Source organism: Algibacter luteus (assembly GCF_030344935.1).
Classification (GTDB): domain Bacteria; phylum Bacteroidota; class Bacteroidia; order Flavobacteriales; family Flavobacteriaceae; genus Arenitalea; species Arenitalea lutea.
The window spans coordinates 922,742-1,153,427 of sequence record NZ_CP128313.1 but is presented as its reverse complement, the minus strand read 5'-3'; the positions used below and the strand labels follow the sequence as shown (position 1 = coordinate 1,153,427).

General features: G+C 33.9%; 189 protein-coding genes and 2 tRNA genes (2 of these 191 cut by a window edge). 71 read left to right on the top strand and 120 right to left on the bottom strand.

Annotated features, from left to right (window positions below):
- The 5 genes in view from O5O44_RS04925 to O5O44_RS04905 are tightly spaced (at most 50 nt apart) and all read right to left on the bottom strand, a layout consistent with a single transcriptional unit that may run on beyond the window.
- On the bottom strand, positions 1-1,180 hold the 5' portion of the coding sequence (locus O5O44_RS04925; RefSeq protein ID WP_289195970.1) for an L-fucose/L-arabinose isomerase family protein. 233 nt of this gene lie to the left of the window's left edge; only the first 1,180 of its 1,413 coding nucleotides appear in the window; its start codon is at positions 1,178-1,180; the stop codon falls past the left edge of the window.
- Between the two features lie 35 nt (positions 1,181-1,215).
- The gene (locus O5O44_RS04920; RefSeq protein ID WP_289195969.1) at positions 1,216-4,080 is read right to left on the bottom strand and encodes a glycosyl hydrolase; all 2,865 of its coding nucleotides are present in this window, start codon (positions 4,078-4,080) and stop codon (positions 1,216-1,218) included.
- Between the two features lie 50 nt (positions 4,081-4,130).
- A complete protein-coding gene (locus O5O44_RS04915; RefSeq protein ID WP_289195968.1) occupies positions 4,131-6,509 on the bottom strand; it encodes an alpha-L-rhamnosidase-related protein in 2,379 nt (792 codons plus the stop codon).
- 32 nt (positions 6,510-6,541) lie between these two features.
- On the bottom strand, positions 6,542-9,790 hold the full coding sequence (locus tag O5O44_RS04910) for a glycosyl hydrolase (protein WP_289195967.1): 3,249 nt from the start codon (positions 9,788-9,790) through the stop codon (positions 6,542-6,544).
- Complete coding sequence (locus O5O44_RS04905; RefSeq protein WP_289195966.1) at positions 9,780-13,049, bottom strand: family 78 glycoside hydrolase catalytic domain; 3,270 nt, start codon at positions 13,047-13,049, stop codon at positions 9,780-9,782. Before O5O44_RS04905 ends, O5O44_RS04910 begins: the two co-directional genes overlap by 11 nt.
- A gap of 213 nt (positions 13,050-13,262) precedes the next feature.
- Between O5O44_RS04905 and O5O44_RS04900 the strand changes: the two genes are divergently transcribed.
- Positions 13,263-14,147: an AraC family transcriptional regulator gene (locus tag O5O44_RS04900; RefSeq protein WP_289195965.1), complete on the top strand. Its 885-nt coding sequence runs from the start codon at positions 13,263-13,265 to the stop codon at positions 14,145-14,147.
- Here the strand turns inward: O5O44_RS04900 and O5O44_RS04895 are convergent.
- The 36 genes from O5O44_RS04895 to O5O44_RS04720 form a co-directional block, all read right to left on the bottom strand.
- On the bottom strand, positions 14,144-16,060 hold the full coding sequence (locus tag O5O44_RS04895) for an ulvan lysase-like protein (protein WP_289195964.1): 1,917 nt from the start codon (positions 16,058-16,060) through the stop codon (positions 14,144-14,146). The two genes, O5O44_RS04900 and O5O44_RS04895, sit on opposite strands and share 4 nt — an antisense overlap.
- A gap of 142 nt (positions 16,061-16,202) precedes the next feature.
- Positions 16,203-18,179 carry a T9SS type A sorting domain-containing protein gene (locus tag O5O44_RS04890; protein WP_289195963.1) on the bottom strand — a complete coding sequence of 659 codons (1,977 nt, stop codon included), beginning with the start codon at positions 18,177-18,179 and terminating at the stop codon, positions 16,203-16,205.
- A gap of 180 nt (positions 18,180-18,359) precedes the next feature.
- Positions 18,360-21,818 (bottom strand): glycosyl hydrolase, encoded by a 3,459-nt coding sequence (locus O5O44_RS04885; RefSeq protein WP_289195962.1) that lies wholly within the window; start codon positions 21,816-21,818, stop codon positions 18,360-18,362.
- Positions 21,819-22,008: 190 nt separating this feature from the next.
- Positions 22,009-23,772, bottom strand: coding sequence for a sulfatase family protein (locus O5O44_RS04880; protein ID WP_289195961.1), 1,764 nt, complete (start codon positions 23,770-23,772; stop codon positions 22,009-22,011).
- Between the two features lie 143 nt (positions 23,773-23,915).
- Positions 23,916-25,517, bottom strand: coding sequence for a T9SS type A sorting domain-containing protein (locus O5O44_RS04875; protein WP_289195960.1), 1,602 nt, complete (start codon positions 25,515-25,517; stop codon positions 23,916-23,918).
- A gap of 128 nt (positions 25,518-25,645) precedes the next feature.
- Entirely contained in the window at positions 25,646-26,416 is a 771-nt protein-coding gene (locus tag O5O44_RS04870) for a T9SS type A sorting domain-containing protein (protein ID WP_289195959.1), read from the bottom strand.
- Between the two features lie 171 nt (positions 26,417-26,587).
- Positions 26,588-30,640 (bottom strand): hybrid sensor histidine kinase/response regulator transcription factor, encoded by a 4,053-nt coding sequence (locus O5O44_RS04865; protein ID WP_289195958.1) that lies wholly within the window; start codon positions 30,638-30,640, stop codon positions 26,588-26,590.
- Positions 30,641-30,750: 110 nt separating this feature from the next.
- Entirely contained in the window at positions 30,751-31,878 is a 1,128-nt protein-coding gene (locus O5O44_RS04860) for a glycoside hydrolase family 88/105 protein (RefSeq protein ID WP_289195957.1), read from the bottom strand.
- Positions 31,879-31,884: 6 nt separating this feature from the next.
- Positions 31,885-34,149 carry a glycoside hydrolase family 3 N-terminal domain-containing protein gene (locus tag O5O44_RS04855; protein ID WP_289195956.1) on the bottom strand — a complete coding sequence of 755 codons (2,265 nt, stop codon included), beginning with the start codon at positions 34,147-34,149 and terminating at the stop codon, positions 31,885-31,887.
- A complete protein-coding gene (locus O5O44_RS04850; RefSeq protein ID WP_289195955.1) occupies positions 34,149-35,492 on the bottom strand; it encodes a family 43 glycosylhydrolase in 1,344 nt (447 codons plus the stop codon). The genes O5O44_RS04855 and O5O44_RS04850 overlap by 1 nt, the downstream gene beginning before the upstream one ends.
- Before the next feature lie 226 nt (positions 35,493-35,718).
- Positions 35,719-37,572, bottom strand: coding sequence for a DUF5060 domain-containing protein (locus O5O44_RS04845; protein WP_289195954.1), 1,854 nt, complete (start codon positions 37,570-37,572; stop codon positions 35,719-35,721).
- Between the two features lie 11 nt (positions 37,573-37,583).
- Positions 37,584-39,692, bottom strand: coding sequence for a BNR-4 repeat-containing protein (locus O5O44_RS04840; protein WP_289195953.1), 2,109 nt, complete (start codon positions 39,690-39,692; stop codon positions 37,584-37,586).
- 86 nt (positions 39,693-39,778) lie between these two features.
- Positions 39,779-43,306 (bottom strand): sulfatase-like hydrolase/transferase, encoded by a 3,528-nt coding sequence (locus O5O44_RS04835; protein ID WP_289195952.1) that lies wholly within the window; start codon positions 43,304-43,306, stop codon positions 39,779-39,781.
- Between the two features lie 190 nt (positions 43,307-43,496).
- On the bottom strand, positions 43,497-44,690 hold the full coding sequence (locus O5O44_RS04830) for a Gfo/Idh/MocA family protein (protein ID WP_289195951.1): 1,194 nt from the start codon (positions 44,688-44,690) through the stop codon (positions 43,497-43,499).
- Positions 44,691-44,693: 3 nt separating this feature from the next.
- Positions 44,694-46,046, bottom strand: a complete 1,353-nt coding sequence (locus O5O44_RS04825) for a Gfo/Idh/MocA family protein (protein WP_019388504.1) — start codon at positions 46,044-46,046, stop codon at positions 44,694-44,696.
- A complete protein-coding gene (locus O5O44_RS04820; RefSeq protein WP_289195950.1) occupies positions 46,039-47,427 on the bottom strand; it encodes a 3-keto-disaccharide hydrolase in 1,389 nt (462 codons plus the stop codon). The genes O5O44_RS04825 and O5O44_RS04820 overlap by 8 nt, the downstream gene beginning before the upstream one ends.
- Before the next feature lie 260 nt (positions 47,428-47,687).
- Positions 47,688-48,854 carry a DUF5627 domain-containing protein gene (locus tag O5O44_RS04815; RefSeq protein ID WP_289195949.1) on the bottom strand — a complete coding sequence of 389 codons (1,167 nt, stop codon included), beginning with the start codon at positions 48,852-48,854 and terminating at the stop codon, positions 47,688-47,690.
- Positions 48,855-48,895: 41 nt separating this feature from the next.
- A complete protein-coding gene (locus tag O5O44_RS04810) occupies positions 48,896-50,623 on the bottom strand; it encodes a RagB/SusD family nutrient uptake outer membrane protein (protein WP_289195948.1) in 1,728 nt (575 codons plus the stop codon).
- Positions 50,624-50,650: 27 nt separating this feature from the next.
- Positions 50,651-53,674, bottom strand: a complete 3,024-nt coding sequence (locus tag O5O44_RS04805) for a SusC/RagA family TonB-linked outer membrane protein (protein WP_289195947.1) — start codon at positions 53,672-53,674, stop codon at positions 50,651-50,653.
- A gap of 38 nt (positions 53,675-53,712) precedes the next feature.
- The gene (locus O5O44_RS04800; RefSeq protein WP_289195946.1) at positions 53,713-55,623 is read right to left on the bottom strand and encodes a RagB/SusD family nutrient uptake outer membrane protein; all 1,911 of its coding nucleotides are present in this window, start codon (positions 55,621-55,623) and stop codon (positions 53,713-53,715) included.
- A 12-nt stretch (positions 55,624-55,635) separates the two neighbouring features.
- Positions 55,636-58,767 carry a SusC/RagA family TonB-linked outer membrane protein gene (locus tag O5O44_RS04795; protein ID WP_289195945.1) on the bottom strand — a complete coding sequence of 1,044 codons (3,132 nt, stop codon included), beginning with the start codon at positions 58,765-58,767 and terminating at the stop codon, positions 55,636-55,638.
- A 321-nt stretch (positions 58,768-59,088) separates the two neighbouring features.
- Complete coding sequence (locus tag O5O44_RS04790; RefSeq protein WP_289195944.1) at positions 59,089-60,264, bottom strand: alginate lyase family protein; 1,176 nt, start codon at positions 60,262-60,264, stop codon at positions 59,089-59,091.
- Between the two features lies 1 nt (position 60,265).
- Complete coding sequence (locus O5O44_RS04785) at positions 60,266-62,686, bottom strand: glycoside hydrolase family 2 protein (RefSeq protein ID WP_289195943.1); 2,421 nt, start codon at positions 62,684-62,686, stop codon at positions 60,266-60,268.
- Positions 62,687-62,735: 49 nt separating this feature from the next.
- Entirely contained in the window at positions 62,736-63,911 is a 1,176-nt protein-coding gene (locus O5O44_RS04780) for a glycoside hydrolase family 88 protein (protein WP_289195942.1), read from the bottom strand.
- Positions 63,912-64,144: 233 nt separating this feature from the next.
- Complete coding sequence (locus O5O44_RS04775; RefSeq protein ID WP_289195941.1) at positions 64,145-65,680, bottom strand: RagB/SusD family nutrient uptake outer membrane protein; 1,536 nt, start codon at positions 65,678-65,680, stop codon at positions 64,145-64,147.
- Positions 65,681-65,725: 45 nt separating this feature from the next.
- Positions 65,726-68,791, bottom strand: a complete 3,066-nt coding sequence (locus O5O44_RS04770; protein ID WP_289195940.1) for a SusC/RagA family TonB-linked outer membrane protein — start codon at positions 68,789-68,791, stop codon at positions 65,726-65,728.
- 357 nt (positions 68,792-69,148) lie between these two features.
- Positions 69,149-70,453 carry a TRAP transporter large permease gene (locus O5O44_RS04765; protein WP_289195939.1) on the bottom strand — a complete coding sequence of 435 codons (1,305 nt, stop codon included), beginning with the start codon at positions 70,451-70,453 and terminating at the stop codon, positions 69,149-69,151.
- Positions 70,454-70,455: 2 nt separating this feature from the next.
- Positions 70,456-70,947, bottom strand: a complete 492-nt coding sequence (locus O5O44_RS04760) for a TRAP transporter small permease (protein WP_289195938.1) — start codon at positions 70,945-70,947, stop codon at positions 70,456-70,458.
- 2 nt (positions 70,948-70,949) lie between these two features.
- Positions 70,950-71,921, bottom strand: a complete 972-nt coding sequence (locus O5O44_RS04755; protein WP_289195937.1) for a TRAP transporter substrate-binding protein — start codon at positions 71,919-71,921, stop codon at positions 70,950-70,952.
- 12 nt (positions 71,922-71,933) lie between these two features.
- A complete protein-coding gene (gene uxaC, locus O5O44_RS04750; protein WP_289195936.1) occupies positions 71,934-73,346 on the bottom strand; it encodes a glucuronate isomerase in 1,413 nt (470 codons plus the stop codon).
- A gap of 7 nt (positions 73,347-73,353) precedes the next feature.
- Positions 73,354-74,529, bottom strand: coding sequence for a BT3233 family polysaccharide utilization protein (locus O5O44_RS04745; RefSeq protein WP_289195935.1), 1,176 nt, complete (start codon positions 74,527-74,529; stop codon positions 73,354-73,356).
- A 1-nt stretch (position 74,530) separates the two neighbouring features.
- Positions 74,531-75,325 (bottom strand): gluconate 5-dehydrogenase, encoded by a 795-nt coding sequence (locus O5O44_RS04740; RefSeq protein WP_289195934.1) that lies wholly within the window; start codon positions 75,323-75,325, stop codon positions 74,531-74,533.
- Positions 75,326-75,328: 3 nt separating this feature from the next.
- Positions 75,329-76,171: a 5-dehydro-4-deoxy-D-glucuronate isomerase gene (gene kduI / locus O5O44_RS04735; RefSeq protein WP_289195933.1), complete on the bottom strand. Its 843-nt coding sequence runs from the start codon at positions 76,169-76,171 to the stop codon at positions 75,329-75,331.
- 19 nt (positions 76,172-76,190) lie between these two features.
- Entirely contained in the window at positions 76,191-77,366 is a 1,176-nt protein-coding gene (gene uxuA / locus O5O44_RS04730; RefSeq protein ID WP_289195932.1) for a mannonate dehydratase, read from the bottom strand.
- Position 77,367: 1 nt separating this feature from the next.
- Positions 77,368-78,342 (bottom strand): Gfo/Idh/MocA family protein, encoded by a 975-nt coding sequence (locus tag O5O44_RS04725; protein WP_289195931.1) that lies wholly within the window; start codon positions 78,340-78,342, stop codon positions 77,368-77,370.
- A gap of 18 nt (positions 78,343-78,360) precedes the next feature.
- The gene (locus O5O44_RS04720; protein ID WP_289195930.1) at positions 78,361-79,188 is read right to left on the bottom strand and encodes an SDR family oxidoreductase; all 828 of its coding nucleotides are present in this window, start codon (positions 79,186-79,188) and stop codon (positions 78,361-78,363) included.
- 190 nt (positions 79,189-79,378) lie between these two features.
- Here O5O44_RS04720 and O5O44_RS04715 point away from each other — a divergent pair, with 190 nt between their 5' ends.
- Positions 79,379-80,455, top strand: a complete 1,077-nt coding sequence (locus O5O44_RS04715; protein WP_289195929.1) for a substrate-binding domain-containing protein — start codon at positions 79,379-79,381, stop codon at positions 80,453-80,455.
- Positions 80,456-80,516: 61 nt separating this feature from the next.
- Here the strand turns inward: O5O44_RS04715 and O5O44_RS04710 are convergent, their stop codons facing one another.
- The 3 genes from O5O44_RS04710 to trxB all read right to left on the bottom strand — a co-directional run bounded on the left by O5O44_RS04710 (position 80,517) and on the right by trxB (position 82,911).
- The gene (locus tag O5O44_RS04710) at positions 80,517-81,518 is read right to left on the bottom strand and encodes a GntR family transcriptional regulator (protein ID WP_289195928.1); all 1,002 of its coding nucleotides are present in this window, start codon (positions 81,516-81,518) and stop codon (positions 80,517-80,519) included.
- Positions 81,519-81,758: 240 nt separating this feature from the next.
- Positions 81,759-81,833 (bottom strand) — tRNA-Pro (locus O5O44_RS04705).
- 97 nt (positions 81,834-81,930) lie between these two features.
- The gene (gene trxB, locus O5O44_RS04700; protein WP_019388478.1) at positions 81,931-82,911 is read right to left on the bottom strand and encodes a thioredoxin-disulfide reductase; all 981 of its coding nucleotides are present in this window, start codon (positions 82,909-82,911) and stop codon (positions 81,931-81,933) included.
- 164 nt (positions 82,912-83,075) lie between these two features.
- Here trxB and O5O44_RS04695 point away from each other — a divergent pair, with 164 nt between their 5' ends.
- Positions 83,076-83,552 carry a hypothetical protein gene (locus tag O5O44_RS04695; protein ID WP_289195927.1) on the top strand — a complete coding sequence of 159 codons (477 nt, stop codon included), beginning with the start codon at positions 83,076-83,078 and terminating at the stop codon, positions 83,550-83,552.
- A 187-nt stretch (positions 83,553-83,739) separates the two neighbouring features.
- Here O5O44_RS04695 and gnd read toward each other — a convergent pair whose 3' ends face one another.
- From gnd to O5O44_RS04680, 3 genes are all read right to left on the bottom strand, one after another.
- Positions 83,740-85,617, bottom strand: coding sequence for an NADP-dependent phosphogluconate dehydrogenase (gene gnd, locus O5O44_RS04690; RefSeq protein ID WP_289195926.1), 1,878 nt, complete (start codon positions 85,615-85,617; stop codon positions 83,740-83,742).
- 51 nt (positions 85,618-85,668) lie between these two features.
- A complete protein-coding gene (locus O5O44_RS04685; protein WP_289195925.1) occupies positions 85,669-86,724 on the bottom strand; it encodes a polysaccharide lyase family 7 protein in 1,056 nt (351 codons plus the stop codon).
- 200 nt (positions 86,725-86,924) lie between these two features.
- Positions 86,925-87,002 (bottom strand) — tRNA-Pro (locus O5O44_RS04680).
- A 136-nt stretch (positions 87,003-87,138) separates the two neighbouring features.
- Here O5O44_RS04680 and O5O44_RS04675 point away from each other — a divergent pair.
- The 16 genes from O5O44_RS04675 (at position 87,139) to O5O44_RS04600 (ending at position 102,651) form a co-directional block, all read left to right on the top strand.
- Positions 87,139-89,424 (top strand): TonB-dependent receptor family protein, encoded by a 2,286-nt coding sequence (locus tag O5O44_RS04675; RefSeq protein ID WP_289195924.1) that lies wholly within the window; start codon positions 87,139-87,141, stop codon positions 89,422-89,424.
- A 24-nt stretch (positions 89,425-89,448) separates the two neighbouring features.
- On the top strand, positions 89,449-90,573 hold the full coding sequence (locus O5O44_RS04670; protein WP_289195923.1) for a PQQ-dependent sugar dehydrogenase: 1,125 nt from the start codon (positions 89,449-89,451) through the stop codon (positions 90,571-90,573).
- A gap of 9 nt (positions 90,574-90,582) precedes the next feature.
- Positions 90,583-90,984, top strand: coding sequence for a c-type cytochrome (locus O5O44_RS04665; protein ID WP_289195922.1), 402 nt, complete (start codon positions 90,583-90,585; stop codon positions 90,982-90,984).
- Positions 90,985-91,049: 65 nt separating this feature from the next.
- Positions 91,050-91,655 (top strand): uridine kinase, encoded by a 606-nt coding sequence (gene udk, locus O5O44_RS04660; protein ID WP_289195921.1) that lies wholly within the window; start codon positions 91,050-91,052, stop codon positions 91,653-91,655.
- Positions 91,655-91,978, top strand: coding sequence for an FtsB family cell division protein (locus O5O44_RS04655; RefSeq protein WP_289195920.1), 324 nt, complete (start codon positions 91,655-91,657; stop codon positions 91,976-91,978). The genes udk and O5O44_RS04655 overlap by 1 nt, the downstream gene beginning before the upstream one ends.
- A complete protein-coding gene (locus tag O5O44_RS04650; protein WP_289195919.1) occupies positions 91,968-93,332 on the top strand; it encodes a methylmalonyl-CoA mutase subunit beta in 1,365 nt (454 codons plus the stop codon). Before O5O44_RS04655 ends, O5O44_RS04650 begins: the two co-directional genes overlap by 11 nt.
- 1 nt (position 93,333) lies before the next feature.
- Positions 93,334-94,008, top strand: coding sequence for a hypothetical protein (locus O5O44_RS04645; protein WP_289195918.1), 675 nt, complete (start codon positions 93,334-93,336; stop codon positions 94,006-94,008).
- Between the two features lie 4 nt (positions 94,009-94,012).
- Entirely contained in the window at positions 94,013-96,133 is a 2,121-nt protein-coding gene (gene scpA, locus O5O44_RS04640) for a methylmalonyl-CoA mutase (RefSeq protein ID WP_289195917.1), read from the top strand.
- A gap of 112 nt (positions 96,134-96,245) precedes the next feature.
- On the top strand, positions 96,246-97,010 hold the full coding sequence (locus O5O44_RS04635; protein WP_019386370.1) for a ParA family protein: 765 nt from the start codon (positions 96,246-96,248) through the stop codon (positions 97,008-97,010).
- A gap of 3 nt (positions 97,011-97,013) precedes the next feature.
- A complete protein-coding gene (locus O5O44_RS04630; RefSeq protein WP_289195916.1) occupies positions 97,014-97,925 on the top strand; it encodes a ParB/RepB/Spo0J family partition protein in 912 nt (303 codons plus the stop codon).
- Positions 97,915-98,535: a DUF5683 domain-containing protein gene (locus O5O44_RS04625; RefSeq protein ID WP_289195915.1), complete on the top strand. Its 621-nt coding sequence runs from the start codon at positions 97,915-97,917 to the stop codon at positions 98,533-98,535. The genes O5O44_RS04630 and O5O44_RS04625 overlap by 11 nt, the downstream gene beginning before the upstream one ends.
- 1 nt (position 98,536) lies before the next feature.
- Positions 98,537-99,241 (top strand): 4-hydroxy-tetrahydrodipicolinate reductase, encoded by a 705-nt coding sequence (dapB, locus tag O5O44_RS04620; RefSeq protein ID WP_289195914.1) that lies wholly within the window; start codon positions 98,537-98,539, stop codon positions 99,239-99,241.
- A gap of 66 nt (positions 99,242-99,307) precedes the next feature.
- Positions 99,308-100,891, top strand: a complete 1,584-nt coding sequence (lepB, locus tag O5O44_RS04615; protein WP_289195913.1) for a signal peptidase I — start codon at positions 99,308-99,310, stop codon at positions 100,889-100,891.
- A gap of 46 nt (positions 100,892-100,937) precedes the next feature.
- Positions 100,938-101,723: a M15 family metallopeptidase gene (locus O5O44_RS04610; RefSeq protein ID WP_289195912.1), complete on the top strand. Its 786-nt coding sequence runs from the start codon at positions 100,938-100,940 to the stop codon at positions 101,721-101,723.
- Positions 101,720-102,343 (top strand): WbqC family protein, encoded by a 624-nt coding sequence (locus O5O44_RS04605; protein WP_289195911.1) that lies wholly within the window; start codon positions 101,720-101,722, stop codon positions 102,341-102,343. The genes O5O44_RS04610 and O5O44_RS04605 overlap by 4 nt, the downstream gene beginning before the upstream one ends.
- Positions 102,343-102,651 (top strand): DUF6122 family protein, encoded by a 309-nt coding sequence (locus tag O5O44_RS04600; RefSeq protein ID WP_289195910.1) that lies wholly within the window; start codon positions 102,343-102,345, stop codon positions 102,649-102,651. Before O5O44_RS04605 ends, O5O44_RS04600 begins: the two co-directional genes overlap by 1 nt.
- A gap of 17 nt (positions 102,652-102,668) precedes the next feature.
- On the opposite strand, the gene O5O44_RS04595 is transcribed toward O5O44_RS04600, so the two are convergent.
- The 8 genes from O5O44_RS04595 to O5O44_RS04560 all read right to left on the bottom strand — a co-directional run bounded on the left by O5O44_RS04595 (position 102,669) and on the right by O5O44_RS04560 (position 109,197).
- Positions 102,669-103,700 carry an endonuclease/exonuclease/phosphatase family protein gene (locus tag O5O44_RS04595; protein WP_289195909.1) on the bottom strand — a complete coding sequence of 344 codons (1,032 nt, stop codon included), beginning with the start codon at positions 103,698-103,700 and terminating at the stop codon, positions 102,669-102,671.
- 4 nt (positions 103,701-103,704) lie between these two features.
- Positions 103,705-104,574 (bottom strand): rhomboid family intramembrane serine protease, encoded by an 870-nt coding sequence (locus O5O44_RS04590; protein ID WP_289195908.1) that lies wholly within the window; start codon positions 104,572-104,574, stop codon positions 103,705-103,707.
- A complete protein-coding gene (locus O5O44_RS04585; RefSeq protein ID WP_289195907.1) occupies positions 104,574-105,323 on the bottom strand; it encodes a rhomboid family intramembrane serine protease in 750 nt (249 codons plus the stop codon). Before O5O44_RS04585 ends, O5O44_RS04590 begins: the two co-directional genes overlap by 1 nt.
- Positions 105,324-105,408: 85 nt before the next feature.
- On the bottom strand, positions 105,409-107,259 hold the full coding sequence (gene mutL, locus O5O44_RS04580; protein ID WP_289195906.1) for a DNA mismatch repair endonuclease MutL: 1,851 nt from the start codon (positions 107,257-107,259) through the stop codon (positions 105,409-105,411).
- 3 nt (positions 107,260-107,262) lie between these two features.
- A complete protein-coding gene (locus O5O44_RS04575) occupies positions 107,263-107,550 on the bottom strand; it encodes a riboflavin synthase subunit beta (RefSeq protein WP_289195905.1) in 288 nt (95 codons plus the stop codon).
- A gap of 19 nt (positions 107,551-107,569) precedes the next feature.
- Entirely contained in the window at positions 107,570-107,803 is a 234-nt protein-coding gene (locus O5O44_RS04570; RefSeq protein ID WP_289195904.1) for a hypothetical protein, read from the bottom strand.
- 127 nt (positions 107,804-107,930) lie between these two features.
- Positions 107,931-108,416, bottom strand: coding sequence for a 6,7-dimethyl-8-ribityllumazine synthase (ribH, locus tag O5O44_RS04565; RefSeq protein ID WP_019386356.1), 486 nt, complete (start codon positions 108,414-108,416; stop codon positions 107,931-107,933).
- A 10-nt stretch (positions 108,417-108,426) separates the two neighbouring features.
- Complete coding sequence (locus O5O44_RS04560) at positions 108,427-109,197, bottom strand: YfgM family protein (RefSeq protein ID WP_289195903.1); 771 nt, start codon at positions 109,195-109,197, stop codon at positions 108,427-108,429.
- A gap of 139 nt (positions 109,198-109,336) precedes the next feature.
- On the opposite strand from O5O44_RS04560, the gene recF reads away from it, so the two are divergent.
- The 5 genes from recF (at position 109,337) to O5O44_RS04535 (ending at position 111,848) form a co-directional block, all read left to right on the top strand.
- Positions 109,337-110,416, top strand: a complete 1,080-nt coding sequence (recF, locus tag O5O44_RS04555) for a DNA replication/repair protein RecF (protein WP_289195902.1) — start codon at positions 109,337-109,339, stop codon at positions 110,414-110,416.
- 224 nt (positions 110,417-110,640) lie between these two features.
- Complete coding sequence (locus O5O44_RS04550) at positions 110,641-110,937, top strand: DciA family protein (RefSeq protein ID WP_289195901.1); 297 nt, start codon at positions 110,641-110,643, stop codon at positions 110,935-110,937.
- A gap of 98 nt (positions 110,938-111,035) precedes the next feature.
- On the top strand, positions 111,036-111,227 hold the full coding sequence (locus O5O44_RS04545) for a cold-shock protein (protein WP_019386352.1): 192 nt from the start codon (positions 111,036-111,038) through the stop codon (positions 111,225-111,227).
- A gap of 128 nt (positions 111,228-111,355) precedes the next feature.
- Positions 111,356-111,547, top strand: a complete 192-nt coding sequence (locus O5O44_RS04540) for a cold-shock protein (protein ID WP_135876672.1) — start codon at positions 111,356-111,358, stop codon at positions 111,545-111,547.
- 109 nt (positions 111,548-111,656) lie between these two features.
- The gene (locus tag O5O44_RS04535) at positions 111,657-111,848 is read left to right on the top strand and encodes a cold-shock protein (RefSeq protein ID WP_019386350.1); all 192 of its coding nucleotides are present in this window, start codon (positions 111,657-111,659) and stop codon (positions 111,846-111,848) included.
- Positions 111,849-111,929: 81 nt separating this feature from the next.
- On the opposite strand, the gene O5O44_RS04530 is transcribed toward O5O44_RS04535, so the two are convergent.
- The gene (locus O5O44_RS04530) at positions 111,930-112,349 is read right to left on the bottom strand and encodes a nucleoside-diphosphate kinase (protein ID WP_289195900.1); all 420 of its coding nucleotides are present in this window, start codon (positions 112,347-112,349) and stop codon (positions 111,930-111,932) included.
- 87 nt (positions 112,350-112,436) lie between these two features.
- On the opposite strand from O5O44_RS04530, the gene O5O44_RS04525 reads away from it, so the two are divergent.
- The 6 genes from O5O44_RS04525 to O5O44_RS04500 are packed head-to-tail and all read left to right on the top strand — an operon-like array spanning position 112,437 to position 117,359.
- Positions 112,437-113,456, top strand: coding sequence for a DHH family phosphoesterase (locus O5O44_RS04525; protein ID WP_289195899.1), 1,020 nt, complete (start codon positions 112,437-112,439; stop codon positions 113,454-113,456).
- Positions 113,449-113,994, top strand: coding sequence for a gliding motility-associated peptidyl-prolyl isomerase GldI (gene gldI, locus O5O44_RS04520; RefSeq protein ID WP_289196465.1), 546 nt, complete (start codon positions 113,449-113,451; stop codon positions 113,992-113,994). The genes O5O44_RS04525 and gldI overlap by 8 nt, the downstream gene beginning before the upstream one ends.
- A 1-nt stretch (position 113,995) precedes the next feature.
- Positions 113,996-115,123: a peptidylprolyl isomerase gene (locus tag O5O44_RS04515; RefSeq protein WP_289195898.1), complete on the top strand. Its 1,128-nt coding sequence runs from the start codon at positions 113,996-113,998 to the stop codon at positions 115,121-115,123.
- Positions 115,124-115,178: 55 nt separating this feature from the next.
- Positions 115,179-116,111, top strand: coding sequence for a prolipoprotein diacylglyceryl transferase (gene lgt / locus O5O44_RS04510; RefSeq protein WP_289195897.1), 933 nt, complete (start codon positions 115,179-115,181; stop codon positions 116,109-116,111).
- A gap of 1 nt (position 116,112) precedes the next feature.
- Positions 116,113-116,589 carry a DUF192 domain-containing protein gene (locus tag O5O44_RS04505; RefSeq protein WP_289195896.1) on the top strand — a complete coding sequence of 159 codons (477 nt, stop codon included), beginning with the start codon at positions 116,113-116,115 and terminating at the stop codon, positions 116,587-116,589.
- Between the two features lie 26 nt (positions 116,590-116,615).
- On the top strand, positions 116,616-117,359 hold the full coding sequence (locus O5O44_RS04500; RefSeq protein WP_289195895.1) for an energy transducer TonB: 744 nt from the start codon (positions 116,616-116,618) through the stop codon (positions 117,357-117,359).
- A 245-nt stretch (positions 117,360-117,604) separates the two neighbouring features.
- Here the strand turns inward: O5O44_RS04500 and secDF are convergent, their stop codons facing one another.
- The 7 genes from secDF to O5O44_RS04465 form a co-directional block, all read right to left on the bottom strand.
- The gene (gene secDF / locus O5O44_RS04495) at positions 117,605-120,592 is read right to left on the bottom strand and encodes a protein translocase subunit SecDF (protein ID WP_289195894.1); all 2,988 of its coding nucleotides are present in this window, start codon (positions 120,590-120,592) and stop codon (positions 117,605-117,607) included.
- A gap of 157 nt (positions 120,593-120,749) precedes the next feature.
- Positions 120,750-121,367, bottom strand: coding sequence for a hypothetical protein (locus O5O44_RS04490; RefSeq protein WP_289195893.1), 618 nt, complete (start codon positions 121,365-121,367; stop codon positions 120,750-120,752).
- A gap of 74 nt (positions 121,368-121,441) precedes the next feature.
- Positions 121,442-122,368 carry a malate dehydrogenase gene (gene mdh / locus O5O44_RS04485; RefSeq protein ID WP_289195892.1) on the bottom strand — a complete coding sequence of 309 codons (927 nt, stop codon included), beginning with the start codon at positions 122,366-122,368 and terminating at the stop codon, positions 121,442-121,444.
- A 258-nt stretch (positions 122,369-122,626) separates the two neighbouring features.
- Positions 122,627-123,643: a DUF6588 family protein gene (locus O5O44_RS04480; protein ID WP_289195891.1), complete on the bottom strand. Its 1,017-nt coding sequence runs from the start codon at positions 123,641-123,643 to the stop codon at positions 122,627-122,629.
- 102 nt (positions 123,644-123,745) lie between these two features.
- The gene (locus O5O44_RS04475; protein ID WP_289195890.1) at positions 123,746-126,292 is read right to left on the bottom strand and encodes a TonB-dependent receptor plug domain-containing protein; all 2,547 of its coding nucleotides are present in this window, start codon (positions 126,290-126,292) and stop codon (positions 123,746-123,748) included.
- Complete coding sequence (locus O5O44_RS04470) at positions 126,279-127,193, bottom strand: FecR family protein (protein ID WP_289195889.1); 915 nt, start codon at positions 127,191-127,193, stop codon at positions 126,279-126,281. Before O5O44_RS04470 ends, O5O44_RS04475 begins: the two co-directional genes overlap by 14 nt.
- Before the next feature lie 54 nt (positions 127,194-127,247).
- Positions 127,248-127,757, bottom strand: coding sequence for an RNA polymerase sigma factor (locus tag O5O44_RS04465; RefSeq protein WP_289195888.1), 510 nt, complete (start codon positions 127,755-127,757; stop codon positions 127,248-127,250).
- A 202-nt stretch (positions 127,758-127,959) separates the two neighbouring features.
- Here O5O44_RS04465 and O5O44_RS04460 point away from each other — a divergent pair, with 202 nt between their 5' ends.
- The 5 genes from O5O44_RS04460 to O5O44_RS04440 all read left to right on the top strand — a co-directional run bounded on the left by O5O44_RS04460 (position 127,960) and on the right by O5O44_RS04440 (position 132,301).
- Positions 127,960-129,012: a hypothetical protein gene (locus O5O44_RS04460; RefSeq protein ID WP_289195887.1), complete on the top strand. Its 1,053-nt coding sequence runs from the start codon at positions 127,960-127,962 to the stop codon at positions 129,010-129,012.
- A 220-nt stretch (positions 129,013-129,232) separates the two neighbouring features.
- The gene (locus O5O44_RS04455) at positions 129,233-130,282 is read left to right on the top strand and encodes a hypothetical protein (RefSeq protein ID WP_289195886.1); all 1,050 of its coding nucleotides are present in this window, start codon (positions 129,233-129,235) and stop codon (positions 130,280-130,282) included.
- 85 nt (positions 130,283-130,367) lie between these two features.
- A complete protein-coding gene (locus O5O44_RS04450; RefSeq protein ID WP_289195885.1) occupies positions 130,368-131,150 on the top strand; it encodes a membrane metalloprotease in 783 nt (260 codons plus the stop codon).
- 36 nt (positions 131,151-131,186) lie between these two features.
- A complete protein-coding gene (locus O5O44_RS04445) occupies positions 131,187-131,765 on the top strand; it encodes a porin family protein (RefSeq protein ID WP_289195884.1) in 579 nt (192 codons plus the stop codon).
- Between the two features lie 92 nt (positions 131,766-131,857).
- The gene (locus tag O5O44_RS04440; RefSeq protein WP_289195883.1) at positions 131,858-132,301 is read left to right on the top strand and encodes a hypothetical protein; all 444 of its coding nucleotides are present in this window, start codon (positions 131,858-131,860) and stop codon (positions 132,299-132,301) included.
- 129 nt (positions 132,302-132,430) lie between these two features.
- Here O5O44_RS04440 and gyrB read toward each other — a convergent pair whose 3' ends face one another.
- The gene (gene gyrB, locus O5O44_RS04435) at positions 132,431-134,380 is read right to left on the bottom strand and encodes a DNA topoisomerase (ATP-hydrolyzing) subunit B (RefSeq protein WP_289195882.1); all 1,950 of its coding nucleotides are present in this window, start codon (positions 134,378-134,380) and stop codon (positions 132,431-132,433) included.
- Between the two features lie 272 nt (positions 134,381-134,652).
- Positions 134,653-134,820, bottom strand: a complete 168-nt coding sequence (locus O5O44_RS04430; protein ID WP_289195881.1) for a hypothetical protein — start codon at positions 134,818-134,820, stop codon at positions 134,653-134,655.
- Positions 134,821-135,606: 786 nt separating this feature from the next.
- Here O5O44_RS04430 and O5O44_RS04425 point away from each other — a divergent pair.
- From O5O44_RS04425 to O5O44_RS04375, 11 genes are all read left to right on the top strand, one after another.
- Entirely contained in the window at positions 135,607-136,710 is a 1,104-nt protein-coding gene (locus O5O44_RS04425) for a right-handed parallel beta-helix repeat-containing protein (protein WP_289195880.1), read from the top strand.
- 2 nt (positions 136,711-136,712) lie between these two features.
- Positions 136,713-139,679, top strand: coding sequence for a T9SS type A sorting domain-containing protein (locus O5O44_RS04420; RefSeq protein ID WP_289195879.1), 2,967 nt, complete (start codon positions 136,713-136,715; stop codon positions 139,677-139,679).
- Positions 139,680-140,040: 361 nt separating this feature from the next.
- Entirely contained in the window at positions 140,041-140,307 is a 267-nt protein-coding gene (locus O5O44_RS04415; RefSeq protein WP_289195878.1) for an Asp-tRNA(Asn)/Glu-tRNA(Gln) amidotransferase subunit GatC, read from the top strand.
- 2 nt (positions 140,308-140,309) lie between these two features.
- Positions 140,310-141,710, top strand: a complete 1,401-nt coding sequence (locus O5O44_RS04410) for an amidase family protein (RefSeq protein WP_289195877.1) — start codon at positions 140,310-140,312, stop codon at positions 141,708-141,710.
- The gene (gene gatB/aspS / locus O5O44_RS04405) at positions 141,710-145,048 is read left to right on the top strand and encodes a bifunctional amidotransferase subunit GatB/aspartate--tRNA ligase AspS (protein WP_289195876.1); all 3,339 of its coding nucleotides are present in this window, start codon (positions 141,710-141,712) and stop codon (positions 145,046-145,048) included. Before O5O44_RS04410 ends, gatB/aspS begins: the two co-directional genes overlap by 1 nt.
- 176 nt (positions 145,049-145,224) lie before the next feature.
- The gene (locus O5O44_RS04400; RefSeq protein ID WP_289195875.1) at positions 145,225-145,617 is read left to right on the top strand and encodes a hypothetical protein; all 393 of its coding nucleotides are present in this window, start codon (positions 145,225-145,227) and stop codon (positions 145,615-145,617) included.
- Positions 145,618-145,623: 6 nt separating this feature from the next.
- Positions 145,624-146,121, top strand: a complete 498-nt coding sequence (locus O5O44_RS04395) for a hypothetical protein (protein ID WP_289195874.1) — start codon at positions 145,624-145,626, stop codon at positions 146,119-146,121.
- A gap of 154 nt (positions 146,122-146,275) precedes the next feature.
- Positions 146,276-146,611, top strand: a complete 336-nt coding sequence (locus O5O44_RS04390; RefSeq protein WP_019386324.1) for a hypothetical protein — start codon at positions 146,276-146,278, stop codon at positions 146,609-146,611.
- 388 nt (positions 146,612-146,999) lie between these two features.
- Entirely contained in the window at positions 147,000-148,064 is a 1,065-nt protein-coding gene (gene corA / locus O5O44_RS04385) for a magnesium/cobalt transporter CorA (RefSeq protein ID WP_289195873.1), read from the top strand.
- 155 nt (positions 148,065-148,219) lie between these two features.
- On the top strand, positions 148,220-150,397 hold the full coding sequence (locus tag O5O44_RS04380) for an amino acid permease (RefSeq protein ID WP_289195872.1): 2,178 nt from the start codon (positions 148,220-148,222) through the stop codon (positions 150,395-150,397).
- A 235-nt stretch (positions 150,398-150,632) separates the two neighbouring features.
- Entirely contained in the window at positions 150,633-151,160 is a 528-nt protein-coding gene (locus O5O44_RS04375; RefSeq protein ID WP_289195871.1) for a DUF2911 domain-containing protein, read from the top strand.
- Between the two features lie 103 nt (positions 151,161-151,263).
- Here O5O44_RS04375 and O5O44_RS04370 read toward each other — a convergent pair whose 3' ends face one another.
- Positions 151,264-151,893, bottom strand: coding sequence for a 7-carboxy-7-deazaguanine synthase QueE (locus tag O5O44_RS04370; RefSeq protein WP_289195870.1), 630 nt, complete (start codon positions 151,891-151,893; stop codon positions 151,264-151,266).
- 123 nt (positions 151,894-152,016) lie between these two features.
- Here O5O44_RS04370 and O5O44_RS04365 point away from each other — a divergent pair, with 123 nt between their 5' ends.
- From O5O44_RS04365 to O5O44_RS04325, 9 genes are all read left to right on the top strand, one after another.
- Positions 152,017-152,736 carry a phage tail-like protein gene (locus tag O5O44_RS04365; RefSeq protein WP_289195869.1) on the top strand — a complete coding sequence of 240 codons (720 nt, stop codon included), beginning with the start codon at positions 152,017-152,019 and terminating at the stop codon, positions 152,734-152,736.
- Between the two features lie 73 nt (positions 152,737-152,809).
- Positions 152,810-154,354, top strand: coding sequence for a helicase HerA-like domain-containing protein (locus tag O5O44_RS04360; protein ID WP_289195868.1), 1,545 nt, complete (start codon positions 152,810-152,812; stop codon positions 154,352-154,354).
- 96 nt (positions 154,355-154,450) lie between these two features.
- Complete coding sequence (locus O5O44_RS04355) at positions 154,451-155,008, top strand: hypothetical protein (RefSeq protein ID WP_289195867.1); 558 nt, start codon at positions 154,451-154,453, stop codon at positions 155,006-155,008.
- A gap of 12 nt (positions 155,009-155,020) precedes the next feature.
- Positions 155,021-156,001, top strand: coding sequence for a YitT family protein (locus tag O5O44_RS04350; RefSeq protein ID WP_019386315.1), 981 nt, complete (start codon positions 155,021-155,023; stop codon positions 155,999-156,001).
- A gap of 23 nt (positions 156,002-156,024) precedes the next feature.
- Complete coding sequence (locus O5O44_RS04345) at positions 156,025-156,393, top strand: cupin domain-containing protein (protein WP_289195866.1); 369 nt, start codon at positions 156,025-156,027, stop codon at positions 156,391-156,393.
- Position 156,394: 1 nt separating this feature from the next.
- Positions 156,395-157,222: an alpha/beta hydrolase gene (locus O5O44_RS04340; RefSeq protein WP_289195865.1), complete on the top strand. Its 828-nt coding sequence runs from the start codon at positions 156,395-156,397 to the stop codon at positions 157,220-157,222.
- Between the two features lie 20 nt (positions 157,223-157,242).
- A complete protein-coding gene (gene rluF / locus O5O44_RS04335) occupies positions 157,243-157,998 on the top strand; it encodes a 23S rRNA pseudouridine(2604) synthase RluF (protein ID WP_289195864.1) in 756 nt (251 codons plus the stop codon).
- A 72-nt stretch (positions 157,999-158,070) separates the two neighbouring features.
- Positions 158,071-158,637 (top strand): hypothetical protein, encoded by a 567-nt coding sequence (locus O5O44_RS04330; protein ID WP_289195863.1) that lies wholly within the window; start codon positions 158,071-158,073, stop codon positions 158,635-158,637.
- A 43-nt stretch (positions 158,638-158,680) separates the two neighbouring features.
- A complete protein-coding gene (locus tag O5O44_RS04325) occupies positions 158,681-159,109 on the top strand; it encodes a VOC family protein (protein WP_289195862.1) in 429 nt (142 codons plus the stop codon).
- A gap of 4 nt (positions 159,110-159,113) precedes the next feature.
- Here the strand turns inward: O5O44_RS04325 and O5O44_RS04320 are convergent, their stop codons facing one another.
- The 4 genes from O5O44_RS04320 to O5O44_RS04305 all read right to left on the bottom strand — a co-directional run bounded on the left by O5O44_RS04320 (position 159,114) and on the right by O5O44_RS04305 (position 164,634).
- Complete coding sequence (locus O5O44_RS04320; RefSeq protein ID WP_289195861.1) at positions 159,114-159,842, bottom strand: YwaF family protein; 729 nt, start codon at positions 159,840-159,842, stop codon at positions 159,114-159,116.
- Positions 159,843-159,870: 28 nt separating this feature from the next.
- Positions 159,871-160,749 carry a bifunctional methylenetetrahydrofolate dehydrogenase/methenyltetrahydrofolate cyclohydrolase FolD gene (folD, locus tag O5O44_RS04315; RefSeq protein ID WP_289195860.1) on the bottom strand — a complete coding sequence of 293 codons (879 nt, stop codon included), beginning with the start codon at positions 160,747-160,749 and terminating at the stop codon, positions 159,871-159,873.
- A 72-nt stretch (positions 160,750-160,821) separates the two neighbouring features.
- Positions 160,822-162,150: a signal recognition particle protein gene (gene ffh / locus O5O44_RS04310; RefSeq protein WP_289195859.1), complete on the bottom strand. Its 1,329-nt coding sequence runs from the start codon at positions 162,148-162,150 to the stop codon at positions 160,822-160,824.
- Positions 162,151-162,885: 735 nt separating this feature from the next.
- Positions 162,886-164,634, bottom strand: coding sequence for a hypothetical protein (locus tag O5O44_RS04305; protein WP_026009908.1), 1,749 nt, complete (start codon positions 164,632-164,634; stop codon positions 162,886-162,888).
- Between the two features lie 159 nt (positions 164,635-164,793).
- Between O5O44_RS04305 and O5O44_RS04300 the strand changes: the two genes are divergently transcribed.
- The 3 genes from O5O44_RS04300 (at position 164,794) to O5O44_RS04290 (ending at position 168,643) form a co-directional block, all read left to right on the top strand.
- The gene (locus O5O44_RS04300) at positions 164,794-165,309 is read left to right on the top strand and encodes an RNA polymerase sigma factor (protein ID WP_289195858.1); all 516 of its coding nucleotides are present in this window, start codon (positions 164,794-164,796) and stop codon (positions 165,307-165,309) included.
- A 90-nt stretch (positions 165,310-165,399) separates the two neighbouring features.
- On the top strand, positions 165,400-166,296 hold the full coding sequence (locus tag O5O44_RS04295; RefSeq protein ID WP_289195857.1) for a FecR family protein: 897 nt from the start codon (positions 165,400-165,402) through the stop codon (positions 166,294-166,296).
- Positions 166,297-166,333: 37 nt separating this feature from the next.
- Positions 166,334-168,643, top strand: a complete 2,310-nt coding sequence (locus tag O5O44_RS04290) for a TonB-dependent receptor plug domain-containing protein (RefSeq protein ID WP_289195856.1) — start codon at positions 166,334-166,336, stop codon at positions 168,641-168,643.
- A 31-nt stretch (positions 168,644-168,674) separates the two neighbouring features.
- On the opposite strand, the gene argS is transcribed toward O5O44_RS04290, so the two are convergent.
- A complete protein-coding gene (gene argS / locus O5O44_RS04285) occupies positions 168,675-170,459 on the bottom strand; it encodes an arginine--tRNA ligase (RefSeq protein ID WP_289195855.1) in 1,785 nt (594 codons plus the stop codon).
- 579 nt (positions 170,460-171,038) lie between these two features.
- On the opposite strand from argS, the gene O5O44_RS04280 reads away from it, so the two are divergent.
- Positions 171,039-173,114: a tetratricopeptide repeat-containing sensor histidine kinase gene (locus tag O5O44_RS04280; RefSeq protein WP_289195854.1), complete on the top strand. Its 2,076-nt coding sequence runs from the start codon at positions 171,039-171,041 to the stop codon at positions 173,112-173,114.
- Here the strand turns inward: O5O44_RS04280 and ctlX are convergent.
- From ctlX to rpsL, 39 genes are all read right to left on the bottom strand, one after another.
- Positions 173,111-174,058: a citrulline utilization hydrolase CtlX gene (gene ctlX, locus O5O44_RS04275; protein WP_289195853.1), complete on the bottom strand. Its 948-nt coding sequence runs from the start codon at positions 174,056-174,058 to the stop codon at positions 173,111-173,113. The genes O5O44_RS04280 and ctlX overlap by 4 nt on opposite strands.
- Before the next feature lie 5 nt (positions 174,059-174,063).
- Positions 174,064-174,978 (bottom strand): dimethylarginine dimethylaminohydrolase family protein, encoded by a 915-nt coding sequence (locus O5O44_RS04270; RefSeq protein WP_289195852.1) that lies wholly within the window; start codon positions 174,976-174,978, stop codon positions 174,064-174,066.
- Positions 174,979-175,128: 150 nt separating this feature from the next.
- Positions 175,129-176,418 carry a citrate synthase gene (locus O5O44_RS04265; RefSeq protein WP_019386297.1) on the bottom strand — a complete coding sequence of 430 codons (1,290 nt, stop codon included), beginning with the start codon at positions 176,416-176,418 and terminating at the stop codon, positions 175,129-175,131.
- Between the two features lie 174 nt (positions 176,419-176,592).
- A complete protein-coding gene (gene eno / locus O5O44_RS04260; protein WP_019386296.1) occupies positions 176,593-177,885 on the bottom strand; it encodes a phosphopyruvate hydratase in 1,293 nt (430 codons plus the stop codon).
- Positions 177,886-178,041: 156 nt separating this feature from the next.
- On the bottom strand, positions 178,042-179,145 hold the full coding sequence (carA, locus tag O5O44_RS04255; RefSeq protein WP_019386295.1) for a glutamine-hydrolyzing carbamoyl-phosphate synthase small subunit: 1,104 nt from the start codon (positions 179,143-179,145) through the stop codon (positions 178,042-178,044).
- A gap of 87 nt (positions 179,146-179,232) precedes the next feature.
- Positions 179,233-179,910 (bottom strand): hypothetical protein, encoded by a 678-nt coding sequence (locus O5O44_RS04250; RefSeq protein WP_289195851.1) that lies wholly within the window; start codon positions 179,908-179,910, stop codon positions 179,233-179,235.
- Between the two features lie 37 nt (positions 179,911-179,947).
- Positions 179,948-180,643: a hypothetical protein gene (locus O5O44_RS04245; RefSeq protein ID WP_289195850.1), complete on the bottom strand. Its 696-nt coding sequence runs from the start codon at positions 180,641-180,643 to the stop codon at positions 179,948-179,950.
- Positions 180,644-180,732: 89 nt separating this feature from the next.
- Positions 180,733-181,203, bottom strand: a complete 471-nt coding sequence (gene rplQ, locus O5O44_RS04240) for a 50S ribosomal protein L17 (RefSeq protein WP_019386292.1) — start codon at positions 181,201-181,203, stop codon at positions 180,733-180,735.
- A gap of 59 nt (positions 181,204-181,262) precedes the next feature.
- Positions 181,263-182,255 carry a DNA-directed RNA polymerase subunit alpha gene (locus tag O5O44_RS04235; RefSeq protein WP_026009904.1) on the bottom strand — a complete coding sequence of 331 codons (993 nt, stop codon included), beginning with the start codon at positions 182,253-182,255 and terminating at the stop codon, positions 181,263-181,265.
- A gap of 96 nt (positions 182,256-182,351) precedes the next feature.
- Positions 182,352-182,957, bottom strand: coding sequence for a 30S ribosomal protein S4 (gene rpsD, locus O5O44_RS04230; protein WP_289195849.1), 606 nt, complete (start codon positions 182,955-182,957; stop codon positions 182,352-182,354).
- A gap of 192 nt (positions 182,958-183,149) precedes the next feature.
- Entirely contained in the window at positions 183,150-183,533 is a 384-nt protein-coding gene (rpsK, locus tag O5O44_RS04225) for a 30S ribosomal protein S11 (protein WP_019386289.1), read from the bottom strand.
- 108 nt (positions 183,534-183,641) lie between these two features.
- The gene (rpsM, locus tag O5O44_RS04220) at positions 183,642-184,016 is read right to left on the bottom strand and encodes a 30S ribosomal protein S13 (protein WP_019386288.1); all 375 of its coding nucleotides are present in this window, start codon (positions 184,014-184,016) and stop codon (positions 183,642-183,644) included.
- Between the two features lie 3 nt (positions 184,017-184,019).
- Complete coding sequence (gene ykgO, locus O5O44_RS04215; protein WP_013305171.1) at positions 184,020-184,136, bottom strand: type B 50S ribosomal protein L36; 117 nt, start codon at positions 184,134-184,136, stop codon at positions 184,020-184,022.
- Positions 184,137-184,230: 94 nt separating this feature from the next.
- Positions 184,231-184,446: a translation initiation factor IF-1 gene (infA, locus tag O5O44_RS04210; RefSeq protein WP_007094967.1), complete on the bottom strand. Its 216-nt coding sequence runs from the start codon at positions 184,444-184,446 to the stop codon at positions 184,231-184,233.
- A 10-nt stretch (positions 184,447-184,456) separates the two neighbouring features.
- Positions 184,457-185,812 carry a preprotein translocase subunit SecY gene (gene secY, locus O5O44_RS04205; RefSeq protein WP_019386287.1) on the bottom strand — a complete coding sequence of 452 codons (1,356 nt, stop codon included), beginning with the start codon at positions 185,810-185,812 and terminating at the stop codon, positions 184,457-184,459.
- A 14-nt stretch (positions 185,813-185,826) separates the two neighbouring features.
- Positions 185,827-186,279: a 50S ribosomal protein L15 gene (gene rplO / locus O5O44_RS04200; RefSeq protein ID WP_019386286.1), complete on the bottom strand. Its 453-nt coding sequence runs from the start codon at positions 186,277-186,279 to the stop codon at positions 185,827-185,829.
- 16 nt (positions 186,280-186,295) lie between these two features.
- Positions 186,296-186,475 carry a 50S ribosomal protein L30 gene (gene rpmD, locus O5O44_RS04195; protein ID WP_019386285.1) on the bottom strand — a complete coding sequence of 60 codons (180 nt, stop codon included), beginning with the start codon at positions 186,473-186,475 and terminating at the stop codon, positions 186,296-186,298.
- Positions 186,476-186,486: 11 nt separating this feature from the next.
- Positions 186,487-187,011, bottom strand: coding sequence for a 30S ribosomal protein S5 (gene rpsE / locus O5O44_RS04190; protein ID WP_019386284.1), 525 nt, complete (start codon positions 187,009-187,011; stop codon positions 186,487-186,489).
- A 6-nt stretch (positions 187,012-187,017) separates the two neighbouring features.
- The gene (rplR, locus tag O5O44_RS04185; protein WP_019386283.1) at positions 187,018-187,374 is read right to left on the bottom strand and encodes a 50S ribosomal protein L18; all 357 of its coding nucleotides are present in this window, start codon (positions 187,372-187,374) and stop codon (positions 187,018-187,020) included.
- Positions 187,375-187,384: 10 nt separating this feature from the next.
- Complete coding sequence (gene rplF, locus O5O44_RS04180) at positions 187,385-187,927, bottom strand: 50S ribosomal protein L6 (RefSeq protein WP_289195848.1); 543 nt, start codon at positions 187,925-187,927, stop codon at positions 187,385-187,387.
- A 17-nt stretch (positions 187,928-187,944) separates the two neighbouring features.
- On the bottom strand, positions 187,945-188,343 hold the full coding sequence (gene rpsH, locus O5O44_RS04175) for a 30S ribosomal protein S8 (protein WP_019386281.1): 399 nt from the start codon (positions 188,341-188,343) through the stop codon (positions 187,945-187,947).
- Between the two features lie 69 nt (positions 188,344-188,412).
- Complete coding sequence (gene rpsN, locus O5O44_RS04170) at positions 188,413-188,682, bottom strand: 30S ribosomal protein S14 (RefSeq protein WP_019386280.1); 270 nt, start codon at positions 188,680-188,682, stop codon at positions 188,413-188,415.
- Positions 188,683-188,685: 3 nt separating this feature from the next.
- A complete protein-coding gene (rplE, locus tag O5O44_RS04165; RefSeq protein ID WP_019386279.1) occupies positions 188,686-189,237 on the bottom strand; it encodes a 50S ribosomal protein L5 in 552 nt (183 codons plus the stop codon).
- A gap of 2 nt (positions 189,238-189,239) precedes the next feature.
- A complete protein-coding gene (rplX, locus tag O5O44_RS04160) occupies positions 189,240-189,551 on the bottom strand; it encodes a 50S ribosomal protein L24 (RefSeq protein WP_026009903.1) in 312 nt (103 codons plus the stop codon).
- A 14-nt stretch (positions 189,552-189,565) separates the two neighbouring features.
- On the bottom strand, positions 189,566-189,934 hold the full coding sequence (gene rplN, locus O5O44_RS04155) for a 50S ribosomal protein L14 (protein ID WP_019386277.1): 369 nt from the start codon (positions 189,932-189,934) through the stop codon (positions 189,566-189,568).
- A gap of 2 nt (positions 189,935-189,936) precedes the next feature.
- Complete coding sequence (gene rpsQ, locus O5O44_RS04150) at positions 189,937-190,194, bottom strand: 30S ribosomal protein S17 (RefSeq protein WP_019386276.1); 258 nt, start codon at positions 190,192-190,194, stop codon at positions 189,937-189,939.
- A gap of 12 nt (positions 190,195-190,206) precedes the next feature.
- The gene (rpmC, locus tag O5O44_RS04145) at positions 190,207-190,398 is read right to left on the bottom strand and encodes a 50S ribosomal protein L29 (RefSeq protein ID WP_019386275.1); all 192 of its coding nucleotides are present in this window, start codon (positions 190,396-190,398) and stop codon (positions 190,207-190,209) included.
- 13 nt (positions 190,399-190,411) lie between these two features.
- Positions 190,412-190,831 (bottom strand): 50S ribosomal protein L16, encoded by a 420-nt coding sequence (rplP, locus tag O5O44_RS04140; protein ID WP_019386274.1) that lies wholly within the window; start codon positions 190,829-190,831, stop codon positions 190,412-190,414.
- A 21-nt stretch (positions 190,832-190,852) separates the two neighbouring features.
- A complete protein-coding gene (rpsC, locus tag O5O44_RS04135; RefSeq protein WP_019386273.1) occupies positions 190,853-191,569 on the bottom strand; it encodes a 30S ribosomal protein S3 in 717 nt (238 codons plus the stop codon).
- Positions 191,570-191,577: 8 nt separating this feature from the next.
- A complete protein-coding gene (gene rplV, locus O5O44_RS04130) occupies positions 191,578-191,985 on the bottom strand; it encodes a 50S ribosomal protein L22 (protein WP_289195847.1) in 408 nt (135 codons plus the stop codon).
- Between the two features lie 6 nt (positions 191,986-191,991).
- Positions 191,992-192,270, bottom strand: coding sequence for a 30S ribosomal protein S19 (rpsS, locus tag O5O44_RS04125; RefSeq protein WP_019386271.1), 279 nt, complete (start codon positions 192,268-192,270; stop codon positions 191,992-191,994).
- A 3-nt stretch (positions 192,271-192,273) separates the two neighbouring features.
- On the bottom strand, positions 192,274-193,101 hold the full coding sequence (gene rplB, locus O5O44_RS04120; protein WP_019386270.1) for a 50S ribosomal protein L2: 828 nt from the start codon (positions 193,099-193,101) through the stop codon (positions 192,274-192,276).
- A gap of 10 nt (positions 193,102-193,111) precedes the next feature.
- Complete coding sequence (gene rplW, locus O5O44_RS04115; RefSeq protein ID WP_019386269.1) at positions 193,112-193,402, bottom strand: 50S ribosomal protein L23; 291 nt, start codon at positions 193,400-193,402, stop codon at positions 193,112-193,114.
- Positions 193,403-193,409: 7 nt separating this feature from the next.
- Positions 193,410-194,039, bottom strand: a complete 630-nt coding sequence (gene rplD / locus O5O44_RS04110; RefSeq protein WP_019386268.1) for a 50S ribosomal protein L4 — start codon at positions 194,037-194,039, stop codon at positions 193,410-193,412.
- Positions 194,039-194,656 carry a 50S ribosomal protein L3 gene (gene rplC / locus O5O44_RS04105; RefSeq protein ID WP_019386267.1) on the bottom strand — a complete coding sequence of 206 codons (618 nt, stop codon included), beginning with the start codon at positions 194,654-194,656 and terminating at the stop codon, positions 194,039-194,041. Before rplC ends, rplD begins: the two co-directional genes overlap by 1 nt.
- Before the next feature lie 196 nt (positions 194,657-194,852).
- Positions 194,853-195,158, bottom strand: coding sequence for a 30S ribosomal protein S10 (gene rpsJ, locus O5O44_RS04100; RefSeq protein ID WP_019386266.1), 306 nt, complete (start codon positions 195,156-195,158; stop codon positions 194,853-194,855).
- An 11-nt stretch (positions 195,159-195,169) separates the two neighbouring features.
- Positions 195,170-197,296 (bottom strand): elongation factor G, encoded by a 2,127-nt coding sequence (gene fusA / locus O5O44_RS04095; RefSeq protein ID WP_019386265.1) that lies wholly within the window; start codon positions 197,294-197,296, stop codon positions 195,170-195,172.
- 3 nt (positions 197,297-197,299) lie between these two features.
- Positions 197,300-197,776 (bottom strand): 30S ribosomal protein S7, encoded by a 477-nt coding sequence (gene rpsG / locus O5O44_RS04090; protein ID WP_019386264.1) that lies wholly within the window; start codon positions 197,774-197,776, stop codon positions 197,300-197,302.
- A 21-nt stretch (positions 197,777-197,797) separates the two neighbouring features.
- Entirely contained in the window at positions 197,798-198,172 is a 375-nt protein-coding gene (gene rpsL, locus O5O44_RS04085) for a 30S ribosomal protein S12 (protein WP_019386263.1), read from the bottom strand.
- Positions 198,173-198,349: 177 nt separating this feature from the next.
- On the opposite strand from rpsL, the gene O5O44_RS04080 reads away from it, so the two are divergent.
- From O5O44_RS04080 to rlmB, 7 genes are all read left to right on the top strand, one after another.
- The gene (locus O5O44_RS04080; protein WP_289195846.1) at positions 198,350-200,044 is read left to right on the top strand and encodes a POTRA domain-containing protein; all 1,695 of its coding nucleotides are present in this window, start codon (positions 198,350-198,352) and stop codon (positions 200,042-200,044) included.
- A gap of 117 nt (positions 200,045-200,161) precedes the next feature.
- A complete protein-coding gene (locus O5O44_RS04075) occupies positions 200,162-203,287 on the top strand; it encodes a SusC/RagA family TonB-linked outer membrane protein (RefSeq protein ID WP_289195845.1) in 3,126 nt (1,041 codons plus the stop codon).
- Between the two features lie 7 nt (positions 203,288-203,294).
- Positions 203,295-204,734 (top strand): SusD/RagB family nutrient-binding outer membrane lipoprotein, encoded by a 1,440-nt coding sequence (locus tag O5O44_RS04070; protein ID WP_289195844.1) that lies wholly within the window; start codon positions 203,295-203,297, stop codon positions 204,732-204,734.
- Positions 204,735-204,750: 16 nt separating this feature from the next.
- A complete protein-coding gene (locus O5O44_RS04065; RefSeq protein ID WP_289195843.1) occupies positions 204,751-205,668 on the top strand; it encodes a hypothetical protein in 918 nt (305 codons plus the stop codon).
- Between the two features lie 25 nt (positions 205,669-205,693).
- Positions 205,694-206,974 carry a hypothetical protein gene (locus O5O44_RS04060; RefSeq protein ID WP_289195842.1) on the top strand — a complete coding sequence of 427 codons (1,281 nt, stop codon included), beginning with the start codon at positions 205,694-205,696 and terminating at the stop codon, positions 206,972-206,974.
- A 102-nt stretch (positions 206,975-207,076) separates the two neighbouring features.
- A complete protein-coding gene (locus O5O44_RS04055; protein ID WP_289195841.1) occupies positions 207,077-209,623 on the top strand; it encodes a M4 family metallopeptidase in 2,547 nt (848 codons plus the stop codon).
- A gap of 71 nt (positions 209,624-209,694) precedes the next feature.
- A complete protein-coding gene (rlmB, locus tag O5O44_RS04050; RefSeq protein WP_289195840.1) occupies positions 209,695-210,432 on the top strand; it encodes a 23S rRNA (guanosine(2251)-2'-O)-methyltransferase RlmB in 738 nt (245 codons plus the stop codon).
- Between the two features lie 65 nt (positions 210,433-210,497).
- Here rlmB and O5O44_RS04045 read toward each other — a convergent pair whose 3' ends face one another.
- Positions 210,498-211,223: a rhomboid family intramembrane serine protease gene (locus tag O5O44_RS04045; protein WP_289195839.1), complete on the bottom strand. Its 726-nt coding sequence runs from the start codon at positions 211,221-211,223 to the stop codon at positions 210,498-210,500.
- Between the two features lie 190 nt (positions 211,224-211,413).
- Here O5O44_RS04045 and O5O44_RS04040 point away from each other — a divergent pair, with 190 nt between their 5' ends.
- Positions 211,414-212,697, top strand: a complete 1,284-nt coding sequence (locus O5O44_RS04040; RefSeq protein ID WP_289195838.1) for a replication-associated recombination protein A — start codon at positions 211,414-211,416, stop codon at positions 212,695-212,697.
- Positions 212,698-212,827: 130 nt separating this feature from the next.
- Here O5O44_RS04040 and O5O44_RS04035 read toward each other — a convergent pair whose 3' ends face one another.
- The 4 genes from O5O44_RS04035 to radC form a co-directional block, all read right to left on the bottom strand.
- Positions 212,828-213,703, bottom strand: coding sequence for a hypothetical protein (locus tag O5O44_RS04035; protein ID WP_289195837.1), 876 nt, complete (start codon positions 213,701-213,703; stop codon positions 212,828-212,830).
- A 76-nt stretch (positions 213,704-213,779) separates the two neighbouring features.
- Positions 213,780-214,469 (bottom strand): YjjG family noncanonical pyrimidine nucleotidase, encoded by a 690-nt coding sequence (locus tag O5O44_RS04030; protein WP_289195836.1) that lies wholly within the window; start codon positions 214,467-214,469, stop codon positions 213,780-213,782.
- Positions 214,459-215,760: a polysaccharide deacetylase family protein gene (locus O5O44_RS04025; protein WP_289195835.1), complete on the bottom strand. Its 1,302-nt coding sequence runs from the start codon at positions 215,758-215,760 to the stop codon at positions 214,459-214,461. Before O5O44_RS04025 ends, O5O44_RS04030 begins: the two co-directional genes overlap by 11 nt.
- Positions 215,760-216,458, bottom strand: coding sequence for a RadC family protein (gene radC, locus O5O44_RS04020; RefSeq protein ID WP_019386250.1), 699 nt, complete (start codon positions 216,456-216,458; stop codon positions 215,760-215,762). The genes O5O44_RS04025 and radC overlap by 1 nt, the downstream gene beginning before the upstream one ends.
- Positions 216,459-216,507: 49 nt before the next feature.
- Between radC and O5O44_RS04015 the strand changes: the two genes are divergently transcribed.
- Complete coding sequence (locus O5O44_RS04015) at positions 216,508-217,398, top strand: dienelactone hydrolase family protein (protein ID WP_289195834.1); 891 nt, start codon at positions 216,508-216,510, stop codon at positions 217,396-217,398.
- Positions 217,399-217,484: 86 nt separating this feature from the next.
- Here O5O44_RS04015 and O5O44_RS04010 read toward each other — a convergent pair whose 3' ends face one another.
- Together O5O44_RS04010 and O5O44_RS04005 are read right to left on the bottom strand one after the other, a co-directional pair.
- Entirely contained in the window at positions 217,485-218,840 is a 1,356-nt protein-coding gene (locus O5O44_RS04010) for a UDP-N-acetylmuramate--L-alanine ligase (protein WP_289195833.1), read from the bottom strand.
- A 165-nt stretch (positions 218,841-219,005) separates the two neighbouring features.
- Positions 219,006-219,956, bottom strand: a complete 951-nt coding sequence (locus O5O44_RS04005) for a tetratricopeptide repeat protein (RefSeq protein WP_289195832.1) — start codon at positions 219,954-219,956, stop codon at positions 219,006-219,008.
- A gap of 209 nt (positions 219,957-220,165) precedes the next feature.
- Here O5O44_RS04005 and O5O44_RS04000 point away from each other — a divergent pair, with 209 nt between their 5' ends.
- Genes O5O44_RS04000 through O5O44_RS03990 form a run of 3 tightly spaced genes read left to right on the top strand, consistent with a single transcriptional unit; the run spans position 220,166 to position 228,181 of the window.
- Positions 220,166-226,258, top strand: coding sequence for an alpha-2-macroglobulin family protein (locus tag O5O44_RS04000; RefSeq protein ID WP_289195831.1), 6,093 nt, complete (start codon positions 220,166-220,168; stop codon positions 226,256-226,258).
- A 41-nt stretch (positions 226,259-226,299) separates the two neighbouring features.
- Positions 226,300-226,791, top strand: a complete 492-nt coding sequence (locus tag O5O44_RS03995) for a hypothetical protein (RefSeq protein WP_019386245.1) — start codon at positions 226,300-226,302, stop codon at positions 226,789-226,791.
- A gap of 1 nt (position 226,792) precedes the next feature.
- Positions 226,793-228,181, top strand: a complete 1,389-nt coding sequence (locus O5O44_RS03990) for a T9SS type A sorting domain-containing protein (RefSeq protein ID WP_289195830.1) — start codon at positions 226,793-226,795, stop codon at positions 228,179-228,181.
- Here O5O44_RS03990 and O5O44_RS03985 read toward each other — a convergent pair.
- The 3 genes from O5O44_RS03985 to O5O44_RS03975 form a co-directional block, all read right to left on the bottom strand.
- On the bottom strand, positions 228,178-228,705 hold the full coding sequence (locus O5O44_RS03985; protein WP_289195829.1) for a DUF4136 domain-containing protein: 528 nt from the start codon (positions 228,703-228,705) through the stop codon (positions 228,178-228,180). The genes O5O44_RS03990 and O5O44_RS03985 overlap by 4 nt on opposite strands.
- A gap of 150 nt (positions 228,706-228,855) precedes the next feature.
- A complete protein-coding gene (gene obgE / locus O5O44_RS03980) occupies positions 228,856-229,854 on the bottom strand; it encodes a GTPase ObgE (RefSeq protein WP_289195828.1) in 999 nt (332 codons plus the stop codon).
- Between the two features lie 91 nt (positions 229,855-229,945).
- Positions 229,946-230,686 carry the 3' portion of an adenylate kinase gene (locus tag O5O44_RS03975; protein ID WP_289195827.1) on the bottom strand. The gene runs 369 nt beyond the window's last position, so only the last 741 of its 1,110 coding nucleotides appear in the window; its start codon lies off the right edge, out of view — the gene reads right to left on this strand; it ends in the stop codon at positions 229,946-229,948.

Here is a 230,686-nt window from a genome sequence, read left to right as displayed (position 1 = left end):
CTTCTACGACAGACAACAAAGTTACAGGACCGTGTTTCACTGTCATTTGAATAGATAATCCTTTTCCTGGTTTACCATGATAGACGGGTAATGGCACTAACTGTACATTACCTTCAGCTATAGCAAAATGTGCAGGACCGTCATGACCAAGCATCACAATATCATCATTAAAATCCATCGCATAGAATTCTGAAAATGATCCACCAACACCAAAAGCATCCATAATTTTCATGGCTTGAGCATTCTTTATTTCATATTCTCCCGCCACAGGTATGTTTTTACCAGTTAATAATGTATTTCCTGCAATAACAGAAGTGACTATATTTTCGTATTCGTTAGCGGTTTCCCCTTCGTAATAATAGGCCATAGAACCTAGATTGTGGTTTTTAACCAATTTATCTAGGGCAATAGATGTTTTTGCTGCGCGAATTAGTTCGTCTTTCTCACAAGCTTCAACAACTTCAAAAGTAGTTTCAAATTCATTTAGTTTTTCTTTAATTTCAGATTGAGTCACAGCGTCTCTGTATTTCTTCACCTCACACATTTCTAAAATTTCTATGTGTGTACCAAATGCTGCTGATTGCTTAGTTAAGTCTGCATAAACATCTAACATGCCTGCATAATAATGCCCTAAAACACCGAGTCTATTATTTTGCATTATCGAAGCGACTTTTGTAGCATCTATCCAATCTTGAATCTCATCCCAAACGGCTTGCTCATCTAAATAGCCTGTGACAAATTCGTAATCAATACCTGAACGATTAAATACATTAGCCAACTCTGGCACAGAACAGGCTTGACAATGTGCCAACCACTCGCCTGTCATTTTACCACGATCTCCTAAAGCGTTAAAACTTTCATAATCGATTGCAGCTACTGGTTGAATATTTAGAATAACCACAGGACATTTTAGTTTTTGAACCACAGGCAAAACCGTAGATGACAAGGCATAAGTAGAGACATATAAAAATAAGATATCGACATCTTCAGTTTTTAATACTTGTGCTTGCTCTCTAGCCTTTACAGGAGAATCTATTAAACCGACGTTAATGACCTCTGCACCAAAACCAGTCATTTTATCTGCTACCTGTTGTTGGTATCCCTCTAATCGTTCTAATAGACCATCAAATTGAGGCCAATAAGTATCCAAACCGATACCAAACAATCCTACTTTTATCATTATAATTATTTTTAATTTCTAACTTTTCCTAATATTTATCTGAGTTCGTAGTTAAGAAGAGTTACTGGTCCTTCTATGCCTGTTGGCACCAAATCTTTATATCGCTTTGTCCATTCATACGCCATCTTATTGTTTTTAAGAGACTTAGTATAATTAGCTAAAACGGTTGTATAATGAATTTCAATGGCATTCTCTCCCTTCTTGAGGTAATCTGAAATTGAATAGACCGCTTTTCCGTACCAGCGTTTTCCAACGTTCTGTCCGTTCACATACAATTCTGTTATACCTTCATTTACATTTCCTAAATCTAAATGAGTGAAATCTTCCGCATTATTTATCGTTGTTTTATAAACAATTTCGCCCCCAAAAGTATTTTGAGTACTGTCTTTTGATTTACTGAAATCAATAAGCGTGGGCATATCCCAAGTAAACACTTTTTCATCTTTTCGCTTGCCAATGACTTTCCAATGAACATCAAGCACTTTTGATTCTTTTATTTTAGTCACAACTTCAATAGCTTTTACTAGAGGTCTTTCATCTTCAAAAACTAACAGAAGGGATTCCAAAGGATTCAAAGTGACGCTTAACTCATTTGAATTTGATTCAAAATAATAGGGTGTTTTCTCTCCTGTTTCAGGATTCCAGATATATGGATATTTGCCATCAACAGGAAATTTAGCGTCAAATGATGTTGTACTATAACGGCTTACATTGGTGAAGAAATAAATATCTTTATCATCGGTATATTGATGTATTTGATACACGTTTTCAGATGGGTGACTTATAGCCACATCAGCTTCTAGTCGGGTTGTTTTCAGAACATCATTTGTCCAGTTGAATACAGCGTTTATGGACTCCGGGTGTTTCACTTGGATTACTGATTCAGGATAATTCGCCAATAGACTCGTCATGGTAGTATTAACTAAATCATCGTTCTTTTCATATTCTGAAAAATGTAACGACTTTAATGGTAATTGATCTATGACAATAATTTCACCTCCTGATTCTACAAACAGCTTGATGTTCTCTGCTGCCTTTGGGCTTAATGATTTTAAACTGGCAAGCATTAATAATTTGTAGGTCATGTTACCATAAGTAATTCCCTTTTCATTTACAGTAGCTCTTTCAAGAACACCTTGATTAATATACTCAGCAGAATATCCTAATTGACTTATTGGTTCCCATAATCTATACAAATACTCAGGTTCCATATGGAAAGGCGTTCTAACCAACCCTTTATCTCCCCATAGGTCAGCGGTTGGACCTAAGATGGCAATAGATTTATCGGCTTGAGAGTTTTGAAAAACATAGGATAATCTAGAATTATAATCTATCCAATTAGGCAAGTGTTTCCACCAGGTGTTTTGCTCACTAAAATAAGCCCCAAAACGTATCCAACCAGGGAATTCCACTTCTGGTGGCGAATAATTATAGCCATGTAGCACAGAATGATTTATTCCGGTTATGAAATTCATATCATCATGCTGTTTTATTTCTTCAAGTGTCGCTTTAAATACGCCTCCCAGATTGGTCATAGTTTCACAACTTGTAATCTTTTTATCTGTTAAATGCGCTCCCGCAGAAGCATACATATTCCAGATCATATAGCCGTGTGATTGCTTCCAGTCCCAAACAGAATCTTTCATCTCCACCGTGTAAATCCAGTTGTTGCTCTCGGGTATATCTGGTATCATATAACCATCTAACATGCCCATTAAAAAAGGTGTGCCATAAGCCTGATAGCGGCATAGAATATTATTGTCTTCGCAAAAATCTTTATAGGTCTGTGTGAAGTTTTTCAAAAACACTTCAACTAATAACTTGTTATAATCGTAACGTACACGCTTTAACTGGTCTTTAAACTCAGGAGTGAAATTTTCAGAATACGTCCCTTGTGAGTAGTTGCCATTAGCTTGACAAAAAACAAAGGGCAGCCAATTATCTAGTTTATAGCCATAGGCCTCAAAAAACAGATTTTCAAAACCATCGGTCCAATTGGCTCCAGATACTTCTATACTATCACAAAATATAGCTCGAATTAAATCACTAAGCGGCATCCCTGAACGTTCAGATATTTTCTTCATCCGATTTAAATATGCCAAGGTCATTTCCTTTCTATAATGGTCCATTACAGGACCAGCGCCACCCGGAGCACCCAGTGTAACATCTCTAAAATTTTGCTGAATTAAACCATAAGACAATACATAATTACCTTTATGTACTATTTGATAAGATATTTTTCCGTTAGCGTCTTTGTGATTTTTTAAATCGACTATTTGGTTCGTATCATTACAATTTTCGGGCACTAATTTTACAAATGACAATCTATAAGTTGTTCTTTTACTGATGTGCTTTTGAGATCTATTGTTTTTGTGCTTGTCTTTAAATAATTCTACCAATCTAGCTTCATCAGCTTCAATAGTTTCACCCTGTTTATAAAGAATATGATCTGACACCATACGTTGAGACGTTTCATTGTCTTGAAGAAACTCTCCCCCAAAAGGCCAACCTGTGCCTGCAATCATATCGGCAATCATACCCAAATCTTTCGTTTTCTTACAGGCATGAACTACCATATCAATCCATTCATCACTCATCCAAACTAGGGCCCTATCACCATTATCAGGACCTACAGGCATTGCAATAGGGTTTATTTCAACACCACCAAAACCAACACTATGTAAAGACTCTAATTCTCTATCTAGTTCACTTGCCTTAACTTTATTTCCGTTCCACCACCATCGCACAAAAGGACGTGCTTCGGCTGGTGGGTTTTGGAAGCCCATGAATAAATCATGCTTTACATATTCTTTCTTTTGAGTGCTACAGGCATAGAATATTAATGCACTAAGTGATAGAAATAAGAAATTAATTATTCTTCTTTTTTTTAATAAAAGCATTCTGTTAATGTTTGGTTCTAATTGTTAATATTGAAAATTAAACTGCCATACTATTTTTCATAAACGGCCTTTAACTTCCAATCTCCAGAAGGAATTCTAAACTTAATATATTTACTATCTTCTCCTTCTACTTGAATACCTTTTGCTTTCTTGTTTATTTTTCCTTTTTTCCAGATACAATATCCGTTTACAAAAACTTTTTCAATAGCTTTATCTTTTTTAGGAATTCCAACTATGGTCTCTGTTCCATTTGGTGCATTTAAATTAAGTTGATACTCTAAATCTTTAACATTTATAGCTATTTCTATAATGCCTTTTACAGTAGGAATAGTTTTCTTGATATTTTTGAAATGCACCAATTCTGGCATAATTTCAAATTCACTCCACCCTTTTTTAGTCGGTCTTACTCCAGCAATGTATTTAGATAAAATGGTATTAGGTGCGTTCCAAGCGTGATTATAACTCCCGCCCTTAGGAAACATTTCATATAATGTAGACATCGATTTTTCATCTACTTGGCTTTGATACTGCAGCTTCATTCTTTCTAAAGACGCTTCATGTCTACCAGCAATACACATGGCTTCTTCTGCAATCCATTCAAAATGCGGACTCGAAAAACGGTTTGGAATTAACACATTATCTACAATTTGATTGTAATATTCAGGATTTGCAATACCAGAAACAATAGCAATAGCGTTTGCTCTATCATCTTTAAATTTTTCTGCATTAGAACTGTAAAAACCGTCTTTCCAATACAATTTGTTAAAAGCAGGTTTTATTATTTTCATTCTATCCTTATACCATTTTATGTGTTCTTTGTTTCCTAAAACTTCTGCCATTTTTTTAGCTTCTTTTAAAGCGAAATAGTAGAATGCCATTTGAATTGGCTGCTTATCAGCGGTATTTTTAACACCCCAATCTACCCAATCCCAAGAATCTGGACTTTTTCCTTTACGATATTCTGGCAATCCATTTTCTTGCATTGGAAATAAGGCTAGATAATCGTATACAAAAGGATAGGCTTTTTCTAACGTTTCTTTATCACCAGTGTTTAAATAATAAGGCCAAATTCCTTGAGCAATAAATTGTAGGCTTTGTGAAACTAGTTCTCGAACTCTTAAAGGACCTAAAGCTCCCATTACTCCATTTTCGCTAAATGCCGTAGTTTGCAAAATGGCTTTTTTTAATAACTGACGACCAGCATAATCCATCGAATAGAACAAATAGCCTACTTGATCTGCTACGTCACCTATCCATAAAGCTCGTTCTCGGTCTGGGCAGTCCATAAAATTATCTCTAGCGCAAACAAACAAGGTGTTGTTTCCCATCCACCATAATCGTTGGTAAAAAGGGTCATCAACTTCAAATTCCCCAACCATTTCACCAACACTCATCCATCTGTATTTTAAGGCATTTACTTTAACGCCTTTTGGAATAGTATAACTTATTTCATGTCCGTTCATCCAAGAAAAACTCTCGAAAGATTGTTTGCCTTCTTTAGCGATGTAAGTGGCATTTATTTTATTGAGTCTATTATCCGTTGTGATGAAAATAGTATCGCCTGCCTTAGCTTCAATTTCTAAATATGGTGTGATTTGTTTGTTGAAAGGCAATTTTGCTTTTATAGTTTCTCCTTTACTAACAAATGGAAATTTTAAAGCATCATGATGTTCATAATTCTGTAAACCATGGTTCACTAAGTGCGGAACTATATTTGGTTCTACATTGTACCAAGGGGCATCGCCTAATTTTCCTTTTTCAACTGCTGATGGCCAACTAGTATCATTAAAATTATTCTGGTACCAAGCTTTTTCAGTCCAATCTCCAAAAGCATTTTGCGCATTAAACTGCACACTATATTGCACTATGGCTTTACTTGCTGGTTCTATCATATTATCGTATCCAGGGTGCTGTAGCGCTTTCCAGGACGCATCTGAAACGACCTGTTGGTTTCCTATATTGGCAGAAAACAACAACCCGCCCTTACCACTATCAATATGAGTTCCTTTATGAGTTTCACGCCCCCAATACCAAACTAAAATTGCCATAGTATTTTCGCCTTTTTTTAAGTAGGGTTGAATATTTATACTATCGTACCAAGAATTTGTCGGTGTTATGTTTTGTTTTCTATTCCAGTCTCCTGCTTGACTTGGCCCTCGTGATAAACCACCTTCAAACAGCACCATTTCACCATTAATCCATAACCAAAATTTACTATCTACTGCAATTAATGCTTCTACCTGATCGGGTATGTCTTCTAAAGTGACTGTTTTCCTAAAACTCATCCATGTATTAGACGGACCATCTTCTTGTTGCCATATCCAATGGACATTATTCCAATTTGAATTTTGTGCAAAACACATTGATGTTATGAAAACTATTGAAAGAAAAAATCTTAAATCCTTTTTACTGATAATTTTTATGTTCATTATTCGAATTTATCTAATTGCTTTAATTCCATTTATTTAATAGTTTCTATAACAATGGGGCCTAATAAACCAGAAGGTTGAATTTTACTTTCTGAAGTAATTTTATCAATTACAATCCATGTATATTTTTCATCTTCTGGACGTTGTTTGTCTTTTATTAATTGGTTACGCCATAGGTTAACCACTTCAATTTCTATTTGATTTTTTCCTTCTTTCAGGGCGTCTGATATATTAAGTCTATAAGGCGTCATCCAAACACCACCAATATATTTACCATTTAATTTTACTTTAGCCATTACCGAAACTTTTCCAAGATTAAGATAGATATCCTGATTTTTAGGAAGCTCTTCTAAGTTGAAATCAGTTTTATAAATGGCAGTTCCTGAATAATATTGTATTTGCTCATCATCAGAATATTGCCAATCTATTAATTCATTAAATATTACAGGTTCTTTTGGTGCAATGTCTTTATTTTTAAAATCAACTTCAAATGGGCCTTCAATGGCATTGAGCTTTTTATACTCAGGGAAATTTGAAGTGTAAGCTGTTTTAACGTCTCCATTAGCATCTGTATTTGAAAATACAACAAACCAACTCTGAGCAGCATTTAATTTTAAAGGAACTTTTAGTCCTGTTTTGGTAATTTCGTAATCGGGTAAAGCCCTCATTTCACCACTTACAGCATCCCACAATTGCGGTTTTAAATCTTTATCAACACGAAAAACTGGAGAAATCGCTAACGCCTCATCACTCTGGTTGCTTACAAAGTAAATATCCATACCTGGTATATTTCTATGTATCCAAAGTACTGGTGCATCCTCAGACACTTCAATGTCTTTTGCTAAATTTAAATCTGCAAAAACTTCTGATAATTCATAACCATCCAATACTTTTCCTTTACCATATTGAACTGACATTTTACCTTGATTATAGGCGCCATTCCAAAGTTTAGCAGCTAATGCTTCAACTTTTACATCGCAGGCAGGGTAGTTCTGTAAACTTGGAGATTTATAAGGTTTTGGCCCTAAAATTATTCCACCTTGTTGCACTAAGTCTTCAATCTTCTCTAACAATTCAGGACGCATTGTTGTGAATGGTGGTAAAACCATTACTTTATAAGACATCCCGTCAGGTAATACAAATCTACCATCTTCAACAGATACGCGATTCATAATCACTTCTGCATTAATATAATCGTAAGAGTATCCTCTAGGAAGTTCTGGTTGACGTACCCCAGTCATTATTGGAGCATCTTCTCCAATAAAATAACACACATCGGCCACATATTTACCTTGCTGTAACATATGTTGACAACGACGTAAATAATCAAAATAAGTATCGGCTTGTTCAAACCATGTGTTATGACGATTGAATTCCGTACCAAACCAAGCATTCATTCCTGGTTTTCTATTATCATCTGGCTGTTGAATGTACAAATGCAGTACAAAATGATTGATGCCTTCGGTTAAAGACCAATCGCCTCGCTTTTTAAGCATCGCTGGATGCCTTAAATACGCTCTTCTAGAAGATGTAAACGCTTCTGCCGAAGTTATCGCTTTTCCATAAGTATGTGCTGTCGACGAAGAGGCTTTACATTCTATATTGCCCAATGTACCTTCGTTCCAAAATTCTCCAGATATCAAATCCGATTGCCCACCATACATCATAAATTCACCTGGAAAACCCCAATGCCCATAGTTTTCTAACCATGTTTTTAAATTATATTTGTTACTCGCTTCTCTTAATCCACCTACGTACTCATAAGCCACATCATCTGCAATAGAACGACGCAAATCCCATAAAAATCGTTCGGATTGCTCAACACTACCCACTATTCTACCTGAAAGTACTGGTAAAAATGGTACAGGATTGTATCCGTATTTTTCTTTAAACTTTACTTCATAACCATCTGTCCAATTTTGAGAACCTTGTTCGTAACTATCGGCAACAACATATTTAAATGCAGATTTACTCTCTTCTGGAATTCGTTTTAACAACTCACCAACAAAATTATCAAAATGATACTGTGCTAATTCGCTATTCATTTTATCAATTTCATACCCTACTCCCTGTGGAGCTGCTGGCGCATTTTTTGTTCCTGTTGGTGTCATTCCCATGCGCATAATCGTCCAGCTTCCTACTGGTGCATTCCAATTTAGCATTCCATTTTTATTAAGTTTATCACTCAAATCAATAACATTGTCTGGATTTATAGATAAACTTTTATTTTCAAGTGCTTCTTGTCTTTGAAAAATGTAAGTATCCCAAATAGGTTTGGGTGTAGAGTGCATCTTTCCGAGTTGCTTTTCAATATATTTATCTAAAACAGGTGCTTCAGAAATTGTAATTTCAGCAAAGCCATATCCCTCATTCTTTGTGCTAAAATTGGTACAGCTCAATTTGAATCGTTGTGCTTTGGTATCGGTTAAAATGGTAGCAAAATCTCCTGTTTCTATTGAAGCTACATTTGGCGTAATGCGAAAACGATCGAAATGAAACTCTTTAATTATTTTTTCTTGACCATCTACAATAGCCGATAATGTCATGTTACATTTAAAGGCTCTACTAGGGATTATAGTGATAGAACGCGCTGTAATTGGTTCAGAAAGTTGAAAACTTATTTCTAACACTTCTCCTTTTTTTGGTTCAAAACTGGTGTCGTCTTCCTTATTTCCATCCGTTAAAATAGTTACATTTACATCGCTCCAATTGGCATTTACTTTGGTAGGTATAAACCGAGTACTTTTTTCTTCAACATCCAACGATTTAAAAGCAAAGGTATGCGTGTCTTGAAATTCTTGTTTAGGTTGTGGTAATTTAAAATTAAGTTGTTTTCCTCCTGAAACTTTAGTTTCGCTAAAGGTTAAATAACGCATTGCTTTTGTATAATCTACCCAAGGCCCACCACTTTGGCTCCATCCTGGGCAGTTAAAAACCCCAATCTCAACACCAATTCGTTTGCCTTCTTCTACGGCATGCGTCATGTGCGACCACCAATCTTCGCTTAGCATCGGTACTTTACCGTCTTGATGTGCTGGATTTATATTGCCTATTAATGCCCCACCAATACCCGCTTTTTTCATGGCTATTAAATCTTTGGTAATGCCTTCTTTGGAAATATCATCATTAATCCAATACCAGTAACACCATAGATTATTATCTTCTTTAAGGTCTACAAAACCAGATTGAATACGTTCAATGTCTTTTGAATTATTGCATCCTAAAAAAAAGAATATTATTAATCCTATGATTGCGTTAAACGTATTAGGCTTAATTTTCATTGTTAATGACTTTCAGTTCTCTAATTGACGGTGCATTTTTTGCATCCACAATAAACAATCTACATTTTGTAGATTGTATAGCATCAAATTGATGGGTTTTATTTGATCCACAATTTGTCTCATTTATAATATCTTTCCATACCCCATTCTCCCAATATTGTATTTTATAAGAAGTAATACTGTTCTCATATTCATCTACAATGATTTGATTAAACGTTTGTGGTTTGACCCATTCCACTTCTAAATATTGGTTATTAGATTTGTCTGCCAACCAACGCGTTTCATTATTTTCATCGTTAGCCTTAAAGGCTTCAAATCCGGGTAATTTTTCAGTTTCAATAAACATAGAAGAAGCATTCATTCTACCCAATGTTGCTAGATTTTTTGAAGTTCCTAATGGTTCTGGATATGCTACTTTTGGAAGTTCATTTATTTTAAAATCATAAACACCAGATCCTACATTATAAATTACATAATTTCCAACAGCATCACTTTTTTCAGTACCTACATAGTTGATGGTTTTAATTTTTTCAACCAAAATATTATCTTCGAAAACCACATCTTTTGAAATTGCTGGTAGATACACTTTAGCAGTTGTATTTACAGGAACTTCAATATGAAAAATCGCAGAGTTATCTTCCTTCTTCCAATTTACCACCACATTGCCGTACATGGATTCGTATTCAGTATTTGCATAGGTTAAATCGCCAACAGGCATTGGTTTAATTATCATATTTTGCATTCCTAAACTTTCAGGATTTGGGCGGATTCCTCCAAAACCTTTGATAAAATAGCCTCCAATTCCTGTATAACAGGTATGAATTTGACTCACCCCAACAGCCGACCAACGCTCTGGCCACACCGTTTTTCCTTGCTCAATAAAATACCCATAACTTGGGTGGTGCTTATCTTGCAACAGCTCATAAATTAAATCCATTCGTTCACCTGATTCAATAAAGTATCGTGTGTATAATGCTTGACCTGAACTACCTGTATCATAATAAGGGAATTTGTACAGCACATTATCGACCAAATTATCATACACTTTTTGTTTTTCAGATTCTGGTGTTATGCCTGCTAATAAGGCAAAAGCTTGATTAACTTGCTGTCCATTACCATACTGCCCTGTTTCAGAATTATAGGTCATTTTATGTGTCGCTTCCCTTTGAACTTTTAAACGATTTGTATAAGTTTTAGCGTCATCATATTTACCCAACTGTAAGGCTATTTTCTCCGCATTATCGAGCATTACTGCGTAAATACAATTATTAAAATGAATGGCTTCGGGTGAGTTACTACTCGTCCAAAAATTACCTCGAGGTGTGCACCAATCGCCTAAACCTGGAAACTCTCTAGCTCCTTGCTCTCCTGTGATTAATGCACCTCCTGTTTCATAATTAGAATTTTGATACATCCAAGTCATCCAGTTTTGCATGGACTCGTAATTGTCTTCCAATACTTTTTTGTCGCCCAACATTCTGTAGGTTTCCCAAACTGTTAATGGACTGTTTGCTTTCCACATTAAAAATGGTCTGTCGTTTTCGTTAACAATTGCGCGTATCTGTCCGTCTGTATGTTGAGCGTCGCGAGTATATTGTAAATATTGGTCCATATAAGCCCCACTTTCAAAATTTGGCAAGGCATCTCCATACATGGCTGCAACGGTGACTTCTCCCCAACCTCTCCTTTCACGATGAGGACAATCCACCAAAATACCATCCATGGTATTTGCGATGTAGGTATCTAAATTAATTTTATAGATTTGATTTAGTTGTTGACTAGAAGATTCAAACTTGCTAATAATTTTGCGGTCGTTTGTTACAACAAAACCTTTAATATCGGCCAAACTAGGTTGGTAATTTAAACCGTAAACAGTAATCCATCGCCCGCCGGCTACATTAAATCGGTTAGCAAAGGTGCCTTTACCCGATTTCCCAAAAATGTATTTGCTTTTTTGCTTCCAATTAGAACGCACATCTTCTACATCGCTAATTTCAAATAAAATAGAATCGCCTTCTTTACCATTGAATAAGTTCATTTCAAAAAAACCAGTATAGTTTTCACCCATATCTACTCTATACGTGCCGTCTTCATTTTTAGTGATAGCCATGGGTTTAATCTCCCTAAATTTAACTTGAGGCTCTACCATTTGCGCACTTAAAGAAGCTGTTATTTTACTGAATTTTCTATTTCTGAATTTACCCTTGCCTATTAACTTATCTTCTTTAACTTCTACATTTTCATTGAATTCCTCAAGCTGTGCATTTAATTTTTCAGCATTGTAAATACCGGCATTAGCCCAAATGGCATCATTATATGCAACGGTATTCCAATTGTCTTCCTTTAACCTGTCATCTATAGTTTCACCACCAAAATCTAATATATCCCAATCGCCATAATAAGAACTATGGCTTTTTTTACATTTCCAAGTCTCATCAGTCCCTAAAACTATTTGCTCCTTAATTGTTGTTATATTAGCTTGCGCTTTAAAGACAAACGGTGGATTACGATACTCTGTAATGCGGTCCCATCGGGCCCAACCTGCGGCGTGCCAAATAGCTATAACGTTATCGCCTTTATTTAAAAATTCAGAAACATCATAGGTTAGATAAGGAATTCGTTTTTTCATGTAAGAAGAAACTGGATTCATCACGTTATCGGTTACCTTTTTGCCATTTACATACAATTCGTGATACCCAAAAGAGCCCACATAAACATATGCTGAAGTAGCATTCTCATTTAGCTCAAAAGTTTTTCTATACCAATTATGGTCAGTTTTCTTTTGGTCGAGTTTATGAATCCAATCGCCTTTCCAATCGGAAGGATTTAAAAGTCCCATTGAAAATTTAGCAGGTTCACTCCATTTAGATTGCTTTCCTGAAACATCCCAGACACATACTTTCCAATAATATGGGGTTGAAGATTTTAACAGACTACCATGAAACGTGTTGTTCACAGATGAATCTGTACTTACCTTTCCCGAATCCCAAACATCGCCTTTATTTTTATTCAAAAGTTCCATGCTACTTGAAACAAGTATTTGGAAGGCTGTTTGTTTTTGTCCTCTTGTATTAGTTTTATCAACCATTTTCCAACTAAAACGAGGAGATGTATTATCAATTCCTAATGGATTGGTTTTGTATTCACATTTAAGTTCTTTTAAAACCACTGATGACAAATGGTTACAACCAATAACTGATGAAGCAAATAGTACAATGAGTAGATTAATACACATTGAATAAGCAGATTGATGTTTCAAAATTTTAGACAAAGTATTTAAATAGATTAATAATTTGGAATTTAATTTTTAGAACATATAGAATGATTTAAAAATTTCAATTTCCCTTAAGTTTCGCAAAGCCATTCTATTTTTTTATAACAGATAGCTATAGCCATTATTATTTTTATAAAAATCGTCAATTAAAATGTGAATCCCAATTAACAATTTGATATATTAGTTGCACAAAATGACATGAAAAATAAGTTTCGAAAATATCTAATAGTCTTTGAAAAAGACAAATCATGGGGGTTTTACATAAATAATCTAGGACGAACTGTTGTAGAAAAACACACAAATTACCCCTCGAAGGACCACCCAGAAAATTATGTATTTTCATGGGACAAGGGACGTGTTTTAGACGAATTTCACTTGGTACTTATTACCAAAGGTGAAGGTGTTTTTGAAAGCAAAGCAACTGGTAAAATAAAAATTTCGGACGGCGATGTATTTTTACTTTTTCCGGGGGTTTGGCACCGCTATAAACCATCTAAAAAAACAGGTTGGACAGAGCGTTGGGTAGGATTCTCTGGTGACATTGCGAATCAATTTTTATCCAATGGTTTTTTCTCGCCAAATGCTCCTATAATTTCGAAATGCAATAAACCTAAGATATTAAATCATTTTAATTCACTTTTCAAATTGTTTGATGAAGAACCGTTTGGGTTCCAAAAAACAGCTTCGGGAATATGCATTCAACTTATGGCAGAACTTCATAACGTTAAAAATGGCGGGAACAACATTGACAACCTAAACTCCATGGTATCACGAGCGAAAGGCATGATGTACAAGCAAATCCAGACATCTCTGGACTTACCAAAAATGGCTTCGGAATTAGGCGTGAGTTATTCAAAATTTCGATTGGATTTTAAAAAACAAACAGGGGCTTCTCCGCTTCAATACCATCTATTATTGAAGATTGAAAAATCGAAGGAATTATTATTAAACACCAATAAATCTCAAAAAGAAATAGCCTTTGAACTTGGTTTTGAGTCTGATTATTATTTTAACAGATTGTTTAAACGCAAAACAGGGTATGCGCCAGGTAAATTTAGAAATCTTAGCAAAGGTGAATTTTAAGTTACAACTATTGAAATAAGCAGTTCCTTTATACCTTCTTCAAAAAATACTTCTAAGGGCAATGCTTCGACTCCTGGTACCATATTAAAAGTTCTTGAGCCTTCCATTTCTTTTATTCTGATAGGCGCATTCGCTTTTACAGTAACCAATCCTTCCGATTTTTGAATACTTATTTCTGTATCGCTTACTTGATTAAAAACTTCTTTATTTGGAGAAACAATAGGTAACACAAATGCGGTTGGCTCTGAAACCACTTGTTTTGAATTTACTTTAATTTTCATAATATCTGCTGAACAGATATATGATATAAAAAACTCTGAAGCTGTATTTTCAATTACATTTCTATCAACATCTTTCAATTTTACATTTGCTAGTAATTCAATATTACCATTTTCATCTTTACTCGTTACAGTGGCTGGCAAATCATAAAGGTTTGTGTACCAAACCTTATCTTTAAATGTTTCAATTCGCGGCGTTAAACAAATATCTTTTCCAGGTTGTGGCTGTTGATTATTTTTTTCAACCATATGGTACTCTGCCATACTTGCAGCACATAATAACCCTACTCTATTATGAAATAAAACTCCTAAAGCACCTCCTGAAGCTTGCCGAAAATCGTACTGATAATGATATTCTGCATCATAAGCGCTTACTGTTCCTCGCCAATCTCCTCTTGCAAAAAGATAAACATCCAAATCTTTAAAGTGTTTTGCACCATCTGCGGTAGCTCTTGGTAAACTAGCGTTTGAATTAATTTCTGGTAAGTGATCCCAGTGGTCTAACAAGGCTGCTAAAGGTTTAGCATGAGTAAACGTATGGTGTACACAAGGAGGAATACCTGCTTCCACAAAACCAGGCCCTCCATGAATAAGTCCATCTGCAGTACAGCGTTGCAATAATTCTGTATTCTTAACAGCTGCTGTACCAAATGCAGGATTGATATGCGCCATCATTCCAAATGCAGGTTGGCTACCATCGCATGTTCTACTTCCCCAATAACTCCACTTATACATTCTATTTCCCCAACTATTATCCCAAGCTCCATCAGGCAACATAAATTCTAAATGATTATTCAACGATTTTGTTAAGATTTGTAATAGCTCTTCATCTTTTTCTTTTAGCGCATACATTACTAAACTATTTAAGGTTTCTTCTACATTATATCCTAAATCTACACCATGTAATCCCTTTTCACTTAGTTTACTGGAGCTCTTTTTACATTCCCCAAACAACAAGCCTTCATTTGCTGTAAAGTAGGCTTTTACTTCAGAAGCTAATTTTTTACTCTTGGCTTTAAAATCATCTCTATTTAAAATATTACCTATTAAATTTAAACCATACACAGCTGTTCCTGGATAATTAATATTGGTGAAGTCAATTGTAAATGTATCGTAAATATATTGACCTGCTTTATCTAAACGCTTTGTCCATTCTTTTTGAGTTGCATCCTCTAAAACATGACCATGATAATGCAATGCTTCAGCGAGTGCAATAGCCCCAAAAACAGTAATGCCTTTCCAAGATTTCGGATTTCTAATGACTGTCCAAGCTCCGTCTTCTTGAGACACATTGTTCTCAGCCCAGGTCATCACCAACTTTGCCGCTTCTACATATTTTTTTTCACCTGTAGTATCTGCCATATATAAAAAAGGATAAACGGCATCCATACAACGCCCATGGATATGGGAACAAGACGGACAACCCAATGCTCCATGCTCTTCTAAATTATTTGGATTATTAATCTGAACGTTTATCATGCCATCACACCAATCCTTCAATAATCCTGAAATTAAATTCTTAAATTCCAAAGAATGTTCTGGGTGGTTTTCACATGAATTTAAAATACCAGCTATTGGAAGTGATATTCCTAGTCCTGCTAGTGTTGAAAGTTGAATGAAGTTACGTCTTTTCATCTATTGTGAATGTATTAATATATGTGTCATGTGAAAAGTATTAAGATTTTATGCGAAAACTGTCCTGTTTTATCCTGTGTAATATATTAAAAAGCCAGAAAACTAGTTTTCTGGCTTTTTAATAATTGTAACTCTTGGAACCTTATTTTATAACCAATTTAGAGTTATATACACTGTTATCATTTGCCTTTGCTCTAACTAAATAAATTCCTGAAGGCAAGTTATTATTTTGTGCAACATTAATCACATCTCTGTTAGTTGAGTTTTTATAAACCAGTTTACCTAGTATGTTATAAATTTCGATATCTTTTACTCCAGTAATATTTTGAAATGCAATTGTAAATTTATTATCTGCTGGATTAGGATATACTTTTATTGAAGAAGTATTTAGTTCTGCTTCAGAAATACTTAAAGTTGCAGATTCTAAAATCCATTTGCTTCTGTCATCTGTATTGGCTGAATGTATTATGGTATTATCTACTGCGTGATACAAATACTTACCTAGATTACGCGTCTCAAAACTATAGCTACCATCTCCGTTATCAATTACATTCCACAACTTATCTGTATCACTATTTGGTGCTGAAAAATTTGTACAAATCAAATCTGAAACACCTGTAAATCTAATAATTTTTCTGGGGCCCTGGCTATCAATATTATAATAACTAGTTGCAGGTACACTTACAAATTGCCATTCTTTATCTGAACCTACTCCAGAATCACTTGCTATAATTGAACCATCATTTGGATCCATTAAATATTTGCCTGTAGCTACATTTTTAAGTTTATAATTACCTTCAGGCGCATCTCCTGATTCCGCAACTTCTACCTTCTGATACGTTGTATTTGCCCATCTAATTTGCGCTCTACCACCCTTAACACGGTATGCACCATATCTAATTCCAGATTCTAGCCCTCTTTCTGGCTCTGGGATATTCCAATTAAAAGCGTCACCTCCAATTACTGCATCACAATAATGTATTTTTTTTGTGGGGTCGCTTGGATCCTCCCTAAAACCTACTTCTAGCTCAAAGTTAATTTCTTCATTTTTATTTACCTGCTTTAAAAAGACTTCTTCCCTTCCGCTGCCTTCTCCACCTCGTACCAAGATACGCTCAGCATAAATATCAAATGCAACTTGCTTACCAGCGTTTATTCCTGTTCCCATAACAGGTCTAGCTAAATACAAACAAATAGCTGGATCAGGGGAACCGCCGCCTCCAGAATGTTTGCCTTTGGCTTGTGCGATGTAAGTTCCATCTTGACTAAAACTACCAGCATCACCTACCTCTAATATCCTGAATGTTCCCGTTAATCTTGCATAACTTCCAACACCTGTTTCTCCAGATCTGTCTAAAGATCGTTCTATTCTTGGTTGTAAGGTATTTGGAGCATCCCAGTGGTTAGACCCATCGGTAATGTTATAAACGCCCCAAGTTTTTCCATAAACATCAAATTCTGAGTAATCGGAGTAGCAGGTTCTATCATCAACAGTCCCTACATTAACAGGGTTTGGCAAATCTACATTTCTGGTACTGTTGTTTTCGAATTCACCAGAAGCTGGACAACTTAAATCCGTACTTGTATCTTCATCTGGCGCTACTACTACAGGAGTTTGTACATAAGGAACGAGTTCCCAATTACTTCTGTCGTCTGTATCTGGAGCCACCGCATGAGTTACGGTTCCATCTACTTCATGATACATAAATCTACCTGTTGTTCTGGACCCAAACCTGTAAGTATCATTTGTACTATTATAATCTATAGTCCACGTTTTATCTGTATCAGCAGCTGGTGCAGCCTTAGTTGTACTAACAACTACATAAGGGCCTCCTGGACCACCAGCACCTGGAGCACGTAATATTCCTAAGATTTCGCTATCAATATTATAATATGCGCCGCTCTCTACGAACTTAAAATGAGTGCTTTGCTCTTCTTCACCAAGATTTGTCATGGTTACGGGTGTTGCGCTTGCACCTGCATCTGTTAAAAATTGCCCTGTTGCTACATTTTTCAATCTGAAAATATCATTAGAAGGAAGCACACCTTGAGCTGTTATACTAAGTGAGCATAACATTAAAACGAAAAATAAGATGGAATTAATTGTATTTTTTTTCATAGCTTTTTTATAGATATAAATCTATTGATATCAATAGATTATAAAATTATTGAACATAATTTAACAAAGTATCCTGAACTATCCTGCACCCAAGACCAAACGTATAGTTATTCGATAAAACACAAAGTTTCTAAGAAAACATAAGCATCTGAGAAAGAAATCTTTAATTAAAACAGAAAATCACTGTACCAATTTTAAAACCACAGGTCCTATTAAGCCAGAATCTTCCAAGTCAGTTTCATGCTTTTTTGGCGGATTGGTAGTCCAAGTTTTCTTTTCATCTTTAGATCTGGTATTATCGAAAATTAATTGATTTCGCCATGTATTGGTAACCTTAACTTCAATGATATTCTCTCCTTTTTTAATCGTGTCAGAAATATCAAATTCAAAAGGAGGCGCCCATTTTACCCCTATTTTTTTTCCGTTGCACCAAAGCTCTGCTATATTAGCCACTTGTCCTAAATCTAAAATACTATGCTTACCTGTTTCTTCAATATGGAGTGTTTTGTAATAGGTAATTGTTCCTGAATAATGCTTAATGGCGTTATTGTCTAATTCGGTAAGTGATTTCAAGTCTGATATTTCTATAGAATTTGGTGTTTCCCAACCTTCTTCAAACTGCAACTTCCAATCACTTTGCAATGATTTTTCTTCAATGGCTATTGCTTTTTTAATTTCATTTTTATTTTGATGAAAAATATATTCTCCAGACTTTGAAGCAATAAAATCGTCACCTTTCCATGATAATTCCGGCAAATTATCTGTTTCATGAATTCTAAACCATCCTGTTTCTGCACTTAAAATCACCTCATCATTATAGGTGATTTTTGAAGCTAGTGGCGTTTTGTTTTCTTTTGAAAATACTACAATTTGGCTTCCACTTGGCGCAAAAGTAAGTGCAACATTTGTTCTATTATTTGATGCGCTCCAAACTTTTGCTTCTTGTTGTTCGCCATTAAAAGCATTCCATATTTGAGGACACACATCTTTCAATCTAAAACTTAAAGTAGCATCCACTGGTTTATCCATATTTGACGCCACAAAATAAATATGAGCATCCGCTGTTTCGCGGTGAATCCATTTTATATTTAAATCATCTGGAACTATCACATCTTGTTCAATTTTCTCTTCCTGTAAAACTTCGTCTAATGTTTTACCCCAATATACCTTGCCTTTACCCACTTGCTTTACACCTTCGTTTGTGTTTCCCCATAACTCATCTGCAATTTGTAATAATTCTTTTAAATCATTTTCATTATCCATTAAACTGGGTGAATCTTGAGGTTTATCTCCTAGAATTACAGCACCTGCCAATACTAATTCCTTAAGCTTTTTAGCTGTAGACAGCAACATTTCTTTTGAATCTCTTAATGTAATGATGCGATAATCTCCTGCATTTTCAACATTAATTTTACCGTTTTCAACACTTAATTTATCATGTAGTATTTCAGCATTTAAATAATCAAAACGGTAGCCTTTTGGGAAATAATCTAAATCGAATGGTGGGCGGTCAAAGTGATCGCCATAATATCGCAACACATCAGCTACGTATTCTCCTTGTTGTAAAACATATTGGTTTCTTGCTAAATAATTCGTCCAATCTTTCATGTAAGGCCACCATGTTTGTTGTCTAACTAGCGGAAACCCAATATTTCCTCCAAAACTAGACCCAGGAGACACATTGGTTTGCGGTGTATGCGAAAAGGTATGGAATACTAAATGATTTATGCCTTTGGTAAAATTATAATCGATTAAATATTTTACAGAAAATGGATGTTCGTTCCATTTCACACCTACTTGAGTACAAGCTTCGGCTGCCAAAACTGGTTTATTATATAAATGCACTGCAGATGCCGCATTGAAAACAGGTTTAGCATATTCGTTTTGAGCAGATGGTGCTTTGGGATACCAAAACTCAGTCATTGGAATATCGCTAACGCTATAATAACGCATAGGGTCTATTGGTAACACTTCTCCACCGGCACCTTCAGTGTATACTTCTGCCCCCATATCATGCGCCACAGTTGCAAAATGTTTGAAGAAATTATCGATAAGTACATCATCCATGGTATGGCGCAAATCCCTCAAGAATTTTGTAGTTATTTCAGGACTTTCCACAATGTAGCCCATGGTAGCTGGCAAATAAGTTTTCATGCTATACCCTCGCCGTTGCTCAAATTCCTCGAACATATCTTCAGAATTGATAGTCCATGTAGGCACATGACTCTCCCAGCTATCTATTAATAATCCATGTAGTTTACCATCGCCTATCGGACCTCCGTCTTTTATTAAATTACCAATCATCCCATTACGCAAATGGTTCTCGATAGTAACTTTATCTAACTTACTTGATTCCCAACCTGTAGCTTCTGGAACTGCAGGTTTATTTGTTAAGCGCATATTAATATGGCCAAAACGCACTATTGTCCATTTTCCTTCTGGAACTTCCCAGGTCAATCTACCATCACTGGACATTTTATCAGTGAGATTAATAATCGATTCTGACTTGATAATCGTATTTTTAGAATAGTTGTATTCCACCTCTTTTTCAAGACGTCTCAATACTTTTGCCGCTTTAGCTTCATGATTATGAAATTTAGGATTGGAGCTTAAGCGAATAAATTCTGGAGCAATTGTATGTTCACCAGCAAAAGTAAATACAAACGAATTTGATGTTGTTTCTGGAATGGCTAAAGTGAGGTGCTTTCGTCTATCATTCCAATTAGCGTCTGGTAAGTTTACGGTTGCTATTTCCATTAATTTATCATCAATTAACGCTTCAACTTTAATAGTAACATCGATTTTAGGATATTGCGTACCCATGATGATATGTCGCATTTGTGGAAAAACAATAGAGCGAAGAGTTACAGGTTTATTAAACCTAGTTTTAACCCAAGTCTCCTCATTCTTTATTTTTGAAACCCCCTGCGCTCTATAGCCTTTTAAAGGTTTATCTAATTGCGTGGTTTTACGAGTTACTATAATTTTAGAATTCGGATTGAAGATATCTTTCCATGGAACTAAAGGATTATTTGTTTCAATTTTAGATGGATTCAAAGGTTGTAAATCATCTCCTTCAGGTGTTGGAAAAGCCAAAAGCTGAATATCTTTATAATTATAATCTGGTGTATGGTATAATGAATCTATCTGTAGAATATCTTCAAAGGTATTTCCACCCTGTACTCGATAAACAGTTTCTACAACTTCGCGTTGTGCTTCTTCAACCGGCACCCAAGGCCCTCCAGTCATTGACCAACCAGGACAATTTTGCATAGTAAATTTTAAGCCTAAACGTTTGCATTCATCTGCTGCATGACGAATCATGTCTTCCCATTCAGGAGATAAAATTTTTATTGGTTTTACATTAGGGAATGGTCTTCCGTCTTTATTAAATAAGTGGATACCTTGCAGACCAGCTTCTTTTATAGATTCTAGATCTAAAGTTAAACCCTCCTTGGAAATATTATTTCCGTTAAGGTGAAACCATGTTTCTGGATAATACTTTTCAGAAGGCGATTTAAAGTTTTCACTTAATTCCTCAAAACTTTTTTCTGTGAAAACGTCTAACGTTTTTTCACTTTTCTGTTGACAACCAAAAATTGAAATAATTGTTAATAAAAATAGAATTCTGCAATTCATAACTCAGATGTTTTTAATTAGCAATAGCTGAATCTGTACAGTCGGTATACAAAATAAGCTGCGCTTGAACTTTTGTTGTAATAAATTGGCAAACCATAAACATCAATATATGTTTCATTGAAAACCAACTTATTTTATCATTCATATAATGTTTTATATTTTGAATATCAACCTTATTTTAATAAAAATTCTATTCTAAATCTCGACGAAGCAACTCTAAAATTTTACTGGGCTTAAATCCAATTCTATGGCACTGAACTTCGAGTTTTGCGTTTAAAGGTAATTCAAAAGGTTCTTGATAAATTTGCCACACTTTTGAAGTTTTTCCCTGATTAGAACTTATTCTATATCCTATTGAAGCGCCTTCAGTATCACAATTTATAGTAACTTTTCCATTTTTAGTAATAATGGTTGGAGCAGATGTTTTTGGCTGAGTATCACTACCGTTCCACAGTTTTTTAATAAGATCACCTTCAGGCAAGTCAGGATTATCACCTATGGCTTCAAGCCATTTATCCATTTCGGCACTCAACTCTTTAAGTTTAGCTTGATATTCAGGATTATTTGCAAGATTATTCAATTCAAAAGGATCAACCGAGCAATCAAACAATTCTTCTTTAGGCTTCCTTTCCCTGAACCATTGCATTTGATGTTCGTTAAGTTGCCCTTCGTTTTTCAATCTCAACAATTCCTGCATGGTTGGAATGCGCTCTCTATATTCAATAGGTAGATAATACCCTTGATCCGGTCTGTAATTTCTAATGTATTTAAATTGTTTATCTCTTACCGCTCTTATCACGTCTGTTTCTGCATCAAATCGATCAGCCGCTGCATGAATATAATTACGTTCCTTGGTTTTATATGGCCCTAAAAAAGCTTGCCCTTGCATGTATGGTTTTGGCTCTTCGTTTATAAGTGACAATAAGGTTGGTGCAAAATCCACAAAACTTATTAGTTGATCATCCTTTGTGCCTGCTTGGATTTTATTAGGAAATCGAATAATCATTGGTGTATTTAGGCCCGAATCATAAATTAGTCTTTTTTCTCTTGGTAGTGGCCCGCCATGGTCTCCGTAGAAAAAGATTATTGTATTTTCCAACAAGCCATCATCTTCAAGTTGCTTTAACACGGCACCCACTTGCTTATCCATTTCGGCGATATTGTTGTATAATTTCCACATATCGCGACGTGTTTTTTCTGTGTCTGGCAAATATGGTGGAATGTTAAATTTTGTATCTTTTGGAAGGTGAATTGGTGTATCCTCTTCAGTCATGCGGTTATTAGCATGATGCTCGCCAAAGTTTTTCCATTTGTATTTTTTATCTCCTGCATGATAAAGTCTGGTTTCAATTTCTCTGAACCCATAAGGCTCAAACAATCCAGATTCGTGGGTTTCGGTAAAATTAATTACTGAAAAGAAAGGTTGATTTTTATCTCTATTTCTCCAATGTGCATACGGACTATTCTCGTCCCAAGCGGTAACAGGCTCTCTAAATTGGTAATCGGTTTTGTAATTATTAGTACAATAATACCCTGCGCGACGCATCCATTCGCTTATCATTTTAACTTCGGAAGGTGGAACAGCTTCATAGGGTGGAAGTCCTCTTTCTTTTGTATATGAATTAACACGCATATGATTGGCTCCAATACTTGAAGGATACATGCCCGTGGCAATTGCTGCCCTACTTGGAGCGCAAACCCCTGAGGTTGAGTATAGGTTTGGATAAACTATACCTTCATTTGCTAATCTACTTAAATTAGGAGTGGCAACTGTAGTATCTCCAAAAGGTGGAATATATGGCCCCATATCTTCGGTTACTAGCCAAAGTATGTTTGGTCGTTCGGGAAACTCGAGAGCTATTTTATTGATGTCTGATTTGTTCTCAACTTTATTTTTATTATTACAGCTAAAAAAACATAAGCATAACAAAATGGTTATTTTAACTAACTTCATATTATTAATTTAATAAGCTAAAATTAGTTTTCTAAATTAGAAGTACCATCCTGTGTTGTCCTGATTTATCAAAATTTATAAATAATTAAGTTAAATAAAAATTATTTAAGTTTTTATCAGATTAAAGAAAATACTCTAAGGCTCTATCTCTTAATAATTTTCCCTGTAAATATTGACGTTTCTCCGTAAAGTTTAACAAGGTATAAGCCACTAGCTAAGGCATTAGTCTCTATTTGTAAAGATGATGCATCTTTAGCATTTTTTACAAGTACAGATTTCCCCATTATGTTAAATACTTCAATTTTATTTACTTTATTATCTAATCCTTTAATTAAAATTACATTATCTACTGGGTTAGAAATAAAGAAAGAAGTTTTATCAAAATCTGCGCTACTAAGTGAATTAGCATTTTCAAGTATCCATTTAGTGTTAGCTGATGCAGAGCCTGTATACTTCACGTCGCCCGAATTGTCATAGGCATACCTCCCAGTGGTAGTCTGTGGCGTATGGATATCATATGCACCAGAGCCATTCGAAACAAATTCAAAAATTCTTGTGTTATTTGTATCAGTAGTTGGCGTTGAAGTTGTAGTTGGATAAACATTAGTAGTATTAAATCTTACAGCATCCCAATTAGGGTCGGTACAAGAAATGTTATAATAACCAGCAGTTCCAACAGATTTTAACTCAAAAATTTGTGTCGCACTATCTGGTGTAATCTCATCTGCAGTGATCATATTTGAATTTGCATTATCTACAGTCCAATACTTACCAGTTACACTATGCTTTATTTTATACAGCCCTTCTAAACCATTAGAATTTCCGTCATTTGAATTACTAGGAAGTGCTTCAAGGTAAGTCATAGCAATCCTCATATCATCAAAATCTGTTATCACCTCAAAATCGCATGCATTTTCATTATATGCACCCCACTTAGGATAAACTTCAATTCCATCAAAGGTTCTATGATAGGCTCTTGTATTTGAATTTGCAAGTACCACTTGATATTCATCAAAATCTATATTAGATAAGGTTTGTTGTTCTCCATTATACCAAAACTCTACATAACCTTGATATCGATTATTCGTATTGTCATATGTATGGTCTACCTTTACTTTTATAACAAAACTTACCCATTGGTTTTCTGAAACTGCTTGCGTCCATAATGTGGTCCTCCTTTGAGTTATTGACCCAGGTCTATTATAATTGGGTTCAGCTGGACCAAAAGCATGCAGACTTAAAATGGTTCCATCGTATTCCATATTAAATGGATAGTGCTGTTTGTTTGTATTGATATCACTACCTTGATCGGTCTTCCATTGAAACACTGTTATGTCATTTGTTAGATTAGGCGTAGCATTTATACGCCAGCGCCATCCATAATAGTATGTACCGCTATTCTGTGGAACAAAAGAATTAATATCACCAGTGGTTCTAGCAAATTCTGCACGTTTTCTAGATGTTGGCTTTGTAATACGCCAAAATTTGCCAAATTCAGAATCTGTTGGTTTGGTAACAAATGGTGGGGTATTTGGATCATCTACACATCTGTCTCCTGTAGGATTACTATTTCCATCTGGATCTAACCGTCTAAAATTATCATTAACAGATAAATTAGGGTCTCCATACCATAGCACCTGCGCATTTATCCCATAGCTAAAAAATAACATAATAAAGGCAGAAAGAATGAACTTATATTTAAGCTCTTTAAGACGAGTGTAATTATTAAAAATTTTATTTTTCATATTTTTTTATAATAGCAATTAAGACGAAATTAACTTTATATTATAATAATATTTCTAATATGAAAACAGTTTGATGTAAATAACACCAAACTGTTTTCTTCTATTAAAAAAAGAATTACTCTAAGTTTCTATCTTTTTATAACTTTTTTTGTTAGTGTTGATGTTTCTCCATACAATTTAACAAGGTATAAACCACTAGTTAAAGCATTAACATCTATCAATATAGATGATGCACCCATAGTGTTTCTTTCTAGAATAGATTTACCCAATAAATCAAAAACTTCAATTTTGTTAACTTTATTATCTAAACCTTTAATAGTCATTTGGCTGTTGATTGGATTAGAAACAAAAACAGAACTCTCATTAAAATCCTCTGTACTTAAAACAGGTGGTTCAATAATCCATTGGGTTCTAGTAAAGTCACTGCCAGAATAACCAATAACTCCTGGATTGGAGCTACTGAGAGCGTTATAAACTAAATATCTAGGTGAACTAGTAACAGGAGTGTAAATATTATAAACACCAGGAGTACTTGGAGATTCAACAACAGTCCAAATCTCAGGGTTAGATGTAGACCCATTTCCGTCCCAAGCTCTTAACTCTATAGCTGTAGTGCTATTAGCTCTTAAATTGTAGTCTCCTGTGCTAATTACAATATCATAATTACCTGTTGTGCCGATTTCGACAAACTGAAATACCGTAGGATCAGTAGGAGTATTATCACCTGCTGCTGTCGCAGAAATTGCTTTAGTTGTTCCATCAGGCGCTCCATCGTGAGAAAGATATATAGTACCGTCAGTCGTAAAATTACTTTTTAGTCTATAGTATCCCCCATCAACAACTTGAGCATAAGTACTTGTTACAAAGCATAAACAAAGAAACAGTGTAATTTTTTTCATAATCTTAGATAGTTTTAATTAATTATTATAGTTCAAATTTACAGGGAAATCAGAGTAGAAAACTCCTAAAAAAGTAGACAAAACTCCTTTTTTAAGGCTGTAATGGAAGTACTACCTCTTGTAAATAGCACAATGAATAAAAACCTATATATTAGAATTTATTGTAGGCAATTAATACTCTAAAAAAGATTCTGAGTACGCTTTAGGTGTTTTACCAAACTTCCTTTTAAAGATTTTACTGAAATATTTTGGGTCTTTAAAACCAACTATGAGACTAATTTGGCCAATTTCACTTTTACCTTGCTCAAGAAGTCGAGCAGCACGTTTTAATCTTATATGCTGAATAAATTGTTTGGGAGTATAATCTGTCCAAGCTTTTACTTTAGTGAATAACACAGATTTACTAACGCCTAATTCTTCGCAAAAATAGGGAATATCGAAATCCGAATTGATTATGTTTTTTTCAATTATATCTAACGCTTTCTTGTAGAGTTTTTCATCTAGAGAAGACATCACTATATCATCTTGATTTAAAATTTCATTTGTATTCATTTTTTGTTTTAATCTCGAAATAGATTTTAAAACATTTGATATCCTGAATTCAAACTCTTTTATATTAAATGGTTTGCTAATATAATCGTCCGCACCGCGCTCTAAACCATCTAATTTATATATTAAGGAAGACCGAGTGGTTAATAAAATTACTGGAATATGGCTGGTTCTTATATCTCCCTTAACTAATGCACATAATTCTATCCCACTAGTTATAGGCATAACCACATCACTTACAATAAGGTCTATTTCTTCTTTAATTGCTATTTTAAATCCTTCCTTTCCATTTTCAGCTTCGTAAACATTATAACTAAACTCGAGTAGATTACGTATAAAACCTCGTAGTTGCTTATTATCTTCAACTACTAAAATTGAAGATTTTTCGATTGAAGGGATATTTCTAAACATAGCGGTATCATTAAAACTTAAATCTTGCTCTTTTAACTGATTTTCATATAATGAAATATCATCGCTAAACTTGAAGTCTTTAACAATATCTGCATCATTTAAGTGCCCTTTTCCCTTTAAAAGTTCAACCGAAAAAACAGAACCAGAAGTTTTAGTAGAGTTAGCAACACTTATTTTTCCTTTATGTAAATCTATAATACTTTTAACTATCGACAAACCAATTCCAGTGCCTTTATTATTGTTTTTGCCTTCCTTAAGATCAGAAATCTCAAAAAACCGTTCAAAAATTTTATCTACATATTCTTCTGGAATCCCAACACCTGTGTCGCAGACCGATACAACTATTTTATCTATATCTTCAATAATCTCAATATTTATTTCTCCCTGATCTGGTGTATATTTAAAGGCATTGGAAATTAAATTATAAAACACCCTTTCTAACTTAGCGCTATCATAGTACAAATAGATATCATCTGATGATGTTGCAAAATTATATTTATAATCTTTAGCCTTAGCATACTCAGAAAACGACAAACATATTTCTTCAATAAACTTTACAATATTTCCTTCTGAAGCTTCTAGTTTCATCAATTTATTCTCATACTTTCGAAAATCCATCAACCTATTGATAAGTTGTAATAATTGATTTGAGCTACTTTCAACAACTTTTAGTTTTCTGTACATCTGACTACTCCCTCTGTAATTTTCTAATATTTGTTGAAGTGGCCCTAGAATGAGCGTTAATGGTGTTCGAAATTCATGAGAAATATTCGTGAAAAATTCTAGTTTAGATTTATTTGTTTTTTCAATTTGTTGCGCTCTTACATGCTCTAATTCTAATTGATGTTTAAGCTTAGTCTTTGCTTTTAAAATATTAAACAGATAATATACGACAACGCCAATAGCTATAAAATATAAGGTATAAGCCCACCAACTTGCCCAAGGCGCTGGATTTACATATATTTCTAATAATGTTGGTTTTTGGTTTACCACGCCATCACTATTAATGCCCTTAACTTCAAAAGTATAGCTCCCGGGTTTTTGGATTGTGTAAGTTGCTGTGTTATTGGAAGTCTTTACCCAATCTGTTTCTAAACCTTTTAAACGGTACATGTAGCTGTTACTACCTGCATTAATAAAATTAGGGATTGCATAGGATAAACTAAAATTTCCTTGATTGTATTCTAACTCAAGATGTTTTGTATAAGAAATTGTATTTTCTAGAAGTTGATGTTCACCATCTACCTCAACAGAAGCATTTTGTATTTTGAAATCTGTAATAATTACCTGAGGTGAATATTTGTTTTTAGTTAACTTACTTTCATCAAAATATGTTACTCCAGAGGAACCGCCAAAATAATACTGAGTTTCACCAATACGCAAACTGGCATCTCGATTAAATTGATTACTTGCAAGCCCCTCCTTTTTAGAATAATAAGCTTCAATTTTATCTTTAAGAGGGTTGTATTTTAAAATACCTTGTGTAAAGGTACTAATCCAGAACTTACCCTTTTCAGCTTCTTCAATACTTCGTATACCATTAATTTCAACTTTATCTATCTTTAAAGAAACAGGTACAAATTGATTGTTTTCAAATTTAAAGAGTCCATCCTCGAACGTTCCAATCCACAACACTCCTTTGTTATCTTCAAAAATGGTATTTATTTCAAACTTAACTTTCAAATCTGCTTTATAGACATGATTTGTAATTTCCTCATTTGGCGAAATACAATTTAATCCCCTTATCGTACCAACCCAGATATTATTTTTTGAATCTACTTTTATAGTTTTAACATTATTACTTGTGAGCCCTAAAGGTTTAGAATTGGTATTATATATCTTAAATAAATTCTGGCGTGTATTATACTTAACTAAACCTTTATAGTTAGTACCAATTAGGATGTTATCATCATCATATTGTACGATAGATAACACTCCTACATTTTCTAGAAAATCATTTAGTTTTTTAGGAAAAGGTAATTTTTCAAACACCTTTGTTTTAAGGTTGAATATGGCTATGCTGTTAGTAAAAGTACCAACCCAAAGTTTATCATTATTGGTAACACAAAGTGATTTAATATTATCACTTTTAAGCGCTGACGCATTTTTAGTGGTAATATGTTGTATGGTATGATCGTCTTGATTTAAAACAGAAATCCCTCCACCTTCTGTACCAAATAAAAGTAAGTTATTATAATTTACAATAGAACTAACTACCTTAAAACTAAGACCTGATTTTGTGGATTTTTGACTAATATTAATAAAGTTCTTATTAAAATCATTCCAAATATTAATACCTCCATAATAAGTACCTATCCATATTACACCTGTATTATCTTTAAATAAGGTTTTGATGAAATTATCATTTATCGATTTATCATCATTATCATCATTATATAATGCAATTAAATGCTTTTGATTATTTGATATTTGGATTCCATTATAAGTAGCAATCCACAGTTCCCCATTATCATCAAAAAGTAATTTTCTAACATTTTTATTTTTGTCTTTTAAAAGAAATTTTTCAAAATAAGGTTGAACACTATTTTTGGAAATATCATACTTTAAAACACTCATCATTTGGGTTCCAAGCAATATATTACCATCAGCAGTTTCAACCATATCCTGAACAAATAATGATTCCGTACCAATAATATTTTCAAATTGATAATTACCGTTTTCTTTATCTAACAGCCGTAATAATCCCTTTGTAGTTCCAATTAACAGGATTCCAGATTTCGTTTCAAGAATAGATGTTATGTTATTCTTTTTTAAGATTGTATTAAAGGTATCTGTTTTATCATTGTAAATGGAAACTCCGCTTGAAGACACTATCCAAATTTCATTTTTAGATAATTCTTTAATTACCTTAATCATATTATTCCCTAAATATCTTGCTTTTTCATTTAAAAAATATGTTTTAAAAGCATTTTTTTTTGGGTCGTATCTATTCAATCCAAAGGATGTTCCTACCCAGATAAATCCATTGCGGTCACCTTCTATACAAAGTACTCCATTGTTACTTATTGATGATTTATTATCTTTCTGATGTCTGTAAACCGTAAATTCTTCGCCATCATATTTGTTTAAGCCGTCTCTAGTTCCAAACCATATCTGACCTAATTTATCTTGATGAATAGCCACCACCGAATTTTGAGATAACCCATCAGTATCAGATATATGACTGAACTTATACTTATCGTTTTGAGCTAAACCAAAGCGTATGAATAGAAAAACAAATATGAAAGTGATGGTTTTAGGCATCTTAATCAATAAAGCGTCCAATTATTTAAAATTAACTTAATACAAAAAAACGAGGACTAGTAGCCCTCGATTTATAGTATTTAATTCTCAAACTTAAGTTATTACTTAACTCAATCTAAATTCAAAATCTCACTACCTGCCATTAAAAAGGCGCCTGTTCCAAAATTTTGCCAACTATCATATGATGCAGGTTCTGGGAAGGCCCCAATGTTTTGAACCCAACCTACACGACCATCGTCATGTTGACATGCTGCTATAGCATTCCACGCTTTAAGGACTGCTGAAGTATGTTTTTTATCCACTAAGCCATTGTTTATTCCCCAAGCTAAAGCAAAGGTGTGAAAACCACTACCGCTAACTTCACCATAATCATAAGATTCTGGAGATAGTAAACTTGTTCTCCATAGCCCATCTTCTGGCTGAATCTCTAATATTTTCGCTGCCATTTCTTTGTATAGTTTTTCATAAAACGGACGGTGCTTATAATCTTCAGGCATATCATCCAAGATTAAAGCTAAACCAGCTATAACCCAACCATTTCCTCTAGACCAAAACACTTTTTTTCCATTTGGCTCTTTACTATCTTTTTCTGAACCGGTCCAAACAAAACGCATATCTCTTGCAAATAAACGTTCTTCTTCATCATATAATTGGTTATAGGTTTCCATATAAAACTTATGCATGTCGTCTAAATACTTAGGCTGATTGGTGTGTTTTGCATATAAATTAAGTACAGGAGGCGCCATAAATAAGGCATCACACCACCACCATAAAATGGTTCTACCGTATTCCGATTTATCGGTTCCGGCTTTCCAGTTATCATCTTCATACAAGTGTGCATCTAAAAACTTTTTAGTAGGCTCCAAGTCCACAAAGTTTTTTCTCCCTTCATTCATATCAATATATAAATAACTATATGAAATGGCTACATCATCAGCGTGATGTATTCTATCAAAAGTCTGCCAATCATTCCAATACGCTTGATTTTTTAAGGCTGCCATATACATCATATCCTTAGTAGTTTTATGTGCCCTAGCAACACCAGTATAGTATGCACCGTTAGTCCAATCGGTTGGTGCTAATGCTATAATAGGGTGTGCTTCTTGCCACTCTAAAGCTTTTATCATTGATGATTTCACTTTAGATTTATCTATGCTTTGAGATTCAGCTACTTTTTGAGCTGTTGAACAATTGAATAATAATACAACCGCTACAAGTGTTAAAATCGTCTTATTCATGATGTCTTATTTTTTTAGTTTGAATGTTGTTTCTAAATATTCTTGTGATGAGGTTCCTATTTTAACGGAATAGTCTCCAGCTTCTAAAACTTTTTCCATTGAAATACCGGTAAACTCTAACATTTTAGGTGTAATCTTAAATGAAACGGTTTTACTTTCTCCCGCATCTAATTCTATTTTCTCAAAACCTTTCAGTTCTTTATCTGGTCTTGTAACTGAACCTATTTCGTCTTTAATATACATTTGCACTACTTCTTTAGCCTTAACACTACCATTGTTAGTGACTTTTACGCTAACCTCTAACTCTGAGTCTGGTGTTATTTCTGCATTTGAAACTGCAATATCTGAGTATTCAAAATTGGCATAACTTAAACCATGACCAAAAGGATAAAGCGGTCCTTTACCTAAGAACAAATATTCTTTCTTGTAGTTGATTTCTTTCATACTATAGTGAAACGGAATTTGCCCAATAGACCTTGGAATTGTAACTGGCGATTTACCTGATGGCGATACTTCACCAAAAACAATTCTGGCCGTAGATTCATCACCAAATTCACTTAAATCCCAAGTATCTAAAATAGCATCGGCTCGTTCTGCTATTACATTAATAGACAAGGTTCTTCTGTGCTTTAAAACCACAATTACTGGTTTACCTAAAGCCTTAATTTTTTCAACAAGTTCGTCTTGAGGGCCAACAGGGTCAATAGTTGCTCTATCACCTAACGTACTATTACTAAAATAAGCTTCTTTTGCAGTGTACTCATCACCTCCCAAAAATAGTATTGAAACATCTGCAGACCTTGCTTTATTTACCAAACTTGCTATGGCTTTAGGATCTCTTTCTAAAAGTTCTGGTGCACCGCCTTTCTGATTCGTTAATTGAAATCCTTTTTCGGCAATAAATTTTACATTTGAACCCGCAACAGATTCAAACATCTCTTTTGTGTTTTCTTTTAATAGAGGACCTAACAAGGCTATTTTTAAAGATTTATCTTTAGACAAAGGCAACGTGTTTTTTTCATTTTTTAGTAAAATGATAGACTCTAAATCTGATTCTTTGGCCAAATCTAACGAAGACTGAGCACGCACACCTTTTTTAACTTCTTCAATATCGATATAAGGGTTATCAAACAATCCCAAAATAAATTTTGTTCTCAACACACGTCTTACAGAACGGTCGATTAGCTTTTCCAACTCTGGGTTTTTCTTCACCATTTCTGGCAGGTAAGCATACGAGTCTTCAGCATATAAATCGATATCTATTCCTGCTTCTAAGCCCATTTGAGCTGCAGCCTCAGGAGACTCAGCAACTTTCATGAAATAGAATAATCGCGCGATGTCATTTGAATCTGAAACCACATAACCTTCAAATCCCCATTGATCACGAAGTACACCTGTAAGCAATTCTGGATTACCATGACTTGCCACACCGTTTAAATCGCCATGAGATGCCATTATACCTAATGTTTTAGCTTCTTTTACGGCCGCTTCAAATGGTGGATAAATTTCATCAATCAAGGTTCTTTCAGAAATCTCAATGGCAGCGAAGTTAGAACCTCCTAATACTTGTCCGTAACCCGCAAAGTGTTTCGCTACGGCGCCAATATGCGTTCCATTTCCTAATCCTTCATAATCACCTTGGACCCCTATTATGGCATTTTTAACCATCTGCGTTGTTAAATACGTGTCTTCTCCAAAAGCTTCACTCATTCGTCCAAAACGTGGGTCGCGCACCACATCTGCTTCAGGTGAATGGCACATGTGCATCCCTCGCAAACGGGCTTCTTTTCCTACAACATCCCATTGGCGTTGTACCAATTCTGGGTTAAACGATGCTGCTGATGTCATTGGGCGTCCAAATCGCGTACAGCCTTCTGCATCTACGCCATTGTATGATTCTGTTACAAATAACGCTGGAATACCCCAACGGTTATTTTCAATAATATACTTTTGAAGCTCGTTATTCATTTTTGCTGCTGCTACGGCATCAATATGTTCTCCTGGATTTTTTATTCCTGCAATTCCTAACTTTAATTTTTCTATAACTCTCTCTGACAATGTTAAGTTACCATTTTCATCAGGCTTTGTACCGATGTTGGCATGAAAAATACGCATTTGTGCCACTTTTTCTTCAAGAGATAATTTAGGCAATAAGGCCTCTACACGTTCATCAATTGATAAAGATGCATCCTTATAATCCAATGAACTTGAATCATTGTTTTTACATGACGCGATAATTATTAGTACTGCTAAAAAAAATATTTTCTTCATTAGTTTTTAAATTTAAATCGATTTAATTTGAAAGACTCAGGCTTTATGTCTTTAAAAACAAAACATAGTGACTGATTCTCTTTAAGGTTTTTGGTTGCAAAACTTCTTTTTTGAAATGTGTAGATTTCATTTTTAGGTACATCGCAAATAAATAGCAACATACCTTGAGCATCATTTTCTCTAACCTCTAGTTGAACTGCTTGATTAGCAATAACTTCTAATTCTAAAGTAGATGAATGCTTTAAATTCTTGATATTAGGATATACAACAGAACTTATGTCTTCGGTCGGTTCTATAGAAAACCCGCCTTTAGTATTTTCAACTTTTACGATGTTATCGGATTTAAAATAATCTTCAGCTTCAATAATCCCTTTGGCATCATAGTTCCCTACGCCAATACCATCAACTCTAATAGTGGCCATTTCACCATTTTCTTTGTAGTGAATATAACTTATGAAGCTATCTCTAAAATATCGATTTCCTGTTTGACTAATATCACAATAAATATAATACCATTGGTTATGCCACTCAAAAAACGAACCGTGACGGCCTTGTAAAAATCCATTTGGCCATGTTGGTGCATCATAGCCTTCATCAAAACTTTCTTCTTTTATAACAGAATCTTTATAATCATAAGGCCCATATAAATTTTCCGACATGGCATAAAAACAGCCCCAAGACAAGTAATATTTTCCATTGTATTTATGCATAAATGGTTTATCATCTGTTGGCATTTTTTTATTATTACCATCAGGATTATAAGGTCCGCGCGGATTATTAATAACAATTTTTTTAGGTTTTTCAGCTAAACTTACCATGTCATAATTCAACTTGGCTATGTAGTAATCCCAAACACCAAAAATTATATAATGTTCTCCATTATCTTCAAAAACGGCCATATCATATTCATGAGTTGGGGTTAATTCTGAAGACAACAGCGGTCCACCCAATACATCTTCCCAAGGTCCAACTGGCGAATCTCCAACAACAACACCTGTTTGTTCGTTACCTTCTGAAAAATAAAAATAGTATTTACCATCACTATATGCAGCATCGGTAGCCCAACAACGTAAAAAATCTTTACCTATGTATGTATCCTTTGGATTTAGCACACTGCGTTTTGTCCAATTCACTAAATCAGGAGACGACCATACCCACCAATCTTCCATGATGAATTCTTTGTTTTCTATAGATTTATCATGAGATGCATACACGTATGCCGTGTCATTGAATATGTGAATATGTGGATCGTTTAGTCCTTGGTTTGCTACAATTGGGTTTTGAGCATGAAGAGATAAAACACACAGAAATAATAAGGTAAAAAATGAAATTTTTAAATACATAAACTGTTGATTTATTGCTAAATATTTTGTGTGTTTATCAGTGAATAAATATATAATTTGCAATCTAAGTAAGCGTCCTGTTCTATCCTGTCTTCAATTATAATTTCATCCGATTCTATTGGCGTTTTATTAGCAGTACAATAAGATTCAAGTTTAACACAATTGAATTAGCTTTTAATAAAATTATACTCCAGATTGATTATAAAGAAGTTAAACCTTAACCAAATTATTTATCAACTTTTATATGAATTACCCAGTCTTTATCTGTTTCGGAAGGCGGAGCTCCTAAACCAACAATTCCTTCTGCTTTAATCGAAGTAATTGAACCATTTTGTAATTCACCACCGTGTCTTGGATTGTACCATTTTATTTGAAAATTGGCTCCAGAATCACCTAAATTCAGCTTAATTTTATCTGCGTTGGCTTCAGTATAAACGACATAAATTTCGTCATCTTTTGCTAAGCAATATGATATGTCATCAGTTGTTAAATCGTCATTAGGTTCCATTTCCCAAAACGGAATATGATTATTAAAAAAGTGAAGTGTGTGCCTGTTTTGATCCCAAAATAAATCGCGGCTTCTAAAATCTTGACAAGTTAAATCTGAATTAGGGCTAGCATATCCGAAATACCATTCTACACCGTAACCTCCCGCCATAAGTGTTCCCCACATGGCTCTGCTTCTTGCAAAATTATGTTCGGGATCTTCATCATCAGGTAATAAAGCAATATTTGCTTTACCAGGTTCGTCTACTGCTAATGCCCATTTTCTCCCTGTGGCATTCGATTTATCTCGCCATTTTAAAACTCTGGGGTGCACATCATTAAACTCAGGATGACTTAACTGTAATGAGGCTCCTGTTAATGGTGATTGATCACCTATCAATTCGGCATATCGATCATCTTTATTTGGGAAGGTATGAATCACTAGGTGGCTGTTATAAGCATCTAAATTAGAAACAAAGTCTGCTGCCTTTATAACTTCTTCAATAGGTTGGTTATTTTCTTCTCCTAAATTCCAATTCATGGAAAGATGATGCCCAAATCTTGCAATGAGTTCTCGATAATATAATTTACCCTCGGTTCCAAAAACACCTTTATCCATTAAATGATCGGTCTCGGTTTCATGGGTTTTAAAATGGAGAAACATACCTTTTGTTTCAGCATATTCAAAAATGCGTTCCCATTGGTCTAATTTTGAAACATCAAATCGTGTTTTATGAAACATGGTTTCCCAAGCTTCTTTATTCTTTTTAACACTGGCATAAGCTTCATATTCTTCAATTGGAACTTTTAATAAATGAGGAAATATATTTCTGTCATCTCCATCTACATTAAAAGTTAAAAATGAGAAAACATTGAGTTCTTCGCTAGCTAAATAATTTATAGCTCCCAAAAGATTTTTGCCTTTATACTCTTGCCACACATAGGGTAATGCACTATTATCAAAATCTTGAGCATGTGGTGCCCACATTTTTTGAAAACCTAGAGCATTTGTAGATACATCAAAATCTGTATATGCTAATAAATTTTCTGGCGCGTCAACACCTAGTTTTATGAAATAATCTTGACTTTCGGCATATTTTAAATAGGATTCGCCAACGTATTGAAGTCTTCCTTTAGCACGATTATCTATTCCTGTTTTATCAGATTCTGAAATAATAAATGTTCCTGCTTGTCCGTCCATAAAATCTGCGCTTGAAGCGTTACTTGCATTTTCAGCTACTGCGATATTATCTCCTTTTTTAAATGAAACTGAATATGTCCATTCTCCAACTTCATCTGGGGTAAATCGCACTTGCCAAACATTTCCTGAATCACCACTTGATTCGGCTGCATTGCCATCGGCCGCATAAAAACCTGGAATTATAAATTCTTTTTCTCCATTTTTGAAAGTAACATCCAATCTGTAGTTTAAAAACGGATTAATTTCATCCATTTCATTTGTATCTGGACCTTCAAAATTTAAAGTAATTCTATGCCATTTTTTTAACTCACCTTCAACCTTTACCGGTTTTTGTTGTTGACAAGAACTTAGGAGTAAAAAAAACAATAGAGAACAGGAGATGTATTTGAGCATTATATCTTCTTTTATTTAATAACTATTTTTTTAACAAACCTATTTGTCTCATTAGATAGTTCTACAAAATAAATCCCTCGAGCGTGATTAGAAAAATCTACTTTATTTTGAGAAACACTTCCCTTTTCTAAAACTTGACCTTGTATATTCACTAAATTATACTGTAGGTTTTGGCTATTTGATTTTATATTGAAAACACCATGACTAGGATTAGGATAAACTGCTAAATCTCGAGTATTGAAGTCATTAATACTCAGAGCCGATGTTAATTCAAATTCAATTTTATCGGGTTCACTAGACAATGATCTTTGTTGTGTTAATCTTACTGTATTTTCACCTTGAATTAATGTAACATCTGGTATTCTTGTTTCTAAATATATATTCCAATCAAAGGTTCGTGTGATTAAAACATCGTCATACAGCGTTCCATTAATTTCAATATCCATAATGGAATCATCTCTATTTCTGTTTGCCGCAAAAAGAATAAAATCATAAGTACCTGCAGTAGTTACCTGAAATTTATGTTCAATAAACTGATTTGATGCAAACGAATCTATATATTCACCTCCAGAAGCTGAAGTACTAGTACCAACATTAATATCAATGGAAGCCGTTGTATAATCTTCTGCCTCTAATGATAAATCATCAATTTCTTCAGAAGCATCAACCTCAGACAATGTAAATTCTTGAAAGTATAGGGGACGCTTATCGCCAACACCCGGTGTGTTATTTCCTGTGTCTTGCATCAAATAAACATATAACTTATCACCTGTCACAAAAGCATCAAAGTGATCAAAATTTATAGTTTCCGTTCCTATATGAACTATTTTCCAATTATTTTGACCTTCTAATGTGGTTTTAATAATTATATTCCCTCCTATAATTTCAACCATAAAGACATGGTTTTTATAACTGTAAAGTTCACCACGGGTTTGAGGATTTGGGATAACACCATCTACATCACTAGAGAAATTTGCATCTGTAGCCAACTTATAATAATGTACATTTCTATTATCAACACGTTGCACAAAATGAATCGCACCATTTTCAGTAACTGTCCATGCTGGATCGGAAGACGATTTAGGAAATGTGGCTGTCCCATAATCATCTCCTGGTTGTGCAATCTGAACTGGGTCTAAGTTTGGGTTAATATTATTTTGGATTGGTAAAGAAATAGAAGTATCATTAACATCAAACCATGGTGTGGATGCATTTGCGGGAATTCCGTTAGTATACGCATAATATAATCCACTATTTAACATATAACCATTACTGGTATTGGCATCATTGTTAGTAGAGTATCTTATTGAAAAACCAGAATAAAACTTACCGTTTAAAAAGCGCTCACCACCATACATATTGTTTCTATTTGGTAATGCAAGCGTACCTTCATGAAATAACCAGTTATTACTCCAAACGTTACCATTATAATGTGCTAAAAGTATATCGCCATTACCAGAACCGCCTTGTCTATATCTGGCAATCAAACTTCCATCATCTGCTCTGTGTATCATTGGGTAAGTCATACGCTCATAATCCTCACCAGATTTTAAATAGTTTCGCTTAGGATTAAAAATATCCAAAGTAAATTCATTATCAGGCACAAAAGCCATATTCGTTTTTGAGACTGAATAATTAAAGAAATCGTTAGGTAAAGAAGAGGACCTATAGGCATGCATATCATATAAAATATGAATGGTATTATCTATCGTACTAACGCCAATAGCCGCTGTATTATGAGAATCGCCACGTATACCTGTACCATTAAGAAGTTCACCGCCTTGACCGACATGTTTATGTGGAAATTCTATAGTTACCCAACTTGAGTTTAGTACGTTTAAATTCTTTCTTGAAAGCATTAGATTTCGTGTGTCCATACCACCTTTGTACCAAGTTACAAATGCGTATCCATTTACTACATCCACACAATCTCCATGCGGAGAAATCCTTTGACTAAATCTATAATTTATATCTTTTGTTCCTGCAAAGTACAACCCTCCATCCCCATCAGGTGTCACTTTTGTTGAGTTATCTAATACGGCATTCAGCTCCTTTTGGGCTGTTATTGTGATTGACACAAAGACTATCAAAACAAACAATACTAACTGATTTTTTTTCATGTTTTTTTTATATTTCGATAGCTTTAATTACTATTAAAAAAGCCAGTAGAAACAAGGTTTATACTGGCTTTTTTTAGTAACTAATTTTAAAACGAATTTATTTTTAACTTAATTATATGTTTTCCTGGAGATAATCTAACCGAATCGAATGCAGGTGGAATTTTATTTCCATTATGAATTAAGTCTTTTCCGTCTATATCTTTTAAAGAAAACTCTGCTACCATATTTCCTGGAATTTCTATCTCGTAAGTTTGAAGTCTAGCGCCATTGTACGTATATTTTCCAATAATTGGACCTCTTACCGTTGGAACTTTTATTTCACTAGATTTCAATTTACCCATTTGAGGTTGAATAGTTGCCACACCAAAACCAGGCGTTTTAGGCTTTATACCCCATAATCCTCTTGGAATTACATTTGCCGGTACAGCACCCCAAGCGTGATTCCAATCTAAATTGTTCTTGTATTTTAAATCCCAAGCTTCTAAAGTTATGGTTGAACCTGAACGAATCATATTATACCAACTTCTTTCAGCTTTGCTAGCAAGCAGTTCTAAAGCATAATCTGCTTCTCCTGCACTGTACAACCCATCCATTAAAAATTGAGCTCCATAAACACTGCAAGCCATTCCTCGGGATTTTACGAAGTCTACAACAGATTGATAATGCTCTTCTGGAACTAACCCAAATGCCAACGGCATCATATTAGCATGCAAAGACGCATGATCTGTTCCTATACCATCTATATAAATACCACGGGCTGCATCGAACATTTGTTCGTTAACCGCCTTTTTAACTTTTGCTGCTCTTAATTCAAAGTCTAATACCTCTTGTGTTTTGCCTAAAATTTGAGCAAACTGAGCCATAATTTTCATGTTTTCGTAGAAAAACGAATTAATTACAGTGCTGTAAGGTTGGAACACAAATCCGTCGCGTTCTCCTTTTGTTTTGCTGCCGTTAAAATTGGCAGATGGCCAATCCACAATATCAGTTAATGGCTTTTTATAACCTTCAGGGAAGCCTAACTTTTTCATGAATTCGTCATCTACTTTTGTAGAAGTAATTAATCCTTCGTCATTAGAGAGTTCAAAAAGTGTTTTATGTTTTAATGGCTCATAATACCTTTCAATAAGTTCCGTATTTCCTGTATACATATAATCGGCATATATCAATAAAGCCACATGTTGTTGCCATTCGGTAGGCCATGTTGGATTTTTCATAAAATACTCGATAGTTCTTCTCGCCATGGCAAATTCTCTATCCGTAGTATAATGACTTAATTGATTCAAGTATGCATCTGCTTCGTAAGGAATACGTTCTCTATCTCCATCAACATATAACCCATTAAACGTTGTTGCTTTTATAGAATATTTACATAAATCCCAAACCTGATTTAACACATCGCTATTACTTTTAAAACTACTGGCATTATCATCCCAATAGGTATGAAATGCTAGTTGTTCAACGTTTTCTGCTGAAATTGATTCTTGTGCGCCTTCTATTTCGGCATATCGAAATGGCACCAATGGTGGAAATCCATCTGGTAAAGGAATGGCTTTATTAGCTCTTGTATTTCTCTCATCTTCCTGAACTTTTATTTGATACTTTGTTTGCCCAGGTTTAACATCCACTTTTATTTCTTGATAACGAATGTTGCTTTTTGCAGGTGGAGTTCTGTTAACATTACCTTTTTCGTCTAACATTTCCCCAACCCTAACTGTTAAGGTATGTGGCGATTTGGCATTATAGGTAAAATCCATAGTAGCAAAAGCTGCTTTTCCGAAATCAATAAAAACAAAGTCGTCTATTTTTTCAAGTTTTACCGGTGCTACTTTTGTAACAACAAATTTGTTTTCAGTTGAAATAATATAACTATCACTTTTACCTGTGGTAAACTTTTGAGGCTCTGAATAATCAACTAAACGATTTTCTTCATCCCAAATCCTCACTTTCCAGTAGTAAGTTTTCCCTATTTCAAGTGGATTTCCATTATACTCAACATTTGTTGACTCTAAAGATCGAACTTGACCGCTATCCCAAACATCGCCATTATTATTGTTGATGCTTTTCTGGTTGGAAGCGACTAATATTTGGTAAGCCCCTTGATATTTAGCACCTAGAGGTACCGTCCAGCCAAATTCTGGTTTTAAATCGAATATTTTAACATCCGTACTAGGTTCTCTAATTAACTCAACCGTTAAATCTGTTGGTGCCGCTCTAAACTCATTACTGTTCTTCTTAATTAACTCATCAAGTTTTGCTCGAAGATTATCGGCAACTGCTTTATACTTCTTCTTTCCTATTAAATTGTTAATCTCTTTAGGATCTTTTTTAAGGTTATAAAGCTCTTCGATTGACTTATCATTTACATATCTAAAATATTTCCATTCTTCAGTTCGAACACCTTCACTTGGAGGAATTTCACTAAAATCCCATATGTGTTCTATTAAAATGGTATCTCTAGCAATTGTATTGGTTTCTTTTTTTACAATTGGTAGTAAGCTTTTACCTTGCCACGTGTCTGGCGCTTTTACACCTGCTAAATCTGCAATTGTTTGTGTTACATCAATATTTAGTACCATGTCGTCAATATCTTGATGTGAGTTCACTCGTGGATCAAATACAATTAAAGGTACTCGAATTGAGTTGTCGTACATCAACCATTTTCCAGCCAATTTTCGTTCGCCTAAAAAATATCCATTATCACCCATTACAATGATAACTGTATTTTTTTCTAAGCCTTTCTCTTCTAATTTTTTTCGAATTTTTGCAATTTCTAGGTCTATTCCAGAAATCATTCGGTAATATCCTTTTAAGCTGTGTTGGTATTTTTCTGGAGTATCATAACGCCAAGTCCAGCGTAACCAGTTAAATCCGTCTCTTACTATTTTAGGTTGTGCGTTAAAATATTTATCATCACCTAGTTCAGGTTCTGGAATAGTAATGTCCGTAAGTAATTTATCTGTTTCAGCTTGCCAAAAATATTGATCTGGTGCACTATCATGCGCATGAGGTGCACTAAAACTCAATGAAAGGCAAAATGGTTTTTCATTTGTTGCATTTTTATCTATAAAATCGATAGCTTGCTGCCCTGTATAACGGGTTAAATGTACCGTGTCATTATCAATGGTTTTATAATAATATCCTCTTCTGTCTTTAAAACTGTGATTTCTGTCATAATCTTCATACTCATCAAATTGTTTATCCAAATCATTATAACGCACACCATATTTTCCATAAAATCCCGTATAATAACCATTGTTTTTTAACACGGTTGGATACGAATTTGCCATATATTCTTCACGCACATTTCCTGTTTGAAAATTAAAATTATGTGCTCTTTCATGTAAGCCTGTAAATAAACTCGCTCTACTCGCAGCACAAATTGGTGTAGTAACAATAGCAGTATTGAAATAGGTGCCTGATTTTGCCAAATCATCCATTTGCGGGGTTTCTACATATTTGTTACCCGCATACCCAATAGCATCAAAACGTTGATCATCTGTAAGAATGAATATAATATTTGGTTTATCTTCAGTGCTTTTCTGTTGAGCATTTGACGCGTTAAAACCACATATTGTTGAAATTAACATGAATAAAAAACTGACTTTTCGCATTTGATTTCTTTTTATTTAAAGAGAATTTAAAAAAAATTGTTTGTAAAGTATAAAACTAGGGTTTAGCCCTAGGAGTTCCATCCTGCTCTATCCTGAAATAGAATTAAAAACTCCTTAAATTAAAAAATCTTCAACAATAATGATTATAGGTTGAAGATTTATGCTTTATAAAAATTTCTGAAATAAATAATTATCCAAAATTCCACTCAGAATTCCAATCAATTATTTTATTATTATACATGGCATCCAATCCCATTTGAACGCATATGGCTGCTTTGGCTCCCGTAACTATATTGGATTCTGGATTTTTATTATTTAAAATAGATTCCTTAAAATCTAAAAGAGCCTGCTTACTCGGGTCTAGATGTTCTACGTTTAAGGCATAGCCTTTTTCTGCATCCCAACCCGATGTGGCACCACTAACACCATCAACATCACCTATTATTTTATTTTTTTGCCCTTCGGGATAAAACCAAGCCTTTTTAGTATCGATAATAATCGTGCCTTTATCTCCTATAACTTTAATTTGATATCCATCTTTAGCGTTACAAGTTAAACTCGTGAATTTTGCTTTAACGCCATTTGGATAAGTATAAACTAAATGAACATTATCATAAGTTTCTCTTCCATCTTTCCAATAATCAATCCCTCCGACACCCATAACTTGATTTGGAGTTTCATTAAGCACCCAGTTTACAAAATCGATTTGATGCGAACAGAGTTCAGCCGTTAATCCACCTGAAAATTCTCTATACATTCTCCAATTTATTGCTTTTTCAAATTTAGGTTCAGGAACAACTCTTCGCCAATCACCACGACGATTCCATTGGCACTCAAAGGCAACAATTTTACCAACTTTTCCTTGTTTTAATAAATCAACCACAGCTGTGTAAAGCCTTGAACTATGGTATTGATGTCCTGTTTGAAATATTAATTTAGAATGTTCCGTTTTTTGAACTAATTCCTGAATACCGGTATACCCTTTAGCTAAAGTTTTTTCACAATACACATGTTTGCCTGCATCAAGCGCATCAATCGCAATTTTTGAATGTGTATTAAATGGCGTAGCGACTATAACCGCATCAACATCTTTATTATCTAATAGTTTTCTGTAATCTAAATACCCAACAGGGTTTGAATTTGCTTTTGCCAAACCTTCTTTTAATCTAAAAGGTAATACATCACAAGATGCGACAACATTTACATTTTCTATAGAATTAATAATATTAGTAAGTCCGCCACCACGATCTCCAGTGCCAATTACACCAATATTTATGGTACTATTAGCATTTATATTTGACATTACATTGCCATACAAATATGAAGAACTAGCTATACCTGCCGTAGCAACGGCTGTTTTTTTTATAAATAATCGTCTTTTCAAGTTTTATAATTTTGGTTCCCAACCTGGTTCATAAGTTCTAGACCATAATTTCATAGCCTCTCGGTTGTACATCATGCCGGTTTTATCGTTTATATCAAAACCGTCGTTTATTCTATAAGCAATATTAGCATAATGCACCATAGCCATACTTTTACTAGCATCATCAATCGGTGCCGTTAATTTAGTTTTGCCCCTAATGGTATCAAATAGATTTTGAACATGTTTTGTTGAAGTGTCTCCGCCACCTCCTAAGGCGGTTCCAGCTTCTTTAGATGCTGAATTATACTCTTTAACTAATTTTCCTCTACGATCGTATAACATATATTTACCTCTATCGACAAATACAGTTCCTTCTGTACCATAAATAACGGTACCTCGCCCTGTACCATAAGTACTATAGCTATTTCTAGATTTACCATCCCATTTAATGACTTTATTGTCAGCAAACTTAAAAGTAGCCTCCATGTCATCATACATCTCCCAACCATCATCTAGAAAGTGACGTTTTTCTGCTTCAACATAAACGTGCTGTGGAAAATCTACTTGTAATGCCCAACGTGCCACATCTAACTCGTGGGTTCCGTTATTACCAGCTTCTGCTGTTCCATATTCCCAACCGTACCAATGCCAATTGTAATCCCATGTTTCAGAAGTATATGCACGTCTTGGGGCTGGACCTTGCCATAAATCCCAATCTAACCCTTCAGGGATAGATGCACTTTTTTGCAATGGCACCTGACCTCTTCCATTGTTGTAAAAAGCAACAGCCTTATATGGTTTACCTATTACTCCATTATGAATTTCATTAATAATTTCAATGGTATGACCAGACGAACGTTGCTGGTTTCCCATTTGGACTATTTTATTGTAATGTTTTGAAGCTTTTACCAATTGCTCATTTTCATACATGTTATGGCTACATGGTTTTTCAACATACACATGCTTACCTGCTTTCATAGCCATAATAGAACCTGGCGTATGCCAATGGTCTGGCGTAGCGTTAATCAACACGTCTACATTTTTATCGTCTAATACTTTTCTAATATCATTCTCTAAAGTTGGATTATAATCAATATGTTCTCTAAAAGCTTTTAATCCCTTTAAACGTTGACTTTCCATAACGTCGCACAAGTAAAGTAATTTGGCATTACTTTCCTTTAACGCTATTGGAGATTTAAATGCATTTAAGCGTCTTCCTAAACCGGCAATAGCTACATTTATTCGATTGTTTGCGCCAATTATACCATTATAACTTTTTGCAGACATGGCATTTACACCGCCAACTAAAGTGACACCTAATGCTGCAGTTGTTGTTTTTTTTATAAAATCTCTACGATTATTTCCCATTTTACTCATTCTTTGATTTTGGAACTTTGATTTTAATATTTCTGAAAGACACCTTGTCTCCGTGATCTTGTAATAAAATTTGCCCTTTTTCTAGCATACCAAAATTTGGCCATTTGGCATATTTACTTTCTGAAACCAATTTTAAAAATTCTTTACTGCCTCTTTCATATTCTAGAACTTTTACATAGTTTAACCAATGTTCGACATGATTATCTATAGATTTTATATAGGCAGTATTCCATTCTCCAATTGGTTTAATTGGCTTACTTGGATCGGCTTGAATTAAATCATACAACGAACAAACTGTTCTACTACCTTCATGAGAGCCTAATTTAGCATCGGGATGAAGTGCATCGTCTAAAATTTGATATTCCAACCCTATTGACGACCCTGGGCCTTTATTCAATTCGGTATCTACATAATATTTAATACCACTATTGGCTCCTGGAGTTAACTTAAAATCTACTTGTAACTCAAAATTACTATACTCATTTGTAGTTACAATATCTCCTCCTGCAGCAGATTCAGCGCCTCCAGAAGGTAAAACAATAAGTTCTCCGTCTTCAATTACCCAGCCTTCGTTTGGAAATGTATCTAGCTTAGCACCTCGCCATCCGTTGGTTGTTTTACCATCCCAGAGCATTTGCCATCCAGATTTTTGTTCATTCACTGTCAGGCTGTTTTTTGTTATAATCGGCTCTAACGGTGAATTAGTGGCATATTTAGATAAATTCTCTGTTAAAATCTTAGCATTCTTCCACATGACCTGTTTACCAAGTTTTTCTTTGCTATTTCCTATAGAGTGCACTTGTAAAGCTATAAATCCGCTTGCTGTTTTATCATCAATTAAATGCGACGCCGGAACACCATTTATCCATGTTTTTATGGTATCAGATATTGCTTCAACACGGTAATGATTCCAACTATTTTGTTTAAAAGCCTTTTGGGCCTCTGGATTGTTTTCTAAAGTGTTTAACCATTTGCGTCTGCCTTCATCATAGATTCCGCCACTCCAAGAACGTTTTGATGGATCAATCTCTACCTGATACCCATGCACTCGACCATTTTGATAGAATGGATAGCTATTACTTCTAATTTGAATTCCTGAATTCATAGTTGAATCTACCTTAAATTCAATTTCTAAAATAAAATCACCATACATTTCATTAGTTGATAAAAATGTATTCGGTGTATTAGCAGCTGTTGTGCCTATTATAATTCCGTTTTCATTTTTATAAGTGGCCTCACCACCTTTGATATTCCATCCTTCCAAAGAATCATTTTTTATTAATTCTACCCAAGGGATTTCTTGTTTAGTTTCTTTACAAGCACTAAAACCTATTGCAGCTAAGACTATGAGCAACAATACATTGAATTTAATTATTTTCACGTGATGTTATTTTAATTGATTAAGAAAAACTAAATATAACTAGTTCAATTAAATTTACTGTCCTGCTCTATGCTGATTTTTTAAATTCTTCAAAAAAAACCTTTCATTAAAAATATTTTAATGATAGGTTTTGGACTATTTTAATATTACGCCTAATAAGTAATTTAATCTATTTTCAACGTTTCTTGATTATAACAAAAATAGCGGGATTAAATTCCCGCTATTTTTAACTTAAACAATATTTTTATAATGACTTAAAATTAAGGCATTTCAAAGTCTAGTGTAAACTCTTCAAATTTCACATCTCTATCTCTTATAACTAAAGTATCTTTAACTGTATGCACTAAATCAAATGTTGATGTTTTTGTTGATATTAATGTACCAAAAAAGCGGTTCTCAGTGACTTCAACTTCAAGTTCTCGGTATTCATAATCTAAGTAAATTACGTCTCGACTTTCTCCACCCCATTCATCTCCATTTTCAACAAACTTTCCTGAGCCCGTTACAGTAACAGTGCTAGTTGGGTCAGCATTAGCAACAGTAATATCTTCATTATCGTTAAATGTCAATAGTAAAGACAATGTATTATTAGTAGCAATACCTGGTCTTCTAACATTAATAGTAGTAATTGCTTCATTCCTTCCTGCAGTTGATAATGGAAGTAACTCATCACCCACAACAAACTCAGATCTATAAACTGAAGAGCCTTCAATGTTCTCTGTTTCCGTTTCTGTGGGATTTCCGTTTTCATAAACCGTAACCGATTCGTTAGATCCTACAGCTTCATCCTCACCGCGTCTTAAATAGATACCTTGATATTTATTCATAAACTTGATACCAAAAAGTGTATAGTCCTTAGGTAGTGTTTGCCAATCATCTGCTTTAATTTTAATAGGATTTGTAACCCCTTCAGCTGGTACACCTACTAAAAGCGAATCCAATTCTTCATAATCTGTAATTCTTAATGGAATTACATAATGTACATCACCAAAATCGGCAAATGATTGTGGGTCATCAAAAAAGGCATCTGAAAGCTGCACTGGGATACGCCCCTTTGTAGAACCAGAAGGAATTGTTACTGGGCTTTCCTGTTCAATAGTGTAGTAAGAAGCTGGTAAAACCTTAACATTTACAGTATCTAAGCCTAAAGCAGTAGCATCTATCAAATCAGGAGCTAACTCAAAATGTACTCTTCGATTTTTATTATTATTATAAACTCCTGACATAATAACACCGATTTCAAACCTACCATTATTATCATTTTCGTTATAACCCAAATCATACTTCCCTTGAATTAATGTTCTTACAGGGGTTTGAAATGGAAAATATACTGAAGTTGAGCCAAAGTCGTCAAATTCATTTTCCTGATTTTCGCAAGCCATAAAACTTAAGGCAATTGCACATATTATTAAATATTTTATTTTCATGTCTAAATATTTTTTTAGTTCTTCTAAATTACAAAATTACTTTACCATCCATTATTTTGCTCCAATTCAGAAAATTTCAGGGTTTCAGAATTTGGAATTGGCATATAAGTAGCAAAAGGTTGAAAGTTCCTTACCTCAACAGACGGTAACTCAACATAATTGCTTCCGTTAAAAAAGTAACCTTTAGCTGGTTCATTTAGAGATAATCCCCATCTTCTAAGATCCCAAAACCTGTGTCCTTCAAAACTTAACTCTATACGACGTTCATTTCTGATAAGCTCTCGCATATCCTCTTTAGTTGTAATTGATGCTAAGTAATTATCTGGTTGTGTAATTCCTGCTCTATTACGTATTGCTGCAATCACATCACGAGCGGTAATACCATCAACCTGATAGTCTGGACCACCAATTTCATTTGCTGATTCTGCTAATATTAAAAACAATTCAGTATATCTAAAATACACATCGGCATGTCTCTTACCTTGAGCAGTTCCATCATTATTAATTCTAACTTCGGGTTGCAATAATTTTTTAAGGTAATACCCTGTAGTTGTAGACTGCCCAGGTATAGAATCTAACCTATCATTTCCTCCACCAAGACCAGTATTAATTGTGCCTCCTCCAAATTCAGCGCCATTAACAACAACATATTTTTCTAGCCTAGGGTCTCTGTTAGTATAAGGGTTTTGAGGATCAAAACCATTAGCCACAGTTGCAGGATATCCGTCTTGCATTGGAAATGCCATTACAAAGTTATGTGTTGGATTAATCTCCCCATTTCCATTTACTGAAGGCGGAAATATTCTTTTTTCTAAAGTTGAACTGTTACCACCTATAGAACCTCGCCATAGCGATTCACTACTAAATATATTATCATCTGATGCATAAAACTCATTACCGTTTGGATCTAAACCAGCAACACCTCCAATAGTATTTAAAATTTGAGCTGCGTTTGTTGCTGCCATATCATAATAACTCTGACTGTTTAAAAATGAAGGACTCGCCGCAAAAAGTGCCAAACGTGCTTTTAATGCTTTCACTATTCTACCTGAAATACGTAATTCAAAAAAGTTATCATTTACTATTCCATATTTATCATAATCAAAATTTTCTAAATTTGCGTACCATGGGTCTACTTGTCCTGCGCTTAACCCATAATCTGTTGGTAGCAAATTAAGTGCCTCATCAAAATCTGCCATAATAGCCTGAACAGAAGCTTCAAATGATAAACGGGCAACATTAAAGTTACCATTAGCTTCAATAAACTCAGTATAGTACGGAATACCTAGCAATTCTCCAGATGTTCCTATACCAGCATGTGCTTGAAGCACATAAAAATGATGCAATCCTCTTAACGCTAACGCTTCTCCCTTCATACGCATCTCAAACATTTCATTTGTTAACGCATCTCTGCTCCATTGCGTTTCTCCTGCGTCAATAATTTCTAGGAATCGGTTTACCCAGAATACACGTTCAAAATTACCCCAACGGGCTGTAGGGTTAAATTGTGCATTCAACTCGCCAAGCGCCATTCGCTTATAATTGTTATCCAAAATATTATTAACAGCATCATCAGTAGCTGCTTCAGAAAATGAATATTGATCAATTAAGCCCGTATATCCATTTAATAATACACCTTCTGCTGCATTTGGATTTGTAGTAACAAAATCAAAGCCTAACCTATTTTCATCAATTGGTTCGAGGGTATCACAGGCAATTATGCCAGTGAATACCAACATAACTAATATATATTTTATTAAATTTTTCATCTTATTTTTCTAATTTTTCTAATTGAATTAAAATGACATTCTCAAACCTAGAGTATAAACTCTAGACAGAGGTGTTGTACCTATTCTTAATTGACGAATATCTTTATTTTCACCAATTTCAAACAAATTAGTTCCAGAAAGATTAATGCTAAAATCCTCAATACCAAGTTGATTACAAAAAGCCTCCTGAAATTCGTATGTTAACTGAGCACGGTTAATATTAAGATAGCTATTGTCGTACAACCAAAAAGTAGATGTTCTAAAATTATTTTGATTTGTTTGAGATGACAACCTTGGGTAAGTTGCGGTACTTGCTGTTGCTGGTGTCCATCGTCCCAAAACAACTTCTGAGTATTTATCATTTCCGTCAACTGAATAATATTCGTTAAAACTATTATTTAACTTATTACCCTCAGCTCCTGTTTGACCTGTAGCTAAAACAAAAAAGTTGAACCTTTTATACTTTAGGTTAAGGTTTACTCCATAAGTCCAAGGGCTACTAGCTTGCCCTATAGCAATTCTGTCATCATTATCGATCATATCATCCCCATTTTGATCCTGATATTTAATATCTCCCGGTTGAACGTTACCAAATTGAGGTTCAGGTAAACCAGCATTTAAATTACCATCTGTATCAAAATCTGCTTCAGCATAAAATCCTTGATCAACCAATCCAAAAATTGTAGAAATCTCTCTTCCTTGTGTTTGTAGATAGTCTTCAGCAAAGACCTCAGATCTTTTAGCCCTTTCGGTTTGACTATATAGCACGTTTGCACCTAAACTAATTGAAAAATCTTCATAAGATTTATTGAAATTCATACCTATTTCAAAACCAGTATATAAGTTCTTATCGAAATTATTATATGGTCTGAAGTTATCGTAAAAAGATGGGTATTGGTCATTCAAAAACCCTACTTGTTTATCAAGTTCTGATTTAAAATAATTAAACTCTAACCACATAGAATTCATTAAATACGTTTCTAAGCCAATGTTTAAATCTATACGCTCTTCAAATGTTAAATCAAGATTCTCTCCTTGTGTAATATTTTGTCTACGATTAGAATTTCCATCAGCCCAATTAATATTGTTTCCACTAGAATAGTTTACATCATATAAATAGTAACCATCAATTCCTTGATCAGACTTTATAATACCTCCTGAAGCCTTTAACTTAAGGTAGTCAATAAATTTACTGTTCTTCAAAAATGGTTCTTCACTTATAATGTAAGCTATACCCGAAGTTGGTGATAAACCACCTCTATTTCCTTCAGGTAATTTTATAGAATTAGTATAGGTCCCAGTAAAATCAAAAAATAATTTCTTTTTGTAGTCATAAGTCATTTGAAATCCTAAGTGCGCATCAACATCTGTTTGAATAACATCATTTTGTCTTTGTGAATTATAAAAACCTAACAACGTGGTATTCAAAGAATGATTTTTAGCAAAAGTGGTCTCGTAATTTATAAGTCCGTAAAGACCAAATCGCGATATAAAACCATTAGTACTAACATTTTCAGTTTGATCTTTTATATCTTCACCAAAAACTCCAAGACTTGTTATTCTATCCCCTTCCCAAGTTGGCTCATAGGTTTTAAATTGATTATTTATAGATAAATTATAAGAATCATAAAAATCAAAACTCACATAAGTTTTGGCCGACAAACCTTTTGTTATTTTATCTAAATCAAAATTGATTGTGTTGTTAAACTGTGTAGAACGAAACACTGTATTTCGATAACCACCAGCAATAGCTAAAGCTATAGGAGCATCTGCACCAAACTGTTGAGTTGAACCTAAAAGCATCCCATTGAACGTATTAGCGGCTTGTAATTGTCCAGCAACAGTGGGGTCGCTAGTGTCTATTAAATCTATAGGCAAAAATGGCGAATAAGTATTAGGTCTTAAAGTAGTCGCAGCGCTTAATAAATTAGCTCTAGACGACTTATCAGTACTTATAATGGCAATACCATCGAGACTACTTGAAATCCAATCATTTATTTTAAAATCTAAGTTACCTCGTACATTAAAACGGTTAGTTCCTGCATTAATATCATCATTAATATTTACCCAATCCTCATTACGAGTCCAACCCACATTAACATAATACTGATTTTTATCATTTCCACCAGAAAACTCTGTTAAAACATTTGTAGAACTCACAAAAGGTTGCACGTATTCCGTCGAATATAAATCCAAATCTGGGTATTTATAACTATTAGAACTTGTTCTAAACTCTTGAATAAGCGCAGAATCATAAAAAGCATCTAAACCATCATTAATTCTAGCTTCATTAAAAAGTTGCATGTATGGTACCGAACCTAAATAATTAGGTAAAGAAATAGGTGTGCTAATACCCGAGCGAATATTAACATTAATTTCTTTTTTATTAGCTTTTCCACGTTTTGTATTAATAACAATAACACCATTTCTTCCTTGACTACCATACAGCGCAATAGAATTTGCATCTTTTAGTACCGTTATCTGCTCCACCTCTTCCATATTCAGGATATTAGGATCACGACCAATAACGCCATCAATTACAAAAACAGCATCACCTATACCTCTTACATTATCAGAGCCTCTTACACCTAACATGAGTCCGTTTATATAATTTCTAACAAATTGTGTATTGTCATAAGTTAATCGGTCTTGGGTGTTAATTGACGATACTGCACCAATAATATTACGCCTATCTTTTGTGGCAACTCCCATCTTTATTTCATCATCTTCCGATGCGAGGAAAAGAGATTTCTCCATGGTAATATTACCCAATAAATCAGACATTTCAACAATCACTGATTCATAGCCCTTTTTTTGAATTACAACTGACTGATCGTCATTTAATTTAATTTTAAACTGTCCATTAACATCCGAAGAGGCCTTACCTCCATTTGGGCTATAAACATCAACGCCGCTTATAGGGTTACCTTGTTCATCAACCACAGTTGCTGTTACTTCTACACCTTCTGTTTGAGCAATTGCGACATTACAAAAGCAAAACAACATTAAGCTAGCTAGAGTAAACAACCTATATAATTTATTTATCTTCATTTCTTTCTTTATATTTATTAAAACGAATTTACACAAAACTACCATCCAGGATTTTGAGGGAATCCCTCGTAAATTTGTGTTTGCTCAACTGGAAATGGTAACCAATAATGCTGAGGAAACTCACAAATTCTATCTACAAGAAGCGTTTCTGTGAAACTACTTCTGTCTTGCGGAAAATCTAAGGCTAATTTTCTTCTATATTTATCCAAATGGGCTAGTCCCCATCGTCTAATATCTACCCATCTATGTGCTTCATAACTTAACTCAACAGCTCTTTCTCTTCGTAGTTCATCCATAAACTTGTTTTTATCAGCTACTATATTAGGAGCCACATTAGGAACACCCGCTCTATTACGGAACAAATTAATAGCCCCCTCAGCAGTTAAGCTGTAAGACCCTGGTGCTGCAGTTGCTCCCTTAGATGCATGTAATGCTTCTGCATACATTAAATAAACATCTGTAAGTCTCATATGCATTCGCACTCCGACGTATTGATCTATAATAGGATTCCATTTACTATGATACTTATCATCAACTTTAGGATAAAATTTGGTCCACATATACCCTGTATTATTTACTATTTTGATGTTTTCAGCACCAGTACTACGATGAAAACCTTTTACAGTAGGAGATTCAAACCAAAGTTGGGCAGCTACATGATTTGGATCCTCGGCTCCTGGATCTATAATATCTCCATCAATAATATGCCATCTATAAAAACGTGGATCACGATTTTCAAAAGGTTTAGTCTCATCAAATAACCTTTGGCCTGCAGGAAGTTTTTGATCTTCTTCAATAGATAGTCCATTAGCCATACCAAAATTATTATGAATAAAGTTGTGTGTAGGACTAATAACCTCATATCCAGCAGAACTGGTATGAATGTCTCTATTTACTCCTGATGCCATAAATCTTGTGGCCTGAACAGTACTACCACCAGTAGCAGCAAATATAAATTCTGTACCTCCTGGCCATGAACCAGGTGCAGGAGATTTCCAAAATACTTCATCGTAATTTTCCCATGAGGCTAATGCATAACGCCCTTGATCGGCTAATTTAAGTATTCCAGCAAAAGCATCAACTGCCATATCACACAACTCTGTATCATAGTCATATGTATTTATACTTTGATTGTTACCTTTCATTAAGGGGCTAGCTGCAAGAAGTAGATTTTTACCTTGAAAAGCATATGCTGTACCTTTAGTAAGCCTACCCTTATTTTCACCTCGTGTGAGTTGTCCATAACTCTCATTATCCCAATCTACAGGTAATAGTTCAACGGCTTTTTTGTAATCTTCGTTAGCTAGTAAAGCAACTTCTTTGTAAGTCGCAGGACGAGGTATTTCAAATTCATCTATTAATACTTTATCAATATATGGATAACGTCCCCAAAATTTCATAATCTCATTATGGAAAAATGCTCTAAAAAAATAAGCTTGCCCAAGAATAACATTTTTTTCGGCTTGAGTTGCATTTACCATTAAATCTCTATTCTCAACATTCTGAATTACAATATTCGCTTTTCGAATACCACGTAAGCTACCATCATATAACCCAGGTCTCTGTCTATTAAAAGCATTTGTATTTTCAACATTAGCAGAATTATTCCCTGTTGATCCATAATTAGAATTATAGTGGTTATTTAAGTAACAAAAGTTATCTCTTATCACATCATTGAATCTTCCTGCATCAATATCACCACTTGCTTTAGTAGGTCTATCAACAAATCCATCATCACCTAAAAGAAAATCTTGAAAGGTATGCGTTTGCTGTTCATAAGACACGACTAATGAATACATTTCTTCAACGAAACCTTGCGCATTTTTAAAGGTAGAAAAAACATCTTCTTCCTCTATGACTGACTCTGGTGCCACATCTAAATAGTCCTCGCATGAAAAAGAGAATACGAGTCCTAAGATTATTAATATTTTTAATTTATAGTTTTTCATTATTTCTTTTTTTTAAAAATTCATATTAAAACCAAAGTTAAATCTCTTTAAGGTAGGATAATCCCCTCTTTGCTGTCCTTGATTTGCTCCACCTGTATTAAACTCTCTATCATCAGGCATATCAGACCATAAGAACAGGTTATTTCCATTTGCAAAAACTTGAAGTTTCTTCAGCCCTAGTTTTTCACATGTCTTTTTTGGTATATCATAAGATAAAGAAACTGATCTAAGCCTTGTTAATGACCCATCCAACCAGTTATCTCTAGGATTAGTTGCACCTAGGACTCCAAATGATGGTTGGGTATCAGTATTATTTGGCGTATTTACAGTCCAATAATCTAAATCTTGTGTAAATATTAAAGGAGTAGAATTACTAAAGGTATTGTTACTGAACAATCTAGACGCATTTTGAGTTCCATATAACTGCGCAGAAACACTAAAACCTTTGTATCGGGCACCTAGAGTAGCACTCCAAGTTCTTTGCGGTTGTTCTGGATAACCAAAAGGCGCATTATCAAAATTATTATTGTAAACACCGTCTCCATCAAAATCTACAACATCATAATATCCGACACGTGTTAAATTTTGATTTTCATTTTGTGGTGTTGACATGTAAACATCGTCCCAACTTGTCAAAATCCCAGCTGGAATGGCTGTTCTTCTTTGCCCAATTGTATAACCAGCATCTTTTAGGTGATCGGGTTGAAAAAATGGATCATCTCTTTTAATTACTTTATCTATTGCTTGTGTAAAATTAAAATCACCAAATATATTTAAACCATTACCAAAAGTATAACTGGAACCTAACACAATTTCATAACCCCTTACCTCAACGATACCTTTATTAATATCAGGAGGTGTTGCTCCAAAGAAATTTGGTAAAGTCTGAATACCAGCACCCGTAATTCCAATATTATCACGATCTTCGGCAAAATAATCTATCTCTCCAGTTAATAAACCGTCAAATAAGTTGAACTCAGCACCTATATTATACTTAGTAGCTGACTCCCACTGAAGGTTTGGGTTACCTACTACAGCTTCTCTGTAAAACGTATAAGGCGATCTTCCTGTACCACCTTGATATGAACTTGGCACTAAAAATGCAGATGCACCAGACTCCCATCTGGAAAGATATTGAAATCTACCACCAAAATTATCATCACCAACAATACCGTAAGATCCTCTAAATTTTAGCAAATTTAACCAATCTGCTTTTTCCATAAAGGCTTCGTTAGATACTGTCCAACCTGCTGCAACAGATGGGAATAAGTCGAAACGAAATCCTGGACCAAATTTTTCAGAGCCATTGTAAGCACCGTTAATATCTAAAAAGTATCTTGAATCGTAATTATAAGTCACCCTTCCTACCCAATCTTCACGGTATATTGGAAAAACACTACCTTTTGCACGCTCCTGCCTTCTAACTAAGAATAAAGCGGTCAGGTTATGCTTTTCAGCAAAAGTCCTGTTGTAATTTAATGAAAAGTCGTACACCAATTGACGTTCTCGTTGGTCATTCTCTACTTCAGAAGTACCTAACGTCCAAGGTGGTTGAACATAACCAAATCTGGTATTCGTATCTGGAATAAGAAGACTCTCTTCATCACCGTTGTAAACTCTAAAAATTACACCTCCATCTCTTAAATCTTGCCTACTTCTTTGAGAGTTATCTAAAGAAAAACGTCCTTGAAAAGACAAGCCTTCAGTTATAAAGTCTAATTTTTGTTTTAGTAAAAAATCTGTATTTACTTGAAATTCTCTAAAAGTGTCATAACCCTGAGCCTGTAAAGTCTGAACAGGGTTCACATATACATTAAAATAACTAAAGGGATTTCCATACAACCCATCTGGATATACTGGTGGATAAAGACTTGGCGCTATTAAGTAAAGTCCATTAGTTACATTACCTATTGAACCAGGATTCTCTCTAATACCTAAAAAACCAGCAAGATTAACAGATAACTCTGTAGTATTTGTAATATTAAAATCGATATTAGATCTAAAGTTAAATCTATCATATCGATACTCACCTAAATAGCCTCTTCCATTATCGTATTTACCTCCATCAAAAATATCACTTACAGTTTGATAAGCCAAACTACCAAAATATTTAGCCGTTTTATCACCTCCACGTACAGAGAAGTTAACTCTATAATCTTGTGCATAATCTTTTAACAATTCATCTTGCCAATCAACATTAGGATAAATATAACTTTCTTCCAAACTGGAAGGATTACGGTATCTATCTACAATAGCCAATGGCGTATAATTCCTCCATGTATTAGGAGCTTGAGCTATGCCTCTTAAAATAGCACTATTTGCTTCTCTTAAACCATCATAAGAATCTAATTTTTCTGGTAATTGAGAGACCGTTTTAATGGTTGTATTCACGCTTAGCGACAGTTGTGCTTTTCCTACTTGACCTCGCTTAGTGGTAATTAATATTACCCCGTTAGCACCTTCTACACCAAAAACTGCCGTAGCAGAAGCATCTTTAAGTACCGATAGGTTTTCAATATCATTCATATCTATATCGCTCATCGACCTCTTAACACCATCTACAAGCACAAGAGGATCGCCATTACCATTCCATGAACTTCGACCACGAATAAAAATCCTTGTGTTATCTTGACCAGGAACACCACTACCTTGTATGGCAGTAACACCTGGTAAATTTCCTTGTAATGCTTCTTCAACATTGGCTATACCAGCTGTCCTTTCCATTAAATCCTCACCTTTCACCTGAGTAATGGCAGCTACAACGCTCTCTTTTTTCTGAGTACCATAACCTATAATCACTACTTCATCTAAGGTTGCTATATCCTCTTCTAAAGTAACATTAATAGTTGTTTTACCGGTAGCATTAATTTCTACAGTTTTGTAACCTATGTAAGAAAACTGTAAAATTTTATCTCCTAAAGCAAATTCAAGGGAATAGTTTCCATCAAAATCTGTAGAGGCACCTCGTGTCGTTCCTTTCTGAATTACACTTACACCGGGTATAGGTATTCCCCCTACATCTTTAACAACACCAGAAACCCGATTTTGAGCCTCTAGATTAAAACCTGTAAAACCGGATAAGACCAGAGCAAGCATTAATACAAACCCAGAAACAGGAAAATGTCTTTTTAATTTTTGTTTCATTTAAGTTTAAGTTTAAAATATTATAGTTTTATTTAGTTAGAATGACTTAAAAGAATAAAGGATAAAATAAAGTCATAATAATATGTTAACAATTTTACAACATAATACTATTTTAACTATCCTGCACTATACTGTATGGTGTGAATTTTAACTTAATATCCATTGAAATATGATATTCATCATATTTAATAATTAAAATTTTAGAAAATTCTTTATAAACTTATTCTTTAATAAGTAATGTATTTAATTCGTGCCAAAGATTTTATGACAGATTAAAATTCAAGCTGAGTTATAATCTTAAACATTAAATAGAATAAGAAGTTATTCCATTATCCATAACAATGGATATCGAACTGGCATATTACGAAGTATTTCCGCTTTATTTGGAATTTCTGGAAGTATAGACCATGTTTTTATATAAGCTTCATTATTTAAACTAAGTCCTCCAAAAATGAAAGATGGTTGCTTTGTTGGCCAATCGTCCCAATACATCACATCTTTTTGATAAGGCCATTTTGCTTTGTCCTTTATATAAGGATACAAAAACTGTAAAGCAAGTTTTAAGCTTTTTCCATCTTTTGTTTCATACTCAAAAAAGTTAGCTTGTTTTGTAGATATCAATTGTGCCAAGCTAGACATGGCATCCAAATTAAATAAAGAATATCCGTAAGGCTTGGTTCTTGCCAATTCTTTTGGAAAGCTCCCATCTTGCCCCATTTGATGTGGTAGCAAATCATTTTTAAAAAAGTTTCTACAAAAATCTAATTCTATTTCTCTGTTGGTAAGTTTTGCAAATGCCGCTACTTGCATCGCCCAACATGTACTATGATTATTACCATTATCGCGTTCATCTATACCAAACTTATGGGTTGTTAGCCATGTTAAATATTTCGAAAACCAATTTTTGATTTTTTCTATTTCAGCTTCTGAATAAAGATTAGCTTCTTCAAGAACTCCAACAGCTAGGGCTACTTCAATTAAATGAATGGTATCAATAATTCCAATACCACGACCTGTAACTCTACCTTTTATGGCCTGTGCATATAACAAATGTGGATTCATTTTAGTGGTCTCATTTACAAACCAAGCTTGAAAATGCGGCATTAAACTTTTAAGATAAGTCTCATCTTTTGTAATAAGGTAAGCAGAGGCCAAGGCTCCTGAAATTTGACTTAACCTTATCATTGATTTTCTATGCGCAACAAAATTATCTGGATTGCTCAAACCATCTTTCCTAATATATGCGCTATCTGGATGTTTTGGATTTGGCCACCAATAATCACCTTCAGAATAAAAGTCGTGCTTTGTACCTGCACTCCTTTCAGAAACAAAATTGGTTATAGTTATAGGTTGGAATGTTAGATATTCCTGAGCTTTTACTAAAACCTCTTTCTCAACCAAATTTTCAACGACTTCAAAATCTGATTGCTGTTTATTGCATGATGTAAGAATCAGTAATAAAAAGATCGAAAGGATAAGGTTAAATTTTAAACTCATACTAATTTATATTTAAATAGGTCCCCTTAAAACTTTGATTGAGAACCATAACTTGTAATTGTTCTTCATCTGAAAATCTTTCAACTTCTATGGATGCTTCGCCATTTGCCATTTCAATCACTTCGCTTCCTGTTGGTGTGCCTTGACTTATTATGGCTTTTCCCCCATTTAAACATTGAAAATAAACACGCTCCTCATAATCTAAACATCTTAAACCATTTTTATCTAGAGCTGTTGCGGTAACTAAATATCTATTATTTTCCAATAACTTATAATCAAGTTTTAAAGCTGTAGCCTTTTCGTTTTTTGTAAATCTGTAATTAATTTCTAACTTATCTTTTACTTCTTTACCATTTTTAGTTTTTCCGATGGAAACGAGTTTGTTTATACCTTCGTTAAAATTAATTGTCCAATTTAATCCTGCCGCTGGAAATGCTTTGGTATCTCTTTGTTTCACGCCTAAACTTTTCCCATTTAAAAACAATTCAACCTCTGGGCAATTACTATATATGCTAATATCTCTTGATTTTCCTTTTGGACCTTGACGCTCTGTCCATGTATGAGACTCTATATATGTAAATGGGTCATCACTCCAATAGCTTTTAAAAACATAGAATGCATCTTTTGGTTTTCCGCTTCTATCCACTAGACCTTTTTGATTCATACAAGGAATGGCATTTTCTGGTCGTAATGGGGTGCCAAAATCTTTAAAAGCCCATTGTACATTACCTACAAAAGTAGAATCGTTTTCAGAGATTCGTAAGTGCCAATCGAATAAATCCACGACATAATTCTCGCTCCAATCGCCTATTTGAGCAATATTTGCCACATCGGTTTGTACGATGGCTTCTTCCCAACCATCAGATTGAATTTGACCTTCTCCTGTAATTGGGTTTTCGGTATGTCTCCCTACATGACTTGAACCACCATACTCGGCATGTAAAAAGTGTGGATATTCGGCTTTGTATTGATTTATTGCTTTTTGATAACTTTTATAGCTACCTGAATACCAACCAGACCAAATTGAAGGTGAAAAAACATCCACAATATGTGCGCCTTCATAATATTTTCTGATAGCCGTTTTTCTAGTTGGATCTAACTCATGAGCATAGGTATTGAGCTCCTCTAAAAATTCATTTATTTTTTCTCGATTATCGCCATTTTCAAAATCTGGTAGCCAATAAATTTCATTACCTAAAGACCATAAAATAATACTGGGGTGATTATAATTTTGATCTATAATTTCCTTCAGCATGGTTTTAGTATTGGTTTTCCAAGCATCATTTCCAAGGCCTCCTCTACACCAAGGTAATTCGTCCCAAACTAAAAGACCAAGTTCATCACAAGCCTTGTAAACTTCTGGGTCTTGCGGATAATGTGCTAAACGTACAAAATTAGCTCCCATGTCTTTAATAAGTTCCATGTCGGCCCTATGTTGTTCGTTACTCATCGCTGCACCAACACCAGCATGTTCTTCATGACGATGCGTACCTCGCAATAAGAGTCTTTTACCGTTAAGATAAAACGCACCGTAATCTTTAAATTCAAACCATCTAAAGCCTACTTTATCTGAAATTTGATCTAAAATTGTTTTGTTATTATCAAGTAAAGCGACTTCAATAGTATATAAATTAGGGTTATCAGTATCCCATAATTTTGGATTTTCAATAGCATCAAAACTTATGTTAGCAATATTATTTACAACAGTAAATTCATCCTCAGCAATAGCTTTTCCCTGATTATCTTTTAATGTTACTTTTACTATTGAGGATTCGTTTCCGTTAATAACATCTACTGTACCCTCTAAGGATGCACTTTCAATGGATACTTTTGGAGTTGTATATTTTAAGTTTGATAAATGTGTTTTTGGTTTTGTTTGCAGCCAAACATCTCTTGTAATGCCTCCAAAAATGAAAAAATCACTTTTTTGTGATGGTATAATTTCTGGATCGTAACTATTATCTGCTCTTACAAGAATTTCGTTATCGCCGTTTTTGATTGCTCCAGAAATATCAACATTAAAACCAATATAACCGCCAATATGCGATCCAACTTTGTTTCCGTTTACAAAAATTTCTGAAGTTATATTTATGCCTTCAAAATACAATTGGTAAATTTTATTTGAATTTATTTGAGCAATATTTATCGTTTTTTTATACCAACTTCCACTTCTGCGATATCCCGGAATTACATCTGTTGCATCTAGGCTATTCCAAGAATGTGGTAAGTTTATTTTTTGCCAATTTTCAGCTTTTAGTGCATCAGAGACATTTTTTGTATTGTTTTCTGAATACAACCAATTCTCATTAATGTTTGTTTCAATTCGTTCTGAATTTTCACTGTTATCAACATTATTTTGACAAGACGAAATAAATAAGCAAAGTATAAAAGCGATTGCTATTTTAAATATTTTGAATTTCATGTTTTTTTGAAAAGTTAGTGGCTAATTATATTTTGCAGTTAGTCTATTTCTAATTTTCAAGTGCATTCAATCTTAATAATGCTTCTAAAAAATAGTAATCTCCGTAAACTATAGGTTCGTTCATTTCCGATCTTTTAGACCAATCTCCAAAGCTATGATCTAGAATAAAGGGAATATCAATATCTGAAGATAAAATGTAATCTGCGGTTTGAACATTTTTTAAGAATTTTTTACTGTAATTAATATAGGTTTCATCAGTTGTGTAACGATATAATTCTATTAATGCTGATGCTACAATAGCACCTGCTGAAAGATCTCTTGATTCATTTGGAATGTTTGGCGCATCAAAATCCCAATACGGAATGCCGTCTTCAGGTAAATTTTTATGATTTAAAAAGAAAGCAGCAGTTGCCTTTGCTCTGTTAAGATATTTTTCATCTTTTGTATATCTGTAAGCCATTGTATACCCATAAATAGCCCAACCTTGACCACGTGCCCAAGAAGAATTATCAGCAACACCTTGATGCGTTACTTTTAATCTTGGTTGATGAGCAATGGTATCGTAATCTAAAACATGCCAGGTGCTACCATTAGGTCTGAAATGATTTTTCAAAGTTGTATTGGCATGGGTTACTGCTATTTTATAATACGTACTATCGCCTGAAATTATAGTGGCTTCAAAAAGTAGTTCTAAGTTCATCATATTATCTATGATTACAGGAAATTGCCATTTATCTCTATTAAAATCCCAAGAACGAATACTTCCAATCTTTTCATTAAAACGAGAACTTAATGTTTGAGCACTTTTAACAATAACATCTTTGTAAGCTTGATTATCTTCAAATTTTAAACCTTGACCAAAACTATTAAAGACTTTAAATCCCATATCGTGCGTTCGATCATTAAACTTTTCTTTTTCTATAAATACTGTCCATTTTTGTGCTCGTTCTTTAAAGGCTTCATTTCCAGTTAACTCATAAATTTGCCAAAGATTTCCCGCGAAAAACCCACTAGTCCAATCTTTTGAAAGTACTTTTTTTATTTGTTTGGATTCATGCGAATAACTTCTTGGAAACGCTAAGGAATCCAATGGGTAATCTAAAAGTTTTTGGTATCTTTTTTCTAATTCAGAATGTGCATGAAATTCTTCTTTTTTTTCAGTTTTACAAGAAACAGTAAAACATAATACTAATAAGAATAAAGCGAAGTGGTGTGTTTTCAACATAAATTTCAATGTGAGACATTAACAATCTCAAAGATATTTATAATTTAATAAACAGAAATATAAAAATGGGAATAAAAGTGTTCTGCATATTATTGAAGATAGTGGACACAGAAGTTTTATTTATTTATTGGGAATAAAAAAAGAGGCTGTCTTAAAATATAGACAGCCTCTAAAAAGTTTTATTTGTTCATTACTTCGATTTAAATCAAAGTAAAAGACCAAATATTTAAGTATTAGTTAGAAATATTAGGATTTCTATCTATCTCATCTTGAGGTATTGGTGTATCGTAATCAACAGAAGAATTCCAGTCTGGTTTTGCACCTTCATAACCTGAAGCACTAAACACTTGGTCTCCTAGTTGTCTTCTCTTGATGTCATACCATCTTTTGCATTCAAATGCAAATTCTAGCCTACGCTCTTCTATTACATCAGCAACAGTAATTGACGTTAGATCTGCAGGAACTGCACTTGGTGCAACTGTTTCCGCAACATATCCACCGTTTGTAGTTTCACCACCATTACGTGCTCTTCCTCTAACTTCATTTACAAAGTCTAAAGCATCTGCAGCGCCAATTTCAACACCAGCTTCAGCAGCAATTAATAACACCTCTGCATAACGAATCATTGAATAATTATGACTTGTTGCTCTTTTATTTCCTCTTGCGAAAGCACCAGGGAAACGTAAATATTTAGCAATGTATGGTGCATTAACAGCATGCTCGTGACCACTACTTGTGAAATTAGTATAATCCACAAAAGTACCACCGATTAAAGCTTCTGTTTGAAAACTAACACGTCTTCTGTAATCGTCTGGATCGAAAGAGTTGTATACAGCTAATGTTGGAGTAGAAACTGACCAGCCTCCACCAGCGCCATCATCATCACCTCTAATACCTGTCATAGGTGCAATTTGGTCGTAAGCATTATCAGGAGCTTCATTATTATTATAATCTAACACAAAGATTGGCTCTTTAGAAGCATCAATTTTATTAGCATTAAATAACGTCTGAAAATCAGGATCTAAGTCTACATCATAAGTTGCTTTATTAGTAATTACCTCTTTAGCTTTATTATAAGCCATTTGCCAATAAGGGCTACCAGGAGTATTACCAGCCATAGTTAAGTATACTAAAGCTAAATATGATTTTGCAGCTGCTTTTGAAGGCGTTGCTCTTGTAGCAACTGTATTTGTTAACCACTGCTCCGCATATTCTAAATCTGCAACAATTTTTGCATAAACTTCAGCTTCTGGCGTATTACTTATATTAGTAGCTGCTGCAATATCATCAACAGGCGTATCTATATAAGGAACATCACCAAATAGTCTTACTAAATGAAAATAATAAAACGCTCTTGCAAAATATGCCTGTGCAGTTACTGGGTTTTTAACATCATCATCTGCAGATACTTGTTCTGCACCAGCGATAGCATTATTGGCAGCCGCAATTCCTAGATAAATTCTTGTCCAAGGATCGAATACCATTTCATTATCACCTGTAATGGTGTGCATGTTCATCTCAACTCTTCTTGTTTGAGTTGAATTAAGATTTACCATATCTGAACGTAACATTAACGCTACAGATAATTTTCTTCCCCAAACTTCTTCATTTATAGCATGAGTTAAAGAAGCGTTTACAGCTAATTGGATATCTTCAGGAGTCGAAAAGAATCCTTCTGGAGATAATAAGCCTACCGGCTCTTCTTCCAAATCGGAACATCCCAATATTGACAGTCCCATCAATAACAATAAAATTTTGTATGTACTCATAATTTTTTCTTTTTATAAATTAATATTTTTTGTCTAAATATACAATTAAAATTTTGCATTTAGACTGAAACTCACTGATTTAACTGTTGGATAATTTCCAAAATCAAATCCTCTAACTGTGTTGCTCGCGGTGTTATTATTACCTGCAGAACCATAGTAATTAACTTCAGGATCTAAACCTGAATAGTTTGTAATTGTCAATAAATTTTGTGCACTTACAGACAATCTAAGTCTCTCTATACCTAACTTTTCAATAGCTTCAGTAGGGAAATTATAACCTACAGCAATATTTTTCAATCTAACATAGCTACCATCTTCAACAAAACGAGAAGAAACCTCTCTAAAACTGTTATTTCCTACACGAGGCTGGTTTGTGTTAGTGTTTGAAGGTGTCCATGCATTATTATAATACGCATATGTAGTATTCGCATCACCATTAGTTAACTGTACATCTGTCAAGTTGAAAATTTCTCCGCCTTGAGAGCCTTGGAAAAACACATTAACATCAAAGTTTTTATACTGTAAGTTATTTGTAATACCCCATGTGAAATCCGGGTTAGGGTTACCAATAATTTTTCTGTCATCATTAGTAATATCACCACTGTCATCTAAATCTAAAAACAATGGGTCACCAGCTACACCACCAGATATAGTTGCAGTACCAGCTGGTAAAGCACCACCTTGGTATACACCTGCATAATCGAAGCCATAAAATTGACCTACTTCTTCACCTTCTCTTAAGATTGCATTGTTTCCAACACTAAAATAACTTGGTGCTCCATTTTGAAAATAATCATCACCGTTAATTAATTTTTCAACAGTGTTTTTATTTCTAGAGAATACAAAATCGGTAGTCCAATTGAAATCTTCAGTAGAAATATTTCTTGTGTTTAAAGAAATTTCAAATCCTGTATTATTAATTTCTCCAACATTCTTTAATATTTCATCATTATAGAAACCTAAATACCAAGGCAGACCTCTATCAATCATTATTAAATCTTTAGTATCGATGTTATAATAATCTAAAGAAAGTGAAATTTTGTTGTTTAATAAACCTAAGTCAACACCAATGTTTGTTTGGTAAGAAGACTCCCATTTTAAATCTGGGTTAGCAGGTTGGTTTGGTGTAACTGCTGCAACGGTTAAACCATTGTTAGAAGCATAGATACTTGCCAAACTTGCTAAAGATTCGTAAGCGCCAATTGAAGGGTTACCAGTAACACCATAACTTGCTCTTAATTTTAAGTTAGAAATAGTTTCATTATCACTTAAAAATCCTTCATTAGACAATTTCCAACCAAAAGCTGCTGATGGGAAAATGGCATATTTTTCATTTTCAGCAAAGTTAGAAGCTCCATCTCGTCTTACTGTAGCAGTAAATAAATACTTATCATCCCAATCAAAATTCACCCTTCCAAATTGAGATTGAATTTCTGTTTCATTGATATAAATATCACCAGATCCACCGTTTAGTAAATTTGTTGCAGTCCATAATCCGTAGTAAGAGAATGAATCTGAAATGGTTCCAGTACCTTCACTATAAAATCCTTTATTAATTGTTTTTTGATACGAATAACCAGCTAATAACGTTAAATCTCCTTTTCCTACTTCTTTATTATAAGTTAAGTAGTTTTCACTCAAGATATTTTTAGTTTTATCTTCCGTCATGATAGCTCTACCACCAACACCACCAGCAGAAATCTGCAATGTACGAGGTAAATAAATTCCTCTAAAATCGTTATCACTACTTAAACCAAAAGTCGTTTTAAAAGTAAGACCTTCAATAATTTCATAATTTGCATAAAAATTTGCTCTGAATTTTTCTGTTTCCGTATCGTCATCTCTTTGAGTTGCAACAGCCCATGGATTGTCAACAGGATCCCCTATTCTATCATTAATTGAAAAGGTACCGTCTGCATTATATATGCCTTTGTCTGGAGCAAAACGCATTGCTAAACCAACAACATCATCACCACCTGCACCAACTCCATTTGCACCAGTTGATTGTGTAGCAACACCATTCTTTTTACTTAAAGAACCTGTTAAGTTAAGTCCTAATTTTAATTTATCAGTTACTTGAGCATCTAAATTCGATAAGAATGTAGCTCTTTCATAACCAGAATTAACTAGAATACCATCTTGCTGGAAATACGTACCAGAAGCATAGTAATTTACTTTTTCTGAACCACCTGAAAAAGAAAGCTGGTTATTTGAAGTATTACCAGATCTGTAAATTTCGTCTTGCCAATCTGTATTAAAGTCTCCTTGAACATAGGCATTAGTGTTACCTTGATTTGCTCTTATCTGATTTTGATAATCTGCAAAATCACTAGCATTCAATAAATCTAAACTATTCGAAGTATTTTGTACAGCGTAAGTAGAATTTAATTCAACCGTTAACTTACCGCTTCTACCTTTTTTAGTAGTAACCAATACAACACCATTTGAACCTCTAGAACCGTAAATAGCAGTTGCAGATGCATCTTTTAAAACCTGTAAAGATTCAATATCACCTGCTTGAGGCATACTAGCTCCTACAAATCCATCCACAACAATTAGAGGTGCACTACTTGCATTAATAGAAGTATTACCTCTAATAGAAATACTAATTGGAGCACCAGGCTCACCACCATTATTTGATTGTACGTTTACACCAGCTGCACGACCTTGAAGCGCTTGTTCAGCATCTAATACAGGGAAGGCAGTTAATTCATCTGATTTTACAGAAGAAACCGAGCCAGTAACATCACTTTTTCTACGAGCACCATAACCTACTACTACAACTTCATCAAGTGAAGCCAAGTCTTCAGCTAGAGCTACATTTACTACGCTTTTATTACCTACAGTTACATTTTGGGATTTATACCCTATATAACTAAATGATAAAACGGCGTTATCTCCACTTACATTAATTGAATAGTTTCCATCAAAATCTGTAGATGCACCCGTAGTTGTTCCTTGCACTATAACATTAACACCTGGTAATGCTTGACCATCTGCCTCTGCAGTTACAGTACCAGTAATAGTTTTTTGTTGTGCATTAACATTTAATACAAAACAAAATCCTAATATTAATAGGAATGTGTTTTTTAAGCTTTTTGTTTTTTTCATTAGTTTAATTTTGAGTTAATTTTTAGATTTAGTTTAATAGTTTTCATTTTAAAGTTTCATGTATTAATTGGTTTTTTAATTATTATTAAGTTAGTTTAAAGTGAAATTAAAAAATTAAAAAATAGACATAAAGCCTTATAAATACTGACTTTAAGCCCATTAAAAAAGGAAAAATCGTAATTGGTTTTCCAAATTGGTTGACCAAATATACATAAAAAGATTTAAAATCAAATAATTTATTCTCATGTAATTGTGAACTAGCGTGTAATCAATTGAAGAAATATTTAAAATTGAAGTATTCCTATCAAACTCATTTAATAACCTGTTTTAATAAATATCACGAAATTATTTGTTGCATTACAAATCAAATAATCTTGGTAGGAACATTGAAATTTCAGGAATATAAGTTATTAAAAGTAAAACAATTACCATAATTAATAAAAAGGGTAATAATGGCTTGACTACTTGTGAAACCGAGACATTTGCAATACCACTTCCAACAAAAAGAATGGTTCCAACTGGTGGTGTACACAAACCTATACATAAATTAAGCACCAATACAATTCCAAAGTGTACAGGGTGCATACCTAATGCGACAACTACTGGTAAAAATATAGGGGTAAAAATTAATACCGCAGGCGTCATATCCATAAACGTTCCAATAATTAATAACACCAAATTAATAACTAAAAATATGACAATTTTATTACTGAATTGTTCTAGTAAAAACCCACTTATTAACTCTGGAATTCCTTCAAAAGAAAACAACCACGACATAGCCATAGATGTACAAATTAAAAACATGACTACAGCGGTAGTTTTTGCACTGGTTAATAAAATTTCTGGAAAATCTTTAGTTTTTACATCACCATAAATTAAGGCTAATACAGCTGCATATAAAACAGCAATGGCAGACGCTTCCGTAGCTGTAAATATACCTGCTACGATACCTCCAACAACAATAACTAATAGTAATAGACTAAAAAATGCTTTTCTAAAATAGGTCCAAATTAAACCTAGAGGCGTACGACTACCTTTTGCAAACTTACTTGTAATAGCAACAAAAGCAATATAGCCCATAATAGCTAATCCGAGTAATATGCCTGGTAAATAACCCGCTATAAATAATGCCGCCACAGATGCTGTACCTCCACTTGCCAAGGCATAAACTATTAAGATGTTACTTGGGGGAATTAACAGACCTGTAGTTGATGACGTTATATTTACTGATGCACTAAATTCTCTGGGATAGCCTTCTTCTTCCATTCTATCGGTCATAATACTTCCAATGGCTGAGGTAGCTGCAATAGCTGAACCCGAAATGGCACCAAATAACATCGAAGCTAAAACATTTACATAAGCTAAACCTCCTGGAAGACTCGCAACCAGAGATTTTGCAAAGTTTATTAACCGATTTGCAATTCCGCCTCGTTTCATAATCTCGCCTGCTAAAACAAAAAATGGAATAGCCAGTAAAGCAAAACTATCAATACCCGTTGTCATACGTTGCGCAATGGTTGTTAATCCTGGTAATTTATCAATATTTAGCAATAAACTTATAGTTGTTGAAATACCAATACTATAAGCTACAGGAACTTTTAGCATTAATAAAACAAAAAAGCTCGCAAACAAAACGATGATACTTATTACTTCTATACTCATCTCTATTCAGTTATTTTATTAGTATTGATTTTTGCTAAATGGTAAATGGAGAACCACATCATTAAAAGTCCACTTATTGGTAGAATGGCATAGATGTAACCCAAAGGTATTCTTAAAGTACCCGATAATTGCTCTAAATGCAGGGTGGTATAAACCAAATTAAAACCACCTATAACCATAACTATTAGCGCAAATAGAAAAATACATATCTCTATAAAAACTAAGGCCCTTTTTTTATTTTTATCTGAAAATTTTTGATATAAAAAATCCATGGATAAGTGTTGTCGCTTCGCACTTAAATATGCTGCTCCTAAAATAGAAAGCCATATTAAAGAAAATCTTGCCAACTCTTCTGTAAAAGCAAAAGAGGTGTTTAAAATATACCTTGAAAACACCTGGCCCAATACATCTATAACTAATAGCCCAAATATAGATATCAGAAAAATCTCCATGATTCTGCACGCTTTATCGAAAATTAAATCTGCTAGCTTCATAATTATTGGTTTTTTATCTTATTAATTAAATCAGTCATTTCAGGGTGTTCTTTCAAAAACGCCTCTAAAACCGATTTAGATTTTTCTTGAAAAAGTGATTTCTCTGGAATAATAATCTCTACACCTGCTTTTCTAGCAATAGCCATAGATTCCTCAACAGACTCATTCCAAAATCTTTTCTGAGCTTGCGATGACTCGTCGGCAGCTTCTTGAACCCATTGCTTTTCTTCTTCGGATAGTTTATCCCAATATTTTGTTCCTATCAACAAAACATCAGGCACAGAAGAATGCTGATCTAAAGTATAATATTTACTGACTTCGTAATGGTTTGATGATACAAATGAAGGCGGATTGTTTTCAGCTCCATCTACAACGCCTTGTTGTATAGCTGTATATAATTCGCCATATGCCATTGGTGTAGCAGAGCCTCCCAAAGCATTAACCATATTAATGGCCATTTGGTTATTCATTACTCGAATCTTTAAACCTTTAAGATCGTCTGGTGTTCTAATAGGCTTTGTTGACGTATAAAAACTACGGCTACCTGCATCGTAATACCCTAATCCTCTTAACCAAAACTTACTTCCTTTCTCTAAAATAGATTTCCCTACTTCGCCTTCTAAAACTTCAAATTGATGGTCTTTATCTCTAAATAAGTATGGTATCCCTAACACATGATATTCGGGTACAAAGTTTGACAATGTTGCTGCACTAACTTTAGTAATAGCAACGCTACCAATTTGCAAAAGCTCGAGTACTTCTCGTTCTGAACCTAACTGTCCGTCTGGAAAAATCTTAACATCCATAGTACCACCAGACTTTTTGTTAAGCGCTTTTTTGAATTCTACAATCCCTTTATGAACTGGATGTGTTTGAGGTAAGGTATGTGCTAAATAAAGTGTTTGGGTTTTTACATCTTTTTTACAGGACATAAAGGCTGTAAGAAGGATACACACTAGAAGTATTTTTTTCATCTTATATTTTTTTCAATTCAATTTAAATCCAAAATAATTTTTGGCATTGTAGTAACAAATATCTTGAACCATTTTACCAAGGAATTCTATATCATTAGGTATAAGACCTTGTTTTACATCTTCCGCTAATAGATTGCATAGAATTCGTCTGAAATATTCATGTCTTGGAAACGACAAAAAACTGCGGCTATCTGTGAGCATACCAACAAAACGACCTAACAGCCCCATATTAGATAAGCAATTTAATTGCTTTTCCATGCCATCTTTCTGGTCTAAAAACCACCAACCAGAACCCCATTGCATTTTTCCTGGATAATCAGAATTTTGAAAATTCCCCATCATAGTAGCAAAAACTTCATTCTGAGAAGGGTTTAAATTATAGGTAATGGTTTTAGCAAGTTGATTCGTAGACTCTAGTTTATTAAAAAGATTTGACATAAACTCAGCCATTGGAAAATCTCCAATAGAATCTACCCCAGCATCAAGTCCAATTTGGTTTAACAACCTACTATTGTTATTACGAATTGGTCCTAAATGATATTGTTGTACCCAATCAAATTCATGATATTTCTTTCCTAAATAAACAAAAAGAAAAGATCTGAATTGATCTACTTCATGTTGAGCTAGTACTTCACCAGATAACTTCTTAGAAAAAATCTCATCAACATCATCCTTTAAAGCATCTACAATTCTTAATTCCTCTCCTACGCCAAAATCAGATAATCTACAACTTTGTTCATTAAAAAATGCTATACGTTTATCAATAGCATCCAAAAATGCATCGAAGCTATTTATTTTTATAGCACTTGCCTTAGAAAGTTTAATCAGATAATTTGAAAATGTTTCTTTGTTTATAAAAAACAACGCATCTGCTCTGAACGTTGGTAAAACTTTGGTATAAAAATCGCCATTAGCAATCTGTTGATGATATAACAAATCGTCCACTGGGTCGTCGGTAGTGCACACTACTTCTACTTTCAAGTCTTCTAGTAATTGTGCTGGTGTTTTATTTTCTAAAATTAAATTCGCACTTTCATATATAGATTCTGCAGAACTAGGTTGTAATATATCATCTATGTTGAAATATCGCTTTAACTCTAAGTGCGTCCAATGAAACAATGGGTTTCTTAAGGTATAAGGAACCGTTTCTGCCCATTTTAAAAATTTTTCTTTCTTTGAAGTTGCAGAACCTGTAATGTAAATTTCGTCAATACCATTAGCACGCATAGCCCTCCACTTGTAATGGTCGCCATTTAACCAAGCATCAGTAATATTTCTGATAGGTTTATCCTCTGCAATTAATTGTGGTGATAAATGATTATGGTAATCTAAAATTGGTAAATCTTTGGCATAGTCATGATACAAAGTTTTAGCAATTTCGGATTGTAAAATAAAATTATCAGTTATGAAGTTTGATGTTTTCATAATAAATCTAGTTGATTGTAACAACTAATGGGTTATTGATTTTTAGTGCAAAAGTTTCTAAATAATTTTCCCATGCTTCTTTGGTAGTAAATTCATCTGCTTTCTTCCAACCAAAGCCTGCATAATACAAAGCTCCTCCGTTATTTACTTTTACTTGTGCATATAAATTGCTCCAATCTTTCACTGGAGTATCAAATAATTCACTTGAAAGCATGTTTTTATTTGGAACTACAATGGCTGTTCCAAGCTCGGAATCATCATGAGGTTGCCAATACGAAATCCAACCAGAGGCTTCATTCTGTGTAGGCATTCCATCTTTCTCGTGCAGTGTTAAACCCGTATAAATCGCATCAGTACCAGTAATTTCAATTTCGAATCTTGTTAAGTTACTTCCATAATCTAATGAGATGTGTTTCGTTTCGGTAATGGTTTGTCCGTTGGCATCCCAATCAGCATACTCTAATACAAAGCTGGTTCTTATTGGGCCAGTTGTAATTGTTTTCCAGTTTGTGAAGTTTTTAGAAATGTAATACGTCGTATCAATTTTTACGGCAATTCCGCCTACACCGCGACTCACACCAACGTGAAAATTATCAAGTCCTTCTCCACTGTCTTTATGGTAAGCACCTTTTTCATTTTCTGCTTTTTTGTACCAGCTATTAATTATTGGGTATTCCACTCTTTTTAACCAAGCATCAATACCACTAGAAAGTGTACCTCCTTTTACATTATCTTCAATCATTTTTTGTGCTGTAGGACCAAAAGTTCTAAAACCAACTTTATTATTTTCCCAAGCGTAATCATCTGTACGTTCTGGTACAAACCTAGAGTAACAATATTCAATAACTTCTGGTTTTGAAGATGCATCAGCCACTAAGAGCTCAAACTGCCTCTCTGAATTGGCATTTACTTCCGGCTGAAATAATAAAACATCAGCTTTTCCATCTTGGTCATTATCTACAAATTGAGATACTAAAACTGCATTTGTTGTTATATCCTTAATACTTAAACTTTCAAAAGTTTCACCTTCTTTTAGTTTAATGTCGTCCTTATTAATTTCTACAGTTTCAAAATTACGATCTATATCTAAATTGTTTTTTATTGTTATAATTTGACCCGTTTTTGGACTACAACCTACAATAAGACAAAACAAGAATAATATAGCAAATAATGGACTTTTCATATTAATCTTCGTTTGAAGGTTTACCTATTGTAGCCAATATTCCACCATCTACATAAAGGATATGACCATTTACAAAATCGCTAGCTTTCGATGACAAAAATATGGCTGCACCAGCTAAATCGTTTGGATCTCCCCACTTTGCTGCTGGTGTTCTATTAATAATAAAATCATTAAAAGGGTGTCCGTCAACACGAATTGGTGCCGTTTGAGATGTGGCAAAATATCCTGGGCCAATACCATTAATTTGAATATTGTGTTTTGCCCATTCTGTGGCCATATTCTGGGTTAGCATTTTTAATCCGCCTTTGGCTGCAGCATAAGCACCTACGCTATTTCTACCCAATTCACTCATCATAGAACAGATATTAATTACTTTACCCGCTTTTCTAGCAATCATACCTTTTACAACATGTTTTGACACTATGAAAGGACTTACTAAATCAATATCGATTACCTGTTTAAAATCGGCAACTTCCATTTCAATAAGCGGTGTTCTTTTAATTATACCTGCGTTGTTAATTAAGATATCTATTTGTCCTATTTCAGCTTCTATTTTTGAGATAGCAGAAATAACTTGTTCTTCATCAGCAACATTAAATTTGTAGCCAACGGCATTAATGCCTTGACTTTTAAATTCGGCTACAGCTTTATCAATTTTTTCTTGTGAAGAATTGCCGTTTACAATAATTGTAGCTCCAGCTAATCCTAACCCTCTGGCCATTGCCATTCCTAAACCGTGTGTACTTCCTGTGACTAAGGCATTCTTGCCTTTTACATCAAATAATGACATACTCATAACTTATCTTAATTCGGTTATTTTAGCAACATCCATATCGCCATAATCTAAATTTTCACCTGCCATTCCCCATATAAACGAATAACTACTTGTTCCTGAACCCGAATGAATTGACCAAGGTGGTGAAATTACAGCTTGATTATTTCCCATCCATATATGACGTGTTTCCTGTGGCTGTCCCATAAAATGACATACAGCTTGATCCTCTGGAACTTCAAAATAGAAATAAACTTCCATGCGTCTGTCATGGACATGAGCTGGCATGGTATTCCAAGAGCTTCCTGATTTTAAAGTTGTCATTCCCATTTGTAATTGGCAAACATCAACAACACTGTTTACGATATACTTTCTTAAAGTACGGGCATTTGCCGTTTCAGCAGCGCCTAATTCAATAACCTCAACATCGTTTATTCCAATTTTTTTATTCGGATATGCTTTGTTTGCAGGTGTAGAATTAATATAAAATAATGCAGGATTTGAGGCAGACTTGCTAGAAAAAGTGACATCTTTATTTCCTTGTCCTACATATAAAGCCTCTCTATGTTCTAAAACATATTCAACACCATCAACATTAACGGCACCAGCGGCTCCTATATTAATAATTCCTAATTCCCTTCTTTCTAAAAAATACTCAGCTTTTAAAGGGTCTATAGCTTCTAATTTTAATGCAGTTTTAGTTGGTACTGCACTGCCAGAGATAAATCTATCATAATGCGAATACACTAATACAATTTTGTCTTCCTGCATTAAATTATCAATTAAAAACTCCTCTCTTAATTGCTCAGTATCATAGCTTTTTACGCCTTGTGGACTTGATGCATATCTTGTTTCGTAATACGTTTTCATTGTTTTTATGCTTTTATTATTATATCGTTTGTTTTAATCCAAATTCTAAGCCTCTTAATTCTGCTAAACCACGCAGTCTTCCAATACCCGAATATCCAGGGTTTGTTTTTTTATGCAAATCGTCTAGCATTTGGTGTCCATGATCTGGTCTTACTGGAATTGCAAAATCTGAATAAGCTTCTGCTTTACGTCTTTTTTCTTCAACTAACACTGCTTTTACAACACTATACATATCTACATCGCCTTCTAAGTGGTTTGCCTCGTAAAAATTACCATCGGCATCTCTTTTTGTACTTCTTAAATGCAAGAAATGTACGCGATCTGCAAAACGATTAAATATGTTGACTAAATCATTATCAGCTCTAACTCCTAACGAACCTGTACAAAAAGTAATACCATTAGCTCTGTCTGGAACATTGTCAAATAAATAGGCGTAATCGGCTTCTGTACTAACAACCCTTGGCAACCCGAGAATTGGATACGGTGGATCATCTGGATGAATACACATCAATACATTGTTTTTAGAAGCTATGGGTATAATTTCTTTTAAAAATGCCACTAAATTATCTCTTAGTGTTTGAGCGTCAATATCTTTATAAGTATCTAAAATAGTCTGAAATTGCTCTAAAGTGTAGCCTTCTTCTGCTCCTGGTAAACCAGCAATTATATTGTTCACTAATTGTATTTTAGCTTCCTCAGAAAGTTGTTCTAAATAAATTTTTGCGGCTTTTTGTTGTGCTTCGGTATAACTGCTTTCCACCCCTGGTCTTTTTAATAAAAATAATTCGAAAGCAGCAAAGGCAATGACATCAAAACGCAATGCTTTAGAGCCATCTTCAACCTCAAAACCCAAGTCGGTTCTAGTCCAATCTAAAACAGGCATAAAATTGTAGCAAACTATGTTAACACCGCATTTTGCTAAATTTTCTATACTTTGCTTATACCTTTCGATATAGGTTTCAAATTGTCCTGAACGCGTTTTAATATTCTCATGAACAGGAATACTCTCTACTACACTCCAGGTTAATCCATCTTTTTCAATTATTGATTTTCGCTTTTGAATTTCATCTATAGTCCACACTTCTCCGTTAGGAATATGGTGCAAAGCAGAAACAACTCCTGTTGCTCCAGCTTGTTTAATATCTGATAAAGTTACAGGATCATTTGGCCCGTACCATCTCCATGTTTGTTCCATTTTATAAATTATCTTTTGTAAATGCTTCCATTATATCTATTACCAATACACCATCTTCAACAGGACATGGATTACTTCGTTTTCCTAAGAAATAATTAACCGTTTCTTGGATCATTGGTTGTTGAATATTTACAGGGTTTTTAAAATTAAATTCTCTATTTGTATTCTTTGATTTAAGCTTGAGTTGCTCTTTATAAAACGACAACTCTATGGTACCTTCTTCACCATAAATTGTGCAACAATCTTCTTCTAAATATTTTGGGATTGCGAACGACCACATACCTCTAAACTGCACACCAGTTTTAAAATTTATTAATCCATTTACTGTATCATCAACCTTATTAACACCCGATTGATTTACCGCAATACCTTTGGCTTGCGTGTAGTTTCCAAAAAAATGATACATTAAATCTAATTGGTGAGGTGCTATATCATGAAAATAACCACCTCCTGAGACTTCCTCATCTAACCTCCAAGTTGCTTTTGAATTAAAATCGAAAGGTTGTAGAAATCTTAAATCTACAAATTTAACCTCGCCAATGGTGTTAGCATCGAGTAATTCTTTAACCTTAATATACATTGGTAAAAACCTACGGTAATGTGCTACTACTAGTTTTTGATTACTATTATTTACAGCTGTTTTTAGTTGTAACGCTTCTTCTTTAGATAAAACCATTGGTTTTTCTAAATACACATCTTTACCTGCTTTTAACGCTTTTAATGCATAATTTAAATGTGTGGATGGTGGTGTGGCAATATATACAGCATTAACATCTGGTTGTTCTAATAATTTATCTGCATCATCAAACCAATGTGGCACATTATGCCTATTCGCAAAGTCTTTTGCTAAATCTCCGTTTCTGCGCATTACTGCAAATAATTCTGATTGCTCGCATTTCTGAAATGCAGGGCCACTTTTAACCTCAGCTACATCTCCGCAACCAATTATTCCCCAAACTACAGAATTACTTCCCACGTTTTTGACTCTATTTAATTAAACACCACTGTATGCACTAAAACCTCCATCAATAGGTATCACGACGCCTGTAATAAATGAAGCACCTTCACCACATAACCACAAGGTTGTACCCACTAAATGCTCGGGCTCACCAAATTTTCCCATTGGTGTTTGCTCTATAATTTGATTACCTCTTGGCGTCAAACTCCCATCGCTATTTGTTAATAATGCTCTATTCTGATCGGTTAAGAAAAAACCTGGAGCTAACGCATTTACACGAATGCCTACTTTTGAAAAATGAACTGCAAGCCACTGTGTGAAATTTGAAACTGCTGCTTTTGCACCACTATATGCAGGTATTTTTGTTAATGGCGTAAAAGCATTCATAGAGGATATATTTAGAATGCTGCATCCTTCCCTACCTACCATATCTTCAGCAAAAATTTGTGTAGGCAAAAGGGTTCCAATGAAATTTAAATTAAATACGAATTGTATCCCTGATGGATCCAAATCAAAAAACGTTTTAAAACCTTCCGTTTTATTAACTAAATCTTCTGCCTCTAAAAATGGATTACTTGTTGTACCTAATGGATGATTTCCTCCGGCTCCATTTATTAAAATATCGCATAATCCAAAAGCACTATTCACTTCTTTTTTAGCCTGTTGTAAAGATTCCTTTTCGAGTACATTAGCAGCAACTCCAATTGCTTTTCCTCCTGCTGCATTTATTTCGTCCGCAATAGCATCTGCTGCTTCTTTTCTTAAATCTAATACCGCTATATTGTTCCCTTCTTTAGCCAATGCTTTGGCTAATGTTCCACAAAGCACGCCTCCTGCCCCTGTTAAAACGATTGTTTTATTCATTTTTAATTATCTTATTTTTATCAATACTAATTATTAGGCATAACTTTTCGTGTACGCACACACAAATATATAAAAAAATAATTGTGTGCGCACACAAAATGAATATATTTTTATTAAATTGCCTAAAAATAGCTTTATTACAAATTATGTTTTCAATTCCAAAAGAACATAAATAGATGAATAGAATTATATGATTACAATAAAGGATATCGCAAAAGAAGCTAAAGTCTCTGAAGGAACGGTAGACAGAGTTATACACAACCGCGGGGGGGTTTCAAAAAAAACACAGGCTAGAATTGAAAAAATTCTTGAGTATCACAATTTTAGTGTGAATCCAGTCGCCAGTGCTCTTGCTATGAAGAATAAACATTTCATTGCCGCATTAATACCTGAACATAATGATTCCGATTTATTTTGGAAATCTCCATATTTAGGCATTTTAAAAGGTGCAGATGACGTTAAAAGCTTTGGAGTAAAGGTCAAAAATTTTACTTTTAATCAATATGATCCCAATTCGTATTTAAACACATTCCATGAATTGTTAAAAACAAAGCCAACTGCTGTTATCATGGTTCCCAATTTTTCAAAAGAGACAAAACTAATTGTTAGTAAATTAGAATCTCTTAACATTCCCTATTTATTTTTAAATATTGATATTGATGGCTTTAATAACATAGCATTTGTTGGTCAAGACTCTTATATGGCTGGGTATATTGCAGGCAAGCTCATGCATTTAAGCATACCTAAACATTCTACTTTTTTAATTATTCAGGCAAGGCATAATATCACTAAAAACAATGCAGTATCTAATAGAATAAAAGGTTTTAATGATTTTTTCTTGAAAAATGAGATACATTCTAAAACCCAAACACTAAAAATAGAGAATTTAAATAACTCTTTGGAGACCAGAGAAAAAATAAACCTATACTTAAAACAACACCCCGAAATTGAAGGTATCTTTGTACCATCGAGTAGAATTTATATTGTGGTTGATTGTATAAGCACAAATTATCTAAAAAATCTTAAATTGATTGGATTTGATAATACGCCTCAAAATATTGAATGTTTAAAAAACGATTCTGTGTCGTTCTTGATTTCTCAAAAACCATTTGAACAAGGTTATGAATCGGTTCGTTTATTAACTGACTATTTAAAAAACAAAAAAAGTTTATTAAATAACAAAATATATCTTCCTATCGATATTTTGACTAAAGAAAATGTAGATTATAATGAAAGAAACAAATTCGTTTTTGAAAATGTAAACTAGAATACATATAGATTAATATTAGCTACGATATTACTGATATGTTTTTTTTATCACGCCCAAATTATAATGACTCCCTTAATATGAGTTTTGTGGGCAAATAAGTTTGCATTGGTGCATCACTTGTAATAAACTCCGCAGCTTTTGCGCCAAATTTTTGAAAATCTACTGAGACCACAGAAATACCCTTATATGTAAATCTTTTTATAGGTGTTTCGTTATACGAAAGTACTCCTACGTCTTTTCCTAACACAAAATTAGCATCCAAACATTGGTCTAATAATTTATAGAGCATTCTATCGTTTACACTTATATAGGCAGTATTTTCATTAACTGTGAACAACTTCGAATTTTTAATGACATCAAATTCAAGGTTATGTGTTTTGCAGAATTTTTTAAAAAAAACGACACTTTCCCATGGATGATATGTGAATTCTGGATAGATAAATTTAACCGACTCATATTTTTTAAATAAAGGTAATGCCTCTTCTAAACAGTTGTAAAATCCTTGTCCAAAATCTTGTAAAATAAAATTACTTGTTTTTTTAGAATGCAAATCCCAATCTATTAATAATAACTGATTTTCATCAATTTTATTAATGGCTTTCTTAACTTCAGGATGATCAAAACCCATCACAATGTATTTATAATATTTACCATTCTGGGCATCTAGCATCGACTTAAAATTCTTTACACTAAAATGATGAAACTGCAAATCTACTATTACATTGCTCGGTAAGTTTTGCATAAATGAATGATACAATACTTCTTTATAAGCCTTAAACGTGCTTATTAATAAAAGTACCTTAATTTTATTATCTGTGATGTAGTAACCCTTGTTGGGAGTAGATTTAATAAACCCCTCATCTTTAAGAAGCTTATAAGCTTTGAATACGGTATCTCGAGATATTTTATAGTCTTTACTAAATTCATTTATAGAAGGAATACTATCACCAGGTTTAAAAACATTAGTCTCTATCGATTCTTTAAACGCATTAAATACTTTTTTATATTTAGGTATATCGTTGCTACCAATATTTTTTAATTTAATTATTTCTTGAACCATGCTTGTTGAAAGATTTTAGAAAGAATTAATTGTCAAATAAAGAACTGAATTGAATCAATTAAAATTACAACAACAGTACTTAAACAAATCTACTTTTCATATCTCAAGAAAACTCAATTTTTCACAAAAACTATCCTGTACTATCATGTGCTAAGTATTGCAATGCCAAATACACGGATTGTTTACAACTTGAAAATCAACAAAATAAAAGTGAAGAACTATTGATTGACAAATATTTTGTCGGGATGACAGGATTTGAACCTGCGACCACACGGCCCCCAGCCGTGTACGCTAACCGGACTGCGCCACATCCCGCTTTTTTATAATCTTAATTAGACACGTTTTCAAATATAAACTAACTTAAAAAACCAAAGCTATTCGCTTTGGTTTTTTAAATATTTATTTGTTTCAATCAATTATAAGTAGAGGTAGACACTTCAAAAGTAGAGTCTTTTGCAGCCAAATAGCGTTCTGCATCTAATGCTGCCATACAACCTGTTCCCGCTGCAGTTACCGCTTGTCTGTAGACATGATCTGCCGCATCGCCAGAAACAAATACGCCTTCAACATTGGTTTTTGAAGTTCCTGGCACATTGATAATATAACCAGTTTCGTCTAAATCTAAATAATCTTTAAATATATCTGTGTTTGGTTTGTGTCCAATCGCTACAAAGAATCCAGTTGCTGGAATCTCATGCTTTTCGCCAGTTTTATTATTAAAAACACGAACACCTGTAACCACTTGTCCATCACCTAAAACCTCATCGGTTTCAGTGTTGTATAAAATTTCAATATTTTCAGTGTTTTTTACACGAGCAGCCATTATTTTCGAAGCTCTAAACTCATCTCTACGAACCAACATCGTTACCTTTTTACAAAGTTTAGAAAGGTAATGCGCTTCTTCGCAAGCCGAATCTCCTGCACCAACAATCACCACTTCTTGGTTTCGGTAGAAAAACCCATCACAGACTGCACATGCAGATACCCCACCACCAAGTTTTAAATATTTCTGTTCGGAATCTAAGCCTAAATATTTTGCCGATGCACCCGTTGAAATAATAATGGTGTCAGCATGAATTTCTTTAGTATCATTCACCCATACTTTATGTAAAGGCCCTGAAAAATCTACTTTGGTAATCCAACCATCTCTAACATCAGTTTCAAATCGTTGCGCTTGTGCCTGTAATTGCATCATCATTTCTGGTCCTGTAACCCCATCTGGGTATCCAGGAAAATTCTCAACCTCATTGGTGGTTGTTAATTGCCCACCTGGTTGTGACCCTTGATACAAAACAGGTTTCATATTAGCTCTAGCAGCATAAATTGCTGCGGTATAACCTGCGGGTCCAGAACCTATAATCAAGCACTTAACTTTTTCTATATTTTCAGCCATAATTTTTCATAAATTTTAATGTAACAAAAGTAGAATTTTTGATTGAATCCTTACACTTAAGTTATTAACACTTAACTATGATAGTATTTTCTAAATCTATTAATAAAAGAAATCATGTTGTTTTTTTTCGTAAATTGCTGTATATCAACTAAACCCTTTAAATTATGAAAAAGTATTTATTAATATTAGCCGTTTTACCATTGATTCTTTTTTCTTGTAAAGATAATTCAAAAGCAGAAATGGCGGAAAAAAGCTCAATTAATTCGGAAAAAGACATTGAAACTTTAGAAGGCGCTTGGAAGTTAGTAAGTTATTTAAACTTTGGAGAAGATGGCAGTATAGATACCATCCCGTCTTCAGAAACTAATAAACAAATAAAAATGTATTCTGCTACCAAAGTGATGTGGAGTAGATCTAGAATATCAGATTCAATTGATTGGTTTGCCTATGGTGACTATAAAGTTAAAAATGGCGTTTTAACTGAAATATTAGATTATGGTTCCAAATCGATGAATGAGGTAATAAAAGATAGAACAGAGTTTGTTTTTGATGTGAATATTAGTGAAAATGAATTCAGTCAAACTGAATTAGATAGTGCAGGTCATCCTATTTTAGGCGAATATTATATTAGGTTAGAGTAACGGCCTTTGCTGTTTTACAATTAGATTTGTTCTTATTAACGATTAGATATAATTGGATGGGTTTTAATTATTCCAATAAATTATAAAGCATCGCGCATCAATTAAAATTTAATTAATTTATTGGAAGTTAAATAAGGCTATTTAACTGTATTTAAAATGGTTATAAAAATTAAAGTTTTTTATTATCCTACCAATTGGTATGATAATATTTTCCAGTAGCATCATCTGTACGTTGATAGGTGTGAGCTCCAAAATAATCGCGTTGTGCCTGAATAATATTTGCCGACGACCTTGAATTTGCATAATTATTTAAAAAATTAACCGCATCGCTTAAACAAGGTATTGCCAATTCACTCAACATACATTTAGCCACTACTTTGTTTATTGACGGTTTCAATAATTTGACCTGATTAATAATAACCTGATGTTTCAAAATATTATCATCCTCTTTTAAGACAGGTATTAATTCCGCCATTAAATCAGATTTTATAATGCAGCCATTAGTCCAAATTCGCGCTATTTCACTTAGATTTAGTTGCCAATTGTATGCTTTTCCAGCCTCTGAAACTAATCTAATGCCTTGAAAATGATTTATAATTCTTGCAAATTGATATGCATTTAAAACATCCTTAATTTCAAGGTTAACGGGTAATGATTTTGTCTCGAAACGTTTGCTAGCTTGAATTCTTTCATCTTTATAAAACGAAGTATACCTTGCAAATAATGCTGATGCTATTAAAGTTCCTGGAACTCCCAATTGAGCAGTAGCTATTGTTGTCCAATTGCCAGTACCTTTATTCCCTGCCTTATCAACTATTTTATGTATTAACCATTCGTTTCTATCTTTCTTTCTAAGTATATCAACAGTAATACTTAGTAAATAACTTTGGGCTTTTGGTTTCCATGATTCTAAAATATCAGCTATTTCATCTGGATTATTTCCCATAGATTTTAGTATCGTAAAGACTTCAGCCAATAATTGCATTTCTACATATTCAATCCCATTATGAACCATTTTTACAAAATGCCCACTTCCCTCTTCTCCTATATAAGTGCAACATGGCAAGTTATTAACATCTTTAGCAGCAATACTTTCTAAATAAGGCTTTACTAAGTTATATGTGTTTTTGTCTCCTCCGGGCATTATGGACGGACCTTTTAAAGCTCCTTCTTCGCCGCCAGAAACGCCAACTCCTAAGAATTGAATACCCTTCGATTTTAGATAATCGTAACGTTCCTTTGTTTTTATATAGTTAGAGTTTCCACCATCAATTAACACATCTCCAGCAGACAAATAAGGCAGTAAATCTTCAATGACCATATCTGTAATCTTACCAGCATTAACCATGAGCATAATTTTTCTTGGGGTTTGTAATGAGTTTACAAACTTCTCAATGTTAGAGAACGCATGTGCGTTTTCAAGTTCTTTATACTTATTTTTAAAATCTATGGCAACATGTTCCTCTTTCCCTTTAACTTCTCGGTTAAATATTGAAATTTTAAAACCTTTTTGCGCTAAGTTTCTGCTTAAGCTTTTCCCCATAACACCTAGTCCAAAAAGACCAAATTCAGATTTCTCTTCCATTTGTTCAACGATATTTTTTACTATTTCTGAAGGATTTAAACTTACATCAACTTGAATTGCATCCTTTGGCGGTTCTAAGGTATCAAACTGAGATTGCAATAAATCCGATGACATAAAATGATGCTCTCTTTCGTTAAGTCTTTTAAATATCAAATTGAAACCACCCGTTAGATGCACCCATTTCACATGATATTCAATATCTTTTTTCAAAATTTCACGATATGCTTGCTTTAAAGCCGAACAAACTATAACACAGCTGCTTTTTTGTAACTGCACTTTTGCTACCTCATTAAGTTTTAGCAACCAACCATGACGATCTTCATCATTTAACGGCAAGCCACTTTTCATCTTATCAATATTTGATTGAGGATGAAAATCATCTCCATCAAAAAATGGAATTTTAAGGTTTTCAGATAATAATTTACCGATGGTACTTTTACCAGAACCTGAAACTCCCATAATATAGATGACGCTATTCAATTTCTTATATTATTTTTAAATAATTGACTTTTTTTTAGAAATACCACCATATTAATCTTTGCTAGGGGCAATGCTTTCTCCCATGGTAGATTCTCTAAACCAAACTTCAGCATAACTGCCATGAGCGTACTGTTTAGCAATATCGCCATCAAATACCTCCGCCCCAGTATACCAAACTATATTTTCGTTTGGGTCTTTTCCATTTGTTTGATTGTAAGCGCCTTGTTTAAAGTATTGTAATTCGCCTGCATATGCGTTTTCTTGTTCTACTCCATCACGTCCAATTGTGGCATATACTGTTTTGATCTGCTCTGGGAGATCTGATTTTTTAGTAAAATCTGATTGCAACAAGTTCTTCACAAATGTCTTTGTTTCATGCCCTTCACTTTTAAAAGTAAGATACATAATACCTTCATGCACGTTCACCTCATAACTAAATTCTTCACCCAAGGCTATACCATTACCAGGCTCTTCTGGATTGGTTGATGGACTCGTACCTACAACCGACATATTGTATCCCCAAACGGCGGTAGAATAATCCCACCTTTTAGAATTATCACCTTTGGTATTAATTTCATAATTCCAAAACACAGATCCTTTTTCGTGCCCTGGGAATTTTTTGTAGAAGATTTTGAGCGGTTCGTTTTCATGCCCCTCATCACTATGAATCTGCCCTACAACAACCGAATATGAAACTGAAACTCTGGCATCGCCTGAAGTTGACACATGCTGCACTTTCAACGTTCCTGTTAATCTTCCGCCAGTTTCTGGAATCCAATGTGCTTTTTGTCCCAATTCCGTTCTTGTATTACTCGAAGTTCTTGAGGTTATTCCAGAATTTGGTGTTTTGTATACAACCCAGTTTGTTTTTCCATCGTTTTCAACATAAAAAAAATCGTCATGCTCAACCTTATCTAAGTTTTTAAAACTTGTACCATCACCACATAGTAAACTACAATCTTTAATAACAGGAAGAACATCGCTCGGATAGATTTTCTCTGTAATTTCCGATATATTGGCTTCTTTCTTAACATTCTTGCAGCCAAACATTAAAACCGCTGCAATAATTAGTAAAATTGATAATTTGTTTACTTTTATACACTTCATTATGTTATTTTTTTAATCTAAAATTTACATTTTGAAGTTAACAAATAAATGGAAACTAACGCTTCATTAAATTTATAATATTTCAAAAATAATTGTGTGGAAAGACTTTGAAGACATAAATTCTGTAGATACCTTTAAAGTCTTAATCGAACATGGATAAAGGCATAAAAAAATCCAATCACTTTCGTAATTGGATTTTTTGGTCGGGGTGGCAGGATTCGAACCTGCGACCTCCGCGTCCCAAACGCGGCGCGATAACCGGGCTACGCTACACCCCGATTTTTGGTTATCTTGTAACGGGATGCAAATATAGTTTTTTTATTCATTTCATAATTAAAATTCTCTAAAAAATATTTCTTGCCCAAAAGTGATAATTTAGCAATTGAAAATTTCAGATAACCTAAAGCATTTATTGTGACCAAAAACCTTTTTTTATTCTTATTTTTTTGCTCGAGTTTCTTTTGTTTCGGGCAAATTAAAGGCAAGGTTTTAGCTAACAATTCCGGGATTCCTTTAGCCAATGTAGAAATTACTAATTTAGAGCTCAAGGACACTTACTTTACAAATAGCAATGGTCTTTTCCTATTAGAAAAACCGGGTTTTTATGCATTTAAAAAAGTTGGTTATAGCGAAAAAATTATTGAGCTCAACGAAAACATCGAATACATTATTCAACTAAGTATCAATCCATTTGAACTTAATGAAATTACAATAAGTACAAACCAGATTCCTAGAGTTTTAAAAAAAGCTACAGCATCAGTGAGTATGATTACATCAAATGATATTCAACTTGCAAACAATACAGATTTTGCCCCAATATTAAATCGAGCTCCTGGGGTGTTTATGCAAAGTGGCAGCCTCAATACAAATCGCATTACGATAAGAGGTATTGGTTCTAGAAACCTTTTCGGAACTTCCAAAATAAGAGCCTATTTTAAAGATATTCCGTTAACCAATGGCAGTGGCGAAACAACACTTGAAGATTTTGAACTCGCAACCATCTCTCAAATGGAAATCACAAAAGGATCTGCTTCTAGTATTTATGGAGCTGGTTTGGGAGGAGTTATTCGTTTAATACCGCAAAACGGGCATTTAAATGAAACATCTAGTAATACAGAATTTTCGATTGGCTCGTTTGGATTAGTTAAAGGGATATTAAATTTGGCATATGGCTCAAAAAAACATAGTATAAACGCTGTTTACAGTAATACTCATAGCGATGGATATCGTGAAAATAATGAATACAACAGACAGACTTTCACCATAAATTCCAATCATTTTTTAAATGCTAAAAACGAGGTTTCTATATTGATGAGTTATGTGGATTTAAAGGCATTTATACCAAGCTCAATTAACGAAGAGACTTATTTAAACAGTCCAGAATCTGCTGCTTTAACTTGGCAACAATCCAAAGGATATGAAGATTCAAAACGTGGTATTATTGGACTTTCTTGGAATCATAATTACAATGACAACTTAAAGCAAAATACCAGTATTTTCACATCATTTACAAACACGTACGAACCAAGACCTTTTAACATTTTAAAAGAAAACACATCTGCATTTGGCATAAGAAGCAGATTATTGGGCACACTAAAGCTATATGGCAAAAAGTTAAAATGGACTTTTGGCGGAGAGTTTTTTAAAGACACCTATACATACGGAACCTTTGAAAATTTATATGAAGATTATCCTGAAGGCACAGGAAGTGTTGAAGGTAACCGTTTATCAGATTTTCATGAGCGAAGAAATTATTATAATATTTTTGCGGAATCTGATATTGCACTTTCAGAAAAAACCACATTTTCCATCGGATTAAATTTAAATGAAACCGCCTATAAGTTAAAAGATGATTACCCGGTTTCAGATACCAATCCAGATCAATCGGGGCAGTATAAATACAAAAGTATTATGTCTCCCAAATTTGGGGTTTCTCATTTAATTTCGAATAACTTAAGTTTATTTTCTAATATAAGTCATGGGTTCTCACCACTTTCACTTCAAGAAACTCTTCTTCCTGACGGACAAATAAACACCAATTTAAAACCAGAAACTGGATGGAATTACGAGTTAGGTACACGTGGCACTTTATTTAGTAATCGCTTACAATTTAACACATCAATTTATCATTTAAACATTAAAAATCTCATTGTTTCAAGAAGAACAACACAAGACCAATTTATAGGAATAAATGCAGGTAGTACTCAACATAATGGCTTAGAAGCAGCTATTAATTATAATTGGCTATCAAATAATAACGTGACATTAAGTTCGTTTTTCAATTACACCTTAAATCAATTCAAATTTAAAAACTTTGTTGACGATTCTAATAATTTTTCGGGCAATAAACTAACAGGTGTCCCTTCTGAAGTTATCAACCTTGGATTTAATTTTATAAGTAGCATAGGTTTTTATGGAAATATAAATTACCAACATGTAGGTAGCATGCCAATAAACGACAGTAATAGCTTGTTTTCAGAAAGTTACAATTTAACTCATTGTAAAATTGGTTATAAATTATTTCTTAATAAAAAGCTAAAATTAAACGCATTCTTTGGCTTAAACAATATATTTGATGTACACTATGCTTCTCAAATTTTAATAAATGCCACTGGCTTTGGAGGAAGTGCTCCCAGATATTATTATCCAGGGAATCCTATAAATTATTATACTGGAATTAATATAAACTACATTTTTTAATGTAAATTATAACAAAAAACAAAAATGAAACAGTTTTATTCAATTTTCGCATTAATTTTTATCGTATTTACCGCTTGTGCGCAACAGAAAGAATCTGAAGTTGAAGCCTCAACACCTTCAGAGTCAAACTATACTTCAGAAATTGTAGTATCAGATTTAAATATTCCGTGGGGAATGGCTTTTTTACCAGATGGAAGTATGCTGATAACCGAAAAATCAGGAGAATTAATTCATTTTCATGAAGGTGAAAAGCAAATAATCGAGGGTACACCCAATGTTTATGTTCGTGGTCAAGGTGGCTTTATGGATGTAAAACTACACCCAGATTACATTGAAAACGGATGGATATATTTTTCTTTTGCTTCCGCAGAAGGTGAGGGCGATGGTGGAAACACGGCGATATTGCGTGCGAAACTTAACGGCAATACTCTAGTTGATTCTGAAATGCTTTACAAGGCGAGTCCGAATTCTAAAAGAGGTCAACACTTCGGGTCGAGAATAGAATTTGATGATGAAGGCTATTTGTATTTCTCAATTGGAGATCGAGGCGATCGAGATGTAAACCCACAAGACATTACAAGAGATTGCGGTAAAATTTACAGATTAAATGATGATGGCAGTGTACCAGATGACAATCCGTTCATAAATACCGAAAATACCAAAACTGCTATTTATAGTTACGGGCACCGAAACCCTCAAGGTATGGTTAAAAACCCATTTACAGGTGCCATTTGGACTAATGAACATGGACCAAAAGGAGGCGATGAAATAAATATTATTGAAAAAGGTAGCAACTACGGTTGGCCTGTTATTTCTTATGGAATAAACTATAGCGGCACAACATTTACAGACATCACCGAAAAAGAAGGCATGGAGCAACCGCTTTTTTATTGGGTACCATCCATTGCTCCTAGCGGAATGGCATTTGTGTCTTCAAACAAATATCCAGAATGGAAAGGGAATGTGCTCGTTGGAGCTCTAAAATTTGAATATTTAGAGCGATTAGTTATAGAAAATAATAAAGTTGTAAAACGTGAGAAACTGTTAGAAGATATCGGTAGAGTTAGAAATGTTATTCAAGGACCTGATGGTTTCATTTATGTGGCCGTAGAAGGCAAAGGCATCTATAAAATTGTTCCTCAAAACTAATTACATATTATGAAATTACTTTACTTAAGTTTCTTCTCGTTTTGTTCTATCATTTTCACCTGTAGCGCCCAATCAAGCGAATTAGATTCAAGTATGGAGCGTGGTGCATTTATTTATGAAGATTTTTGTGTTACCTGCCATTTACCAAGTGGTGAAGGCGTTGAAAATGTGTATCCGCCGATAGCAAAATCTGATTACTTAATGAATAATAGAGAAGCCAGTATAAAGGGCATCAAATATGGTCAAAAAGGTGAAATTACAGTTAACGGAAAAACTTATAATGGCTATATGGCGCCCATGGGATTAAGTGATAATGAAGTTGCAGATGTTATGAATTATATAACAAATAGTTGGGGGAACAAAAATGATAATTTAGTCACAGAAGAAGAAGTTTCAAAAATTGAAAAATAATCCAAGTTCTGTTTTAAATAGGAACAAGTATTAACTAACTTTGTAAAGTCCATAAAACTATTTTCATGCTCATTATAGGAATTGCTGGCGGTACAGGCTGTGGCAAAACAACAGTTGTAAATCAAATTTTAAACGAACTACCAGAGGGCGAAGTTGGAGTTATTTCTCAAGATTCATATTACCTAGACACCACTCATTTATCTTATGATGAACGCGTGAAAATCAATTTTGATCATCCAAGGTCTATTGATTTCGATTTACTTGAGGAGCATTTAAAAGAATTAAAAAAAGGCAATCCTATACACCAACCTGTTTATTCGTTCGTTAAGCATAATAGAACGGGTGATACCATTTTAACGCATCCTAGAAAAGTTATTATAGTTGAAGGTATTTTAATTTTGACCAACCCAGAGTTAAGAGAGATGTTCGATATTAAAATTTTTGTGCATGCCGATAGCGATGAACGCTTAATACGCCGTTTAAAACGAGACATACAAGAACGTGGAAGAGATTTAGATGAAGTACTTGCACGATACAAAACCACATTAAAACCGATGCACAATCAGTTTATAGAACCTATGAAAGAGTTTGCAGATATTATTATTCCAAACAATCATTACAACACGGTAGCCATCGATATTGTAAAAACCATTATAAACGATAAACTATAATGGCGAGCAATAAAAACAAATACTTAAAACCCTTTAAAAATATTTTTATACTTATTTTAGTGGTGTTTGCTGTTTGGATGTTGTTTTTTGATGCCAATTCATGGCTTATTCATCATGAATTAAATACAGAAATTGAGGATTTAGAGAACGAGAAAGAATACTACATCAAAGAAATAGAAAAAGATAAAAAAGATTTAAAAAAACTGAGTACAGACGAAGGTTTAGAGAAGTTTGCTAGAGAAGAATATTACATGAAAAGAGATAATGAGGAAATTTACATTATCGAATATGAAGATAGCTTAAAAACAAAAAATGATGAGTAAACATTTGTTTGATGAGTTTCAACCTGTTTCTTCAAAACAATGGAAACAAAAAATACAGTTCGATTTAAAAGGTGCAGATTACAACGATACACTTGTTTGGAAAACTAATGAGAATATTGATGTAAAGCCTTTTTATCACGCCGACGATTTTAATAAACTCCCAAACATTTCTGACACCAAAGCAACTCTATGGAACATTCTTAAAATCATTTTCGTTGCAGACGTTGAAAAATCTAATAAAAAAGCACTTGATATCATTGATAAAGGTGCAGAAAGTATAAAATTCATCATTCCTAATGAAACCGTTTCAATTAATGAACTTGTTAAAGGTATCAATCAAAAGGAAACAACATTATTTCTTGAACTTCAATTTCTTTCAGCAGATTTCATCAATAACATACATAATTTAGTTCCTCAAGCAAAAATTCAAATAGATAGCATTGGGCAACTCGCTAGTGATGGCAACTGGTTTAAAAGCTTTAATGAAGATTTTAAGGCATTCGACACTTTGATAAACAAAACATATGCTTTTAATGTAAATGCTTCACTATATCAAAATGCCGGAGCAACCATAACTCAAGAGCTTGCCTACACCCTAGCCCACGCTAATGAGTATTTAAATGGTTTAGAAAATTCAGAAATCGATTTACAATCATTAAACATCGTTTTTAATGTATCGGTTAGTTCCAATTACTTCTTTGAAATTGCCAAATTACGCGCATTGAGAGCACTTTGGAAAACACTCGCTAAAGCATATGGTGCGAATACCAATTGCGAAATCGTTGTGACACCTTCAAAACGAAACAAAACCTTGTACGATTACAATACAAACATGTTGCGCACAACTACCGAATGTATGAGTGCGATACTTGGAGGCGCTAATTTTATTGCCAATTTACCCTATGATGCAATTTATCATAAAAGCAATGCTTTGAGTGAGCGCATCGCAAGAAACCAGCTTTTAATTCTGAAGCACGAAAGCTATTTTAACATGGTAAACAATCCATCTGATGGTTCGTACTACATTGAAACTATTACAGACCAACTTTCAGAAAAAGCTTTAGAACTTTTTAAAGATATTGAAAACAATGGCGGGTTTCTAAGTCAATTAAAAGCGGGAACCATTCAAAGAAAAATAAAAGAATCTGCGCTGAAAGAACAAGAACAATTTGATAAAGGCGAAATCGTATTATTGGGCACTAACGTTCACCCTAATGCTAAGGACAGCATGAAGCATGAGCTAGAACTTTATCCTTTTGTAAAAACCAACCCAAGAAAAACATTAATTGAACCCATTATAGAAAAACGATTATCAGAACAATTAGAACAAAACCGATTAAAAAATGAAAATTAAAATGAACTCAAAAATTACACTTTTATCTTGTTTATTATGCTTCATTCTATTGAGTTGCAAAAAAGAAAACTCATTTTCAAATTACAAATACGCTGATAAACCTATCGCTTTTGAATGTGCTGGCGTAAATACTAAATTATTAAATGAAGCCCTTTATAGTTTTGAAGACGATATCGAAAATCATTACAAGCAAAACAGACCAAATTTCAAATTAAATCAGGCCTATTCTCAAATCATGAGAAATTCTGTTTTTGGCAGATTACAATTAGATAAAATTGTATCAAAACACACTTTCGAGGTTTTTCAAGCCCTAAAAGAGGAAGAAGGTTTGTGGGACTTGAACAACACAAAAAGTAACCTCAACTACAATAGTGAGGTTGTAAAATGTATCTCGAACACGATAAAAGATCAAAATTTGAAAACCACGCTTAATGCCCTTTTAACAACAAATAGCATGTCACCAAAATTATTTGGTCCTGCAGTTGTTAATAAATACCAAAACGCCATAAACGATAAAAGTTTAGCTTTATACATCGCGCTAGACTTATATTACGCCAAAATGTTCGACACCAATTTTGCTAAATCGAAGTTAGAACAACCAGAATTGAAAGTTGATTTTAATCAGGTTCCTCGAAAAGAGGAAGTTGACCCACATGCAGGACATAATCACGACTAAATAAATGACAAGAAAAAATCTTCAACATATCAACATAAAACCAGAGGTAGAAAGTAAAAAGATTAAATCTTCAACATTTGCTACTGCTGAAAATATTGATGTAAAATCAACGTATACTCAAGGTGATGTTGAAGACTTGAAGCATCTCAATTTTGTTGCAGGTATCGCACCTTATTTGCGCGGACCTTACAGTACCATGTATGTTCGCAGACCATGGACTATTCGTCAATATGCAGGATTTTCAACTGCCGAAGAAAGCAATGCTTTTTACAGACGTAATTTAGCTGCAGGACAAAAAGGACTATCCGTAGCCTTTGATTTGGCAACACATAGAGGTTATGATTCAGACCACGAGCGTGTAGTTGGCGATGTTGGAAAAGCAGGAGTCGCTATTGATTCTGTTGAAGACATGAAAATACTCTTCGATCACATTCCGTTGGATAAAATGTCGGTTTCAATGACCATGAATGGTGCAGTTTTACCCATTATGGCTTTTTATATTGTGGCAGCAGAAGAACAAGGTGTTAAGCCAGAACAGTTGGCAGGAACCATACAGAATGATATTTTGAAGGAATTTATGGTGCGAAATACCTATATCTATCCGCCAACACCTTCAATGAAAATTATTTCTGATATTTTTGAATTTACGAGTAAGAATATGCCAAAATTCAACAGTATCAGTATTTCCGGATACCATATGCAGGAAGCTGGAGCCACTTGCGATATTGAATTAGCTTACACATTAGCCGATGGTTTAGAATATATTCGAAAAGGATTAGCGGCAGGTATGGATATTGATACCTTTGCACCCCGCCTTTCATTTTTTTGGGCAATCGGCATGAACCACTTTATGGAAATTGCCAAAATGCGAGCCGCTAGAATGCTTTGGGCGAAATTGGTAAAACAGTTCAATCCTAAAAACGAAAAATCTTTAGCATTACGTACACATTGTCAGACTTCGGGTTGGAGTTTAACCGAACAAGACCCCTTTAATAATGTAGCTAGAACCACCATTGAAGCTGCCGCTGCGGCATTTGGCGGCACACAAAGTTTGCACACTAATGCCTTAGATGAAGCTATTGCGTTACCAACAGATTTTTCAGCAAGAATTGCTCGAAACACGCAAATATTTCTTCAAGAAGAAACACATATTACAAAAACGGTTGACCCATGGGCAGGAAGCTATTATGTTGAAAAACTAACTCACGATATTGCAAATAAAGCTTGGGCTTTAATTGAAGAAATTGAAGATTTAGGTGGCATGACAAAGGCCATTGAAGCTGGTATCCCAAAAATACGAATAGAAGAAGCTGCGGCAAGAAAGCAAGCAAGGATAGATTCTGGGCAAGACATTATTGTTGGCGTTAATAAATATAGACTTGAAGAAGAAGACCCTATTTCTACACTTGAAGTAGATAATCAAACTGTTCGAAACTCACAAATTGAGCGATTAACCTCAATTAAAAGTACTAGAAATTCCGAAAAAGTTAGAGCCTCATTATCAAAATTAACCGAAGCAGGAAGATCTGGTAAAGAAAATTTACTAGCTTTAGCTATTGAAGCGGCTCGAGAGCGTGCCACTTTAGGCGAAATAAGTGATGCTTTAGAGGCTGTTTTTGGCAGATACAAAGCACAAATAAAATCATTTTCTGGTGTGTATAGTAAAGAAATAAAAAACGACGAATCCTTTAAAAAGGCACAACAATTGGCGGATGCTTTTGCAGAACAAGAAGGCAGAAGACCTCGTATTATGATAGCAAAAATGGGGCAAGACGGTCATGATCGCGGAGCCAAGGTTGTTGCTACAGGTTATGCCGATGTAGGATTTGATGTAGACATTGGTCCGCTTTTTCAAACCCCGCAAGAAGCTGCAAAACAAGCTGTTGAAAACGATGTGCATATTTTAGGCGTTTCCTCATTAGCTGCTGGTCACAAAACCTTAGTACCGCAAGTTATTGATGCATTAAAAGCATACGGTCGAGATGATATTATGGTTATTGTAGGTGGCGTTATTCCTAAGCAAGATTATCAATATTTATTTGATGCCGGAGCCGTTGCTGTATTTGGCCCTGGAACCAAAATTAGTGATGCCGCAATTAAGATTCTAGAAATCCTAATTGATTAACAGATAATCGTTAAAAAACTACATTAAATTTCACTCACCGATTTGTTAACAAGTTCCACTTTCATTCCACATAAATAATTGTATTTTTGTCTCTAATAAAACCAAATCATTAATGGGTAAAATCATTGCAATTGCGAACCAAAAAGGAGGCGTAGGAAAAACAACAACCTCTATTAATTTAGCAGCTTCACTAGGCGTTCTAGAAAAAAAAGTATTACTTATAGATGCTGACCCTCAAGCAAATGCAACTTCTGGAATAGGTATTGATGTTGAATCTGTAGAAATTGGAACATACCAATTATTAGAACATTCTAACATCGCTAAAGATGCAATTGTTCAAACTGAAACACCAAATCTAGACATCATTCCAGCGCATATTGATTTAGTTGCTATTGAAATAGAACTTGTTGATAAAGATGAACGCGAATACATGCTAAAAAAGGCATTAGCCGACATTAAAAACGATTATGATTATATTTTAATAGATTGCGCACCTTCATTAGGCCTTTTAACCTTAAATGCACTTACTGCTGCTGATGCGGTTATTATACCTATTCAGTGTGAATATTTTGCCCTTGAAGGATTAGGAAAACTATTAAACACCATAAAAAGTGTTCAAAAAATACACAATCCAGAATTGGACATAGAAGGCTTATTGCTTACCATGTACGATTCAAGATTAAGATTATCAAATCAAGTGGTTGAAGAGGTTCAAAAACATTTTAACGACATGGTTTTTCAAACAATTATTCAAAGAAATGTACGTTTGAGTGAAGCACCAAGCTACGGAGAAAGTATAATTAATTACGACGCAAGTAGTAAAGGTGCAAACAATTACTTAAGTTTGGCAAAAGAAATCATCAATAAAAACTCCTAAATTATGGCTAAGGCAACCAAAAAACAGGCTTTAGGTAGAGGTTTATCAGCACTATTAAAAGACCCAAGTAACGATATTCAATCGGTACAAGATAAAAATGCAGATAAAGTTATTGGGAATATTGTTGAATTAGATATTGATTTCATCGAAGTTAACCCGTTTCAACCACGAACAAATTTTAGCGAAGAATCCCTTCGTGAATTAGCGTCTTCGATAAAAGAACTAGGCATTATTCAGCCTATAACGGTTAGAAAATTAGGTTTAAACAAATACCAATTAGTTTCAGGTGAACGTCGTTTTAGAGCTTCAAAATTAATAGGATTAGAAACTATTCCTGCTTACGTTAGAATTGCTAACGACCAAGAATCTTTAGAAATGGCTTTAGTTGAAAATATTCAACGCCAAGATTTAGACCCTATCGAGATTGCCTTATCGTACCAACGATTAATTGACGAAATAAACCTGACTCAAGAGCAAATGAGTGAGCGTGTTGGTAAAAAACGATCTACTATTGCTAATTATTTGCGCTTATTAAAATTAGACCCAATTATTCAAACTGGAATGCGCGATGGCTTTATATCCATGGGTCATGGTCGTGCTTTAATTGCAATAGAAGACCAAAGCGAGCAGTTAGACATCTATGAGAACATTTTATCGAACAAACTTTCGGTTAGAGAAACTGAAAATTTAGTTCGAGATTTCAATACAAAAGAACCAACACCATCTACCGCTAAAAAATCTGAAGATGATGAAATGCCAAAATTTGTTAAAAAAGGCATTGCGGCGTTTTCAGAATACTTTGGGCATAAAATAGACGTTAAAGTTTCTAAAAATGGTAAAGGAAAAATTACGATTCCTTTTCATTCTGAAGAAGATTTTAATCGTATTAAAAAATTAGTTCAAGGTGCAAAATAAAATCCTTATAACAGGAATAGTAGCATGTCTGCTTTGTTGTTTTTCTGCTTTCGCACAAGACAAGGAAAAAACCCCAAAAAAAAACCTTCCAAAAGAAGTTGTCATAGATACTTTGGTTTCAGTCAGCAAACCTATTGACGCACTATCGCCTGCAAAAGCCGCATTTTATTCAGCTATCTTACCAGGATTGGGGCAAGCCTACAATAAAAAATATTGGAAAATCCCTATTGTTTATGGAGCTATAGGTACTGGTATTTATTTCTACATAGACAATAACAAACAATACAATCGGTTTAGAGATGCTTACAAGAGAAGACTTGCAGGCTATACCGACGATGAGTTTTATTTCGATTCTCAGGGTAACCAATTAACCACTCCAAGAGTATCTACAGACAGACTTGAAGATGCTCAGAAATTGTACCGAAGTAATAAGGAAATCTCTTTACTAGTTACCATTGGATTTTATGCACTAAACATTATTGATGCCAATGTAGATGCACATTTACTGCAATATAATGTAGATGAAAACTTAACTTTATCGCCACATTACGAACTCAACCCAAAAGATGCTTTAAGCAATCTCGGATTAACTTTAAATTTTAAATTTTAACATGAATATAGCTTTACTCGGATACGGAAAAATGGGTAAAACCATAGAGCAGATTGCCATTAAACGCGGGCATAATGTGGTATTGACTATTGATAAAGATGATAAGAATTACGACATTACTAAAGCTGATGTCGCTATAGATTTTAGCGTTCCTACGGTAGCCTTTAATAATATTTCAAACTGCATAAACAACAACGTGCCTGTTATATCTGGAACCACAGGTTGGTTAGATAAATATGACGATGCTGTTGCTTTATGTGAAGAAAAAAAAGGCGCTTTTATTTATGCATCTAATTATAGTTTAGGTGTCAATATCTTTTTTGAACTTAATAAAACACTCGCAAAAATGATGAGCAACCTGAAGCAGTATAATGTTTCAATGGAAGAAATACATCATACACAAAAGCTTGATGCCCCAAGTGGAACTGCCATTTCTTTAGCTAATGATATTATTGAAAACCATGAAGGATTTACCAATTGGAAATTAGACGAAAATGGTAAAAAAACAATTCCGATTACTGCAAAACGCATAGAAGATGTACCTGGAACCCATACGGTTACCTATGAAAGTGAAGTAGACACCATAAACATTGAGCATATAGCGCACACCAGACAAGGTTTTGCCTTAGGTGCCGTTATTGCTGCAGAATGGATAGCTGGAAAAACTGGTGTTTTCACTATGAACGATGTGTTAAATATAGGTTAATTGGCAATAAAGTTGTAACAATCAAAACACCTGTTACTACTTACATAACAATAAAATTTTAAGATTATGACTTGGACACAGTGGTTTATATTCATTTTTATAATTCAAGTAATTCACGGTTTAGGAACTTGGAAACTTTACGTAAAAGCTGGTAGACAAGCTTGGGAAGCCTTTGTCCCAATCTACAATGGTGTTATTTTAATGAAAATTATTAATCGTCCATGGTGGTGGATAATTTTATTATTTCTACCCATTGTAAATCTTATTATGCTACCAGTTGTTTGGGTTGAGACATCTAGAAGTTTCGGCAAAAACATGCCTGTTGACACTATTTTAGCGGTCCTTACACTTGGTTTCTACAACTATTACCTTAATTATGTTCTCGATGTAACGTATGTTGAAGATAGGAGTTTAGACCCTACAACATCTAGTGGTGATTGGGTGAGTTCTATTCTATTTGCAATAGTAGCTGCCACCATAGTTCACACTTATTTTATGCAACCTTTTACTATTCCTTCATCATCTTTAGAAAAGTCGTTGTTGGTAGGCGATTTTCTTTTTGTAAGCAAGTTCCATTATGGAGCTCGTGTGCCAATGACTACTGTTGCAGCGCCTATGGTGCATGATACCATTCCGAAATTAGGAACCAAATCTTATTTATTTGACGATAATTTTGAAGCACGAAATACCTCATGGAAAAACAAATTGCAACTACCTTATTTAAGGTTTCCAGGGTTTGAAAACATAGAACGAAATGATATTGTGGTTTTTAATCAACCAGCAGACACCTTGCTGAATATGAATGATTTTAGACCCGATCGGAACTACTACAAGCCCATAGATAAAAAAACCAACCTTGTTAAACGTTGCGTTGGTATTGCAGGCGACTCATTAGAAGTTAGAAATGGCTATGTATATATTAATGGAAAGAAAAATGAGCTTCCTGATAGAGCACATTTGCAATTTAGCTATTTGGTACAACCTAAAACCAATCAATTCAATCCTAAATTTTTAAAGGATCGATATGATATCACAGATGGTTTTGGAATCATGAATAGCCAGAATACTTACTATTTCTCTGCAATATCAGATGAAGCCGTAGCTAAATTTAAAAATCACCCAAATGTGGCGAGCATTACACCTAATAAGCAAGAAAAAGGTGTGAGAGACTCTAATATTTTTCCGCATCACCCAGATTACAATTGGAACGTTGATTACTTTGGCCCGCTTTACATTCCTGAGGCAGGAAAAACTATTGATATAAATTTAGAAGTTTTACCGCTATACAAACGTGTCATTACCGAATATGAAGGCAATACATTGCAAGTAAAAGGCAATCAAATTTTAATTAATGGTGAAGTAACAGATACGTATACTTTTAAACAAAACTATTATTGGATGATGGGTGACAACCGCCATAACTCCATTGATGCCCGAGCTTGGGGATTTGTGCCATTTAATCACGTTATTGGAAAACCAGTGTTTATCTGGATGAGTTGGGATGGTATTAAAAACCCACGTTGGGAACGTTTCTTTACAACGGTTAGCGGTAGCGGAAAAGCTACCTCTTATTTAATCCCGTTTTTAGTTCTTTTATTTGGCTGGATAGGATTTAACAAATGGAGAAAACGTAAAAAAGCTAGCAAATAATTAGTACGATACTGTTCATTTCATTCAATTAAGATTAAGCTGAGTTATGACGTTTAAACTGTTTCCAATAGTGTTATTTATTACCTTATCGTCATGTGTACAAGATAAAAAATTAGAGCATAAAATGTCTTCAATTGAGTCTGAATCTAACCTTATAGAAACAGACACTATTAAAAGTATAGAAATTACGAAAGACTTTGTTTTAGGGAAATTTGATTATAAAAATCATGAGCTCTTCATTAAAACGAATGCTACTCATACATCTAAACATATATATTTAAATGTCGAGGTTTATGAAGCTTTTGTTAACATGTATAATCATGCCGAAAAAGATAGTATTCAATTAAAAATTGTTTCAGGCACCCGAAATTTTGCTGAACAGAAAGCTATTTGGGAGCGTAAATGGGAAAAATATCAAAATCTAAACCCCGTAAGCAGAGCAAAAAAAATACTCGAGTATAGTTCGATGCCTTCTACTTCAAGACATCATTGGGGAACCGATATCGATTTAAATAGTTTAAGTAACTCTTATTTTGAAAGTGGCAAAGGTAAAAAAGAGTATAAATGGCTTGTAGAAAACGCTAATAACTATGGTTTCTATCAGGTTTACACCGACAAATCATCTGGAAGAACAGGTTACAATTTAGAGCGCTGGCATTGGTCTTACATGCCGTTGTCGATTAAATATCTGACCTTTTATAACAACCAAGTTGATTACTCAGACATTTCAGGATTTGACGGTTCTGAGCTTGCGGAAGCCCTAAATATTATACCGAATTACGTCAATGGGATTTCAGAAGATGCCAAACAATTAAAATATCCTAAAGAATGAAAATTGTTTTACATCCTACATATTTTCCCAATATTGCACATTTTGTTGCCATGGTAAATGCTGAAGAAGTTATTCTAGAAATGGAAGATAACTTCTTGAAACAAACCTACAGAAATAGAACTTATATTTATGGTGCCAACGGAAAACTAGGATTAAACATCCCTGTTATTCATTCTCAAAAAAATCGCCAAAAGTATAAAGACGTTAAAATTTACAATCAGGATAATTGGCAAAGTCTACACTGGAAATCGATTCTTTCAGCGTACAGAACATCTCCGTTTTTCGAATATTACGAAGATGAACTTCAGCCTTTATTCATGAAGAATGCAGGTTTCATATTAGACCATAATTTACATTGCTTAGAAACCATTTGCGATTGTTTACAACTAGAGTTGAACTTTTTTAAAACAGATACCTTCGAAAAAACTTTAAAAGATAAAACCGATTACAGGCAATTAGTAAACGCTAAAAAAGAGCCAAATTATAATTTCGAGAAATACACACAAGTATTTAGCGCAAAACACGGTTTTATACCCAATTTAAGCATCTTAGATTTATTATTTAATGAAGGCCCAAATGCTTTAAATTATTTAGAATCTCAAACACTTAAAACTAAATAATGTTACAATCTATAGTGCATTACGGGTGTCATTTTCTATTACCACTTGGGATTGCCTTACTATTTTTTAAATCGAATTGGAAGTATGCTTTTTTGGTGATGGTTGCGGGTATTTTAATTGATATAGACCACTTATTAGCAACACCTATTTTTGACCCAAACCGTTGTAGTTTTGGTTTTCATCCGCTACACTCAAGTTTCGCAATATTGTTTTATGTGTTTTTATGTATACCTAAAAAATCGAGATTGGTGGGTCTGGGACTCGTTATTCACATTATTGCAGACGTTGCAGATTGTTCGTTTATGTAAATATCCTAACAAAGAAGCTACTCCTGCTCTTTCAAACTTAAGGTCGTCATTATTGGATAATGATCGGAATAATGATGGTTGTAGGCTTTAAAACCATTCACATTAAAATCTTCTTCGGCAAAAATAAAATCGATTCGAACTGGAAAAAACTTAAAATCGTACGTACGCCCGAAACCATTTCCAGCCTCCTTAAACGTATCTATTAAATTGCCTTTAATTTTTCGATAGACATACGAAAATGCGGTGTTATTAAAATCGCCACAAATCACCATTTTGTAATTACATTTTTTCTTATGCATTAAAAATAATTCGGTTTGAAACTGTTGCATTTTAAATGTGGTGCCAATACGTTTAAATAGGCGCTCCGAATCTTCATTTTTAAGGTGTTCAACCTTTGTATTGATACGCAACGATTCTAAATGAATGTTATAAATCCTGATTGTATCATTTCCTTTGACAACATCAACAAAAATGGCATTGTTAGCAGTATCAGGAAATTCGATAGACCCAGAATTGACAATGGGAAATTTAGAAAAAATGGCTTGACCATATTTAGTCTTTTTTCCTGAAAGTTTTTCGAATTTATACTTGAAAAACGATAAATCTATATTTTTATGAGGATGATATTCTTGCAAACTCAATACATCTGGCGACTCCTTTTTTATAAAGTCTACAATTTTGGTTTCTACCCCCTTTTCTGGAATCCATTCATATAAATTAAACAGTCTCACATTATAATTCATGACTTTAATGTTATTTGGGTCATCAATTTTTGTTGAAGCCGAAAATTTATAAAGAGTCCCGAAAGAAAAATAACCAATTATGAGAACAGTAAAGGATAACATGAATTTCCTTTTCAGTTGTAAAACCCAATACAATAAGAAAAATACATTTATTAAAATAAGAAACGACACCCCTAAATTAACAACAGCTAAAATAGAAAAAGTTTTAGGTGGTAAAAAAGGTAATATGTAAGAAAGCAACAGGAGCACCGCCACAACAACATTTATTGAATAAATGAATTTATTTCTGAAACTCAATTTTTTCATTGGTTTACTTCCCTGCTCTAAATAAGAATTCTTTTTCTTCTGAAGTTAAGCTATCATAACCACTTTTACTGATTTTATCAAGTATAACGTCAATTTTCTTTTGATTATTAAACTCATTAAAATCGGCTTTATTATAACCACCTGCCTTACTTTTATTTTTATGTACCGTTTTTAAGGGCCCTTTTTTTGAAAACTTAAAAAAATTTGAAAAATAATCCATGAATTTTTCAAACCCTTTTCCAATATCCTGTCCTTTAACTAATTGTTTTGCATAGAAATACCCTAATAAAGCGCCGCCTAAATGCGCTAAATTACCACCAGCATTTCCCGTAACTGGATTATTAATACCAGAAATTACGCCTATAACATCTAAAACAACAATAGCAGCACCAATATACCATAGCTTCAGGTTAAATGTAAAAAAACGAATCTCTTGATTTGGCATGTAGGCACACAGAAAAATCAACAAGGCTCTAACCGCGCCCGACGCTCCTAAAAGTCTTGAATTTCCACCAAAAACCTCTGGTAATAAACTATAACAAAACATAAAAAGTAAACCTCCAGCTATTGCACCTAAGAAATATACGTTAAGAGCCATTTTAGGGCTAAACAAATTCAAAAACATGCGCCCTAGAAAATACAACCAAAGCATGTTAAATAACATGTGTAAAAATTCGGTGTGTACAAATGCATAGGTTATTAGCGACCAAGGTTTCAAAATAAAACTTGAAAAACCACTTGGGAGCTGAAACCAAATAAAATTAAATCTTGTAATTAATGCTAAAAGAAATATCACAACATTAATAGCTATAATCTTTTCTAGCACATTAAGGTTGGCTAACTTTTGTTTTATGTCTTGATTAAGTGAAGTCATTAATTCCAGCGGTTTCTGTTAAACTGGTTCTTTTTCCAATACCACATAATGATAAAGCCTGTTACTGCGCCACCAACGTGAGCCATATAAGCAGTATTACTAGGACTAAAGAATGACTGTCCTGTAAGACCAGAAATTAAATCTAAAATAATAATTCCAGGAATAAAATATTTTGCTTTAATAGGAATAGGTAAAAATATCAGCATCAATTTAGCTTCAGGATTCATCATACCAAAAGCGGCTAAAATACCCATTAAACAACCTGAGGCGCCTACCATACTCGCATTGTATGCGGGATAAATATCTTTCAGCAACGTAAATTGAGATTGTGAAATCCCAGAAATCACTTCATTAGTTGTAAGCATTTGTTTTATATCACCTGATGTTAAGCCAGATTCTATTAACGTGTTGTAATTAGGAACATACTGAAAATAATAATATCCAAGTTGCAGCAAGACTGCACCCAATCCTGCAGAAAAATATATGAATAAAAATCGTTTTGACCCTAAAACTTGTTCAACTGGCGTTCCAAACATCCAAAGCGCAAACATGTTGAAGAAAATATGCATCGCGCCTCCATGCATAAACATATGCGTAATGATTTGCCATGGTTGAAATGCATCGTTATTTGGAAAATACAGGGCAAACCACTCATAAAACAATGTGCCATTTCCAATGGCTAGAGTACCAACAAACATAATCACATTTATGATTATTAAATGTTTAACGGTGTCTGAAATTTGCATCATACTTTTCTATTTCTTTTAAAACTGCTTTTCAATAAAGACCTTACGACTTCGCTAAAGGCGACATTGAAGCGCTTTTTATACTTTACTAAATAAATTTTTTGTCTAACTCGTCAACCGTCATGGTTACGAAGGTTGTTCGATTCGTGGGCGACACATTAGGTTCCTTACAAGCAAACAATTTGTTAACTAAGTGCTCTTGCTCATCTTTTTGCAATGACTGCCCTGTTTTTATTGCTAAACTTTTAGCCATAGATTTTGCAAGCAAATCGGCTGCACTAAAATTACTATCAGGTACTTCATTTTCAACATCACTTACAAGCTGTTCTAAAATTATAGACACTTCGCTTTCTGGCACGCCTACTGGCACACCTGTAATATCTACAGTTTCATCTTTAAAGTTTGAAAAGACAAAACCCGTATGCTCTAAATCATCTTTTAACTGCCTTATAATCACAATATCTTGTGGTGAAAAATGAAGTTGTAACGGAAACAATAATTGCTGACTAACAGCTTCTTTAATTGTTAAGTTTTTGAGGAAATCTTCATATAAGATTCGCTGATGAGCTCGATGCTGATCGATGACTAACATACCAGATTTGATAGCACTAATAATGTATTTATTATGAAGCTGATAGGTTGTGTTGGTTTTATCAACTTGATTCTCATCTGTAAAAATAGATGCCGTTTGCTCCTCACTTTCAAACCTAACTTCAGTGAAGTCTTGTTTTGAATTATTTCCTTTAGATTCTAAACCCACATACAAACTCTCCCAACTGGCAACAGGTTCCTTTTTATAAGCAATTGCTTTGGCTCTTGATTGTTGTTCTTCTTGAAACGGATTAAAACTTCTATCTACTTCAATTTTCGGAGCTTTTGAATCTGTTTTTTTATAATCGTATGGCGTATCTAAATTAGGGTCGCGTTCAAAATCTAACACTGGCGCAATATTAAATTGACCCAAACTATGTTTTATGGCAGAACGCAATAAAGCATAAAGTGTATGTTCATCATCAAACTTAATTTCTGTTTTTGTAGGATGGATGTTAATATCGATGGTATGCGGGTCTACTGTTAAATTTAAAAAATAACTGGCATGGGTGCCACTTTTTAACAAACCATCAAAAGCTGAAGCTATCGCATGATTTAGATAGGCGCTTTTTATGAAGCGATTATTCACAAAAAAGTATTGCTCGCCTCTTGTTTTTTTAGCAAATTCGGGTTTACCAACAAATCCCGAAATTTTAAGTACTTCGGTATCCTCTTCAACAGGAACCAATTTTTCATTGGTTTTATTACCAAAAATATTTACGATACGCTGACGATAATTACTAACAGGCAAATTAAACGTTTCGCTCCCATTGTTATACAGCGCAAAACTAATACTAGGATGTGCTAATGCCACACGATGAAATTCATCGATAACATGACGCAATTCTACAGTATCGGACTTTAAAAAATTTCGTCTTGCTGGGATATTAAAAAACAGATTTTTTACTGCAACTGAAGTTCCTGTTGGTGTTACCACAATGTCTTGGGAAACCACATTACTACCTTCAATAATTATTGCTGTTCCAACATCGTCTAGATCTTGTTTGGTTTTTAGTTCAACATGGGCAATTGCGGCGATACTCGCTAATGCTTCACCTCTAAAACCTTTGGTGTTTAGTTGAAATAAATCTTCAGCATTTCTAATTTTTGAAGTGGCATGACGCTCAAAACTCAAACGTGCATCTGTAACGCTCATTCCCTTACCATTATCTATAACTTGCACTAAGGTTTTACCAGCGTCTTTAATAATAAGTTTTATGGTATTTGCCCCTGCATCAATAGCGTTTTCAAGAAGTTCTTTAACTACAGAAGCTGGACGTTGTACAACTTCTCCAGCAGCAATTTGGTTTGCTACATGATCGGGTAAAAGCTGTATAATGTCTGCCATATATTAATTAGAAAAGAATATCGTTAAATCGAAGTCTATGATAAACAAAAAAATCAACACAAGAATAGCAACAATTATTAAAATGCGTCTATTGGCTTCCCTATCTGGGTTATTTTTTAAATCATCAAATGCATCATTAAATTTTGCTTTAATTCCTTTATTCGCACCTACCGTTTTTCTAAAGCCATCAAACTTATGCTTAATTTCATACGGATTCCCCTCACCTTTATCATCATAATAACGCGGTGTATAGCTAAATTTTTTGTTCTTTTTTAATTTTAAAAGTCCCATGATTTCTAAGTTTTTGGTATTACATGTATTTTTTCTCTAATACATACATACAAATCAATAATAATACCAAAATGATGATTAACACCCTCATTGACATGGCACCTCGAGTTTTAACTTTAGTGCCTTTGTTTTGTCGCCATTTAGAAATAAAATCTTTGGTATCTGCATTGCTATCTAAACCAGACTCTGTTTGACTTTCTTTTGAAAATCTAGGTTGATAATTAAAGGTTTTATGTTTGCGTTGTTTAAACAAAATCTAGTATTGCTCGTCGTTTCAAAAATACTTAAAAGTATGCAGAAATAGGAGTTTAAACTGCCAAAAAATGTTAAGATAATTGACAAGAGCTGAATAATAGAAAACCTATTAGTGTGAAAAAAAACTAACTATTCTTGCGTAGTTCTGCCATTTTTATTGCAGCAATAGCGGCTTCAGTGCCCTTGTTTCCATGTTTCCCACCAGAGCGATCGATGGCTTGTTGCATGGTATTATCTGTAAGCACACAGAAAATTACTGGTGTTTCACGCCTTACATTTAAATCTTTTATGCCTTGTGTAACCCCTTCGCAAACAAAATCAAAATGTTTTGTTTCCCCTTGAATCACGCTTCCTATGGCAATAACAGCGTTAACCATTTGCTCTTGCATCTTTTTAGCCCCGTAAATAAGCTCGAAGCTTCCCGGAACATTCCATCTAATTATATTATGTGGTAACACACCATTTTCCAAAAGGGCATGATAAGCGCCTTGATACAGCCCTTCAGTTACATTATCATTCCATTCTGAAACAACAATCCCAAACCGAAATTTACTCGCGTTTGGGATTGTTGCTTTATCGTATTCTGATAAATTTTTATTTTCGGTAGCCATAATTTAGCTATTATTTGTTTGCTAAAACTTGTGCTTTTCCTATAAACACATCTACTTTTGTTGCTTCAGTTGAGTTACTGTAATCGTCTTTTATTCTTTTAAAATAAGTTAAAGCTTTATCAGCTTTACCTAAATCTAAAGCAATTGTTCCTGCTTTAAACAAATACATTGGTGTTGTAAATTCGTTATTGCGCATTTCAGCAGCTTGCTCGTAGTATTCTAAAGCATCTTCTGGCTGGTTAAGTTGCACAAAAGCATCACCAATATTTCCTTTAGCTAAAGGCGCTAAAATTTCATCATCGCTTTTAAAATTACTTAAATGCTCAACGGCATTTTTGTAATCTTTTAATCTTAAATACGCAGTACCTGCATAGTAACTAGCTAAGTTAGCAGAAGGAGTTCCGCTATACTCTTCTATAATATCTAGCATCCCATATTTACCTTCACCTCCGTTTAAAGCTAAATTATACAACGAGTCTTTTGCTACTCCTGTAACGGCTTGATCAAAATATTTTTGAGCCTGAAACATATCGTTCATTGCAGCTTGTTGTTTTGGTTTAGCGATATACTCTTTATAACCTAAAGACCCTAAAACTATTGCTGCAACCAGACCAATAATTATGAAAATATATTTTTGGTTTTTTGCTACAAAATCTTCGGTTTTAGAAGCTGTTTCATCAAGTGTATTAAAAACCTCTGCAGTTGTAGATCCTTCCTCTATATTCTGTTGTTTTTCTACAGATGTTTTTGGTTTATGTCCTCTTTTCTTATAAGTTGCCATTATATGCTATCTAAAATTATTGTCGCGCAAAAATATAATTTTTCTTCAGAACTAAAAGGGTATTTATTTGATATTTTTCAATAATTTGCACTTCTTTTCAAGAGTTTAACCTTGAAACGCCCTCAAAGTTGCATTTTCTATGATTTTAAAATCGCTTTCATTACTAAATTATAAAAATTTCGATAGTAAATCGTTCATTTTCAATGACAAAATAAATTGTATTGTTGGTAATAACGGTATTGGAAAAACAAATGTACTTGATGCGATTTACCATTTATCCTTCGGAAAAAGCTATTTCAATCCTGTTGCCACTCAAAATATTAAACACGGAGAAGACTTTTTTGTAATTAATGGAGATTATGAGAAAGATGGTAAAATTGAAAAAGTTGCGATTAGTTTAAAACGAGGACAGAAGAAAATGATTAAGCGTAATGGTAAGGCTTATGAAAAATTTAGTGAGCATATTGGCTTTTTGCCTTTGGTAATTATATCGCCGGCAGATAGAGATTTGATTATAGAAGGAAGTGATACTAGGCGTAAGTTTATTGATAGTGTTATTTCGCAAAGCGATAAAAGTTACCTAAGTAATTTGATAAACTATAATAAAATATTGGCTCAACGTAATGCTTTGTTAAAATATTTTGCACTTAACCATACGTTTAATAATGACACTTTAGAGGTTTACAATACACAACTTACGGAGTACGGAAAAATAATTTTTGAAAAGCGCGATGCTTTTTTAAAAACGTTTATCCCGATTTTTAAATCGAGATACGAAGTTATTAGCAATAATAATGAAGCTGTTGATTTAGTTTACCAAAGTCATTTATTTGATGACGATTTGAGTACACTTTTAAAGGCTTCGATAAATAAGGATAAAGCTTTACAGTACACCAGTGTTGGTGTGCATAAGGATGATTTGCTTTTTAATATTGAAGAACATCCGATAAAGAAATTTGGGAGTCAAGGACAACAAAAATCGTTTTTGATTGCATTGAAATTGGCACAGTTTGATTTTATAAAAGCACAAAGTGGTGTTAACCCTATTTTATTACTTGATGATATTTTTGATAAGTTGGATGAACAGCGTGTAGCACAAATTATAAAATTGGTTGATGATGAAAATTTTGGTCAGTTATTTATAAGCGATACTCATGCGGAGCGTACTGAGGACGCTGTAAAGCAAGTGCATCAAAGTTATGAGATTTTTAGGCTATAATCAGTGCTAATCGCGATAAACCGTTGATGAGACAATAACAGACTTTTGCAAATTGAAAACGTATTTATAATAAAATTACCCGCCATAACGGATGAGCCCGCGTTAGGGATTGCAATGAAAATCCTTTTGTGAGGAACGAGCAAAAGATTGTAATGAAAAGCCCGACCCTTGTGGTAACGCCCAAAAAAAATTAATACTTTTACAATATTAAAATTCTATATGCTATGGCAAAACGTAATAACGAACATATTAGCATTCAGGACGCTTTAAAAGAATTTGTTGAAACCAATAAGCTTGAAAAAGGATTGAACAAGGTTAATGTAGCGGAAGCTTGGGCTAAACTAATGGGGAACGGCGTTAATAATTATACAACTGCCGTGAATTTGGAGCGCGAAACCCTGCATGTGCAATTGAGTTCGAGTGTTTTAAGGGAAGAATTAAGCTACGGTAAGGAAAAGATAATTACTATGCTTAATGAGGAATTGGGTAAAGAAATTATTAAAAAACTGATTTTAAGATAATTAGACTTAGCTGTTTCTTGTAAATATTTTGTGAAAAAACAAAAAGGTATCATTTTTTGTATTACCTTTGAGGCTTAATTTATTATAATACAAATACAATGAGTAAAGGTACAGTAAAATTCTTCAACGATTCTAAAGGATTTGGATTCATTATTGAAGAGGACAACAACAAAGAACATTTCGTACACATTTCAGGACTTATCGATGAAATTCGTGAAGGTGATGTTGTAGAATTCGATCTACAAGAAGGTAGAAAAGGATTAAACGCCGTAAACGTAAAAGTAGTCTAAACGATATACTATTTAACAATTACAACTTAAAGCCTATCATTTATTTGATAGGCTTTTTTTGTTTTTAACGTTTTATAACTTAATTGGCTGTATATTCGCCAAATATTAATTATTATAATACAAATACAATGAGTAAAGGTACCGTAAAATTTTTCAATGATTCAAAAGGTTTTGGATTCATTACTGAAGATGACAACAACAAAGAGCATTTCGTACATATTTCTGGACTAGTAGATGAAATTCGCGAAGGAGATGCAGTAGAATTCGATTTACAAGAAGGTAAAAAAGGATTAAACGCCGTAAATGTAAAAGTAATCTAAGGATATACTATATAACAATACAATTAAGAGCCTATCATCAATTTGATAGGCTTTTTTTTGTGGCATAACCTTTGCATTATATCATTTATAATAATTAAAATTTAATACAATGAGTAAAGGAACAGTAAAATTCTTCAACGATTCAAAAGGCTTTGGATTTATAACTGAAGAAGGTTCAAACACCGAACATTTTGTTCACATTTCAGGTTTAATTGATGAAATTCGCGAAGGCGATTTGGTTGAATTTGATTTACAAGAAGGCCGCAAAGGCTTAAATGCTGTAAACGTTAAAGTAGTTTAATACCATATAACATACTTTTAGAAACAAAAAATCCCGCAATAACATTGCGGGATTTTTTTATAGTTTGAGTGTTCTTTTTAATTAAAACTGCTCTCTTCCAGAAAAATGAAAAGCACCTTCTATCGCTGCGTTTTCATCGCTATCACTACCATGTACTGCGTTTTCACTTATAGAATCTGCGTACATTTTACGAATTGTACCTTCTGCAGCGTCTGCAGGATTTGTAGCACCAATTAAGGTTCTAAAATCTTCAACAGCATTTTCTTTTTCTAAGATTGCCGCAACAATTGGTCCGCGTGTCATATACTCCACTAATTCTGGAAAAAACGGACGCTCTTTATGAATTGCATAAAATTCTTGAGCATCTGCAGTGGTCATTTGTGTTAATTTCATTGCTACAATTCTAAACCCTGAAGCTGAAATTTTTTCTAATATTGCCCCAATGTGTCCTTTCTCAACAGCATCTGGTTTAAGCATTGTAAATGTTCTGTTTGTCGCCATTATTTTTGTTTTATGTGGGTGCAAAAGTAATCTATTTCTATTGAATTCCAATAATTCTAATTTGAAAAAATTGTATCTTCGTCAACTATGAAAAAACAACACATTTCAAGCATAAAACAACTTTTATCTACACCAAAAAAGATAGTGATCGTAGCACATAAAAACCCTGATGGAGACGCTATTGGCTCCAGTTTAGGTTTATATCATTATTTAGTAAAAGGCAACCACAATGTAAACGTTATAATGCCTAATGATTATCCATCTTTTTTAAAATGGATACCAGGAAATGATGCCGTTTTAATACATGATGCTCAAACAGCCACCTGTGATGCTTTGATAAACGAATCTGATATTATTTTTACATTAGATTTTAATGCCTTTCATAGAACTGGCAATATGGAATCGGCATTAACCGAAAGCAATGCGTTGAAAATTATGATTGATCATCATCAAGCGCCAGACGATTATGCTGCTTATACGTTTAGCGATGTAAGCATGAGTTCCACCTGCGAAATGGTATATCATTTTATTAATATGCTAGGTGATCTTGACAAGATTAACAGTGCTATTGCAACGAGTTTGTATGTTGGTATTATGACAGATACAGGTTCTTTTAGGTTTTCATCAACTACTAGTACGACGCATAGAGTTGTTGCAGATTTGATTGAAAAAGGCGCAAATAACTCAGAGATTCATAACCACGTTTTTGACACTAACAGTTATGAACGATTACAATTATTAGGTTGTGCACTAACCAATTTAAAAGTATTACCCGAACATAGAACGGCATACATTACGCTCTCACAGCAAGAACTACACAACTTTAATTACAAAAAAGGTGACACTGAAGGAGTTGTAAACTACGGCCTTTCATTAGATGGTGTAGTACTAGCTGCAATTTTTATAGAAGACAGACAAGAAGGTATTATAAAAATCTCATTACGCTCAAAAGGTAACTTTTCGGTAAATGAAATGTCTAGGGCTCATTTTGAAGGAGGTGGACACACCAATGCCGCTGGTGGCAAGAGCTATTTATCTCTAGAAAAAACTATTGAAAAATTTATTAGTATATTGCCTAGTTATAATAAAGCCCTGAATGATGAATAAATTTCTAACCATAGCGCTCGTTTTTTTAGTATTTGCTTGCAAAACACCCGAAGCCAGACGTCCTGTTTCTGTAAAAACAGGCTCTTTTATTGATGCTTCTGTAGAACGAAATAAAAAATTAAATGCCAGAGAGAAAGCTTCCATTGAAAAAATAATGAAGCAACAAAATATTGATTACATCGCTTCAGAAAGTGGGTTTTGGTATTACTATAATAACAAAGCTGTGATTGACACGTTAAAAACTCCAGACTTTGGTGATGTTGTAAACTATAATTACAATGTGAAATCTTTAGATGGCAATGTTATTTACACCACTGAAGATATTAAAACGCAATCCTACGCCATGGACAAAGAAGAACTGTTTACTGGACTTCGAGAAGGTTTAAAGCTTATGAAAAGTGGTGAGACCGTTACTTTCCTGTTTCCTTCTCAAAAAGCCTACGGTTACTACGGCGATGAAAATAAAATTGGCAGCAATATGCCATTAATTTGTGAGGTTACTGTTAATTCTATTACTGAAGAAAATCAATCACGCTAACATGCTTTTTAAAAGTGCTTATAACGTTTTAATTCTAGCGCTGTTATTTATTTTTTTAACGGCTTGTGAAGAAAAACGCAAAGATCTTGAAGACGGTATTTATGCTGAGTTTGTTACAAACAAAGGCAACATGATGGCCAAATTAACTTACGAAAAAACGCCTGTAACCGTTGCCAATTTTGTGTCGCTAGCTGAAGGCACTAATACTTTAGTGAAAGACCCTTACAAAAAGAAAGCCTATTTTAATGGTACTATTTTTCATCGTATTATAGAAAATTCGATTATCCAAGGAGGCGACCCTACCGGTAAAGGTCCTGGGAATCCTGGTTATAAATTTAAAGACGAATTTCATCCTGATTTAAAACACGATAAAAAAGGTATTCTTTCTATGGCTAATTATGGTCCGAAAACTAACGGTAGCCAGTTTTTTATTACCGATGTTCCTAGACCAAAATTGGATAATAAACACAGTGTTTTTGGTGAATTAGTTACTGGATTTGATGTTTTAGATTCTATTTCGGCTGTAAAAACAGATAAAAATGACAGACCACTAAAAGAAGTGGTGATAAAAGAAGTAAATATTTTAAGAATAGGTAAATCTGCACAAAAATTTAATGCTCCCAAAATTTTCGAAAATCATTTTATTGAAGAACAACGCCTTGAAAAGCAAAAAAAAGCTAAAGCAGAAGCTCTTTTAAAAGCAACTTTTAAGCGATTTGAAAATCAAAAAACAAAAGCCAAAACCTTAGATTCTGGACTTTACTATTATGTGTCTAAGCAAGGTGAAGGTGAAAAATTACATGAAAATGCACAAGCATTTGTGCATTATACCGTTTACACAGAAAACGGTGAGTTTATAAAAACCAGCAAACTAGAGGTGGCTAAAGCCTTAAATGTTGTTGATAAAAACGGTACTGAAACAAAAAAATACCAACCTATTATTGCAGATATTGGACCAGATGCGCAAATGATTCCAGGATTTAAAGAAGGATTACAGCAATTGCATGTTGGAGACCAAGCTACCTTATTTATACCCTATCATTTAGGGTTTGGAGAGGCGGGTGGCAACACAGTTCCTGGAAAAACCAATATAATTTTTGAAGTTGAAGTCTTGAAACTTCTTAAATAAATTTTAACATTAAAGCCATTGTAATCCTTTATATTTACAACGAAAAATAAAACCTATGCATCTATTAAAATTTGATTGGAACCCAATTACAGGTATTGATATTGTAGGCAACTTTAAATTACATTTTTACAGTGTGATGTGGATTGTTGCTTTTATTTTGGGTTGGTATATCATGAAACGCATTTTCACTAAAGAAAAGGTGTCTTTGGATTATTTAGATCCGTTGTTTATTTATACCGTTTTAGCAACAATGCTAGGTGCGAGATTAGGACATGTTTTATTTTACCAATCGGAATTAATAACGGAAGATTTTTTAAGCATCTTTCTTCCCATTAGAACCAAACCGAGTTTTGAATTTACCGGTTTTCAAGGACTTGCTAGTCATGGTGCAGCTATAGGTATTATCATTGGGATGTATTTATACCGAAAAAAATACACCTACAAATCGATACTTTGGATTTTAGATAGAATTGTGATACCAGTGGCTTCTGGTGCCATTTTTATTAGAATAGGAAATTTTATTAACTCTGAAATAATTGGAAAAGCTTCTGGAGAATTCCCTTTAGGTGTTCGGTTTATACAAGACCAATATTACAAAAGTGAAATTATGCAACGTACAGGCATTAAAGATGTACAAAAAGCCTATAATGCTGTAACTGAAAATCCACAATTTCAAAACTTACTTGATGCGGTGCCTTACCGCCATCCGTCGCAGTTATACGAATCGTTCTGCTATATTTTTGTGTTTCTTATTTTATGGTATTTCTACTCGAAAACCGCTAAAAAAGATCAACCAGGATTTTTATTTGGCTTGTTTTTAATTTTACTTTGGACCATTCGTTTCTTTATTGAATTTACAAAAGAACCGCAAGGTGATGAATACATTAACTGGTTAAACTTAAATACCGGACAATGGTTAAGTATTCCATTTATTTTAATTGGCTTGTACTTTATGTTTATGTATAAACCAAAAACTGCAAGCAAATAAGATGTTTTTTAAACGTTTTACCATACTATTCATATTCGTTTTCGCGCTGTGTTTATCTGGGTGCAAAGAGAATAACAAGGTTATTAAGCAAACTGAAGTTACCTTTACTAAAGAAGGTGAACTTCATATTTTAAAAGTTTCTGATGCCACAAAAATTGTTTTGGATATTGAAATTGCCGACACCGATTTTGATATACAAACAGGTTTAATGTATAGAAATTCGATGAAGAATAACCAAGGTATGTTATTTGTTTTTGAAGATGAAACCGAACGTTTCTTCTACATGAAGAACACTAAAATTCCATTAGATCTTATTTTTATAAATGCGGAAAAAGAGATTGTTAGTTTTCAGAAAAACGCGATGCCATTTGATGAATCTTCACTCCCTTCAAATGCTCCTGCCCAATATGTTTTAGAAGTTAATGCAGGGTTGGTTGATAGTTGGGGTATTTTGGTTGGAGATCGTGTTAATTATTAGTATATACATCAATCAATTTTAATACAATGAAAAATAGCATATTAAAAAAATCAATATTCTACTTATTCTTAATCAAGAGTATTTTTGTGTTTTCTAATAATACTAAAATTAACAATTATCCAGTTAAAGATAGCCTTAAAGTTTTTTCTATAGAACTAAAAAAGTCGATTTCTTCTCAATTAAATGAAATTTGGAATTGTGAGAATATCTCATACAACTTCATAAATGAGTCGAAAAAACAGTTAATTATAGATATTGGAATTATACCATTACCACCTATTGACATGTTAGGAAAATACAAACTGGCTACTAATCTTATTCTTAATAGGAAAATAAAAATCAATCATGGTTTAAAAGAAGGTAAACTTATCTACAAAATAAAAACAGACAAAAAAATTGAACATTATGAATTTAGTCTTTTTACTGTATATGAAAGCGTACCTATAGCTGAAGACTGCGATCAATTTTTTACACAGGATGAATTAAAAAAATGTTTTAAGACTTACATTGTAAAGCACTATGATGAAAAGTTTAATCCACAAAAATTTAATGATATTGGATTAGAAAAGAAAAAACATAACGTCATTATTAAATTTACAATAAACAAAAATAGTACCATTGAAGATGTTCATATTATCCATGAAAACGAGATAATTCAAAAAGAGTTTAAAGAAATAACTCAAAATTTAAAAATCATTGAACCTGGTTACAAAGATGGAAAGCCATATAATATTAAGTACGCTATACCTATGCACTTTTTCATTGAATAATGATTAAATGAATTTAATCTAACCAAAAGCTGGGTAACCGTTTATTATAACATTGAACCCCGCGGATAACTGCGTTAGGGATTGTAGTGAAAAGCTTTTAGCGAGGCGCGCATCGAGCCAAAACTTGTAACGAAAAGCCCGACCCTTATGGTAACCTGCCTGCCGGCAGGCGGGCGCCAACAAATTAAAAAAAAAAGCCTATCAACTCACGTTAATAGGCTTTTTGATTTATAAAATTCTAAGTATTACTTCTTTTTCTTGTCTTCTGATTTACTTACCGTATCGTACATTACCGGAGTTGCAATAAATAGCGATGAGTACGTACCTACAATTACACCTACAATAAGTGCAAACATAAACCCACGAATAGAATCTCCACCAAAAATGAAGATGGATAATAACACAACCAACGTTGTTAACGAGGTATTTAATGTTCTACTTAATGTACTACTTAATGATGAGTTTACAACCTTATCGAATTTCCAAGAGGTGTGCTCGTTGAAGAACTCACGAATTCTATCGAATACAACCACCGTATCGTTAAGCGAATAACCAATTACGGTTAGAATTGCTGCGATAAACGCTTGATTGATTTCCATGTTGAATGGCATGAATTTATAAGTTAACGAGAATACACCTAACACAATTAATACATCGTGAAATACGGCTGCAACCGCACCTAAAGAGTATTGCCATTTCTTAAAACGAATTAAGATATAAAGGAATACTACGATTAACGACCCTAGAATTGCCCAGAATGATGCTTGTTTGATATCATCGGCAATGGTTGGTGTTACTTTATAAGATTCTAATAAACCTATTTGCTTGTTTTCATCATTTAAATCGATAAACTGCTCATAAGTAATCCCTTCTAAATGTGGTACTAATGCTTCGTAAAGCGACTTTCTGATATCTTCGTCTACTTCTGCCCCAGACTCATTTACTCTGTATTTTGTTGTAATTTTTAACTGGTTAGCATCACCAAATGTTTTTGCATCGGCACTACCAAATACTTCTGGTTGTGAAAGCAAATCTGTAATCTCTGACGCGCTAATATCTTGCGCGAAACGAACTTGATACGTTCTACCACCAACAAAATCGACACCTTGGTTTAATCCGTTTGTTAATAACGAACCTAAACTTATAGCAATTAAAATTCCTGAAACGATGTAAGCCACTTTACGTTTTTTCAAGAAATCAATATTTATATTTCTGAATAAGTTTTTCGTAATACCTGTAGAGAACTCTAATTTACCGCCTCTGTTAGCATACCAATCGATTAATAATCGAGTAATAAAGATTGCAGTAAATAAAGACGTTGCAATACCTATTAATAAGGTTGTTGCGAAACCTTTAATTGGACCAGTACCAAAAACAAATAAGATTAAAGCTGTTAAACCTGTGGTAATGTTGGCATCTAAAATAGAAGATAAAGCGTTACTAAATCCGTCCTTTATAGATTCTAATTGTCCTTTACCTTTGGCTAATTCTTCACGAATACGCTCGAAAATAAGTACGTTAGCATCCACCGACATACCAATGGTTAATACGATACCCGCAATACCAGGCAATGTAAGTACAGCACCTAATCCTGATAAAATACCGAAGATTAATAAGATGTTTAATAACATTGCGGCATCTGCAAAAGCACCTGCTTTTCCGTAGTAGAAAATCATCCAAAGTAACACTAATGCTAACGCAATTAAGAACGACATTGTACCACTCTCTATAGCTTCTTTACCTAAAGATGGTCCTACAACCTCACTTTGAATAATATCTGCCGATGCTGGTAATTTACCTGCACGTAAAACGTTTGCTAAATCTATGGCCTCATTTAATGAAAAATCACCTGAGATAGAAGAACTACCACCTGCAATTGGTCCAGTAGTTACACCCGGAGCAGAATACACAACATCATCTAAAACAATAGCTATCTGACTACCTTGAGTGTATGCTTTACCAGTCATTTCCTCCCAAATCTTAGCACCTTTAGCATTCATTTGCATTGATACTTCAGATTTTCCTGTAGGACCAAATTGATTACGCGCATCGGTTACCACTGCTCCACTTAATTGAGGTACATTTTCACGGTTACCAACTAAAGCATATAAATCTACTAATTCACTGTTTTTTTCTGGCTTACCAAAAACAAACTTTGCGTAACGTTGCTCTGCAGGAAGTAAAGCTCTTACTTCAGGTCTGTTTAGGTAATCTAAAACTGTTTCTTTATCTTTTATTTCAAACTTAGCAATGATTGGTCCACCTTGGTAACCAATACCTCTAATTAACTTCCCTAATGGGTTATTTTCTTCAACTGCTGTAGAGTCAGTTACGGCATCACCTAATAAATCATCAATTTGATCACCCTGAGCGTCTTCTTCGTCTTGAGGTTCTACTTCAGTATCAGATTCAGGATTAACCAAATCTTTTAAAACAACATTAGCTTGATCTATAAACTGAAAGAATTGCTCACCCTTGTACGCATCCCAAAACTCTAATTGTGCTGTACTCTGTAACAAACTTGTTGCACGTTCTACGTCTTTTACACCCGGTAATTCGACAAGTATACGACCAGAATTTCCTAAACGCTGAATGTTTGGTGATGTTACACCAAACTCATCAATACGCTTACGAAGTACTTCGAATGCTGAAACAATAGATTCGTCTATTTTAGTTTCGATAATGGCTTTTACCTCATCATCAGACATACTTCCATCAATTTCTCCATCTAGTGCTTTCGTGTAAAATATATCTGGTGAAGCTAATTTAGTGTCGCCCTTAATTGCATCAAAAGCAGTGAAAAAATCTTGTAAATAGGTATTCTGACTGTTTTTTTGAAGTTCTGAAGCATCTTCTAAAGCTTGATTAAAAACAGGATCGGTAGTATTGTTTGCTAATCCTTTTAAGATATCTTTTACCGATACTTGTAGAATAACGTTAATACCTCCTTTTAAATCTAAACCAAGATTCATGGCTTTCTGCTTCACTTCGTTATAAGTGAATTTTGCTACACCAATGTTATATACGGTATCTGTAGCTTTTTCTTGAAGAAAACTAGCCTCTTCTTGACTGCGCAGTGCACGATAATTCTCTTCAGATTCAGAGATTTTACTAATCGCATATTCTTCTGCTTCTTTTTCAACCTGATTTGCTTTGAATGTGAATGATAATTGGTAAAGACTTACCAAACCAAACAAAATAGCAAATAGCTTTACTAATCCTTTGTTTTGCATGTTATAATGTTTTACGTCAAATTTTTTAAAAACGAGCAAATATAGAATTTACCGCATAATCTGACAATTTTTTATTTTTTGAATGTGAATTTTATGGAATCATTATTTGAAATGACTTCTAATTTGGAGTGTTTGGGGAATACAAGTAAGTGCTCCCTTAGCTTATTGGGCCTGCTCTAACTTCAGGAATGGTATGTTGTGCATCGCTTATTTTAAAAGCGACATCTTTACGAATTCTATAAGTAACTTGGATTAAGTTATCCTCACATTGATAAGCAATACTTGATACTGCTAATGGATTTGGATCTAAAAATCGGTTACTTTTTGATTTAAACTCTAAACTGATTACGCCATCAAAATCCCATCCGGTATCCTGTGTTTTTTGAATTTCGAAAACATCGAGATTGTAACTAACATTAGAGTCTTTACTCGGGATTTCAGTAGAATCTGTGTCTTTAGATGGTAAAGTTAATTGAAGTGCAATTTCATTTTCAACTGAAAACTTTGCTTTGATGCTTGCAATATCGGCATCACTAAAATAGGTGATTTTTAAGGTTCCGTTATCTAATTCTAGAACCTGAATATTTTCAGCACCTATACTTTGCAGCTGTTGCTTTACAATAGCTACCGTATTTTCAGTTTGATTTGCGTTTAAGCTTACATCGTCAAACTGCAATACAATTTCTTGGTTTGGTATGGTTAATTGCTGTTGTGAAACCACACCAAATAAGGTAAGACCAAAAATTAATACGCTAATGCACCATCTTGCTAACATGCGCCAAATATAAAAAAATAAAGACTGTATTGCTACAGTCTTTATATAAATCTATCTATTATAGTTTTGGTGCACTATACATCCAACAATCCGTTAGTCTTTTTAACACCTTCGGCACTCGCTTGCATATGGGCTTTTTCAGCATCACTTAATGGAATATCAACTATTTTTTCAATACCGTTTCTTCCTAAAATTACTGGAACACCTATACATATATCATTTAAACCATATTCACCTTCTAAGAAAGTAGAACATGGGAACAATTTCTTTTGGTCGCAAGCAATGGCTTGAACTAAACCACTTACTGCAGCTCCAGGTGCATACCACGCTGAAGTACCTAATAATTTAGTAAGTGTTGCACCACCAACTTTAGTATCTTCAGCAACTTGAGATAAACGCTCTGCGCTTAAAAACTCAGAAACCTTAATACTGTTTCTTGTGGCATGACTTATTAGTGGCACCATACCCGTATCGCTATGACCACCAACAACCATTCCGTCTACATCGCTAATAGGCGCTCCTAAAGCTTCAGCTAATCTATATTTGAAACGTGCAGAATCTAAAGCACCACCCATTCCAATAATTCTGTTTTTAGGAATATCTAAAGTTTTATGAGCTAAATATGTCATGGTATCCATTGGGTTACTCACAACAATAAGTATCGTATTAGGAGAATGTTCAAGTAAACTTGTAGAAACCGCTTTTACTATACCTGCATTAATTCCAATTAACTCTTCACGAGTCATACCAGGTTTACGAGGAATTCCAGAAGTAATCACACAAATATCACTATTTGCTGTTTTACTGTAATCGTTAGTTACACCTGTAATTTTTGTATCAAAACCATTTAATGATGCGCATTGCATTAAATCCATAGCTTTTCCTTCAGCATAACCTTCTTTAATATCCAACAATACAACTTCTGAAGCGAAGTTTTTTATAGCAATATACTCTGCACAACTTGCACCAACTGCTCCTGCTCCTACTACTGTTACTTTCATTTGATTAATATTTAATTAGTTTTTAATTTGTTTTAGAGTTATTTATCAAATTTCTATAGAAAACCAGTTTTAAAAAATGATTTTAATCGTGAAACTCAATTAAAAAGTTACTTATTAATAAGCACACTACTTTATGCGCGCTAAATTACGAATTAAAATAGTTTGAACGAAAAAAGCACAAGATTTTATCTTGTGCTTTTTTAAACAAAAACTAAATATAACTAACTAAAACTAAACAATTAATATTTTAATACTATTCTATCTGAAACCAAAGTTAACTCCTAATGAGAACGCATTGAAATCTGATAAGTGATATTCTGCATTAAGTCTGAAAAAACCTAATTTTAATTTTGTACCTATCGTACCTCTTACAGAAGATACTTCGCTTGATACTGAAAACGGATCAACGATATCTTCAGAGGTAACAAAACCATTTGTAACTCTATAAGTTCCTAATAAATCGGATTCAGACTTACCTTTAATGTAGCCTAAACCACCATAAAAGTTGATTACTGGCATCTTTGTGGATGCAATAAGCTGAAATAACCACGTATTGGTCGCATTTTCTATGCGTTGATTTTCACCTTGAACTCCTGATGAATCAGTTAAATTGTACTCACCATCAATATGGTTGTAAGCGACTAATCCAGAAATAGCAACAGGCAATAATTTATCTGCTGGTAACCATTCTGTAAATTCCATTTGTAATCCAGCTCCGTACATACTTAGTGATACGTCTTCGGTTTCAATTTTAGGAACAAAACGTGCTTTAACTTCTATTCCACCACCTATTCCTAACGCACCCTGAATAAATGCAGTAGGTAACAAATTAGCTGTACCATCGCCAATTCCTGTTGGTAATTCTATTGTTTCGGTTTGATTTCCAAAAATTGGGTCATCATATTCCACCTCAATAAAAATAGCAGGATCATTCTCACCTAATACAGTAGCTACCGATTTTGAAGGTGAGCTATCTGGAAAAGAAACATTATTATAATCGGCAACATTTAAGTCAAACATTTTGTGTTCGTCCTGAACACTTGCCGCATTAACGATTACAGAAATTTCAAATCCGCCTAAAGGCTTTACTTTTGCTGAATTAAACCAGTTAGCATTCATGCTATGCATTAAACCGTCGGTTCCGGGTGCTAAATAATCATTTGCAAATCGTTCTGCATCTTCAACACCTGCAGCCAAAAGTGCATCAATATCACTCTGTGCTTTTGAAATAGTTGTTACTAAAACGAGTAACATAAATAAGGTTAACTTTTTCATTAAATTTGATTTGGTTTTACAAACATAGGAAAAAAATCACGAAATGCAACATTTTATCGTAAAAAATTGCTTTTAATCGATAATATAAACATTTAAGCGATTTTAAAAATTTATTCTGAAACTGACATTTGGTGTTAAACCGAGGGATTTGTTGTCAATTTGAATGGCTTTATCTGAGTCATTTGGATCGACTTCATAATATCTATTAATGATATTCTGTCTATCTAACACATTCAACACACCAACTCTTAATGTAGCCTGAGCGCTCTCAGAGAGATTAATATTATAATTGAATGAAGCATCTAATCTCATAAAATCATCTACATTTTCATTATTCGGGATGTCATAATTTACACGAATATTATTACCATCTTGCACTGTTTCATTACCTTCAAGAGGCTTCGTGAACGGTTGCCCTGAGCGCATTATACCACCAACAGACATTTCTAAATTTTTTAAAATATTATAATTAAAGGCCAAAGAAACCGAATGTCTTATATCTACATTATTAGGAAATACCGATGGTGTAATACTTTTAAACTCATAATCATTCACACTATAAGTGTAGCTTACCCAAGCGCTATAATCATCAGCTGTTTTATTAAGTAAAAACTCAACGCCTTTAGCATTATAACTTCCTTGTGCGTTTACATATTGAAAATTATTATAAAAACCTTGGTTTGAAGCTGTTATACCTTCAACTAATTTATAAAAACCTTCTATATCTATTAACCAGTTATTTTGATTAAACTCAAAACCGAAAGACGCCTGTTTACTTTCTGATATTTTTATTGTCTGTTCGTTTGCTAAAATCCAACGCCGGTTTTCAACTCCTAAAAAATCATCTTGGAAGTCAATTTTTTGGTTAGCCGATTGATTTTTAAATTCGCCCTGAAGCTTTAATGCAAACGTGTTTGAAAATTTTTGCCTGAAGTTTAAACGTGGTTCTATAATTAGCTTATTAAACTTTTGAAAATAATTACCACGCAAGCCTACTCTGATATAGGTGTTGTTCTTTTTATATTCTAGCTCAGAAAAAAGTGCATGATTTAACAATACATCTTTTTTAGTGATGTCGTATGAAGGATTAGTTACAGTTGTTTCATTCAATATACCTATTTCACTAAATTGGTAACCGTTTAAAAAGTTTAAATTACTATTTAATTTTAATCTGGTTTTAAATTTTAACCCTGTTTCAAGTACCTCATTTGCTTGAGTTAGTCTTTGATCTGATTCTAATCTATAATCTGTTGCATCTACATTATACTTGGAGTAAAATGCTTGTAATTCTGAACTAAAATTATCGGTCCAAACGCCATTCCAGCTAGCCCCAAAACCTAAATTCTCCTGTTTTAAATTACTTGTTTTCGAATTAGTTTCACCACTATTTTCTTGATAACTTTCGGTATAATCTAAATTATTATTTATTCCGATAATGTTTGCCCTGAACTTATGATTTTCATTCAAATCGAAAAGTAATTTGGCCGAATAATCATAAAAAAAGAAATCGTTACTTCTATTACTTTCACTAATATTATCACTATTACTTGTAAGCTCGCTATCTTGAAAGCTACGTTCAAAATAATTATCATAAGTAGGTGAACTTAGTAAATCTGTAAAGGAACGTCTACCTGAAACATGTAATGCTAAAGAATTGGAAATAGGAATCTCTAAAAAAGCATCAGCATGAATTAAGTTGGCTCCAAAACCCCCTGAAAACTGATTATTTATTTCGTTTTTGGTAGACATATTAATGGTACTTGAAACACCATCGCTAAACTCGCTTGACGTACCGTTTTTAGTAACTACAACTTTATCAGTTAAATAAGGATTATAAGCAGAAATAAGTCCGAAAAAATGTCCTGAATGGTACATTTTAATATTATCCCAAAGGATGAGATTTTCATCGTTTGTACCGCCTCTTACATTTATATTGGCTATACTCTCATTAACACTCTCAACACCAGGTAAGGCTTGAATAGACTGTAGGATATCAGGTTCTGTCAGCCCAGGTAAAATACCAAATTTTTCAGTATTTAAAACCGTACTTCCATCAATATGTTTTTGCAAACCCGTTGTTAAGAATTTGGTAATTAAAATTTGACTAAGCGCTTCGTTTTTCTCTTGAATAGTGATGCTTTTACAATTCTCATTAAGCATCCTTAATTCGGAAGCTTGAATCCTTTTAGTCTGGTATCCTAAATATGAAACAATTATAGTATCGTTTATATCAACTTCTTGAATTAAAAACTTTCCGTTAGTATCTGTAATTACGCCTTTTCTCGAATTTTCAATTAAAACGGACGCACCAAATAAAGGCATATTGTCGCTTTCGGAAATTAAAATTCCACAAATGGATATTGATTTATTAATAGTAGAAATAGTAATGTAACGCTCATTTAGAAATTTGAAGCTTAGAATAGTAACATCATTAAATCTATCTACAACCTCTTTTAATGTTTCTGATTCTTGAAGTGGTGCAACTAAAACACCTTCTACATCATTAACAGAATACGAAAATTTAACATCAAACTTATTTTCAATTTGAGCAATAACCTCCAATAACGGCAAATTTTCTTGAGATTGAACATCAAAAGAAAACATGCTAATAAAAAAAACCAAAAAGATAAAAGCCTTATTTAGTGTCATAGTTATAGAACTCAACGTTTTTACCATTAATTTTATAACTTATTTTTAACGGAATTGTAACAGCTTGTAGCGCTATATTTTTATCGGTATGCGTAAAACTTCCTGAAAAGGTAACAGAAGTGTTTACTTGAGTTGCATCTATTTTTAAATTGTATTGAATTTCAAGCTCGTTAATAACTTGCCAAAGTGGTACGTTATTAAAGCTAGATTCTTTCGCTAACCATGATGGGTTCTCTGCATTAAAATCGCTTCCTAAACTCACTTCACCATTTACCACTCTAAACGATTTTCCTGGAGTAAGCACAACTTTTTCTTGGCTGCTCGTAACACTTACTGAACCCTCATAACATTGCACTTCAAAATAATTATCACGTTCTTTTACATTAAATTGTGTTCCTAATACCTGAACAATGCCGGCATCTGTGGTTACTGTAAATTTTTCACCTTTACTGACTTTAAAAAATGCTTCACCATCCAATGTTAAATTTCGGCTGTTTTTCCAATCTTTTTTATTAAACGCTAACTGAGACTGAGCATTCAAAATAACCTCTGAGTTATCAGGTAATGTCAATGTTTTAGTTTGTGCAAATTCTGTAGAATACGATTTAGTATTATTAAAGAATAAGAAATATGAAGAGGTTAACATCACCAAAAATACAGCAGCAATTTTTAAGAACGACTTAAAGTTTAATGGTAGAACCTTGGTTTCTTTTTTCGATAAATTGCGCGACTTAAAGTCTTCCAACGCTTTTTGAGCATCTACTTTTGGCGCTTCCAATTGTGAAGAGTAATGCGCTATTTTCTCTAGTGTTTTCAAATTATCTGATTGTTTTAAATCATTAATTTCTTTCTGAGAAAGCTCATTATCAAACCATTTTAATATGTTATTTTCCTGTTTCATTTTATTTGTGCTTCAACTTTAAGACAACCAGATATTATTTTACCCTACCACGTATTAGATATTTTCTATATGTTCTCTTAAAATTTTTAATGCTCCAGACATTCTTTTCTCAACCGCTTTTTGAGAAATATCTAATAACTCTGCAATTTCTCTATATTTTTTACCATCAATTCTATTCATTAAAAATACTTCGCGTTGCGCATCAGATAATAATGAAATAGCATGTTGAAGCTTCTTTTTAAACTCTTCTTCTTCTAATATATACTCCGGACTTTCATTGGTTTTATCTACATAAGGTGCTGCTTTGGCATACTCCATAACCACCTTATTATGTTTTACAGTATTTAGAAACAAATTATTTATTGTTGTAAACAAATAACTTTTCGCTTTTGTAAAATCTATTTTAGAGCAATTTTGCCAAATTTTTGAAAACGCATCTTGCACAAAATCTAGAGCTCCATCCTTATCGCCACATTTATAATAGGCAAAGTTGCTAGCAGATTGAACATGCTCGATATAAAATTTATTAAAATAGGTTTCTTCACAAAGTTTATTATCACTCATTCATTAAGGCTATTAATAAGTTAATACAAAAGTAGGGTAAATTTATTTTTAGCAGTCTTAACATTATGTAAAAACAGCGAGTAATTTAAAATTTAAATAAAAATAAAAAAAAGGTAGGGTAAAATAATATTTGATTGTCTTACCTATAGAAAGCGAAAGAATCGCAAAGAAATAAAAATTAATGACCCTAAAAATTATTATTATGAACAATTTAAAATTTATTACAGCAATCTTATTATTATCATTTATTGGTTTTACGTCATGTACTGATGAAGATGACAAAGTAAATGGTGAAAATCCAGAAACAAACGCTGCAAACTCTCAAACAGCGCAAAACTTAAAACGATCGTCAATGCATGATGGTAGTTTCGATGATTTTTTAGATGGCGTATCATGTTCGTCTATCTTATTACCAGTTACTGCAACTGTTAATGGAACAGACGTTCATGTTGTAAGCGAATCTGATTACGAAACAGTTATCGATATCTTATCGGAATACAATAATGATGACGACGAAGTTATTTTACATTTTCCTTTATCGGTTAAATTAAGTAACTACACAGAAATCAATGTGTCAAATCAAATTGAATTTAATGCATTAATGGCAACATGTAATCAAGCTGAAAACACAGCTAAAGATGCTATTAATTGTTTAGACATCAATTTCCCTATTACCATTTTTACATACAACCTAACTTTTACACAAACAGGTAGTGTTGTTATTGAATCTGAAGAGCAATTATATGCCTTTATTGATGAATTTGGATCTGATGAGCAATTTGCAATAAAATATCCCATTACTGCTAACTTAAATAGTGACACGGTAATAAGTATTACAAGCGACTTAGATTTACAAAGCAGAATCACAGAGTGTATTGCTTATGATGATGAAAAGGAAGAAGCTGAAGAAAACGCGAAAACTATTGAAACAATATTGGTAAACAATATGTTTAAGATAGAATCGTTTATCGAATCTGGAGTTGAAAAAGCAAATAACTACGCTGATTATACAATTGACTTTGCTGGCGATTTATCATGTACAGCTCAAAATAGAGTTAATTCAGAATTAGAAAACGTGCAAGGTACATACGAAGTAACCTCGCAAACAGAGATATATTTTAACTTAACCTTTTCTGGGAATGCAACTTTCGAATTATTAAATAATTCATGGGAAGTTACAAGTTATTCGCAGAGCTCAATCTCTTTTAAGAGTACTACAAATGCAGCTGTAACATTAGTATTAGCCCAAATATAATTAGGCTTGCATTTGTAACTTATGTTAGGAAAACAGCTATCGAAATTTTGATAGCTGTTTTTTATTTTTTACTATCACAATTATCATTTAGTATTTAAGTTATATATTTTAATTAAAAAAATATCATTTTTGTGGTAGGGTTAAATTAAAATGAGTTGTCTTATTTATAGAAAGCGATAATTACGCTTCGTATAAATAATAAAAAACAAAAATTAATAACATGAAAAATTTAAAGCTTTTAACTGCAATTTTAATTTCGTCTATTTTAAGTTTCACGTCTTGCCAAGATGAAATTGATGTTGAAAACGGGCAAAACCCTAATACAAATTCTTCAACATCACCAACGGCAAACAACCTAGAACGCTCATCGATGTATGATGGAAGTTTTGATGACTTTCTTGATGGAATCTCTTGTTCATCAATTTTATTACCCGTAACAGCTACTATTAATAACATAGAAGTTACATTAATTAATGAGTCTGATTACCAAATAGTACTAAACATTTTAGGCCTATTAACAAATGATGATGATAGCATTGAATTACAATTCCCTTTAACGGTTAAATTAAGTAATTACACAGAGGTTCAAGTGACTAATCAGTCTGAATATGATGCATTAATCGCAGCTTGTGAAGAAGCAGAAGATAATGCCGAAGATGCTATAAGTTGTATAGATATTAATTTTCCAATTACTATTTTAACCTACAGCTTAAACGTTGAGCAAACCGGAAGAGTAGTTATTGAAACTGAACAACAACTTTATACCTACATGAACAATTTTGGTGACGATGAGCTATTTGCAATTGATTATCCAATAACTGCAACATTAAATGGCGATAGTAGTACTGTTATAGAAATCTCTAGTGATCTTGATTTACAAGCACGAATCACAGAATGTTTAGGTACTGAAGATACTGAAGAAGAAGCGGAAGAAAACGCAAAAAACTTAGAAACTATTTTAGTTGATGGGTTGTTTAAAGTAGAATCATTCGTATTAGCAGGAATAGAAACCGCTAATGATTATGCAGATTACACCATAGATTTTGCAAACGATTTATCTTGTACTGCCACAAATACAGTATTAGACACCGTAGAGGGAACTTATGAAGTAACCTCTGAACTTGAAGTGTTTTTAAGTTTATCTTTTACAGGAAATGCTTCCTTTCAGTTATTAAATCAAACTTGGGAAGTAACAAGCTATTCAACAAGTTCTATCTCGTTACAAAGCACAACAAATGCTGCAGTAACCTTAGTCTTGTCTCAAATATAAACTAGAATTACATTTAGTATTTTTGTTATAACAAACAGCTACCTATTTTACAGGTGGCTGTTTTTAAGAATAAAACTTAACCCTAATGAAATATAGAATTTTAGTAGCATTTTTAACATTAGTGTTTATTAGCGCTTGTTCATCTGATAATTCAGATGATTCAGATAATCAGCCTTCGGTTAATAAAAATTTAAACAGGCAATCTACAGGCAGTTCTGCTAACGATTTATTATCCGATGATGTATTTAAAAGTATGATTATCGAACTGGTTTATGTTGAAGGATTTGAACCTACAGAAACAGCTATTAATAATTTTGTAACCTTTTTAAATGAACGCACCTATAAACCTGGGGGCATTACTGTTGAAAAACGTGCCATTGCTTCTCCTGGACAAGATGTTTATACGATAGAAGAAATTGCGCAAATTGAAAGAGAACAGCGGCAATATTATAACACCCAGAATCAAATCGCAGTTTGGGCTTATTTTACCGATGGAGAGGCAGACACTGACTCAGAAGCTGATAATACCGTAACATTAGGGACCGCTTATTGGAACACGTCTTTTGTAATCTATGAAGAAACCCTTCAAGGATTAAGTAATGGTCCATTAGAGCCTAGTCGCTCTTTATTAGAAACCACTGTTATAAACCATGAATTTGGGCATATTTTCGGTCTCACAAACCTTGGAACTCCTTTACAAAGTAGTCATGAAGATTCAGAACATCCTAAACATTGTGATGAAGAAGATTGCTTAATGTATTGGGCAACAGAATCGGCCGTTAATATCGCGAATATGGGAAATATGAGTTCAGCCCCAGAATTAGATCCTCAATGTATCGCAGATTTGCAAGCTAATGGCGGCAAATAAAAAATTTAACCAAATCAATTTATTAAATAAATCAAAATGAAAACAATTTTAAAAATCGTATTTATTTTTAGTATCGTATTAAATACAAACGCACAAACACATAAATCAAACACCGGAATTAAAGGTGGGTATAACTTAGCCGCTGTAAGTTTTGATGGTGAAACCGAAACAGGACAAAGACATGCATTTCATATAGGATTTTATGGCGAATCTTTTTTATCAGAAAGTGTCGCTTTACAAATAGAATTACTTTACTCGCAACAAGGTTATGAACTGAAAGATGGGGGAGGCACTTTTACTCAAAAATTAGATTATCTCAACCTACCTTTTCTTTTTAAACTTTATCCATATCAATCATTCTTTTTAGAAGTTGGACCTCAAGTAGGAATAGCCGTTTCACATAAAGAAGAATTTGATAGTAACTTCGGATTATTTGATACGTCTCAAGAGTTTGATCCACAAAATTTCGATTGGGGCATGAACTTTGGCGCTGGTTTTAAAACCGAATCTGGCGTATCATTAGGTGTACGCTATCACCTAGGCCTAGGCAGTGTGTACGATGAAGGCAACCCACATAATCGTGTTTGGCAGTTTTCTATAGGCTTTGATTTTTAATTTACAAATTAAGGTAGGGTAAAATACTTTTAAAGTGTCTTATAATTGAAAGCTCGTCAAAGAGCTTAGTAATAATTTAAAAAATTATAATTATGAGAACTATAAAAAATTTAGCATTCATTTTATTTATAGGATTTTCAATTACGGCATCTGCTCAAGAATCTGAAAAAGTAATGGATAAAGAATCTTACTATAAGCAACGTGCACTTGAAGATGCTAAATATGAACAACAATTTAAAGCTGAAACCAAAGCTGAAGAAGAAACTTTTTGGGATGAACAAAAAGCCTATGAAGACGAATTAAAGCGTAAAGATAGAAAAGCATATAGGGCTTATATGAGAGGCAAAAGAGATGCCTACAAAAGTCATTATGCTCATTGCGACAACCATTGTCATCATAGCGATCATTACTACCATCACGCATCTTTTTATTATTACAGATATGATGGGTACTATTATGACAGATATCCAAGAAGAAATTCAATTAATGTAAGAACAAGAATAAGCACACCTAATGTTAGTCTAGGTCTGTTTTAAAAAATAAAATTAGGTTTAATTAGAAGATAATGATTAGTGTTTAGTTAGAGGTTAGTAGTTTGTAAAAAAGCGGCTTTTCAAGAAATTGAAAGCCGCTTTTTGTATTGAAGTTATTAAATTAACTACCGACTAAGCGTCAATATTCGCATAAATTGCATTCTTTTCAATGAATTCTCTACGTGGAGGAACTTCATCTCCCATAAGCATCGAGAAAATTCTATCAGCCTCGGTGCCGTTATCTATCTGTACTAAACGCATGGTTCTAAACTCAGGGTTCATAGTAGTATCCCAAAGCTGTTCTGCGTTCATTTCTCCAAGACCTTTATAACGTTGGATTTTTGCACCATCGCCATACTCTTCAATAATTTCATCACGTTCCTTATCACTCCAAGCGTATTGCTTTTTAGCACCTTTACGTATTAAATAAAGTGGTGGTGTAGCAATGTAGATATGTCCTGCTTCAATTAATTCTTTCATATATCTAAAGAAGAACGTTAAAATTAAAGTAGCGATATGCGAACCATCAATATCGGCATCACACATAATAACCACTTTATGGTATCTTAATTTTGAAAGGTTTAAGGCTTTACTGTCTTCTTCAGTACCAATAGTAACTCCTAAAGCGGTAAAAATATTTTTAATCTCTTCGTTTTCAAAAACCTTATGCGTCATGGCTTTTTCAACATTTAAGATTTTTCCACGTAATGGAAGAATCGCTTGAAATGCTCTATCACGACCTTGTTTTGCAGTTCCACCTGCCGAATCTCCCTCAACTAAAAATACTTCGCATTTTGCAGGATCTTGCTCAGAACAATCTGATAATTTTCCAGGTAAACCACCTATGCTCATTACTGTTTTACGCTGAACCATTTCACGTGCTTTTTGAGCTGCATGACGCGCTTGTGCCGCTAAAATTACTTTTTGTACGATAATTTTAGCATCATCTGGATGCTCTTCTAGATAGTCAGATAACATTTCTGATACGGCTTGACTTACCGATGCAGAAACCTCTCTATTACCTAGTTTTGTTTTAGTTTGTCCTTCAAATTGAGGCTCTTGAACTTTTACTGATACAATTGCTGTTAATCCTTCTCGGAAATCATCACCTGCAATATCAAATTTCAATTTGTCTAATAATCCAGACTCATCAGCATACTTTTTTAAAGTATGAGTTAGACCTCTACGGAAACCAGATAAATGAGTTCCACCTTCATGTGTATTGATATTGTTCACATACGAGTGTAAATTCTCAGCATATGAGGTATTGTAAACCATAGCAACTTCTACCGGAACACCATTCTTTTCACCTTCAAAAGAAATCACGTCTCTCATTAATGGCTCACGAGTGGCATCTAAATACTGGATAAATTCTTTTAATCCTTCTTTAGAATGAAATGTTTCACCTTCAAAAGTTCCATCTTCTTTCTTTGATCTTTTATCAACCAAATGAACCGTGATCCCTTTATTTAAATAGGCTAATTCACGTAATCTACTCGCTAAAGTGTCGTAACTATATTCTAAAGTTTGCGTGAAAATTGTAGAATCTGGCTTAAAAGTAACTGTTGTTCCTCTTTTTTCAGTTTCACCAATTTGTTTTACAGGATATAACGATTTTCCTCTTTCATACTCTTGCTCATAAATTTTACCATTTCTGTAAACGGTAGCCTTTAAATGCTCAGATAAAGCATTCACACAACTCACACCAACACCGTGTAAACCACCAGAAACCTTATACGAATCTTTATCAAACTTACCTCCTGCCCCAATTTTAGTCATCACAACCTCAAGTGCAGAAACACCTTCTTTTTTATGTAAATCTACTGGAATACCACGACCGTCATCTTCAGTAGTAATAGAATTATCTTCATTAATTGTAACGGTGATATTGTTACAATGACCCGCAAGTGCTTCATCGATAGAGTTGTCTACAACCTCATAAACCAAATGATGCAAACCACGCGTACCAACATCTCCAATGTACATGGAAGGACGCATACGCACGTGCTCCATTCCTTCAAGTGCCTGAATACTATCGGCCGAATAATTATGCTCATTAAAAGCTTCTTTTTTTTCGCTCATATTCTTTATTTATCTTAGTTTTGAATTAAGTTTTATATCACAAAAAAGGACGCCTTTAAGCATCCTTTTGAATACAAACAAATATACGAAATATTAAGCCTTTTAGAAAGCATTTCATCGACGCATTCATAAAATTATCAACATTTGTTAATTACTTAAAAGTGTCTTAAATCGTTTAAAAACAACCTTAAATCGCATTTTCATGATTTTTTTTAGTAATAGATTTTGAAAAATTACAAAAGTAGCTGTGCGTTCTTATTTTCGAATTTATACTAGCCTAATATGAGGTACTTTTTGTCATAAATTTCATCAGAATTGAATATTCTTGAGCCCGACCTATTTTCATCAATCATCAAAGAAATCAGATCAAGCCCTTTTAATACTTTCATGTTTTCAATTTCTTCAACTTGAATAGGTTGTTCTATAAACTTAAAACCCATTTGATTTATTGCAAGGGTTTATCCATAATTTCTTTAACATTCTATGCGGCATTAGTATCAATACTAAATATCGAATCTGTTTCTGCTCTTAATACTTTTATGATTTTAACATCCTGCGAAGTGATCAATTTTATTTAATAAATAGACCATAGTGTTTCATTAATTTTTGATTACTTGTTTAAAATAGAATCTTAACCAACCGTATAAATTGTCTTAAGAAACAATATGTTTTTATGAACCAATGATCTAACAAACAGCCCTTTACCACATATGTTTTCGATGAATTGCTCAAAAACAAGGCTATTAGGGAACTTATTGTAAACTTTTATTTGTAAATTTAAGACAGCTATTAATTAATAAATCAACCGAATATGGCAACACTCTCAAAACACCACTGCCCTTAGTCTTCTTTTAATCTTCTTTTAAATAACATTGATTTTTAATATTATAACTATCATCCTCAATTCTGAGTTTTAAACCTATTTTCTAATTTTCCCTAATTAAGTTAATGACTAGAATACCTCTTGTCCTTTAATGGAATGTCTTACGCTTATATTTTAATTTTTTGATTAAAACGAGAGAATTATGAAGATAAATGCGCTATTTAGGCAAAAATGCCTTCGACAACTTTAAAAAGACTTTTTTGTTAAAATCGAATAAATCAAGTCTACAGGTTTAAAACCTAACTCATAAATCCTTCCCAAATTAAATTATAGAACGTAATACAATTACGCTCTAAGGAACTTCCTATTTTTAAATTAAAACTAATTTTTAAAACCAAATATTATGAAAACAATTACTTTTTTTAAACAATTTATCCTTTGTTTTACCTTAGGATTTATGACACTTGCACTTAGTGCACAATCAATTATTACAATTGACAACAATCCCAACTCAACAACTACCTATACAACTATTCAAGATGCATTAGACAATGCCTCAAATAATGATATTATATATGTACAACCCTCTAATTCGACTTATGGTAATGCGATTATTTCTAAACCCATAACTATAATTGGTAGATCGCATAGTGAGACTGCTAAAATCTCAACTTTGGGAACTATTAGTGTGAGAAGCAGTAATGTTGAACTCAAAGGTTTATCTACATCTACTATTTCTTATTCATTAACTGGAGCTCCTGTTGCTCCGCCTTTTGTAGGATTCCGTCTTTATGAGTGCGAAGTAAATAGTAGCGTTAGCCTAGGTACGTTTAATGTACCAGCGGATGATGTTGAATTGAGTGGAAATATCCTTAGAGGAGGAGTAATTGTGGACGACACTGCCAGCAATGTAGAGATTTCCAATAATATTTTGCTATCAAGCTTAACTACACAGCATACACTAACACTAACGGTTCGTAACAATATCTTTCGAGGCACATCAAGTATCTCTATTACAAATAATGATCCGGCAGATGGCACACTCATACTGTTTGACAACATGTTTACTATTAATTGGAATAACAACGGCTTTGTTAATTTAAATAACGGTCCGTTTAACTTAACTAACAACCTAACTTATAATTTTAGTTTTGCTTCTTTAGATTTTCAATCGAATGCCTCAGGTTCTTTCACGGAAACAGGCTCATTATCGAATACGAATCCGTTATTCACAAATGTAGATGATTCAATAAGTCAAAGTTTCGCAGGAACTTCATCAGCATACGATTCAGCATTTAGACCAGAAGATGATTTAACATTGCAAGCAGGTTCTCCTGCACTTACAACTGGTACTGGTGGCGAACAAATTGGTTTGTTTAATAGTGGCTTTAACTTTGAAAAATTAGGAAATCCTAGAGGGTTGCCCTCCTTAGATATAACAAATTATGACGGAGCAGTGCCAAAAAATGGTAATATTAATGTAACTGTTACCTCTAAAGCTTATTAATCATGGGAGCGTTAAAACATAATATACGCTCGCTCTCGGTTTTTTCTAGTTTAACTAAAAACATTTATCAATATTATATCACCATTATTTTATTAATGGTTAGTTTCTGTTTCGAAGCTCAAAACGTTACAAAATTTGAATATTATATTGGTAATGACTTAGATAATGGAATTTGGACCGAAGTGTTAGCTACAACGCCCGCCAATCAAGACATTGCAATTCCTCTTACGGGTTTTGCATCGGGTTTTAATAGACTTAGTATTAGAGCATTTCAAGACATCACGAATACTTGGAGCCTCTATCACTCAGTTAATTTCTATATTAGTGACCCTACAGGTAGTGGACCTATATCCAATTTGAAGGAGGCTGAATATTGGTTTGATTCGGATTTAAGCACAGCCCAACCTATAACTGGAACTCCTAGCGAATTAACTGAAAGTTTTGTTATTCCGATAGGAAGTTTGGATGAGGGATTTCATTCAATAACCATACGAATTAAAAATCAAGATGACATCTGGAGTTTATATGATAAAAGATTCTTTTATGTTCGAGATATTGCTTCTGGTGCGCCTATATCCAATATACAGAAATTAGAATACTGGTTCAACAACGATCCTGGAATTGGTGGAGGTACCGAAATAGATATTGCAGATGCTCCTGGATATACAGATTCAGTTGTCATTCCTTTAGGATCACTCGATGATGGTTTTCACGAAATTAGTATCAGAGCTCAGAATTTAGACGGATCTTGGAGTTTGTTCGATAAAAAGCGATTCTTTATTATTGATGCTTCTGAATTTGCATCACCAGCACCATTGGATGAAATTGAGTTTTTATATGATGCCGAATTAGGCTTTGGAACAGGAATACCACTAGCGTTTACAGCAACAGGTAATCCTGATGAATATTTAGTAGAAATACCTACCGATTTGGTGACATGTGACTTACATGATGTTTGGATTAGTATGAAAAATACGGATGGCAATTATTCATTATATAAAATTTTAGATGATGTTGATGTATTTGACAACCTTCCTCCAACTATAGTTGTATTTCCAAATATTACGGCCGAATTGGATGCAAATGGGCAAGCTTCAATAACTTTAACTGATGTTAATAATGGCACTTTTGATGATTGCGAATTGGTCTCTGTGGTTCTAAACCAACCCCAGTTTGATTACACATGCGCCAATTTGGGAACAAACTCCGTAACCATAACCGCTACTGATGCCGAAGCTAAAGTAAGCAATCAAAACATTGACATTACAGTAGTTGATTTAATTCCACCTGTCGCGGTTGCTCAAGACTTATCGGTTCAATTGGATGCTAATGGTAACGCCACCATTACAGGAGCGCAGATTGACAATGGTTCTACGGACAATTGTTCAGTAACTAATTTTTCGTTGGATGTCTCTAGCTTTGACTGTAGTGACCTTGGAGCAAACACAGTAACCTTAACCGCAATAGACCAAAGTGGGAACAACAGTACCAATGCGCCAACAGCAACTGTTACAGTTCAAGATCTACTAAAACCAACAGTTACAACACAAAACATCACTGTTCAATTGGATGCTACTGGAAATGCATCCATAACAACATCACAGATTGACAATGGCTCAACAGACAACTGTACCATCAGTAGCCAAAGTTTGGATATCACATCCTTCACTTGTGCCAATTTGGGACCAAATATTGTCACCTTAACAGTAACGGACCAAAGCGGGAATTCTGAAATAGGCACGGCAACTGTGAATATTCAAGATACAGTAAAACCAACGGTTGCCACACAAGGGCTTACCGTACAATTGGATGCTTCTGGAAATGCCTCTATAACTGCTGCTCAAATTGATAATGGATCAACAGACAACTGTAGTATCAGCAGCCAAAATTTAGATATTTCTACGTTTACTTGTGCCAATTTAGGGGCTAATACGGTAACCTTGACAGTAACGGACCAAAGCGGGAATTCTGAGACAGGAACTGCTACAGTTATTGTAGAGGATAATATAAATCCTGTTGCCATCACGCAAGCTTTTACAGCACAATTGGATGCCAGTGGTAATGCAACGATAACTGCTAACGATGTTGATAACAGTTCTACAGATAATTGCGCCGTAACTACAAAATCAATAGATGTTTCAAGTTTTACTTGTGCTAATCTTGGTCCTAACACGGTGATGTTGACTGTGGAAGATGCCAGTGGTAACTCAAATACTGCTTCCGCCACGGTTACCGTAGGAGATTCTGTAAACCCAACTGTAGTAACCCAAAACATCACGGTGCAACTAGATGCTTCAGGTAGTGCTTCAATTACCACTGGGCAAATTGACAATGGCTCCACTGATAATTGTAGTATTTCGAGCAGCAGTTTAGATATTAGTTCATTCGATTGTAATGACTTAGGTTCGAACACAGTAACACTTTCTGTAATTGACCAAAGTAACAATACGGGTACAAATACAGCTACGGTTACCGTAGAGGATAATATAAACCCGATTGTCATTGGTCAAGATATCACGAGAGATTTAGCAGGAAATGCATCAGTTACCATTGTAGCAAGCGAAGTTGATAATGGTTCTTCTGATAATTGTAATTTCACGTTATCCATTGATCAGGATACATTTAACACTGTAGGTGACTACCCAATTGTTTTAACAATTACGGATAGTGCTGGTAATATGAATTCAACCACAGTAATAGTAACTATCATAGACACTTTAGGTGTTGAGGATTTCCATATTTCAGCTAAAAACATTCAATTGTATCCGAATCCAACTCAAGATGATTTGATTATTTCAACAAACCTCATCATTGATTCCATAGATACTTATGATGTAAGTGGTCGACATATTAACCAAATTATTAAACCAGGCACCGAAATCGATGTTAGAGATTTATCTGCTGGAGTATACTTTCTAAAGTTCAGAGTTGAGAATACATTTGTAACGAAACGCATTGTAAAAGAATAACATCATAAATCAATTTAATCAATAACCTATAAATCCCCTTAATTGGGGATTTTTATTTAATAATTTATCTTTATTGAAGGTATCCAAAACAATCATTGATAAATCACGACAAATCGCTTATATAATCAACAAATTTTCTTTAAGTTTTTTAATAATTCAATAATAGATGTTAGGATATCAGAAAAAATTGTGTTTACTCTATTTTTCTACATATATTTGACCTCGTTATCAAATCAATGAGAAATAATAACAACAATAATAATTTCAATAATCCTAATTTATAGGACAGGAAGGTTATTGTTTAAAAATATATAAAGCCTTCCGAATTCGGAAGGCTTTTTTTAATCTAAAAAATTAAGACATGGGCAAAATTATGACAGTAGACGTATTGTCGAGCATTAAAGGGGCACAACCTAGTGAGGCGGTGAACAAATTGTTTGAAGTTATTAAAAACGCCAATACTTCAAATAATACTTTTAATTCTAATCATAATAATAGCGTGCCTTTAGATGATTTAAGAGAAGATGTTGTTATTGAAAGTTCCGCTGTAGAAAAACAAATAATTATTGAAAATTTCCCAAAAGAAAAAAATGGTTTTCTGGTGGTTTCTAAAGTAATCGAAGAATAATTATGGACTCTCAAATACACAAAATTCACCAACAACTGGTAAATAAAGAGATAACTTGTACGGCATTAGTGCAAGACAAACTCAAAAGTTTAAAACAAAACACCAATAATACGGTTAATGCTTTACTAGATGATTTGGCACTTAATTTAGCCGCTAAGGTTGATGCTAAAATTGCTCAAGGTGAAAGCATCGGTTTGTTAGAAGGTATTCCTTTTGGCATTAAGGATGTTTATATGGTTCAAGGCACCTTGACCACGGCGAGTTCAGAATTACTTAAAAACTACAAGTCGGCATATACGGCTACGGCTATTCAAAAGTTACTAGATGCTGGCGCTATACCTTTGGTAAAAGAAAACTGCGACAGTTTCGGTCATGGTTCCTCTAGTGAAAATACTATTTTCGGAGCGGTTAAAAACGCCATAAATCCGGATTTAGTCGGAGGTGGATCTAGTGGTGGTTCTGCAGTAAATGTTGCTAAAGATTATACCGTGTTTTCTATTGGCGGGGACACCGGAGGTTCAGTTAGACAACCAGCTGGTTATAATAATGTTTATGGCTTAAAACCAACATACGGGCGAATTTCACGCTACGGATTAATGGCGTATGCATCGTCAACAGACTGTGTTGGCCCCATAGCAAAATCCATTGAAGATATTCGAATCGTATTGAATGTGATGAGTGGCAAAGACCCGAAAGATCAAACTACTTACGCTTCTGCGGAAATAGCTCAGGATGCCATTTCAGATGCTAAAGACATAAAAACCGTTGGGTATTTTAAAAACTTTCTAGAAAATGACGCCATTGATGCTCAGATAAAATCTGATTTTCTATCGGCTATTGAGAAAATAAAAGCCCAAGGCTTTCAAGTGAAAGCATTAGATTTCTTTGAATCGAACACTTTGGTTTCAACGTATTACACATTGGCTATGGCGGAAACTGCTTCTAACCTTTCAAGACTAGATGGCACCAATTACGGCAACCGAATTGAAGCTGAAAACTTAAAAGAAACCTACGCTGTAACGCGTTCAGAGAATTTTTCAGAAGAAACGAAACGCCGAATTGTTGGTGGTAATCAAGTATTGTCTCAAGGTTTTTCAGATGAAATTTATTTAAAAGGGTTAAACCTTCGCGATCAAATTTCAGAAAACTTCGAGAATGATTTCAAAGAAGTAGATATCATCATATCTCCAGTAACACCAAACACACCACCAAAAATTGGAGACAGCTTAAAAGACCCTTTAGCCATGTACTTATCTGATGCGTATACGGTTGGATTTAGTTTGGGTCAATTACCAACCTTGACAGTGCCACAAGGTACTGCAACAGGTTTACAGATTACCGCAGCAAAAAATAACGACGAACTTGTTTTGAAGTTTGCTAACTTCTTAAAAGACACGATATAATGGAATTGGAGCAATTAAATGATTTATTAAAAAAGCACGAACTAGAGTTAGTTATAGGGCTTGAAACCCACGTGCGTTTAAATACGAATACAAAATTATTCTGTTCTTGCCCAAATCAAGAAATAGAAACCCCAAACCAAAATATATGCTCGGTTTGTACAGGACAAATGGGTGTTTTACCAGCCATTAATAAAGAAGCGATTAAAAAGGCAATTTACTTTGGTAAAGCGGTAAAATCAACCTTTGAAAATGAAGTGATTTCTTGGGACAGAAAGCATTATGAATATCCAGACAACCCAAAAAATATTCAAATAACACAGTTTCACCATCCGGTAATTCCAGACGGACAAGTTTCGTGTTTTAGAAATGATGGCAGCCAGTTTACTGTAAATCTAACACAAGTTCATATTGAAGAAGATGCAGCAAAATTAATGCACGAGAAAAAAATCTCCTTGGTAGATTTTAATAAAGCTGGAGTACCGCTAATAGAAATTGTTACCGAACCTTGTATTCGTCATATTGAAGATGCATCCATCTACGCGCAATACATACAACGTATTGTTCAGAATTTAAAAATAAGTGAAGCCAACCTTGAAAAAGGAGAGTTTAAATCGGATGTTTCTGTGTCGTTACGCAAAAGAAGAAGCTACGAGTTAAACCCACGTACTGAAATAAAAAACCTCAACTCGTTTAAATTTATGGTTGATGCTTTAAAGGAAGAAGTTGAAAAACAACTTAACTATTTCCTTGAGCATAAAGAATTTAGACCCGACCAAACCACGGTTTTATGGGATGCCGAATTGAAGCAAACCAAAACCATGCGTAAAAAGGAATTTGAGGCCGATTACCGATTTATATCAGAGCCCGATTTGCCTTTTGTAAACATTAAAAACGTTGTAGAATCCATTGATGTCGATGTTAGCTCGTTACCATTTGCAGTTGAATCTATTCTAATAAAAGGTGGTGTTTTACCTCAAGATGCAAAGTTTTTTACAGCCGATTCGTTGCGTTCTGAAACTTTCATAGCCATAAACAATGTTATAAAAGACCCTTCGTTTGTTGCTAAAACTTTAGTTAACAATATTGGAGCAGATAACTATGGCGGCATTCATAGAATTGATCATTTAATTGAAATTTTTCAGCTTTTTAAAGAGGAAAAAATAACTTCCGTATTGGTTCAAAATGCGATTACGTCTTATTTAAAAGACCGTACTTTTGATTATAACAAGTATTTTGATGAAAATACCATTTCCGAAGAAAAAATATACGAAGCTATTGCGAAAGTCATTTCTGAAAATGAAGCTATTGCCAACGATATTAAAGCCGGAAACCAAGGAAAAGCAGGTATTTTAGTTGGTAAAGTTATTGGCATTATCGGTAAGGGCGCTTCAGGAAAAGTTATTCGTGAGGGGGTTTTGAATGCACTTGCTGGGGATACTGACGGAAGACCAAAGACCGAAGACGGAAGTACGACTCAACAACAAACAACTCAACAACAAACAACAAAAAAAGAGGACGAGGTTTTACAGCAAATTCCTATTGTTGTAAAAGACGAATACCGAACACATTTAATTACAGACATTTCAGATGACAACATTTCTGAAAAAGTCACCTTTTCTGGGTGGGTTTCTAGTGTGCGCGATCATGGAGAATTGATTTTTATAGATTTAAGAGATTCTAGTACTGAGAAATTCCAAGTGCGCTTAAGCAGAGAATCTTTCCCTAATTTAGACGAGCTCGTAAAACTGAAACCAGAATCGGTTATTTCGGTTTCAGGAAACATCGTACAGCGAAAAGAAGATGATTATAACACTGCTTTACGCACCGGAAAAATAGAATTAGAGGCTTACCATTTAGATATTTTAAACCTATCTAAAACCTTGCCTTTTGAAATAAAACGTGCTACAAAAACCAATGAAAATGTGCGTTTTCAATACAAGTATTTAGACCATAGAAATGACGATGTACGTCGCGTGATTGTAAATCGCCATAAAGTAATTAAACTGATGCGCGACATTTTAGATGAAGAACATTTCCTTGAAATAGAAACACCTATCTTAAGTGCCGGAACCGATGAAGGTGCCCGCGAATTTATAGTGCCATCTAGAAAGCAAGCCGGAGCATTTTACACTTTACCGCAGGCACCACAACAATTTAAACAAATGTTGATGGTTAGCGGCTACGAAAAGTATTTCCAATTGGCTCGTTGTTTTAGAGACGAGGATTCTCGTGGGGATCGTCAACCAGAATTTACACAATTAGATATTGAAATGGCTTACGCCAGCATGCAGCAAATAATTGATTTGAACACCAACATGTTCAATAAAATTGTTGAAAAAATATATGGCAAAAAATGGATTTTACATCCGTTTGAAGTCTTAACCTATAAAGAAGCCATGGACGATTATGGTTGCGACCGTCCAGATTTACGCTTCGGTTTAAAACTTCAAGATATTACCGACATTGTTAAAGACACCACGTTCCAAGTATTTAGTAAACCTATTGATGAAGGTGGAATCGTAAAATGTATTAAAGTGTCTGCCCAAGAACAAGGAAAGAAGCGTTTATCAAAAGGGCAAATAGAAAAACTAACAGCTACGGCCCAACAACATGGTTTAGGTGGATTAGCTTACATTATTGTAAATGAAAACGATTTGCAATCGCCGATAATTAAGTTTTTAGGTGAAGATATTGCTGCAGGCATCATTAAAGCTACAGATGCACAAGTTGGAGATATTGTATTTTTCTCAGCTGCCGATTATGCCACTGCCAATAAAGCTTTAGACGCTGTGCGTCAAGAATTAGGAAGCATGCTGAAACTGATTAATCCTAAAGAGTTACGTCCGGCTTGGGTAGTTGATTTCCCAATGTTTGAAAAAACTGATGATGGCCGTTGGACCTTTACCCATAACCCGTTCTCGATGCCAGCCATTTACGACATTGAAAAACACATGAATGGTAAAGAAGACGAAATTGGTTCTATCATCGCCCAACAATACGATTTGATATTAAACGGTTACGAAATTGGGGGTGGTTCTGTACGTGCGCACAAACCAGAAATTCTAGAGGCCACTTACAAAAATATGGGCTACAACAAAGAAGAGATGATGAAGAGTGTTGGCACCATGTACAAAGCGTTTCATTATGGCGCACCACCGCACGGAGGTATAGCTTGGGGTGTAGACCGTTTAATGATGATTTTAGAGAAAAAAGCATCCATTAGAGAAGTTATGGCATTCCCGAAAACAGGAACTAGCGACGATTTATTATTTGGCGCACCTTCGCTTTTATCTGATAAAAAAGTGGAGGAAATGAATGTGAAAATCATGCGAAAGTAAAACTCTTTTTACAAGTCAAATTAAAATTCCCAGCAGCCAACTGTTGGGATTTTTTTGTGGGAAATATTAACTATATTTACAAGGCACATTTTATTAAAAATGCAACCATATCTGAACTTGTCAAGAGGAGATTGATAATACAGGTTTCTTTAAAACACGTTGGCAACAATACTGAAATGACAGATAAATTTCGAGAATATAACTTTGAAGAATGGCTTTTGTTATCGGAAGATGACAAAAGAAAAATAATAAATGACTATTGGAATCCTTTTAAACCTGAAATCGGACAAAAAACTCGGGAGAAAATAATTCAAAACTTTAAGGAAAAAATAACTGACAAAATTGACTATTGCGAATTTAGGTACTTTGGATTTTATGCAAGTGCATTGTTTGTAATACCAAATAATTCAAAAACGAGAATTCCAACTTCATTTGCTGGATTGACAATTAACAAAGGAAAAATAAAAGAGAAACTGGAAGATGACTTATGGAAAATAAAATGGACACATTCTGGAACTGAAGAACTGAAAATAAATAAAAGTACAGTTGGCAACAATGTTTGGCAATAATTTGAAATGAGAAACTTCAGTACAGAAAAAGACAAATTATTATCAGATTTAAACTCTGAAATTAAAGACAATCCACAAAATGAAATTCTAAAATCTTTAAGTCGGATGTTAGAATCTTACGAATATATTTCTGACTTAAATGGAATTTTAACCAACATTGTTATTGATTGTCTCGGTTTTGAATTTGAAATCGGCCGAAAATTAATCGAGTTTGAAAAATATTTCTCGGACTATTCAAATTCAATTCGTTCGGATGAATTGAGAAGTTTAGCAAAAAAATTAATTAAAGAAAACACGCGAATAACGTTTTATGGAAAAGCTTGGTCTGAAAATACAGCTGACTGGATTTATTTTGACAAAGTGTTTGACTTAAAAAAGATACGGAATAAATTTTCATTCGGAGAAAATATAATTGAACACCAGAATTTAGATAATAAATCTGGATTGGAAAGTGGATTTATAGACAAAAACACAAACGAGGGAATAATGGGAAAAGTAAAATAAAAACTATTGCCAACACCGTAAAAAAAAATTGCTAGTTTTAGCTAAACCAAAGTTAGTTGCTCGTTTGCCAGCTTCTAATTTTTCTTCGGAAAATCCTCGCACACAAACATGCAACTTTCCTTAAACAACAACGTGTTACAACAATTAAGACCAAATGAATAGAAAGAATAAAATCATCAGAACCTGGAAAGGATGGACTTCATTAGAAAACGCACCTCTTTATGAAAGTATGCTTATCAATGAGGTGTTTCCAGAAGTGAAAAGAAAGGGTGTGGAAGGTTTGGAGAAAGTTAGTATTTCGACAATGGAAAAGAATGATGAAATGGAGTTTTTTCTTATCCTACAATTTGATTCGTTGGATTCGGTAAAAATGTTTGCGGGTGAAAAATATGAAATGGCATATATTCCAGATAATGCAAAACGTGTTTTAGCGAGATATGATAAAACCGCTAAGCATTTTACCTTGAAAGAAGAATTAATATTAAAATAAAACTGTTGCCAACAATGGCAATAAGTAATGGCATGTTCTCGCCTACTTCCGAAAAACCACGTAGATTTTTTATTTGATTTGTTTTTGCTAAATTAGTACTTAACCAAAGGTTGTTGCAAGGTTACTACATTAACATCAAAAGTAATACCGAAAAAATGAATATAACAGCATTAAACAATCTCACTCCATATTTTTTATTCATAATACTTATAATATTTAGTTCTTGCGAAAACACGAATAAAAAAGAAACAAGTAATCTTGATGAAATCCGTAATATGATGCAAGAATACAGACAGGCCTGGTAAGGTTGTTACAACCACCTAAAACGACCCATAATCAAAACCTCAGCGGAAAGAAAAAAATCTATCCGACATCAAAAAAATTAAACATGACAAGATTTATCAAAAAAAACAAGCAACACATTGGGCTTCCACCAGATGAATTAATCTTTAGAGGTCAAAAAAAAATTGATCAAGTTTTACTTCGAATTATAGATTTTGATTCAACAAATCTAACAGAAGATTATGTTAAGACAGTTAAAGAGATAAGTGAGTTTCAGCACAAAAATACGGTTACTTGGATAAATGTTGATGGATTACATAATACCTCTATTATGGAGGAAATTACCTCAGCATTTAATCTTGACACTTTAGTTATGGCTGAAGTTCTAAACACTGAGGCACGACCCCGAGTTATTGAATATGACAACTGCACTTTAATTACCATAAAAATGCTTCAAAACGATGATAATTCGAACAAAACCATTGTTGAGAACCTAAGTTTAATTCTTACCAAATCAGTACTAATTTCTTTTCAAGAGCGAAAAGGTGATGTTTTTGAACCTGTTAGAGAGCGCATCAGAAAACAAAAAAAGAGAATACGTAATGGCGGGACTGATTATTTAACTTTTGCTCTACTTGATATTGTGGTTGATAATTACCTTTATGTTATCAGTCTTTTGGGAGAAAAAATCGAAACTTTAGAAGAAACCTTGCTACTAAATCCGAATCAAAAAATAATTAATGAAATTAATAATTATAAGCGCGAGTTGAACTTTTTGCGCAAAAGTATAAAGCCTGCCAAAGAGATGATATTCTCGTTAGCTAAATTAGATTCAGACTATATTGGCGAAAGCACCTATGTACATTACAAAGAGCTTGAAGATAATATTAGTCAAGCCAACGATTCCTCAGATGATTATCGCGAAATTCTATCCGACCAATTGAATATTTATCACACGACCATAAGTAGCAAGCTTAACGATATCATGAAGTTTCTAACAGTTTTTTCAGTTATTTTTATTCCACTCACATTTATTGCAGGGATTTATGGGACTAATTTTGAATACGTTCCGGAACTTAGTTATAAGTATAGTTATTTTATAATGTGGGGTTTAATGATTGTTATTGCAGTAATCATGTTACTATTTTTTAAAAATAAAAAATGGTTCTAGCACTAAAAAAATTATAACACAATGTTGTGCGCGTAACCATAAAGGTCTTTCCTTTTTTACTATCTTAGTTCTATTGCCTCACTACCATAGAAATCACCTTTTGCACGAGCTTCAATTGTATCGTGAATGAGTTGTTTGCACAAAATTAACAGAACATGAGTAAGAAAACTTTTGGAACACTTGCTGGGGTTTTTACACCAACCACTTTAACCATACTTGGTGTAATCATGTACATTCGCCAACCTTGGGTTGTTGGTAATGCTGGAATTGTTGGGGCGTTGGCTATATTATTAATTTCGGTTGCCATTACCTTAAGCACAGCATTAAGTTTATCCTCTATCACTACCAATGTTCGAATAGGTGCAGGTGGCGCTTTTAGTATTATTTCAAAATCTTTAGGTTTAGAAATTGGAGGTGCCATTGGTATTCCGTTTTATATCGCACAAGCTTTAGCTGTGGCCATGTATGTTTTTGGGTTCCGGGAAGGATTGGTATCCATTTTACCTTACTTTAATCCTTTAATTTTGGATATTCTTATCTTCTCTATAGTCATGACTATTGCGTTTATAAGTACGAGTTTTGCTTTTAAAATTCAATACGTTATTCTTGGCATTATTGTGTTGTCGTTAATTTCTATTTACGGCGCTCTTTTCGTCACGGATTTAAACTATGACTTTGAATTGTTTGGAAAATATCCTGGGTCGATAGAAAATAATTTTGGGGGCACCTCATTTTGGGTTGTTTTTGCTGTGTTTTTTCCCGCAGTTACTGGTGTAATGGCGGGCGCAAATATGTCTGGAGATTTAACTAGTCCGCGAAAAAGTATTCCAAAAGGTACGATTTCAGCAGTGATATTAACCACCCTTATTTATATCAGTTTAATTTTTGTAGCCTCACTTCTAGCAACTCCAGATGAAATGGTTTCAAACTATAATTTGTTTATCGACAAAGCGCTTTATAGCCCCATTGTACTTGCAGGATTATTAGGCGCTACATTATCCTCGGCTTTAGGTTCTTTTATTGGCGCGCCCAGAATCATGCTTGCTTTAGCTGAAAAGGGTATATTACCAAAGAGTAAAGAGCTTGCAAAAACATCAAAAAAAGGTGAACCCATAAATTCGATGTTAATAACGGCAGTTATTGTATTTATTGGAATATCATTACGAGATTTAAATACCATTGCGCCCATATTAACCATGTTTTTTATGATTACCTATGCTATGGTTAATATTGTGGTACTTGTTGAACAATCGTTGAATTTACCAAGTTACAGGCCAACGTTAAAAGTACCCTTAATTGTTCCTGCAATTGGTGCTTTTGGGTCTATTGCCATTATGTTTGTGATAAACGTGATTGTTGCGCTAACCTCGCTTATTTTAATATTTCTGTTTTACTTCTATTTGGTTAATTTGAAATTAAAATCGGAAGCTGGTGATTCCAGAAGTGGTCTTTTTACAGCACTTGCTGAGTGGGCTACAAAAAAATCCAGTAATCTGAGTCCGCAGAAAGAAGTCAGATCGTGGCGACCTGATCTTTTAATACCCATGAGTATGCCTAAGGAGATAAGAAGCTCATACAAATTGATTCATTCCATTATTCACCCAAATGGTTCTATAAAAATACTAGCCTTGTTTCATGAAAATCCAGAAGAACAGAAAACTATTGAAGAGTTTTTAATAAATGCATCGCAAAAATATAAGGAAAGTGGCATTTCGGTGTCTTATGCATTTGTTGAAAACCGAGAGCTTAATACCACCATAAATATTAGTATGCAATCGCTTAATGCCGCTTTTTTTAAGCCTAATGTTATTTTTGCAAGTGTAGACACTGGTAATGCCGATTTAGATTTTTACGATAAGCTCATTACAGATGTTAAAAAGAACAACTTTGGAATGATTTTATACATTCCGTTTTCTACAGCAAGTTTAGCTATTGAAAAAAATATAAACCTCTGGTTAACGAACATACCAACCAATTGGAGAGAAACTTTTAATATTGGTAATAATGATTTGTCGACCCTTTTATCCCTTTTAATTTGTAAGAATTGGAAAGGTGAAATTGATGTGATTATTGTTGATGACACTCAAAACACTCAATTTACTGAAACAGATATTGAAGACATTAAAACCATGATTAGATTCCCTAACAAAACGACTATTAGCGTTAAAAACGGGAACCTTTTAGACAACGTTAAAAAATACCGAAACGCCGATGTTAATATTTTTAGCGTTGATACAGATATGACTACTGCCGACATGATTAGCATAGTCTATGAATCACGAATCTCTGGTATTTTCTGCGTAGATTCTAACTTAGAGAATGTTTTGGTTTAATTCATTGACACCCGAAAGATAAAGCTTAACGCTGGTTTGCGTTAGGGATTGCAGCGGCATCCTTTTTTTGCTGCCATATATGGCAAAAAAGATATAGCGGAAAGCCCGACCCTTGTGGTAACCTGCCTGTCGGCAGGCAGGCGTCCAAACTTTAACATTAACCCATGAGATTTATAAAAACTTTAAGACAATTTCGGGCTAACTTTAAAACTTAGAAAACCTTAAAATTTCAGATATGAAAAAATCAACTCTATTATCCACTTTAATTTGTGCCTTTACTTTGCTTTTTGCAACCCAAGTAAACGCACAAAAATTTGCAAAATTAGACAAGAGCCCTCTAGATATTACCTATTACAAAACCGACCGTAATGCACCGCCTATGGTAAAGGTGATTTATAGCAGACCACAGCTTAAAGGGCGCGAATTAAGCAAACTTGCTCCTAACGGTAAAGTTTGGAGAACGGGCGCTAATGAGGCGAGCGAAATCACATTTTACAACGACTCTAAATTTGGAGGAAAGCCTGTTGAAGCAGGAACTTATTCGTTATTTACAATTCCTGGTGAAACTGAATGGACTGTTATTTTGAATAAAGATTTGGATGTTTGGGGCGCTTACAATTATAATGAAAGTAATGACGTGTTACGAGTAAAAGCTCCTGTGAGTCAAGGCGAATTGGTTGAAGCATTTTCAATTGGATTTCATGATGGCAACATGTATTTAGCTTGGGGAACTACGAGGGTTGCTGTTCCTGTGAGTCAATAACATAGATTTGTTGAGATTTTTTATGGGACTTAAAATAGTTTCCTAAAAAGATAGTCTCAAAAATTATTTACAAAAAAATGCCTTGAAATTCAAGGCATTTTTTTTACGGAATATTTAAATATTTATGTGTTTGTAGTGACACTTTCCACTTTGGATTTTTCATCACATAATCTACTATTTCGGGCACTACTTTATCGCGCTTGCTCCACTCGGGTTGTAGGTACAAAATACAATCTTTATTGACTTTTGCAGCTTGCTCTTCAGCAAAACGAAAATCGTCTTTATTATAGATTATCATTTTAAGTTCGTCTGCTTCAGCATATACCTCCTCTGTTGGAAGCTTCATTTTTTTTGGAGATAAGCAAATCCAATCCCACACTCCAGTTAACTTATAAGCTCCTGAAGTTTCGATATGCGTTTGCAATCCTTCTGCTTTTAATTTTGTGGTTAATAGCGTCATATCCCAAGTTAATGGCTCGCCACCAGTTACCACAATGGTATCACTATAATTTTTGGCATTTGCTACAATTTTATCAGTTTCAGTAGGTGGATGTAAATTAGCATTCCAGCTTTCTTTAACATCACACCAATGGCAGCCAACATCGCAACCACCTATACGCACAAAATAGGCAGCAGTTCCTTTAAAATACCCTTCACCTTGAATGGTATAAAACTCCTCCATAAGTGGGAGCATTTCGCCTTTATTAACTAATTCTTGTATCTCTAAATTCATAAGTGTGCAAAGATATGTATTCCCCTTTAAATGTTAATAGTATTGCTATTTAATTGTTTTTATTTAATTTTTTTTAAATTAGCCCAAGTTTACTGAAGTAAATTGCTCAAAACTCTCTCACAAATGAAAAATATAGTATGTTCCATACTTATGCTTTTATGCATGCAATATGGCTATACTCAAGTTGGAATTGGTACTACCACCCCAGACAACTCCTCTATTTTAGATATTGAATCGAATAGTCAAGGCGTTTTATTGCCAAGACTCACCACAGCCCAAAGAAATGCCATAGTTAATCCTGCAAATGGCTTGTTATTTTATAATACAGATTTGGATGAGTTTCAGTTTAACACTGGTAATACGGCTACACCAAACTGGATAAAAACCTCGCGTAACCTTTCTATAAAATATAGTAATAATGCCGCAGATACTGCCCAAAACATTAATAGTAATGCAGCAGCTAACGCTCCAATTGTTAGCACCTTAGAATGGAATGACAATACAGCACTTTACAATGTCAATGTAGCTTTAAACACCATTACAGTAAATACAACTGGTCGTTACAGAGTATCTGTAAACATGTCATTAATTACAGCTACTACAACTGCAAGGTTAAGCCCTGAAATTTGGATTGAAATAAATGGTACACAAAGAGGCACCTATGCTTCAACAGGATATATAAGAAACAACAATGGTCATCGAGAAAGTTCATTACACATAACGGAGGTTTTTGAATTAAATGCTAATGATGTAATTTCGGTTGCGCATGTAAGAACGGCAAATGCAGGGACAGTTACTTTACGTTCTGCAGGTTCATCGAACATCTACATTGAGAAAATTTAATATTTCTTCTAACAACTCTTAGATATTTTTTTCTTGTTCATTTTTCGTGTATTTTTAGGCAAAATTAGAATACATGGATAGGAAGGAAACTTTTTTTAAATACATTACTGAAGGCAATACCACAAAAGGCGATTATATTCCTGTTGGTGCCGCCATGTTAGATGGTGAAACTGTTACCGGAGCACATGTAAAGATTCCTTTAAAAACCATGAACAGACATGGTTTAATTGCTGGTGCCACTGGTACTGGAAAGACAAAATCTTTACAAGTTTTAGCTGAAAATTTAAGCGATAAAGGTATTCCAGTATTATTAATGGATATCAAAGGTGATTTGAGTGGTTTAGCCCAACCAAGCCCTGGGCATCCTAAAATTGATGAGCGCCATGAAAAAATAGGACTTCCTTTTGAAGCTAAACCGTTTCCAGTTGAAATTTTAACCCTTTCTGAACAAGATGGCGTTCGATTAAGAGCAACTGTAAGTGAATTTGGTCCAGTATTACTTTCTAGGATTTTAGATTTATCTGAAGCGCAATCTGGTGTTGTTGCTGTTATTTTTCAATATTGTGATGATAACAAATTACCGCTTTTAGATTTAAAAGATTTTAAAAAGATTTTACAATTTGCTACTCAAGAAGGAAAAGCAGAGTTTAGCGAAGCATACGGAAGAATTTCAACAGCTTCAACTGGTGCGATACTTAGAAAAGTAGTTGAATTAGAACAACAAGGGGCCGATTTGTTTTTTGGAGAAACCTCTTTCGATACGCAAGACTTACTTAGAGTTGATGATGACGGACGTGGTTACATCAATATCTTGAGACTTACTGATATTCAAGATCGCCCGAAACTGTTTTCAACGTTCATGTTAAGTTTATTGGCTGAAATTTATTCTACATTTCCTGAGCAAGGAGACAGTGATCGTCCAGAACTTATTCTGTTTATAGATGAAGCCCATTTAATTTTTAATGAAGCCTCGAAAGCACTATTAAACCAAATTGAAAGTATCGTTAAACTGATAAGAAGTAAAGGTGTTGGCTTGTATTTTGTAACTCAAAACCCAACCGATGTTCCTGAAGCAGTTTTAGGACAACTCGGTTTAAAAATACAACATGCTTTAAGAGCCTTTACAGCAAAAGATAGAAAAGCCATAAAATTAACAGCGCAAAATTATCCTGACTCTGAGTATTATGATACAGCAGAGGTTTTAACCTCTTTAGGAATTGGTGAAGCGTTGGTTTCTGCCTTAGATGAAAAAGGGCGCCCAACACCTCTTGCAGCCACCATGATGCGCGCTCCAATGAGTAGAATGGATGTTTTAACCGATGCTGAATTAAATACCTTACTCTCGATTTCTAAAATGGTGAAGAAATACAACGAAACCATTGATAGGGATAGTGCTTACGAAATGCTGAATGAAAAAATCAAACAGGCTGAAGCTGATGAAGCTAAAGAGAAAGCTCGTAAAGAGAAAGAAGCTCTTAAAAAAGCTGAGTCTAAAGCCAAAGCAAAAACTTCTACACGTCGTCGTAGTACTGCCATGAATCCTGTTGTTAAAGTCTTAACAAGTGCCACATTTATTCGCAGCGTGTTTGGTATTTTAACTAAAGTCATGAAGAAATAGCCTTAAAATTGGCTCTAAAATTTTTAATTTCATTCGTTCAACTAATAGTGCTAAAGCTACCTGTTGAATACCCTAATATTGAATATAACTCAATCAATGAATAAATTTTTTATAAGCATTATATTAATTTCTGTTCTCTTTTCAAGTTGCAAAAAAGAGCAGAATCCTTTTGAAATTGGTAAGCAGCACGTGGGCTTGCTAACAGATTCAACGCAAGTAAAAGAATTAAAAAATATCTACGTGAACGACTCGATTGTTAAATTTATTAGTGGCGATGAGTTTACAGGCAATATCAATAACATAGAAATATTTGAAAAAGGAGGTAAAAAATTATTAACCCTAACACCAAAACAAGCTTTAGACTCTACCTCAACTATTGGAAGTGTTCGTATACTTGACGATCGTTTTAAAACAAATAAAAATATTAGCGTAATTAGTACTTTTAAAGATATTAACAGCAACTATAAAATATCTAGAATTAGCAACCTCATCAACTCCATAGTTATTGCAGTAGATGAGATTAATTCGAATTTTACTATAGATAAAAAAGAACTTCCAGCGAATCTAAGATTTGATATGAACTTAAAATTTGAACCCACACATATTCCAGATGACGCTAAAGTGAAATACTTTTTTGTTAATTGGAATTACTAATACCAGAATAATTTGAATCCATTATTTTCAAAAATATTAATCGACATTGCAAGAAAGCAGCTTGAAAAAAAGCAAACTAATAAGCCTATAAGCAAAAAGCAAATAGTGCCATTAGTTAGAAACCTTCAAGTTGAAATTGCACATGCCATAAAGGAGTATATTTTTATAATTATTGGGGTGTTTTCAGCAGGGTTTGGTTTAAAAGGCTTTTTACTACCTAATAAATTTATAGATGGCGGCGCTACTGGTATTTCGCTACTTTTAGAAAATACAACCTCAATTCAATTAGGGATTTTACTAATACTAGTTAACTTACCGTTTATATTTTTAGCTTCAAAAACAATTGGAAAAAAGTTTGCTATTAAAAGTATTGTTGCTATTGCGTTTCTGGCTATAGTAGTTCATTTTGTAAACTACCCAATAATTACTGAAGACAAATTACTTATTGCTGTTTTTGGTGGTTTCTTTTTAGGTTTGGGTATTGGAATGTCTATGCGAGGTGGCAGCGTTATTGATGGAACTGAGGTTTTAGCCATTTATTTAGCTCGAAAATTATCCCTTACCATTGGCGATGTTTTATTAATTATAAATATCTTGATTTTTTCGGTGGGTGCCTATATTCTTTCAATTGAAATTGCGCTTTATGCCATCTTAACATACCTCGTTGCTGGTAGAACAGTTGATTTTGTGGTTGACGGCGTTGAAGAATACGTAGGGGTTACCATAATTTCAGAGAAACACGAAGAATTAAGATTAACACTCACAAAAAAATTACGACGCGCTTGTACTATTTATGCAGGAAGAGGCGGTTATGGTAGTAGCGGTGAAAGTTACGAGAAAGATATTATCTATACGGTAATTACGCGTTTGGAATTAGCTAAACTTCAAACAGAAATTGACAAAATTGATAAAAATGCCTTTATAATAATGGGTGTTGTAAAAGATCTTAAAGGTGGTATGATAAAGAAGAAACCTTTAAAAGACGAACACTAAATACGATTACATAACACGAATTTATGTCTCATAAAAAATTTACCATTCAAAATAACCCTTTTGTTGTACCTACAACAGATGGCAAAATAATAAAAGAACATTTTGGAAATACCACTAACGGTGATTCTCAAATTAGCATTGCGCATATGAAAGCTCCAGCAGGATGGAGTGAGCCTTTTCAAACACCAGAATTTGACGAATATACTTTCATAATCAGAGGAAGAAAGCAATTTATAATAGAAGGCGAAACTGTGGTTTTAGAAGCAGGACAATCTATTAAAATTGAAAAAAATACACGTGTTCAATATTCCAACCCATTTACTGAAGTCTGCGAGTATATCGCTATTTGTCTTCCCGCTTTTTCTATGGATTTAGTAAATAGAGAAGAATAATATGAACCAAAGACTATTAAAAACTATTGGTTCGGTATTAAACCTAATAAGCTTTTTTTCGCCAAACTTAGCATCAAGAATAGCCATTCATTTTTTCTCTTCGCCCCAAAAAGGCCGATTGAAAGGATTAAATGCTGCATTTTTAAAATCTGCTATAAGAGATGTTTTAGACTTCGAAGGTATTAAAATTGCTACCTATCATTGGGAGGGTAATAATGAAACCATTTTGCTTGCACACGGATGGGAAAGCAACACCTCCAGATGGGAAGATCTAATTCATATTTTAAGGGAATCAGGCTATAATGTGGTTGCTATTGACGCGCCTGCGCATGGCAATTCTTCTGGCAAATTATTTAATGCACTACTCTACTCTGAATGTATTCATTTAGTTGCAAAGAAATTCCAACCACATTGTGTTATTGGGCATTCCGTGGGAGGAATGGCAACCGTATTTTTTCAGCATAAATATCAGATATCTTCCATAAAAAAAATGATTCTACTTGGTGCGCCTTCAAACTTCCTTGGTGTTTTTAAAAGGTATTCAAACATGATGGGATATAATGAAAGCGTTATAAATGCCATGAATCAATATGTACTTAAAAAATACAATCACTTACCCGAATATTATTCAGCTGCAAAATTTTCAGCAGAAATTAACGCAGAAGGATTAATCATTCACGATAAAAAAGATAAAATTATACCTTACAGCGATGCATTAGATTTTGAAAAACACTATTCAAATTCAAAATTAATTACAACCAAAGGTTATGGCCACGGACTTAAAAATGAAACCATATATAATTACATTTTAGAATTTTTAAACGCATAAGTTTATTGTATTTTTGAGCCATGGCAGAAGAATTAAAACGTATCAACAAATTTTTAAGTGAAGTTGGGTATTGCTCTCGAAGAGAAGCCGATAAGCTCATAGATGCTGGACGAGTAACCATTAATGGCGTTGTACCAGAAATGGGAACTAAAATTACTCCAGATGATGTTGTTGCTGTTGATGGTGAAGTCATAAAAAACACCAAAGACACTTTTGTTTATTTGGCATTTAACAAGCCTGTTGGTATTGTTTGCACTACAGATACCAGCGTTGAAAAAGACAATATTATAGATTTTATTAACTATCCGAAACGAATTTTCCCTATTGGCCGGTTAGATAAACCGAGTGAAGGCTTAATACTTTTAACAGATGATGGCGATATAGTAAACAAAATTCTAAGAGCTAGTAACAACCACGAAAAAGAATATATTGTTACTGTAGATAAGCCCATATCACAAACATTTATTGAACGTATGTCTGGTGGAATTCCACTTGCCGATTTAAATAAGACGACCAAAAAATGTAAGGTTGATAAATTGAGCACATATTCATTCAGAATTATTTTAACCCAAGGTTTGAACCGTCAAATTAGACGCATGTGCGACTATTTAAACTACGATGTGCAAACCTTAAAACGCGTTAGAATAATGAATATTAAGTTGGATACACCAATTGGCGAATACCGTGAATTGACTAAAGAAGAATTCAAAGAACTGAATAAATTATTAGAAGATTCAACAAAAACTTACTTAAAAAACAACAAAACTAATCGCTAAGCATCCTGTTAATTTATTCACAAATCCTTTAATAAATAACACCTTCTTAATTAACTTTAAAAAAAGTTAATTATGCGAATTTCTACTTTACTCCTGTTTTTCTTATCATTTTCGGCCTTTGCACAGTATGAATATGAACCATCTAAGGACTATCCTTTTGGAAGACCAAATCCTGAAGCGCCTCAACAAATAACAGATTTTAGTTTTATGATTGGCGAATGCGATTGTAAGTCAAGTACCAGAAATCAAGATGGAAGCTGGAGCGAAGAAATAGACATGTTATGGCGTTGGAAATACATATTGAACGGCACTGCTGTACAAGATGAAACCTTGAAAGCAGATGGTGGTCATTCAGGAAGTGTTCGTCAGTTTGTTGCCGATAGTAGTCGGTGGTATGTACATTGGTATTCTTCAAAAACACCATCAACAACATTGCCAACTTGGGAAGGCAACAAAAAAGAGGATAAAATTGTTTTGTATCGAGAACAAAAAGCTCCAAATGGAATGGAAGGTTTTTTTAGATTAACTTTTTACGACATGAATGAATCCGGTTATAAATGGATTGGAGAATGGGTTGATAAAACCGAAAGCGTCGTATTTCCGACTTGGAAAATAAATTGTACCAGAAAAAAGAAGTAAACATTTTATAATCTTATCTTTATTTTAAAAATTTAACGATAAAATGAAAGAAGCCGTTTCTCCTTTTCACCTAGCCATTCCTGTTTATAATTTAAATACATGTAGAACGTTTTATAGAGATGTTTTAGGTTGTGAAGAAGGGCGAAGTAGCGACCATTGGGTAGACTTTAATTTCTTTGGGCATCAACTAGTAATTCACTACAAACCTAAAGAAAGCAAAACAGATTTACATACCAATCCTGTAGATGGTAAAGACGTTCCTGTTCCACACTTTGGCGTAGTTTTATCTTGGGATATTTTTCATGCTTTCGCGGAAGATTTAAAAAGCAAGAATATTGAATTTATAATCAAGCCTTATACTAGGTTTGAAGGTTTAGTTGGTGAACAAGCCACTATGTTTTTTTATGACCCTTCAGGAAATGCTTTGGAGTTTAAAGCTTTTAAGGATATGAATCAGTTGTTTGCCAAATAAAACATCAGTTCTTCTTTTGATTATTTTTTGCCAAGTAAAAAGGCAAATAGATTAATAAAAACAACGGTATTATTATAATTTGACCCACGAGAATATACCAGGGCCAATCTCCAAAATAATCTAGCAATGAAGCCGACTGAGGCTTTTCATTAAGGTAAAAATAATTGGCGTCGAGCATATAATTTACTGCAATCATTATTATCACATAAAGTTGTAATGCAAAAAACGATTTAAATACACTCTTTAATTTCGGCTGCATGTTTAAAACATAAGTCACGTAAAAAATTACAATTAAAAGTCCTAGATGAACAACCCAATATCTGAAATAATCAAAACTAGGAAATCCTAACGCGATATCTGGAGTTAAAACGGCTTGCAATGTGCCACCTATAATCCAAAAAAGTAAAACTTCGTACATCCAGTATTTCCTGTAATATGTAAAAACAGGAATTACTAAACCTAACAAACTGCATAAATACAAGGGTAAATCGGTTGTTATATTATAATTACCAAGGCTTATTTTGTGCATGTGAAAACCAACAACAACCAAACTAATAACACATGCGAAAATGTGTATAGTTCTATTTTGCTGTTTTTGGTTCAAATTGCGTTTAGCGTATTTAATAAAAAGAACTGCAAAAAGAACCGCAAATACTATTGGTAACATATGCTCTTTGCTTCCAATAACTACCCTATTAAACAAAAAAAATGCATTATAAATTATAAAACTCATAATGCAATTTAATTAAATATAATAATATCTATTTGTTGTGTCTTTCTCTTGCCAGTAATGTGTTTTTAAGCAGCATAGCTATAGTCATCGGGCCAACACCTCCAGGAACTGGAGTTATGTAGCTCGCTTTTTGGCTTACACTTTCAAAATGCACATCTCCAGCTAGCCTGTAACCATTCTTTTTAGTAGCATCAGGAACTCGCGTAATACCAACATCAATAATAACAACATCTTCTTTTACCATATCGCCAGTTAAGAATTCTGAAATCCCAATGGCTGCCACAATAATATCTGCTTCTTTAGTTATAGCTTCTAGGTTTTTTGAACGACTATGAACCACAGTAACGGTAGCATCTCCTGCTTTTCGTTTCTGGCTCATAAGAATGCTCATTGGACGACCTACAATATGGCTACGCCCTAAAACCACTACATTTTTTCCTGAAGTTTCAATTTGATATCTTTCTAGTAGCTCCATAATACCATAAGGCGTTGCTGGTAAAAAAGTCGGCAAATCTAAAGTCATTCTTCCAACGTTTACAGGATGAAACCCATCTACATCTTTATTGGGATCTATTGCCATTAAAACCTTTTGCTCATCAATTTGTTTTGGCAATGGTAATTGAACTATAAACCCATCAATATCATTATTGGTATTTAACTCATGTATTTTTTGAAGTAATTCTTCTTCTGAGGTGTATTCTGGTAATTCTATAAGCGTGGAGTTAAAACCGATGCGCTGACAAGCTTTTACTTTTGCGTTTACATAGGTCATACTTGCACCATCTGACCCCACAAGAATTGCCGCAAGATGTGGAACTTGTTCGCCTTTTGAAATCATTGATTTTACATGTTCAGCGATTTCTTCTTTAATATCGTTACTTACTTTTTTACCGTCTAAGATTATCATTTTATGGCTATTAGCTATTGGCCTTTGGCTTCTAGCAAAATTGAACTTTATTTAATTATTATTTTTTAAAGATTATCGCATATTCTTCATCATTTGCATCATCTTTTTACCGCCACCACCTTGCATCATTTTCATCATTTTGCTCATTTGGTTGAACTGCTTTAGCAACTGATTTACCTGTTGTACAGATGTACCCGACCCTTTACCAATACGTTGTTTTCTGCTGGAATTAATAATACTAGGATTGCTTCTTTCTTTTGGAGTCATGGAGTGGATTATAGCTTCAATTCCTTTAAAAGCATCATCATCGATATCTACATCTTTTAACATTTTACCAGCACCAGGAATCATACCCATAAGGTCTTTCATGTTTCCCATTTTTTTGATTTGCTGAATTTGTTTTAAGAAATCATCAAACCCAAATTGGTTTTTGGCTATTTTCTTTTGAAGCTTACGCGCTTCTTCTTCATCAAATTGTTCTTGAGCACGTTCTACTAAAGAAACAACGTCTCCCATACCCAAAATACGATCGGCCATACGTGCAGGATAGAACACATCAATCGCTTCCATTTTCTCACCTGTACCAATAAATTTTATGGGTTTATTAACTACAGATTTAATGGAAATAGCAGCTCCACCACGAGTATCACCATCTAATTTGGTTAGGATAACCCCGTCAAAATTAAGGACGTCATTAAATGCTTTTGCTGTATTTACAGCATCTTGCCCGGTCATAGAATCTACAACAAACAAAGTTTCTTGTGGATTTACCGCTTTATGGATGTTAGATATTTCGGTCATCATTGCTTCATCTACTGCTAAACGACCTGCGGTATCTATTATAACCACATTAAATCCGTTGGCTTTAGCATGAGCAATTGCGGCTTGAGAAATGGCAACAGGATCGTTATTGCCTTTATCGCTAAATACCTCTACGCCTATTTGTTCTCCAACTACATGTAATTGATCGATTGCTGCAGGACGATACACATCACAAGCTACTAATAAAGGTTTCTTTGTTTTTTTATTTTTTAGATAATTGGCTAGTTTACCAGAAAATGTGGTTTTACCAGAACCTTGCAAGCCAGACATGAGTATAACGCTAGGCGTACCAGATAGGTTTAATCCTTCGGCATCGCCACCCATAAGTTGGGTTAACTCGTCTTTAACGATTTTAACCATTAATTGACCTGGTTGCAACGTAGTTAACACGTTTTGACCCAGTGCTTTTTCTTTCACCTTATTGGTAAAATCTTTAGCAATTTTAAAGTTAACATCGGCATCTAAAAGCGCACGTCTCACTTCTTTTAGTGTTTCGGCAACGTTAACTTCTGTAATGCTTCCGTGGCCTTTAAGTACGTGTAAGGCTTTATCTAATTTATCACTTAAATTATTGAACATAGTCTTTAAATATTCTGAAGGCCATTTGCTAGTTGCTATAAGCCTTGTATGATTGCGTTTTAAAGATGCAAAAATAACTAAATATTTTGTTTTTATGGGGTTGAAATGGGGTTTTACTTTGAAGTTGTATTACTTTAAAAGCTTTGCATTTAATACACTTTACTTTTTATTAGCTGAGTATTTTTGGATTTAATTAAACTTGAATATTATTAAAATAGATATTTTGTTTATTATGTTCATTTTGCCTTGATGCAAAACGAACCAAAAAATCATATTGAAATGAGGAATTTTTCTTTTGTGGCGTCAAAAAAAAACCAAAAATAAAATCTAATTTTTTTCCAAGGTTTCAAAAATTTTTAACGATTTGATTTTTATATTCTGCATTTCAAAATTCAATTTTTTAAAAATTGATTTAGGACTTTACTATTTACTAGCTGATTGTATTAGCTCTAAATCATAATTTTATTAAATATGGCAAATAAACCTGTACCTATAAACTACTTACTGCAAACGAGCCCGCGTTAGGGATTGTAGTGAATAGCTTTTGGTGAGGTGCGCATCGAGCCAAAACTTGTAGCGGAAAGCCCGACCCTTGTGGTAACCTGCCTACCGGCAGGCAGGCGCCCAAATAAAAAAAGGCTGCCATTTGGGGATGACAGCCTTTGTAAAAGCAAATTCTATTAATTAACCTAACCAACCGAAAATTAAGTTTTGCTTTTAACCAAACATGTGGGTTTATTTCTTTTCTAGCACTAGGACGCGTTCTACTTCGCCATTAGCACTGAAATCTTTTAATTCAATTCTTTCTGGAGTGATTTCTTTTACTGACCAACGGTGGTTTAATGTTCCGAATGGTTCGTTGTTTCCGAAATACATACCTAGTTTTAAACCATCGTTTCTGTATGCTAACCAAGAACCATTGCTTATACCGTTATTAGGATCTGTTACTACTATTCTACCAGTTTCTCTGAAATCTAGAGTGTACATGTAATAGTAATCTGTTAAATTTCCGCTGGCGTCTTCGTAAAGCGCAACTTCCCATAGTCCGTTAACTAATACGGCATCTACATAAGTTAAGTCGTCGTCAGAATCAGGACAATGTCTCTTTAAAATCATTTGATTGTTGACATTCTCTAGCTTAATTAAATCATTTTCTAAGAACGTAATTAACCATTCTAATTTTAAATCTGGTCTCCCTTCAAGGGTTATTTGAAGTGTAAAACCTGCACTACGAACACCTATTTCGTAAGTTCCAACCACTAACTCGCCGTTTACACGTAGCTTAACTACATTGTTTTCGTAAAACTTAAGTGGTGTACCGATATAATCTTTTTCGTTATCTGTTCCATTAACATGTAATCGGGCAATTCTCCATAAACATTCTTGTAAAAAGTTTTCGATACGCTCTTTTGTGATGTCGAAAATTATATCACAATTTCTTTTTAGGATAATACGATTTCCTCCAACTTCATAGATTTTAATTTTGCCATCTTCAATATCGTAAACAATCCATTCTAAAGTGAAATCTGCTAATGTTTCAAATTCTAATTTTAAAAGAGCACCTCTATTAGTAACTCTTGTAGTCCAAGTACCTGTTAACATATCGCCATTTCTTGCACGCATTACAACAACACCATCTTCTTTAAAGTTTAGTGCGTACTGGTTGTATTGGTCTGAAAGATTGACATCATTTCTTTTAAATTCGTAAACTACCCACGGACATGCTACTAAATATTTATCTAATCGTTCTTTAGTAAAATCGTCGTCGCCATAGTCGTTATCATCATCTTCATCGCAAGCGTCTTTAGCCTCTTTAATTGTTCTGGCTAATTCTTGGTTGTTATTAACCTGCACGGTTGTACCATCGGCATACTCTAAAGTTATTGGAAAATTAAGACTTGCAATAACTTCGGCATTTTTAACACGCTTTAAAAAACGGTATAACTGACGGTCGTTTTCAATAGTTACAACATCAATAATTTGAAAGTCTGTATTGAATACTGAAAATGAAATTGGGTAATGAAAATCGATACATTCTATATCATCATCATCTTCGTTTTCGCCTCTACAATCTTCAATTAATTCTTCCAAAGCATCGCGATTTTCGATAACAATTTCTTCATGATTCGATAGAATAATAGTAATAGGGAATACTATTTCTAGATCATCTTCATCATCGTCAAATTCTTTAAAGATAGCTTCGATAACTGCGAAGTCTTCTCTAGAGTCTATATAAATCTCTAAACCGTTAACAATAACGGTAATAGGCAATTTAACAGACGTGCAGCTGGCATTATCGATAATATTATCAGCAGATCCGTCCATGATAGAAGTGGAAAACATTAAGCTGGTAAGCTCAGATTCGGCAGTTAGGGCTTCACTATCTTCAGCTGGAGTTATATCGATAACTTCATCTTGACAAGATGTGAATAATAAAAGAGCAAAAAAAGGAATTAGTAATAAAGTCTTTAAATTAGTTTTCATGATAAGTGATTTTGGGTTATACATAGCATTTTGAATATAAAACAGGATAACTTCAAAAATTCCTACCCTCCTTTTGAAAAAATTTTGAAAAATATTTTCTTAGCTACCAGTACTAAATTGCAAAAAGCCCTATTTTAGTGGCATTAACCAATACTATAAATGGGCAAACAACTACATGAAAATATTTGTGAAGAACACTTATTTTCTTCCATCTTTAATAAATACGCTAAAGATTTACATAACTTTTTATACTATAAGTATGGCGATTTATTGAATCCGAAAGATAAAGTACAAGAAGCATTTATAAAGCTATGGGAAAATTGCGCCAAAGTAACGCCGGAAAAAGCAAAGAGTTTTGTGTTTACCACTGCCAATAATTTAATGTTGAATGAAACCGCCCACCAAAAAGTGGTTTTAAAACATCAACAAACCAAGCCGAAAACATCAACAAACGAGAATCCTGAATTTTTAATGCAGGAATCTGAATATAACGACAAATTACAGAGAGCACTTTCAAACTTAACAGATGCACAACGTGAAGCTTTTATGATGAACCGTGTTGAAGGCAAACGATTTAAAGAAATAGCTGAAATTTTAGATATTTCGACTAAGGCGGTTGAAAAACGTATTTATGGTGCATTGACGAAATTGAGGAAAGATATTAAGGAGTTGTAAAGTCTCAGATTCAAACACTACAAAAAAAAAAAATTAGACATAGGGTAGGAAAAAATAAAAGTTAGCTGTTATATAATTGAATAAGAAAACATGAACAGAGAAGAACTCATATCGAAATGGTTAGATAACAACCTAAATGATCAGGAACTTAAGGCCTTTAAAAACCTTGAAGACTATGATGATTTGGTTAAGCTTCACAAGAGCTTGCAAGGGTTTAAAGCCGATAATTACAATACTTCTACAGAATTAGAACATGTATTATCTGCTATAAAAACTAAAAAGCAAACGTCAACAAATTGGTTTAAACCGTTGATGCGTGTTGCGGCTATACTTGCTGTATGTTTTAGTTTATACTATTTCGCCACTTCTTTAGATACTAAAATAACAACAGAATACGCACAAAAAACAACAATAAAATTACCAGACGCATCAAGCGTTTCCCTCAACGCTAAATCCTATTTAGCATTCAACAAAAAAGAATGGAAACATGAACGCGAAGTAGAACTTCATGGAGAAGCCTTTTTTAAAGTTGCAAAAGGATCAAGTTTTAAGGTAAAAACAGCATCAGGAACCGTTACGGTTTATGGTACTCAATTTAATGTAAAACAACGGGACAATTATTTTGAGGTTATTTGCTACGAAGGACTAGTTGGGGTTACCCATAATGCTATTGAAACAAAATTAAAACCTGGAGACAGTTTTTTAATTATTGATGGGAAAACAATTGCTAAAGAAAAAGAAAACCGCATCATGCCTTCGTGGTTAAATAACGCTAGTACGTTTAGAAGCCTGCCTTACAAAACGGTGATTGCAGAATTTGAAAGACAATATAATGTTAATATTACTTTAATTGGAATTGATTCTACACAGTTGTTTACAGGTAGTTTTGCTCATGATAATATAGATTTGGCTTTAAAATCAATTACCTTACCTTTACATGCAACGTATAGCAAATCAAATAATACGATTACACTAAAAGGTGAATAGAAACTGTATTTTTTCTATTATTATATCTGTATTTTTTTTGAATGTTGCCTCTTTAAAAGCACAAATTATTCAAAAAGAAAAGCAACCGCTTACAGTTGTTTTAAAAACACTTTCTGAAATTTATGACATTAGTTTTTCTTACGTTGATGACACTGTTAATGAAATCTTAGTAACTACCCCCGATAAAGATTTTACGATCGCAGAAATGTTGGAGTTTCTAAATCAAACAACACCACTAGACTTTCAATTATTGGATAACAAATTTGTTGTCATTAAGGTTAGAAAAAATGATAAACCTCAATTTATCACTCAAAACCTTGACGTTGTTGTTGTAACGAAGTATTTAACTTCTGGTATTGTTAAACTAAACGACGGTTCTTTAACTATTAAACCAGAAAAATTTGGAATTTTACCAGGACTAATTGAGCCAGATGTTTTGCAAACCATACAAGCCATTCCTGGAGTATTAAGTGCAGATGAAACGGTTTCAAACATAAACGTGCGTGGTGGCACACACGACCAGAATTTATTGCTTTGGGATGGTATAAAAATGTATCAATCTGGCCATTTTTTCGGATTAATTTCGGCATTCAATCCATATACAACCAAACAGGTTAATGTTTATAAAAACGGAACCAGTGCAAAATATGGGGATGGTATTTCTAGTATCATAGACATGCATTTACCAGATGAAATCGACAACAAATTTCATGCGGGCATTGGCTTTAATTTAATTAATGCCGATGGGTATATTAAAGCACCACTTTCATCGAATACAGAGCTGCAATTATCAACTCGACGTTCAATAACAGATTTAATTAATACAGCAACCTACGACCAATATTTTAAGCGTATTTTTCAAGATTCTGATTTTGAAAAATCTAAAAGCGAAACAAATTCTATTACGCAAAATGAATCCTTTTATTTCTATGATATCGCTGCTAAATTCTTGTACGATATTAGCAAAAAAGACAAGATTAGACTTCATTTTTTAAATGTAAATAATCGCTTAAATTATGATGAGCAATCAACGGTAAATGATAGAGATGAAGCCCTTAACAGTAAACTCACACAGCAAAATTTAGCACTTGGTTTAACTTACAAAAGAGATTGGAACAGTAAATTATCTACAACTGCACAAGTTTATGTTTCTAATTACGATTTGGATGCCACAAATTTTGATGTTATAAACAACCAACGCTTAATTCAAGAGAATGAAGTTTATGACGGTTCTGCGAAAGTTGATGTTAATTATAAAGCAAATAATCAATTAAAAATAAATAGTGGTTACCAATTTACAGAAGTGGGTATTAGTAATTTAGAAGATGTTAATAATCCTAGATTTAGGAGTTTTGTTAGAGAGGTGATAAGAAGTCATGCCTTATACGCTGAAACTGGATATCTATCCAAAAACGCAAGAACTAAACTAACCATTGGCGGACGATTAAATTACATTAATAAATTTGATATGATTTTTGCTGAACCTAGATTAAGCTTCTCACAACGCTTTTTAAATTATTTAAGATTTGAAGTTTTAGGGGAATTTAAGAGTCAAACTACAACACAAATTATAGATTTACAAAACGATTTTTTAGGCATTGAAAAACGCCGTTGGGTGCTTTCAAACAACCATAAATCGGTAATAGAAACAGATAACCAAGTTATTCATCCCATTCCTGTTTTAAAGAGTAAACAACTATCTGCAGGTGTTCATTTTAACAAAAACGAATTTTTAATAAGTATCGAAGCTTATCTCAAAAAAGTAAACGGCATTACTACTAGGAGTCAAGGGTTTCAAAACCAATATCAGTTTGTGAATAGCGTTGGAAGTTATGAAATTAAAGGTATAGACTTGCTTTTAAACAAACAATTTAGTGATGTTGTAAGCAGTTGGATTTCGTATTCATACAGTACCAATAACTATATGTTTGACAACTTAAATGACGGCAAAAAATTTCCAAATAATGCCGACATAACCCATGCTTTAACTTTAGCAGGCACCTATACCAACCAAGATTTTAAGTTTGCTGCTGGCTTAAATTGGCACACCGGCATTCCTAATACAGAGCCTATTTCTAATAACAACTCGACTAATAATGAAATAGTTTATACCGCCCCAAATAGCAGCAATTTAGAAGATTATTTAAGAGTTGATTGTTCTGCTACCTATGCTTTCGATTTTACTAAAACTTCGCGTGCAACTGTAGGAGCTTCCATTTGGAATGTTTTAAATAAAAACAACATCATTAATACCTATTACACTTTAGGTGAAAACAATAACATCAATACCGTTGAAAATAAATCTTTAGGCATCACGCCAAATGTGAGTTTTCGTCTTCAGTTTTAAATTTAAATTTTATATAAAAACAACTTCAAATCTACATACGTTCAGGAACCTGAATACCTAACAATCCAAAACTATTTTTTATAGTGTTTGCAACCACATGGGATAGTTGTACTCTAAATACCTTTTCAGTTTCATTATCGGCTCCTAAAATGGAAACATTTTGGTAAAAAGAATTGAATTCCTTAACCAAATCATAAGTATAATTCGCAATTAACGCTGGACTATGGTTCTCCGCAGCGTTTTGAACCACTTCAGGAAATAATTGAATCTGTTTTATAAGTTCTTTTTCTTTTGAATGAAGCGTCATTTCAACTGAGTTCCATGAAATTGCATTATCTAGGTCGCCTTTTCGCAAAATCGATTGAATTCTAGCATAGGTATATTGAATAAAAGGCCCCGTATTTCCTTGAAAATCTATGGATTCTTTAGGGTCAAATAAAATTCGTTTTTTAGGGTCAACTTTTAAAATATAGTACTTTAAAGCACCTAAACCAATGGTTTTATACAATTCTTTTTTTTCTTCTTTGGAGTAGCCATCGAGTTTACCTAGCTCTTCTGAAATTTCTTCAGCTGTGGTTGCCATATCATTAATTAAATCGTCGGCATCAACTACTGTACCTTCTCTACTTTTCATTTTTCCACTTGGCAAATCTACCATTCCATAGCTTAAGTGATATAAGTTTTTAGCCCACTCAAAGCCTAACTTTTTTAGTATTAAAAACAGTACCTGAAAATGATAATCTTGCTCATTCCCAACAGTATAAACCATTCCTCCTACATCAGGAAAATCTTTAATTCTTTGAATGGCTGTACCAATATCTTGTGTCATGTAAACAGCAGTTCCATCGGCACGTTGTACTATTTTTTTATCAAGTCCGTCTTCGGTTAAATCACACCAAACAGATCCGTCTTCTTCTTTATGAAAAACACCAGAAGCTAAGCCTTCAGCAACAAACTCTTTGCCTAATAAATAAGTATTACTCTCGTAGTACAAGGTATCAAAATCAACTCCTAAATTTTTATATGTTTCATCGAAACCAGCGTAAACCCATCCGTTCATTTTCTTCCATAACCCAACAGTTTCTTCATCTCCAGCTTCCCATTTTAATAACATGTCTTGAGCTTCAATCAAAATTGGCGCCTGTTTTTTAGCATCGGATTCAGAAAGTCCTCGGGACATTAATTCCTGTATTTCTTTCTTGTATTCTTTATCAAATTTTACATAATAATTCCCTACTAACTTATCACCTTTTAAGCCCGTACTTTCTGGAGTTTCTCCATTTCCAAAACGTTTCCAAGCCAACATACTTTTACAAATATGAATCCCTCGATCGTTTATAATTTGAGTTTTATAAACTTTCTTCCCTGATGCCTTTAAAATTTCGGCAACACTATATCCTAAAAGATTATTACGAATATGTCCTAAATGCAAAGGTTTATTCGTGTTAGGTGAAGAATACTCTACCATAACAGCCTTCTCTTCTGCCTTTGGCGAAATAAAACCAAATGTATTTTCTTGTTTTATATTATTGAAAAAGTCAAGATAATACGCATCGCTAATTTCAACATTTAAAAAGCCTTTTACCACGTTGAATGCCTTTACCTCAGCAATATTATCCACTAAAAAATGACCTATGGTTTCTCCTATTTGAACCGGATTGCCCTTTATAAGGCGAAGCATCGGAAAAATAACAACTGTAATATCTCCCGCAAATTCTTTTCTTGTTGCTTGAAATTCAACAGTATCTATACTCACATTAAAGTTAGAATCCACGGCTTGTTTAACGCCATTTGATAAAGTGTCTTGAAGGCTCATTTTACTCTTTTTTAAGGCTGCAAAGATAGAACTTTAAATCAAGTTTAAAATCGTTTTTACACTGAAAAGATTATATTAGAGCTCATGAAAAACTACTTTGCTTTATTATTAGTTTGATGCTTAATTTTTATTATTGATCTTCATTAAATCCATTTTTAGTAAACCAAATTTTTTTGTGTTTATATTATTCATATCATAATATAATTAAGCACACTACCTGCTTTTGTATTAATTATAATGAATTTCGTACAGACTATTCAAAAATATTACTAATAACAAAATACTTTGCATTTCATCGACAGAAGTGTCGTTTTTCTATGATTTTTACCGTTAATCTATTCGTCGATTTTAGTCTATTTTTTTTTGTAGTCATTCAACTAATTTATTGGTATTAAAACGCAGAAATTAGATTTTAAATATCCTTTTTTCAACTTTTGCGTGGTAATGCTATTATCTCAAATATTTGAGTTAAGAATTAATGTTAACAATAATTATTACTAAATAAAGTAATCTTATTTTCCCTCAAAATTTAAGACCCCTAAATATTACTTTATTCATAGTTGTGATTTAAATGTTATAATGAGGAGAATAATTATTTTATTGTTTATGTTGACTGTTTCTATTGGTTTATCTCAAACCGAGGACATAGATAAGCTTGCAATAGAATTAGCTTTCCAAGAACAAGACTCATTAAAAATTGAAACCTCAATAAAACTTATTAAGGCGCTTTATCATACAAATGACTACGAAAGAGCATTAGAATATATTATTAAAAGTGAAAAACTTTCAAACGAGCTAGACTACAAAAAAGGTATTGCAGAAATCACCTATTACAAATCGCTTATTTATGCCCAAAAGGGAGACTATATAAATGCTGTTAGCGGTTACAATAAATCGAAAGGACTATTTAGCATACTTCACGACACGCTAAGTATAGCCAAAGTTAATAACAGTATTGGTTTAATAGAAATTAAACGAGGAAATTATAATAAAGGTTTACAATTCTCCTTAAAGGCTATTGAAGAACTTGAAAAAAGAAATCTTATAACAGATTTAAATCTTGCCTACAGTAATTTAGCAAAAGCCTATTATAACATTAATTTATCTGAAAAAGCTATTGAATTTTATTTAAAGGCTTTAAATGTACAATTGAAATTAAATGACACCAAAGGCATTATTGAATCTCATAGTAAATTAGCAGAACTATATTCTAATAAAAAAGAACATAGAAAAGCAATCGAATATTATGAAAAAGTGCTGGAAAGTGGCGAATCAAATAACGACTCTGTTCGCGGGCAAGTATATCCTAAATTGGGAGGTGAATACTTAAAATTTAATGATTATGATAGAGCTACAAGGTATTTAGTACAAGGTTATAACATAAATACTAGAACAAAAAATAAAACTGGATTATTACTAGCCTTGAATAATTTAGGAGATTTAAATTTAAGACAAGGCAGATTAAATATCGCAGAAAAACAACTTGTTGATGCGGGCGACATTGCAAAAAGCTTAAATAATAAAACGGAGCTTTTAAGGCATTATAAGTTAATGAAGACTTTAGATTCAACTCGTAAACGTTTTGACAGAGCTTTCGTTTGGCAACGTGAATATTATGAATTAAATAATAAGCTTAAAAATTCTGAAATTAAACAGGCGCAACAAATTATTAATCAAACTCCTGTTAATACAGAAACAAATACCAATCTCGTAAACCAATCTGAAGTTCGATCTACGGTTAGTAAAATCACGCCTACTGAAAAGGCAGTGCTTGACAAAAAATTAGATAAATACAAACTAATACTTTACGCACTGGTCGCAGCGCTTTTAGTGGTTTCTGCTTTACTAGTTTTAGTGTATTTAAAACGAAACAGCAATATTAAGTACACCCAGGATTTAGAGGAAAAAAATATAAAAATTCAATTACAGAACGAAGCCTTTCAAGAGCAAACAAAGCATCTAGAAAATGTAAATAATGTAAAAGACAAATTGTTTTCTATTGTTTCTCACGATTTAAAAGATTCGTTATCGTCAATAAATGGCTTTATAGATTTATTAAAGGATGGTTCTCTCTCAAGAGAAGAATTTGATAATTTAATCCCAGAATTAAGTGAGAACGCAAATAACGCCTCTCTGCTACTTTTCAACTTACTTAATTGGTCTAAATCTCAAATGCAATCGCTAGAGCCCAAACCGAGTTTATTTGATATACAAGAGGTTTTTGAAAGTAAAATTAAGTTGATTGAACAGCGTATGGAAAATAAAGGAATTTCTTTAGTAGACCATTCTTTACGCGATTTTGCATATGCTGATAGAAGTATGTTTGAAATTGTAGTTCAAAACCTGCTTGCAAACGCACTAAAATTCTGTAAGAGTGGCGATACCATTACAATTTCAAACCATATTAGCAATGGTAGTTGTATTGTAAGTATTGCTGATACAGGAATTGGCATTTCTAAAGAAAACATAAATAGACTTTTTAACAATAGTTCTTTCACCACAATGGGTACTGACAACGAAAAAGGAACAGGATTAGGACTTTCTATTTGTAAAGAACTTGTAGAACTAAATCATGGTAAAATTTGGGTTGAAAGCACCCAAGGCGTCGGAAGCACATTTTACGTTCAGCTTCCTAAATCAAGACCAAATAGTTAGACTTTATTTTTAGATTTAGGTAAAAACACTTCTGCCATCATACAACGCGCACTTCCACCACCGCAAGTTTCTATAGTTTCCAAAGAGCTAGAAAGTATATTACAATGCTTTTCTATTTGCTTAATTTGAGCTTTTGTTAATGAATCATAGGCAGCTTGACTCATAATTAGATATCTCACGTCATTATCTCCTTTAACTTGAAGCATATTGCCAGCAAAATTATTGAGTTGCGTTTCTGTAATATCAATAACCTCTTTCCCATCTTCTTTTAAATGCTTAATAACATTTTTTCTCTCTTTCTTATCATCTATACTACTTAAACAAATAATTGCAAAGGTTTCAGCAATGCACATCATAACATTGGTATGATAAATTGGTTTACGCGCACCATCTACAGTTTGGTATGACGTAAAAATTACAGGAGAATATTCAAAATCTTCGCAAAATTCAATAAACAAGTCTTCGTCTGCACGTGGTGATAAAGCACAATAAGCCTTTCTATTGGCTCTATCAAGAATAATACTTCCAGTTCCTTCCAGAAACACTTGTTCTTCTTCTGCGCTTGTGTAATCAATAATATTGTTAATTAAGAAACCTTCTTTTTCAATGGTTTCAAGAATATCTTCGCGACGTTCTTTTCTTCGATTTTCAGCAAACATAGGATATAATCCAACGTCGCCATTTTCATGAAATGACACCCAATTATTTGGAAAAATAGAATCTGGTGTATCAGTTTCCATTCTATCTTTAACCACAATTACCTGCACGCCTATGACTCTAAGTTTTTCAACAAAAGTATCAAACTCTTTTTGTGCTTTGGTATTGATAGTATCGGGCAATACATCATCAATATCTTTCTGATAATAATTATTTACAGCAGTTTGTTCATTCATCCTAAAATTTACAGGACGAACCATCAAGATGGTATTTGTAGTTTGTTGCATTCCTTTTAATCTCTAATTAATGGCATTGTAGTGCATCGTAATAATCCTTCTTGTTTTCCTATTTCGGCATAAGGTACTTCTTCAACAGTAAAGCCTTGTTTTCTTAGCCAACTATTTAATCTTGTAAAGTTTCGTTCTGAAATAATTACATCTTCAGAAATTGAAAATACATTGCTGCACATTTGATACATTTCATCTTTTGTAATTTCAAAAATATTTTCTTTTCCAAAAAAATCAACCAACCATTGATACTCATCTTCAATAAGAAATCCGTTTTTATGAATAATAGCTTTACCCTTTCCTAATGGGTTAAAGCAACAATCTAAGTGTAGCGCATTTTCTTTTGGATCTGTGTTAGATTTCCTAAGCTCAAAAGACTTTACTTTCTTATGTGGAAATATATCTTGTATAGCCTTAACAGCATGTATATTAGTACGAGCTGTAATCAAATCTGAATAATCGTTACCAGAATATGTTCCTATAAAGATATGATCGTACCAAGGCATGACATCACCTCCTTCAACATGACAGTTTTCTGGTAATATAATTCGCTTATTCTCTGCAACTTGATTCCATATATAATCAATGGCTTCAACTTCTTCTTCTCTATGAGGTAGTATATTAGCCTCAATTAAAATATCATCAATTACAAAAGCAATATCTCTAGCAAAAATTTGATTGCAGTCTTGTATTACCTCAGGTCTAAATACTTTTACTCCGTATTTTTTAAATACCTCATCAACGGCATCCAACTCTTTAATCATATCTGCCTCTGTTGGATATGTTCCTGCTTTTATATGTTCTATACTTTTAGGGTCATAGCAATCTTCAATTTTAGGAATTGGCCCATTACTTAATGCCGTTCCTAAAACCACTGCTCGTAATCTTGATATTTCGTCTTGAACATTTAGTTTTAGCATACTTTTTCGGATTAAAAAGGCATTTAAATTTCAGCTTCAAAACTAAGAATAATAATAGACAAATTAAGTTATTCTTATAAAATTAGATAAAAAAAAGAAAAGCTTCATGAATTTATCATGAAGCTTAAGAATATTTTAAAAATATGAAAATTATTTTCGATCTTCAACAGGAACGAATGCTCTCTGAGTTGCTCCTACGTAAATTTGTCTTGGTCTTCCGATTGGTTCTTTTTTAAGGCGCATTTCTCTCCATTGTGCAATCCAACCTGGCAATCGTCCTATGGCAAACATTACCGTGAACATTTCTGTTGGTATACCCATAGCTCTATAAATTATTCCAGAATAAAAATCTACATTCGGATATAGTTTTCTATCCACAAAATATTTATCCTCTAAAGCTTCTTTTTCAAGTCCTTTAGCAATGTCGAGTATAGGGTCTTCTATTCCTAAATCGTGTAAAACCTGATCTGCAGCTTTCTTTATAATTCTAGCACGAGGATCAAAATTCTTGTAAACACGATGTCCGAAGCCCATTAGTCTAAAAGGATCATTTTTATCCTTTGCTTTTTCCATATATTTTTTAGTATCACCACCATCAGCCTGAATAGCTTCTAACATTTCTATTACTGCTTGGTTAGCTCCACCATGTAATGGACCCCATAATGCAGAAATTCCAGCTGAAAGCGATGCAAATAAACCAGCATGTGAAGATCCAACAATTCTTACTGTAGATGTTGAACAGTTTTGTTCATGGTCTGCATGTAAGATTAATAGCTTATCTAGAGCGTTAACTAAAACCGGGTTTTGAACATAGCAACTGTTTGGTCTAGAAAACATCATCTTTAATAGATTTTCAACATAACCTAGCGTGTTATCTCCATAATCCAAAGGTTGTCCTTGCTTTTTTCGCATTGTCCATGCCACTAAAACTGGCATTTTACCAAGAATTCTTACTACCGATTTGTACATTTCAGCTTCTGAAGAAACGTCTACAGATGACGGATTAAATGCGGTAAGGGCACTTGTTAATGATGAGATAACTCCCATAGGATGTGCAGCCTTCGGGAAGGCATCTAATATCTTTTTGACATCTTCATCAACAGCCGATTCAGCCTTTATATCATCATGAAATTTATCATTCTGCTCTTTTGTTGGTAATTCACCAAAAATTAATAAGTAAGCAACTTCTAAAAAGTCAACTTTATCGGCTAAATCTTCAATGTTATATCCGCGATATCTTAAAATTCCTTTTTCACCATCTAAAAATGTAATTGCACTTTCACAAGACCCTGTATTTTTATAACCAGGATCAATAGTAATAACACCTTTGGTTGTTGCTCTAAGTTTAGAAATATCTATTGCAACTTCATTTTCTGTTCCTTTAACTAGTGGGAATTCGTAATTTTTTCCTTCAATTTCAATTTTAGCCGTATTTGCCATATTCTTATTTAGTGAATTTAATTTTTATGCGGAATGCTAAAGTACAAAATATCTAATTATTTTATTAGATTATCTCAATCGTTTTCGTTGATTTAAGAAATATTAAAATTGACACTAAATAAAAAAGCGATTATTTAAAAATAATCGCTTTTAGTATAAAAAATATAATGCTATTTATTTTATTTTAAATGCATTCTCTTGTGGAAAGTATGCAACTTCACCTAATTCCTCTTCAATTCTAAGTAATTGATTGTATTTAGCCATACGATCACTACGTGAAGCAGAACCAGTTTTAATTTGTCCGCAGTTCAAAGCAACAGCTAAATCAGCAATTGTATTATCTTCTGTTTCGCCAGAACGGTGCGACATTACAGAAGTATAACCAGCATTTTTAGCCATATTTACTGCAGCAATAGTTTCAGTTAAAGATCCTATTTGGTTTACTTTAATAAGGATTGAATTGGCAATTCCATTTTCAATTCCTCTAGATAAACGCTCAACATTAGTTACAAATAAATCATCACCTACTAATTGTACTTTATCTCCAATAAGTTCGGTTAAATAACTCCAACCTTCCCAATCGTTTTCATCCATACCATCTTCTATTGAAATAATTGGGTATTTAGAAGCTAATTCAGCTAAATATTCAGCTTGTTCTTTGGATGTTCTTACTACTCCTGAATCGCCTTCAAATTTCTTGTAATCATATTTACCGTTTACAAAAAATTCAGCAGAAGCACAGTCTAGTGCAATTTTAATTTCGTCGCCAAATTTATAACCTGCATTTTCAACAGCTTTAGCAATTGTATCTAAAGCATCTTCTGTTCCTCCCGCTAAGTTAGGGGCAAAACCACCTTCATCACCAACAGCAGTACTTAAGTCTCTATCGTGCAGTACCTTTTTTAGGTTATGAAAAATTTCAGTTCCCATTTGCATGGCATGTGTAAAAGTTTTTGCTTTTACCGGCATAATCATAAACTCTTGGAATGCTATTGGAGCATCACTATGCGATCCACCATTAATGATATTCATCATAGGGACAGGTAGCGTGTTAGCAGAAACCCCACCAACGTATCGATATAATGGCATATTAAGCTCGTTAGCAGCAGCTTTTGCTACAGCTAATGAAACACCTAAAATAGCGTTTGCACCTAATTTAGATTTATTTGGAGTCCCATCTAAATCTATCATAATTTTATCAATCAGGTTTTGTTCAAAAACTGAAACTCCTATTAATTCTTCTACAATTATAGTGTTTACATTTTCAACAGCTTTCAAAACACCTTTACCCATATAAGTATTTCCGCCATCACGTAATTCAACAGCTTCATGCTCACCAGTTGATGCTCCTGATGGCACAGCAGCTCTACCTAATATGTTATTTTCAGTTACTACGTCTACTTCTACTGTTGGATTTCCTCTTGAATCTAGAATCTGTCTAGCGTGGATATTTATAATTATACTCATAATTGGTTTGTTTTTAATCTTTTATTACTTCAAATTTACGGTTAAATCTTGTTTTTTTTAATATGTTTGATTAGAAATTGAAAAAATATCGTCTATAACGTTTTAGTTAAAAAGTCTAAATTATTCAGTCGAATAATTTAGACTTTTTAAATTCTTTTATTTCTTTAAATTGCTTATAAATTGATCAAAAAGATATGACGAATCATGAGGTCCTGGACTAGCTTCAGGGTGATATTGCACTGAAAATACATTTTTGTTCTTCATGGCTAAGCCAGCCACTGTGTTATCGTTTAAATGTAAATGCGTGATTTCCAAATCTGGATTTTGCTCTGCCTCTTCTCTATTCACCGCAAAACCATGATTTTGAGATGTAATTTCACCTTTACCAGTTATTAAATTTTTTACAGGATGATTAATACCTCTATGGCCATTATGCATTTTATAGGTTGATACGCCATTGGCGCGCGCAATAACTTGATGACCCAAACAGATACCAAATAAAGGTAAATCTCTTTTTATAATCTCTTTAGCCACCTCTTGAGCTTCTAATAAAGGTTCTGGATCTCCTGGTCCATTTGATAAGAAATACCCATCTGGTTTAAACGCTTCCAAATCTTCAAACTTCGAATCATATGGAAAAACTTTTATGTAAGCATCTCTTTCAGCTATATTTCTAAGTATATTCTTTTTTATACCAATATCTAAAGCTGCTACTTTATAAGTTGCGTTTTCATTTCCAAAATAATAAGGTTCTTTTGTAGACACTTTAGAAGCTAATTCCAGTCCTTCCATATTGGGCACTTCTGCTAATTGCTTTTTTAAGCCTTCAATGTTATCTACTTCAGTAGAAATTACTGCATTCATAGCGCCATGGTCTCTTATATAACTTACCAATGCTCTTGTATCAACATCTGAAATAGCTAAGAGGTTATTCTTGTCAAGAAAATCTTCTAATGATGAATCTGCTGCATCTCTAGAATATTCGTAACTAAAATTTTTCACTATTAAACCTGCAATTTTTATAGAATCAGATTCTACTTCATCTACATTTGTACCATAATTCCCGATATGGGCATTGGTAGCTACCATTAGCTGTCCAAAATAAGAAGGGTCTGTGAAAATTTCTTGATAACCTGTCATTCCAGTGTTAAAACAAACTTCACCAAATGAAGTTCCTTGTTTATTACCCACTGCTTTACCGTAAAAAATTGTGCCATCTGCTAGAAGAACGATAGCTTTTTGTCTTTTTTGATATTTCATATTTCTTTTGAAAAGTTTTGCAAAATTGCATAAAAAAAAGGATAAACTAAAATAGTTTATCCTTTATATATTAAATGCTTATTAACATTATAATGAGTTTTGAAAATTTAAAATTGTTTGTAATCGTTTTTCGTCCTTAATATTAATATTATTGTCTTTTATAAAATTAAGAACCATTTTAGCATCTTTACTAAACAAATTACTAAATGCCTTTTTATTGAGCTTTAACTCTTTAATTACATTTCCTTTTTTAGAATAAAGTATTTCTTTATTTATATAGCGGTCTTTTTCTTTAACTTGTGTCAAAGGATTTAAAGTGCCTTTCTTAACTATTTTAGTATGCCATTTTAATATTTCGAGATCTTCATTAAACGCAATCACTTCTAAAAAAGTCCTTTTCCCTTGCAAACTATACTCTTTAAATGTTTTATTATCTAATCTAACTTCCTTTATACTGGCATTATCAAAAACATAAACCGAATCATTAGATACTTTTACACAAAATTTATTGTTTTTTGTGTCGTAATTTAAGTCGTTGATAATTAATTTTTTATCATTCTGTGTCGAGATAATAGCATATGATTTCCAATTATCATAAAGATACATAGATCCATCAACGCCATCATCAATAGGATTGCTTATCCATGCCCCAATTGAATTTGAATTTAATCCAGAATAATCATTCGTAATTCTAGTAGAATCATCTCGTTGTGCAAAGACCAAAGTAACGCTCAAAAGAAAGATACCGATAACTAAATTTTTCATGTTTATATTTATTAAGTCCTATAAATATAAGAAATAATTATAATGTTTTGGAATACTCGATAATTGCCTTGACGTCTTCAGCTTTTTTAAATTTAAGTTTATGTTGCTTTGCAAATGTCTTAACACGATCTAATTTGTTTTTATTGATTAAAGATAAGATTGATCTTTTTTTAACTTTAAAGCTTTTAAGATCCTCCCCCTTGCTGTTTGCAATGTAATACACCTCTTTTTTTATTAGTGCATCTTTTTGCAATTTTTGCATCGTCATAGGGTTTATTTGTCCTTCTTTTAATTCAACCGTATGCTTTTCTAAAAGTACTTTTCCGTTTATGGTTGCTATTTTTTGGAAGTACGAATTTCTCTGAAACTCAGGATCGAGTCTTCGTATAAACTCTTTATCACGAATCACAACCTTCTTTATGCCCTGAGGATCAATTGCGAAAACAGAGTCTTCTGAAATTTTAGCTTCAAATCGCTCAAGTTGCATATTATAATTCATAGACATAATACTTAAAACCCTATTGCTTAAATAGATTTTACCATTATTAAACCAAGAATCATAGAGATAAGGAGACCCTTTTAAATCCACTTTTTGGGATACAGATTTCACCCACATGCCATTTCCAAAATCATTAACCCCAATATTATCTATTCTTCCATTATTATCATAAGAAGACTGCGACATTCCTTTTAGCCCCAGACATACAACTAATATCACTAACAATTTATTCATATAGTATTTAACTTTTTTTTAAGATTTTACAAAAAAAAAGGATAAACTATAACAGTTTATCCTTTTTATATTTAATGTTTAATACACATTTATTCTTCTTCGTTTGATGCTTTTGTTTCAACTGGAGCAGGAGCTGGTTTTGAACCTCCACGTCTACTTCTTCTAGTTGTTTTCTTTGTAGCTTTTCCTGCATTATAGATTTCGTTGTAATCAACTAATTCTATCATTGCCATATCAGCGTTATCACCTAAACGATTACCTAGTTTTATAATTCTAGTATATCCTCCTGGTCTGTCTGCCACTTTAGCCGCAACATCTCTAAACAATTCTGCAACAGCATCCTTTTGTCTTAATTTAGACATAACAAGACGTCTGTTATGTGTTGTGTCTTGTTTAGATTTTGTAATCATTGGCTCTACAAATTGTTTTAAAGCTTTTGCTTTTGCAACAGTTGTATTAATACGCTTGTGCTCAATTAATGAACAAGCCATATTTGCTAACATTGCTTTTCTGTGAGCTGTTTGTCTACCTAAGTGGTTTACTTTTTTTCCGTGTCTCATGACGTTTGTTTTATCATCTTGCTACCAAACTCGTTATCCGAGGAGCAAAATATGATTAATTAATCTTTATCTAATTTATATTTACTTAAATCCATTCCGAAGTTTAGTCCTTTAACATTCACAAGCTCTTCAAGCTCGGTTAAAGACTTCTTACCAAAGTTTCTGAATTTCATTAAATCATTTTTATTGAAAGATACCAAATCTCCTAAGGTATCAACTTCTGCAGCTTTTAAACAATTAAGGGCACGAACAGATAAATCCATATCGATTAACTTCGTTTTAAGCAACTGTCTCATATGTAATGATTCTTCATCATATGTTTCAGTTTGTGCAATTTCATCAGCTTCTAAAGTTATACGCTCATCAGAGAATAACATGAAGTGGTGAATTAACGTTTTAGCACCTTCAGTTAAAGCATCTTGTGGCGTAATTGACCCATCAGTAATGATTTCAAAAACTAATTTTTCGTAATCTGTTTTTTGTTCAACACGATAGTTCTCGATACTATACTTTACGTTTTTTATTGGTGTATAAATTGAATCAGTAAAAATAGTTCCAACTGGCGCAGAAGCTTTTTTGTTTTCTTCCGCAGGAACATATCCTCTACCTTTTTCAATAGTGATTTCCATATTTAAATTCACTTTAGGATCTAAATTACAGATAACTAATTCTGTATTCAATACTTGAAATCCTGAAATAAATTTTTGTATATCTCCAGCAGTAATTCTTTCTTGACCTGAAATTGAAATAGATATTGATTCATTATCGATATCTTCAATTTGTCTTTTGAAACGAACTTGCTTTAAGTTTAAGATAATTTCTGTTACATCTTCCACCACACCAGCTATTGCTGAAAACTCATGATCTACACCTTCTATTCTAACTGAAGTAATTGCAAAACCTTCTAAAGAAGATAATAAAACTCTTCTAAGTGCATTTCCAACCGTTAGACCATAACCTGGTTCTAAAGGTCTGAATTCGAATTTGCCTTCGAAATCAGTAGAATCAATCATGATTACTTTGTCGGGCTTCTGAAAATTAAATACTGCCATTTTTTTCTTCGTTTTAATTGTTATTTGGTTGCGCGGTTCAAAAGTTTGAAGAAATACTTATAAACCCTTTGGCCAAATACCAATGTTAATAATTTATTATTTAGAGTATAATTCGACTATGAATTGTTCATTTATGTTCTCTGGAATTTGGATTCTTGCAGGAACAGAAACATAAGTTCCTTGTTTCGTATCAGAATTCCAAGTTATCCATTCATAAACGTTGCTTGAGTTTGAAAGTGATCTTTCAATAGCTTCAAGTGATTTTGATTTTTCTCTTACAGCAATAACATCTCCAGCCTTTAATTGATAAGAAGGTATATTTACCAACTCGCCATTAACGGTGATGTGTCTGTGAGATACCAATTGTCTTGCAGCACTTCTAGTAGGAGCAATTCCCATTCTAAATACTACATTGTCTAATCTAGACTCACAAAGTTGTAAAAGTACTTCACCTGTAATACCTTGAGCAGCTCTTGCGCTTTTAAACAAGTTTCTGAATTGACGCTCTAATATACCGTAAGTATATTTTGCTTTTTGCTTTTCTTGAAGTTGAATAGCGTATTCAGATTTTTTACCACGTCTTCTGTTATTTCCATGTTGACCTGGAGGGTAATTTCTTTTTTCGAATGACTTATCGTCTCCGAAGATAGCTTCGCCAAATTTACGAGCTATTTTAGTTTTAGGACCAGTATATCTTGCCATTTTAAATTTGTTTTGAGAGTGATTATGAATTAAGGTCTTAATCTTATCCTTCGATAATCGTTGATCTCTCGTTAATACTTGTTAATTATTTTTTCGGTTTGCAAATTTATACAAAAAATTAATACCATCTGGCATTCAGATGATATTAATTTTTCTATTTGCTTTATTCAATAAACGTTAGCTAAAACGTTATTAAACTCTTCTTCTTTTTGGTGGGCGACATCCATTGTGTGGTAATGGAGTAACATCAATAATTTCTGTTACTTCAATCCCTGCATTATGAATAGAACGGATAGCAGATTCTCTACCATTTCCTGGTCCTTTTACATAAACTTTCACCTTTCTTAAACCAGCTTCATGAGCTACTGAAGATGCATCTTCTGCTGCTAATTGAGCCGCATATGGTGTGTTTTTCTTTGAACCTCTAAATCCCATCTTACCTGCAGAAGACCATGAAATAACGTCTCCTTTTTTATTGGTAAGTGAAATAATGATGTTGTTAAAAGAAGCTGTTACATGCGCTTCTCCAACAGAATCAACTATAACTTTACGTTTTTTTGTGCTTGTTTTTGCCATAATTTCTAGTGCTTAGTTTTAGTGATAGTCGCTAGAATCCTAAACCGTAATTTCAAACAGATTCCTTCCAACGTCTAATAACTAAAGACTAAATATTTCTAATTATTCTTACTTAGTTGCTTTTTTCTTGTTAGCAACAGTTTTTCTTCTACCTTTTCTAGTTCTAGAGTTGTTTTTAGTACGTTGTCCTCTTAATGGAAGACCAGCTCTATGACGAATACCTCTGTAACATCCAATGTCCATTAATCGCTTAATGTTTAATTGCGTTTCAGAACGTAATTCACCTTCAATAGTAAAAGTACCAACAGCCTCACGAATACCAGCAATTTGGTCATCCGTCCAGTCTTGAACTTTAATACTTTCGTCTACTTTAGCTGATGCTAAAATGTCTTTTGCTCTACTTCTACCTATTCCATAGATATAAGTTAAAGAGATTACTCCTCTTTTGTTTTTTGGTATGTCTACACCTGCAATTCTTGCCATAATTTACCCTTGTCTTTGTTTAAATCTAGGATTCTTTTTGTTTATCACGTAAAGTCTACCTTTTCTACGCACGATTTTACAATCTGCACTTCTTTTTTTAACTGAAGCTCTTACTTTCATCTTTTTCTAGTTTAAAAGTTTAAAGTTTAAAAGTTTAAAGTTGTTTAAGTTTTACCTTTTTAACTTTTTACTTTATCACCTTACAACTTAATCTTTAGTATCTATAAGTTATTCGAGCCTTTGTTAAATCGTAAGGACTCATTTCTAATTTTACTTTATCACCCGGTAATAGTTTGATGTAATGCATACGCATTTTACCAGAGATATGAGCAGTCACAATGTGACCGTTTTCTAACTCAACACGAAACATAGCATTTGATAATGCTTCTATAATCGTTCCGTCTTGCTCTATTGCTGCTTGTTTTGCCATAGTATAATAATTAAGCTACTGCTTTTCTATTTTTACCAGTCTTCATCAAACCATCATAGTGTCTATTCAACAAATATGAATTAATTTGCTGCATAGTATCAATTGCCACTCCAACCATAATTAATAGTGATGTTCCACCGAAAAACAACGCCCAACCTTGTTGTACACCCATTAGTTTAACTATTACCGCCGGAAATACAGCGATAAGTGCTAAAAATATAGAACCCGGTAAGGTTATTTGAGACATTATTTTATCTAAAAATTCTGATGTTTCAGAACCTGGACGAATACCAGGAATAAAACCACCACTACGTTTCAAGTCGTCTGCCATTTTATTGGTAGGCACTGTAATTGCCGTATAAAAGTAAGTGAATACTATAATTAATAAAGCAAATGTAATGTTATAAACTAATCCAAAAATATCAGAATAGTTAGTTTGTAACCAAGTTCCGAAAGCTGTTTCTTTTAAGAACGATGATCCTCCAATTAAACTTGGAACAAACATGATTGCTTGTGCAAATATAATTGGCATTACTCCAGATGCATTTAACTTCAATGGAATGTATTGTCTAGAACCTGCCATAGCACTCTTTTCATAACCGCCTGACGCCGTTCTTCTAGCATATTGTACAGCAATCTTTCTTACTCCCATTACTAACATAATAGAAGCTAAAATGATAACAAACCAGATAACTAGCTCAATAAGTACCATCATTAATCCACCATTTCCACCACCTTCTAATCTCGTTGCCGAGTTTTGCAAGAAGGCTTGAGGTAAAGTAGCTATAATACCTACCATAATTAGCAGAGAAATACCATTACCAATACCTTTATCAGTTATTTTTTCTCCTAACCACATTGCGAAAATACAACCTGTTACTAAAATAGTTACTGATGAGAAATAGAATAAAGGTCCTGTACCTAATAAAAATGCCGTAGAAGGAATTCCTAATGCTGGTAAACTTGCTAAATATCCTGGTGCTTGCAATAAACAGATAGCGATTGTTAACCAACGTGTAATCTGATTGATTTTCTTTTGGCCACTAGCACCTTCCTTTTGCAGTTTCTGCAAATAAGGAATAGCTATTCCCATTAATTGAACAACAATAGAAGCAGAAATGTAAGGCATAATCCCTAAAGCAAAAACCGAGGCATTTGCGAACGCTCCCCCTGTAAAGGCGTTAAGCAAACCTAACAAACCACTGTCTGTTTTTTCTGCTAAACCTCCAAGTTGTGCAGCATCGATACCAGGTAAAACTACTTGAGCACCAAAACGATAAACCAATAACAGACTCAAAGTTACTATGATTCTGTTTCTTAGTTCTTCTATTTTCCAAACATTCTTAATCGATTCTATAATTTTCATACTTATAAAAAGTCTTATATAGTTACAGCTTCTCCTCCTGCAGCTTCAATCGCAGCTTTTGCTGAAGCAGTAAACTTATGAGCAGATACTTTTAATTTTGCTTTTAATTCACCTCTACCTAAAATCTTAACTAGATCATTTTTTCCAGCTAAACGGTTTGCGAATAATGTTTCAAAATCTACTGTATCTTTTATTTTCTTCTCATCAACCAATTGTTGTAGTGTATCTAGATTGATTCCTTGATACTCAACACGGTTAATGTTAGTAAAACCAAACTTAGGAACACGTCTTTGAAGAGGCATTTGACCTCCTTCAAATCCTAATTTCTTAGAATAACCAGAACGAGATTTAGCTCCTTTGTGACCACGAGTTGCGGTACCACCTTTTCCAGAACCTTGTCCACGACCTATTCTTTTTCCTTGAGTTTTTACTGAACCTTCTGCAGGTTTTAAATTACTTAAATCCATTTTTCAGTTTATATTTTTAAGCTTCTTCTACAGAAACTAAATGTGAAACTTTAGCAACCATACCAAGTATATTTGGTGTAGCTTCATGCTCTTTTACTTGACCAATCTTTTTAAGACCTAGAGCTTCTAAAGTTCTTTTTTGTCTTTGCGTACGATTGATTGCGCTTTTAACTTTTTTTACTTTAATCTTTGCCATTTCTGTCTTTATTAAGCGTTAAAAACTTGTTCAAGTGAAATACCTCTATCTCTAGCAATAGTATTCGCATCTCTTAATTGTAATAAAGCATCAAATGTTGCTTTTACTACGTTATGAGGATTTGAAGACCCTTGAGATTTTGATAATACATCGTGTACACCAACTGCCTCAAGTACTGTTCTTACAGCTCCACCAGCAATTACACCTGTACCAGGCGCAGCAGGAATAATATTTACTCTAGCTCCACCATATTTACCTTTTTGCTCATGTGGTAACGTTCCTTTAATAATAGGAATTCTTACTAGGTTTTTCTTAGCATCTTCAACAGCTTTTGCGATTGCACTAGCAACGTCTTTAGATTTTCCTAAGCCTTGACCTACAACACCAGCTTCATCACCAACTACTACAATTGCTGAAAAACCAAATGCTCTACCACCTTTAGTTACTTTTGTAACTCTTTGTACACCAACTAAACGATCTTTAAGATCTAATCCACCTGGTTTTACTAACTCTGCACTTTTATATTTTTGAAACATAATATCTTAGAATTTAAGTCCTGCTTCTCTAGCACCTTCTGCTAGTGATTTTACTCTTCCGTGGTATAAATATCCACCTCTATCAAAAGCTATGGTTTCTACACCTGCCTTTAAAGCTTTTTCAGCAAGTGCTTTACCTACTAATTTAGCTACTTCTGATTTAGTTGCTTTCGCAGAACTAATATCTTTATCTCTTGAAGATGCTGCACTGATAGTATTACCAGTTACATCATCAACTATTTGAGCATAAATTTCTTTATTACTTCTATAAACAGCTAATCTTGGTCTAGCTTCTGTACCAGAAACTACTTTTCGGATTCTGTTTTTTATCCTTATTCTTCTTTCGTTCTTTGTCAATGCCATAACTTAATTATTAAGCTGATTTACCTGCTTTTCTTCTTATTTCTTCACCAACAAACTTGATTCCTTTTCCTTTGTAAGGCTCAGGCTTTCTAAATCCGCGGATTTTTGCAGCTACTTGACCAACAAGTTGTTTATCGAATGATGTTAGTTTTACAATTGGATTTTTACCTTTTTCTGATATTGTTTCCACTTTTACTTCTGGAGCAATATCAAGAATGATGTTATGTGAAAACCCTAAGGCTAAATCTAATTTTTGTCCTTGATTCGATGCTCTATAACCTACACCTACCAATTCTAACTCTTTTGTCCATCCTTTAGAGACACCTTCAATCATATTGTGCATTAAAGATCTATATAAACCGTGTTTAGCTTTTTGATCTTTAGTATCAGAAGAACGTGTAACCCAAACGCTACCATCTTCAACTTTTATCTCGATAGAGTCGTAGTTTTGTGTTAACTCTCCTAATTTTCCTTTTACAGTAACTACGCCTTCTTTAACGTCTACTGTTACACCTTCTGGAATGGCTACTGGATTATTTCCTATTCTTGACATTTCTTTCTGGCTTTAAATTAGTATACGTAACATAAAACTTCTCCACCTACATTATCTCTTTTGGCTTGTTTACCAGTCATTACTCCATGTGAAGTAGAGACAATAGCAATACCAAGACCATTAAGAATTCTAGGCAACTCATTAGCTCCAGCATACTTACGTAAACCTGGAGTACTAATTCTTTGAAGCTTCTTAATTACTGGTTCTTTTGTTTCTTTATTGTACTTAAGAGCTATTTTAATAGTTCCTTGTACAGTAGAATCATCAAATTTATAACTTAAAATATATCCTTGTTCGAATAAAATTTTAGTTATGTCTTTTTTAAGATTAGATGCAGGTATCTCTACCACTCTGTGGTTAGCACGCACTGCGTTTCTAATTCTTGTCAAATAATCCGCAATTGGATCTGAGTACATAATGAATTGATTTTGTGGTCTTGGTTTTCGAACCTATGTCGAACCTTAAACCTGATTATTTAAATAATATTACCAACTTGCTTTTTTAACTCCAGGAATAAGACCTTGGTTGGCCATTTCTCTAAATGTTACACGAGAAATACCAAATGTTCTCATATATCCTCTAGGTCTTCCTGTTAATTTACATCTATTATGCTGACGTATAGGAGATGCGTTTTTTGGCAACTTTTGTAATGCTTCATAGTCTCCAGCTTCTTTTAAAGCTTTACGTTTTTCAGCATACTTAGCTACTGTTTTAGCTCTTTTTACCTCGCGGGCTTTCATTGATTCTTTAGCCATATCTTAATTCTTTTGAAAAGGTAATCCTAATTCAGTTAATAATGATTTTGCTTCTTTATCAGTATCTGCAGTAGTTACAAATGTGATATCCATACCAGAAATTTTATTCACTTTATCAATGTTTATCTCTGGAAAGATAATTTGTTCTGTAATTCCTAAATTGTAATTACCTCTACCGTCAAATCCTGTAGCTTTAATTCCATTAAAATCTCTCACACGTGGAAGTGCTGAAGTTACTAATCGATCTAAAAACTCGTACATTCTTTCGCCACGTAAAGTTACTTTTACCCCAATTGGCATTCCTTTACGTAATTTAAAAGAAGCAACATCTTTCTTAGATAATGTAGAAATCGCTTTTTGTCCAGATATAGTCGTTAATTCTTCTACTGCGTAGTCAATTAACTTTTTGTCTGCAACTGCAGCTCCAACACCTTTAGATATTACTATCTTAGTAAGTTTAGGAACTTGCATTACATTCTTATACCCAAATTCGTCTGTAAGAGCTGCAATAACTCTGCTTTTATACTCTTCTTTAAGTCTTGGTGAATATGCCATAACTATATTACTTCATTAGATTTTACTGAAAATCTTACTTTTTTATCGCCTTCCATTCTATATCCAACTCTAGTCGTTTCACCTTTTGAGGTTAACAATGATAAGTTAGAAATATGAATAGCTGCTTCTTTTTCTACGATTCCTCCTTGAGGGTTTTGCGCACTTGGCTTAGTATGTTTCTTAACCAAGTTTACACCTTCAACAATCGCTTTGTTCTTTTCTATTAATACCTTCTGTACTTTACCTTCAGATCCTTTATGATCTCCAGCTATTACTTTTACAGTATCTCCAGTTTTTATTTTAAGCTTTCCCATCTTAATATTTTGCATTAAAGCACCTCTGGTGCTAATGATACAATCTTCATGAATTGTTTATCACGAAGCTCTCTAGCAACAGGACCAAATACACGTGTACCTCTCATCTCACCGGTTGGGTTTAATAAAACACAGGCATTATCATCAAATCTTATATAAGATCCGTCTGGTCTTCTTACTTCTTTCTTAGTACGTACAACAACTGCCGTAGAAACCGCTCCTTTTTTAATGTTGCCATTAGGAGTTGCGTCTTTTACAGAAACAACAATTTTGTCTCCAACAGAGGCGTATCTTCTTTTAGTACCACCTAAAACACGGATAGTTAAAACTTCCTTTGCTCCAGTATTGTCTGCTACTTTTAATCTTGATTCTTGCTGTACCATAATTATTTAGCTCTTTCTAAAATTTCAACTAATCTCCAACATTTAGATTTACTTAAAGGTCTTGTTTCCATGATCTTTACAGTATCTCCAATATTACAATCGTTTGTTTCGTCGTGAGCAACGTATTTTTTCGTTTTTAACACGAACTTTCCATACATAGGGTGTTTTACTTTTTTAACCTCTGCAACAACTATTGATTTTTGCATCTTGTTACTAGTAACAACTCCTATACGTTCTTTTCTTAAATTTCTTGTTTCCATCTTTCAGCAGAATTATTGTAATTCTCTTTTAGTTAATTCAGTCGCAATTCTCGCTACGGTTCTTCTTATAGAACGTAATTGAATAGGATTCTCTAAAGGAGATATTGCATGAGCCAATTTAAGGTCTGAATAACTCTTTTTTGTTTCACTAAGTTTCTCTTGTAACTCAGCTACAGATAATTCTTTAATTTCTGATTGTTTCATAATATCAAATAAATTATGCTTCGTAATCTCTAGCGATTATAAACTTAGTTTTTACTGGTAGCTTTTGTGCAGCTAAACGTAATGCTTCTTTTGCAACGTCTAATGGCACACCACCTACTTCAAATAAAACACGACCTGGTCTACATACGGCAACCCATAATTCAACAGCACCTTTACCTTTACCCATACGTACTTCAAGAGGTTTCTTTGTAATAGGCTTGTCTGGAAATATTTTAATCCAAAGTTGACCTTCTCTTTTCATGTAACGTGTAGCGGCAATACGTGCAGCTTCTATTTGACGTGCAGTTATAAACGTAGCGTCTAATGCTTTTATTCCAAAAGTACCGTTAGAAAGTTGATGTCCTCTTCCAGAGAGACCTTTCATACGTCCTTTTTGTTGTTTACGAAATTTTGTTCTTTTAGGCTGTAACATTTTTCTTTACTTTATAAAAAATTACTTTCTACGACGAGGTCCTTTATTACCTCCTCTGGCACCACCTTTTCCTTCCTTCTTAGACAATCCAACAAGCGGAGAAAGTTCTCTTTTACCATATACTTCACCTTTCATGATCCATACTTTAACACCCAATCTACCATAAGTAGTGTGTGCCTCAACTAAAGCATAGTCAATATCGGCTCTAAAAGTTGATAAAGGAATACGTCCTTCTTTGTAGTGCTCAGATCGTGCCATTTCAGCACCATTTAAACGCCCACTAATTTGGATTTTAATTCCTTCAGCATTCATACGCATTGTAGCAGCAATAGCCATCTTAATTGCACGTCTGTATGAAATTCTGTTTTCAATTTGACGAGCGATACTAGATCCTACTAAAAATGCATCAAGTTCAGGTCTTTTAATTTCAAAAATATTTAACTGAACTTCTTTTCCAGTAATCTTCTTAAGCTCTTCTTTTAACTTGTCTACCTCTTGACCACCTTTCCCGATAATAATACCAGGTCTTGCAGTAGTGATAGTAACGGTTACAAGTTTTAAAGTTCTTTCGATAATTACTCTACTAACACTAGCCTTAGATAAACGCGCATGAACGTATTTTCTAATCTTATCGTCTTCGGCAAGTTTATCACCATAATCGTTTCCTCCGTACCAGTTAGATTCCCATCCTCTGATAATTCCTAAGCGATTCCCGATTGGATTTGTTTTTTGTCCCATACTCTATCTTAGCTTTGTGTGTTATTGTTAGCTCCAACTACGATTGTTACGTGGTTTGAACGTTTTCTTATTCTGTGTGCACGACCTTGTGGTGCTGGACGCAATCTTTTTAACATAGATCCGCCATCAACTCTAATTTCTTGAACGATTAATTCAGCTTCTTCAATATCAGTCTCTTCGTTTTTAGCTTGCCAGTTTGCAATTGCAGACAATAACAATTTCTCTAAACGACCTGAAGCTTCTTTTTGATTGAATTTCAAGATATTAAGTGCATGTTCTACTTTTTCACCTCTTACTAAATCGGCTACTAAACGCATTTTTCTCGGTGACGTAGGACAATTATTAAGTTTAGCAAAAGCAACATGCTTTTTCCCTTCCTTAATAGCGTCTGCCATTTGTTTTTTACGACTTCCCATAGCTTACTACTTTTTACCTTTATTTTTAGCACCGGCATGCCCACGGAATGAACGTGTTGGTGAAAATTCTCCTAATTTATGACCTACCATGTTTTCTGTTACATAAACAGGAACAAATTGACGGCCATTGTGTACTGCTATTGTTTGTCCAACAAAATCTGGAGTAATCATACTTGCTCTTGACCAAGTTTTGATTACCGATTTTTTGTTAGCTTCAACATTTGCAGCCACTTTTTTCTCTAATTTATAATGAACGTAAGGTCCTTTTTTTAATGATCTTGCCATGTCTTATTTCTTTCTACGTTCTACAATATATTTATTACTTGCTTTTGATTTAGAACGTGTTCTATATCCTTTAGCTGGTATACCGTTTCTAGAACGTGGGTGTCCTCCTGAAGATTTACCTTCACCACCACCCATTGGGTGATCAACTGGATTCATCACTACTGGTCTAGTACGTGGTCTTCTTCCTAACCATCTTGTTCTACCTGCTTTACCACCAACTAACAATTGATGATCTGAGTTAGATACAACACCTATAGTAGCCATACAGTTAGCAAGAATTAATCTTGTTTCACCTGAAGGCAACTTAATAGTTGCAAACTTACCATCTCTTGCCATTAATTGAGCAAATGCACCTGCACTACGAGCCATAACAGCCCCTTGTCCTGGACGTAACTCTACGCAAGAAATAATAGTTCCTAATGGAATTTCACTTAATGGCATTGCATTTCCAATTTCTGGAGCAATTCCCTCTTTACCAGATACTACATTTTGCCCAACCTGAAGTCCATTTTGTGCAATAATGTATCTTTTTTCACCATCTTGATAATTCAATAATGCGATAAAAGCGGTTCTGTTTGGATCGTATTGAATAGAAGCAACTTCACCAGGAATCCCTGCTTTGTCTCTTTTAAAATCAATGATACGATACTTTTTCTTATGACCTCCACCAATATAGCGCATGGTCATTTTTCCTTGACTGTTTCTACCACCAGACCTTTTGTTCGGAACGAGTAAACTCTTTTCCGGCTTATCAGTAGTTATGGCGTCATACCCATTTACTACTCTAAATCGCTGTCCTGGTGTGATTGGTTTTAATTTTCTTACTGACATTAGTCTTTAATTACATGTTACTGTATAAATCAATCATTTCACCTTCCGCCAGTTGTACAATTGCCTTTTTAACAGCATTTGTTTTACCATGTTGAATACCAGTTTTTGTGAACTTGGTACTACGATCTGGACGGACATTTATAGTACGAACTTTTTCAACAGAAACACCATAAGCAGCTTCCACCGCTTTTTTGATTTCTACCTTGTTCGCCTTTGTGTTCACCGCGAAAGTATAGCAGTTTCTTAACTCGCTATCGGCAGTCGCTTTTTCTGTGATTATAGGTTTAATTAAGATACTCATCTGTTTCTTATTTACTTAAGTTTGTTTCAATTCCTTCTAACGCTCCTTCTAACAGCACTACTTGATTTGCGTTTAAAATCTTGTAAGTACTTAATTCTGAGCTAGTTATAACTTCTGAACTTTTTAAATTGCGCGATGACAAATATACGTTATTATTTGACCCACCCAACACAAACAGCGTTTTTTTGTTTTCAAGCTCTAAAGCCTTTAAAACTGCCGTAAAATTCTTCGTCTTTACAGAGTCAAAATTGAAGTCTTCTAGAACTGTTATTGACTTTTCTCCTGCTTTGATACTTAAGGCAGATTTACGTGCTAAACGCTTTAAGTTTTTATTAAGTTTGAAGCTGTAATTTCTTGGTCTTGGTCCGAACATACGGCCACCACCTTTAAATACACCAGACTTAATACTACCTGCTCTTGCTGTACCAGTTCCTTTTTGCTTTTTAATCTTACGTGTACTTCCAGAAATCTCAGCTCTTTCTTTCGATTTGTGAGTTCCTTGACGTTGGTTTGCTAAATATTGTTTAACATCCAAGTATACAGCATGATCATTAGGCTCAATAGCAAACACATCGTTAGAAAGGTCTGCCTTTCTACCTGTGTCTTTTCCGTTTATATCTAAAACTGCTACTTTCATTATTTTCTAATAATTACATAAGCGTTTTTGTGACCAGGAACACATCCTTTAACCACAAGTAGATTCTTTTCAGCAACTACTTTTAAAACTCTTAAATTTTGAACTTTAACTGTGTCTCCACCCATTCTTCCTGCCATTTTCATTCCTTTGAAAACTCTTGCAGGATAAGATGCTGCACCAATAGATCCTGGCGCTCTTAAACGGTTATGCTGACCGTGAGTAGCTTGACCTACACCACCGAAACCATGACGTTTTACAACACCTTGAAATCCTTTTCCTTTAGATGTTCCTGCTACATCAACAAATTCACCTTCAGCGAAATGTTCAACAGTAATTGCATCTCCTAATTTGTACTCCTCATCAAAACCTTTGAATTCAACAACTTTGCGTTTTACAGAAGTACCCGCTTTTTTAGCATGACCTTGGTCTGCTTTTGTAGCGCTTTTTTCTGTCGCGTCATCGAAACCAAGTTGAACAGCCTCATAGCCATCCACTTCTTTAGTTCTGACTTGGGTAACGATACATGGTCCAGCTTCGATTACTGTACAAGGAATGTTCTTCCCGTTTTCGTCGAAAATGCTGGTCATACCGATTTTTTTTCCAATTAACCCAGACATATTTATTTATTATTAATTATTACTATTTCGTTGAAACCTAATTCAACATTCTTATTTAAAAAATTTCAGGGACAAAATACCTTTCGTCCCTGAAATGTATTTATCCGTTTTTCCCGCGACCGCATCGGTGGGACATTTTAATTTCTCTCAACGAGATCCCGAATTTGTTTCGGGATGTAAATTAAAGCCTATATACTTAAACTTTAATTTCCACTTCAACACCACTTGGTAATTCAAGTTTCATCAAGGCATCAATTGTTTTTGATGACGAAGAATAGATATCTAATAATCTTTTATAAGAAGATAATTGAAACTGCTCTCTTGATTTCTTGTTTACGTGTGGAGAACGTAATACAGTGAAAATTTTCTTGTTTGTTGGTAATGGAATTGGACCCGTTACAACAGCACCAGTACTTTTTACTGTTTTTACAATCTTATCAGCAGACTTATCTACTAAATTATGATCGTAAGATTTTAATTTTATTCTGATTTTCTGACTCATTTTCTTAAATTTTAAGCTTCAACACCTTTAGCTGCTTTAATAACTTCTTCAGAAATATTTGAAGGTGTTTCAGCATAATGTGAAAATTCCATAGTTGACGTTGCACGACCTGAAGATAATGTTCTTAATGTAGTAACATATCCAAACATCTCTGATAAAGGTACAGTAGCTTTTACAGTTTTTGCACCTGCTCTATCACCCATATCACTAACTTGACCACGACGACGGTTTAAGTCACCTACAATATCACCCATATTTTCTTCTGGAGTAATAACTTCAAGCTTCATGATTGGCTCCATGATTACCGCTTTTGCTGCTTTTGCTGAATTTTTAAATCCAAGTTTTGCAGCTAATTCGAACGATAATTGATCAGAATCCACATCGTGGTAAGATCCGTCTGTTAACGTTACTTTCATTGCATCAACTTCGTATCCTGCTAATGGTCCATTTACCATAGCCATTCTAAATCCTTTCTCGATTGAAGGGATAAATTCTTTAGGAACGTTTCCACCTTTAATTTCAGACACGAACTCTAAACCTGTTTTACCTTCTTCAGCAGGCTCCAATGTAAACACAATATCAGCAAATTTACCACGTCCACCAGATTGTTTTTTGTAAACCTCTCTATGTTCTGCACGTTGCGTAATTGCTTCTTTGTACTCTACTTGTGGCTGACCTTGGTTAACCTCTACTTTAAACTCACGTTTAAGACGGTCAACAATAATATCTAAGTGAAGCTCACCCATTCCAGAAATGATAGTCTGTCCTGAAGCTTCGTCAGTTCTTGCTGTAAATGTTGGATCCTCTTCAGCCAATTTTGATAAAGCCATTCCTAACTTATCTACATCAGCTTTTGTTTTTGGCTCAACCGCAATACCGATTACTGGATCAGGGAAGTCCATAGACTCTAAAACAATTGGATGTTTTTCATCAGACATGGTATCACCAGTCTTGATGTCTTTAAATCCTACTGCTGCACCTATATCTCCTGCTTCAATAAAATCGATAGCATTTTGCTTATTAGAATGCATTTGATAGATACGAGAGATACGTTCTTTTTTACCTGAACGATTGTTCAAGATATAAGACCCTGCATCTAAACGACCTGAATATGCTCTAAAGAAAGCTAAACGACCAACAAAAGGATCGGTAGCAATTTTAAAAGCTAATGCCGCAAATGGATCTGTAGCACTTGGCTTACGAACTTCTTCTTTACCTGTGTCTGGATTCGTACCTATAATATTCTCTCTATCTAAAGGAGAAGGTAGGTAACGACAAACAGCATCTAATAAGAATTGTACACCTTTGTTTTTGAAAGCAGAACCACATATCATTGGAATAATAGCCATATCCATAACAGCAGCTCTAAGTGCAGCGTGCACTTCATCTTCTGTTATAGAATCTTCATCTTCCATGAATTTCTCTAAAAGATTTTCATCGTAAGTTGCTACTTCCTCAATTAGTAATGCTCTATATTTTTTAGCTTCAGCTTTAAGCTCTTCTGGAATTTCGATAACATCAAAAGTAGCCCCTTGAGTTTCATCATGCCATACTATCGCTCTATTCTTAACTAAATCTATAATTCCTTTAAAATCTATTTCGTCACCAATGTTTAAAACAATTGGTACTGCATTAGATTTCAACATATCTTTTACCTGTTGACAAACCCCTAAGAAGTTTGACCCTTGACGGTCCATTTTATTAACGAAACCAATACGTGGTACTTTATAATTATCTGCAAGTCTCCAGTTCGTTTCAGATTGTGGCTCAACACCATCAACTGCACTAAATAAGAATACTAAACCATCAAGTACACGTAAAGAACGGTTTACTTCAACCGTAAAATCAACGTGACCTGGAGTATCGATAATATTAAAATGATAGTCTTGTGCATCTGCAGTAGGCTGACCATTTTCTATAGGAAACTTCCATTCGCAAGTTGTAGCAGCGGAAGTAATTGTAATACCTCTTTCTTGCTCTTGCTCCATCCAATCCATTGTTGCAGCACCATCATGTACTTCACCAATTTTATGAGAAACTCCCGTATAATAAAGAATACGTTCTGTTGTAGTAGTTTTTCCTGCATCAATATGCGCAGCAATACCTATATTTCTTGTTAATTTTAAATCTCTTGCCATTTCTTAAAATCTAAAGTGAGAGAATGCTTTGTTTGCCTCTGCCATTTTGTGAGTATCTACTCTTTTCTTAACCGCTGCTCCTTCTTCTTTAGCTGCTGCTAAAATCTCTGAAGCTAAACGTAACGCCATAGATTTTTCATTTCTTTTACGTGAATAGCTAATTAACCATTTCATCGCAGTTGAAACTTTACGATCTGGACGAATTTGCATAGGAATTTGGAACGTTGCACCACCAACACGACGACTACGTACTTCTACGTGAGGCATCACATTTGATAAAGCATCTTTCCAGATTTCTAATGCTGTTTTTTCTTCGTCAGTTTTTTTCGAATCTACAATATCAATTGCATCGTAGAATACTTTAAAGGCCACTGACTTCTTTCCGTCCCACATCATCATGTTAACGAAACGAGTTACTAACTGGTCGTTAAAACGTGGATCTGGTAAAAGCGGTCTCTTTTTTGCTGCTCTTTTTCTCATGTCTTCTTCTTAAAGTTTTAATTACTTTTTAGGGCGTTTAGCACCATACTTAGATCTACGTTGCGTTCTACCTGAAACACCTGCTGTGTCTAAAGCACCACGTACAATGTGATATCTAACTCCTGGTAAATCTTTTACCCTTCCACCTCTAACCAATACTATCGAGTGCTCTTGTAGATTGTGTCCTTCACCACCGATGTATGCATTAACCTCGTTTCCGTTTGTTAAACGAACCCTTGCTACCTTACGCATTGCTGAGTTAGGTTTTTTAGGAGTTGTTGTGTAAACACGAGTACACACACCACGTCTTTGCGGACAAGAATCTAAAGCAGCCGATTTACTCTTCTTGGTTATTTTGGCTCTTCCTTTTCTTACTAATTGCGAAATTGTTGGCATATATATTATATATAAATTTTATTATCCTCTTTTAAGAGGGCTGCAAAGGTAGAAATTAAAATTAAAATTTCAAACCCTAATCGTTTAATTTTTAAGAGATTTGAAAAATAAAATCACAAGCTATATTATTAGCCTATATTTTTCCGTTAGATTTACATCAAAATAAGTTTTAAAAACGTGCAAAAAACTTTAAGAATAGTCCTTATTATATATATCTTTTTTTCTCAAGAAGGATTTTGCCAAAATTTAATACTAAATGTTAATGGTCAATCTGAAGATGAAACGGTTATAATTAGCAATCTCCGGTACCAAAAAACACATAAAGATTTTGAGTCTATAAGATTAGAAGTTGATTCTATTCAAAACCAACTCTTCAAGATAGGTTATATCGAAAACAGGGCATCAAAAATCACTAGAATAAATGACTCGACATTTGTCACGAAAATAAACTTAAAGAATAGGTATGACACCACTCATATATACTACAATAACGTTCAGATTGAACAAGTTACATTAAAAGCCGTATCAAAAGAAGTTAATGAAGATTACTTTGTTCTCAGTTTTAATGAAGTAGCAAAGGCGCTTCGGTTTATTAATTCTGAAATTTCAAAAAAAGGACTTCCTTTTTCCAAAGTTAGTTTATCAAGCATTACAGCTAAAAATGCTACTACATTAAAAGCTAACTTATTCATTGATGTTTCAAACAACAAAAGAACTATAAACAATATTGTGATTCGAGGCTACGATAAGTTTCCAAAATCCTACATAAGGCACTTTTTAAAAATAAAGCCAAAACAGGTTTTTGATTTAAAAGCAATTAAAACCAAATCAGAACAACTTAACAACTTAAATTTCGCTAATGAAGTAAGACCTCCAGAAGTATTATTTTCAAAAGACTCCACTACCTTATATATGTACCTGGAGAAATCTAAAAGCAATAATTTTGATGGTTTTTTAGGTTTTGGTACTAATGAAGACACAAACCAACTCGAATTTGATGGGTATTTGAATTTAATCCTAACTAATAATTTAAATTTTGGAGAATCTTTCCGATTACTTTACAAGAGTGACGAGAACGACCAAAAAACATTTGAAACGAATGCAACGCTTCCTTATTTATTTAACACTCCTATTGGAATTGATTTACAATTAAGAATATTTAAAAAAGATTCATCATTCACTACCGTTAATCAAGCGCTAAGACTTCATTATCAAATAAACTCCAAACATAAAATTTTGAGTGGTATAGTTTCAACTGAGTCAAACAACCTTTTAAATGATAATTCATCCTTTGCTATTTCAGATTACAAAACACAACATTACACTATAGCTTATCAATTCTTAAAACGACAATCTAGCATTTTACTTTTCCCCGTTAAAGAAAGCTTATATATTGAGGTAGGCATAGGAGAAAGAAAAACAACCACAACAAAAGAAAACCAATCACAATATAGCTTAGATGCATTAAAAATATTCGACTTAAATAAAACGAATAGTATTTTTATAAGAGCCAACGGATCTCATCTTAATTCTAAATCTTATTTTGAAAACGAATTATTAAGATTTGGAGGTATAAATTCTATTAGAGGTTTTGAAGAAAATAGTCTTTTTGCCAATTTATTTGGAGTTTTAAATACCGAATACCGATACACACTTAGCAACTCCTTATATATCCACTCTATTATCGACGCTGGTTACTTTGAAAATGAAGTATTAAAAACAAAAGAAAAACTTTTTGGCTACGGGTTTGGGTTTGGTATTCTTACAAAAGCAGGACTATTAAAGTTTAACTATGCAAACGGCAAAAATGAGAATACTAGATTTAAACTGTCTAATTCCAAAATACATATCAGTTTAACTGCTAATTTCTAGTGTCAAATTATCATTTTCTTAAAAATTGATGCTTTTTATCAAATTTTAACCATTATTTATTGTTTTATTAACTTTATTTTATGATTTTTGGCATTGACTAATTCAAATAATTATAAAATGAAAACAAAGTTTAGTGGAATTCTAACGCTATTACTAGCGTTTGTTGTGCAACTAACGTTTGCACAAGAAAAGACAATTTCAGGTACTGTATCAGATGGATCTGGTTTACCGTTACCGGGAGCAACTGTCTTAGTAAAAGGTACTACTTCTGGTACATCAACAGATTTTGATGGTAAGTATACATTAAAAGCCAATACTGGGAGTACTCTGGTATTCAGTTTTGTGGGATATACTACCAAAGAAGTTGCAGTAGGTGCCTCAAACACAATTAACGTTACTTTAAATGAAGATGCCCAAGCATTAGAAGAGGTAGTAGTAACTGCCTTAGGTATAAAGCGAGATGAAAAAGCTTTAGGGTATTCTGTTCAAGGAATTAAAGGTGATGGCTTAACAGAAGCAAGAGAAAGTAACATATCAAATGCTTTAAGTGGTAAAATTGCCGGTGTTCAAGTAACAGGAACTTCTGGTAGTGTTGGTGCTTCATCAAGAATAGTACTTAGGGGTAACTCTTCTATTACTGGTAACAACGAGCCGCTTTACGTAGTTGATGGTGTTCCTATCGATAACAGAAGTTTTGGTAACGCTGGTTCTGGTGGTGGAGTTGATTTACCAAATGGTGCTGCCGACATTAATCCAGACGACATTGAATCTGTAACTGTACTTAAAGGACCTAATGCAGCTGCATTATATGGTTTACGTGCAGGTAATGGTGTAATTGTTATTACTACTAAAAGAGGAAATGGCGCGAAAAAATTTGGCGTATCTGTTAATACAAACGTAACATTCTCTAATCCTTTACTTTTACCTAGCTACCAAAATTCTTATGGACAAGGTGGTGATCCAACTTACTTCGAATTTGTTGATGGAGCAAGTGGTGGATCTGGTGATGGTGTAGATGAGAGTTGGGGACCACCTTTAGATGTTGGTCTTGAGTTTATCCAATGGAATTCACAATTAAACGGTGGAATCCCTTTACCATGGAGATCTTACCCTGATAACGTTAAAAATTTCTTAGACACAGGAGTTAATATTTCTAATAACGTTTCATTTACTAATAATAATTTCAGATTATCTATTGGTAATACAGATGAAAAAGGTATGGTTCCGAATACAGAACTTAAAAAAGTTACTGTAGGTTTAAGTGGATCTTTAGAAATTGGCGATCGCATGACAGTTGGAATGTCTTTAAACTATTTTAATACTGATAGTGACAATTTACCAATCTCTGGATATAACAACGAAAATCCATTCCAACAATTTATTTGGTCTGCAAGACAAGTTGATTTCCAAGAATTAAGAAACTGGAGAGATTTTCCTTTAGCTCCAGATGGAACTGCAGCAGCAGGAACGCCTTTAAACTGGAACCACAACTTCCAAAACAATCCATATTGGGTTCTTGAAACTAACAGAAATACTTTAGAAAAAGATCGTATCGTTGGAAACGTAGATGTATCTTACCAATTAACTGACTGGTTGTCATTTAATCAGAAATTAGGAATTGACTCTTACAGCCAACTTGAAACTCAAAGACAAGCCGTAGGAAGTAACAATGCTCAAAATGGAAGTTATTTTGAAATTCAAAGACGTTTTGAAGAGGTAAATGCAACATCTATTTTATCTGCAAATCAACCTATTAGTGAAGATATTGGTTTTTCTGCAAGTATTGGTTTTCAACACATGAATAGACAATACAATTCTACTTCTGGATTCCTTCCAGGATTAGAGTTACCGAATTTATATAATCTTTCAAACTTACAAACAGGAGCAACTGCTGTATTAAATAATCTTGAAAGAAACCAACAAATTAATAGTGTGTTCGGATACGGACAATTTTCTTTCAAAGAAATGATATTTGTTGACTTTACAGCAAGACAAGATTGGGCTAGTATTTTACCAGTTAAAAACAACTCATTCTTCTATCCTTCTGTAGCTGGTTCTATTTTATTATCAGAAATGTTTGATTTACAATCTGCAAAAATAGATTACTTAAAATTAAGAGGTGGTTGGTCTCAAGTAGGTAGTACAGGTGCTTTAGCTCCTTATAACATTATTTCTACTTTTGGATTAACTAATACTGGTTTTGGTAACCAAGGATTCGTTCCTAACACGCAATTTAACCCTGAGTTAAAAGCTGAAACGGTAACTGGAATTGAGTTTGGTATTGATGCAAAATTATTCTCTAACAGACTTCGTTTAAGTGCTACTTACTACGATCAGCAATCTGAGGATTTATTAGTTCCTATTCAAGTATCTTCGGCTACAGGTTCTACTTCATCTTGGGATAACATTGCCGACATGAGTAACAAAGGTATCGAGCTTCAATTAGGAGGTACAATTATTGAATCTGAAGATTTCAGTTTTGATATTGATTTAAACTTTGCGCAAAACGAAAACGAAGTTGTATCTTTAGGAGAATTAGATAGTTATGTACTTGGTGGACAATGGGGTGTTACACTTCAAGCAAGACCAGGTTTACCTTATGGTGTAATAGTTGGTCGTGATTTTGAAAGAACTTCTGATGGTCAAGTTATTTATGAAGCTGGACTTCCTAAAATTGACGAATCACAACAAGTACTTGGAGATATCGCGCCAGACTGGACAGGAGGTGCTAACTTCTCACTTAGATATAAAAACTTAAGCTTTTCAACGCTTATTGATGCTAAAATTGGAGGAGATGTGCACAGTATGACATACGCATGGGGTAGATATGCTGGTACTTTAGAAGAAACTTTAGTTGGCCGTGAAACAGGTTTAGTTGGAGATGGTGTAAGAGAAGATGGAAACGGAGGATATGTTCCTAACGACGTTGTTGTAGGTGCACAATCATTCAACCAAGCATCTTATAGTAACAGTATAGAATCAAGTTCAGTATTTGATGCTAGTTATGTTAAACTAAGACAAATAACTTTAGGTTATAGCGTACCTTCGAAAATGCTAAAGAATTCACCTTTTGAAGCAGTTAAATTTTCAATTGTAGGTAGAAACTTAGCACTTCTTTATAAGAAAGCGCCACATATTGATCCTGAAACAGGATTTAGTAGTGCAAACGGAGAACAAGGTCAAGAGTTTGGTCAATACCCATCTGCAAGAACCGTTGGTTTTAACATAAACTTAAAATTCTAAAAAAATTATGAAAAAATTTAAAATTATATTATTTGCTCTTATCAGCTTTTCTTTCGCTACTGGTTGCGACGGAGACTTTGAAGAACTAAATAAAGATCCAAATAACCCTGTGGCAATTCCTGCCGATTTATTATTGGGTTATGCACAAAGACAATTTAGCAATGCTACTTATGGTATGCAACGTGGTGGAGACATGGGAGCTTGTTGGGCTCAGTTATGGTCTAAAGTACAATACAACGATGAAGCAAGATATGTTCCACGTAGAGGTGTAGTTGATGCCCTTTGGGATAATATCTTCACATTAACTGTGTCTGAAGGTAAAGCCATGTATGATTTAGCTGAAGCTGATGGTAACACTAACTTACAAGGTGTTGCTTTAGTAATGCAAGCTATAGGTTATCAAACTTTAGTTGAACTTTATGGACCGATTCCATTTACAGAAGCTATTAATGGTGCCATTTTAAAACCAGCTTACGATGATGAAGCAACTGTTTTTGAAGGTGTTATCGATTTGTTAACTCAAGCATCTACCTTATTATCGAATGGAACTGGTTCTGTAACAGCTTCATCAGATTTATATTACGGAGGTGATACTTCAAAATGGCTAAAATTAGCTAATTCATTAAAGTTTAGAGCTTTGATGAGAATTTCAGGAACTAGAAGTGTTTCTTCTGAATTACAAGCATTAGTAAATGGCGGAAACATGTTCGCTAGTAATGATGATAGTGCTGAAATTACTTATTTATCAGTTGCACCAGATGCGAATCCTATTTGGGAAACAGTAGTTGATGGTAACAGACCAGAATACAAAATTGGTCTTGCTTTAACTGATATTTTAGAAGGTTTAGGAGACCCTAGATTAGAAGTTTATGCATCACCAAACGCTAGTGGAGACATTGTAGGTAAGCCTGCAGGATTTGGTAATCAAACACCACTTCCTAATGATGCCTTAGGATATACTTACGCCAATATTTCAGGATTAGGGGCTTTTTACTTAAGACCAGAATTACCTGCAGTAATTATGTCTTACTCACAATTAAACTTTTTAATGGCAGAAGCTGCAAACGAAGGTTATATTTCTGGAGGAATTGCTGCAGCTAAAGAATACTATTATAAAGGAATTGCTGCAAACTTCCAATGGAATGGAATAGATCCAACTTCATACATAGCACAAGAAAATCTAAACTTTGCTTCACAATCAGATGGTCGTGACAAAATTGCAACTCAAGTATGGATTTCGCTTTTCAGCCAAGGATTTGAAGCATGGACAGAGTGGAGAAGAACAAAAATTCCTGCACTTCTACCTGCAGCAGAAGCTGCTTTAAATGAAATACCTTCAAGACTTTATTACCCAACACTAGAGCCTTCATTAAATAAAGAAAATTATGATGCAGCAGCTTCTAGTATTGGTGGCGATTTATTAACATCGTCATTGTTTTGGCAATAACTAAAAAAAAAATAATATGAAAACTTTAAAGAAATTAATTTTAACGTTATTCGTTTCAACCATGATATTTTCATGTATTGACGATGACAACGATGAATTGACTGGAAATGCCGCCCTAGGCGGTCTAGTAGACGTTGGTAATCCTTTGATTAGCTATGTTGTAGGTAGTGGTAACACGTATTCAGCAGCAGGAGCCGTATTTCAGGCCAATGTTCAAACTACTGAAGTGAAAGTTTATAACACGTTTACTGATAACATGAGCGGAAGTTCAAGTAACAGAGTGCTACTAAAAACAATTCCAATTTCGAACACAGCTGTAGGGACTACTGCAAATTTTACAGTAACCTTTACTTATGAAGAACTAATTGCTGGCTTAACTTTAAACGGTAGCCCATTACCTGATAATGATGGAGGCCTAAATATTGGTGATTTCTGGACTTTAGAATATGAAGCCGTAACAAGCGAGGGAAAAACTCATAACAACTCTAATGTTACTAAAGTTGCTGTAGGTACACGTTATGCTGGTATTTACTCAGTTGTTGATAGTGCTTATTGGAACTCAGGAAGTCTTTTAGGAAACTGGACTGGTGGTGACAGAGTAATTGAATCTGTTGATGCTACAATTTACAGACATGCAGGATTAGCCTATTGGGATGATAATGAATTCTTTTTTACTGTAGATAATGATACAAATGTTATCACAGTACTTGATAAAGATTTAGAAGATGGTGACTTGTTATTAAATGGTTCGCCTGTAATGACTTGTACTGGAGGTACTGGTTCATTTGAAGTTTTAACTTGTGACGGAACTACGTCTCGTGCAATTCCTGACGATGTTACTGGTAAAGACGTTTTAGAATTTACAGTAGGGTACTTTAGAGGTGTAGGTGCGACTAGAGAGTTCTTTGAGCGCCTTGAAAAACAAGTAGACTAATCCAGTTTAAATTAAATACAAACACATGAAAAATAAAATATATAAAATAGCTTTAGTATTAAGTGCTTTCGTCTTTGCTATTGCTTGTGAAAACACAGACGATCTCACTGGTGACAGTGTAGTAAGTCCATCAAATCCAGCTTTATCGGTTTCTTTAGATTTTGGTCCAACCGAATCTCTTATTGAAACTGAAGCAGATTATGGATTTACAGTATCTTTAAGTCAACCTCAAATTGCAGCTGTAGAAGTTTATTTAGAATTACTTCCAAGTAGTACAGCTTCAGAAGGATCTGACTTATCATTTCCTCATCACGTAAGAATTCCTGCTGGTGCAACTTCTGTATCAGATGTCATTACAATTCATGGTGACGATGAAGTTGAAGGTACTGAAACTGCTGTAATTAGAATTGGTACTGGTAAAGAAGCCAATGTTTCTGCAACAAACTCTCAAGTTGTATCGTTTAACATCATGAACTATACTGAAGGAGATCTTGCAATTGACATGACTTGGACTTCACCACAAGATTTTACCGATAATTTAGGTAATGCTATTGATGATGAAGAAATAGGCGATTTAATCCTTTATGTTACAGATGCAAACATTCCAACTTCTATTAACTATGTTACTGTAGACAATGAATTTGGTTTTGAATCATTTGTATTTTTAGAATCATATCCTGACGGTGAATACTATTTAGTAACTGAATTCTATTCAGCTGGTGACTTTGGTGGTAATGATGCCGCTTTAGATATTTCGTTAACATTTAATCAACCAGGAGTTATTAATGATCGAGTTATTACAGTGCCTAACGCGTTGAATACAGCAAATGCTGATTGTCAATCAACTGTTTTAGCAAAAATCACTAAATCTGGGACGACTTATTCAATGGAATCTATTGGATTACCTAACAATTTAGGAATTCCTGCAGATGGAACTTTTGCTGGTGAATATACCGTTGCAACTACAGCTGGAGGACAATTTGGTCCTGCATTTGATGGTGACGTAACAATTGTTGACACAGGTAACGGAACTAGAACATTTGAAGGTGATTGGAATGGATTTGGAGTTATAGTAGAGTACGGATTTGCGTTTGACGCAACTTGCGGAACAGTAACATTTGATGATAACTATTACACAGGACTTGGATGTGCTGGTGGACCTGGTATCGAGCATGGACCTAGTTCTAACGCTGGTACTATTGATCCTACTGATGATTCAGTTTTCAGTATTACATATACAGAAAATGTATTAAGTGACTGTGGTGGTGTTCCAACAGATGCGACTATTACTTTCACTAAGAAATAAGATTCTTTTATTCATAAAAAACCACCTATTTTAGGTGGTTTTTTTTTCTTATAAAATAAGATATCTAATTATTATTCTTATTTTTAGATAAAAACTTGCAATATGAAAAAATTTACACTTTTCTCAATAGGCTTAATTTTCTGTAGCCTATTATCTCATTCCCAAAATCTTAACAAAGCCTTAAACGATTTTCAAAGTAAAACACAAGCCACTATTACATTTAATAAGAATTTAGAGGCTCCTGGTTTTATAAAATTTCCTCTTAATAAAGAATTGTATGTTGCTGGTAAGACAGTAAAAGAAAAAGCTCATAATTTTTTATTAGAAAACAAAACAGTTTATGGGATTTCCAACTTAGACGAGACTCTTCCTCCTAACGGCGAAATCAAAATTGATAATTATGGATTAAAACATTACGAAACAAAACAGTTTTACAAAGGTGTTCCAGTTTATGATTCAGGCTTAAAATTTCATTTTAATAAATATGACAATATAACATCTGTTAATGGTAATATCATTTCTGATATTAATCTTGATGTGAAACCAAGAGTAGAAAAAACTCTAGCTAATACAAAAGCTTTAGAATTGGTACAAGATTTAAATACTTCTGGAGTACCTTTAAAAATAATTTCTAACGAACTAATGGTATTTCCAAAAGGCCTAGTTGAAGGCAATGTGACATCAAAACATTTGGTTTACCGTATTGAAGTTCGTAACGATTTAGATGTTAGAGAATATTTATTTATTGATGCTCATACTGGTAAACTAGTAGAACAATTTACTGGTATTGCACATGCTCTAAACAGAATTTTATATGAAGGCGATACTAGTAATAAAACCTGGCAAGAAGGATTAGCTTTCCCTGGCTTCTTGAACCAATGGCAACAGGCTGAAGTAGAAGCTGCAGGACATACTTATCATTTTTTTAATAACGCATTTGGCTTTACATCTTACGACGGGCAAGACGCCCAAATGGTGACCATAAATAATAATCCCAATATAAACTGCCCGAATGCAACTTGGAATGGCGTTTCTGCCAATTATTGCGACGGTACAGCTTCTGATGATGTTGTTGCGCACGAGTGGGGTCATGCCTACACAGACTATACTTGTAATTTAGTATATGCTTACGAATCTGGAGCAATTAACGAATCGCTATCAGACATTTGGGGTGAAACCATAGACTTATTAAACGGATATAATGATGACGGAGAAGATGTTTCTGTACGTACCGGTTCTACCATCAACGAACGTTGGAAAATGGGTGAAGATGCAACAGCCTTTGGAGGAGCTATTAGAGATTTATGGGCGCCAAATTTAAATGGAGACCCAGGAAAAATGAGCGATAATCAATACGCATGCGACGTAGATCAAAATGATAATGGTGGGGTACATACAAATTCAGGGATTCCAAATCATGCTTATGCCTTATTAGTGGACGGTGGAACCTACAATGGTCAAACCATAGCCAGTTTGGGATTCGTAAAGGCTGCACATATCTTTTGGCGTGCACAAAGTGAATATTTAACTGCAACGAGTGATTTTGAAGTTCTATCTGACGCATTAGAAGCGGCATGTGCTGATTTGGTTGGAATTAATCTAGAAGGATTATCTACAACAGATACGCCTGCAGGCCGTTCTGGTGAAATGATTACCCTAGCCGATTGTCAAGAAGTAACAAAAGCTTTAATTGCTGTTGAAATGAAGACAGAAAATGGATGTCCTTACGCAACTATTCTTGCACCGTCTTCTGAATTATGTGGCGCTGCAACATCGAATCCTATTTTCATTGAAGATTGGGAAAGTGGATTAGGGTCTTGGACGGTATCTCAAATTCCTGTAAATGCTGGAACTTGGGAGTCTAGAGATTGGACCATTGAAACGTCGTTACCAGATAGAGCAGGTCAAGGTATATTTGCACCAAATCCAATAAACGGAGATTGTGATACAGATTTACAGAACGGTATCCTTCGATTAGAAAGCCCAACAATTACAATCCCTAATTATACGAATGGCACGTTTAGTTTAGCATTTAACCATAATGTTTCTACTGAGCTAAATTATGATGGTGGTAACATTAAATTCAGTTTAGATAATGGTGCTACTTGGGCTATTTTACCAGCATCTGCTTTTACAGAAAATGCGTATAACTTAACCCTTAACAATACGAACAATGACAGTCCAATGAGCGGTGAAGAAGCCTTCTCTGGATCTGATACAGGTTCTTTTGATAGTGTTTGGGGACAAAGTACTATCGACTTATCTGCTATAGGCGTTACCGCTAATTCAACTTTAAAATTAAGATTCGAGTTTGGAAGTGATGGTTGTAATGGTAAAATTGGTTGGTATTTAGATGAAATTGTCATCTTTAACTGTTCTGAGGCATTATCAATTAACGATTTTAACTTCTTAGGCAATAACATAAGCATTTACCCTAACCCTTCTAATGGTATATTTAATATCAAAATGAAGAGTATCTCTGATTTCCGCTATGATGTTTTAGACATTACAGGTAAATCTATTATGAGTAGAATGAATATAAACGATAATTCTTTTAAAGTTGATTTAAGTAATTATTCAAAAGGGATTTATTTCTTTAAATTATATTCTGGCGAAGGTGCTATTACTAAAAAATTGATTGTTCAATAAAATAAAAAAGAGCAACTATAACTTAAAAAAGAGACTGAACTTTCAGTCTCTTTTTTTATACCTTTACACCAATGGAAAACCAAACACAAATATTCGGTATTAGAGCTATTATAGAAGCTGTAAATGCTGGCGAGACAATTGATAAAGTATTTCTTCAAAAAGGCTTAAAAGGGGAGTTATTTGGTGAATTAGAGTCTGTTTTAAGGAAAAACAGTATCAATTCATCATATGTACCTGTTGAAAAGCTAAATAGATTAACCAATAAAAACCACCAAGGTGCAGTTGCTCAAATTTCACCGATTGCGTTTCATGACATGGAAACCTTAGTTTTAAATGTTATTGAATCTGGGAAAACACCGCTTTTTCTATTGCTTGATCAATTAAGTGACGTTCGAAACTTTGGCGCCATTATTAGAACCGCTGAATGTACTGGTGTTGATGGTATAATCATCCAAAAGAAAGGTGGGGCTCCTGTAAATGGCGACACGATAAAAACAAGTGCTGGAGCAGTTTTTAAAATTCCTATTTGCAAAGTAGACCATATTAAAGATGCTGTATTCTACATGCAAGCTTCTGGCATAAAGGTGATTGCTGCCACCGAAAAAACGAATGATACCTTGTACGATGTTTCTTTTGTTGAACCTTGTGCCATTATTATGGGATCTGAAGGTAGAGGTATCAATCCGTCGACTTTAAAAGTTGTAGATGCTAAAGCTAAACTACCTTTGCTTGGTGATATTGAATCTTTAAATGTATCCGTAGCTTGTGGTGCCTTCTTATATGAAGTAGTGAGGCAGAGGCTTTCTTAGGTTATTAGACTTGCTTAGATTTTTAGACTGCTTAGAATTTATTTTAGACTTTTTAGATTATAGAATTAGTCTTTGTTTTCTCGGTAGGTATAGTTTACTTGTTGTTGCTCCTCCTCTATTTCGGGTGTTTTGGTTTCAATAAAATTTCCATTTTCATCGAAGTGTTTTAAAAACGGATCATCATCTTCGTTATAATTTTCTTGTTCCCAAACGTATTTTTTAGGCTTTGCTATTTCTTTTCTGAAGATAAGTGCAAACAGTAAACCTGTTATTAAACCTGCTAAATGCCCTTCCCAAGAAATACCTTTTTCTATAGGCATAGTATACCAAATCATACTGCCATACAGGAAAATAACGCCTAATGATAAGGCTATAAGTCTATAGTGTTTTGCGATAACTCCCTTAAAGAAAGTAAAACTTACCAGCACATAAATAAGTCCGCTTATCCCAATATGGTAAGACGGTCTGCCAATGCACCAGGTAAGAAATCCAGAAACTAAGATGCCTAAAATAAGTACTTTCCAAGCGATATGCCTATAGAAATAAAACAATGCTGTAGATAAAACGAATAACGGTACAGTATTGTGATAAATGTGTTTGATGTCGCCATGAATAAACGGACTCAACACAACACCTCTTAAACCCTTAAGCGTTTGCGGAAAGACACCATACTTACTAAAGTTGTACCCAAAACGCACCTCGAACCAAAATACCAACCAAATAGTGAGCACAAAAAATATGGGGTATGCAATAACACCTGTAGAGAATTTAAAATGATCTTTATTTTTCATTAACATAAAAGTAGCAAATAGTTAACCAACTTTGTAATTTGTGCTAAATTGGCAGGTACGCCCGCGTGAGGGATTGAAGCATTTGTTGAAGCTACCGACGCAGGAGGGAGCGACTGCTGAAAGCCCGACCCCCGATTTTTCTTCGGGGAGCACGCCCAAAACTTGAATTATTTCGTGTAATTTTGTAACTATGAACAACAATGCCCCTTTAGCGGAAAGGTTAAGGCCCAAAACCCTGGAAGACTACGTTAGCCAAACACACTTGGTTGGCAAAGGCGGTGCTTTAACGCAGCACATTAAGCAAGGCTTAATACCATCGATGATTTTTTGGGGGCCTCCAGGAACAGGTAAAACCACATTGGCAAATATTATTGCGAACGAATCTGGCAGACCTTTTTACACCTTAAGTGCCATAAATTCTGGCGTTAAAGATATTCGTGAGGTTATTGATAAGGCTAAACAAAGTGGTGGTTTGTTTACTACCAAAAACCCTATTTTGTTCATCGATGAGATACACCGGTTTAGTAAATCTCAGCAAGATTCGTTGTTACAAGCTGTTGAAAAGGGTTGGATTACACTTATTGGTGCGACTACAGAAAATCCGAGTTTTGAGGTAATTTCGGCGCTTTTATCGCGTTGTCAGGTTTATATTTTAAATGCGTTTGATAAAACCGATTTAGAAACACTTTTAAAACGCGCCATTGAAACCGATGAGCAACTTTCCAAAAAAAATATTACACTTAAGGAAACCAATGCGTTACTGAGGCTATCTGGTGGCGATGCCAGAAAACTGCTCAATGTGTTCGAGCTTTTAGTAAACGCTTTTGATACTGATGATGTTGTTATTACAGACGAGGCAGTTTTAGAAAACATCCAAAACAATACGGTTAGGTACGACAAAACCGGAGAGCAACACTATGATATCATTTCGGCATTTATTAAATCCATTCGTGGTAGCGATCCTAACGGCGCGGTATATTGGTTGGCTAGAATGATAGAAGGTGGCGAAGATGTAAAATTTATTGCCCGCCGCCTATTAATTGCCGCAAGTGAAGATATAGGAAATGCTAACCCCACGGCCCTGGTTATAGCTAACAACACTTTTCAAGCAGTTGCTACTATTGGCTACCCAGAATCGCGCATTATTTTAAGTCAGTGCGCCACATATTTAGCCTGCTCTCCCAAAAGCAATGCCGCATATATGGCGATTGGGAAGGCGCAACAATTGGTTAAGGAAACGGGCGACTTAAGTGTACCGTTAGAAATTAGAAACGCCCCCACAAAACTCATGAAAGAGCTTGGTTATGGTGATAATTACAAGTACGCACATAATTACGAAGGCAACTTTACCAACCAAGAGTTTTTACCAGACGAAATTAAAAACCAGAAATTATACGACCCCGGAAACAACGCTCGCGAAAATGCGCATCGGGAGTTTTTAAAGCAGCGCTGGAAAGATAAATACGGTTATTAGTTTTTGGGCGCCTGCCTGCCGACAGGCAGGTTACCACAAGGGTCGGGCTATACACTGCAAGTCCTCGCTCGTACCTCGCAGTGGGCTTTCCGTTGCTATCCCTAACGCAATTCTGAATTTCAATTAAAACTTAAAATTTAATATTCAAAGCTTCTTGCTCTAGAGTGGCTCCTGTATAATACTCAATAACCCAATCGTTACCTTTTTTATAAATAATAGCACTAGAACCTTCTACTAAAAACACATCGTTTAAGTTTGTTTTTTTTATCCGGTAAACCACTTTTGGCGAACTGTCAACCAACTGAAAACCGTTTTCAATTTCTTGTGCGTAAAGCACATTTGATACTCCTTCAATAACAGTAGTTTCTTTAACTTCTAGTTGCTTTACTGGCTTTGGTTCTTGTACTTTTACTTCAGGTGTTTCAACCTTTGGTTTTTCAACTGCAGTAACCTCAGCTTGCTTTTCCTTTTTTAAATTTTGAATTTCTTTTTTGAGTTCAGCAATTTCTTGAGTCACTTCTTTTTTGGCGGGTGACTGTGTTGCTGTGGTTATAGACGTAATACTTTCATTAGGCACATAGTTATAATTTAACGGCTCCAATTTTTTAAAGGCTTCGCGCAATGCAAAATTGTATGCTTTTTTATATTCTTTCTCTCTACTTTCTCCTAGGCCAGTTTCATGCACAAGCTTATCATTACAATCTTTAAGCTCTATTTTAAGTTTGGTTTTAAATAAATTCGATTCATTTAAAACATCAGCATCTAAAGCCAAACAACGGTTTAATGCTAAGTCTGCAGGATATTCAGAGCCTTCCATTACTGCTTCAAAACCATATTTATTAAATAAAAACTTAGTTAACGAATTTAGTTGAAATTCATCTTGTGTTTTTAAAAAATCAAATTTTTCAGGAACAATAACGTATTTATAATTATTGATGCTTATTTGCGAGAATGCAGATAAGGTAATAAAGCTGGCAACTATAATGGATAAAAACGGCGTCTTCATATACTTAAATTAATTATTTATGTTTTTGTAAATATACCATCCAACTATTAAAAATCGGACTTCTTTTATTCTAAACTTACAGGAAGTTTTTTAATTGTATCAAATTATCTATTTGTCTAATATTTGCATCAACCGTCATATCCCTTAAATCGAAAAATACCACGTCCATCCCAATATTTTTTGCACCCAAAATATCGGCATCATAACTATCGCCAATCATTACACTTTTATTTACAGTTGTATTAGCGAGTTTCAAAGCGAAATTAAAAATTTCAGGGTTTGGTTTTTTTACACCGGCGATTTCAGAATTGGTAATGGTTTTAAAATAATGATCAATTTTTGAATGACTCATTTTTTTATACTGTACTTCATCAAAACCATTGGTGATAATATGTAAGTTGTAATTAAGACTTAAATAATCTAAAATTTCAAAGGTATTCTCGAATAAATGATTAAAAGTAGATAGATGTGTAATGTAATCTTCAGAAAGTTTATGAATCAACTCGTCTTCAGCTTTAAAGTTTATTAGTTTAAATGTTTCGCTTAACCTCTCATAGCGTAAGTCTGTTTTATTAATTTCGTTATTTCTGTAAAGTCTCCAATATTTTAAATTAATAGGTTCGTAATGTGTCAAAAAATGGTCTACATCAGCTTTTACATTATTTATCTTAAAAATTTTCTTAAACGTTAATGCTGAGTTCTTATCAAAATCCCATAGAGTATGGTCTAAATCAAAAAAAACGTCTGTGATTCCTTCAAACTTCATCTGGAGAATTTAAAACTAAATTAAACAATTCTTTAAAACCATCCCACCTAGTATCATCACTAAAGGTATAGTTGTGAAACACCGGCACAAATTCACCATTTACTTGTTTTACTTGATGCATTATTTCGTTTAAAACTTTCTTTTTATCCAGTAACGATTTATGTTTTAACAACGCATAATCCATAAGATGATAAGGTACAATTTTAAGAGGTGTTTGTACTTCGTAATCCAAATCATAAAATAAAAATGGTGTACACGACCCTGCCCTAAAACCAATGTGGTTAACATAACCCATGGTATAATCTTCTTTAATTTCTAAAGCTATTAAATTTCTATAGGTTTCAGGTAGGTTTAGTTTAGAAAAGGATTGTCTTGAAGCTTTTAAATTGGTGTTTAAAATTTCTTCCATTCTTACTTTTTCTTTCTTAAGCAATACGTCATCTTCTAAAGCAAAAAAGGAAATTTTGAGTCCAACGTGGCTATAATCATTCACATGTTTTATAAGTGATACAAATTTCTTTTTATTGGGGTTTATACCTTTATCGTAAGTTGAATAATCGCCAATTAAAAAAAAGAAAAGAAACTTAAAATGCGAAGTTTTCTGTCTATTTATTAAATATTTAAATGTATCGTACGGATCGTGTCTAAACCCAAGTAACACGCCAAATCGAGTATACAAACTTTTTAACCTAAACTTAAACAAATCTTTAAATGTACCTCCCAAAGTTCGCATGATACCTTTAAGTTTATAGGTATAAGCACTCGGTACATCTATAATCGGTTTTAGTTGATACGTTCTTTCAGGAAATTTAAAATCGGGAAATTGTTTCTGTAAAGCTTTTCTAAATTTATATGCCCAAATATCTACAACGGGTTGATGTAAAAACCCTTCTTTGTAAGCGATACTTTCGGTTGCCACAAAACGACCGTATTCATCCTTTACATGTGGTAAATACTCTTCATATCTTGATAAAAGGTAAAACGATGCCGAAAAAATATCGTAAGGCAAAGCGCATTTATCGCCAATAGAAAAAAAGCATTTCGTATTTTCCCAAGTATGAATATGGATATCAATATCGCTTAAACCTTGTTCGAATAAAATGTCATTACTTTTAATAAAAAACTCATTACCTAACTGCTGTTTGGTATAAGACATTTTTAAACTATCGTGCGCTATAAACTCTTCTATTTTGGTTGTAAAACCAACTTTTACACCTAAAACTCTGGTACAAATATGCTTAAAAACATATTTTAATCTCGGTGATATTTTATGGGTGTAAACTAAAAGCATTAAAGTATGGTTTCATCTGCAAAACTAAAGTATGCTTTTTCTGTGATAATTAAATGGTCTAGCACTTTTATATCCAAACTTTGTGCTGCTTGTTTTAATTTTTGTGTGATTTGTTTATCGGCTTCACTTGGTTTTAATGTTCCCGATGGATGGTTATGTGTTAAAATTAAACCCGTAGCCCCTACTTCCAACGCTGTTTTTAACACCAAGCGTACATCTACTAAAGTCCCAGTTATACCACCTTTACTTAATTGACTTTTTTGAATCACTTTATTGGAATTATTCACATAAATAATCCAAAACTCTTCATGTTCAAGTTCCCCAATAACAGGTTGCATAAGTTCAAAAACTGCTGAGCTTGAGGTTATTTTCTTTTTCTCAAGTGCTTCTTCACCCCTACGTCGTCTACCAAGTTCTAAAGCAGCAATAATAGTTATGGCTTTGGCTTCACCAATACCTTTAAATTCCATGAGTTGTTTAATGGAAAGCTTTCCTAATTGGCTCAAGTTATTGTTGGAACTCGCCAAAATGCGCTTACATAAATCTACAGCGCTTTCCTCTCTATTGCCTGATCCAATTAAAATTGCAACCAATTCTGCATCGCTTAAAGCGGCCTTTCCTTTATAGAGTAATTTTTCACGTGGTTGATCGTCTTGACTCCAGTTTTTTATCGAAAATGACGATGGTTTTTCTTGCATTGGTTAAAGATAAATATTGTAAATTAGAGAAGCAATAAAAACTTTCATCATGAAACCACTTAAAAAAGAAGATATAAGTCAAGAGGTTTTTGATTTATACGATTATTACGCTCATAATAAAATTGACAGACGCCAATTTGTAGAAAAATTATCTGTGTATGCGGTTGGTGGAGTTACCGTATCTTCATTATTGAGTTTTATAACCCCCGATTATATAAACACCTTGATGGTTAAGCCTAATGATGCACGCTTAAAATCTGAATATATAGAGTATGAATCGCCAAAAGGTGGTGGTACGATAAAAGGTTTATTATCGATGCCCGACGGAACAACGGGCAAGCTCCCTGGAATTGTGGTAGTGCACGAAAATCGTGGATTGAACCCTTATATTGAAGATGTTGGAAGACGTGCAGCTCTTGACGATTTTATAACTTTAGCTCCTGATGCTTTGACGCCTGTAGGTGGTTATCCTGGGAACGATGATGAAGGTCGTGCTTTACAGCGCCAAAGAGACAAAAATGACATGCTTGAAGATTTTATTGCAGCTTTTGAGTATTTGAAATATCATGAAAATTGCAATGGTCATATTGGGGTTGTAGGCTTTTGTTTTGGCGGATGGATATCAAATATGATGGCCGTAAGATTGCCAACCTTGAAAGCTGCTGTACCTTTTTATGGCGGGCAACCATCAGCTGAAGAAACTGCAAACATAAAAGCACCTTTGTTACTGCAATTTGCCGAATTAGATACGCGCGTTAATGCTGGTTGGCCAGATTATGAAACGGCTCTGAAAGCTAATAATGTGGAGTATAAAGCACACTTTTATGAAGGTGTAAACCATGGATTTCATAACAATACAACGCCTCGTTATGATGAAAAAGCTGCCAATTTAGCTTGGGAACGCACAATAGCTTTCTTTAAAAAACATCTGACTTCATGAAAGTAAAATTCAGCTTTATGTTAATCTATTCAGCATTATACTGTTATTTAAGTAATAAGATTTGGATGTTTTAAAACCTATAAAGCCTATGCTATTAGCCCTTTAACCTCGTCAAAATCCAGACCACCGTAATTTCCTGAACTCATTAAAAGCAATGCTTTATTATCAAAGTTTTGGGAGAATAAGAAATTTTTAAAATCATCTGGGTTAGTATATATCACTAAATCATCGCGTTCAAAAGCCGTGGCAATCTGCTCGTGCGTTACTTCTTTTAATTTTTTAATCTCAACGGCGTGTGGCGAATAAAACACAACGGCAACATCAGCAGCATCCAGAGCTCCTCTATACTCTTTTAAAAATTCAGCGTTTAAACTGCTATATGTATGCAATTCCAAACAAGCCACTAAAGTTCTGTTTGCATACTGCTCTTTAACTGCCTGAGTTGTAGCTTCAACTTTACTTGGCGAATGCGCAAAATCTTTGTAGGCCACACTTGTTTTTCCTTCTGCTATTTTTTCTAGTCTTTTACTTGCGCCTTTAAAGGTTGCAATTGCTTCGTAAAAATCGTCTTCATCGATGCCCATATGCTGACAAATCCATTTAGCTCCAGCCAAATTATTTAAGTTATGTTTCCCAAAAACTTCTATTGGAAGTGGACCTTCTGGAGTTTCTAATAACGTTTGTCCGTTTTCCACAGTATATTCTGGAGTTGTATAAGGTATTTTTCTAATGGTATTTTCACTAGCCTCTACTACCCTTTTTACTTCTGGATCTTCTTCATTGTAATTAATACTTCCCCCTTTTACAATGCTATCAACAAAAATACTGAACTGCTCTACATAGTTTTCGTAGGTTGGAAATACATTGATATGATCCCACGCTATGCCACTTAATAAGGCTATATTAGGTTTGTATAAGTGAAATTTTGGACGTCTGTCTATAGGTGAACTCAAATATTCATCGCCTTCAAGCACAATAAAATCGTTGGTTTCAGTGAGTTTTACCATCACATCAAATCCTTCTAATTGCGCACCAACCATATAATCAACATCTCTATCGTGATAATGCATCACGTGTAAAATCATAGAGGTTATAGTCGTTTTTCCGTGGCTTCCACCAATAACTACACGGGTTTTATTCTTGGATTGTTCGTACAAGAACTCAGGATAACTGTATATTTTAAGTTCTAATTCTTGAGCTTTTAGTAACTCTGGATTATCCGCCTTGGCATGCATCCCTAGAACAATAGCATCCAAATTGTCGGTAATTTTTTCGGGAAACCAACCAAAAGTTTCCGGCAAAAGGCCTTTTACTTCTAGCCTTGATTTTGAGGGTTCGAAAATAGTATCATCACTACCTGTTACTTGATACCCTTTGTTGTGCAGTGCTAAGGCTAAATTATGCATTGCTGCTCCTCCTATAGCTATAAAATGTACGTTCATAAAACAAATATCAAACTACAAACTACAATTTCCAAATTATTTGTTATGAAGTTTTGCGTTAGGGATTGTAGTCAAAATCCTTTTTGTGAGGCACAAGCAAAAAGATTGCAATGAAAAGCCTGACCCTTGTGGTAACCTCCCTGCTGGCAGGCACGCGCCCAAATATTAAAGATTTAAGATTTTTGATTTCTGAGCTAAAAACGGTTTGATTTTAGGAAGTTGTGCAATGGCAATATTAATGTGTTTTAAGGCCTTTTCCTTGTTTTTTTGATGGGCGTGAATTTGTGCTAAACGGTAGTGCGCCCAAGCTTTTGGAACGCCATCTTGTGCCGAATAATTTTTTAGATAGGTTTGCAAACATTGCTCGCCTTTGTCCAGTTGTATTTTGTACTCTGCTGCTACTTTACCAATCTGATAATGTAGGGCATTGCGATGATGTTTTTTATGAGTTTCTTCGAGATTTTCAATGGCTTTTTTAGGTTGCTTTTCGTTTTCATAAAAATGAGTTAACTTGTTGAAGCATGTAAGGGACCCACCTTCTTGAATAGCCATTTTATAATATTTTTCGGCAAGTTCTGGTTCGTCATCGTACTCGTAAACATAGCCTTTAGCAAGGTAACCATCTACTTTTGATAGATTTTCTAATTCTTGAGCATATTGCAACGATTTGCTTTTACTACCACCAAAAATACCTGGGAGTTGCATGTACAATTCTACGAGTGCCCACCTTGCATCAATATGGGTTTTATCGAGTTCGGCTGCTTTGGTGAAGGCTTCTTTTATATCACCTATTAAACCAATAGCTTTAAATTTATTCTGTAGTGCTTTCATACCTAAAACACCTCCATACTTGTATTGATAATTTGCGATATATGGCTTAGTATCTACTAACTTTTTATATTGAACAGTAGCACTATCCCACTTTTTTTGGTAACCTAAAGCATCACCTAAAAGCTCTATAGCTACTAAATTATTAGGATGAGTTTTTAAATAATTAATGGATTGAACTTCGGCTTTTTTATAGGCTTTCTGATTTATAAGCAATGTTATCTCACTAAGTTTATCTTGCGAAAAAGCAAGCGCAGGAAGCAATAAAAATAAAATTATTTTTTTCATAGATTTGAAATCGAAATCACAAAAATACACTTTCTTAGATTGGTGATAAATTACTTTATAAAAATCTTAAGATTTTATAGCTATGGCACTATTACCTCCGGGTATTTTATCATTAAAATGATTAACTTCACTCAATCAACGTGATAATTAACTTTTTTATTATAGTTTGGAATGGCTTTTGAAGTTACATTGATAATAAATTTAAACACATGATGCGTCCTCTATTATTATTTATGATTATACTTTTTTCAAACATTGCTCAAGGTCAAGATTCTAATTACACCAATCTATGGACTATAGTTGAACAATTTGAAGTCGACGGATTGCCTAAATCTGCTTTGAAAACTGTTGAAAATATTGAGAAACAGGCTATTATAGATAATAATAATCCGCAGCTCATAAAAACCATGCTTTTTAAAAGTAAGTATGCATTGATTTTAGAGGAAGACGCGCAATTGAGTATCATCAACGATTTTAAAACCAAAATTGCTAAAAGTGATTTTCCAACAAAAAATATTCTTGAAAATATTCTAGCAAATTTGTACTGGCAATATTTTAACCAACACAGATGGCAATTCTATAACCGAACTAAAACCGCGGAGAAAGTAGATACTGAAGACTTTAGAACTTGGGATTTACAAACACTTTTTAATGAAACACAAATTCATTTCCAAAACTCTTTACAGAGTGGATTGATGCTTCAACAAGAGCCTTTAAATAAGTACAGTGCTTTGTTACATGAGCAAAAAGGTTCGAAAATTTATCGACCTACGTTATTCGATTTTTTAAATCATAATGCACTACAATTTTACAAAACCAACGAAACTCAAATTACCAAACCCGCTTATAAATTTGAAGTAGAAAACCCTGATCTTTTGGCTCCTGCTGAACGATTTTCAGTATTAAATATTGAATCAAAAGACTCTACCTCGTTACAACTACATGCATTAAAAATCTATCAAGATTTGATTCGATTTCATTTGAAAGATAAGTCGCCTTTAGCATTGACTGATGTTAATATGGAACGTTTAAAATTTGTCAATCAACATGCCACATTCGTCGATAAAAAAACCCTCTTAATGAGCGCCTTAAAAACAGAAAGTGAGCGACATAAAACTCATGAGGTTTCTGGATTATATGATTATGAAATTGCTGCTATTTACTATCAAGAAAGCACGCAATATCAAGCTGCTAATAACGAGCAATTTCGCTGGAAAGCTAAAGATGCCATAACGCTTTGTGACGCTGTCATTTCAAAATTTCCGAATAGTAAAGGCGCGGAGCAATGTGAAATTTTAAAGTCTCAAATTAAACATGCTTCTATTCAAATTACCACCGAAGATTTTTTACCGATTCAGCAAGATGGAAGATTACTACTGCGTTATAAGAATTTAAAAGAACTAAATTTTAATGCATACCGAATTACTCAGCAGCAATTTGAGAAATTCATAAATACTTACAGAAAAGATGAACAACTACGTTTTATTAAAAACTTAAATGCCTCAAAAACTTGGTACAATAAATTAAGAAACGAAAACGATTACCAAACACACACTACTGAAGTTTTAATCCCGAAACTGGACAATGGCCGATATATAATTGCCGCATTTATAGATGAAGATAAAAATAATTTTGCTTTCGCGAATATACAAGTAACACATTTGGCCTTGGTAGAAACCGAAGCTTCAGCACATAAGTTGTTTCAAATAATTGATAGAAATAATGGTACACCTAAAGTCAACACCAAAGTTAAAGTTTCATACCAATCTAGAAATAACAGAAATACAATAACTAAAAATTACACCACAAATCAGTTAGGTGAAATTGAAATTGAAAAAGACAAAAATTGGTATAGAAATGTCAAGTTAAAAGTGGAAAGTGCCAACGATACGGCTTATTTCGGCAATTATTATATCAATCAATCTGATATCCAATCGAAAGAACAAGATAGTTATAATTCCTTCTTGTTTACCGATAGAAGTATTTATAGGCCTGGGCAAACTGTTCATTTCAAAGCTATTGCAATGAAAACTATTAATGGTAAAACAGAGGTTGCAGCAAATGAGCCTGTTTATGTAACACTATTTAATACTAATGACGACGAGGTTAAAGAGCTTAAATTTAAAACAAATGAATTCGGATCTGTTTCAGGTGAATTTATTTTACCAAATAATGGATTGAATGGTGAATATTATATTGAATTTGATGGTGATGTTGAAGATTTCTTTTCAGAGCATTATTTTTCAGTTGAAGAATACAAGCGTCCTAAATTTGAAACAAAGTTTTACCCAGTAACCGAAACTTTTAAAGTTAACGACACGGTTACCATTAAAGGACAAGCTTTGGCCTATGCAGGAAGCAATATAACTGATGCCAAAGTGGTATATCGTGTGCATCGCAAAGTAGAATATCCGCGTTGGTATTTTTGGTATCGCCCAAGTTTTTATAGTGAGCCACAAGAAATCACGCATGGTGAGAGTATCACTAATGAAAAAGGCGAATTTGAAATCACTTTCAAAGCCATTCCAGACCAAAGCGTTAATAAAACTAGCTTACCTGTTTTTAATTATGAAATTACAGCAGATGTTACCGATTTAAACGGTGAAACACGAAGCGCAACTACCATTGTTAATGTCGGGTATCATGCATTAATTGCGAACATGAGTATCGCGAGTCCGATCGATAAAACCAAAAAAGATGTAGCTTTAACTATAGATACAAAAAACTTAAATGGCGAATTCGTACCATCAAAAGGCAGCATTAAAATTTATAAGCTTAAAGCGCCAAATGCCGTTTTAAGAGCTCGTCCTTGGGCTGCACCTGATTATCAAACATTCTCTAAAGAGGAGTTTAAGACATTGTTTCCGCATGATGCCTATACCAACGAACACCTATCTAATAACTGGGAGAAAGGCAAACTAGTTCTAGAAAAATCGTTTAACACGAAAGACTCAAAAACACTTGAACTTGGCAAATTGAAGAAATGGAAATCGGGACAATACCTCATCAAATTAGAGAGTAAAGATAAATTTGGTCAATTGGTAAAAGATGAAATAAAAACCACCTTGTTTAGTCATAAAGATGAAACGCCGGCAGACAAGCAGCTGTTTACCATAACCACTAACAAAACCGCTTATCAGGCTGGGGATATGGCAAAAGTTACTGTAGGTTCTGCAGCTAAAAATGTGAAGGTTACGCTTACCATTGAAAAGGATAAACAAATTATAAAAACCGAAGTGATTTCGCTAAATGCAAATAAAAAAACCATTTCTATTCCTGTATCACAAAATGATTTAGGCGGATTCGTAGTGCATTATAGTTTGGCAGCATTTAATAGTTTTTTATCAGGGTCAGAAACCATTTCAGTGCCTTATCCTTCCACAGAACTGGATATTGAAATTAATACCTTCAGAGATAAATTACAACCAGGAACCGATGAAACTTGGAGCTTCAATATTAAAGGTCCTAAAGGTGATAAAGTAAGTGCTGAGTTATTAGCAAGTATGTACGATGCTTCCTTAGATCAGTTTAAACCACATGCTTGGAATTTTAACCCTATCCAAATGCCTAATTATTATGGCATAAGCAACAGACGAGCAAACAACAGTTTTGGTACACAAAATTTTAGAGTCTATCAAGACCGTTTTATTCCGAATTATTCCCATCAAACGTACGACCAATTGAATTGGTTTGGGTTTAGTTTTGGGTACAACAATGACTTAAGAATCAGAGGGAATAAGAGTGTTTCCAGGGCGCTGGAAGGTCGAGTTGCGGGTGTTCAAGTTGTTGAAAATGATATGGAAGTTGAAGAATCTGTTGCATTCATGAAAGTTAGCGACGATGCTGATTTAGATGAAGTGGTAGTAACAGGATTCGCTCCAAAAATTGAAAGTACAGATAAACAAAACTTAGAACAAGAAAGCTTCGAAAACATTGGTATTCGCAAAAACCTGCAAGAAACAGCTTTTTTCTTTCCGAAATTACAAACTGATAAAGATGGCAATGTAAGTTTTAGTTTTACAACACCTGAGGCTTTAACACAATGGAAATTACAACTTTTAGCCCACACTAAAAATTTAGAAAGTGCCACCAAAACCTTAACTACGGTTACGCAAAAAGAATTGATGGTAATACCAAATGCACCGCGTTTTTTACGCGAAGGCGATAACATAACCATCAGTACAAAAATTGCAAACCTTACTGATAAAACACTTTCTGGTCTAGTAAAACTCATATTAACAGATGCCATATCAGGAAATGATATTACAGATAAGTTAATCAATACTTCCCTCTCTGGGAATCAAGACAAGGATTCTTTTATTGTTGATGCTAAAGGCAATACACAGGTATCATGGCGCTTGTCTATTCCAAATGATGTGGATGCTATTCAATATAAAATAGTAGCAAAATCTGAAAGTTTTAGTGATGGCGAGCAAAATGCATTACCCGTTTTAAGTAACCGTATGTTGGTTACCGAAACACTACCTATGTGGGTTAGAAGCAATGAAACTAGAACTTTCGTTTTAGATAAATTGAAAACGAATACCTCAACCACACTCAAAAATCATAAGTTAACTTTAGAAATAACTTCAAATCCGGCGTGGTACGCAGTTCAGGCCCTTCCCTATTTAATGGAATATCCTTACGACTGTAATGAGCAAACTTTTTCTAGATATTACTCCAATGCTTTAGCGAGCCATATTGCAAACTCAAACCCGCGAATTCAAGAGGTTTTTAATCAATGGCGAAATATCGATGCATTACTTTCTAACTTAGAAAAGAACCAAGAATTAAAGTCTATTTTAATTCAAGAAACTCCGTGGTTACGTGATGCACAGAGCGAAACGGAACAAAAAAAGCGTATCGCTCTCTTATTCGATATAAATAAAATGAATAATGAGTTACAGTCGGCACTAAACAAATTAAAAGCTAATCAAATGCCATCTGGTGCTTGGGCATGGTTTAACGGTGGATACGAAAACCGATACATCACCCAACACATTATTGCTGGATTTGGGCACTTGAAACAGCTCGATGTTCTCCAGAATGATAACGCAGAATCTATAATTCAAAAAGCCATCAATTATTTAGATGATGAATTTATCAAAGCGTATAAAAACATCAGAAAATATAATAAAGATGTAGATTTGGATAAAGACCATTTAAGCCATACGCAATTGCATTATTTATATATGCGTAGCTTCTTTCCAGAGATTAAAAAATCGAAAGAAGTTGAAAAAATTAGCGATTATTACCAAACTCAAATTAACAAGTATTGGTTATCGCGACCGTTATATTCTAAAGGATTAATGACCTTAGTTTCATATAGAAATAACGAAACAAAAACGGTTTCTAAAATATTAAAATCGCTAAAAGAAACTAGTATAATTTCTGATGAATTAGGCATGTACTGGAAAGCCAACACAAATTCATGGTATTGGTACCAAGCACCTATTGAAACACAAGCTCTTTTAATTGAAGCATTCTCTGAAGCTGGACATGTTATTCAGAAAGAAACTAAGAATCTAACAGATATTGATAACTTAAAAATTTGGTTGCTTAAAAACAAACAAACCAATAGGTGGAAAACGACTAAAGCAACCACCGAAGCCGTTTATGCGTTATTACTTCAAGGTAGCGAGTGGTTGTCTGTAACCGATATGGTTGATGTCGTTTTAGGCGGACAAAAAATAGAGCCTTCAAAATTAGAAGCTGTAAAAGTTGAGGCCGGAACAGGATATTATAAAACAGCTTGGAGTGCTTCAGAAATTAAACCTAATATGGCTGAAGTAACTATTTCTAAAACTGGAAAGGGTATTGCTTGGGGAAGTTTATACTGGCAATATTTTGAAGATCTAGACCAAATTACTTCTGCTGAAACACCGCTTAAATTAAAGAAGAAACTATTTCTTAAAACAAATTCGGATACTGGCGAAGAAATTTCTGAAATTAACGAAGAAACACCACTCCAGGTTGGCGATTTGGTTAGGGTTAGAATAGAATTGCGAAGCGATAGAAATATGGAATTTATCCATATGAAAGATATGCGAGCTGCAGGTTTAGAACCTGTAAATGTATTAAGCACATACAAATGGCAAGATGGTTTGGGGTATTATGAAAGCACGAAAGATGCTTCCACCAATTTCTTTTTTGACAATTTACCAAAAGGTGTTTATGTTTTTGAATACAATTTACGAGTGAATAATGCAGGAAATATGAGTAACGGTATCACAACAATACAAAGCATGTATGCGCCAGAATTTAGCAGTCATAGTGAAGGTACACGAATACTTGTTGAATAATTACTGCATTACTATAAACAAAATTACACACTTTGTCATTATTGAAAAATATAACGAAATATAAAATCACCATACTGTTATTGGTATTACTACCTGTGTTTTTAGGATGCAAGAATAGCAAGCAAAGCTTCGAGAATCAGACTGAAATAGAAAGCACACCAAAAATTTTATTTCTAAATTATGTTATTGAAAAAACTCTTGATAATAAAAGGAAAATTGAGTTTATCAATAAGAAAATAGTAGATGGTAAATTAAAAAATATAGCCTTCGAACCTATTGGAAATGCGGTTGATGGGGATCTTATTTTTTCGGAATTAGATAGCAAGCTAAAAACCATAAATAAAATTCTAATTAAGAATCCTTTGGTGCAAACCATTGAATATGTTGACGATGCAAAACAATTTCAAACAAAAACACTAGACTTAGATAAATCCCAATTTTCTATAAGGTTACAACTAAAAAACGCTACTAAATACATTACAATTAGTAACTTTGCTGAAAACGAGCCCCTTATCAAAACTAAAATTAACTAGTATGAAATTGGTTTTATGCTTTTTACTACTCGCAATTACCCTACAAATTCCTGCACAAACATTTGATGTTGAAGCAATAAAACTTGAAGGTGCTAACGACAAGCGCATCAATCTTGTTTTTATGGGCGATGGTTATACGGCTTTTGAATTAAACCAGTTTATAACCGATGCTACGAATTTCTCTAGTAGTTTATTTGGCCAAAGTCCGTTTACTGAATACGCAGCATACTTTAATGTATATGCGATAAAAGTGATTTCTAATGAAAGTGGAACCGACCATCCAGGAACTGCTACAGACGTTACGGAACCCATAATTGACGTAAAATTTGTAGATAATTATTTTAATACGTCTTTTGATACAGCAAATATTCACAGATTACTTTATACTTATGATTCTGCAACCGTTTATGATGTGTTAGCAGATAATTTTCCGGAATACGACCAGCCTGTTATATTGGTGAATACCTCCGAATATGGTGGCGCTGGCGGACCATATGCAACCTCATCGACAGGCACAAGCGCTGATGAAATTGTAATACATGAGTTAGGACACTCACTTTTTGATTTGAAAGATGAGTATTATCCTGGAGATGCTTTAGCAGGAGAAGCCATAAATATGACTCAAGAAACCAATACGAGCTTGGTTAAATGGAAAAACTGGATAGGAACTAGTGGTGTTGGCATTTATCCGTATGGCACTTCAGGAAACGCAGCAACTTGGAACAGACCTCACCAAAACTGTAAAATGCGCTATTTAGGCGTTCCGTTTTGCTCTGTATGTAAAGAAGGGATTGTTGAAAAAATTCATAGTTTAATATCACCCATTGATGCCTACACACCAAATAATACAACGGTTGATGAACCAACCTTTTCATTGGATTTTCAATTAGATTTGATTAAACCTATTCCAAATACCTTAGAAAGCGAATGGACCTTAAATACAGTAAGTTTTGCTAGTAATGTAGATGATGTATCTGTACTTGAAACTGATTTGGTAGAAGGCGCCAATACCCTAACAGCTGTAGTTCATGATAACACTCCATTTTTAAGAGTAGATAATCATGAAAGTGTGCATATTCATACCGTAACCTGGACTATAAATTATTCATCACTTGGAATTAATGATATTGAAAGTGAACTAAACAACTATACGATTTCCATGTATCCGAATCCAACAAATAACATTTTAAATGTGACGTTGGAAAGTAACTCTTCTTCTAATTTAAAAATTGAAATTATGAGTTTGGATGGAAAAAAAGTAAAGTCTACAAGTCTTTCAAATTATGAAAATACACCAATTGATATTAGTCATTTTAGTGAAGGTGTTTATGTTTCAAATTTCTATTCTGGAAATATTTTAATTGCGAGTAAAAGATTGATTAAGAATTAATTCTTTTTATCTGGCGGATAACCAGTTAAAATCTTAGCAACTATAGCATTGAATTGTTCTTCGCGTTTTTCTGGTGTTGCGTTTGGTTTGAATGAAGATTCGCTAATGGCCTGCCAAAAGAGTTGTTTTTTATTTTCGTCTACAAAATCTATAATTATTTGTCGGTTTACGTTCGCTTGCCCAATAGGTAAACCTACAGAAATACCGCCACCAACATTTCTTCCGGTACCGCCTATTCCAATTCCAACAGATTGCCTTTGCGGATTTTGAATTTCAGAACTTTTGATATCGATAAAAAAATCTGGGTCTTCGGAAAGATAATAGCCCTTGGCTTCCATTTGTGCATCGATAACATTCAATAAGCGCTTGGTATCTAAGTCGCTTAAACCCGTGTTTAAATTCGAGTAATATTGATACGTTTTATAGTTATTGAAATTGGTTGCTTTGTCATAATCATAATCTACACGAATGGGTGCGCAAGAAACGATGAGTAAGGCAAGAATAGTAGCTTTTAGAAATCGCATGAGCCTTTAATTTTAGTTAAAGTTAATCAAAAATTATTCCAAAAGTTTAAGTTTAGTTTTTAAGCTGCGTTAGGGATTGTAAAGGAAATCCTTTTTGCGAAGCACGAGCAAAAAGATTGTATTGTAAAGCCCGACCCTTGCGGTAACGCCCTAATTATTTAACATTTTCCAGAGTAAATCTTTGAGTTCTTTGATGCCTTTTTGCGCTACTGATGAAATGAACAAATATGGAATTGGCAACTCGTTATCTAGTTCTTTTTTAAGTTCCGCTTTGAGCTCGTCGTCTAGCAAATCGCTTTTAGAAATGGCGATGATACGCTCCTTGTCAAGCATTTCTGGATTGTATCTTCGGAGTTCATCTAACAAAATATCATATTGTTTTTTAATATCCTTGGCATCTGCAGGAATTAAAAACAGGAGAATAGAATTACGTTCTATATGGCGTAAAAAATAATGACCAAGCCCTTTACCCTCTGCAGCGCCCTCAATAATTCCAGGAATATCTGCCATAACGAAGGTTTGAAAATCGCGATATTTAACTATGCCTAAATTGGGTTTTAGAGTGGTAAACTCGTAATCGGCAATTTTAGGTTTTGCAGATGTAATTACCGATAATAATGTTGATTTTCCAGCATTAGGAAAGCCTACCAAACCAACATCGGCAAGTACTTTTAACTCCATGGTAACATACTTTTCTTCCAATGGAATACCAGGTTGTGCGTAGCGAGGTGTTTGATTGGTTGAGGACTTAAAGTGCCAGTTTCCTAAACCACCTTTACCACCTTCTGCCAATATTCGTTCTTCGCCATCTTCGGTTATTTCAAACAGTATTTGATTGGTTTCGGTATCTCGAATAACAGTTCCTAGGGGCACATCGATGTATACATCTTCACCATCGGCACCAGAACTTCTACCGCTACTTCCATGTTCTCCATGTCCCGCTCTGGTATGACGCTTAAATTTTAAGTGAAGTAAAGTCCATAAATTCGCTTTACCGCGCACAATAACATGACCACCACGACCGCCATCACCACCATCTGGACCACCTTTTGTAATATACTTTTCACGATGTAAATGCACAGATCCTTTGCCTCCGTTTCCGGAACAAACATACATTTTTACGTAATCTACAAAGTTACCTTCAGTCATAGTTATTTATTGTTATTAAAAATACAAAAACTATAACTTCAATATTAAAGTTATAGTTTTCAAGTATGAGATTCCTGCTTTTTACAGGAATTTATAGTTTGTCTATTACAGCACTTAATCGCTTGGTAATTTCTTCAATGCTACCAACACCATCAACACCAAAATATTTATCTTGTGCAGTGAAATAGTCTTTTAAAATTGCAGTTTCGTTGTAATAAACTTTAATTCTGTTTCTTATGACTTCTTCGTCGGCATCATCTGCACGACCGCTTGTTTTTCCACGTTCAAGTAAACGTTTTACTAAAACTTCATCATCAACTTCTAAAGCAATCATTGCATTAATTTGAGAATCTTTGCTGTCCATTAATTTATCTAGAGCTTCAGCCTGCGCATTAGTTCTAGGGAAACCATCAAAAATAAAACCTTTTGCATCAGCATTTTTTTCTACCTCTGCATTCAACATATCTATAGTAACTTGGTCTGGTACAAGTGCGCCCTTATCCATGTATGACTTGGCCAACATGCCTAAAGCGGTTTCGTTTTTAATGTTGTATCTAAAAACATCGCCGGTTGAAATGTGCACTAAATTATACTTCTCTTTTAAGAATTCTGCTTGAGTTCCTTTTCCTGCTCCTGGAGGGCCAAATAGTACTAAGTTTGTCATGTGTTGTGTTTCTTTTATTTGATATACTTCTGGTAAATTTCTTCCTAATCCATCATAATCTAAACCATAGCCTACAATAAATTTATTCGGAATCTCTATACCTACATAATGTAATTTAAAATCTTTTTTATAGGCTTCAGGTTTGTAAAAAAGTGTTGCAATTTTTAA

Excerpts from the sequence above, each read along its gene's own strand:
- O5O44_RS04710 (WP_289195928.1), bottom strand. The coding sequence starts at position 81,518 with ATGGTTCAAGAAATAATTAAATTAAAAAATATTGGTAGCAACGATATA.
- O5O44_RS04910 (WP_289195967.1), bottom strand. The coding sequence starts at position 9,790 with ATGAAAATTAAGCCTAATACGTTTAACGCAATCATAGGATTAATAATA.
- O5O44_RS04900 (WP_289195965.1), top strand. The coding sequence starts at position 13,263 with ATGAAAAATAAGTTTCGAAAATATCTAATAGTCTTTGAAAAAGACAAA.
- O5O44_RS04305 (WP_026009908.1), bottom strand. The coding sequence starts at position 164,634 with ATGAAAACTAATTTAAAGACTTTATTACTAATTCCTTTTTTTGCTCTT.
- O5O44_RS04420 (WP_289195879.1), top strand. The coding sequence starts at position 136,713 with ATGGGAGCGTTAAAACATAATATACGCTCGCTCTCGGTTTTTTCTAGT.
- O5O44_RS04755 (WP_289195937.1), bottom strand. The coding sequence starts at position 71,921 with ATGAAAAAAATACTTCTAGTGTGTATCCTTCTTACAGCCTTTATGTCC.
- O5O44_RS04490 (WP_289195893.1), bottom strand. The coding sequence starts at position 121,367 with ATGTTAGCAAGATGGTGCATTAGCGTATTAATTTTTGGTCTTACCTTA.
- O5O44_RS04345 (WP_289195866.1), top strand. The coding sequence starts at position 156,025 with ATGTCTCATAAAAAATTTACCATTCAAAATAACCCTTTTGTTGTACCT.
- O5O44_RS04780 (WP_289195942.1), bottom strand. The coding sequence starts at position 63,911 with ATGTTGAAAACACACCACTTCGCTTTATTCTTATTAGTATTATGTTTT.
- O5O44_RS04250 (WP_289195851.1), bottom strand. The coding sequence starts at position 179,910 with ATGAAAAATTTAGTTATCGGTATCTTTCTTTTGAGCGTTACTTTGGTC.
- rpsC (WP_019386273.1), bottom strand. The coding sequence starts at position 191,569 with ATGGGACAAAAAACAAATCCAATCGGGAATCGCTTAGGAATTATCAGA.
- O5O44_RS04295 (WP_289195857.1), top strand. The coding sequence starts at position 165,400 with ATGAACAGAGAAGAACTCATATCGAAATGGTTAGATAACAACCTAAAT.
- O5O44_RS04665 (WP_289195922.1), top strand. The coding sequence starts at position 90,583 with ATGAAATTACTTTACTTAAGTTTCTTCTCGTTTTGTTCTATCATTTTC.
- O5O44_RS04630 (WP_289195916.1), top strand. The coding sequence starts at position 97,014 with ATGGCTAAGGCAACCAAAAAACAGGCTTTAGGTAGAGGTTTATCAGCA.
- rpsN (WP_019386280.1), bottom strand. The coding sequence starts at position 188,682 with ATGGCTAAAGAATCAATGAAAGCCCGCGAGGTAAAAAGAGCTAAAACA.
- scpA (WP_289195917.1), top strand. The coding sequence starts at position 94,013 with ATGACAAGAAAAAATCTTCAACATATCAACATAAAACCAGAGGTAGAA.
- O5O44_RS04790 (WP_289195944.1), bottom strand. The coding sequence starts at position 60,264 with ATGAGTTTAAAATTTAACCTTATCCTTTCGATCTTTTTATTACTGATT.
- O5O44_RS04800 (WP_289195946.1), bottom strand. The coding sequence starts at position 55,623 with ATGAAAAACTATAAATTAAAAATATTAATAATCTTAGGACTCGTATTC.
- O5O44_RS04745 (WP_289195935.1), bottom strand. The coding sequence starts at position 74,529 with ATGAAAAGTCCATTATTTGCTATATTATTCTTGTTTTGTCTTATTGTA.
- rplO (WP_019386286.1), bottom strand. The coding sequence starts at position 186,279 with ATGGATTTAAGTAATTTAAAACCTGCAGAAGGTTCAGTAAAAACTCAA.
- dapB (WP_289195914.1), top strand. The coding sequence starts at position 98,537 with ATGAATATAGCTTTACTCGGATACGGAAAAATGGGTAAAACCATAGAG.
- O5O44_RS04525 (WP_289195899.1), top strand. The coding sequence starts at position 112,437 with ATGAAAAAACAACACATTTCAAGCATAAAACAACTTTTATCTACACCA.
- O5O44_RS04005 (WP_289195832.1), bottom strand. The coding sequence starts at position 219,956 with ATGAAAAAAATAATTTTATTTTTATTGCTTCCTGCGCTTGCTTTTTCG.
- O5O44_RS04340 (WP_289195865.1), top strand. The coding sequence starts at position 156,395 with ATGAACCAAAGACTATTAAAAACTATTGGTTCGGTATTAAACCTAATA.
- O5O44_RS04865 (WP_289195958.1), bottom strand. The coding sequence starts at position 30,640 with ATGCCTAAAACCATCACTTTCATATTTGTTTTTCTATTCATACGCTTT.
- O5O44_RS04920 (WP_289195969.1), bottom strand. The coding sequence starts at position 4,080 with ATGCTTTTATTAAAAAAAAGAAGAATAATTAATTTCTTATTTCTATCA.
- O5O44_RS04330 (WP_289195863.1), top strand. The coding sequence starts at position 158,071 with ATGCGAATTTCTACTTTACTCCTGTTTTTCTTATCATTTTCGGCCTTT.
- rplW (WP_019386269.1), bottom strand. The coding sequence starts at position 193,402 with ATGAGTATCTTAATTAAACCTATAATCACAGAAAAAGCGACTGCCGAT.
- O5O44_RS04380 (WP_289195872.1), top strand. The coding sequence starts at position 148,220 with ATGAGTAAGAAAACTTTTGGAACACTTGCTGGGGTTTTTACACCAACC.
- O5O44_RS04055 (WP_289195841.1), top strand. The coding sequence starts at position 207,077 with ATGAAAAAATTTACACTTTTCTCAATAGGCTTAATTTTCTGTAGCCTA.
- O5O44_RS04715 (WP_289195929.1), top strand. The coding sequence starts at position 79,379 with ATGATTACAATAAAGGATATCGCAAAAGAAGCTAAAGTCTCTGAAGGA.
- gatB/aspS (WP_289195876.1), top strand. The coding sequence starts at position 141,710 with ATGGAATTGGAGCAATTAAATGATTTATTAAAAAAGCACGAACTAGAG.
- mdh (WP_289195892.1), bottom strand. The coding sequence starts at position 122,368 with ATGAAAGTAACAGTAGTAGGAGCAGGAGCAGTTGGTGCAAGTTGTGCA.
- O5O44_RS04585 (WP_289195907.1), bottom strand. The coding sequence starts at position 105,323 with ATGATGCAAATTTCAGACACCGTTAAACATTTAATAATCATAAATGTG.
- recF (WP_289195902.1), top strand. The coding sequence starts at position 109,337 with ATGATTTTAAAATCGCTTTCATTACTAAATTATAAAAATTTCGATAGT.
- O5O44_RS04835 (WP_289195952.1), bottom strand. The coding sequence starts at position 43,306 with ATGCGAAAAGTCAGTTTTTTATTCATGTTAATTTCAACAATATGTGGT.
- O5O44_RS04365 (WP_289195869.1), top strand. The coding sequence starts at position 152,017 with ATGAAAAATATAGTATGTTCCATACTTATGCTTTTATGCATGCAATAT.
- O5O44_RS04245 (WP_289195850.1), bottom strand. The coding sequence starts at position 180,643 with ATGAATAAATTGTTAGTGATATTAGTTGTATGTCTGGGGCTAAAAGGA.
- O5O44_RS04355 (WP_289195867.1), top strand. The coding sequence starts at position 154,451 with ATGAATAAATTTTTTATAAGCATTATATTAATTTCTGTTCTCTTTTCA.
- O5O44_RS04890 (WP_289195963.1), bottom strand. The coding sequence starts at position 18,179 with ATGAAAAAAAATACAATTAATTCCATCTTATTTTTCGTTTTAATGTTA.
- O5O44_RS04000 (WP_289195831.1), top strand. The coding sequence starts at position 220,166 with ATGATGCGTCCTCTATTATTATTTATGATTATACTTTTTTCAAACATT.
- O5O44_RS04815 (WP_289195949.1), bottom strand. The coding sequence starts at position 48,854 with ATGAAAATAAAATATTTAATAATATGTGCAATTGCCTTAAGTTTTATG.
- O5O44_RS04465 (WP_289195888.1), bottom strand. The coding sequence starts at position 127,757 with ATGAGTGATAATAAACTTTGTGAAGAAACCTATTTTAATAAATTTTAT.
- rluF (WP_289195864.1), top strand. The coding sequence starts at position 157,243 with ATGGCAGAAGAATTAAAACGTATCAACAAATTTTTAAGTGAAGTTGGG.
- O5O44_RS04765 (WP_289195939.1), bottom strand. The coding sequence starts at position 70,453 with ATGAGTATAGAAGTAATAAGTATCATCGTTTTGTTTGCGAGCTTTTTT.
- O5O44_RS04410 (WP_289195877.1), top strand. The coding sequence starts at position 140,310 with ATGGACTCTCAAATACACAAAATTCACCAACAACTGGTAAATAAAGAG.
- O5O44_RS04360 (WP_289195868.1), top strand. The coding sequence starts at position 152,810 with ATGGATAGGAAGGAAACTTTTTTTAAATACATTACTGAAGGCAATACC.
- O5O44_RS04650 (WP_289195919.1), top strand. The coding sequence starts at position 91,968 with ATGATGAGTAAACATTTGTTTGATGAGTTTCAACCTGTTTCTTCAAAA.
- O5O44_RS04015 (WP_289195834.1), top strand. The coding sequence starts at position 216,508 with ATGAAACCACTTAAAAAAGAAGATATAAGTCAAGAGGTTTTTGATTTA.
- O5O44_RS04575 (WP_289195905.1), bottom strand. The coding sequence starts at position 107,550 with ATGGGACTTTTAAAATTAAAAAAGAACAAAAAATTTAGCTATACACCG.
- O5O44_RS04770 (WP_289195940.1), bottom strand. The coding sequence starts at position 68,791 with ATGAAAAAAACAAAAAGCTTAAAAAACACATTCCTATTAATATTAGGA.
- folD (WP_289195860.1), bottom strand. The coding sequence starts at position 160,749 with ATGATAATCTTAGACGGTAAAAAAGTAAGTAACGATATTAAAGAAGAA.
- O5O44_RS04300 (WP_289195858.1), top strand. The coding sequence starts at position 164,794 with ATGGGCAAACAACTACATGAAAATATTTGTGAAGAACACTTATTTTCT.
- O5O44_RS04070 (WP_289195844.1), top strand. The coding sequence starts at position 203,295 with ATGAAAAAATTTAAAATTATATTATTTGCTCTTATCAGCTTTTCTTTC.
- rplQ (WP_019386292.1), bottom strand. The coding sequence starts at position 181,203 with ATGAGACACGGAAAAAAAGTAAACCACTTAGGTAGACAAACAGCTCAC.
- O5O44_RS04270 (WP_289195852.1), bottom strand. The coding sequence starts at position 174,978 with ATGCTAAAACTAAATGTTCAAGACGAAATATCAAGATTACGAGCAGTG.
- rplC (WP_019386267.1), bottom strand. The coding sequence starts at position 194,656 with ATGTCTGGGTTAATTGGAAAAAAAATCGGTATGACCAGCATTTTCGAC.
- O5O44_RS03990 (WP_289195830.1), top strand. The coding sequence starts at position 226,793 with ATGAAATTGGTTTTATGCTTTTTACTACTCGCAATTACCCTACAAATT.
- O5O44_RS04610 (WP_289195912.1), top strand. The coding sequence starts at position 100,938 with ATGACGTTTAAACTGTTTCCAATAGTGTTATTTATTACCTTATCGTCA.
- O5O44_RS04460 (WP_289195887.1), top strand. The coding sequence starts at position 127,960 with ATGAACAATTTAAAATTTATTACAGCAATCTTATTATTATCATTTATT.
- rplX (WP_026009903.1), bottom strand. The coding sequence starts at position 189,551 with ATGGGAAAGCTTAAAATAAAAACTGGAGATACTGTAAAAGTAATAGCT.
- rplE (WP_019386279.1), bottom strand. The coding sequence starts at position 189,237 with ATGGCATATTCACCAAGACTTAAAGAAGAGTATAAAAGCAGAGTTATT.
- fusA (WP_019386265.1), bottom strand. The coding sequence starts at position 197,296 with ATGGCAAGAGATTTAAAATTAACAAGAAATATAGGTATTGCTGCGCAT.
- O5O44_RS04530 (WP_289195900.1), bottom strand. The coding sequence starts at position 112,349 with ATGGCGACAAACAGAACATTTACAATGCTTAAACCAGATGCTGTTGAG.
- O5O44_RS04415 (WP_289195878.1), top strand. The coding sequence starts at position 140,041 with ATGGGCAAAATTATGACAGTAGACGTATTGTCGAGCATTAAAGGGGCA.
- O5O44_RS04075 (WP_289195845.1), top strand. The coding sequence starts at position 200,162 with ATGAAAACAAAGTTTAGTGGAATTCTAACGCTATTACTAGCGTTTGTT.
- O5O44_RS04875 (WP_289195960.1), bottom strand. The coding sequence starts at position 25,517 with ATGAAAAATAAAATTTTTAATAATTACACTCGTCTTAAAGAGCTTAAA.
- ribH (WP_019386356.1), bottom strand. The coding sequence starts at position 108,416 with ATGGCTACCGAAAATAAAAATTTATCAGAATACGATAAAGCAACAATC.
- secDF (WP_289195894.1), bottom strand. The coding sequence starts at position 120,592 with ATGCAAAACAAAGGATTAGTAAAGCTATTTGCTATTTTGTTTGGTTTG.
- O5O44_RS04045 (WP_289195839.1), bottom strand. The coding sequence starts at position 211,223 with ATGAAAAATAAAGATCATTTTAAATTCTCTACAGGTGTTATTGCATAC.
- trxB (WP_019388478.1), bottom strand. The coding sequence starts at position 82,911 with ATGGCTGAAAATATAGAAAAAGTTAAGTGCTTGATTATAGGTTCTGGA.
- O5O44_RS04870 (WP_289195959.1), bottom strand. The coding sequence starts at position 26,416 with ATGAAAAAAATTACACTGTTTCTTTGTTTATGCTTTGTAACAAGTACT.
- O5O44_RS04785 (WP_289195943.1), bottom strand. The coding sequence starts at position 62,686 with ATGAAATTCAAAATATTTAAAATAGCAATCGCTTTTATACTTTGCTTA.
- O5O44_RS04455 (WP_289195886.1), top strand. The coding sequence starts at position 129,233 with ATGAAAAATTTAAAGCTTTTAACTGCAATTTTAATTTCGTCTATTTTA.
- mutL (WP_289195906.1), bottom strand. The coding sequence starts at position 107,259 with ATGGCAGACATTATACAGCTTTTACCCGATCATGTAGCAAACCAAATT.
- O5O44_RS04010 (WP_289195833.1), bottom strand. The coding sequence starts at position 218,840 with ATGAACGTACATTTTATAGCTATAGGAGGAGCAGCAATGCATAATTTA.
- ykgO (WP_013305171.1), bottom strand. The coding sequence starts at position 184,136 with ATGAAAGTAAGAGCTTCAGTTAAAAAAAGAAGTGCAGATTGTAAAATC.
- obgE (WP_289195828.1), bottom strand. The coding sequence starts at position 229,854 with ATGACTGAAGGTAACTTTGTAGATTACGTAAAAATGTATGTTTGTTCC.
- rlmB (WP_289195840.1), top strand. The coding sequence starts at position 209,695 with ATGGAAAACCAAACACAAATATTCGGTATTAGAGCTATTATAGAAGCT.
- carA (WP_019386295.1), bottom strand. The coding sequence starts at position 179,145 with ATGAAATATCAAAAAAGACAAAAAGCTATCGTTCTTCTAGCAGATGGC.
- O5O44_RS04895 (WP_289195964.1), bottom strand. The coding sequence starts at position 16,060 with ATGAAAAGACGTAACTTCATTCAACTTTCAACACTAGCAGGACTAGGA.
- O5O44_RS04370 (WP_289195870.1), bottom strand. The coding sequence starts at position 151,893 with ATGAATTTAGAGATACAAGAATTAGTTAATAAAGGCGAAATGCTCCCA.
- rplV (WP_289195847.1), bottom strand. The coding sequence starts at position 191,985 with ATGGGAAGTCGTAAAAAACAAATGGCAGACGCTATTAAGGAAGGGAAA.
- O5O44_RS04280 (WP_289195854.1), top strand. The coding sequence starts at position 171,039 with ATGAGGAGAATAATTATTTTATTGTTTATGTTGACTGTTTCTATTGGT.
- rpsK (WP_019386289.1), bottom strand. The coding sequence starts at position 183,533 with ATGGCAAAAACAAGCACAAAAAAACGTAAAGTTATAGTTGATTCTGTT.
- O5O44_RS04325 (WP_289195862.1), top strand. The coding sequence starts at position 158,681 with ATGAAAGAAGCCGTTTCTCCTTTTCACCTAGCCATTCCTGTTTATAAT.
- rpsD (WP_289195849.1), bottom strand. The coding sequence starts at position 182,957 with ATGGCAAGATATACTGGTCCTAAAACTAAAATAGCTCGTAAATTTGGC.
- rplD (WP_019386268.1), bottom strand. The coding sequence starts at position 194,039 with ATGAAAGTAGCAGTTTTAGATATAAACGGAAAAGACACAGGTAGAAAG.
- O5O44_RS04795 (WP_289195945.1), bottom strand. The coding sequence starts at position 58,767 with ATGAAACAAAAATTAAAAAGACATTTTCCTGTTTCTGGGTTTGTATTA.
- O5O44_RS04320 (WP_289195861.1), bottom strand. The coding sequence starts at position 159,842 with ATGAGTTTTATAATTTATAATGCATTTTTTTTGTTTAATAGGGTAGTT.
- O5O44_RS04480 (WP_289195891.1), bottom strand. The coding sequence starts at position 123,643 with ATGAAAAAGTTAACCTTATTTATGTTACTCGTTTTAGTAACAACTATT.
- O5O44_RS04395 (WP_289195874.1), top strand. The coding sequence starts at position 145,624 with ATGAGAAACTTCAGTACAGAAAAAGACAAATTATTATCAGATTTAAAC.
- O5O44_RS04390 (WP_019386324.1), top strand. The coding sequence starts at position 146,276 with ATGAATAGAAAGAATAAAATCATCAGAACCTGGAAAGGATGGACTTCA.
- O5O44_RS04375 (WP_289195871.1), top strand. The coding sequence starts at position 150,633 with ATGAAAAAATCAACTCTATTATCCACTTTAATTTGTGCCTTTACTTTG.
- O5O44_RS04595 (WP_289195909.1), bottom strand. The coding sequence starts at position 103,700 with ATGAAAAAATTGAGTTTCAGAAATAAATTCATTTATTCAATAAATGTT.
- O5O44_RS04425 (WP_289195880.1), top strand. The coding sequence starts at position 135,607 with ATGAAAACAATTACTTTTTTTAAACAATTTATCCTTTGTTTTACCTTA.
- lepB (WP_289195913.1), top strand. The coding sequence starts at position 99,308 with ATGACTTGGACACAGTGGTTTATATTCATTTTTATAATTCAAGTAATT.
- O5O44_RS04540 (WP_135876672.1), top strand. The coding sequence starts at position 111,356 with ATGAGTAAAGGTACCGTAAAATTTTTCAATGATTCAAAAGGTTTTGGA.
- udk (WP_289195921.1), top strand. The coding sequence starts at position 91,050 with ATGCTCATTATAGGAATTGCTGGCGGTACAGGCTGTGGCAAAACAACA.
- uxuA (WP_289195932.1), bottom strand. The coding sequence starts at position 77,366 with ATGGAACAAACATGGAGATGGTACGGGCCAAATGATCCTGTAACTTTA.
- rpsQ (WP_019386276.1), bottom strand. The coding sequence starts at position 190,194 with ATGGAAACAAGAAATTTAAGAAAAGAACGTATAGGAGTTGTTACTAGT.
- O5O44_RS04030 (WP_289195836.1), bottom strand. The coding sequence starts at position 214,469 with ATGAAGTTTGAAGGAATCACAGACGTTTTTTTTGATTTAGACCATACT.
- O5O44_RS04720 (WP_289195930.1), bottom strand. The coding sequence starts at position 79,188 with ATGAATAAAACAATCGTTTTAACAGGGGCAGGAGGCGTGCTTTGTGGA.
- rplP (WP_019386274.1), bottom strand. The coding sequence starts at position 190,831 with ATGTTACAGCCTAAAAGAACAAAATTTCGTAAACAACAAAAAGGACGT.
- O5O44_RS04560 (WP_289195903.1), bottom strand. The coding sequence starts at position 109,197 with ATGGCAACTTATAAGAAAAGAGGACATAAACCAAAAACATCTGTAGAA.
- corA (WP_289195873.1), top strand. The coding sequence starts at position 147,000 with ATGACAAGATTTATCAAAAAAAACAAGCAACACATTGGGCTTCCACCA.
- rplB (WP_019386270.1), bottom strand. The coding sequence starts at position 193,101 with ATGTCAGTAAGAAAATTAAAACCAATCACACCAGGACAGCGATTTAGA.
- O5O44_RS04265 (WP_019386297.1), bottom strand. The coding sequence starts at position 176,418 with ATGGCAAATACGGCTAAAATTGAAATTGAAGGAAAAAATTACGAATTC.
- O5O44_RS04840 (WP_289195953.1), bottom strand. The coding sequence starts at position 39,692 with ATGAAAAAAAATCAGTTAGTATTGTTTGTTTTGATAGTCTTTGTGTCA.
- O5O44_RS04645 (WP_289195918.1), top strand. The coding sequence starts at position 93,334 with ATGAACTCAAAAATTACACTTTTATCTTGTTTATTATGCTTCATTCTA.
- rplR (WP_019386283.1), bottom strand. The coding sequence starts at position 187,374 with ATGGCATTGACAAAGAACGAAAGAAGAATAAGGATAAAAAACAGAATC.
- O5O44_RS04635 (WP_019386370.1), top strand. The coding sequence starts at position 96,246 with ATGGGTAAAATCATTGCAATTGCGAACCAAAAAGGAGGCGTAGGAAAA.
- O5O44_RS04550 (WP_289195901.1), top strand. The coding sequence starts at position 110,641 with ATGGCAAAACGTAATAACGAACATATTAGCATTCAGGACGCTTTAAAA.
- O5O44_RS04035 (WP_289195837.1), bottom strand. The coding sequence starts at position 213,703 with ATGAAGACGCCGTTTTTATCCATTATAGTTGCCAGCTTTATTACCTTA.
- O5O44_RS04040 (WP_289195838.1), top strand. The coding sequence starts at position 211,414 with ATGAACAACAATGCCCCTTTAGCGGAAAGGTTAAGGCCCAAAACCCTG.
- rpsM (WP_019386288.1), bottom strand. The coding sequence starts at position 184,016 with ATGGCAAGAATTGCAGGTGTAGACATACCAAAAAACAAAAGAGGAGTA.
- rpsS (WP_019386271.1), bottom strand. The coding sequence starts at position 192,270 with ATGGCAAGATCATTAAAAAAAGGACCTTACGTTCATTATAAATTAGAG.
- O5O44_RS04505 (WP_289195896.1), top strand. The coding sequence starts at position 116,113 with ATGTTTTTTAAACGTTTTACCATACTATTCATATTCGTTTTCGCGCTG.
- gyrB (WP_289195882.1), bottom strand. The coding sequence starts at position 134,380 with ATGAGCGAAAAAAAAGAAGCTTTTAATGAGCATAATTATTCGGCCGAT.
- O5O44_RS04685 (WP_289195925.1), bottom strand. The coding sequence starts at position 86,724 with ATGAAGTGTATAAAAGTAAACAAATTATCAATTTTACTAATTATTGCA.
- secY (WP_019386287.1), bottom strand. The coding sequence starts at position 185,812 with ATGAAAATTATAGAATCGATTAAGAATGTTTGGAAAATAGAAGAACTA.
- O5O44_RS04060 (WP_289195842.1), top strand. The coding sequence starts at position 205,694 with ATGAAAAATAAAATATATAAAATAGCTTTAGTATTAAGTGCTTTCGTC.
- rplF (WP_289195848.1), bottom strand. The coding sequence starts at position 187,927 with ATGTCAAGAATAGGAAATAATCCAGTAGCCATTCCAGAAGGTGTAACA.
- O5O44_RS04670 (WP_289195923.1), top strand. The coding sequence starts at position 89,449 with ATGAAACAGTTTTATTCAATTTTCGCATTAATTTTTATCGTATTTACC.
- O5O44_RS04600 (WP_289195910.1), top strand. The coding sequence starts at position 102,343 with ATGTTACAATCTATAGTGCATTACGGGTGTCATTTTCTATTACCACTT.
- rplN (WP_019386277.1), bottom strand. The coding sequence starts at position 189,934 with ATGGTACAGCAAGAATCAAGATTAAAAGTAGCAGACAATACTGGAGCA.
- O5O44_RS04915 (WP_289195968.1), bottom strand. The coding sequence starts at position 6,509 with ATGAACATAAAAATTATCAGTAAAAAGGATTTAAGATTTTTTCTTTCA.
- O5O44_RS04235 (WP_026009904.1), bottom strand. The coding sequence starts at position 182,255 with ATGGCAGTATTTAATTTTCAGAAGCCCGACAAAGTAATCATGATTGAT.
- ffh (WP_289195859.1), bottom strand. The coding sequence starts at position 162,150 with ATGTTCAATAATTTAAGTGATAAATTAGATAAAGCCTTACACGTACTT.
- rpmD (WP_019386285.1), bottom strand. The coding sequence starts at position 186,475 with ATGGCAAAGATTAAAGTAAAAAAAGTTAAAAGCGCAATCAATCGTACG.
- infA (WP_007094967.1), bottom strand. The coding sequence starts at position 184,446 with ATGGCAAAACAAGCAGCAATAGAGCAAGACGGAACGATTATAGAAGCA.
- O5O44_RS04695 (WP_289195927.1), top strand. The coding sequence starts at position 83,076 with ATGAAAAAGTATTTATTAATATTAGCCGTTTTACCATTGATTCTTTTT.
- O5O44_RS04475 (WP_289195890.1), bottom strand. The coding sequence starts at position 126,292 with ATGACACTAAATAAGGCTTTTATCTTTTTGGTTTTTTTTATTAGCATG.
- O5O44_RS04805 (WP_289195947.1), bottom strand. The coding sequence starts at position 53,674 with ATGAAGATAAATAAATTATATAGGTTGTTTACTCTAGCTAGCTTAATG.
- O5O44_RS04500 (WP_289195895.1), top strand. The coding sequence starts at position 116,616 with ATGAAAAATAGCATATTAAAAAAATCAATATTCTACTTATTCTTAATC.
- rpsH (WP_019386281.1), bottom strand. The coding sequence starts at position 188,343 with ATGTACTCAGATCCAATTGCGGATTATTTGACAAGAATTAGAAACGCA.
- O5O44_RS04025 (WP_289195835.1), bottom strand. The coding sequence starts at position 215,760 with ATGCTTTTAGTTTACACCCATAAAATATCACCGAGATTAAAATATGTT.
- O5O44_RS04880 (WP_289195961.1), bottom strand. The coding sequence starts at position 23,772 with ATGAAGTTAGTTAAAATAACCATTTTGTTATGCTTATGTTTTTTTAGC.
- O5O44_RS04885 (WP_289195962.1), bottom strand. The coding sequence starts at position 21,818 with ATGAATTGCAGAATTCTATTTTTATTAACAATTATTTCAATTTTTGGT.
- O5O44_RS04775 (WP_289195941.1), bottom strand. The coding sequence starts at position 65,680 with ATGAGTACATACAAAATTTTATTGTTATTGATGGGACTGTCAATATTG.
- rpsL (WP_019386263.1), bottom strand. The coding sequence starts at position 198,172 with ATGCCAACAATTTCGCAATTAGTAAGAAAAGGAAGAGCCAAAATAACC.
- O5O44_RS04590 (WP_289195908.1), bottom strand. The coding sequence starts at position 104,574 with ATGACTTCACTTAATCAAGACATAAAACAAAAGTTAGCCAACCTTAAT.
- kduI (WP_289195933.1), bottom strand. The coding sequence starts at position 76,171 with ATGAAAACGTATTACGAAACAAGATATGCATCAAGTCCACAAGGCGTA.
- O5O44_RS04605 (WP_289195911.1), top strand. The coding sequence starts at position 101,720 with ATGAAAATTGTTTTACATCCTACATATTTTCCCAATATTGCACATTTT.
- O5O44_RS04740 (WP_289195934.1), bottom strand. The coding sequence starts at position 75,325 with ATGAGTATGTCATTATTTGATGTAAAAGGCAAGAATGCCTTAGTCACA.
- O5O44_RS04450 (WP_289195885.1), top strand. The coding sequence starts at position 130,368 with ATGAAATATAGAATTTTAGTAGCATTTTTAACATTAGTGTTTATTAGC.
- O5O44_RS04470 (WP_289195889.1), bottom strand. The coding sequence starts at position 127,193 with ATGAAACAGGAAAATAACATATTAAAATGGTTTGATAATGAGCTTTCT.
- O5O44_RS04845 (WP_289195954.1), bottom strand. The coding sequence starts at position 37,572 with ATGCTCAAATACATCTCCTGTTCTCTATTGTTTTTTTTACTCCTAAGT.
- O5O44_RS04855 (WP_289195956.1), bottom strand. The coding sequence starts at position 34,149 with ATGAAGAAAATATTTTTTTTAGCAGTACTAATAATTATCGCGTCATGT.
- O5O44_RS04810 (WP_289195948.1), bottom strand. The coding sequence starts at position 50,623 with ATGAAAAATTTAATAAAATATATATTAGTTATGTTGGTATTCACTGGC.
- rpsJ (WP_019386266.1), bottom strand. The coding sequence starts at position 195,158 with ATGAGTCAGAAAATCAGAATAAAATTAAAATCTTACGATCATAATTTA.
- O5O44_RS04545 (WP_019386352.1), top strand. The coding sequence starts at position 111,036 with ATGAGTAAAGGTACAGTAAAATTCTTCAACGATTCTAAAGGATTTGGA.
- rpsE (WP_019386284.1), bottom strand. The coding sequence starts at position 187,011 with ATGTTTCAAAAATATAAAAGTGCAGAGTTAGTAAAACCAGGTGGATTA.
- O5O44_RS04655 (WP_289195920.1), top strand. The coding sequence starts at position 91,655 with ATGGCGAGCAATAAAAACAAATACTTAAAACCCTTTAAAAATATTTTT.
- O5O44_RS04860 (WP_289195957.1), bottom strand. The coding sequence starts at position 31,878 with ATGAATAAGACGATTTTAACACTTGTAGCGGTTGTATTATTATTCAAT.
- radC (WP_019386250.1), bottom strand. The coding sequence starts at position 216,458 with ATGCAAGAAAAACCATCGTCATTTTCGATAAAAAACTGGAGTCAAGAC.
- O5O44_RS03985 (WP_289195829.1), bottom strand. The coding sequence starts at position 228,705 with ATGCGATTTCTAAAAGCTACTATTCTTGCCTTACTCATCGTTTCTTGC.
- uxaC (WP_289195936.1), bottom strand. The coding sequence starts at position 73,346 with ATGAAAACATCAAACTTCATAACTGATAATTTTATTTTACAATCCGAA.
- gldI (WP_289196465.1), top strand. The coding sequence starts at position 113,449 with ATGAATAAATTTCTAACCATAGCGCTCGTTTTTTTAGTATTTGCTTGC.
- O5O44_RS04430 (WP_289195881.1), bottom strand. The coding sequence starts at position 134,820 with ATGGGTTTTAAGTTTATAGAACAACCTATTCAAGTTGAAGAAATTGAA.
- argS (WP_289195855.1), bottom strand. The coding sequence starts at position 170,459 with ATGAGCCTTCAAGACACTTTATCAAATGGCGTTAAACAAGCCGTGGAT.
- ctlX (WP_289195853.1), bottom strand. The coding sequence starts at position 174,058 with ATGCAACAAACTACAAATACCATCTTGATGGTTCGTCCTGTAAATTTT.
- lgt (WP_289195897.1), top strand. The coding sequence starts at position 115,179 with ATGCATCTATTAAAATTTGATTGGAACCCAATTACAGGTATTGATATT.
- O5O44_RS04760 (WP_289195938.1), bottom strand. The coding sequence starts at position 70,947 with ATGAAGCTAGCAGATTTAATTTTCGATAAAGCGTGCAGAATCATGGAG.
- rpmC (WP_019386275.1), bottom strand. The coding sequence starts at position 190,398 with ATGAAACAATCAGAAATTAAAGAATTATCTGTAGCTGAGTTACAAGAG.
- O5O44_RS04400 (WP_289195875.1), top strand. The coding sequence starts at position 145,225 with ATGACAGATAAATTTCGAGAATATAACTTTGAAGAATGGCTTTTGTTA.
- O5O44_RS04445 (WP_289195884.1), top strand. The coding sequence starts at position 131,187 with ATGAAAACAATTTTAAAAATCGTATTTATTTTTAGTATCGTATTAAAT.
- eno (WP_019386296.1), bottom strand. The coding sequence starts at position 177,885 with ATGAGTATAATTATAAATATCCACGCTAGACAGATTCTAGATTCAAGA.
- O5O44_RS04535 (WP_019386350.1), top strand. The coding sequence starts at position 111,657 with ATGAGTAAAGGAACAGTAAAATTCTTCAACGATTCAAAAGGCTTTGGA.
- O5O44_RS04440 (WP_289195883.1), top strand. The coding sequence starts at position 131,858 with ATGAGAACTATAAAAAATTTAGCATTCATTTTATTTATAGGATTTTCA.
- rpsG (WP_019386264.1), bottom strand. The coding sequence starts at position 197,776 with ATGAGAAAAAGAGCAGCAAAAAAGAGACCGCTTTTACCAGATCCACGT.
- O5O44_RS04825 (WP_019388504.1), bottom strand. The coding sequence starts at position 46,046 with ATGAGTAAAATGGGAAATAATCGTAGAGATTTTATAAAAAAAACAACA.
- O5O44_RS04515 (WP_289195898.1), top strand. The coding sequence starts at position 113,996 with ATGCTTTTTAAAAGTGCTTATAACGTTTTAATTCTAGCGCTGTTATTT.
- O5O44_RS04850 (WP_289195955.1), bottom strand. The coding sequence starts at position 35,492 with ATGTATTTAAAAATTTCATTTTTTACCTTATTATTTCTGTGTGTTTTA.
- O5O44_RS04065 (WP_289195843.1), top strand. The coding sequence starts at position 204,751 with ATGAAAACTTTAAAGAAATTAATTTTAACGTTATTCGTTTCAACCATG.